Genomic DNA, 230,686 nt, shown 5'->3' on the forward strand with positions numbered 1-230,686 from the left:
GGCACCTTCCGGAACGTGAATGTGAATGTCTTGCGATTCATAAAAATGTGGATCAATCTTGAATTCCTCGGCGTTGGCACGAACGAAACTGTATGCCGTCTGCGCCGACTCCTGCATGACATCCCCAAGTTTACCCGTCAGCTGTAATTTTCCTTTACCTGGAGCAAGGCTGACTTCGATCGTCAGTGTATCTCCCCCAAATGCAGTATACGCTAAACCGGTCACCGCGCCAATCGTATCTTCAAGTTCACTTTGACCATAACGGTAAATCGGTTTCCCTAAGAAGTCGGACAGGTTCCGCTTCGTGACCGTGACGCGTTTCTTTTCACCCATCGCAATTTGTTTGGCGGCTTTCCGGCAAAGTGCCCCGATGACACGTTCCAAACTCCGGACACCGGCTTCCCGCGTATAGCGACGGACCACTTCTTCCAAAGCATCCGGTTTGACCGTCAACTGACTTTTCTTCAGTCCATGTTCTTTTAATTGTTTCGAGAACAAGTGACGAATGGCGATTTCCGTTTTTTCCTGTTCCGTGTAACCGCCGATTTGAATCAATTCCATCCGGTCGAGTAACGGACCGGGAATGTTCGAGACATCATTGGCTGTCGCAATGAACAAGACATTCGATAAATCAAATGGCTCTTCGATATAATGATCGGAAAAACTGTTGTTTTGTTCCGGGTCAAGAACTTCAAGCATCGCAGAAGACGGATCTCCCCGGAAATCGTTCGCCATCTTATCGATCTCATCGAGCAGGAAGACCGGATTATTCGTTCCGGCTTGTTTCAAGCCGCGAATGATGCGTCCGGGCATCGCACCGATATATGTCCGGCGATGTCCGCGGATTTCGGCCTCATCCCGTACTCCGCCAAGCGAAACACGAACGAATTTCCGTTCCAGTGCCGTTGCGATCGACCGAGCGAGTGATGTTTTCCCGACCCCGGGAGGACCGGCCAAACATAAAATCGGTCCTCGAAGCGAATCCGTCAGCTGACGCACCGCCAAGTATTCCAAAATCCGTTCTTTGACCTTCTCGAGACCATAATGATCTTCATCCAATTGCTCTGACGCCGCTTCGACATTCAAGAAATCGTCCGTCGCCTCGTTCCAAGGAAGAGAGAAGAACCACTCAAGATAGTTTCGGATGACACCATGCTCGGGACTTGTTGCCGGAACAACCGCCAGTCGATTGATTTCTTTTTCAATGTTGATGACCGCTGTTTCCGACAAATCAAGCAACGCCAGTTTTTCTTTATACTTCACGGCATCACTCTCGGCCGAAACTGCTTCTCCGCCGAGCTCTTGCTGAATCGTCTTCAGTTGTTCCCGAAGATAATATTCCCGCTGCGATTGTTCGATCGTTTTTTTCGTCCGTTCGCGCATTTCCCGTTCTAGTTCAACGACCTCGTACTCATGTTTCATCACATCAAGTAACATGACGCCACGTTCGACCGGATCATTTTCTTCCAAGAAGTCCTGTTTTTTCGCAATGTCGATTGGTAATTTAGAAGCGATATAATCCGTCAACGAATCCAGACGTTCATATGTTTCAAAACGACGTCGCTCATCCGTTCCGATTCCTTTGATCCGCGACACCAGCTGACCAAACTGCTCTTTAATCAGACGAACGAGCGCCTCTTGTTTCGCCCCTTTGATATCCGCTTTTTCAATCGGTTCGATTTTCGCCTGATACCCTTCGTCTGTTTCTGTCACGTGATCAATCCGGACACGTTCTTTCCCGATGACGCGCACCCGGACCGTATCATTCCCGAGTTCACTCATCTTCGCAATTTGAACGAGTGTTCCGATCGTATGCAATCCGTCCACCGATGGTTCTGCTTCCGGATCACGTTGCGTTACGACGACCAAATCAATTTCGTGTTCTTTCGACGCAAGTAACGCTTTTAGTGAGACAGGACGCCCGACATCAATCGTCAGTCCGATTAAGGGGTAAGCGACGACGCCACGAAGTGGCAATAATGGATATTGTTTTGTCTTCATCAAAAATCTCCTCCTAAACAAAAAGACTCGGAAAGGCGTACAAGTAGCCTCCGAGCCGATTTGTCACGGTGTTACGCCGTTTCTTTTTCTTTACCTTGTTCAATTGTACCATCTTTCAACTCAAGCGTTGGACCACGTTTCCCAGTCAACGTTTCAGCTGTGATGATGACTTTAGCGATATCTTCACGTGATGGTATTTCGAACATGATATCAAGCATCGTTTCTTCAATGATTGAACGAAGACCACGTGCTCCTGTTTTTCGTTCGATCGCAAGCTTCGCGATTTCAACGAGTGCATCTTCTGTGAAGTCGAGTTCGACCTCATCCAGTTGAAGCATTTTTTTGTATTGTTTGACGAGTGCATTTTTCGGCTTTGTCAAGATCTGAACGAGTGCTTCTTCGTCAAGCGGCTCAAGTGTCGCCATGACAGGTAAACGTCCGATGAATTCCGGAATCAATCCGAATTTCTGCAAATCTTCCGGCAATGCAGCCGCAAGGATTTCTTTTTGCGTCAAGTTGCGGTTCTCTGAATCGTTTCCGAATCCGATGACCTTTTTACCCAAACGACGTTTGATCGATTGATCGATTCCGTCAAACGCACCACCGACGATGAACAGGATGTTCGTCGTATCGATTTGGATGAATTCTTGATGCGGGTGCTTACGTCCGCCTTGTGGTGGGACGCTTGCCACAGTACCTTCTAAGATTTTCAGAAGGGCTTGTTGTACCCCTTCCCCAGACACATCACGTGTGATGGACGGGTTCTCAGATTTACGGGCGATTTTATCGATCTCATCGATATAGATAATACCTTTTTCTGCTTTTTCTACATCGTAGTCAGCAGCCTGAATCAGTTTCAAGAGAATATTTTCAACATCTTCCCCAACATAACCAGCTTCTGTCAAACTTGTTGCATCCGCGATTGCGAACGGAACATTCAGAATACGAGCCATCGTTTGTGCAAGAAGTGTTTTACCACTACCAGTTGGTCCGATCATGACGATGTTTGATTTAGACAACTCAACATCATCCGCACGCCCACCTGCATTGATCCGTTTATAATGATTGTACATCGCGACAGACAACGATTTTTTCGCTTTTTCCTGCCCGATGACGTAGTCATTTAATGTCGAGCGGATTTCATGCGGTTTCGGCACGTTTTTCAATTCGACTTCTTCTTCTGTACCAAGCTCTTCTTCAACGATTTCGTTGCAGAGTTCGATACATTCATCGCAAATGTAAACGCCAGGTCCAGCAACAAGTTTGCGCACTTGTTCTTGTGTCTTTCCGCAGAAAGAACATTTCAGCTGACCTTTTTCTTCGTTAAATTTAAACATAAAGGTCCACCCCTTTAACGTGGAAGTTGTATAGATCCGTTTCGCATCTATTCTCACGTTTTACTATTAATGATTGTAGCATGAACAAGGAAACTCTTTCAAATCTTGGATGAGCGATTTACAGTTTGATTTGAAAATTATAATTTAGTTTGTCCTTGTTTGACCTATCGTACAAAAAAATCGACTTCAAGACCAGAAATTGGTCTTGAAGTCGACTGTTCGGTTGTGTTGATTATTTCGCTTTTGCGTTGTCAACGAGAACATCGATTGCTTTACGGAACTGAAGATCACCTTTAAGTGTATCAAGTCCGCCTTGTGGAGCAAGCATCGTTTCGAGTTGATCAGCAGGAATGTTGTAGAGTTCAGACATCGATTGAAGTTCAGCTTGCGCTTCTTCTTCTGTTACTTCGATTTTTTCGTCTGCAACGATTTGTTTAAGAACGAGACGCGCTTTGACACGCTCTTCTGCTTGTTCTTTCATTTCAGCACGCATTGCCTCTTCAGTTGTTCCAGTTAACTGGAAGTACATGTTAAGGTCAATTCCTTGTGACTGAATACGTTGTGTGAATTCTTGGACCATACGCTCAACTTCGTTTTCAACCATAACTGCTGGAAGATCAACTGTTGCGTTTTTAGTCGCTGCTTCAACCAACTCATCACGCATCGAAGCATCCGCTTCTTGTTTACGTGTGTTTTCAAGACGTGTACGAATTTTTGTTTTCAACTCGTCAAGAGAAGAAACTTCTTCGTCCATTTCTTTAGCAAACTCATCCGTCAATTCAGGAAGTTCCTGAGCTTTGACTTCGTGGATTGTTACTTTAAACACGACTGGTTTTCCAGCGAGTGATGCTTCATGGTACTCTTCTGGGAATGTTACGTCGATGTCTTTTTGTTCGCCTGTTTTCAGACCAACCATTTGCTCTTCAAATCCTGGGATGAAGTTGCCAGAACCGATGACGAGTGAATAGTTTTCTGCAGTACCGCCGTCGAATTGGTTTTCCCCATCGAAACCTGCGAAGTCGAATACGACTGTATCGCCATTTTCGATGACGCCGTCTTCTTTAACGACGAGCTCTGCGCCACGCTCTTGCATTGTTTTGAGTTCAGCATCGACATCTTCGTCTGTAACGTCTGTTTCGACTGCTGTGTACTCAAGACCTTTGTACTCACCGAGTGTAGCATCTGGTTCGATCACGAATGTGATTTTGAACTCAACCGGTTTTCCTTTTTCGAGTGTTTCAACGTCGATGTTATCAAGCGCGATTGGCTCGATTCCTGATTCGACGACAGCACCTTCGATTGTGTCTTGATACAAGATATCAAGAGCATCTTGGTAAAGTGCTTCTTCACCGTACATTTTGTTAAACATTGTGCGTGGCATTTTTCCTTTACGGAAACCTGGTGTGTTCAATGTCTTAACGACTTTCTTGAACGCTTGGTCTACCGCTTTATCAAATGCTTCAGCAGGCGCTTCATACGTGAGGACGCCGAGGCTACCTGATTGTTTTTCCCATTTTGCAGTCATGCTGAGTCCCTCCAAAAATGTCAATTAGCGTACATGTGTGTACAACAAGTCACATTATAGCACAGTCTTTCTGAGGATTACCACTGTTGAACGAGGCAATCGCCTTCAATTACTGAAGGAGTGCTTGTTCGTACAGTTTTCCTTCCGGCAGCACCAAATGAACAGCCCGGTAAATCTTTTGTGCCTGTGGACTTAAGGATTCCGGCGGAGCTTCAGATAAAAAGTCGAGATCCGCCAATTCTTCGACGGCACCGAGCCATTCTTCCACCACTTCACCCTGTTCCATCGTCTCCTCTAAGTAAACGATTTGATACCAGTTCATGAGCAAAAGCGCCTTAAACGGATCCATCCGTTCCAAGTCGAACGCAGCATCGGCAAATCGTTGTAATTGGGTGGCCTGCTGTGTCAGACATGACTCAAGCTGTTCCGGACGATGAAACGACATATGAACATCAAGCGACTGAATCGACACCTCGATTGGATAGACATGCGCCGATTCCGTCAGCTGGGGAAGCAACCGTTGTATGACAAGAGCACTTGGATGTTTCACGTCCCGTCCTGTCAAATAGTCATGAACGATATAGTGCATCAATCCAGGATGCACCCGTAAGTCCGTTTGTGCCAAGAAACGAAATTGCTCTTCCAGCGTTCCGAAACGGTAGAGCGTGATCCAGTCCTGCTCTGTAAGCGTCACTGCAGGTTTTTCTTCCAATTGTAGATACGATGCATCATCGGTCTGCTGAACGTTCCGCGTTGTGCGTGGACGTGAAGCGGCCACTTCTTCTAACTTCAGTGCCAATCCGTATGGCAAATAAGGGGATGCGGTTCGTAAGGCAAGGTCGAATGCATATCGTTCTCCCTTTTCATACATGAAAATTGCAAGCACCTGCTCGACACCGTCCAACCCAAGAAAAGGGTCGACGATGGCCAGGTAGGCTTCGATTCCGTCTTCCCTTGCTAAAAAAGCCTCTTGGATCGTGTAGAGAAGATACAAGATATCATCTTCTGACGTCATGGTTTGAAGTTGATTTAAGCGAACATTTAATTCTGCCTCACTCAACGCAACAAGGCGTTTTTGCTCATCGATTAACGGTTGTTCCATCCAACGTGACTGTCCCACGGTCATTCCACCTTTTTTTCCTGACTGACGTTCTTATTTTGTGAACGGATCAAGCAAAGACGTCCAGTTTGTGATTGCTTCTTGCAACTGGCCAGCCTGCTCGATACCCATTTTATTCAGTGTATCCAGCGAGACATCGGCTTCTAGTAAACGCGTAATGTCTTCAGATTGATTGACATATTGTTCGAGTTTTTCACTGAGATTTTTTAATTCTGCCGGCGGACTCTCTAAACTCGCGAGACGTTCGTCGATTTGATTCAGTTCTTCGTTCAACTGTTGAACGGTTCCATCATTTTGAAGTTTTTCAATCTGCTGATCGAGCGCCTGCTCCGGATTTGCCGATTCACGGGCCTCGGTAGCTGCCTGATCCAACTTTGTCGAAAGCTCAGATGTCACCTTTGATGTGTCTTGAGCGATATCTTGCAGTTGTCCTGCATAATCAACACTATTTTTTACATCTGTCACTTGTTGTTTCGCATTGTCCACTGTATCCGTAACCTCGCTACATCCAGCTAAAGCAACTGTCAGCAACAGGATTCCACTCATTCGTTTCATCATCTTCATCATCCCTTTCAAGTTCATGATACCTTGATTATACCCGATGAAGCAGATAAAAAAAAGAGACCCCCCTCATAAGGGAAGTCTCTATTTTAATTATAGTGTCCCAAGAGGGATTCGAACCCCCGACCGACGCCTTAGAAGGGCGTTGCTCTATCCAGCTGAGCTATTGAGACGTGTCAACACGAATAAACTATACTAAAACAATTCTTTCGTGTCAATCACATTAGTAAAAACTATTTTTTAAAGTGTTCCGTCAAGATGTAAGGCATTGATCGTCTCACCGGTCAAATCATAAAAATCGACTGTGAACTGCCCATCCTCTAACGTTAAGACGGCATACGTCTTTTCCGGACGATGACGGGGCATCCGGATTGATCCCGGATTAATAAAGAGTTTCCCGTCACGCTGTTCTGCCTTCGCGACGTGAGAATGACCATATAAAACAACCGCGGCCTTTTTCTGATCCGCATGATGAACCAACTGATCAAGACTGTATTTAACGTCTTGTCGATGACCATGGACACAAAGGATCCGAAACGCCCCCAGTTCTTCCGTCACTTCGTCTGAAAAATCATTTCCATAGTCACAGTTCCCTTTGACGACACGATAGGGATATAACGATTCGGAATCCCCAGTCAGCTGTGAATCGCCGCAATGAAAAGCGATATCGACATCTTGATGGCGGTTAAAGATCGTCAGCAACTCCTGGTCAAGTCCGTGGCTATCACTTACGATTAATGCTTTCATCTCTGATCACTCTCCTAAAAAAGTAGTCAATGCCAATTCAAGTTTTCGTAATGCTTGTCCCCGATGACTGATGGACGCTTTTTCACTTTTCGTCAACTCGGCTGCCGTCTGATTCAAGGACGGGATGATAAACAACGGATCGTAACCGAAGCCGTTTGTTCCCTTCCGTTCAAAACCGATCGTCCCTTCCATCGTTCCGCGTACGGTTAACGTTTCACCGGACGGTTTTGCAAGAGACAAGGCGCAGACAAAACGGGCAGTCCGTTTTTCTGTTGGTACGTCAGTCAGTTTTTCCAGCAACAACGTGTTGTTCGCTTCGTCTGATTTGTCCTCACCCGCAAATCGGGCGGAATAGACACCTGGCGCTCCGTCCAAAGCATCTACTTCAAGACCGGAGTCATCCGACAGCACGGCATGACCAAAATAAGCTGCCGCTTCTCTTGATTTCAATTCGGCATTTTCTTCAAACGTCGAACCGGTCTCATCCGTCTCCGGAGCCGTTTCGTAGTCGAGCAAGGATTCGACATCATATCCGAGTCGTCCAAGCATCTCCTTGAATTCATTTACTTTACCAGCATTTCTGGTCGCGACGATAATTTTCATCGGTGCTCCACCTCTTCTCCGACATACCACCAGGAAGCACCTAATGCTTGTTCAGCCGCCTGAAGCAGTTCCTCAATACCCTTTTCCCCAAGTTCCAGCATATCGAGCATTTCGCGACGTGAAAATGTTGCTTCTTCGCCCGTTGCCTGAAGTTCCACAATTTTACCGGACGATGTCATGACAAGATTCAAATCGACGTCTGCTGCAGCGTCTTCTTCATAACAAAGATCAAGTAACAAATCCGTCCCGACTTTACCGACCGAAACTGCCGCGATGCCCTCCTTGATTGGTGTGTCCGTTAACTTCCCGCTTTGAATCAGTCCATCGACCGCTAAGACGAGTGCTAAAAAACCACCCGTGATTGCAGCCGTTCGTGTCCCGCCATCTGCCTGCAACACGTCACAGTCAATCCAAACTGTCCGTTCGCCTAATTTTTCAAGATTGACGACAGAACGTAACGCCCGGCTGATCAAACGCTGAATCTCCATCGTCCGTCCGGTTTGTTTCCCGCGGACCGACTCACGACCGGTCCGTTGCGCCGTTGCGCGTGGCAACATCGCATATTCGGCATTGATCCACCCTTGACGTTTCCCGCGTAAAAACGGCGGGACTTTTTCTTCGACCGTTGCTGTACATAAGACACGCGTATCCCCGACTGAAATCAGAACGGATCCTTCTGCGTGTTTATTGACACCCGTCTCGAAATGAATCGTTCGCATGTCTGCTTGTGCTCTTTGATCTAAACGCATTTTTCTTCCTCCGTTCCTAACACTAACCGTTTGGCTTGAATCGGTTGATTTAACCAGTCACTCGCAATCCGTTCAAAAGACCGTGTATCTCCGGTCGCATGGTAGACATGTTCCGGGACGGTGTCATGGGATGCTGTGATTCCGTTGTAATCCAGTAAGGCACCAACTTCAAGCGCCGTCTCATCCCCAGAAGAAATCAATTGAACATTCGGTCCGATGACTCGTCCAATCACTTCTGCCAGTAACGGATAATGGGTACAGCCTAAAATCAACGTATCCATGTCATAGGCGAGCAACGGTTTTAATGTATTGGCGACGACACGCTCGACATAAGCTCCCGTGGTCTGTGAAGACTCGACGAGTGGAACGAATGGCGGACAAGCCAGTGATTCTACGACGACCTGCCCTTCGACGTGACGCAAGGCTTTTTCATATGAGTTACTTTCAATCGTCATTTTTGTGCCGATGACACCGATTCGTTTTGTCCGTGTGACTTTGACCGCCGCACGTGCTCCCGGATCGATGACGCCGATGATTGGAATCGACAACTTTTGTCGTGCTTCTTTTAAGACGACCGCCGTTGCCGTATTGCAGGCGATGACGATCAGTTTGACATCTTGCGCAACGAGGAAATCAATCATTTCCCAAGTAAACTGGCGAATCTCTTCTTCTGGTCGAGGACCGTACGGACACCGCAATGTGTCTCCGACATATATGATTTGTTCATGGGGAAGCTGACGCATCAATTCACGCGCCACGGTCAATCCACCTACCCCAGAATCTAATACTCCAATTGATCTGTTCACGTTTTCCCCTCACCTTCCTCTCTCATATGGTAACAAAAAAGGACGACGGTGCAAGACCGGCGTCCAAGAATGTACGATAAAGGATTACTGAGCAAGACCTTCGCTTGTCAGCATATCTGAAAGAGTCGTGATTGCTTCAGAAGCATCGTCACCGTTTGCAACGATTTTGATGTCTGAATCTTTTGCGATTCCGAGTGAAAGAACACCCATGATCGACTTGAGGTTAACAGTCTTCCCGTTGTACTCCAAGTTGATGTCTGATTGGAATTTAGAAGCTGTGTTGACGAGTTGTGTTGCCGGACGAGCATGAATGCCTGAATCCGCGATGACTTTGAATGTTTTTTCCATGATTAAGAAATCTCCCTCCACTAATAACGTACTAGTGAGTCGTTTTCGAATATGTGAACTCATTATCAAATGATAACGGATTCGAATCGATTCTGCAAGGAATTTTTATACGCTTCATTCCAAGCAAACGCATTCCCGGAACGATCAATCTGCACCATCGAGGTCCGACCGGTGAACATCAATTCATCCTGTTCGCTGAACGCGGCATAATGGACGTCACAAGAGGCGGTTCCGACCTGAACCGGATAGGCATAGACGGCAAGACGTGCCCGCGGATAGACTTGCCGGATGTAATTGCACTGGGCGTCCGCAACGACGACGATCCCGTCATCGGCCAGTGAATACCCTGTCTCTTCGAGCATCAATGTCCGCACATCCTCGAAATAGACGAACGGAACCCGGTTGTTCATATGTCCATAGGCATCGGTTTCCGCAAATCGAACGGCGACATCAAGCCGCGTCCCATGTTTCATTTGCTCCAACCATTGATCGAGATCATTAATATAACTAGGTACACGCACGACACTTTCCTCCTCTAAAATATAAAAAGAAGGAGCAAGGCCCCTTCTTTAATTTTATCGTTTATTATTGACTGACTGCTTCTCCCGTACGTCCTTCGTCACTGCCGAAGAACTTTTTGAAGGAGTGGAGCGTCGTTTGACGGTTCATCGCTGCGATTGAAGTCGTCAACGGAATTCCTTTTGGACACACTTCCACACAGTTTTGTGCGTTACCGCACTGCATGATGCCGCCGTCTTCCATCAAGGCTTCCAACCGTTCTTCTTTATGATACGCTCCTGTCGGATGCGAGTTGAACAAACGGACTTGTGAAATCGAAGCCGGACCGATGAAGTTCGAACGGTCATTGACGTTCGGACATGCTTCCAGGCAAACACCGCATGTCATACATTTTGATAGTTCGTATGCCCATTGACGTTTGTTTTCCGGCATACGGGGTCCAGGACCCAAATCATACGTTCCGTCAATCGGCACCCATGCTTTAACTTTTTTCAAGGCATCAAACATCCGTTGCCGGTCGACCTGAAGGTCACGAACGATCGGGAACGTCTGCATCGGCTGAAGACGGATCGGTTGTTCGAGTTTATCGACGAGCGCCGTACAAGATTGACGAGGCGTTCCGTTGATGACCATCGAACACGCGCCGCATACTTCTTCGAGACATCCCATGTCCCAGTTAATCGGCGTCGTTTTTTCGCCTGCTGCGTTGACAGGATTCCGACGAATCTCCATCAGTGCCGAAATGACGTTCATATTCGGACGATAAGGCACTTCAAATGCTTCATCATAAGCTTTCCCATCCGGTCCATCCTGACGTTGTACGATGAACTGAACCGGTTTTTGATTCGTTTTCTGTTCGAGTGGTGTCGCCATTATGCCTTCACCTCTTTCTTCGACTTCTTACTGTAGTCGCGTTTACGTGGTGGAATCAGTGATGTATCGACTTCTTCGTAATAGATTTCCGGATGACCGTTTGTATAACGTGCCATCGTCGTTTTCAAGAACCGTTCGTCATCACGTTCCGGGAAGTCCGGTTTGTAATGGGCGCCACGACTCTCATCGCGTTGTAAGGCACCAAGCGTAATCGCTTCCGCGAGATCAAGCATGTGGTCAAGTTGACGAATGAATGACGCTCCTTGGTTGCTCCAACGTGCTGTATCCGTTGCTGAAATCCGCGTGAAGCGTTCACGCAGTTCATGAATTTTATCCAGTGTCTGTTCGAGTTTATCGTTGTAACGAACAACCGTTACATTGTCGGTCATGACCTCACCGAGTTCACGGTGAATTTGATACGCGTTTTCCGTCCCTTCCATTGCCAGAATATCGTTGAAACGATTGATCTCAGCAATCTTGTGGGCTTCCACGACTTCTTCCGGCATATCATGAACCGATTTATCAAGTTCGTTCATATAGGCGATTGCTGAAGGTCCCGCTACCATCCCACCGTAAACAGCGGACAATAAGGAGTTGGCTCCAAGACGGTTTCCACCGTGCATCGAGTAATCACATTCACCGGATGCGAACAATCCTGGGATGTTCGTCATCTGATCGTAGTCGACCCATAATCCGCCCATCGAATAATGGACCGCCGGGAAGATTTTCATTGGTACTTTACGCGGATCGTCCCCGACGAATTTTTCGTAAATCTCAAGAATTCCGCCGAGTTTAACGTCGAGTTCTTTTGCATCTTTATGAGAAAGATCAAGATAGACCATGTTTTCCCCGTTGACGCCGAGCTTCTGATTGACACAAACATCAAAGATTTCACGTGTCGCGATATCACGCGGTACGAGATTTCCGTATGCCGGGTACTTTTCTTCAAGGAAATACCATGGTTTTCCGTCTTTATACGTCCAGACACGACCACCTTCACCACGCGCTGATTCGCTCATGAGACGAAGTTTGTCGTCCCCCGGAATCGCTGTCGGGTGGATTTGGATGAACTCCCCGTTCGCATAGATGGCACCTTGGCGGTAAACCGCTGCTGCCGCCTGTCCTGTATTGATGACCGAGTTCGTCGATTTACCGAAGATGACACCCGGACCACCTGTTGCCAAAATGACGGAATCGGCTGCAAACGCCTCGATTTCCATCGATCGTAAATCCTGACATACCGCACCACGACAAATTCCTTCTTCGTCAATGATTGCGCGAAGGAATTCCCATCCTTCATACTTCTCTACCAAACCTTGCGCTTCAAACTTACGCACCTGTTCATCCAGTGCGTACAATAACTGTTGCCCCGTCGTCGCACCGGCATATGCTGTCCGGTGGTGTAACGTTCCGCCGAAACGACGGAAATCGAGTAACCCTTCCGGTGTCCGGTTGAACATGACGCCCATCCGGTCGAACATATGGATGATTTTTGGTGCTGCTTCCGTCATCTTTTGGACCGGTGGTTGGTTCGCTAAGAAATCGCCGCCATAAACCGTATCGTCGAGATGTTGGTAAGGCGAATCGCCTTCCCCCTTCGTATTGACGGCACCATTGATTCCACCCTGTGCGCAAACGGAGTGTGACCGTTTTACGGGCACGAGTGAAAACAATTTGACCGGTACGCCTTGTTCAGCTGCTTTTATCGTAGCCATCAAGCCGGCGAGACCTCCACCGATGATGACAAGATTTTTATTCGCCATGTTGTTAGTTCCCCTTTCCTTACAACACGCCTGCAAACGTCAAGATCGAGCGTACGCCTACAAACGATAATCCGATGAATACGAGGGCGGCCACATACGACATCGCCTTTTGAGAAGCAGGTGACTGTGTGATTCCCCATGTGATGCAGAACGTCCAAAGTCCGTTCGCGAGGTGGAACGTCGTCGCCAAGATTCCGACGATGTAGAAAGCAAGCATGAAGCCGTTATCCACGATATTTTGCATCATACTCGCATCAACAGCGGTTCCCATGGCTGCTGCAACCCGTGTTTCCCAAACGTGCCACGTGATGAACACGACAAGAAAGACGCCGGAGAAACGTTGCAGCACATACATCCAGTTCCGGAAGTATGTATAACGACCTGTATTCGCCGAACCTGTAAACGCGATGTACACACCGTAGACACCGTGCAGGATGATTGGAATGAAGATGACAAACACTTCCAAGAACAACCGATACGGAACGCTCCCCACGATATCCGCAGCCTTATTAAAGTCTTCCTCGCCACGAACGATGAAATAGTTCGTCGTAAAATGAGAAAGTAAAAATAACCCGATTGGAATGACGCCGAGCAGTGAGTGTATTTTACGCCCCACGAAATCACGATGATTCGCCATCCAAATCCCCCCTTTTGTTTGCCAATCAAACGTTGGCGCATTTTGGTAGAAAAGCGCTTTCATAAGGAAATTCGTCTTTTCATCACTTATTCTACTCCTGTCCTTTTTATAAGACAACCCGAGCCGTTGCATTTAACTGCAAATAACTGCAAATTTTTTTAGGAAAACAATGACCCATCAGAATTACCTCGCTATAATAGTTTCAGAGATAGGAGTGATTGCTGATGGATTCGGTACCAAATCCCTCTTCCACATTCGGAATCGAATTGATTCGTGACTATGTGTTGACGGACTTATTAGGAACAGATTATCGCCAGGTCATCTATTGGGCGGGAAAACGATTGGCACGTGAATTTCCCGTCTTGAGCATCGAAGAAGTGACACCATTTTTCTACGAAGCCGGTTGGGGACAGTTAGAGTTAAAGAAGCAAAAAGGAACATCTGCAACATTTCTTTTGACACCGCCAGAATCGACACGGACAGAACGTCCGGCAGGTTATTTCCAGCTTGAAGCCGGCTTTTTGGCAGAACAGTTCGCCAAAATGAATGGCTGTGTGGCGGAAGGATATGCGGAATGGCAGAAGGATCATGTCCAGATCATGATTGAGATTGATCCTAAAGATCCGATCGAGCGCTCTGTTTAAAACAGACACAGGAATCTAGTCATCAATGGCGAATTCTTGAAACATGAAACCTTTTTATTGAATTGCCGTATCAATAATCGACCCCATTCATCAAAGGAGGAATTTTTATGTTCAAGAAACTAGCAGCCGATTTAACAGGATTCAGTGATATTGGGCAAGTGATTCACCCTGACGACTTTGATAAAGCCGCCGCCGATGATTACGTGTTACATGAAGACGGTGAAAAAATTTATTTTCTGATCAAATCAAAAACAGATGAATACTGCTTTACGAATTTGGCCCTTGTGCATCTGGATGGCGAGAGTGCCGTCAGTTCAAAACGTGTTCTCTATCGTTATCCATACGCCCATTATCCGATTCGTCACGTCATGTTCGAAACGGCCGGAACGGTTGATCTTGATGTCGAAATCAAGTTTGAAATTGGCGGAAAACATTATTCGATCGACGTCGATAAAAAACAGTTGGAACATGTAAAGGACTTGTATAAAGCCCTTCTTGCCATTGCCGAAAAACAATATGAAGGACAAAAGATGCTTGAGTTTGCGAACAACTCACTCAATCATTCCGTCACGATTCTTGGTGGTCTCCGTCAAGGTGACATGAACGTGCCGCAAACGTTCAAAGATTTGTCGCAAGAGTCCTTCGACTGGTTACAAGGACATTACTACAAATGGAACCAAAAAGACTTCGGATCATTTTACGAAAAATACATTAATAACTAAGTAATAAATCAGGCACATCGAGCTATCGGTGTGCCTGATTGCATATTTGTACTGATTTTCAGACGGAAAGGAGAACCGACATGAGCTTTTGGACTTGGTTCGCCATCGCGCTTGTATTGACTGTCAGTGTCATCGCATCCACTTCTCAAAAAAAGAGCGAAAGAAAACATGTTCTTTTTCTAGCAGGATTTTTAATCCTTGCCTGCCTGTTTTTAATCTGGTGGTTCACAAGGTGACTACATAATGCTTTTGCTGAACCGTTTGTTTGCTGACACTGATATCAAAAAAGATATCCGTATACAACAGAGGATCCGACTTCTAGCTGAAGCCGGATCCTCTGTTTGTCGTCAACGATTCAACTAAGTTCTACTCATTCCTCATTCGTCTGACTGAGATACTCCGCAACCGTCTCCGCTAATTTGGTTGGTAAACCAGCTTCCGTCAATTGTTCGATGTTGGCTTTTTTCAAACTGCGCATCGATCCGAAATGACGAATCAATTGTTGGCGCCGTTTGGGACCAACACCCGGAATGTCGTCAAGAAGTGAACGCGTCATGCCTTTTGAACGTAACGAACGGTGGAACGTAATCGCAAAGCGGTGCACCTCGTCCTGCATCCGTTGCAACAAATAAAACGCACTGGATCGGGGGTGCAGTTCAATTAATCGTCCGCCTTCCCCAAACAACAGTTGACTCGTCCGGTGCTTGTCGTCTTTTTTTAGTGAACCGACAGGCAGGGATAAGCCGAGTTCATCTTGAATCACTTCAAGTGCCGCATTGAGTTGACCCAGTCCACCATCGATCAATACAAGATCCGGTAGACGGGCACCTTCCAGTAACAGACGGCGGTATCGGCGTCGGACGATTTCCCGCATCGATTCATAATCATCCGGTCCTTTGACGGTCTTGATCTTGAATTTCCGGTACTCTTTTTTGAGCGGTTTTCCGTCTTCAAAGACGACAAGTGCCGACACGGCATCCGCCCCTTGGATATTGGCATTATCGATGATTTCGATGCGTGATAGAGGATGGACATCAATTGCGTCTGCCAGTTCTTGAACCGCCTGAACGGTTTTCTTTTCATCACGGGCAATCAATTCAAAACGTTCGCCAATCGCGTTCTCGGCATTTTTCGTGGCAAGATCCAATAATTTACGTTTTGAACCGCGGACCGGGACATGGACACGAAGACCAATCGCTTCCTTGAGCAACATCTGATTGACGAGCGGCGGGACGTAAATTTCACTTGGTTTGATGTTTTTTTCGTAAAATTGAACGATGAAACTTTCCAATTCTTCCGCTGCCGTTCCGTAAATCGGAAACAGTGATACATCCCGTTCAATCATTTTTCCACCACGTAAGAAGAAGACTTGGACACACATCCAGCCTTTATCGACATAAATCCCGAACACGTCGCGGGACGTCAGGTCTGCCGTGATCATATTTTGTTTATTCATGATCGACTCGATGGCCCGAACTTGGTCACGCAGTTCACCGGCCCGTTCGAATTCCATGGCTTCTGCTGCACTGCCCATCTTCTCTTGAAGGGACTGGACAAGGTCTTTTGTTTCACCGGACAGAAAACGACGGATTTCCGCGACGATCTCCTTTTGCTCATTTTCCAGATTCGGAATCTCACAAGGACCGAGACACTGACCGATATGGTAATACAAACACAGTTTTTTCGGCATCGGCTGACACTTTCGAAGTGGATACAGACGGTCGAGCAGACGTTTGGTTTCGTTTGCCGCGTAGGCATTCGGATAGGGACCAAAATAATGTCCCCCGTCTTTCTTTAATTTACGGGTCGTGATCAGACGCGGATATGTTTCGTTCGTGATTTTCAGATACGGATAAGATTTATCGTCTTTCAGCATGATGTTGTATTTCGGATCATGTTTTTTGATCAGTGTCATTTCAAGCAAAAGCGCTTCTAGTTCACTCGCTGTAATGATGTACTCAAAATCACGGATGTCCGCAACGAGACGTTCGGTTTTCAAATCATGTGCACCGGTAAAGTAAGACCGGACACGATTTTTTAGATTTTTGGCTTTTCCGACATAAATGACTTCTCCAAATTGGTTTTTGTGCAAATAACATCCTGGTTCATCAGGTAAAAGGGATAGTTTCGCCTTGATATGTTCTTGATGACTCACAAAAATGTCTCCTTCCACCGTTTCTAGTTTTACGTTATAGGGTAAATATCTTACATTGATTATGACATATGGGGGATAAAAAATGCGTACATATGATTGCATTGTATTAGGAACAGGCGCAGCCGGGAATCAGGCTGCTTATAAATTTGCTGAAAAAGGACTTCGCGTGGCGATTATCGAAAACTTCACACCGGGCGGAACATGCTCACAACGGGGATGCGATGCCAAAAAAATTCTTTTGACCGGCAGTGAAGCGAAAGATGCTGTTGAACGCTTACTCGGATATGGTTTGAAAGGATTGGTTTCCATCGATTGGCGCCAACTGATGGAACGAAAAAATGAGTATACACGCGCGATTCCGGAACAAACACGAAATCGTTACGATGATTTGGGCATTGATTACTACCACGGCGAACCCCGCTTCTTGTCCAATAAGAAGTTGCTCGTCGACGATATCGAGTTGGAGGCGGAACAGTTTTTGATTGCTACCGGTCTTCGCCCGCGTGAGCTTTCGGTTCCGGGCAGTGAGCGTTTCTTGAACAGCAATGAATTTTTGGAGTTGCGTGACGTACCGCGTCGGCTTGTCTGTATCGGCGGCGGTTACATTTCCTTTGAATTTGCGCATCTCGCGCGAATCGCCGGCGCGGAAGTAACGATGGTCTTACGTTCAACTGCACTGAAACAATTCGAACAGGAGTTGGTTGCGGTCTTACTGGAAGCGACGGAAGCTCTTGGCATTCACATCATCCATGAGACGGAAGTGGTCTCTTATGAGGAGACGACACTCGCTTTATCCAACGGAACAAACGTCCAGGCAGATGTTGTCTTGAATGCGACAGGTCGCGTCGCAAGCATCGATTCTCTGGACTTAAATAAAGCAGGAGTCATCTTTGAGGACAAAGGGATCCGTGTCAATGATTACCTGCAGTCGTCTGCTCCGAACATCTACGCAGCGGGTGACGTCGCGGTCAGCGGAAATCCGGCACTGACTCCTTTTGCGGGGACCGAAGGACGTCTCGCTGCCTGTAACATGCTCGAAGGTAACACAAGAACACTCGAGTTGCTGCCTGTTCCAAGTATCGTCTTTACTGCCCCGAATCTTGCACAGGTTGGCCAGACGGAAGCACGTCTAAAAAAGAGCAACGTCCGCTACCGCGGAAAATTGATTGACACATCCAGTTGGCAAACAAATGTCCGGATCAAAGATCCGTTTGCTCGGGCAAAAGTGTTAATCGGAGAAGATGATCAAATTCTTGGTGCTCACTTCATCGGTGTTCATGCTGCCGAACTGGCTAACTATTTTTCATTCGCCATGCAACACCGGATTCCAAGTTCTGCCCTTCAAAAAACGAGTTTTGCTTACCCGACGCCGGCGTCCGACATCGCTTCACTGCTCGAAGACTAATCGATGAAGGAGAGGATTCATATGGTACGGTACGGCTACACCATTCTGTACATCACAGATCCGGCCAAGACACGTTCGTTTTACCATGGACTGCTGGGTCTCCCGATCAAAGCGGAGCACGGGAGTTATACGGAATTTGAAACAGGGACGACCGTCCTTGCCTTTAACACAAAAGAAGACGTCCGTTCCATGATTCCCTACGAGCTCCCGGATAAAACCGGTCAACAATCGATCGAACTTGGCTTCGTGACGGATGATGTCCAGCAATTGTACGAAACAATCCGCGCTGCCGGTCATGAGACGATTTTGCCGCCGACGGAGAAACCATGGGGACAGATCGTTGCCTATGTGTTGGATCCAGATGGTCATTTGATTGAACTTTGTTCACCTGTCTCTTCCTCCAACTAAACAAAAAGATGGCATTCCGCCCATTGACGGAATGCCATCTTTTATATATCGTGCGTAGAATTAGTTAGATGTTTCAACGAATTCTTTTAATGCGTCTTTTGGCATGAAGCCCATTGTTTTGTTGACCGGTTGACCGTCTTTGAATAAGACGAGTGTTGGGATACTTTGAACTTGGAAAGCTCCTGCCACTTCCGGGTTAGCGTCAACATCGACTTTGACGATTTTTACGTCTTGCATATCCGCGTCAAGTTCTTCAAGAACTGGAGCGAGCATGCGACATGGTCCGCACCATGTTGCCCAGAAATCAACGAGAACGAGACCTTCTTGTGTATCTTCTTTAAATGATTGGCTAGTTGCGTGTACGATTGCCATTGAGAATAACCTCCTATTTTTAGATTGTCTTGACTTGTCGGTCAAAGCAATCTTTTTACTGACTTGAGTATAGCACAGCCCTACCTTACAACAAACGAAACTGCTCAGACAAGTCATCCCACAAAAAAAGAAGCAAAGAAGTTACTCTTTGCTCCTATTTCACACCTTAATGCACAAGCATTTTTTTGAATTCTGCCGTCAATAACGGCACGACATCAAACAGGTCCCCGACGATTCCGTAATCTGCAACCGAGAAGATGTTCGCTTCCGGATCTTTGTTGATGGCGACGATGACTTTCGCATTCGACATGCCGGCTAAATGTTGAATCGCTCCAGAAATACCACAGGCGATATATAAGTCTGGTGTAACGACTTTACCGGTCTGACCGATTTGTAAGGCGTAATCGCAATAGTCCGCGTCACACGCACCACGCGATGCACCGACCGCTCCACCGAGCAAGTCCGCCAATTCTTGGAGCGGCGCAAATCCATCAGCACTTTTGACGCCTCGTCCACCCGCGACGATGACTTTTGCTTCCGAAAGATCCACACCGCCTGTCGCTTTACGGACGACTTCCGAGACGATGGTCCGTAAATCCTTTAGTTCAACCGTCACGGATTCAACGGTTCCTTCCGAAGCACCTTCAGCCAGCGGTTCGATATTGTTCGGACGAACGGTAAAGAGAATCTTTCCTTCCGACACTTTTACTTTTTCAAAGGCTTTTCCTGAATAGATTGGACGGATGAAGGAAGCCTCCGTACCTGTTCCTTCGATCGACGTCACATCACTGATCAAGCCGGCTTGTAACTTCGCCGCGATTTTAGGTGACAGATCTTTCCCGAGCGACGTATGACCAAAGACGATGACGTCCGGTGCCACACGTTCAATCAGTTGCATGAAGACTTGTCCGTAACCGTCCGGTGTATAATGCTGCAACCGCTCGTCTTCGACGACGAGAACTTGATGGGCCCCTCGTGCAGCAAGTTGTGAGGCATCCGCTGCGACGTTTTGTCCGATCAGGGCCACCACGACTTCATCTGCCACTAGGTTCGCCGCAGCAATCGCTTCAAATGAAACATTCCGTAAATTACCGTCACGTGATTCTGCAAGTACAAGTGCTTTTGACATATCGTTTCTTCCCCCTTAAACAACTTTTGCTTCGTTGCGTAATAATGAAGCGAGTTCCTGTACTTGAACCGAAAGATCACCTTCGAGGATTTTACCGGCTGCTTTGTTTGGCGGTAAAAAACGTTCGATCGTCTCGAGTCGTGGTGCCAACTCGTCTTCATCCAATTCCAGGTCGGATAATTCAAGTTCTTCGAGCGGTTTCTTTTTCGCTTTCATGATGCCCGGAAGACTCGGATAACGTGGTTCATTTAATCCTTGTTGTGCGGTGACGAGTAACGGTAGCGACGTCTTGATGACTTCTGTATCCCCTTCTGCGTCACGTGTGACGACAGCATCCGTTCCTGTTAACTCAAGCTTCGTAATCGTCGTCACGTACGGAATATCCAGCAACTCCGCAACACGTGGCGCCACTTGTCCGCTTCCCCCGTCAACGGCGACATTCCCGGCGATGATCAAGTCCACCGTCTGCTCTTTCAAGTAACCGGCCAGGACTTCTGACACCGAATAGTGATCTGCTTCTTCGATATCATCTTCAATCGAGATACGGACCGCTTGATCAGCACCCATCGCAAGGGCAGTCCGGAGTTCTTTGTCCGCGTCCTCCGGTCCGACGGTGACGACCGTCACTGTTCCAGAATGGGCATCGCGAACACGAATCGCTTCTTCCACCGCATACTCATCATAAGGATTGATGATAAACTCGGCACCATCCTCTTCGATTTGACCATTTTCAAGTTGGATTGCCTCTTCCGTATCAAACGTTCGTTTTAACAAGACATAGATTTCCATTCTTCGTTCCCCCTCTGTCAACTTCTATTGACCACCATCATTTTTGTATCCGCTTACAAAAAGTTTGTTAGGAAAAGGGCTTAACTCAGCCCTTTGATTAACATCCGATGAATCCCGTGACGCGTCTCGAGCAAATCGTATTTAAATCCGCTCGCCATCCAACTTGTCACGACTTCGTCAATCGTTCCAAATACCATCTGTCTCGCCAATCGATAATCAAGCGTCTCTGAAAATTCGCCGGACTCCATCCCGTTTCGGATGACACGATCAATCAAGTGAAGATATGGTTTAAGCACCGTTGCGATATTGTGGCGCATCTCTTGATTGGATTGTCGTAACTCGATTTGGGTGACGACCGCTAAATCATAGTCCACCGACAGTTGCTCAAGGTGGGCTTCGATCAGCGCCGCCAGCTGTTGTGTCGCCGATTGATGAAGCGCAATTTGCGCTTCCGAATACTCGATGAAACTGCCCATCTTCGCTTGGAACAATGAAATCAACAGATGTTCCTTGTTCTTGAAGTAAAGATAAATCGTTCCGTCCGCTACGCCAGCTTCTTTGGCAATCGCTGTGACTTTGGCACCGTGGTACCCATTTTTTGCAATCACCTTGACTGCAGCATCAATGATGCGATCACTTTTAGACATCGTTCTTTTCATAAGGCTATCTCCTAACACATAAAATGAATGATGGTTCATTCATATTTATTCTATCATGTCTTTTTGAGCTGTCAACTGCTTTCTTCCAGCTGTTTTGCGCGTTCTTCCTCAATCAGTACCCGACGGAGAATTTTACCGACAAAGGTTTTCGGTAACTCCTGTCTGAACTCGTATTGTTTCGGTACTTTAAACGATGCCAGGCTTTTGCGGCAGAATTGATCGAGTTCTTCTTCCGTCGTTACACTGTCATCTTTCAAGACAATAAACGCCTTGACCGTTTCCCCCCGATAAGCGTCCGGAACCCCGATCACAACGGCTTCTTTCACCGCCGGATGTTCGTACAGGATTTCCTCGACTTCCCGCGGATAGATGTTAAAGCCTGATGCAATGATCAAATCTTTTTTCCGATCAACAATCCGGAAATAATGATCTTCTCCGACATATCCAAGATCCCCCGTATGCAACCAACCATCGCGTAAAACGGCTTGCGTGTCTTCCGGACGTTTCCAGTACCCCTTCATGACTTGCGGACCACGGACGAGAATTTCCCCGATTTCTCCAGGTGCGGCGGGTGTTTCTCCGTCCGGTTGGACAATCTTCGCAATCGTATCCGGAACAGGGATCCCCACCGATCCCGGGACACGTTTGTCCCAGATACAATTCGTATGCGTCACAGGGCTCGTTTCCGATAACCCGTATCCTTCAACGATCCGTCCGCCTGTCACCTGTTCAAATTTTTCCTGTACTTCAACCGGCAATGGTGCCGATCCCGAGATACACGCTTCGATTGATGACAAGTCATATTTTTTCAACTTCGGATGGTTCAACAAGCCGACATACATCGTCGGTGCCCCCGGGAACAGATTCGGTTTTTCCTTATCAATCGTCTTTAAGACTTGTTCCAAATCAAATTTTGGTAAAATGATTTGTTCATAGGCATTAAACATACCGAAGTTTAAATTACAGGTCATGCCGTAGACGTGGAAATAAGGCACGACGGCTAATAACTTCCGTCCATCCCCCCGCGAATACTTGTAGAACCACTGGCTGATCTGCTCTACGTTGGCACTCAAGTTAAAGTGGGTCAACATGACTCCTTTTGGTGCCCCGGTCGTTCCTCCTGTATATTGTAACACTGCGATGTCTTCTTTCGGATTGATTGCAATCGGTTCGATCATTTCAGCACCGCGGTGTGATAAAAACGGAATCGAACCGGTCGTATCAATGATGATGTTATTGTCTTTGCGGGATTTGATCGGATACAGCTTGTTTTTCGGAAAAGTCAGATAGTCAGCAATACTCGTTGTGACAACCGTTTTTAAAACCGTCGTTGCTTTGACGCGTGAGGCTTTCGGATACAGTAAATCCAACGTAACGAGAATCTTCGCACCGGAGTCGACCAAAATCTGTTCCAGCTCACGATCAGTATACAGCGGATTAACTTGGACGACTGTTCCACCTGCGTACAATACTGCATAATAACTGATCATATACTGGGGACAGTTCGGTAACATCAAACCGACCCGGTCACCCTTCTCGAGTCCGGCGTCTTGCAGGACTTGGGCAAAGCTTCGGGCCTCTTGGCGCACTTCCTGGAACGTCATGCGTTTCCCCAGAAAACTGAGTGCACGTCGTCCCGGAAATTCGTCTGCCGCCTCTTCAAGTGCTTGATAGAGCGGTATCTCGCGATAGGCGATTGATGCAGGTACTTGTTCCGGATAATCCTTTAACCATGCTGAATCCATTCCAATCCCTCCCTGTGACTGAATTACTATTCATTTTTATTATACGTGTAATTTGTCCACAGCGGCTAGTCCTGATCTAAAATAAATTTCACATTTTTCCCAATCAGAGGTATTTTGAGCACACCACAAAAAAACCACCTGCCCTTTCGCAAGTGGTTGCTTTAATCGATCGTTAACGTGACGGATAGGTGAACCCCTCACCGATGACTTCACGTACTTTATGAATGACAACAAAGGCACGGGGATCCGCCGCCTCGACAATTTGTTTCAGCGGTGCAAGTTGGCGTTTATCAACAATCATATACAGCATATCGTTTTTTTGTTTCGTGAAATGACCATGGCTGTGAATGACCGTCGCACTGCGGCCGAGTGTTTCCGTCAAAATCGTTGCGATTTCTTCCTGACGGTGACTGATGATTGTGACCGCTTCACGGACATTCAGTCCTTCGCTGACCAGATCAATTAAATACGAGCCGATGATGATGGCAATCAACGTATACAGCATCGTCTCTTCTCCAAACAGGAATCCGGAAGCACCGACGACCGTCACATCAATGATGAACATCGAAACGGCAATCCCTAAATTCAAATACTTGTTCATCAGCCGGGCAATGATGACACCGCCACCGGTCGTCCCGCCTGCGCGAATGACAAGCCCGATTCCAAGACCAATCAGAATTCCTGCGTAAATCGTCCCGATCAACCGGTTATCGGAAGCCGTCGCGAGCGACGCCGTTGCCGACAGGACAAATGAGGTCGTCGCAACTGAAATCACGGAATAAATCATCGTCTTCCGGCTCAAGAACCGGTATCCAATGATGAACAAGAGCGCATTCGCAATCAAGGACACCAACCCGGTATTCCAGCCGTACAGATAGTAGAAAATGACGGTAATCCCGATCAGTCCGCCTTCCGATAAGTCATTCGGGATCGTGAAGTAGTTAATCCCAAACGCAAGTATCGCTGAACCGACGATGATCCAAAAGATATCTTTCCAGGAAATCAGTTGCATCGCTTCAAAAGCGCGCCGCCGTATTTCATTTGTATTGGTTTTTCTTACATTCATGTAGTTTCCTCCTTCGTTTTTCTTTCGTGTGACCCAATAAAAATTCCGTACTGAATCGAGCTCAGTACGGAATAATCACTTGGCACAGCCAGTTCTTTTAATTCATGAAAATCCAAAGTATGCCGACGACCAAAAAGGCAATCGATACGCCGAACATGATTTTTGCTAACCGTTCTAACACGTGCTCACCCCACTAACGCCGAACCAATGACATAAGACATGCCGATTGATAATGAACAGGAAATGATCCCGACCGCGATATTTCCTTTTTCGATCTCTCGGTCAACCGGGAGATTCGGTGTCAAGAATTCAAAAATCCAATAAGTCGAAATCAGTAATAAAAATCCGAACGCACTTTCTAAAAAGATGGCACCCACACGTTGTTCACTTTGAACGGCGAAATGAACGATGTTCGCCAGACCAATGATCTTGCCACCCGTTGCGAGGGCTACCGCAATGTTTCCACTCTTGATATGTTCCCAGTTTCGGTACCGGGTTGTCAACTCAAAAAGTGCCAAGCCCATAATGATCAATAATCCGGCCACCGAATATAAAGCCGTCGTATAGACATAGACGTTTTCAAAAATATTCACCTGACGCGCCTCATTTCAATTCAATGATCGTCACACCATGACCACCTTCACCTTGACCTCCAAGGCGATGGGTTTTGACATGACGGTTTCCACGCAGATACTCTTGCACCCCTTGACGCATCGCACCTGTCCCGAGTCCATGGATGACACGAATCTGTTCGTAGTTTGACAGTAAGGCTTGATCCATGAAGCGGTCGAGTTTCGAGAGACCTTCTTCGACACGAACTCCCCGCAGATCGAGTTCTGCCGATGCTGCGGACTGTTTCGTCACACTTGTCCCGCCGGACCGTTTTTTGGTTTTGGAAGCCGATTTCGCTTCGCCGACCTTAGCGAGATCACCGGGTTTGACGTTTACTTTCATGATCCCGACTTGAACGGTATACTCTCCGTTTGAGTTTTGATTGATGATGTACCCTTTTTGGTTGAACGTCGTGACTTTGACTTCTTCCCCTTTTGCAAACACAGGTGTTTGATTCGATTTGGCCTTCACCTTGGCGATACGCTGATCTTGCAAGGTCGGTTTCGCCTGTTCGAGTTGTTTGCGGGCTTCAATCAGTTCATGTTCTTTGACAGCGCCTGCATCCCGTAACTCTTTTAGACGTTTGATGACGGCTTCGGCTTCTTTTTGTGCACGTTCGACGGCACGTGTTGCTTTTTCTTCTGCTTTTGCTAAAATCTCATTTTTCTCTTGATGGATTTCCGCCTGTTCCCGCTCGAATTCTTCCCGCTCTTCGATCAATCGTTGTTGCTCTTGCAGCAATTCCCGTTCCAGCGATTCCGCACGTTGTTTCGCTTCTTCCAATCGCCCGATCATCGTTTCGACGGACTGGGCATCACTTCCGACTTGATCGCGTGCCGCATCGATGACCCGGTCCTCAAGACCCAGTCGCTTTGAAATCTCAAAGGCATTTGAACGTCCCGGTACACCAATCAACAACCGATAGGTCGGACTGAGTGATTCGACATCAAACTCCATCGAGGCGTTGACGACACCTTCCCGGTTGTATCCATAGGCTTTGAGTTCGGAGTAGTGCGTCGTCGCGGCAACACGTGCGCCACGGCGTTTGACTTCGTCCAAAATCGCGATGGCGAGGGCCGCTCCTTCTGTCGGATCCGTCCCTGCTCCCAATTCATCAAACAAGACGAGACTCATGAAATCAATTTTCTCCATCATGGAGACGATATTCGTCATGTGCGAACTGAACGTCGACAGGTTTTGCTCAATCGACTGCTCGTCACCGATATCGGCATAAATCGCATCAAAGACACTGAGTTCCGTCTCGTCGGCTGCCGGCACATATAAACCGGATTGGACCATTAACTGTAGTAAACCGATTGTTTTCAATGTGACGGTTTTCCCCCCCGTGTTGGGTCCGGTAATGACGAGCGACGTAAACTCGCCGCCTAACGATACGGTGATCGGCACCACTTCGTCATCCGGAATGAACGGATGACGGGCTTCTTTGAGAATGACATGACGGTTTTCATTTAAGCGTGGTTCGACGGCACGAATCGTATGACCATACAAGGCTTTCGCCATGATGAAATCCAGTTCTGCCAAGACATCGACGTTAATCCGTAACGAATCGCCAACCGATCCGACGAGTGCCGAAAGTTGGGCTAAAATCCGTTCGATTTCCGCCCGCTCTTTCAGACGCGCTTCTTGAATTTCATTGTTGGCTGCAACGACAGCTTGCGGTTCGATGAACAGTGTCGCACCGGACGCCGATTGATCATGAACAATTCCGCCAAACGCCTGCCGATACTCCTGTTTGACCGGCACACAGTAACGGTCGTTTCGCATCGTGACGATGGCGTCGGATAACATCTTCGATTTACTGCGTAATACACCGTCGATTTTTGAGCGGACCTGACCTTCAAGTGAACGCAATTGACTGCGTAAAGACCGGAGTTTATCGCTCGCCGAATCCTGAACCGTCCCTTGATCATCAATCGCGTGACGAATCCCCTGTTCGATTTCCACCAGTTTCGTAATCTGATCGATCCGACTGTCGAGCGCCGGTAAACGGAGATCCGGGTGGTCTTCATGCAAGCGTTCTTGAAACGCTTTGACTTGTCGTCCGGAATAGACGACATCGGCAACGGCAAGCAGTTCGCTCGTCGAAAGAACAGAACCGATTTCAGCTCGTTTCACCTCACTGCGGACATCGGTCAAGCCACCGAACGGATAACGATCGCGTAAGCGGTAAACCGTCGTTGCTTCCGTCGTCAAAGCGAGTAATGCTTTCACCTGTTCAAAATCTTCTGCCGGCTCCATCTTCCGCACGAACTGTGCACCGAGCGAACTCGCCGTCTGCTTGATGAGTAATTCCTTTAACTTATCGTATTCTAATACACGTAGTGCATTGGCATTCATTTATTTCACTCCTAAACGTTTTCGATCAAAAAAAGCCCGCGCTTCTTCTGCTGTCCACGTATTGATGACATCGGATGGTTCCAAATATGCTTTACGTGCATGCAGGACACCAAGTTTCATATCTTCTAACATTTCCGGCCGATGCGTGTCGGTATTGATCATGATTTTAACGCCTGCTGCCTTCGCTTTCGCAAGAGACGCCGCCGTTAAGTCAAACCGAGCGGGATTCGCATTCAATTCCAGTGCCGTGCCCGTCTCTGCCGCCAGTTCAACCAAGCGGTCGATGTTGACCGCGTATCCTTCCCGGCGTCCGATGATTCGTCCGGTCGGATGGGCAATCAAAGAGACATACGGATTACGGCAGGCATTTTCCAACCGTTGCATGATTTCCTCTTCCGTCTGATCGAATTTGGAATGAATCGAGGCGATGACATAGTCCATTTCTTGTAAAAACGTATCATCGTAGTCCAATGAACCGTCCGGTAAAATATCCATCTCGACCCCGCATAAAATCGTCATCTCCGGATGTTTTTGCCGGGCTGCTTCAATTTCCACCCGCTGTTTCCGTAAGCGTTCTTCCGTCAATCCATTGACGAACTTCATATATTTACTGTGATCGGTAATCGCCATCCACGAATACCCCCGCGCGGCACAAGCATCAACGAGTTCTTCGACGGACAACGTGCCGTCCGACCATGTCGTATGCATGTGGACATCCGCCTGAATATCCGTTTCGCGGATTAACCGGCTTAAATCCGCCTCGAATTCCAACCGTCCGGCCCGCAGTTCAGGCGGAATGAACGGTAAACCGTAACGGGCGAACAATTCGTCCTCCGTTTTCGGTTGAACGAGACCATCTGCTGTTTCAATCCCGTATTCCGATATGCTTTCCCCCTGCTCTTTCGCAAGTTGCCGCATCCGGACATTATGATCTTTTGATCCCGTGAAATGGTGTAACGTCGAGGCAAATGCCAAATCATCGACCAATCGGAAATCGACCGCAATATAGGCATCGTCCCGTTTCAGGACGATCGATACTTTTGTCTCCCCGGCAGCAATGATTTCATCGATCTGTTCGATCTCCAGTAATTGTGCTTTTACCTCTTTTGGGTGCTCGGTCGAGATGATGAAATCAAGATCCTTACATGTTTCTTCCGCCCGACGGAAGCTGCCCCCGACCTCAAAACGGATGATCTGATCGATTCCTGCTAATGTCCGCTCCAATTCGCTGACACTTTTGCGCATGACGCCGTATGGCAATCGTTCTGGTCGTGTTTCAAAAGTCTCGAGTGCCTTACTGTATTTTTCAACCGTCTTTTTCCCGAATCCTGGCATTGCTTCTACTGTACCATCCGCCAGTTTTTCCGCGAAGGAATCTGCATCAATGACACCAACTTCATGCAATTTCGCCAACTTTTTCCCACCGAGTCCCGGTATTTTCAGCAGGGCAATCAATCCTTCCGGCACTTGCTGTTCCAGCTCCGTCAAAGCCGTACTTGTTCCGGTATCACGGAATTCTTCCAGGACCGTTGCCGTTCCTTTTCCGATCCCTTTCATCGCCGTAAAATCCTCAATCGCCATGAAGTCGAGTTCTGCTGCTTCAAGCAGGCTGGCTGCCTTACGAAACGCATTAATTTTAAACGGATTTTCACCCTTTACTTCCAGATAAACTGAAATTCGTTCCAAATGTCGAATGGCGTCTTGTGTTGTCCGCATGTTCAATTCTCCCCTCAAAAAAAGCTCCCTTTCAACGGGAGCACGTTATTTTATCAAACCGACTTTTTCCATCAACCATTCTGCAAGCAACGGTGTATGTTGAATCATGAAGGAGGCTAAGCTTGAATTGGCGATGGCATCTTGAATCGACTGCACCGGTGCAAAAGCCGCCAAGAACAGAATCAAGAAAATGAAGATGTACATCTCAATGAAACCGAACATACCACCCAAGAGTCCTTTTACCTGCTTCAAGATTGGAATGTTCGTTAAGGAATCAAACATCGCAATGATGATCGATAAGATGATTTTCGTTCCAAAAAATAAGACGATGAACCAAAAGGCCTTGTAAAAGACTTCATCTAGTCCAACTGAGCTTGGAATCGAAAACATCGTCAAGTCAATTCCCGCATCGTCCAGTGTCGATGGGTACGGAATCCATAATTTAAATTGTTTGGCCAGCTCATCGTAAAACGATAACGCGACGATAAACGAGATGATTAAACTCAACAAATGTCCCGCCTGCAAGACTACTCCGCGACGCACACCCGTCATCGTTCCTAAAGCCAGAAACAATAAGATTACAAAAGAAATCATTTTTAAAGCTCACCCAAATTCTTTTTAATTTTTACATAATCACTACCGATATTGAGAGCTGCTAAAACAGCAATTTGACGAACATCTAGTTGTGGGGCTTGGTCTCTAATTTCACGAATTTTCGTATCCACGAGGAGACCCACTTCGCGTACATGTTCAGGTGACTCCGTTCCGACAATCGTATAGTCATTCCCTGCGATATGAATCGTCGTCCGGTTCAACCCTTCTGAATCAGCCATTTTCCTGTCCTCCTCATACTTTGCTTCTTTCATATAGTACCATCATTTTTCAAATAGGAAAAGAAGTCCACCATCCGTCTTAAGGATGGTATGCTTATTTTCGAAAGGGTGATCATGTTATGGGAACGGTCGTATTAAAGTTAACAAATGAAAAACAAGAGTCCGTCATTTCTGATTTTGAAGGAGCGCGTATTTCGCCTCCTGCTTACGCACGTTTTGCCGCGCGTACATCAGGATGTATCGTGACGGTCTATAATTCCGGAAAGGTGATGTTTCAAGGACAAGACGCTGAAATCATTTCCGCCCGTTACGGATCGGCGATTGCCAAAAAGACTGCTTCCACGGCAAGTGCTACCCTTCCGGAGGGATTTGCCGAGTGGTCTGTCGTCGGAAGTGACGAAGTCGGAAAAGGTGATTTTTTTGGTCCGTTGGTCGTCGTCGCCGCTTATGTCGATCATTCACATATTGAACTGGTCCGTGAGCTTGGTGTCCGTGATTCAAAAAACGTCTCTGATCCGGAAATCCGCAAAATTGCACGGGACCTTCATGCTGTCATTCCGTATGACTACCGTATTTTACATAATCCGGAGTACAACCGGATGCAACGGACGATGACACAAGGGAAAATGACTGCCCTGCTTCACAATACGGCGCTGAACGGTTTACTCGAAAAAATGGACCACCCGCCGCAAGCGATCTTAATTGATCAGTTTGCTGAAAAAGCAACGTATTATAAACATTTGTCGGGAGAAGCGAAACAAGTCAAAGACAATGTCTACTTTTCAACAAAGGCAGAAGGTCTTCACGTTGCTGTCGCTGCCGCTTCGATCCTGGCACGTGCCATCTTCCTCAAGGAGATGGATCAGTTGAGCCGACAGGCGGGAACCGAGATTCCGAAAGGAGCAGGTGCCAAGGTCGATCAGGTCGCCGCTTCCCTTTTGTTGCGTTACGGACCGGATCGTCTGAAGGATTGGACGAAGTTTCATTTTGCCAACACGAAAAAAGCACAAGCATTAGCCGAAAAACGAAGCCGACCATGATTTCAGCATGGTCGGTTTTTACATGGCGGATTCTTGACCGGACAATCGGCTTAATTCTTCCGTCAAAATCTTCATCTCATCAAACGGCACGTCAGTCATACCGATCCGTTCAAACCGTTCATGACCTTTTCCGACAATGACGATTCGTTTTCCCGTCAAAGCGATTTTCGCTGCGATCTGCAAGGCTTCTTTTCGTGTTTCGTGACAGGTGATGATTTTCCGGGGGGCAATCTCTGCAATCAGTTCCTTGATGATTTGTTGCGGATTTTCCCGCCTTGGATCATGAACGGTGACGATGATTCCTTCACAGTACTGACTGGCAATCCGTCCCATCGCCCGTCGTTTTGAACGATCACGTTCTCCGGCGGCACTTAAGACCATGTATAGCGGTTCGTTCGGAACAGACAATGCCTTTAGACATTTTTCCAATCCGTCCGGAGTATGAGCGTAGTCAATATAGATTTCACATCCGTCAAACGGAACACGCTCCAGCCGCCCTTTTGGTAAACGAAGCTCCGGTATATGTCGGATCAATTGATACATGTTGACCTCACCCGCACGCATCAAGCCGATGGCTGCTGCCAGATTCGCGGCATTGAAGTCACCTAAAAGAAAGACCGGGACCTCCGTGACGGTTCCGTCCAAGCGGACCCGGACGGTCTCCTCCTGCCATTCGACAGCAATCGGAGCATCTGACGCTCCCTCTGTCGCATACCATAGGACCGGCACTCCGTTTGCAGCTTTAGCCATGAGTGTACTCGTTGGATCTGCCTCGTTCAGGACAACAGCTTTTCCTCCGCTTGTCGCCACCTGTTCAAACAGCAACGCCTTTGCTTCAGCATATTCCTCCATCGACGCATGATAATCCAGATGATCGTGTGTCAGATTCGTAAAGGCAGCCGCATGGAACTGAACCCCTTCGACCCGTCCTTCCATGAGAGCGTGTGAAGAGACTTCCAACACACAATCCGTCACACCTTGTTCAACCATTTGATGTAACAATCGATGCAGAATGACGGCTTCCGGTGTCGTATTCGGGGTGTCAATCATCTCGCCGTCAATCATCGCTCCAACGGTACTGATCATCCCTGCTTTATGTCCGGCGGATCGGAATAAATCATACGTTAATTTCGTCGTCGTCGTTTTGCCGTTCGTTCCCGTTATGCCGTAAACCCGGAGCTGTCGGCTTGGATGGTCATAAAATAAGTCGGCAATTTGCCCAGCCGCCTGCTTTGTATTCGGTAATACGATGACCGGGACAGTCATCCCATCAAGTGGTTCTTCCGCTAAAATCGCGACTGCACCGTTCTCTGTTGCTTCTCGTGCATACTGATGCCCGTCTACCGTGTAACCACGTACACAAATAAACAAACTTCCTGTTGTCACTTGGCGTGAGTCTGTTTCAATACTCGTAACGATTGGGTCTTCCTCACACGTAAGCTGAAATAAGCCAATTAATTCTGACAAGTGTTTGTATGGACGATTCATGGTGTATGTTCTCTCCTTTTATGTGTAAACGAACGGTAGCTACATTCTGACTGGTTTTGTCTAAAAAAAGAACACAAGTCGTTTCATCTTCAGCTAAACTTCAGATAGTCATGATACAACTGAGGAAGAGGTGAAAATGAATGACACATATTTTGATCGCGGAAGATGAATTTGACATCCGTGAACTTTTGACCGAACTGTTGGAATCCAGCGGTTATCAAGTCACGAGCGCCGCTAATGGCATGGAAGCTCTTAAGCTTCATCAGACGGCTGCCTTTGATTTAATCATGTTAGATATCATGATGCCTTTTTTGGATGGATTCGAAGTCGCGCAACAAATTCGAAAAAGCTCTCAAACACCTATCATTTTCTTGACCGCTCTACAAGATGAGGAGAATCAGGTGAAGGGGTTTGATCTTGGGATTGATGACTACATCGCCAAACCTTTTTCGTTACGTGTCTTGTTACGCAGAATCGAAGCCATCATTCGACGTATTCAAACGAATGTCGAAGAAGAACTCTCTTTTCGTGAAATTACCCTATTTCCGGCAAGCTATAACGTTTTAATTTCTGGTAACGCTATCATTTTGACGTTAAAGGAATTTCAAATCCTTCATTTACTGCTTGAACATCCTGGTCGTGTTTTGGAACGGGAACAACTGATTCAACAACTATGGGGATTTGAAGCATTCGGAGACACCCGTTTCCTGGATACTCACATTAAAAATCTCCGAAAAAAAATCAATGTCCCGTACATTCAGACCGTAAAAGGAGTCGGATATAAACTTGAAGCGCATCATTAAACGCCATCGGATCACATGGAAATTATTTTTGTTAACCGTTAGTTTACTGATAATTGCCGTCCTGTCAACCGTGGGCTTTTTATACGCCACTTTACCGTCTTATTATCAAAGTTACCGGGAAGAGCAATTTCATACGACGATGCTGGACATTAAAAACATCAGTCAACAGACGTCCAGTTCGGAGTTGATTGCGACACTCGACCAACTTTCGGATCAGGGAATCCGATTTTCACTTTGGACGGAATCCAATCAGTTGTTTTACGCACCGGGCTTCGAACGTGCCCCTCTTCGTCAAGCGCGATCCTTTAATGCGAATGCACCGGAGGGAATGATTCAAGAATCGTTGACCCTTGACTTGACGGATCAGACCTTGATTTTAGATGCCAATCAAATGATTCAACCCATCGACGAAGTGAAAAGTGTGATTCTGAATCTTGCGCCTTACATCATTTTACCGTTGTTGTTGTTAGCTGTTTTAGCTGCTTTCCTCTATTCACGAACGATTTCGCGTCCGTTGCTGACACTCAATCAAGCTACACGAGAACTGGCCCATTTAAATTTTTCCGTGCGGACACACCATACTTCATCCGATGAGTTGGGTGATTTGTCGAGAAATATCAACCGTCTGGCAACAAAACTCGAATCGACGATGCACTCTCTGCAGGCATCAAACGAACAATTGCGTTTGGAGTCAGAAAAGGACCGGCAGCGCGATACGGAACGACGCCACTTATTTCTCGCCATCTCCCATGAGTTGAAGACACCGTTGACGATCATCAAGGGACAGATTGAAGGGATGTCACTAAATCTCGGGGCTTACAAAGACCGGGACTATTACTTGGAACGCGCGGGTCAAGTCATCGAGAACATGGAAGCATTACTCGCCGAACTTCTTGAAGTCGCCCGTGTCGAACAAGTAGCACTTGAGGAACACGATATTGATTTACATCAGATGTTGCAGCAACAATTGCATCCGCTGGAGAACTTCATCACGGAACGCCGGTTACACGTTTCCATGACCGGTGATGCTGTATCGGTTCGAAGTGATCCCTCTTTACTCGGTCGCGCTTTGCACAATCTCCTGATGAACGCGGTCTCCTATACGGCAAACGCGGGAACCATCCAGATTACGACACATCTGACCGATACGGAGACCCTCTTAACGATTACAAATCAACCGACTCTTCACGATACAAGTGAAACAGCGGACTGGTTTGATCCACTCGTCCGTTCGGAACAATCCCGAAATCGGATTCACGGAGGGAGCGGACTGGGATTATATTTGGTTCATCAAATCATGGAACGTTTAGGTGTCGCGGCGCATCTGCACGGTACGAGGGATCAAGTGACGGTTCAAATCGTTTTTCCAAAAACATCTTGAATCGCCTTGCCAACATCCTGTTGGATTCGGTATACTCCTTTAAGTTAACTAGTTAACTTAAAGGAGGTTTTTTTATGTCCGTCCACCAAGAAGATTTACTGGGGCAATTGTCGAAAGTGGCACGCCTCGTCAAACGCGACATCGATGTCGCGCTTGCTCCGTTTTCGTTACATACCGGTCAATGGGCTTTAATAAAGGCTGTTGCGATACTTGAACCCGTATCCCAAGTCGCTTTATCCAAATATTTGGTCATCGAAAAACCAGCCGTCACGAAAACCGTCACGCGTCTCGAGACACTCGGCTTTATCTCTCGGACAGGATCTGGCCGAAAGCGTACCGTCACCTTGACACGACAAGCACATGATATTTTTGAAGCCATTGATCAAGCAGTCCAGGCTGCCCATCAGCGTTTTTTAGAAACGCTTTCGAACGACGAACGGCAGATGATGGGCTCCATCCTGACACACCTGCTGGCGACACACCGCCCCGATGAACAGGAGGAACTTCATTGAAAAACCGTTTATTCCATCGCCACTATGTCTTGACACTTGTGATCAACCTGTTTCTGTTCATCACATTTTATTTATTAAATGCTTCCTTGCCGTTACTCGCCGCTAAACGGTTCGATGTCTCACAAGCGGCACTCGGTTGGGTCGTGACAAGCTTCATTTTAGCAACCGTCTGTTCACGCCCCTTGATCGGTCATTGGCTCGATCGATTTGACTTAAAGCGGATGTTACTTCTGTCGGCAGGATTGTTTACGTTCATGAGTCTGTTATATGTCTTTGTCCTGCCGCTCGACTCGTTCCTCTATCTGATTGCCGTCCGAGTGTTGCACGGATTTAGTTTTGGTATGTTATCTTCCTCGATCAGCTTGGCTGTGACGACACTCATCCCGAAATCACGCCAAGGAGAAGGTATGGGCTATTTTGTTCTTTCGATGAATCTGGCTTCCGTTTTAGGTCCGGTCATCGGATTGGCATTGATTCAACAACAAGCGTTCGTCGTGTATTTCATCATGGTCGCTTTACTCGCACTGGTTTCGTTTACGCTCATGATTCGCCTTCCTTTGACGAGTCAGCATGTGCCGAGCACACGGGTGTTCCGTCTGCACCAGTCCTTATTTTTATCGCGTCCCCTGTTACTCGCTGCTACGATTTTGGCTGGCGTCGCGATTTCCAGTACATCTGCCTTCATTTCACTTTATGCGGACACAATCGGACACATTACGTATGCCTCTTATTTTTATGCTGTCGTCGCGCTTGGAATGGTCGCCATCCGTCCTTTAGCCGGGAAATGGTTTGATCAAAAAGGTCCCGGCTTCGTCTTGTTTCCGTCTTTTTGTTTATATGCCGTTGGTTTTCTGATTTTAGGGACATTCCCGTCACTTTTCGGACTATTGTTGGCCGCGCTGATCATCGGTGTCGGTTCTGCTTCGATTTTCCCTGGTCTTCAAACGGTCATGCTGACGTATGCCGCTCCGCATCAGAAGGGAAAAGCCATCTCCACCTTTTTCTTGGCATATGACATCGGATTTGGTCTCGGGGCTTTACTGCTCTCAAGCCTGGCAGCAGGCATCGGTTACTCGAAGATGTTCTTGTTTTGCAGCATCATCGTCCTTACCAGTGGTTTCATCTACTTCGTATTTAACCGTCAAAATCAACCTCCCCACGACCAAAAGCTCGCTTCTTAACTGCTTCACGTACAAAAAAAACACCGGATGCTTCCACATTCCGTTAAGAACGGTGGAGGTCATCCGGTGTTTTTGGTATAGGTGAATCAATGTGATACCGTTTGCGGGTGTAGATTCGTTCTCATTTGAAAACGTTGTTGCTTCAGTTCGATGATATGATCTGCTGCACGTGCGACTTCGGCTGAATGGGTGACGGTAATGACACAGCGATTCGACTCATGAGCCAACCGTTGAAACAACTGAATGATGTCAGCCGCTGTTTTCTCATCAAGTGCTCCTGTCGGCTCATCCGCAAGAATAATCGGGGCTTCCGTCGCTAACGCCCGAGCGATTGCCACCCGCTGTTGCTGTCCTCCACTCAGCTGGAGGACTTTTTTCTCGGCATGCGCTTCGTCTAGTCCGACCTCGGCCAGCAACGCCAAAGCGTGACTCCGCTTCGACTTGACGCGTCTGCCGCTGATTTCCAGAGCAACGATGACATTATCAATCGCATTCATGTACGTCAACAAATTGAAGGCTTGGAATACTGTCGCTGCATGCCGAGAGCGGTACGTCGTCAATCCGATTTTCCGTAAATCTCGTCCCTCATATTCAATCCGTCCTGCCATTGGTGAATCGAGACCACTCAACAAACTGAGCGCCGTTGTTTTCCCTGAACCGGATTCTCCGAGAATGGCATAAAAATGACCGGCTTGGAATTCAATCGAGACTTCCTTTAAGATATGCTGAATCTGGCTGCCGGATGTATAGGCATAGGACACTTCATTCATTTGTAAGATCGTCATTGGATTAGTCCTCCCGTAGTAAAATTTCTTTTGGATTCATGCGGAGCAAAGCAATTGCTGGTAACAGAACAGACAGGAGGACGATGAGACTTCCGATTTCAGCCACTTGAATCAGCGTGATCCAGTCAATTTTCGTTGTCATCTCCGTGATTTCCGGGATACCGTTCAACAGTTGTTGTCCCGGACCACCCGGACCTCCAAAGCCGGTTTGTGTCGCAACCGAACTCGCTGCTTCAGTCACTTCACGATTCAATAATTGATCCGTCATGAATTGTGATGTCATGCCGCCTGTTGCATACGTGATCAAAAATGCTACTGCTGCGATGGCAAACGTCTCGACCAATAATTGTCCTATCAATTTTGAACGTTTTTCACCCATCGCCAGTAAAATCCCCATCTCTTTTCGACGTTCCCGCACCGATAACAAAATCAAGAGTGCAAGGATCAATCCGCCCGCGATACTGACGAGATAGACGACTGATTTTGAGAAGGAAGCGACTTGTTCAATCGGACCGACCATTTTTTGATACGCTGCATCATTAGCATCCAATACGTACGTATCCCAATCCAGGTCGCTTGCCGCAAGTTCGGCTTCCTTTTTAAACGCCGCGATGCTCGCCGGATCGTTTAACGAATACACGGCACTCGATAGACTGACTTGACCGTCCTCCGTTGCGAACTGGGCTAATGTATCGTTGGCCACGTACATTTGATTCATCGCATCCATGAAGCCGGCAGCCCGGAATCCTGCATCTGACGTTGCTTCCGTCGATGTCGACAACCCGATGATGGTTAATTTCTGCGATTGTGCCGTTGTCGTTGCTGTTATTTTAATCGTATCCCCGACGTTCAACTCATTTTCCGCCGCCAAATTTTCATCGATGACAACACTGTTCTCCGGAGACTCTGCCGTCAGCGCTTCTCCATCCACCATTTTCAAAGTGCCCGCAGTATACGTAGCCAGAAGTTCCATACTCGTCACACCGTTCAGCGAAAAATCAGGTGTCGTCATTCCTTCCGGCAGCTCCATCGCCCCCGGTCCTTGTGAGTCGGACGTATCTGTCGCCTCACTCGTCACGGGATCGACAGTGCTCGAAGTCGCTGTTGTTTGCGATACGTAATTGACCGATTTCACTTTACTGAGTTTCGCAATGGATTCAATTTCTTCTAAACTGATCGCTTGTTGCTCGGGTCGCCCCCGTTCACCGGACCCTTGACGTTCTTGCATCTGTTTTTGCCGATCGACTTGAAGCGTAACTGTCGCTCCTAATTCCTTTCGTGCTTCTTCTCCCGCTGACTTCGCGGCATGTTGAATGGCAAATCCGGATAGAACCAGTGACCCGATGACCGATAAGATAATCAACAGAATCAACGTTTTCCCCTTTCGTGCCATGATGCTTTTTCCTGCCCGTTTTAAAAAATTCATCTGTCTGCCTCCTTTTATCTTCTGACTTCATCTTATCGAGCGGACCTGTAGACCACCTGTAGTCCGGCTGTATCTCAAACGAAGAAGACAAAAAGATAAAAAAAACGGGATGACATGACTGTCATCCCGAAGGCTCGTTCTGGCTATTAAGCACGCAATTCGGCATCAAACGTCGATTGGAGTGCTTCGACCACCTGTTGATGGGCTGTCGTGACTTCCTCATCCACCAGTGTCCGTTCTTTATTTTGATACCGTAATGAAAATGCAAATGATTTTTGATCTTCCCGAACGTTCTCGCCGGTGTAGACATCAAACAGTTCAACTCGTTGCAGAAGTGGTCCTGCTGCTTGAGTGATGACGGTTTCGACTTCACTCGCCGTTACCGAGCGGTCAAGGACAACTGCGACATCACGCGTCATCGACGGGAAGCGGGAAATTTCTTGATATACGAGTGCCTCTTTGGAATGGAGGGCCATCGCATCCACTTCGAATACATACACTTCTTTTAACCCGTACTCCTCTTTAGACAATCCAGGGTGGACTTGTCCGACAAACCCAATCGACTCGCCGTTCAGGAAGACGCGCGCCGTCCGACCCGGGTGCATCGACGGCATCTTGACCGATTCATACGTCAAGGACACGTCAAGTGCCTCAGCCAACGTCTCCACAATCCCTTTCATGACGAAGAAATCCGTTTTGACATGTGTTCCGTGGACACGATGTTGTTCGGCGAGACCAACCATGAGACCGGCTACCATTTCCTGTTCAAGCGGTAAGGTTTCCAGTGAGGCATCGCGCTGGAGATAAACACTGCCGAGTTCGTAGTACGCAAGATCGGCGTGCTGACGCGCGACATTGTGTTGTGCGACTTCCAACAATCCTGGAATCAGAGATGTCCGTAGTGTCGAACGGGCTTCGCTGATCGGCATTGCCAGTTTGACGGGATGCAAATCGTGTTGCTCGTTAAATTGCATCGCCCGTTGTTCACTCGTCAACGAATACGTAATCGCTTGTGACAATCCGGCACCTTGAAGGAGACGGCGAATGTGTCGACGGTGTTGATTCCGTTTCGGTAAGAATCCCCGGCTCGCTTCGCGCGGCAGGCTCGATGTTAAGGCATCGTATCCGTACAGGCGTGCAACTTCTTCCGCTAAATCCGCCGGAATCATTAAATCTTGGCGGCGTGTCGGTACACTGACCGTCAAGGCATCTGCCGATAGTTCAACACCAAGACCAAGGCGTTCGAGTAAGTCCTGCATGACCGTACCTTCGATTTCCATTCCCAGACGATGGTTGATGTATGAAACACTTGCTTCGATCAAATGATCCTCCAGTTGCAGAGCACCGGCTTGCGCTGTGCCGGCAAGGATCGTCCCGCCCGCTACTTCCGCAATCAATGTCGCAGCCCGATCAAGCGCCAGAAGGACGCGGCGTGGGTCGACACCTTTTTCAAAGCGTGAACTTGAATCCGAACGAAGACCTAAGACACGGCTTGTTTTCCGAACGGAGATAGGAGCGAAATATGCCGATTCAAGGACGATCGATGTCGTCGTTGCATCAACTTCTGTATTCGCCCCGCCCATGACGCCGGCCAGTGCGACCGGACGCTCACCATCTGTGATGACGAGCATCGATGGGTCGAGTGTCCGTTCCACTTCATCCAGTGTCTGGAACGTTTCGCCGGCAGTTGCTTGACGAACAACAATCTGGTTGCCGAGTTTTTGGGCATCAAAAGCATGGAGTGGTTGTCCTGTCTCCAGTAAAACAAAGTTCGTGATGTCAACGACATTGTTGATTGGACGAATGCCATTGGCAATCAAACGATTTTTTAACCAGAGTGGCGATTCGGCGATGACGATGTCCCGAATTTCACGTGCTGCGTAAAACGAGCAGGCTTCTGAATCCAGTCGTACTTCGACACCTGTAGTTTCTGATGCTTCCGTCACGTCGACTGTCGGGAAGACCGGTTTCGTATTCAAGATTCCCGCGACTTCGTGGGCGACGCCGTACATGCTGAGACAGTCCGAACGGTTTGGTGTCAGCCCGAGTTCCAGGATTTCGTCATGCATCCCGAGCACTTCCAATACATCTTGACCCGGTTCGACGTTTTCCCGGAATGTATGGATTCCGTCCTGCTCGTCTTCGCGGATGTATTTTTTTTCAAAGCCAAGTTCTTCGAGGGAACAAATCATGCCTTCCGAAACAACTCCACGCAGTTTCGCCCGCTTGATTTTGATTCCCGGAAGACGTGCGCCGACACGCGCTACGATGACATCTTGTCCGACATCGACATTCGGTGCCCCACAGACGATTTGAACCGGTTCTGCTTGTCCGATATCGACGGTCGTAACATTGAGTTTATCCGCTTCCGGATGTTTTTCTTTCGTCAGAACGCGACCGACGACGATATTGTTCAGTTCGGCGTCACGTACTTCGACCCCTTCGACTTCAATTCCACTTTTCGTAATCAAATCAGCTAGTTCCTGACCTGATGTTTGACGAACATCGACAAATTCCTGTAACCATTGTTTTGAGACTAACATCTGTTTTCCCCCTTAAAACTGTTCGCTGAAGCGAACGTCATTCGTATAGAAGTGGCGAATATCGTCGACGCCGTATTTCAACATGGCGATTCGTTCAATCCCCATCCCGAAGGCAAATCCAGACATTTTCGTACTATCGTATTCTGCCATTTCCAACACATGTGGATGAACCATTCCGGCTCCTAAAATTTCAATCCAACCTGTCTGTTTGCAGATGTTACATCCTTTACCACCGCATTTGAAGCAAGAGACATCGACTTCGACCGACGGTTCTGTGAACGGGAAGAAGCTTGGACGTAACCGAATCTCACGTGCTTCACCAAACATTTGTTTAACGAACGCTTCGAGCGTTCCTTTTAAATCAGCCATCGAGATGTCTTCACCGACGACAAGTCCTTCGACTTGCATGAACTGGTGTGAATGCGTCGCATCATCTTCATCCCGGCGGTAGACTTTACCCGGGCAGAGAATTCGAATCGGTTCTCCTTTTGAAGCGAGCATCGTCCGTGCTTGAACCGGCGACGTATGCGTCCGCATCAAGATTTCGTCCGTGATGTAAAACGAATCCTGCATATCACGTGCCGGATGATCCTTCGGCAGATTCAACATTTCGAAGTTAAATAAATCCTGTTCGACCTCAGGTCCTTCCGCAATCGTGTAACCGAGACCCACGAAGATATCTTCGATTTCATCCGTCACTTGTTGCAACAAATGCGCTTGTCCGACTTGTTTCGGTCGGCCCGGAAGCGTCACGTCAATTGCTTCAAGTGCTAATTTTGCATCCATCTCTTGTTGCTTGACGTCTACAAGACGTTGCTCGAGCTCCGTTTGGATCACTCCGCGCACGGCATTGGCAATCTCACCCACGACCGGACGTTCTTCAGCCGATAATTTCCCCATCCCACGAAGGACTTCCGTAATCGGACCTTTTTTCCCAAGGTATTTGATCCGTACATCGTTTAATTCTTTTTGTGTACTTGCCTGATTTACGAGTTGCAGCGCTTCGTCACGAAGTGCCTCTAATTGTTCCCGCATGTTCATCACTCCTTTTCTCAAATAAAAAAAATCGTCCCTTCGACACTATGCCGAAGGGACGATTCAATGTAATCGTGGTACCACCCTTGTTTGACCTGAATTCATCAAGTCCTCAAGTAGCGCGATAACGGGCGCTTCCCGTCACGATCTCTCGTGCGACTCCGGAGTGAATTCAGTCAGCGGATTCGTAAAGAAGCTTTCAGTCCAGGGCTTCTTCTCCCTAATCGAATCGTTTTCCAACCTACTCTGTTCCATCAACGTCTCATTAAAATTGTTCTGCTGTCATTTACTTTAGCATGAACGTGTCGGTGATTCAATCCACGCTCGCAAAATGATACAGTAAAATTCCGGCTGCGACTGCTGCATTCAACGATTCCGCTTTTCCGCGAATCGGAATGTATGCCCGTCCATCACATTGATTGAGCAACTCAGGTGCAACCCCTTGCGCCTCGTTTCCAATGACCAGACCAATCGCACCGATGTTGCCGACTTCCGTATACGGTTGCGCATCGCGCAGTGCCGTTCCTAAAATGAAGACACCCAGTTCATGTAAATCTTGAATGGCGTCTTCCAGTGACATCATGATGACCGGAAGATGGAAAATGGAGCCTTGTGTTGCCCGGAGGACTTTACTGTTATAGACATCAACCGTCCCGTGTCCAACGATGACGCCATCAAATCCAGCAGCATCCGCTGTCCGGATCATCGTCCCGACGTTACCCGGATCCTGAAGGCGATCAAGCAAGAGATAACGACCACGCTCTAAGCGCTCCGTCTGCTCTTTCATTTCGCAAACCGCGAAAATCCCTTGTGTCGTTTCGGTTTCGGATAATACTTTCGCAACGGACTCGTCGATTGTGATCAAATCAGCCGCATTCTTTTTCCAAGAACCCGGTACTTGAACGTCTTCGCGGACGATTAATTCCTTGATGATGCCGGCGCGGACCGCTTCTTCGACTAAATGTTCTCCTTCAATCAGAAAACGTTTGGTTTGCAAGCGTCCTTTTTTTGTTAAAAGTTTTTTCCATTGTTTGACGATCTCGTTTTTTGCGGAAGAAATATGTTTCATTGTTTACCCCTCATAAATCGCTTGAACCGTCTCTGCGTCTAAACGTTTTGTGACAGCGACAATCAAGTCGACAGCTGCCTCGAAATCTGCTTTATGCATAATTGAAACGTTGGTGTGCAGGTACCGGATTGGAACAGTCAAGGCAAGTGAAGGTACCCCTGTATGCGACAGGTGGAATTTCGCTGCATCCGTTCCACCACCCGGTGTCAGATCCAATTGATATTTAATGTTTTCTTCTTTTGCGACAGTTGTTACGAAGTCAACCAATCCACGGTGTGCAATCATCGTTGCGTCAAAGATGATGACTTGAACACCTTCTCCGAGTTTCGACAACGCTTCCCGATCCGTCATACCCGGTGTATCACCCGGGATGCCCGTATCGACTGCAAAGGCAATCGTCGGTCGAATCAAGTTGGCAATCGTTTGAGCCCCACGTAATCCAACTTCTTCTTGAACGGTGGCACCAGCGAAAATCGTGTTCGGGTGTCCCTCTTCTTTTAAACGTTTGATGGCTTCGATGGCAATCGCGCAACCTACCCGGTTATCCCACGCTTTTGCCATTAAAAAATTCTCATTTTTCATCACAGTAAATTCGCAATGCGGAACAACCGTATCTCCCGGTCGAATCCCCCAACCTTCTACCTCTTCTTTTGAAGTGGCACCGATATCGATGAACATGTCTTTGATATCAACTGGTTTATTGCGCGCTTCCGGTGGTAAAACATGAGGCGGCTTCGCACCGATGACACCTGGAATGACTTCGCCAGATGACGTAACAATATTCATACGCTGTGCGAGAAGAACTTGTCCCCACCAACCACCAAGCGGTTGAAAACGAAGAAACCCTTTCTCATCAATCTTTGTGACCATGAATCCAACTTCGTCCATATGACCGGCAATCAGAATCCGTGGTGCATCTTCTCCTGCCCCTTGATGTTCAGCAAACAAACTTCCTAATCCATCTTGGTGAAAGGCTTCTGCATGCGGCTCCAGATATTCCCGCATCAATTGACGGACTTCTTTCTCATTCCCTGGAACACCCGTTGCGTCTGTAAGACGTTTCAGCATATGTAATTGTTCGTTCATCTGATTTCCTCCTCAGTAACCGTTGTCTTGGCGAACGTGATTCGCCTCGTTTTTTGCGACATAAGCCTTGAAAATCATTTCTTGTGTAAATCCAAGTGTAGCACCTAATGCTAAGTAGGCACCAATTAAAACCTCATAGCTTTGCTCTGTTCGCGAAATCGCAAACACATTTGTTTTATTGTAGACATCCAAGAAGGCATCTGTCGCCGTCAAGTAATAATCTCCTTCGACAAAGGCGTTTTTACGATAATCCAACGAAAGCCCTAGCGAAAGCAGAAAATGGACACCGTCCACATATTCTTCGAGAATCGTGACTTGAGCGGATGGTCCTTTTGTCGACCAGAATTTAAAACAACGCGTTTCATTCGCAAGCTCACCAAGCTCCACTAACAGCGCCAGCAAACGTTCATCAAATTGATTTCCCGTCAAATTGTGTTCTGACTGAATCCGTTTATCCAATTGTTCCTGCATTTCAAAAAGTGTCAACCAGTCCATCTTAATTCTCCTTTTACTCTAAAAAAATTACCATAGCGTGCAAAAATGTGCTTTTTTATTTTACCATGAATCCAAAAAAATCGTCGGAGAATTAAATTCCCCGACGAATTGTTGAACTTAAGCGTTCAATTTTGCTTTTGCTGTGTCAGCAAGTGAAGCAAATGCAGTTGCATCTGTAACTGCGAGGTCAGCAAGCATCTTACGGTTAACGTCGATACCTGCAAGTTTGAGACCATGCATCATGCGGCTGTAAGAAAGACCGTTGATACGTGCAGCCGCATTAATCCGAGTGATCCAGAGGCGACGGAAGTCACGTTTCTTTTGACGACGGTCACGGTAAGCATACATGAGAGATTTCATGACCTGCTGTTTTGCAACCTTGAAGAGTGTATGTTTCGAGCCGTAGTAGCCCTTAGCTAATTTGAGTTGTTTTTTACGACGTTGACGAGTCGTATATCCGCCTTTTACGCGTGGCATATAAATTCCCTCCTAAATCTGTGTACGATTGGGTAAATTACTTAGCGATCATGTGACGGATACGTTTAAAGTCACCCGATGATACCATGCTAGCTTTACGTAATTTACGTTTCGCTTTAGTTGATTTGTTACCGAATAAGTGGCTTGTGTAAGCACGACCACGTTTCAATTTACCTGAAGCAGTACGTTTGAAACGCTTAGAAGCACCGCGGTGCGATTTCATTTTAGGCATGAGAGATTCCCTCCTACTTCGATTCGATTAGTCTTCTTTCTTTGGAGCAAGCACTAAGAACATGCTGCGTCCTTCCATCTTCGGTCTCTGTTCAATGACACCGAACTCGCTCAATTCTGTAGCGAGACGTTCGAGGACACGTCTACCGATTTCTGAGTGAGTGATGGCACGTCCACGGAAACGAATACTCGCTTTCACTTTGTTGCCATTCTCTAAGAACTTCTTCGCATTACGGAATTTCGTTTGGAAGTCATTCTCCTCGATCGTCGGGCTGAGACGAACTTCTTTCATCTGAATCACTTTCTGATTCTTCCGAGTTTCTTTGTCCTTTTTTTGTAACTCAAAACGGTATTTACCGTAGTCCATGATTTTGCATACAGGCGGCGTCGCTTGTGGTGCGACCATGACGAGGTCAAGGTCAGCTTCCTCAGCTAAACGTAACGCTTCCGTACGCGACTGGACTCCAAGTTGAGCACCATCCGCTCCGATAAGACGAACTTCTCGAGCGCGAATGCCTTCATTGATTAACAGATCTTTGCTAATGGTTAGCACCTCCATCGTGCAGAGCACGAAAAATGAATGATATAAAACGCTATAAAAAAAGCGTCGGCAGTTTTTCCCGCCCACACTCATAACCTATACAATAATCAGAGAACACTCTATCATCGCATATCATCATGATGGACCAGCACAGTTTACTATGCGTGGTGAGAAGCGGGATGCTTCTGCTTTGTTGTCATTTCACTTTGCTATCATAGCACTTGTTTTCCCTCGATGTCAAGCCGCTATATCTGTTCAACAGAACGTTGCTCAGTTACTTGATTATAATAGCAATCCTGTTCACGTTTAGCAAGAAGTTTCTAACTGACATACGCGGGGTATTTAAAAAAAGTATCGTTAACTTTTCAGAATTTGCAGAGCATTATTCTTTATTTAGAATAATTATTGTTTTATAATCAATGTAATCTTATACATAAGGGGGAATTATAAACATGAGTGAAAAACGATTAACAACGAATCAAGGTGTCCCGATTGGTGATAACCAGAACTCACGAACAGCTGGACGTCGTGGACCTACATTATTGGAAGATTATCAACTGATTGAAAAGATGGCGCACTTTGACCGGGAACGTGTTCCTGAGCGTGTCGTTCATGCCCGCGGTTTCGGAGCGCACGGTGTATTCACAGTGAAAAACTCCATGAAAAAATATACAAAAGCGGCATTCCTTCAAAATGAAGGAACAGAAGTACCGGTATTCGCTCGTTTCTCGACCGTCATCCATGGTACACATTCTCCGGAAACATTACGCGATCCACGCGGCTTCTCTGTCAAGTTCTATACAGAAGAAGGAAACTGGGATTTCGTCGGCAATAACTTACCGGTCTTCTTCATTCGCGATGCAATGAAGTTCCCGGATATGGTTCACTCTTTAAAACCAGATCCACGGACAAACATCCAAGATCCGGATCGTTACTGGGATTTCATGACGTTACGCCCGGAATCAACAAACATGTTGATGCACCTGTTTACAGATGAAGGAATCCCGGCAAGTTACCGTAAGATGCGCGGTTCTTCTGTCCATGCCTTCAAATGGGTGAATGCGCACGGAAACACGGTTTACGTTAAATTACGTTGGGTTCCGAAAATCGGTGTCCATAACCTCTCTGCTGACGAAGCAACAGAAGTACAAGGAAAAGACTTTAATCACGCTTCGAACGATACGTTCCAAGCCATTGAAGACGGCGAGTTCCCAGAGTGGGATCTTTTCGTACAGGTCCTTGACCCTGCCGATGTTGATAACTTCGACTTTGATCCGCTTGATGCAACAAAAGATTGGTTTGAAGATGTCATCCCATTCCAACATGTCGGAACGATGACGCTAAACAAAAACGTCGATAACTACTTTGCTGAAACAGAGTCAGTCGGCTTTAACCCGGGTGTTCTGATTCCAGGGATGTTGCCGTCAGAAGATAAGTTGCTCCAAGGACGTCTCTTCTCGTATTCAGACACGCAGCGTTACCGTATTGGAACGAACTACCAACAGTTGCCGATCAACTGTCCGTTCGCGCAAGTCAATAACTATCAACGTGACGGTGCGATGCCTGTCGGACAACAAACGAGTCCGGTTAACTATGAGCCGAACCGTTATCAGGACGAACCGAAACAAACACCTGAATACACGGAAGAAAACCAACCGTTGTATGATGATATCCATGGACGTCTTGAAATCGAAAAAACAAATAACTTCGGACAAGCCGGTGAAGTTTACCGTCGCTTGACAGAAGAAGAACAAACAGCGCTTCTCAACAATCTCGTGGATGACTTAAAACAAGTCCGCCATGAAAATACCGTCTTGCTTGCGATCTGCAACTTCTACCGGGCAGATGAATCACTCGGTAAAAAATTATCGGAAGCTTTGCAAGTCGACATTCAACCATTCTTGCAACAGATGCAAAAATAATCATTCAAAAAAAGTCTATTCCGCAAAGGAATAGACTTTTTTTATGGAACAAAATTAAACCGTTCCGATGTCTCTGCTGAAAACGTGCCTAACTTCGAAAACAAGACAACTTGATCCACTCCGACCTCATTCACCTCATTCTGGCGAAAACTCAACTTTTCTTTATCCGTAAATCGGTTGTAGATCGGCTTAAATCCATAATTGACGTGAGGTTGAAATTGAATCGCCCGGTCTGCATGTTCCAGTCGATTTTGTTTGATGCTGCCACCAACTATCCCGCGCCCTAAAATAGCAATTGCTTTTCCGTCTGCTCGACGGACGTTGCGAATCGTGTTGTTTTGAACAACAGGCTGGCTCCAATTCATCATCGAAATCGCATGATCCTTCGTCCCGTCAATCACATTGTTCAGGATGCGGACAGCAGTATGCGGACGATCTTGCGAATATTGATGCGTCCCGATAGCTACATTGATGTGAGTGAAGCGGTTGTTACGAATCGTAATGTCGTGATTGGGTGTCCGGTCTTGGGCCGACCATTTCCATTGAAAACCTTTTGTGATCGGATCCGGTGTATCCAAGTTGATTGATTCATTTGGACCTGTCCCAGCCAGCATCTTCGCATCGACGAAATGCATATTTTCGATGAGTGCCGTTTTCGTCGCATCCAGTTCAATGGCATGTGATCCATATTGATTTCGAATCGTGATTCCTCCGAGGTACAAGTTTTCGTTGTGCGCAATCGCAAACGCCGAGCCGCGTGGGAAATGATTCAAATCAATTTGAGCATTCCCTTGCCCGATGATCTTGATGTTTTTTGAACCGCCATATTTTCCGACGGTTGTATGTAACCGCAAAACAGAAGGTGGCACGAAATCGAAAATACTTGTCGTTGCCTGAATCTTTGATGTGCCGGTCTCATTCGTTTTCTTGAGGATGACCCCATTTTCCAAGACGATCGTCGTATTGGAAGGAATTCCAACACGTAACGGGGACAGATAGGTGCCTTTTGACAAGACTAATGTTCCGCCGCCCTCTTTTTCGATTCTTTCGAGGTAGGACCGTAACGTATAATGATTTTTTGTTTTGGCATTGTACGTTGAATAACTTCGTAATACGGGATCAATCGGCTCGGTTTGTGGTGTGATCCGGTAACTTTTCATACTCTTGGCATGTTCCGGATGCGGCACAAGCAAAAAAACGAGCAGCAGACAAATTCCAAAAACCAGTCCTTTTTTCATGTTTTCGACTCCCCTCCTTACATCTGTTATCGGTAGCAGAAGATCAACTCTGTAGCCGACAAAAAAGAGAATGGCTGATTCGCCATTCCCTTTTCCGTTAGTTCATCTGTTATTTTGAACGGTTTGCAATTTCCTGTTCTAAATCGAGGACAAACTGTTCAAGTGAAGCATTACTTGAATCTTTTGAACCGTAACGGCGGATATTGACTTCGCGCGCTTCGATCTCTTTATCACCGAGAACCAGCATGACCGGGACTTTATTAACTTGTGCTTCCCGAATCCGGTAGCCGAGTTTTTCGTCACGGAAGTCCGTTTCGACACGGATTCCTTTTTTCAAGAGCATTGCTTTGATTTCACGTGCGTAGTCTTCATGCACGCTTGAAACGGGAATCAGCTTGACTTGAACCGGTGCGAGCCACGTCGGGAAAGCCCCTTTGTACTCTTCGATCAAGTAAGCCACAAACCGTTCCATCGTCGAAACGACACCACGGTGCAAGACGACAGGACGATGATCTTGTCCGTCGTTTCCTTTGTATGTCAGCTCAAAACGTTCCGGCAAGAGGAAGTCGAGTTGGACAGTCGACAATGTTTCATCTTTACCGAGTGCTGTACGGACCTGCACGTCAAGCTTTGGTCCGTAGAATGCGGCTTCGCCTTCCGCTTCGAAGTACGGCAGCTCCAGCTCATCCATTGTTTCTTTTAACTCACGTTGCGCCATTTCCCAAATCGCATCGTTGTCGAAGTATTTTTCTTTATCGGCCGGATCACGGTACGACAGGCGGAACTTGTAGTCGGTAATCCCAAAGTCCGCGTACACTTCTTGAATCAAGTGGACGATGGCTTTGAATTCTTCCTTCATTTGGTCCGGACGCACAAACGTATGCCCATCGTTCAGGACCATGTAACGAACGCGTTGGAGACCTGTCAAGGCACCCGACATTTCATAACGGTGCATCCCGCCGAGTTCTGCGACACGGAGCGGCAAATCACGGTATGACCGCGGTTCGTTTTTGTAGATCATCATGTGGTGGGGACAGTTCATCGGACGCAGGACCAACTCTTCATTGTCCATCTCCATTTTCGGGAACATATCATCTTGATAGTGGTCCCAGTGTCCGGACGTTTTATACAGTTCAACGGAACCGAGAACCGGTGTGTAGACATGCTCGTAACCGAGTTCGAGTTCTTTGTCGACGATATAACGCTCGACCGTCCGGCGGATGGCCGCCCCTTTAGGTAACCACATCGGCAACCCTTGGCCGACATCTTGGGATGTGAAGAACAAATCCAGTTCTTTCCCGAGTTTCCGGTGATCGCGTTCTTTTGCTTCTGCCAGGAAATGCAGGTGTTGCTTCAACTGGTCTTTATTGGCCCATGCTGTTCCGTAAATCCGTTGCAACATCTTGTTTTTGGAATCACCGCGCCAGTATGCGCCGGCAATGCTCATCAATTTAAAGACCTGCAGCTTGGCTGTCGCCGGTACGTGTGGTCCACGGCATAAGTCGAAGAACTCTCCTTGACGGTAGAATGTCAAATCTTGATCCGCCGGAATCGATTCAATCAGTTCGATTTTAAGAGGATCGTTTAATTCCTGATAGACGGCCAACGCTTCGTCACGTGAGACGACTTCCCGCTCGATTGGTAAGTTCTCACCGGCAATCTTATTCATCATCTTTTCGATTTCCGGAAGGTCTTCTTCTGTCAGACGACGCTCCATATCGATGTCATAATAAAAACCGTTTTCAATTGTCGGTCCGATGCCAAGATGAATCGTTTCATCCGGGTAAAGACGTTTGATTGCCTGAGCCATCAAATGCGCCGATGAATGGCGAATCAAATCGAGTCCTTCTTCCGAATCCGGCATGACGAGTTCAATTGAACCATCTTCTTCGATCGGACGACGGTAATCGATCACTTGTCCGTTTAATTTAGCAGCAAATGCTTTTTTTCGTAATCCTGGACTAATGGACGCGGCAACTTCTTCAGCTGTTGTTCCGGCGGCAAACTCTTTTACCGCACCATCTGGAAATGTAAGAGCAATATTTGACATGACTGCTTCCCCCTTGAAATAAAATAAAAAAAGACCCATCCCTCAAAAAGGGACGAGTCTCAATCTCGTGGTACCACCCTCGTTCCCGAACATGTTTCCATGCACCGGCTCGAACACGCGGTAACGGGCGTGACACGCAAACGGATTAGCCCCGCTTGAGCTATGAGGGAGTAAAGAAATGAACGGATTCCATGAGAAGCTTTCACCATCCTTCTCTCGCTTGTTTGGACCATTTCATTTTTCGTGTCCTCAATCGTAGCTGACATCTATACAGATTGTGTCCTTAGTATAGCCAAAAACAAACTTCTTTGACAAGAGAAATTAATACCGGCGACGGTTTTCTCCTAAAAACTCAATCGGATTCGTCGTCGTCCGGATGCGCTCCATCAAGCGCATCGCTTTTAATTTATCCCCTTGATCGTTCGTAATCCCAAAATGCAACTCCAGTTCATCGTACGATAAATTCGAACTGAACAAGGTCGGCAACCGGTGCATCATCCGGTATTGCAGGATGATCCCGAATAATTCATCGCGTACCCACGGGCTGATCGACTCCGCTCCGATGTCATCAATCAGCAGGACCGGAACGGTTTGAAAACTCTCCAAAAAGGAATCAAAGCTGTCCGTCCGGATCCGGCGTTTTGCTTCCGAGACGAAACCGGGCGCATGGACCAAGATGGTCGCAACGCGTTCCTTCTTCAAGGCATTCCCGATGGCGGCGAGCAAATAGGTTTTTCCGACACCAAAACTACCGTGCAGATACAACCCTTTTGTCTGTTGCTTTGAACGGGTTGCGTTCAAAAACTGAGAAGCGGCACGCAAGGCGAGTTTCCGGTCCGTCGTCGTCAAGTCAAAATCACTGAAATTTGCATCCCGGACTTCATCCGGTAAAAAGAGACTCTTGAACTTCTTTTCAAGCGCCCGTTCGTTTTCAAGATCCCGCAAGGCCTGTGTTTTTTCGTAGGCGACCATGATTTGTCCTTTTTCCAGATGCAGGACAGGCTGATAGCCTTCAATGACCGCTTTTTTTTCAATGATTTGATTGCCATGCATCTGCTCGGCGTATTCGTTTAACTTCAACATGCCCCGTTCAATCGTCCGTTGATCGATTTCCGGATGAGTCCTTAGAAACATGATGACACCGGGATGCGACAACACACGCTCATGAATCGCGCGGACGGATGCCGCCACATCAGGCCGGTTCAAGATCTTTTCAATCGAGGATTGGATATGTTCCATCTCACTGCTCCTTTATTTGCCCTTCAGCTCCCGCAGAATCCGTTCCATCTCTTCATCATCTGGTACTTCGGCTTCAAAGCTGGCTTTTTTGGTTGCTTCGTATTGTTGTTGTTTTTCTTTCTCTTCTTGTAACCATTTTGGATTCGGACCGGCGGCATTCGGACGACCGCGTCGTCCGCCTACGGTCTGACGGGAACGCTCTTGTTTCTGGTCTTGTTTTTTCGAAATCAGTTCATCCTGCTCTTTTGTTTTCGCCAAGGCTTCGGCTGCCGTCACGTACCCTTTTTGTTTCCAATCATCGACGATGGAGAGAAGGAAGTTTTTGCTGAAGCGGTTGTCCTTTTTGATGACCAATGCGTAATAGTAGGCGGCATTGACGATGCCGGAAGACATTTCGTAATCAATGATCAACTGTTGAATCAACTCTTCGTCGCGTTCCGATAACGCTTTGACTTTCCGAAGTTTGGCGACGTAATGTTTCGGATGTGTTCCTTCCATCGTCTCCGTTTCGCTCAGCTCCCCGACTTCCACTTCTTCGAGCACCGCGACCTTGGCTTTCTTTTCCCGACTTAATTTTTGTTTGGCAGATAACATCATCTGTTTACAACGCTCTTGTTTTTCACTGTCAGTCATCGGCAGGTATGCTTCATGCCGGAAACGCGCGTTCAAAAGTTCCGCCATTAACGCTTCATTCGATTGTGTGACATACGCCAGTTTCAACAACAGATGATCAATCGATTTTGTATAAAAACTGCGCGGCAGAAAACGATCGGTTTGACGCTTCATTTCTTCGAGATCAAACGAATAATCGAATTCATACGCCGCCCGTTCTTGTTTGGCATAGGATTTTGGTTGATGCGCGGAGGCTAATCCTGCTTTGACATCAAAGACTTGATCAAAACGAACGGTCCGATCGACGACGTTTTTCGGCAAGGGATCGGTCCGGAATCGGTTTTGCAAAGCTCGGAACCGGATTTCGCCCACTCGGTAAAACAGTAAGCTCGATAACACCCCATCGTTTAAAAACGTATTCGGTGCTAGCGGAACACGGATTTGATAGACATACCGATACGCTGCTTGTTTCGCTTCGAATGTCCGGATCAGACCGATGCCCTCGAGCTTAAACAATTCATCTTTAAACTCATCGACGGAAAATCCGAGGAGCGTACCCAGTTCAGCGTGCGAGATGTATTGGGATTTGGTTTTCCCCGGAATCATCTCACTCCAAAATGTCTGATAGAGACCAAGTGCCTTCACACCGATGATTGGTTGATATAAATAATACAGGGACTGATAGGCTTCCCGGTCGACGACACCATTACTCATGATCAAGCAAAGGTCCGTTCCTGATACTTCACGTTCCATCATTTGATTCGTCCCTTCTTTCCTGAGAAAAAGAGAGGTGCGTTCTGAACAGACAGACGACCTCTCCTTCATTAGGTTTGATTTTCGCGTTCGTTGTCTTGGTGACGTTCCATCAATTCCGATAACTCTTGGAAAAAGACATTGATGTCTTTAAATTGTTTATAGACGCTCGCAAATCGGACATACGCCACTTCATCGACTGAAGCGAGTTCATTCAACACCAGTCGTCCGACCTGTTCGCTTGGAATTTCATGTTGTGCGGTCGCACGCAACGTTTTTTCGACGCGGCTGACCACCGTTTCCAACTGTTCGATTGAAATCGGTCGTTTCTCACAAGCCCGGACCAGTCCGCGCAAAATCTTATCTCGATTGAATTCGTCACGTGTCCCGTCTTTTTTTACGATGATGAGCGGTGTCTGTTCCACCATCTCAAATGTCGTAAAACGATAACCGCAGGATTCACATTCACGTCGTCTTCGAATCGATCCGAAATCTTGAACCGGTCTCGAATCTAACACTTTTGTGCCGTTATAGTTGCAGGCTGGACAACGCATGTCGTACCTCCATTCACGTAATTTCTCTTGTACCGATCATCTTCAAGCGATAGGTCGCATCGAGCTCTTGATAAATCACATCGATCCATTTCTCAAGATCCGGACCTAATAACCCGTCACGGTGTAAAAAAAGATCAACCGCCGTTCGACCTGATCCGACCATGATGACTGTCGCCAGTCCGTCCAGTCCGGACGCACTGAAAGCCAATTCCCCTCGTCCTTGATCGATCCGTTTGACCGTTCCTTCTTGGCGTGTAATCACCGCTTCAAGACCCGTAAACAACATCTCTGCTGTCGCTGCATAATAATGGGTCCGTAATTTTTCGTTTTTATGTGTGTCCGACGTTTCCAGCTGTTTTTGTAATCGTTCCTTCAGTCCCATTCGTCATCACCTTTTTCTGTTTTCTTCTACTATTAAGAATAACAGACGTCAGACATATTAAAAAGCCCTCGCCATGAAGACGAGGGCTTGTTCATTCGTGTTTTTGTCAGTTAACGTGCTGAACCGTAGCAGCTGGAACTTCAACAGGTCCCATACCACGTGGAATTTCGACATTTTCACGGATTTTCGCATCGAGTCCGTCAGCGATATAATGCGCTGCGATAGCTGGATCGATCCGATCGCCACATGTAAATACATCAACCGATGCATATCCATGTTCTGGGAAACTGTGAATCGTCAAATGCGATTCAGAGATAATGACGACGCCGCTGACGCCGTGTGGAGCAAACTTATGGAACGCGACTTCGCGAACTTCCGCACCTGCTTGAAGTGCTGCATCAACAAAAAGTCGTTCTACAAATTCCATGTCGTTCAATTTTTCAGGATTACAATCCCAAAGTTCTGCAATAATGTGTCTTCCCATAGTATCCATTTGTGGATCCCCCCTACATTCAATGGTCTTCAAAGTATAGTCATGATCACTTACTTTGCGCCTGAGTCGTTCGCACCCACGGGGGAAAGTTAGTCCAGAGAGGTCCTAACCCTTTAAGCTGCGATTGCCAGACCGATTGAAGTTCACGATTTGAATTATAGCGAGTATCAAAAAGATACACAAGGATAAATTTCAAATTTTAATATATTTCCATCAAAAAAACGCTCTACCGACTGGTGTAGAGCGTTTTTATCGATATTTTTTTATTTTAACTCGAGTTGTTTTTCTGTCACATTTGTCGCTTCGATATGGGCACCAACCAGGTGGACAAGATCGACGACGCGACATGAATAGCCCCATTCGTTATCGTACCAGGCCAGCACTTTCACATGCCGTCCGCCCATCACCATCGTCGACAGCCCGTCCACGACGGTCGAACGTTCTTCCCCGTTAAAGTCGATTGACACAAGCGGCTCCATCGTCAGACCGAGGATGCCGTCAAGCGCCCCGTCCGCCGCCTTGACGAATGCTTCGTTGACTTCCGCGACCGTCGTATCACGACTCACTTCGACGACAAGATCGACGAGCGACACGTTTGGTGTCGGGACACGCAACGCAAGACCGTTTAACTTCCCTTCCAAATGCGGCAAGACAAGCGAAATTGCTTTGGCTGCTCCTGTCGATGTCGGAATGATGGATGAACCGCAGGCACGTGCGCGACGCAAGTCCTTATGTGGATTATCGATGTTATTTTGATCATTCGTAAAGGCATGTACTGTTGTCACGAGACCGGTCTCAATCCCGAATGCCCGGTCAATGACCTGAACGACTGGTGCAAGGCAGTTCGTCGTACAAGAAGCGTTCGAGATGATGTCATCCGTCTCATGATCGTACATGTCGTCATTGACTCCCATGACGATTGTTCGTAATTCTCCTTTTGCCGGTGCTGTAATGACGACTTTTTTGGCGCCGGCAATCAAGTGTTTCCCCGCACCCGATTTCGAATTAAATTTCCCGGTCGCTTCGACGACGATATCAATCCCAAGTTCCCCCCACGGTAACCGTTCCGGATCGCGCTCACTGACGATTTGGATTTGGCGACCGTTGACCATCAACGCCCCATCCAGAATCTCGACCGGATAAGCAAATTTTCCATGGACCGTATCATACTTGATTAGATGTGCCAGTGTCTCCACTGGATAACTCGCATTGATGGCGACGACCTCGCTTTTCCCCTCAGCGATGAGGCGCCGGAATACCATTCGACCAATTCGACCAAAACCATTAACTGCCACCTTGACTCCCATTTGCGGATCCCCCTTCAATGTGACGGATGTTGCTCCGTTTACAGATAGAACTATATCATGAAATGTAAGCGATTTCATTATGTAACGTAAAAAAAGTGAGAGAAGTTGGTAACTTTCTCCCACTTGAATGCTGAAACCCGTTTTCGGATTAAAAAATCAATGGCGTGTCAGAGATTTCTTTGCTTGTCTTGGACGGATTTTAACCACGTATCAATTTGTTGATATAACGCTTCACGTTTTCCTTCGTTCGACAAGACATGGTCAGCAAGACGTTTTTTCTGTTCGATGTCGAGTTGTGAATCGATTCTTGCCTGGGCCTCTTCCGCCGACAGTTGATTCCGTTCCATCAACCGTTCTTTTTGTAAAGACGCGTTGCAATAGACGACAACGACTTGATCCACGAGCTGTTTCCAGTCCCCTTCGAGCAACAACGGAATATCAAATACAATCAAGGAATGCCCTGATTGTTCATACTGATCGGCCAGTTCAAGCATCTGTTCTCTGATCTTCGGATGCATCAACTTGTTTAACAGTAATCGTTTTTCATTATCGTGAAAAATGATATCCCCCAACTTGGACCGGACCAGCTGTCCGTCGATAAAAGCCGTCGGAAACGCTGCTTTGACTTCCGGATAAGCCAGTCCCGTTGGTTCGATAACCTGCCGTGCCACGAGGTCGGCATCGATGACAGGGATGTCCTGTTGTTTCAGGTAAGCAGAGACGGTGCTTTTCCCCGTTGCGATGCCTCCCGTCAATCCGACTCTCATAACGCAACCTGTTGGCACGTCGGACAGAAGTGCGTCCCTCGTCCGCCGACCTTGATTTTTTCAATCGCTGTTCCGCACCGCGGACACGGGGCACCGGTTTGCCCGTATACCGCCAGTTGCAACTGAAATTCTCCTTTTCCGGTCGGTGACACATAACTCCGAATCGTGCTTCCCCCACTGTCGACGGCTTTTTGCAAGACCTCGACACCGGCGACATGAATCCGCGAGATATCGTCGAGTGTCAGTGCGCCCGCTTTCGTCAGCGGATGGACCCGTGCCGCAAACAACGTTTCATCAACATAGATGTTTCCCAATCCTAAAAAGATCGATTGATCGAGCAATGCGGTTTTAATCGGACTGCGTTTTTTTCGAATCAGATTTTCAGCCAAGACTTCGGCTGTGAACGTCGGATCAAACGGTTCCCGCTCGAGTTGGGCAAGCGGCGGAACCTGCATCGCCGTCTCTTTATCCCGTAGCTCCATCGTCCCGAATTTCCGGACATCGTTATAATGTAATTCCGAACCGTCCGTAAAGCGGAAGATGACATGGGTGTGTTTGTCCTTTTCGATTGCTTGCGGATAAGGAAAATACTTTCCTTCCATCCGCAAATGACTGACGAGATAAAAACGTTCGAACGAAAACAGCAAAAATTTCCCGCGGCGGTCGACCCGCTCAATCCGTTCTTGATGTAACGCATCAACGAACGGGGCAACGTCCATCCCGCGAATCATCTTCGGATGAAACACTTTTACAGAAGAAATCGTTTTTCCGGAGACCGTCCGTTCCAAACTTCGTCTGACGGTCTCGACTTCAGGTAATTCAGGCAACTTATTTCCTCCTCTGGCAACTTCTTATTTTGTTTCGTACCACGAATGTCCTGCATCGCCATCCACGCGTAACGGAACCGACAAGTCGACCGTCTGCTCCATCGCTTGTTTGACCAACGTTTTTAAAGCATCCAATTCTTCGTCCGGAGCCTCAAAAATCAATTCATCGTGTACTTGCAGTAACAGGCGAGCCTGCAACGGCGATGCTTCCAGCGCCGCATGAACATCAAGCATCGCTTTTTTGATGATATCGGCCGCTGATCCCTGGATCGGTGTATTGATTGCTGTCCGTTCCGCAAACCCTCGTAAATTAAAGTTTTTCGAATTGATGTCCGGAATGTTGCGACGGCGGTTCATCAGTGTTTCGACAAACCCATTCATTCTCGCCTTCTCGATCGCCTCATCCATGAACAACTTGATTTGCGGGAAGAGTTCGAAATAACGATCGATGAAGTCTTGCGCTTCCTTCCGGGAGATGTTCAAGTTTTGCGACAACCCGTAATCACTGATGCCGTAAATGATGCCGAAGTTGACCGCTTTCGCTTGACGACGCATATTCCCCGTCACATCATTTGGCGCGACGCCAAATACACTGCTGGCAGTTTGTGTGTGAATGTCCGCATCGTCTAAGAAGGCTTGGACCAGTGTTTTATCTTCCGACATATGTGCCATGACCCGCAACTCGATTTGTGAATAATCGGCGGCATAGAGCGACCAACCGGCTTCACTCGGAACAAAGGCTTTCCGGATTTTCCGACCCTCTTCGATCCGGACCGGAATGTTTTGCAAGTTCGGATTGACGGAACTGAGTCGTCCGGTCTGGGCGATCGTTTGAGCAAAACGGGTATGGATTTTCCCGTCTTCTTTGATGACTTTCTGCAATCCTTCGACGTATGTCGATTGCAGTTTTTGCAACTCACGGTACAACATGATGTGGTCGATGACCGGGTGCAGCGGTCGCAGTTTTTCCAGTACGTCAGCTGCCGTCGAGTAACCGGTCTTCGTTTTCTTGAAGGCGGGCAACTCCAGTTTCTCAAACAGGATGACGCCGAGTTGTTTAGGGGAGTTGATATTAAATTCTTCCCCGACTTCACCGTAAATCAGTTGTTCTAAATCCGTTAATCGTCCCCGGAGATCTTCCTGCATGTCCTGTAATGTCGCGACGTCTACGCGAATGCCTGTCCACTCCATCTCAGCGAGGACACCGGACAACGGCCGCTCTAACGTCTCGTACAATTCAAATTGTTGATTGGCTTTCAGTTCTTCTTTCACTTTCGGGAACAACAGCTCAATCATCCGTGCTTTTTCCGCCAGGTACGGGTGCAACAACTCGTCTGTCGGAGCGAGACGTTTGGCGCCTTTCCCTAAGACAGCTTCTTCGTTTGGTGCCATCAGCATATAATGTCCAGCGATTGATGCGAGTGTCGTACCGCCGCTTAAGTTCAGCAAATAGCCGGCGAGCAATAGATCGTCAAAAGCCGTTAACTTCAGATCATGTTTCCGTAAGGCAAAGGCAACTTGTTTCGCATCAAGGCAGATCTTTTGGTGATCCGACTCAATCCAGGCACGAAATGCCGGATCATTCACAAGTTCGGGTGAAGCCACATAAATCTGATCCGGTGTTGCAATCCCGAACCCGATGATGTCTTCTTCCATATAATCTTCCCGTAATTGTTCGACGACGAGCACAGCATCCGTCACGCCTTCCGGAAGCGAAGTAATGGTTTGGACGTTCAACTGTTCTTTATCCGCTTCCTCGACGACCGGCGCAAACCGGTTCGTCAAGGATTTAAAGCCGAGTGACTGGAACAACGAGTACGGCACTTGTGTATCGACATCACTGATTTGTAAGTCATCGAGTGTGACATCAAGCGGGACGTCGAGCTTAATCGTCGCAAGTTCCTTCGACAGCCGTGCCAATTCTTCGTTTGCAATGACTTTCTCTTTTTGTTTTCCTTTTAAGTCCTCGACATGTTCGTACAGTCCTTCGACCGAACCGTAGGCAGAAATCAATTTGATGGCCGTTTTTTCACCGATTCCCGGAACACCCGGAATGTTATCGGATTTATCGCCCATCAATCCTTTCAGGTCAATCATCTGCATCGGCTTCAACCCGCCGTAAGTTTCGGCAAACAGTTCCTCCGTCATGCAGAGGACGTCTGTGATGCCGCGTTTTGTGATCAGAACTTCGACTTGATCCGTCACGAGTTGAAGTAAATCCTTATCTCCCGTCACGATCCGGATGCGGTCAGCCGGCATCGTCTGCGCCAATGTTCCGATCAAATCGTCGGCTTCATAGCGGTGAAGTTCCATCATTTGAATCCCAAGCGCCTCACAGATGTCGCGGACGATCGGAAACTGTTCCCGCAGTTCAGACGGTGTTTTTTCCCGGCTGCCTTTGTATTCCTGATAGACATCATGGCGGAATGTTTCACTCGAAGCATCGAATGCGACAAGCATATGTGTCGGTTGTTCTTCCTCCAACAGTTTCAGCAACATCATCGTAAAGCCGTAGGCGGCATTCGTGTTGCGTCCTTGCGCGTCCGTCATCGGCGGCAAAGCAAAAAAAGCTCGATACGTGAGTGAGTTCCCATCAATTAATAAAAGTTTGTTTTCCATCATCTACGCCCCTTTGGAAGATTTTCTGTTCTTATTGTATCACTCTGCACACATTTGTTCGCTAAAAAGACGACAAAAAATGACGACCGGCTAAAAAGCCGATCGTCTTGGCGTATCCTGACATGGGAGCTGAACCAGTCGGGACACAGATGATGAAGAAGGTATCTTTAGCATACGATTCCTCTGTAAAGGGAGTGTGAACCCTTATCCCTTTTTCGGTAAACGAATCGTAAAGGTCGTTCCTTTGTTTTCTTCTGATTCAACTTCAATCGTTCCGTGATGAAGATCGATGATATGCTTGACGATCGCGAGTCCAAGACCGGTACCGCCCGAATTTCGACTCCGCGCCTTATCCACGCGGTAAAACCGTTCAAAAATCCGTTGCGTTTCCTTTGGATGAATCCCGATTCCATCGTCTTTGATCCGAAGCATGACTTCTTCCTCGCCGTCTTCCAGACTAATCCAAACATTGCCGTCGTTCGGTGTATAGTTGAGTGCATTGGCGACAAGATTGACAACCACCTGCTTCAAACGGTTCAAGTCGGCCCGGATGAAGACTTCTTCTTCCATTTCAAGGTGAATCGTCATCTGCTTCTCGGCTGCCTTGCGGCGTAATAACGTTTCCGTTTCGCGGATCAAACTCGTCACATCGACAATCGTCGTCTCCAACTGATAATTATCCTGTTCGAGACGGGACAACTCGAGCAAGTCCTCGACGAGCGTCTGCATCCGTTCCGATTCGTCGTGGATGATATTCAGGAACTGTTCCCGGATTTCCGGAACATCCTGCGCCCCATCGAGTAAGGTTTCAGCAAATCCTTTGATGGACGTCAACGGCGTCTTCAACTCATGACTGACGTTCGCAACAAAATCTTTGCGCATCTGTTCCAGTTTCTTGATTTCCGTAATGTCATTGAACACAACCGTCGTTCCTTGGACACGACCGTTCTTTCCGAAAATTGGTGCAGCGCTGACCATGAAGGTCCGGCTGTTTAGCCCAAACCGGACACTCGATTGTTTCCGATTCGGTTTCTCCGTCAGGTAGACATCTTCAATGACTTGACTCATTTTTTCATTCGGTAAGACACGGTAATACAGTTTCCCATTTGATTTTTCATGAATGTTAAACATCTCCCGGTACGTCCGATTGACAAGCAACACGTATCCCTTCTCATCAATCAACATCAGACCGGCACCCATGTATTCAATCAATGACTCGAGTCTTGCCCGTTGCATCGCTTCACCGGAAGAGGCATTCTCTAAATTCCGGGCCAGAAGATTAATTGATTTCCCGAGGTCACGCGATTCATCCGGTGCGGTGAGCTCATAGACACGCGATTTGTAATTCCCGTGAGACAGCTCGTATAAGACTTCGGTCGCTTCTGCAATCGGACGAAGAAAACGTTTCGTCGAACTGTAAACAGCAAAGAAGATGATACAGAACGAGGTAATCAGTGACAGGACGATGACTGTCCAAATGCGGGAATAGATGATGTCCAAATCTTTTGTATAGCGGATCAAACTGATATAGACTTCACGGTCATCTGCGGTTACGACCGGTTTCGTATATTGAAGACTCGTCTCGTCGACCTTTGATTCAAACGTCCCCTCATCGGGGATGGCAGAAAAGTTGATGGCACGGACGTTCAATTTGGTCACATCAATCGGTGTACCGGCAATGATTTCTCCCCGTGAATTAAAGAGGATCATGTCAAAATTCGACTCGGCATACAGCTTGTCTACATACTGGGCCATCTCCGACACCGAACGATCCCGCAAAATTGTTTCCACAAGCGCTGTCTCATCCGTCAATTTTTCCTTCTCGTTATTGACATAAAATTCTTTAAAGGACTGACCGAGTAACACCCCTAAGGCAATCAGGACCAAACTGATGAAGGACAGCATTTTTAAAATAAATCGTTTGCGGTATTTACTCATTCCGCCTTCGGCTCCTCCATCTTATACCCGAGTCCGCGGATCGTTTTAATATAAATCGGCTTTTTCGTATTCGGTTCAATTTTTTCACGGACATGACTGATGTGGACGTCGACGATACGTGTATCCCCAACAAAGTCATAATTCCAGATTGCAGACAATAATTGATCCCGTGTCAGCACACGCCCTTTATTTTTCGCGAGATACACCAACAGTTCAAATTCCTTTGGTGTCAATTCCAGTCGTTCGTCCGCTTTAAACGCTTCGTAATTGTCTGGAACGATTTTAACATCTCCGATGAGAATCGTCCCATCCGTCACCTCTTCCGTGACCGTCTGCTGATTCATCCGGCGTAAAATCGCTTTGACACGTGCCACGACCTCACGGGGACTGAACGGCTTGGTCAAATAATCATCGGCGCCCAGTTCGAGTCCGAGTACTTTATCAAATTCGTCATCTTTTGCGGTCAGCATCAAGATTGGTGTATTGATTTTTTGTTGACGTAATCGTTTACAGACTTCTAGTCCATCGAGTTCCGGCAACATAAGATCGAGCACGATCAATGCCGCGTCTTGTTTTTCGGCTAATTTCAGACCTGTCATTCCATCATGAGCCGTTTCGACTACAAATCCGGCTTGTTCTAAGTTAAATTTCAAAAGTGTGGCGATTGAGAGTTCATCATCAACAACAATTATTTTATCTTTCAAAACAGTTGGCCTCCTCAGCGCGTTTCATCTTTGAATGAGGAATTCCGTGGAATCCACTTCTTCTGTCTTCATCTTAACGACTTTCGCTACTAAACCACAAATCTTTCTGTCGTTTCTTTACATAATCTTTAAGGTCGTACACGTTCTTCCAGTAGTTTCCCGTGTTGAAACAACAAAATTGGGGAAACAGTTACATATCGTCATCATGTGGAGGAATGAATATGGAATGGAACAACCCGTTATTTGCAGCAATCACCGCTTGGTTTATTGCCCAAGCCGCAAAACTCGTCACCGGTCTAATTAAGACTAAGAAATTTGATCTTGAAATTATGTTTGCCTCAGGCGGCATGCCTAGTTCACATAGTTCGACTGTCGTCGCACTGGCTGTCGTGATTGGTTTTCAAGAAGGCTTCGGCTCATCGTTATTTGCGCTCGCTACGATTTTTGCCGTCATCATCATGTATGATGCGACCGGAGTCCGCCAGGCCGTTGGTCTACAAGCCAAACTGCTGAATGATTACTTCAAAGGAATCCGTCATGAAACACCGTTGCTCAACGAATTGGTGGGACATACCGAGTTCCAGGTCTTCGTTGGTCTGTTGCTTGGTCTAGCCGTTGGTTTCCTCTGGCCCGTCCTGTTCTTTTAATCTGTGACGCGTACCGGATAAATGAAAAGAAATGTCTTCATACAAAAGACCGCTTCCGATACTCGAAGCGGTCTTTTTGCTGATTCCTGTTATGGTTTTAAGATGACTTTGATACACCCGTCCGCATGATCGTTAAACGTTTGATAGGCATGAGCAGCCTGTTCCAAATCAATTTTGTGGGTGATGATATCAGTTGGATCAAATTCTTGATTGATGATTTTTTGGAACAATTCCGGCATCAGATGAACGACCGGTGCTTGCCCCATCTTCAACGTGATATTTCGGGTGAAGAAATCCCCGAGCGGGAATTGATTGTATTTTTTCGCATAGACCCCTGTCAGTTGGACCGTTCCGAATTTCCGGACAGCATCTTTGGCGATATTGATGGCACTCAATGTCCCGCCCTGTAATCCGATCTTCTGTTCCACTTTTTCAAGCGCGGACATCTTCCCGTCAAATCCGACACAATCAATGACGACGTCCGCCCCGCCCTGTGTCAGTTCTTTTAAATATTGACCGGTTTCCTGATGATCCTGTAAGTTGACGGTCTCAACCCGATTCGTCATCTTCGCATGATTCAGACGATACACTTGTTCATCGACCGCAATGACCCGTTTTGCCCCTTGCATCCAGGCGAATTTCTGTGTCATCAACCCGACCGGTCCCGATCCCAAGACGACGACGGTATCCCCTTTTTTGACCCCTGAATTGATGACGCTCCAGTACGCCGTCGGAATAACATCCGACAAGAACAACAACGCTTCGTCTTCCAGTTCACATGATTCAGGAACGACGAGCGGCATGAAGTTTCCAAACGGGACTTTTAAGTACTCTGCTTGTCCTCCGGGATGTCCGCCGAACTCTTCCGTAAATCCAAAATAGCCGCCTGTATCGACGTGCGGGTTCCCATTGGAATTATCACACTGACTCTCCATATCGTGATCACAGTAGAAACAATGACCACACGCGACGTTGAACGGTAAGACAACCCGATCGCCCCGCTTGACCTTCGTCACGTCAGGACCCACTTCTTCGACGATCCCCATCGGTTCATGTCCAATGACATAATCCTTTTTCGCCGGCATGTTTCCTTGATAGATGTGCAAATCTGACCCACAGATGGCAGTAGACGTAATCTTGACGATGATATCATCATTTTTCTCAATCGACGGATCCTGTACATCTTTCACTTCGACATTTTTGGTACCTTGATAAGTGACAGCGCGCATGGTGGTTCCCCCTTTGATTTTTAAAAAATAGCGTACTTTATTCGTTTACCCCAAATAAGCAGCATTTATGTTACATGTTTTTTACAAAAAGAGGAATGTTTGTTTAAAACTTTCGCTGAATAATCAACGTAAAAGTGAAAGCATAGAATGGGTTGCTTGGAAGACATATCATTTAGTAAACTATAAAAAATCAATGTGGTGGATACCGGATTTCTCCGATAAGGAATTTTCTTCATCACATGCACCGATATGATTTAGATTAGAAGGGAGATAAACATATGGCCCGCTGTACATACTGTAAGCAATCATGGACGGCTCGTAATATTTATAAGTTGTTGCGTTCTCGTCAAGGATTAGGGATCCCGTGTGCATCTTGTCATCAGATGCAATACATGCATCTCGAACATCAAGGATATCTACTCAGCATCGGTTATCTCAATCGTTTTTTAACCGGTATTCTTCTCTTTATGCTTCCGTGGTATACGAAATTATCACATTATGAGACATTTAAAAAATTGTAAAATAAAAAACTCTATAAGAACACCTATTAATAAGCTCTTTTCGTACAAACATAGCAGACCCCAGAATAACTTTTCCGATTTCCTTCACGAAACTTGAATGACTGAGCTAATTAAATGAGAACAGGGGTCGGATTTAAAATCCGACCCCTGTTCCATATAAAAGATCACTGTTAAGTCCATCTTTTTTTATTATAATTTGTTCACGTTACGTTGTTCAAAGAAGCGAAAGAACGGAACGGACCGTCGAAACGGATTGATCGAGTGCCTGCTTCTCTTCCGGACTGAGTTCCAGTTCCAATACCTGCTCTATCCCATTCCCACCCAAAACAGTTGGAACACCCAAGTATAAGTCCTCGTACCCATATTCGCCTTCGAGATAGGCAATCGCCGGTAAAATCCGCCGTTGATCCTTCAGGATGGCTTCCACCATCTCGACGATGGCTGCCGCTGGTGCGTAATACGCCGAACCATTCCCGAGCAACTGAACGATTTCACCGCCGCCTTTTCGTGTCCGTTCGACGATGGCAGACAACCGTTCCGGTGTCATCAGTTTCTCTAGCGGAATCCCACCCGCGTAGGAATAACGTAACAACGGAACCATATCGTCGCCATGCCCGCCGAGCACGAATCCGGAAATATCCTTGACCGATACATTCAGCTCCATCGCAACAAACGCTCTGAAGCGGGCCGTATCGAGCACACCGGATTGTCCGATGACCCGTTCTTTCGGAAAACCGGACGCTTGAAAGACGGTATACGTCATCGCGTCGACAGGGTTCGTCAAGACGATGATGATCGATTCCGGGGCATGGGTCACGATTTCTTTCGTGACCGCTTTCATGACGTTTGCATTCGTACTGACAAGATCTTCGCGACTCATCCCGGGTTTTCTGGCAATGCCGGCCGTAATGACGACGATGTCAGAACCTTCGATGTCTTGATAATCTGATGTCCCGTTAATCCACGCATCAAAGCCTTGGATTGGGGCCGTTTCCTGCATGTCGAGCGCTTTGCCTTTCGTAGCGTTTTCCTGTTGCGGCATATCGACGAGCACGATATCCCCCAGCTCTTTTTGAGCCAGATAAAGTGCTGTCGTCGCTCCAGTAAATCCGCTGCCGATGACCGAAATCTTTTTCCGTCGATTCATTGCCCAGTCCCCCTAGTCAAGATTGGATTACATATTCTTGATGAGTTCATCTGCGAATTCAGAACATTTCACTTCTGTCGCACCATCCATGAGACGTGCGAAGTCATACGTGACCACTTTCTCTTCGATTGATTTTTCCATCGATTGGATGATCAAGTCTGCTGCTTCATTCCAGCCAAGGTGACGGAACATCATTTCTCCTGAAAGAATAACAGAAGATGGGTTTACTTTATCGAGTCCAGCATACTTCGGTGCCGTACCGTGAGTCGCTTCGAAGATGGCATGACCTGTCATGTAGTTGATGTTCGCACCTGGTGCGATTCCGATACCACCGACTTGCGCTGCAAGGGCATCCGAGATGTAATCCCCGTTCAAGTTCATCGTTGCGACGACATCGAATTCTTTTGGACGTGTCAAGATTTGTTGTAAGAAGATATCTGCGATTGAATCCTTAACAATCAACTTGCCGGCAGCTTCTGCTTCTGATTGTGCTTTGTTCGCTGCGTCAGTACCTTCTTCTTCTTTGATACGGTCGTACTGGTTCCATGTGAAGACGTGTTCTGCGTACTCACGTTCTGCGAGTTCATAACCCCAGTTCTTGAAAGCACCTTCTGTGAACTTCATGATGTTTCCTTTGTGGACGAGCGTCAATGAAGCGCGTTTGTTTTCAAGAGCATACTCAATCGCTGCACGAACAAGGCGTTCTGTTCCTTCTTTTGAAATCGGTTTGATTCCGAGACCTGATGTTTCAGGGAAACGGATTTTGTTGACACCCATCTCTGTCTGAAGGAAGTTAAGTAATTTTTGCGCTTCTTCGCTGCCTGACGCATATTCGATTCCTGCGTAGATATCTTCTGTATTTTCGCGGAAGATGACCATGTCTGTATCTTCTGGACGTTTGACTGGTGAAGGAACACCTGTGAAGTAACGGACCGGGCGAAGACATGTATACAAATCAAGTTCTTGACGAAGTGCAACATTAAGTGAACGGATTCCGCCGCCGACTGGTGTCGTGAGTGGTCCTTTGATGGCGATGATGTGTTCGCGGATCAGATCAAGTGTTTCTTCCGGAAGCCAGTTGCCTGTTTTGTTGAAGGCTTTTTCTCCAGCGTAGACTTCTTTCCACTCAATTTTCTTCTCGCCGTTGTATGCTTTTTCGACAGCAGCGTCGAAGACACGAACTGCAGCATTCCAGATATCAGGTCCAGTGCCATCACCGATGATGAACGGAATGATTGGAGCGTTTGGTACGTTGAGTGTGCCGTTTGTTACCGTGATGTTTTCGCCTTGAATTGTAGCCATTTGTAAAATCCCCCTTGAATATGATTGATGTCATCAAAAAGCAGGAGAGGATTTCTCCTCTCCGTGTTTTTTAACGTTCGTTCATGGACACGTATGTCCGGTGTGTTTCACCAATATAATCGGCGCGTGGACGAATGAGGCGGTTGTCACTATACTGCTCTAAAATGTGCGCTAACCAACCTGACATACGACTGACGGCAAAGATTGGCGTAAACAATTCCGTATCAAGTCCAAGTGCATGGTATGTGGAAGCGGAATAGAAATCGACGTTCGGTTTCAATCCTTTTTCCGATTGGACGATCTGATCAATCTTCACTGACATCTCGTACCATTTCGGTTCTCCGATTTGTGCCGTCAACTGGCGGCTCATCTCTTGGAGATGCTTCGCACGCGGGTCGCCGTCTTTATAGACACGGTGACCGAAGCCCATGATTTTTTCCTTGTTCTTAAGTTTATTATGAACATACTCGTCAACCTTTTCAACTGAATCAATTTCAAGCAACATGTTCATGACCGCTTCGTTCGCTCCACCGTGAAGTGGACCTTTGAGTGCGCCCATCGCTGCCGTGACACCAGAGTAGACATCTGATAACGTCGCGACGCAGACACGTGCCGTAAACGTCGATGCATTCAGTTCGTGATCCGCATGAAGGACAAGCGCTTGGTTAAAGGCTTTTTCTGCTACTTCTGTCGGCTCTTCGCCTGTCAGCATATAAAGGAAGTTTGCAGCATACGAGAGTCCTGGTTTCGGAGCAATCGGTTCCTGTCCTTTTTTGATGCGCGCATACGCCGTGACGAGTGTTGCAATCTGCGCTTGGAGTTTGATGGCTTTAGCGTAATTCGCCTCCGTCGACATATCCTCAGCAGACTCATCATATAATGCGAGTTGCGACAAGGCAGTCCGAATGGCAGACATCGCATTAGCGGTTTTTGGCGCCACTTTTAATGTCTCAAGTACTGCAGGTGCAACAGTCGCTTCAGAAATCAACGCTTCTGACAGTTGCTTCAGTTCCTCTTCTTTTGGTAAGCGGTCATTCCAAAGCAAAAAGACCACTTCTTCGAATGAGGCGTGCTCCGCCAAATCATCAATTGTATAGCCACCATACGTCAACTGACCATCAATGATCGAACTGATCTTCGATGCTGTCGCGACGATTCCTTCTAAACCTTTTGTTTGTGTCATACAAAAATCCCCCTTTTTTTCCCCCAGAAATTTAAAACGCTTTCATTTCCGTATTGAAAAAAAGACGTCTACGCAAGAGTCGTTCCCCACGTTGAACCGTTTGCTCTTGAATAGACCATCTTGTTTCTGTCCTTAGTATAAACAAAATTAACCAAAAAGTGAACGAACTTGCATACTATTATCAAAAAATTAATTCCAAAGTGTGTAGTTCTTCAACTTAACCACTGATTAACTTGACGATGATGTCCCACATTCCGATGATAAGCGCCGCAATCCCTGCTCCGATCAATGGTCCAACCGGAACCCCTTGGAACACGCCAACCGCAAGAATCGTCCCGGCAAGCAAGGCTGTCGTGACGAGTGGATCTTCTTTCATCAATCCGACACCGTGTGCGGCGATGATGGCGACGAAAATTCCCGACAGGAAGGAGATGATGCCGATATGTCCCCGAATGCTGTTCAGCAACTCTTTAAATCCGATATCACCGGTTGCAATCGGAACGAGAATAGCCGCTGTAATCAAGGTGACGCCCCAAGTGATCCCTTTCGCCTGCAAAGACGGAAACAAGCGACCATCCAAGCCAATTGCTTTTATGATCAGTAAGAAAGCGGCCGCAATGATCAAGGATTTATTTTGGGCGATGACACCAATTAAGACAAGACCAATCAAAAACAGATACGCTTCCATATGAATCCCCCGATTTGAAAAAACGGACATGGCTTTCGCCACATCCGTTTCATTGATTATGCGTTGTACAATTTACCAGTTAACGGATCAATTGAAATCTGTTGACCATCCGTGAAGATTGTCAAGGCGTTTTCAACACCGACGATGACCGGTTTACCGAGTGAAGGACCAACGATTCCAGCATGGCTTGTCAATCCGCCGTCTACTGTGATCATCGCTGCAGCAAGCTCGATTGCAGGCATCATGTCACGGTCTGTTGAGTTCGTAACAAGAATCATGCCTGGTTTCGCTTTTGCGTTTGCTTCTTCTGCGTTGTGGGCGATGACGACTTCACCGACGACACCACGTTCGCCGATTCCACGACCGTTAGCGATTTCTTTACCTACGATGTGAATTTTCAACATGTTTGTTGTACCTGCTGTAAGAGCCGGAATTCCTGCAGAGATGACGACGAGGTCACCATCTGTGACGAATCCTGCTTCTTTTGCTGTATCAGCAGCAAGTGTCAACATGTCATCCGTGTTGTCTGACAGATGATCGACGACGATCGGATAGACACCCCATACGATGTTAAGCTGACGTGCGACACGTGCGCTTGGTGTGACAGCAACGATGTTTGGTTCTGGACGGTATTTTGAAATCCGTGCCGCTGTATAACCAGACTGTGTTGGTGTCAAGATGGCTTTTGCATCCAAGTTGATTGCCGTATGCGTAACCGCTTGAGCGATTGCATCCGTCACTGTATGTTCGCTGCGTGTTTGACGATCTTTCAAGAGCATCTTGTAGTCGAGCATTTTTTCTGTCCGTTTTGCAATCGTGTGCATCATTTGAACAGACTCGATCGGGTAATCCCCGGCTGCTGTTTCGCCTGAAAGCATGATCGCATCTGTTCCATCAAGAATCGCATTGGCAACGTCTGATGCTTCTGCACGAGTTGGACGTGGGAAACGTTGCATCGAGTCGAGCATCTGCGTTGCTGTGATGACAGGTTTACCGTAGTCATTACAAATTTTGATGAGGTCTTTTTGTGTTGGTGTAACTTCTTCTGTTGGAATCTCGATTCCAAGATCACCACGTGCGACCATTAAACCATCAGAAATCGCGATGATTTCTTCGATGTTGTCGACACCTTCTTGGTTTTCGATTTTCGGGAAGATTTTAATGTGGCTTGCATTGTGTTTTTCGAGCAATTGACGGATCGCAACGACGTCAGACGCACGACGTACGAATGAAGCCGCAATCAAATCGATGTCGCTTTTGATTCCGAATTCGATATCCGCGATATCTTTATCTGTCAAAGCAGGCAAGTTAACTTTTACGTTCGGTAAGTTAACGCCTTTTTTCGTTTTGATGATTCCTTCGTTTTCAATGTCACAAAGAAGTTCACGGTTCGCAAGTTTTTCTGCAACACGGAGTCCGATCAATCCATCATCCAACATGATCATTGAACCTACTTCGACATCGTCATATAAACCGTCATATGTTACAGAGAATTTATCCGCTGTTCCGACGATTTCATTTGCGTCGCCGCTGACGACGATGACTTGTTTACCGCGTACGAGAAGTGCTTTTCCTTCTTCAAACGTATGCGTCCGGATTTCAGGACCTTTTGTGTCTAAAAGAATCGTGACTAATTTGTTCGCTTCTTCTGCTGCACGACGGATATCTGTGATCCGAGCACCATGCTCTTCGTAGTCACCGTGTGAGAAGTTGAGACGAGCGACGTTCATACCTGCTTCAATCATTTCTGGAAGACGTTTTTCTGACGCCGGTCCAATCGTACATACAATTTTAGTTCTGCGCATATTCCATAAACCTCCTACAATGTTTGGCTGTTTAATAACCTGCCAACAAGCCTATCCCAATCAACTGAGTACACGAAAATCTTAAATTGAAAGTTGTTTTGACAATTCTAAGATATCAAGATCCAGTTCATGTTTGTTTTCATCCAATGCTTCATCGATATCGAGATCGATCATTTTTCCACCGCGGACACCAACGACACGACCTTGCTTACCTTCCAGTAAGATGTCGATCGCATGTGCGCCCATCCGGCTGGCGAGCACACGGTCAGCAGCTGTCGGTGCACCACCGCGTTGAACGTGACCGAGTACGGTAACCCGTGTATCAAGGCCCGTTTCTTTGGCGATTTCATCGCCGACGTCTTGAGCACGACCCGCACCCTCCGCTACGATGACGATCGAGTGTTTCTTACCACGATTGACACCACTTTGGATACGTTCCAATACTTCTTTTAAATCTTCAGGGCGTTCTGGAACAAGAATGGATTCCGCGCCACCTGCTAAACCGGCATACAGCGCGATATCGCCTGCATCACGACCCATGACTTCGATGACATACGTCCGCTCGTGTGAAGAAGCCGTGTCCCGAATTTTATCAATCGCTTCAAGCGCCGTGTTTAAAGCCGTGTCAAATCCAATCGTGTAATCCGTTCCCGGAATATCATTATCGATCGTTCCAGGCAGTCCGATCGTCGGGAAGCCGAGTCCCGTCAATTTTTGGGCACCACGATACGACCCGTCACCACCTACGACGACAAGCGCATCGATTTCGAATTTCTTCAGATTGACGACTGCTTTCGCACGTCCTTCTTCCGTCCGGAACTCTGGGCACCGGGCAGAACGTAAGAATGTCCCACCGCGTTGAATGATGTCACCAACCGAACCTAGATTCAATTGGACAAGATCTCCATTGATCAAACCTTGATATCCGTTATAGACACCAAATACTTCTAGTCCATGAAAAATCGCCTTACGTGTTACAGCTCGCACTGCGGCGTTCATGCCGGGTGCGTCGCCACCACTTGTTAAAACAGCAATCCGTTTCAAACTCACGTTAATCACCTCTCCATTAATCTTAGTCTAAAATAGCACGTAGTTTTGTTGTTTTACAACAGGGCAGACTGCATAAACTTTCGTCAGCAGTTTGTTCATCCTATCACGAAATAAGGACTGCCAATCATGATAGCGATTACATGCAGGTTATGTGCCAATTTGGTGATATTTTTCTGTGCGCTTCTCGATTAACTGTTCTGGCGTCAAACGGGTCAGTTGGGCTAGTTTTTGTTCTAGAACAGATTTCACTTTGTCCGCCTGTAATGAAACATCTAAATGCGCGCCGCCGACGACTTCCGGAATGATTCCGTCTGCAATTCCGAGACGAAGTAAATCCGGTGCCGTAATCTGCATCGATTCAGCCGCTTGTTCCGCGAGACTGGCATCTTTCCAGAGCAAGGCTGCCGCGCCTTCCGGTGAGATGACCGAGTAGGTTGAGTTCTCAAGCATCAAGAGTTGATCGCAGACACCGATGCCGAGTGCACCACCTGATCCCCCTTCACCGATGACGATTGAAATGATCGGCACGGGCATGCCTGCCATTTCAAACAGATTTTTAGCGATTGCCTCACTTTGACCACGCTCTTCTGCCGCGCGTCCTGGGTAAGCCCCTTTCGTGTCGATGAACGTAATGATGGGTCGCTTGAACTTGACCGCTTGTTGCATCAACCGTAACGCCTTCCGATATCCTTCCGGGTGTGGCATCCCGAAGTTCCGACGGATGTTTTCTTTTGTATCTTTTCCGCGTTGATGACCGATGATCGTCACGGCTTGTCCGTTCAGCATTGCAATTCCGCCGACGATTGCGGCGTCATCGTATCCATGCCGGTCACCGTGTAATTCAATGAAGTCCTCGCAAATCAACCGCACATAATCAAGCGTCGTCGGACGTTCTGGATGCCGTGCCAACTGCACACGGTTCCACGCTTTCATATTCCCGTAAACATCGAGTTCTAACCGACGCAACCGCTCCTCAAGTAAATTGAGCTCTTCTTTAAAATCGAGACCTTGTGTCTCGGCCATGTCGTGCAATTCTAATATCTTTTCGCGTAACGCGATTACTGGTTGATCAAATGGTTGCATGATTGTTCCCCTCCGAGTGCATCATCAGAATACGTGAGTAATAGGCTTTCAAATCGTGTCGCGATACGACATCATCGAGTTGTCCTGCCTGCAGTAAAAACTCTGACGTTTGGAAGTCTTCCGGCAACTTTTCACGAATCGTCTGTTCAATGATTCTTCGACCGGCAAAACCGATCAGTGCACCTGGCTCGGCGATATTAAAATCACCCAACATCGCAAAACTTGCAGACACTCCCCCTGTCGTCGGATGTGTCATGCAGGAAATGTACAATAATCCGGCATCCGAATGCTGCTTTAAAAATAAACTCGATTTCGCCATCTGCATCAGGCTGACCATGCCTTCTTGCATCCGTGCTCCACCAGAAGCAGAAAAAATCGTCACCGGCAACCGTTCTTTTGTTGCGTATCGAATCGCCTCGGCAATGGCAGCACCGACTGCCGCTCCCATTGAACCCATCCGAAAACGCGCGTCCATGACGCAGGCGACGAGTGGATGCCCGTTTACACGTCCGACTCCACAGACGATCGCTTCTTCGAGCCCCGTCCGCACTTGATCCCCTTTCAGTTTTTCCGGGTAATCTTGGAATTGAAGTGGATCTGCTTTGACAGTAGGCAAATCGAAATATGTGATCGTTCCTTCGTCAAACAGTTGTGCAAAGCGTTCATGCGCCGTCAACGGATGGTGGTAGCCACACGTACAGACACGCAGGTTCGCTTCAAGTTGTTTCGTATATTGGATGAGTTTGCACTTTGGACATTTCGTCATCAAGCCGACAGGTACATCGACCCGCTGTTCTTTTGACGTCAAAGTGACAAATTTTTTAGGTTTTCGAAAAAATGCTTGCACGTTAGTTCCCCCTTGTGGTTCTTACGAGCGTTTCAGAAAAGCTTCCCGTTCCGCTCGCGTATAGAGCTCCCCTTGACCAAAACTGAGATAGAAGGCATTCACCTGTCGCCAAATCCGTTCAAACAAGTCATTGTCAACCGTGCTGATCAATGCTTCGCGATAGGCTAAATCGGAATCCATATGCGCTTCCAAAAAAGACCTGTCCGTTAACTTAACGAAGGCGGATTGTTCGAGTAAACGAAGGGTTCCCGCCAAATCCTCAAATTTTGAATCTCCGGTCACTAAAAATTGTGCGATGATTTGAATGTAGGTATGGTCGTCACGATTTAAGAGAAAACTTCCCCCGCCGTGTCGCGTCTCTATGATTCCGAGATAGGCCAATGTCCGAAGTGCTTCCCGGACAGACGGGCGACTGATTGCCAGCCGTTCCGCTAATTCGCGTTCGGATGGAATCCGGTCTCCCGGAACAAATCCATCCTGTTCGATCATCGTTTTGATTGCCGAGATGTTCGTTTCAAAAGCGTTTCGCTTCTTTTCCATTTTGTACGGCACCACCTTCCTGACGTAGTCGTCACTTTCTAAATCCGGCGGCATTGGTCAGACCAATTACCCCTTATTATAACAAATCTTATTACCTACTACTAGGTCGAACGCGGGACATTTTTCAAGACGATATTCGTTTCCCCGAACCGAATTCGTAGCTGCGCCAACAATTCTTCGTTGTGTTGAATCGCATAGATTCCTGGTAACGGTTTCGTTTCATTGGTATCGGCATAGCGGACGACTACCGGAATATCTCCCGGAGCTGTTTCTAAAATCCGTTCCAACACGGCCAACTCATTTTTGGACGGCAGTTTGATAAACAAAACATCTTGCCCAAGCGGGCGTAACCGTTCCAGGACAAACTGCCGGTTTCCTTCCCGTTCCTGTGCCTTGACTTCGATCAAGAGCACGTTGCCGACGTATAAGGATCTGCTGAACAGCTCGTACTGCTTCGGAAAAACGACGACTTCCTCTGTCGTATAACCGTCGACCGCGTGGATGACGGCCATCGTCTGGGCCCGTTTCGTTTTGAATTCGCGCAGCTGATCGATGTAACAGACGAGATAATGGGTCTGTTCGGCTTCTGCAGAGATGGCTTGAAAATGGGTCGTCTCAACCTGTGGTTTCATCGCCGTCATCAATGGCGAATACGTTAACCAGAATCCAAGTGATTCCCGCTCGAGCCGTGCCCAATCCGTAGCTGTCCGGCTTGTTTTTGCAACGGTCTTTCTTCGCCCGAGACTTGCGAGTTCATCCGGCAACAACGTATTGGACGCCATCGTAAAGTAATCCAAGACTTCTTGTTCAGCCAACGCTCGATCGCCGTGCGTCGCGCGATCCAGTGCTCCGCTGTATAACAGCAGTTCAATCTTCGTCCGTTCTTTTTTCCCCCACCCAACGGCCGATAACAATTGGGTAATCGTTTGCGACGTTTTAGCCGCTTCTCGTAAGCTGTGAAAATCTTTTTCCGTGATTCCACGCAGTGTTTGCAGACCAAGACGGATGCCTTTTCCTTCTAAGGTTGAACGATAATCCGACATCCAGACATCCGGTGGCAACGCTGGCAATCGTTTTTCCCGCATGACACGGACCAGACGTTCCGGCTGATCGATTGAGATGAGAGAAAAGATTTGCGGATGATGTGCCTTCATATATCCTAATGCGTAACTGATTTTCGTATAAGCAACGGCATGACTCCGGTTAAATCCATAACCGGCAAACCGTTCGATTTGATCATATAACGTCTCGGCGACGCTCGCTTCGAACCCATTTCCGAGTGCACCGTCGATAAAACGTTTTTTCTCGGATTCGACTGATTGACTGCTTTTCTTCGAAATCGCCCGACGTAACAGGTCCGCCTGTGCCAATGTAAACCCGGCGACACGGCGTGTGATTTCCATGATCTGCTCCTGGTAGACGATGACGCCGTACGTCGACTGTAAAATTTCCGCTAAAATCGGATGGACCGTCTGATACGGTTGACCCGCTTTCCGTTTCGCATACAAATCAATGAATTTCATCGGTCCCGGACGAAACAGCGACATCGTCGCGACCAAATCTTCAAACCGTGTCGGCTTGACTTCCCGCAAGGTTTGCTTCATCCCGGCTGATTCAAATTGAAAGATTTGATCCGTCTCGCCTTTAGAAAACAGCCGAAGTGTCACGGCATCATCTTCCGGAATCTGTTCAACAGAAAATCCGGGATGCGTGTGTTGAATCAAATGTTCCATCTGACGTAACCGGGTCAGGTTCCGCAGACCCAACAGATCGATTTTTAATAATCCTTGTTGTTCCAGTGCCTTCATCAAATATTGAGTGACGAACCGGTCACTCGCATTCCGATCGACGGGCGTCGTCTCGATGAGATCGTCCGATCCGATGACGACACCCGCTGCATGAATCGAACGTTGCCGCGGCAGCCCTTCAATCGCTTGAGCGAGCTGCAACAGTTGCCGCCGTTTTTCACTGCCTGAGAACCATCGGTAGATTGCCGCCTTTTGTTCCAACCCTTGTAGGGTCGTCGCCTTCCCAAGTTGTTTAGCTGCTGCATCTGTCTCATCTTTCGAAAACTCCAGCACACGTGCGACGTCACGAAGTGCCGCCTTTGCTCCGAGCGTCGACAGCGTTCCGATTTGTCCGACGTGTGTTCTTCCGTAACGTTCGACCAAATAATCAAGCACTTCCTCCCGCCGTTCATCCTCGATGTCAATGTCGATATCAGGCATCGAAATCCGTTCAGGATTCAAGAAGCGTTCAAATAACAGACCGTATTTGATTGGGTCAACTGTCGTGATGCCTAGGGCGTAACTAACGAGTGAACCGGCGGCAGAACCACGTCCTGGTCCCACTTGAATACCTTTTGCTTTCGCCTGCCGGACCAGATCCTCGACGATCAGAAAGTAATCGGCAAAACCGGTTTTTTCAATCACGTTCAGTTCATACTGCAACCGGTCTGTTGCGACGGCATCGACAAGACCGTGTGCCAACAATCCATCGTGGGCCAGTTTTTTTAAAGCCTGATCCGAATTTTCCGTCACCCGTGGTAAGGGACGGGACTGGAACGGTAACACCAACGTCTCTTGCGTGGTTGCCCATCGTTCGACAAGCATCCGTTCCCGCTCCGTAAAGTGTTCCTGTAATTCTTCATTTGACTTCAAATACGCCGTCCGGTTGATTTTTTGTTCTTGAAACGTTGTTCCCTCATCAATCGCCCGGACCGCCTGATAGGCTTCCGCCTCGTCTCGCCGTAAATAACGGACGGGATCAATCGGAATCGTCTCGATTCCAAGTGCATACGCCGCCTGGCGGTAGTGTTCCCGGCTCTCCCGCTCCACGGTGGAGCGCGCCGCCTTTACACCCAAATAAACAGTTGCATTTTGCGCAAGGCTGATCCACTGGGAAACGAGGCGTCGCAACCGTGCTTCATCATCCGGCGCTTGCCGTTTTGGTGCTAAGATGGCAATCAAGTCCGAATGATCCTCGACCGGCATCTGACTCGACAGCCGATACAGTGCCTTCAGACCTTCGCTTGTTTTGGCATACCACAAGATGGTCAGTTCGTCCTCTTCCTGATCTTGTTCCAAACCGATAATCGGAAGCAGGTCCCGTTGCTCGCAACCGGCGATGAATGCCGGCACGCCGGTCAGCGCGGTCTCACAAATCGCGGCTGCATCCGCGCCTCGTTGTTTTAATTCGTCAAGATACCGATCCATTCGAATGGTACTCTGCAGGGGACTATAAGCCGTCCGGACATTTAGCTGAATCATACTGCCTCCTCCATTCTTTTTCATCGTCTATGTTCCACCATTTTAAAACGTTTTCAGAAGTGTCATATCTGCTTGTTCCTGAGTCTCGCCATTCCGTGAATTATTCGCTACAATAAAAAGAGAACATCATGACTTGCATGGAAGGAGAGTTTGCCATGATTTTAAACCGTAGCCAAATCGCTCGCGAAAAAGTTGAACAGTTAAAGTTAGGTGTGACTGCCTTTACTGAGACTGAAGAAATTGCTGAAAAAATCCGGAAGTCTGTCAAGGAACTGGAACTGAACGTCATCGAAGACCACACAGAACGTGGAATTTGGTTCATCCCCCAAGAAGAGGCTTCAACGAATTGAAGACAAAAAGGCTGTTCGCCATGGATCCGACACAGGATTGTAGCGAGCAGCCTCTTTTTGTCTAGAAGCGGAAGGCTCCCGCTACTTCATTCAAACGGGAAATGACACCATCGACTTCGGTTAGATTTTGAATCGTCGCACCGGATGCCATCGGATGTCCCCCTCCATTAAATTCTTTTGCGACCTCGTTGATGACCGGTCCTTTTGAGCGTAGACGGACGCGGACTTCCTGATCCGTCTCAAGGAAGAGTGCCCACGCTTTTAACCCTTTCAGACCGGCAAAGCTGTTCACGAGTAACGACGCCTGTTCGACAGTCGCGTTGAAGGCTTTAAGCGTTTCTTGTGTCAAGACGACATAGCCGACACCCGCTTCCGTCAACTCGATGTGTTGGAGGACATATCCTTGCAGTTGTAAAGCTGCCAGTTCCGTCTGATACATATTCCGGTAAAGCCAGTCCGTGTCGATCCCTGTATCCAATAATTGTGCCGCGACCGAAAACGTCCGGCTCGTTGTCCCTCTGAATTGAAAACGACCGGTATCTCCGACGATGCCTGCATAAAACTGAATCGCCGCCGGTTCCGGGATCACGTATCCCCACTCGTTTAACAGATGGACCAACAACTCTGACGTCGAACTGACCGTCGGATCGACAAGTTGGATATCCGCGTAAGGATCTTCGTCCGGATGGTGATCGATTTTAATCGTCTGTCGACCGCGCAACGCATCCTTACCGTCGATTCGCGCTTCGTTTGCTGTATCTAAAATGATGACCAATGCGTCCGGATACTCATCTGTTTCGACCGCATCAAGCGTCCCCATGAAAGCAAGCGACGTCGCCATCTCGCCGGCTGCTTTTATTTTTTTATCCGGAAATTGGTGTTGCAGAACCGTCCGTAAGCCGAACTGGCTGCCGAGTGCATCCGGGTCCGGCCGTTCGTGCCGATGGATGATGATCGTCGATGCTTGTTCAATCAATTGTCTGATTTGTTCTTTCACAGTGCACAGCTCCTCTAAATATTGATATGATACAAACAGATATAGAAAGAAAAGGAGGTCATCCATATGCAGTTTGTTCTCATTCTGTTAATCGTCTTGTCGCTTGGTGGATATTTACTCGCAAAACGACGTGCATTCCATACGAAAAGTACGAATCGGAAGTTTTTATTTAATACGCAAGCGAGCATCTGGCTCAGCTTGTTCGTCATTTTGTTTGCCGTCAATCAGTTTGTGTCCGGTGACGGTTTGACGACACTGACAGGAAAAATCGTTTGTTCGATCCTGATCGTAATCGGTGTTGCTTCATTTATTGCGGGCTTCATCCGTTACAAAAAAATCTATCCTTATGTCGTCCGGGAAATGGAACAAACGGAACAGTCGTAAAAAAGACGGTCATGACCGTCTTTTTTTATGCTCTGAAAACGACTTATCGATCGATTAGTTGTGAAGTCACGAGCGCCTTCGCGACGATTTGTGTGCCTTGGTACATCTCGACATCGACTTTCCCGAATTTCCGTCCGACATCAAACACGTTCGCCCGAATCGTAATCGTACTTTCAATTTGGACCGGTTTGATGAAGTAGATGCTGACATTTTCAATCACGAGGTCCCCTTTTTTCATGTGACGCAACATCCGCGTTGCGCCTTCAACAAGCAAGGTCGTCAAGACACCACTTGAAGCCGTCCCCATGAAATTAGTCATCTGCGGAGAAACTTCGAGCGAGAGATAAGGACCTCTTGCATCTTCTGCTGCTTTGATTTGTCCCGTAATCAAGTCGTCAAACGTCTCTCCGACCTGCGGTTGCCGGTTCGCCAGTTGTAACGCTTTCAAAACATCTTGCCGACTGATGATACCAAGCAGACGTCCGTACTGATCGATGACCGGTAACATTTCGATTCCTTCCCAAACCATCTGATGGGCGGAATTCGTCACACTGGTCCGGATTCCGACAGTGATCGGGTGACGGGTCATGACTTTTTCGACCGGCCAATCATGCGGACGGTCAATGATATCCTTCGCTGTCACGACACCGACTACCTTCATTTGTTCATCGATGACCGGATAACGATTATGCTTCGTTTGTTCGTTGAGTTCATGCCATCTGGCAATCGGATCGTTCGTCTGTAAATAAAACGTGTCATGCAACGGAATCAGAATATCCGATACCAGTAAAATCTCTTTTTTAATCAGCCGGTCATAGATGGCCCGGTTAATCATCGTCGCGACGGTAAACGTATCATATGACGTCGAAATGATAGGCAATTCCATTTCATCAGCCAGCTTCTTCGCCTCTTCCGTCGTATCAAAACCACCGGTAATCAAAACCGCAGCCCCTGCTTCTAACACGAGTTCATGGGCTTTTTCCCGGTTTCCGATGATGACAAGACTGTCGACATCGATATAACGCATCATCGCTTCGAGTTTCATTGCTCCGATAACAAACTTCGTCAAAGTTTTATGAAGTCCGTCTCGTCCCCCAAGCACTTGTCCATCGACGATATTAACGACTTCTGCGAATGTCAGTTTTTCAATGTTCTCTTTTTGCTTTTTCTTGATCCGGATCGTTCCGACACGTTCAATCGTCGAGACGAACCCTAAATTCTCTGCTTCTTTAATGGCACGATACGCCGTACCTTCGGATACCGTTAGGTCCTTCGCGATTTGCCGGACGGATATTTTGGCGCCCACATCGAGATCCTCAATGTGCCGGATGATCTGTTCATGTTTCGTAGGCATGCTGTATCCCTTCTTTTTCCTATATTCTACTCTCCTGTCATTATACTGTACTACTCGGAAGAATGAAAAGTGTACTAGTCTGATTTCTGAGAAATGTTTTCCAAATCCAACTTTGGTATACTGAAACGTGACAAGAAACGAGAGGTGGGAACGACATGTTAGAACGGACAAATCAAATCAGTCGTGTATTGCAAGAATCAGGAATCGATGTGGCGTTGATTACATCAAAAGCCGGCGTTTTCTATTTTTCAGGTGTCTACGCCGAACCACACGAACGCGTCATGGCGGTCATCGTCGATGCGAATGGAAAACGTGCCCTTTTCTGCCCGGCACTCGAAGCGAATATCGTTTCAGCCAGCCCTTGGGATGGAGACGTCGTCACGTATGCCGACCACGAAAATCCATTTGATAAAATCAGTCAGCTTCTCGAAACCTTTGCTGTCTCAAATAATCGGATCGGAATCGAAGGGGAGCATATGACATTCAGCCGTTTCAAGGAACTGGAGTCCCGTCAGGAAAATGCGGCGATCCTCGATATCGGTGAGCAACTGCAGGCATTACGCGTCAAAAAAGATGCCCAAGAAATCGAAATCCTTCGTGAAGCAGCTGAATTGGCCGATCAAGCCGTCGAAATCGGGAAAAAGGCGATTCGCCCCGGCGTCACGGAAATGGAAGTCATCGCGGAAATCGAGTTTGAAATGAAGAAAAAAGGCGTTCGCGAGATGTCATTTGATACGTTGGTCTTATTTGGCGCAAACAGCGCTGACCCGCACGGTGTCCCTGGTGACCGTGTCATTCAAGAAGGAGACTTCGTCCTGTTTGATCTCGGTGTCGTGTGGAAAGGATATTGTTCCGATATCACACGGACCTTCGTTTACGGAGAAGCGAGCGAAGAACAGAAAACGATCTACAACACGGTCCTTGGCGCACTCGAAGCAGCAACCGCAGCGAGTCGTGTTGGTGTAACGCTTGGTACACTCGACAAAGCTGCTCGGGATGTCATTGAAACGGCAGGATACGGTGAGTACTTTACACACCGGGTTGGACATGGTCTTGGAATTGATGTCCACGAATTCCCGTCACTCGCTTCAAACAATCTATTGACGGCTGAAGCGGGTATCGTCTATACGCTCGAGCCGGGCATTTACGTTCCTAATGTCGGCGGCGTCCGGATTGAAGATGATATTCATCTTACGGAAAACGGACCGGAAGCGTTAAATCAATCTCCAAAACATCTGCAGTCCCTTCCATCTGTACAGTAAATAACAGGGTCCATTCCGTTTTTCGGAATGGACCCTGTTGTCCTATCTTCGAACTTTTCTCCTAAACTCATTGACGCGATTGATGGACGACGTTGACGCCGCCTGTAACATCAAGGATTGCCCCAGTAATCAAACTGGATTCTTCCGCCAGTAAAAACGAGATGGCCCGGGCGATATCTTCCCCGACACCTGTCCGTCCGACCGGCGTCTGATCGTCTGCCGTTGCCTGCTCAATCCGTTTCGATTTGTTCTCACCCACGATATTACCCGGATTGACCATGTTCACGGTGATTCCATGGCCCGCCTCCTCAAGCGCTACACTTTTCGTCAAACTGACCATCCCACTTTTAGCGGCTGCGAATGCTGCCCGTTCAATCCATCCAGGTGCTGACGCACTCTCCGGAAAACCGTATGTAACAATCCGTCCGTAGTGTTGCTCGCGCATAATCGGAAGAATTTTTCGTAACAACCAAAAGCTAGCTGTCAAATTTCCGGTTACGACTTCATTCCACTCTTGATCCGAATAATCGACAAGCGACTTCCGTTCAAAGATATACGGTCCTGCATTTAAGATCAAGGCATCGATGCGTCCGTGTTTCTCTACTGTTTGCTCTACGGCACTCAGTAATTCGTCTTGTTTCGTCACATCGGCTTCAATCAAATGTAAACGTTCGTGCCCGAAGGTTGGTTTCGAGCGATGAAGTGCCGTCACGTGCCACCCTTCTTCGAGCAGGCGGCGGGTCACCATCTCCCCGAGCCCTTTTGTTCCTGCTGTAATTAATGCGTGCCTCATCGTGGCATCGCCTCCTTTCATCTCCTTCCATCTTACGGGTTCCCTTGAGGAAGAACAATTTTTAAATCTCCTTAAATGTTCGTCATCTTCTAATTGAGGGAATGGTATAATAAGGGTGTAAGAATCAGCTGAATACGAAGGGATGGATACAGAATGGCAATTGTATATCATAACATTTTAGTAGCAGTCGACGGTTCAAAAGAGGCAGAACGTGCTTTTGAAACGGCGATTGACGTCTCACTTCGAAACGATGCCAAACTTGTCATTGCACATGTCATCGATACACGGACTTTCGCGACCGTCGAAGCCTATGACCGGACGATCACAGAACGTGCTGAATCGTATGCCAAGGAATTACTGGATGACTATGTCAAAACCGCACAAGAACGCGGTGTCAAAGATGTTGAAGTCGCAATTGAATACGGTTCTCCTAAAGTAACCATCGCCAAGAAACTCGCACCCAACCACAATGTGGATTTGATCATCTGTGGTGCCACCGGATTAAACGCTGTAGAACGCTTCTTTATCGGTAGTGTATCCGAAAGCATTACCCGTTACGCTAAATGTGACGTCTTGATTGTCCGTCTTTAACCGCACTCATTACTATTTTTCAACACTTCACCTGCGGGTGGAGTGTTTTTTTGATCAAAAAAAGATCTATTACACCGATGTGCAATAGATCTGACGGATTATTTGAATTTAACGGTCACGTTACGACGACCCCAGTCAAATGCTTCTGAGCGTGAGTAGTAAAGGATATCAAGCTTTTTCCCTTTAATGGCACCACCCGTATCGGCTGCTGTGTACGTCCCTTTTAATTTCCCTTTGTAATACACTTTTACTGTTGAACGAAGCGGGATGACACGTGGGTCAACTGCAACGACTTTCTTTTTAGAGCTCTTGATGTTCCAACCGATTGCCGTTAAGTTACCACTGCCCGGATCGTACGGTGTGTATGCTGTAGCACTTACATTCGTGAGTGTTTTCCAGCCACCAGTTGATTGTTTTTTAGAAGAGCTGGTTACGACTTTTGAGTAACGGGCACTTAAGTACGCTGTTTTACCTTTGTAGCTGACTTTGTACCAGTTTCCTGTTTTTGCTTTGTACGGTAATGTTTGATTCTTATATAAAAGACCAAGTTTCTTAGACGACGTTGTTGCTTTCTGACGAACAACTAGGCTATCGACCGACGACTTAACATTTTTTTTGGCTGCAGCTTCCGCTTGAAGACCTGCAAACGAACTGAGTGCTAACAAGACTGCTAAAACACTAGCGAGTATCCGTTTCATCATGTAATCTCTCCTCCATAATTGTCCCTGTTTTGTAACTTACATTAATATACATGACAAAATGGAGTAGTGCCGTTACATATAGACCACAAAAAGATGACGCCTTTATTACTATCGTGTTACAAAAGACTCATTTTTTTCAGTTTTAAGTGTTTATTACGTCAAATTGACGTTTAACTTTCTTTTTTTGTATTTTTATATGACAACGTCTGTAACAGAAAATAATTGCGAGCCGATTCATCGTGTTTTGATCGATGCTGAAATCGGGTTTAACGGACATAAAAATGTCCCGCTCCAACAGAAGCTGGAGCGGGACGAAAAGTCATATGCTGTTCGTTTTAAGCGTTTTGCTCGACCAAACCACCGATGCGAACCGTATCACGTGCAATCATCAATTCTTCGTTTGTTGGAATGATGATGACTTTGACCGGCGAATGCGGATAGTTAATGAACAATTCTTCACCACGTGCGCCGTTGTTGAGGGATGGATCCCAGTAAACGCCCATGAATTCAAGTCCACGTAAAACACGCTCGCGAATCGAATCGGAGTTCTCACCAACACCTGCTGTAAAGATGATCGCATCAACGCCATTCATCTCTGCCGCATATTGTCCGATGTATCCATGAATTCGGTTTGCGAAGATTCGGAGTGCCATCTCTGAACGGTGGTTTCCTTCTGTCGCTGCCGACTCAACATCACGTAAATCACTTGAGAGACCAGAAAGACCGTAAATACCTGACTCTTTGTTCATGACGTTCAAGACATCTTCTGCCGTTTTTCCTGTTTTCTCCATCAAGAATGGAATCAAGGCTGGATCAAGCGAACCAGAACGTGTCCCCATCGTGATTCCTTCAAGCGGCGTAAAGCCCATTGTCGTATCGAGTGATTCTCCGCCTGCGACTGCAGCGATCGAAGCACCACTACCGAGGTGACATGAGATCAAACGAAGGTCTTGTAACGGACGACCTAATAATTCAGACGCACGTTCCGTGACATACTTATGGCTTGTACCGTGGAAACCGTATTTCCGAATGCCGTACTCCGTATAATAGTCGTACGGAAGGCTGTACAGGAAGTTTTCTTCCGGCATCGTTTGGTGGAAAGCCGTATCGAAGACTGCCACTTGTGGTACATCTGGTAAAATCGCTTGGAACGCACGGATTCCGATCAAGTTTGGTGGAATGTGCAATGGACCGAGCTCTGTATATGATTCGATGTCTTGCATGACTTCTTCTGTGATGACGACAGAATCAGCATACTTTTCTTTTCCGTGTAACACACGATGTCCGACACCTTTGATTTCGTCATACGATGAGATGATGCCAAATTCCATCAATTTCTCAAGTGACAATTCAACGGCCTCTTTATGTGTAGCAAGTGGAAGAACATCCGTAAACTTCTGTCCTTCACCATATTTAATCGTAAAGATTGCGTCGTCTTTTCCGACACGTTCTACTAAACCAACTGCAATCATCGTCTCATTCGGCATCTCAAGTAATTGGAACTTAAGCGACGAACTACCGGCGTTTACTGCCATAATCTTTGCCATGATTTATTTCCCCTTTTCCATTCAAAATCAGTAGACATTCACATCTGTATGAGTCTTGCTCTATTTCTGTTCTACACTAGAATAGTCAAATTAACAACAGATTTCAATCACTTTGCGCATTTCATTTTAATTCTGTGTTAATCCATTCATCAATCTGTTTCACCATTCCGCCAAAGGCACGGGCATCGGTAAAGGACGGCAACTCTGCCAATAATGCTTGTTTCGGCATCGTCACACCCGCGAGATGATTTCGGACGATCAAGTAACTTTTCGCAGCTTGTTCTTGTTTGAACATCGTCAAAGGCAGCTGGAGTATACCGATGACATGAGCTTTTGTTTCAAAATACTGTTTCAGTTTTCCTTCTGTATCGTGTTGGAACAATCCGTTCGGAATGACGAACACACCGAACCCGCCCGGCTTCACGTAATTCATGGCTTGTTCAATCAGTAGAAAATGACTGTAACTCATTCCTTCTTCCCGCTTTAAGACATACGTCTTCGCTGCTTCTTCATCCGGGTAATAACCGATCGGTAAATCTGCCATCGCCAGATCGACGGGATCCAGCAAGAGTGGGCGCAGTCCATCCTGATGCGTATAGTTGACCGGATAATCAAGCAGTTCCGTGACCGACGCCGATAAACGGATTAACGTCTCATCTACCTCGACCGCTTCTGCGACGGTATCTTTCGGAAGCTGACTGAGGACGGCATGCAACATCCCGCCGGTCCCGCTTCCAAGATCAAGCAGACGGACATCGTCCTTCTTGATTAGTTTCCCGATTAAATAACCCGCAAACAAGGCAACGCTGTCCGGTGTCGGCAAGTGATTCGGTTGCGCTTGTTTCATCCCTTCCAGAATCGCGAGTGAGACCGCTTTACGTACCGTCTCGGATTCTACATTTTCCGTATGCCGCTCATTCAATCGATCGATGACTTCCGTCAAGGCTTCTAAATACGGCATGTCCAGATCACGTTCTAATTTACGTGTTTGTTGTGTCAGTTCTTTATATAACTTTTCTAAAGCTTCCATCTGTATTCCATCCTTTCAAAACGAAACGGCCCCCGCACTTCTTGGGAGCCGTTTTTTCTCATTATCTTCATTGTAGCGGTTTTACGCCGTTTGTAAACTATTCTTACTTCGTCGTTTTTGCACGTTTCGCTGCGGCAAGAGCAGATTCGAAATCGACTTCGTTCGTCGACTCTTCGAGGTACTCCGCGTATACGACTTCATTTGCTGCATCGATGACGAACACCGAACGGGCCAATAAACGAAGTTCTTCAATCGCGACACCGTACTGCGTCCCGAATGACAGATCACGGTGATCCGACAACGTCACGACGTTATCCAGTCCGCTTGATGCACACCAACGACGTTGGGCGAATGGCAAGTCATTCGAAATCGTCAGTACCGTTACGCCTTCGATTCCTGCAGCTTCTTCATTGAATTTACGAGTTTGTGCATCACAGACACCTGTGTCGATAGATGGAACGACGCTGATAATCCGGACGCCTGCATATGTATCGCGCGTCACAGGTGAAAGGTCATTTGCCAATACCTCGAAATCTGGTGCTTGTTGTCCGATTTCAACCGGTTTTCCGATCAATGTGATGTCATTCCCTTTAAATGTTGCCATGTCAATTCCCCATTTCCCGATAGATTCTAAGTCCTGTCCTATTCTACTATAAAAACACACGGACGGTAAAACAAGATTTCTTCAGGTGCCCTCAGCTATCAGTACCGATTTATCCTAAATACAGGTATAATGAAGGAGTTCATGAAACGCTTTCAAGGGGGAATTGACCATGGCTCGAAACAATGTTTACCTGTATTACCGTAATAAACAAAGACACGAGACACAGGTACGTAAACTGATTGAAGTAGGAAATCGGTATGGATTGAATGTCGTCCAGGATCATAAACAAGCCAACATCATCGTTTCAATTGGCGGAGATGGTGCTTTCCTACAAGCCGCCCGCTTTACAGGATTCCGCGAAGATGCCATTTACGTTGGTTTTGCCGAAGGGCCAAATTCGTTTTATTGTGACTTTGACATCAACGATTTGTCGTCCGTTGAGGCGATTTTCAAAGAAACCGGGAATCGTGCTTCGAATGGAGAGATTGAAGTCCGTCGTTATCCGCTTCTGGAAGCTTCGATCAATGGTGGTCCGGGAATGCTTTGTCTCAATGAATGTTCCGTCAAATCAAGCATCATTAAATCACTTGCCATTGAAGTGTATATCGACGGTTTCCTGTTTGAGACATTCCGTGGGGACGGCATGGTCATCTCAACACCAACCGGTTCCACAGCTTACAACAAATCCTTGTCAGGTGCGATTGTCGACCCATTGATTCACTGTCTCCAAGTCAGTGAAATCGCCTCCGTCAACAATAACCGCTACCGGACACTCGGATCGGCGTTCCTCTTGAACCGGGGTCGTAAACTGTCTCTGCGCATCATCGAAGACGGCAATGACTATCCGATCATCGGAATGGACAACGAAGCACTCAGTTTAAAACGGACCGATTCGGTCGATATCCAGTTATCTGAAAAAGAATTGAAGACCGTCAAATTAACAAACAATACATTTTGGCATAAAATCCAACGTTCGTTCTTATAGAATAAAAAAATCTGCCGTTTGGCAGATTTTTTTATTGCCTGTTCCGTTACGTCACCCTTTATCATCATAACCAGGAGGTGTCAGACATGTATTCAACGCAACAATTGGCTCGGCTGGCCGGGGTCTCAAAACGAACTCTGTACCATTACGAAAGCATTGGTTTGCTTACTCCCAGTCACCGGACTCCGGCAGGTCACCGCCGTTATTCAAGGACCGAGCTTCACCGTTTGCAACAGATTTTGTTGTACCGCGAACTGCACGTCCCGCTTTCTCAAATCCCTCCCCTCCTAAAAGGCAACCGGATGGAAGCAAGCGCCGTCCTGCGGGATCAAATTCAACGTCTGCGGGAAACCACCCTGCACTATCAGACTTTAATTGATTTAGCCACTCAGACACTTCAATCCATTGAAGGAGGAATCAACATGAACGATGAGCAACTTTTCCGTGGTCTTCGTCACGAAGAACTCACCACGCTTGAAGCGCAGCATGCCGAAGAAGTAAAAACACACTACGCCGAAACCGAGGCCTACCGGATCAGTCAAATCCGCCACCAACGGCGAAGTCCACAAGAAGCAGAACAATTGAGCCTGCAACACAAACAGTTGGATCAACGGTTGACCCGGTTGTACCGGACTCACCGACCCGTTCACGACGCAGAAGTCCAGCAAGTCGTCCGGGATCAACATGCTTTCATCGACCAGCATTATTATCCGTGTGACCTCACTCATTTTCAGTCGCTCGGACAGCTTTATGTCACCGATCAACGCTTCCGAAACTATTACGAAACGTACGAACCGGGATTAGCCGATTTCTACGCAGCGGCTATCACGGTTTACACCCAAACACGCTGACTTACCGTAAGACGGGATCCGCTTGGAAAACGGTTTTTCCCGCTTGGACCGTCTCAACGAGCTGGTTTCGTAAAATGTCTTCTCCCCGTAATAAATAGAAGTCTTGTTCAAAGATGACGAAGTCCGCATCGTATCCCGGAAGCAACATTCCTTTTCGTCCATGTGTATCGGTTGCGATATGCGGATTTTTCGTGAACAGAAGTAAAGCTTCGTACATCGACAGGACTTCGTTCGTCTTATTGATGTTGCCCGCTGTTCCAGTCGTCGCTGCATATAGGGCACGTCGAACATCAGGATCAGAAATCGGTGCATCCGATCCGCCGCACAGAAGCGCCCCCGTTTCCGCCAGTGACTTCAGACGATACGCCCAGTCCAGCCGGTTCAACCCGAGACGGTCTTGCGCAAAGTCGGCATCGTCGAGCAGGAAGACCGGTTGAACATCAATCAAAACAGGGAGCTTCCGAATCCGTGCCAAGAGTTCCGGACGGACGACCGTTGCATGGATGATTCGGTCGCGTGTCCCTTTTGGTGCCGGATACTTCTCAAGAACCGTCACAAAACGTTCGATCGCCAAGTCACCGATGACATGTGCCGCGACCGTAAAGCCATAGCTCCGGGCTCGTTTTACGAGTTGTTCCAGTTGTTCCGGTGAATGGACTTCGATGCCGCGTGTCGTCGCATCATCTGAATACCCTCTTCCAAGTAACGCCGTCCGTCCACCCAATGCCCCGTCGACAAACAGTTTCATCGCACCAACCGACAAGGTCGGCGGTAACTCAGGATTCGTTTGGATGAACTGATCGACGACCAAATGATGAACGAGCAGGTGCGCATGGAATCCTGTTTCTTCCGTCACTTCCCGGTACGCTTGTAATACTTCCGACAACTCACCATGGTATGCCAAATCTTCTGTATGGGCAGCAATGATGCCGTGACGATACAAGTTCTTGATGGCCGATCGGAGTGAGGCCTTATTCCGTTCGACCGATCCCGATTGTAAAGCATACAATGGTTCGATTGCCGCATCGTACAAGAAACCGTCCGCTTCACCGGACTCGAGCAAACCGATCTTACCGCCTTCGATGACAGTCGATGCCTTGTATCCGAGTTGTTTGAACAGTACATCGTTGACGAGTACCGTGTGGCGATCCGTCCGTTTTAGCAACGCCGGTTCAGTTGGGAACAATTGATTTAACCACGCCTTGGTCGGTGCACGGTCCAGTTTCGTCTCATCATAGCCTTCCGCTACGTGTAAACCATTAACAGCTTCCGCCTGAACAAAGGCTTTCCCCAGTTCATCTAATGTTGCATAACTAGAGGCATCCACCCGTCCGATTGCTTCTCCGTAACCAATCAAATGAATATGCGCATCTGTAAATGCCGGGTAGACAGCTTTCCCATTTAGATCGACAATCGTCGTCACACGTCTTCCGAACCGTCGGCGTAGCGTACCCTCTTCTCCCATTGCAATGATTCTCGTCTCTTCGACAAACATCGCCGGTTGAATCTCATTTTCATGTGTCATCGTCCGGATGACGCCGTTCACATACAGTGTTCCCATCTGAATCGCTCCTTTTGTTTTACAAAAACAGGGTGACCTGAAAGGCCACCCTGAGTTGTCAGTGATGATTATGCATGCATCGTCTCTTGTTGCCCGCATGCTTTTCGAATTCGGTCAATCGAACTTGGATCAAATTGTTCCAATACACGTTCTGCCAAAATGATCGTCCGCTCATAATCTCCTGCGAGGAACTTCGTCTCGGCAATCGTCAGCGACATATGTATCTCATTGTCGTGTCGCCGGAACCGATTGGCATACTGGACGAGTCGTTCTGCGTAAGTGACTTCGAATACTAATTTATCTATCCGTTCTTGCAGAAGTTTAAACGTTCCGTTGACATCTTCGCTCTGCGCCACGACGTAACTGACGTTGAACGGCAGCTCCTCGAAGCGTGATTCGAGCGTCTGCAGGGAACGGTTCGAAGCTTGTAATGCTTCTTCTACCTCTGCCGGGATTTTCGGTAGCCCGAGTCGTTTTAAACGCAGACGTGTCGAGGAAACGATTTGTCGCCATTCCGTGACACGCTGTCGGACTTCTGTTTCTTCCTTGCGCAGTGCCTGCAGTTCCACGGTAAACCGTTCATATTGAATCATCAGCTGTTCTTCGAGACGTACGGCATCCCGCATCTGATCTTCAAGCATGCTGAACGGAATGATCCGACTTGCAATCGACTCATCCAAATCTTTTGCGGCACCAAACAACATTTCTTCATCGCGTTGAATCGACTCGTAATGTTCGCCTAAGTCCGCCGAAATTTCGTAGTTTTCACGTAACATGCTGAACTCTTGCGCCAACTGATGAACTTTCTCACGCATCCGCAAAGCTTTTTGTTTCAGCGATTGATTCTCTTTTTTCACATGGTGACGGGCATCGACTTCACGTCGGAACGTGTCGTACATTTGATCGATGTCTGCCGCAAGTTGTTGGACTTGTTCTTCAAGACCGTTGATTTCAAGAAATTCTAACTTTTTGACGAGACTCAAACGTTGTTCTTCAAACCGTTTAATGTCGGACTGCATTCCTAGAGGCTCAAGCGGATAACCGTCTAACGTCATCTCTTTATAACCGGCACTCAATTGATCGATCCGTTGTCTCAACTCGTGGGCAAGCGTCTTCCAATGTTTCGGAATCACTTCAACGAATTGGCGCGTTTTTTCCACTTGCTCTTCCAATTGAAGACTTGTTTCGTAAGCTTTCGTAACTTCTCCCGCTTCCTCGAACGCAACCATTTCAATTCGCAGCTGGTCAATCGTTTCCGCCTGTTCTTCGAGTTTAGGCAAAGCCGGTCCGAACGAGGTTGCTTGCAATAACAACGATTTCCGGACTTGACTGGAATCGGTTTCCCCTTGCGCTTTTAGTTCTGCGAGAACCGATTGATTTTCCTTGAAGGTCGACATTTCCGTCAACATTCCTTCAATCAACCCTTCCAGCTCACCGATCAATTGCTCTGTTACTTCCAAATCATTTTTGACTGCGACGAATCGGTACCCGTCCAGTCCTTCTTCCGCCCGATACAATGTCTCATCGATTTGTGCGACGTGGACTGTCACTAATTCCTCCCATGCTTGGTGCCAGGAAGTGAATTTCGTCTCCGTCTCACCCGCCATCGGGAGTTCTTTCAGTTCTTGCAACTCCTTCGGAATCGACGCGCTGATGATTCCTTGTTTCCGCAGATCAAGTTCATCGATTTTCGTATAATATTTTTTCCGACTGATCATGCTGAACAGCATGACGAGTAATACGATGACGATGACGCCAATCACCCATGCCCACATTTGTTACGACCTCCACCCTATCAAGCGACTTCATATTCTCATATATTCGCTTTAATCTTATCCTTATAATAGTATAGCGCAACCGATTTGCATAGATTTACTCGGGCTTTTCCTAATTTCTTCCGAACTTTTCAAACCCGTTTCTTGAAATCAATTGTTTGTCAGTCACGTAAAAACCCGATAAGATGAATAAAATATGATTTTTCAGGAGGATGCTACATGTTTGAGACAACGACTTATGATGGTGACCGCACGAAACAATACGAAATGCTGAACAAACAACTGGATGCCTTACTTACCGGAGAAACCAATCAAATCGCCAATCTTGCCAATGCCAGCGCATTGCTTGGTCAATTCCTCGATCGAACGAACTGGGTTGGTTTTTACTTGACTGATTCCGAGCAAAATGAATTGGTCCTCGGTCCATTCCAAGGTCTTCCGGCTTGTGTCCGCATCCCGTTCGGACGTGGTGTTTGCGGGACAGCTGCTCAAGATCAGGTGACACAACTCGTCATGGACGTGCATGCTTTCCCGGGGCACATCGCATGCGACGCAGCAACCAATTCAGAAATCGTCGTTCCATTAATTAAAGATGGAAAAACAATTGGTGTCCTCGATATCGATAGTCCGGAACTCCGTCGTTTTGATGAAACGGATCAAGCCGGTCTCGAAGCGTTCAGCGAAATTCTTCTTCGTCATATTTGATTGACAGCAGGAATCAGCAGACGTATACTTGTAAAAGTGCAGAAATGATAACGATAGCGGTCAAATCGCTTACGTATCACATTTCATGACTCGGCTTTTGCCGGAGGGGCATCGTGTAACTTTGCTATCAAGCGAGGGTGCCACATCATGAAATGGGCGTAACGTGGGTTTGATGGCGTTATTATTTTTATGCAAATAATAACGAACACTAAGGAGGAGTCTTATTATGGCTCGCTATACAGGTCCAGCTTGGAAACTTTCACGTCGTCTCGGTATCTCTCTTACTGAAACAGGAAAAGAAATCGCAAAACGTCCGTACGCTCCAGGACAACACGGTAACAGCCGTCGCAAAATGTCTGAGTACGGTCTTCAACTTCAAGCGAAGCAAACGCTTCGTCACATGTACGGAGTAAACGAACGCCAATTCAACCGTATCTTCAACGATGCTGGCAAAATGCCTGGTATCCACGGTGAGAACTTCATGTTCTTACTTGAAGCACGTCTTGACAATGTCGTTTACCGTATGGGTATGGCTCGTACACGTCGTGCTGCTCGTCAGCTCGTCAACCACGGTCACATCCAAGTTGATGGCGCTCGCGTCGACATCCCGTCGTTCCGCGTGAAACCAGGTCAAACGATCTCAGTTCGCGAAAAATCGAAGAACTTTGTCGTTATCAAAGAAGCACTCGAAGTTGCTCCAGCAACTAAAGACTTCGTTACTTTCGATGCTGAGAAGCTCGAAGGAACGTTCGTCCGTCTTCCAGAGCGTTCTGAATTGAACGATCAAATCCAAGAACAACTCGTCGTTGAGTACTACTCACGTTAATCAGTTGTTTCAAGCATCCACTTCGGTGGGTGCTTTTTTTTATGTTTCTCTTTCTGATGTTTTGTGTTAACCTTTTATTTATATTGGTTAACACATAATGAAGAGGACGTGTCATGTTATGAAAACGAAAGATCTTACATTTATCGCTTTAGGTGCTGCCATCATTTCCGCGGTCAGTCTACTGCCGCAACTCCAACTTGTCGGACCCGTTCCGATCACCCTTCAAATGCTTGCCATCATGACGGTCAGTGCCATCCTCGGCGCAAAACGTGGTGGACTTGCTGTCCTGGTCTTTTTACTGCTCGCTGCTGCCGGTCTCCCCTTACTTGGTGGAAAAGGAGGACTTGCCCCATTCGTCGGTCCGACGGTCGGCTATTTGATTGCTTTCCCGATTGCCGGTTTCTTTATCGGTCTGGTCGCTGAAAAGACACGTCGTTTCCTGCCGCTGTTTATCGGAATGATCGTATTCGGACTTGGACTTGTCTATCTGCTCGGTACATTTGGTTTGATGGCCGTTTTACAACTGTCTTTCCTTGATGCCCTGACCATCAACATTCCATTTATCCTCGGCGACGTATTAAAAGCCTTGCTTGCGACGACGATTGCCGTTCGTTTGCTCCCGCTCCGCTTATTCCGGGTTGCGTAATAAAAAAACAACGCTGACGAATCCCGTCAGCGTTGTTTTTTTTAGGTTTAAGCGTGCTCGAGCACAAAGTATTTCTTTTTCCCACGGCGAATGATTGTGAAATCACCAATCGCATCTTGTTTCGTAATCTCTTTCGTCAATTCCTGTTCCCGATCTCCATTGATGTAGATCGCTCCGTTCGTCACATCTTCGCGTGCTTGACGTTTTGACGGACTGATGTTTGCTTCAACGAGAACATCGACCAGGTTCGTTGCTTCACCAAGTGTAAAACGTGGCATCCCTTTGAAAGCATCGGCAATGTCTTCTGCTTTCAATGATTTGATTTCACCGCTGAAGAGCGCTTGTGTGATGCGTTTCGCTTGTTCCAACGCATCCGTTCCGTGAACGAGAACTGTCATTTCTTCCGCCAGTCGACGTTGGGCAATCCGTTTTTCCGGTGCTGTCTCGACTTCTGTTTGGAGATTTCCGATTTCTTCATGCGTCAGGAACGTAAAGTATTTTAAGAACTTAATGACATCGAGATCGTCGACGTTAAACCAAAATTGGTAAAACTCGTATGGTGTCGTTTTATCGGCATCGAGCCAGACTGCGCCGCCGGCTGTTTTTCCGAATTTCTGTCCGTCTGATTTCGTGACGAGTGGAACCGTCATGCCGAATGCTTTTTGATCATGACCGACGCGGCGGATCAATTCCATTCCTGCTGTGATATTCCCCCACTGATCGCTTCCTCCAACTTGAAGGCGGCATCCTTCATTTTCGTACAACTTCAGGAAATCAAATGATTGCAGCAACATGTATGAGAATTCCGTGAACGAAATCCCATTTTGGAGACGTGAATCGACGGAATCCTTCGCCAGCATGTAGCTGATCGGGAAATGTTTTCCGATGTCGCGTAAGAAATCAATGATCGTCAAATCCTTTGTCCAGTCCAGGTTATTGGCAATCGTCACCGGATTTTCTCCTGCAAGCGGTAAAAAGCGGGACAGTTGTCCTTTGATCCGGTTCGCGAATTCTTCGACGATATCCGATGTATTTAATGAACGTTCCGTCGAACGACCACTTGGGTCCCCGATCATTCCGGTAGCGCCACCCACTAAGCCGATGACATGGTGTCCGGCTTCTTGGAAGCGTTTAAGAACAAGGATCGGCAATAAATGTCCGATGTGCAGGGAATCTGCCGTCGGATCAAATCCTGTGTACAGTGTCGTCGGACTGGCCAACAATTCCTTAATTCCTTCTTCATCTGTCAGTTGGCTGATTAAGCCGCGAAACTCTAAATCTTCAAGTAACGTCATCTGTCTTCCCCCTAAAAATAGTCTAAAAAAAAACCGTCCCCTCGTATAAACGAAGGGACGGAATATTCCGTGGTACCACCCTAATTGCATGATCCTCATGCCACTTAGATTGCCGATAACGGGGCACAGTCCGCTTGATTTCTCAAGAAGCTCCTGAAAGCGTAATTCATGAAAGCGCTATGTCCTAGTTCGCAGCACCACTAGGTCTCTGATACAGGGAGCGATTCATTACTTAATTCCATTCACAGCTTATTTTTTATATAATCATCCTAAGATGTTTCCATGATACGTCGAAGCAGAATCCACTGTCAAGCCACTTTCTAATACTTCAGATATGGTATAATACGTCTATCTGTGATTTAATGTTAATTTACACCCAAGTTTAAGATGTAAAGGAGATCATTTATGCGCGAGAACTGGTTCAAGTTTTGGAATCACCCCCGAACGAAAGCCGTTCGGCACTGGTCGAATATCACATACGACGTCTCTTGGAATATCATTTTATTCCTCATCATAGGTGTCTTACTCGTCGGAAGTTTTTCTGTCGGTGCAGCTGGCGGCTATTTCGCATCACTCGTCAAGGATACGAAAGCACCACAACTGGCAGACATGAAACAACAAGTGAACAGCTATGCGATCACCAGCGAAATTTACTGGGGCAGCGGCGAAAAGTTGACGAACATCTCGACTGATGAAGAACGTCAACCCGTTGATATCAAAGAAATCTCACCTTACCTGCTTGATGCAGTCCTCTCAACAGAAGATGTTGATTTTTACGAACATGATGGTGTTGTGCCAAAAGCAACATTACGTGCCGTTCTTCAAGAGCTGACGAATTCTGCTTCACGAACAGGCGGAAGTACGTTGACGCAACAGCTCATCAAAAACCAGATTTTAACGAACGAAGTCTCGTTCGAACGGAAAGCAAAAGAAATCATTCTGGCACTGCGTCTTGAAAACGCCATGACAAAAGATGAAATTCTTCAAGCGTATCTGAACGTCGTCTCATTCGGACGAAACTCTTTAGGGCGGAACATCGCCGGAATCGAAGCAGCGTCACGCGGCGTGTTTAATAAACCCGCCAAGAAACTGACGTTACCGCAAGCTGCCTTCTTGGCCGGTATTCCGAAGAACCCTTACTACTACACGCCATATCTTCAGGGCGGTGTTGTCAAAAAAGACTTAACACCGAGCACGAACCGCATGAAAACTGTTTTAAAGCGGATGTATGTTGCTAAAAACATCACAAAAGCGCAGTACGAAAAGGCTGTCAAATACGACATTACAAAAGATTTCGCTAAAACATCAACCCGTTCACGCGACACGTACCCGTATGTCTATGATTTAGCCGAAAAAGAAGCGTTAAAAATCATGACCAGTTACCTCATGAAACAAGATGGTGTTAAGGAAGATGAAGTGAAACCGTCTGAACTGGCCGAAGTCAAAGCCAACTATCGAGATCAGGCACTTGTTGCCATCCGTCAAGGTGGTTATAAAATTCATTTAACACTCGACAAAAAAATTCATGAAGCGATGCAGACGCCTGCCAAAAATGCGGCGAACTTCCCGGGAGCTCCGCAATACAAGCAAGTCGTCGATCCAAAAACGAAAAAGACGGTCACGAAAAAAGATCCGGAAGAAACAGCTGCCGTCTTGATGCAAAACGAAACCGGTCGTATTCTTGGTTTTGTCGGCGGTCGTTACACCGATGGGACAGCGGACGATTTCAACCGCGCCTTCCAGGCGAAACGCCAAATCGGATCTACAGCTAAACCGATTCTTGTTTATTCAAACGGAATCGAAAATGGATTAATTACGCCAGCTTCGACGATCAACGATGAAGAATACTATTACCAGACCGTTCCTCGTCAACCGGGTGACAACCCGATCAACAACGAAGGTGGACGTTATCGTGGCAATGTCACGGTTCGGGAAGCATTGGAACTCTCATTAAACGTTCCGGCTGTTAAGACGTACGAAAAAATGAACATGTCGAACTCGATTCAAAAGTTAGTCGACATGGGCATCGAAATTCCCGACAATATTCGTTATGCGCCGTCTGCTGCGCTCGGGACAATGGAAATCACTCCAGTTGAACTGGCAGGTGCTTATGCAACACTTGCGAACTACGGTGAATACGTGAAACCATATGTCATCTCGAAGATTACAAAAGACGGCAAAAATATTTACAAAGCAAAAGCGAAGAAAAAACAAATTTATCAAGACCGTACGGCATATCTCACGCTTGATATGATGCGTGGTGTCTTTGATAAAGGAACAGCCCAGTATGCTAATTCCTTACTCAATGCACCTGGAGATTGGGCCGGTAAAACAGGAACGACAAATGAAATCAAGGATTCGTACCTCGTCGCCTCTACACCAGGTGTCACACTTGCTGTCTGGACGGGACACGACCAAAACAATTCCTTGTTAGGTGCGACGACATATTACCAACGGACGCAAAATCTATGGGCTCAAATGGCGAATCTGACGTATAACGCAAACAGCAGTTACTTTAAGTCAGATGCCCGCTTTAATCAGCCAGCGTCAGTCAGCGCCAACGACTTTAAAAATACAGGTCGTTTCAAAGAAGAGGATAAAAAGAAAAAAGAAGCAGAGGCGAAGAAAAAAGCCGCTGAAGAAAAGAAAAAGCAAGCAGAAGAAAAGAAAAAAGAAGATGCAGCGAAGGCTGAAGACGCCAAACAAAAAGCCGAGGATGAAAAAGCGGATGCGGACGCGAAACGTAAAGCTGACGCCGATGCGAAAGCAGACGCTGACGCGAAACGTAAAGCCGACGCTGACGCGAAACGTAAAGCCGACGCCGACGCCAAAGCGAAAGCTGAGGCTGATGCGAAACGTAAAGCTGACGCCAAAGCGAAGGCAGAGGCTGATGCGAAACGTAAAGCTGACGCCGATGCCAAAGCGAAGGCAGAGGCTGAAGCCAAACGCAAAGCCGAGGCGGACGCTAAAAAGAAAGAAAATGACGCCAAGCAAGAAACTGAATAACTTCTTTACCAAAAACACTGATCTGAAAGGATCAGTGTTTTTTCATGTAAATAACCCGCTTCCGAACTTACGCCGGAAGCGGGTTATTTGTATGATTTATGCCTATTTTTCTATCTTCAATCTTCCATCGTCGAAAGATCGCCTGCTTCGAGATTAAGTTCCCATGCTTTTAAGACACGACGCATGATTTTACCGCTCCGCGTTTTCGGAAGCTTATCGCGGAAATCGATTTCCCGCGGCGCAGCATGTGCTGCAAGACCTTCTTTGACAAACGTTTGAATTTCTTGTTTCAGTTCTTCCGTCGGTTCATACCCATCGCGTAAAGAGATGAAGGCTTTGATGATTTCCCCACGAACCGGATCCGGTTTCCCGATGACCCCTGCTTCCGCTACAGCTGGATGCTCGACAAGGCGGCTTTCGACTTCAAAAGGACCCACACGTTCTCCAGCTGTCATGATGACGTCATCGACGCGTCCTTGGAACCAGAAGTATCCTTCATCGTCCATGTAAGCCGAATCTCCTGAAACGTACCATCCTTTAAAGAAGTAAGACTCGTATTTTTGCGGATTGTTCCAAATTTGACGCATCATCGACGGCCATGGTGTTTTAAGCGCTAAATTCCCCATCCGGAAAGGTGGCAGCTCATTGCCTTGATCATCAACGATGGCTGCTTTGGTGCCAGGAATCGGTTTCCCCATCGATCCCGGTTTGATGTCCATCGATTTATAGTTACAAATCATCATCGCCCCTGTCTCCGTCATCCACCATGTATCGTGAATCCGTTGATCAAAAGCTTCTTTTCCCCACCGGATGACTTCCGGGTTCAACGGTTCCCCAACAGACAGGACATGACGCAAACTCGACAAATCATGCGTGTTTGCCACTTCCGCCCCGGCCCCCATCAACATCCGGAATGCGGTCGGCGCACTGTACCAGACCGTCACTTTATACTTTTCGATGACGCTGTACCAGAAGTCGGGATTAAAGCGACCGCCAACGACGACATTCGTTGCACCGTTTAAGAATGGAGCAAAGATACCGTAACTCGTTCCCGTCACCCAACCCGGATCGGCTGTACACCAGTAGACATCCTCTTCCTGCAAATCGAGGACCCAACGTCCCGTCATCATGTGTTGAATCATCGCATTTTGAACGTGAAGGACCCCTTTAGGTTTTCCGGTCGAACCAGACGTATAGTGTAGAATCAGCCCGTCTTCCCGGTCCAGCCAGACCGGCTCAAACGACTCTGAGGCTTGTTCAAAAGCAATCCGGAAATCAGAAATTTTCCCGTCTGCTTCGACCTCTTCATCTACCAGGAAGATCTGTTCGAGTGAAGACAACTCCTCTACCGGCACACGAGGCAACAAGGCTTTTGTCGTAATCAGCATCTTCGCTTCGGAATCAAGCAACCGGTCCCGGACAGCCTGCTCCATGAAGGCTTCAAACAACGGACCAACGATTGCCCCGACTTTGAGTGCACCAAGTAACGCAAAATACAGTTCTGGTGAACGTGGCATGAAGATGAAAATTCGATCTCCTGCTTGGATTCCCGCATCTGTCAGGACGTTTGCCGCCTTGTTCGTCAACCGTTTCATATCCGCATAAGTGAAGCTTTGTTCAGTCGTCCCGTCAAAGTAGATTAATGCTTTTTTATCAGCTCGTTCACCTTCAGCATGACGATCAATTGCTTCGTGGGCCATATTGATTTTCCCCGTCGTTGCCCATGAAAAATATTGTTCCGCTTCTTGCCAATCGTATGAATCTGACCCGTCATATTCAGATAACCAATGCTTCCCCGGAAGCGCTTTCAAAACTTTCATGTCTCGTTCCTCCCCTTCTCTGTTCTCTCTTACATTATAAGCTAGTTATCGTGTAGTTCAATCCATTTGCCGCCAATTTGTTAAAAAATCCCTCTCTTTCACCACCTGCTTTCGACTATAATAAACAAGAAGGTGGTGACGCTTACATGTTTGAAAAACAATTCAATCATCGTACTCATGAAACATCGCTTGGTCCGGTCGAAATCGAGGGACCGGTTACCAGTCAGATTCTGTCTACGTACACGTTAGATCCAGGATTAACGGCTTTCAGACAACCACTCGAACAACATCAGGCCCTTGTCGAAATCGCCGCCTTGGAAGAGGGACGCATCATTATCGCACGACAAGGAACGGACATCATCGGTTATGTCACGTTCCTTTACCCAGATCCCTATGAAACATGGAGTGAAGGCAACAACCCGTATATTCTAGAGCTCGGTGCCATCGAAGTAGCCGCTCGTTTTCGCGGCCAGCAAATCGGCAAGAAACTGCTTGAAGTTTCGATGCTCGATCCGGCAATGGAGCACTACTTGATTTTAACGACTGAATATTATTGGCATTGGGACTTAAAGGGGAGTGGTCTCTCCGTTTGGGATTACCGCAAAATCATGGAAAAAATGATGAATCATGGCGGACTTGTTTTTTTCCCGACAGACGATCCGGAAATTGCTTCCCACCCCGCCAATTGTTTGATGGCACGAATCGGTACACACGTGGCGCCGGAAGTCGTGGCGCATTTTGATGCGTTACGCCTCCGCCGACGCTTCATGTATGATTAAGGAGGGATCGCATGTTAATCGAACAAATCATGAAAACACATTGCATCACGATTCAACCTACCAATTCGATCGCCCATGCGGCTGAGCTGATGCGCCGTCACCAGATTCGTCATCTGCCGGTCACAAATGCCCGCCATGAACTGCTTGGTCTGATCGGACTGACTGAACTTCAAAGCGCCAGCAGCATCTTTCATCCGGATACCTTTTTAACGGATCAGCAAAATCCGGTTTCCAGCATCATGCAACGCAACCCGATGACTGCACATCCGCTTGATTTCATCGAAGATGCCGCCGTTTTATTTTACGAATACCGGTTATCTTGCCTGCCGATTGTACGTGGTCGCCGGCTGGTCGGACTGATTACGGAAACGGATTTGCTGCGGACGTTCGTCCAATTAACCGGGGCTTTGGAGCCGAGTTCGCAAATCGAAATCCGGGTCGAGAACACTGCCGGTACACTCGCAAAGATTGCTGGTCTGCTCGCTAAGACCAACGTCAACATCCTAAATGTTCTCGTCTATCCTACAAAAGATCCTTACGTCCGCATCGTTGCCTTTCGTGTCCAGACAATGAATCCGATTCGTGTCATTGAAAAATTACGAAAGGAAGGATTTGATGTACTCGGTCCTGATGTCAGTCGATGAAAGACTTTGCCTATGTGTACAGTCAAGAAGAAGCACACTATCGTTTTTCAGACACCCACCCTTTCAACCCCATCCGGTTGGAGTTGACGGTCTCTCTGCTTGAAGCAATGGGCGTGCTCGATACGGTAGACTGTCGTGCTCCTCGACCGGCGACGGACGAGGAACTGTTACTGATTCATGACCCGGACTACATACAGGCGGTAAAACTCGCAGGACACGGCGAGCTTTCCCCAATGAAAGCCCAGATGTATGGTCTCGGGACGGAGGATACACCTTTATTTACGAATATGCATGAAAGTGCGGCGCTACTCGTCGGCGGAACCATCGAAGCATGTGACCTTGTCTTATCGGGTCAATATCGCCGGACATTTCATATCGGAGGCGGGTTGCACCACGGCTTCCGGGGACGGGCTTCCGGATTCTGCATTTATAATGATACAGCGGTCGCTATGGCGGCGATGATTCAAAAATATAACTGTCGGATTTTATATGTCGATACAGATGCGCATCATGGCGATGGCGTGCAATGGGCGTTTTATAACCGGGCGGATGCCATGACCCTATCCCTTCACGAGACCGGCCGTTATCTGTTTCCGGGGACAGGGATGGTCACGGAGCGTGGTGCCGAAGAAGGTTATGGATTCAGTTGGAATATTCCGTTTGATGCGTTTACGGAAGACGGTTCATTCCTGGATGCCTACCGGACGGTTTTATTTGAAGCCTGTGAATTGTTTAAACCGGATTTAATCATTACACAAAACGGTGCAGACGCCCATGCCCTCGATCCGTTGACCCACCTGTCTTTGACGATGGAGAGTTATGAACAGATTCCTCAAATCGCCGTCGAGGCGGCGAACCATTACACAGATGGCCGAATCGTCGCTTTAGGTGGCGGTGGGTATGACTGGTATCGTGTCGTGCCTCGTGCCTGGAGCCAAGTCTTTGCTGCTTTGACGAATCGTCCACCTTTTAAAGGCGATCTTCCCGCTTCGTGGGTCACACGCTGGCAGACCGAAAGTCCGGACGTACCGAAAACCTGGCGGGATCGCTTTCCGCTCTATCCGACGATTCCACGGCGTCCTGAAATCGAGGAGAAGAACTGGGAGACGGTCAAACGGCTGCTTTGGCCGTTTGTGGACGACACCAAAAAAGAACACTTGTCGGCGCACTCCCCCTACTCCAAATAAGGAAAAACGTCTTGTTCTTTTCACAATTAGTTCGTTGGGACTTCACAAGTTCTTGGTATACTGAATAAGGTCTTATTACTTTACTTAGTAAACGAACAATTGGGGGAACAAAAGATGAAGAAAACAACGATTGGTTTAACGGGGGTATTTTTAGCAAGTGGTTTGTTACTCGTCGGCTGCGGCAATGAGAAACAAGCGATGGATCACGACACGATGCAAGGGTCTGGAAAACCAGCTGTTGACGTCAAGGTCGAGGTTCCGGCAAAAACAATGGAGAATCAAAAAGTCGTCTTCCAAGCGACCGCACTTGAGAACAAAAAAGCAGTGAACGTCGAAGACGTGACGTTTGAAGTCTGGAAAGCAGATGAAAAAGAAGCTGCACATAAAAAAATCAAAGCAACTTTAAAGAAAACCGGTACCTATCAAGCGGAAGCGAAGCTTGCGGAAGGTGAATATGAAGGACTTTATCATATCAATGATAAAAAAGGACTTCATCACATGGACAAGATTTCTTTTGTCGTCATGAATCACTCACATGAAAAAAAAACAGCAAAGCCGGCACATGAGCATGAGCACGCGGCTGCAGATGGCTTAACCGTCCACTACATGGGTGCAAAAAAGACAATGGTCGGAGCAAAACTTCCGATTGCCTTTCATGTCTTTCTCGATGGCAAACCTCTACAGGCCGATGTTCAAATCGAAGTCATTGAACCAGGCGTCGAGAAACATACGTACATTCCTTTGACGAAACAAGCGGATCAATACGTGGGTGAGGTATCCCTTACTCATCCCGGTACTGCAACAGTTCGTCTTCATGTCGAAAATGACCAATTGCATCATCATCAGGATCAACTCGTTACCGTTAAGAAATAATCATACAAAATCCCCTTCGCTTTTTCCGTTAACACTTTGGAAAAGCAAAGGGGATTTGTTGTTTTCACGAAGAACGAGTCGAGTCGCGTTCCTCAATCCGGTGCGGTAACGTGACATCATTTGTTTCGATTTCTTCTTTATTCAAAATTTTTGTCAACAAACGCATCGAAACCGCTCCGATATCATACATCGGCTGGACGACAGTCGTCAGTTTCGGACGAATCATCGTTGCGAGACGCGTGTTGTCATGCCCGATGACTTCGAAATCTTGCGGCACCTGATGACCTGCATCCTGTAACGCATGAATGACACCTAGTGCCATCTCGTCGGTTCCGGCAAAGATTGCACGGGGGCAATCCGCTCCTAATTCAAGCAATTGATTCATCGCTTTCATTCCTGAATCATACGTATAGTTTCCGAGAACGACGTTTTGCTCATCAAACGGCAAGTTCGCCTCTTCTAACGCACTGCGGTATCCTGCAAATTTCTTTTCTCCGTTAATCTGCTGTTCGAGTGGTCCCGTGATGAAACCAATTCGTTTGTGACCGTGGTCAATCAATGACTTGACGGCATCGTGCGCAGCACTTTCATAGTCGATGTTGACCGCTGGAAGGTCATAGTCTTGATTTAACGTTGCAGCGAGTACAATCGGAACCGGAGACGTTTTGAATTCACGTACAAGATCCTCGTGCAGACGTCCGCCCATGAAGATGATACCGTCCACTTGTTTTCCGAGTAAGGTATTCAATAAATGAATTTCTTTTTCAGGATTTTGATCCGAGTTACATAAGATGATGTTGTATTTATACATCGTCGCGACATCTTCAATCCCGCGTGCTAAATCCGCAAAGAAGATGTTTGAGATATCCGGTACGATGACACCCACCGTCGTTGTTTTTTTACTGGCAAGTCCTCGTGCAACGGCATTCGGACGGTATCCGAGCTGATCGATCGCATCCTGGACTTTTTTGCGAGTCGACGGTTTGACATTGGGATTACCATTCACCACACGTGAGACGGTTGCCATCGACACGGCGGCTTCCCGTGCGACATCATAAATCGTTATATTACTGTTCAAAACAAATTCCTCCTTATTTTAGGCGATTATTTCGATTTCGTTTTCATTTTTATTTTCATTTTTAGGCAACACGAAAGGAAGACAGGAAAAGATATGTTTCTTTTCCCGTTCTTCCCTCATTGTAAAACGTTTTCATTCGCTATAGGTTACCCTTTTTAGAAAATCATTGAACGTTTAGTGCCGGAAAAGTGGAAGTCAGATTCTCGATGAACGAATCAAACTCATTAAAATCTAGTTGTTGGTTCGCATCTGAGAGCGCAAGCGCAGGGAACGGATGGACTTCTACCATGACGGCATCTGCACCGATTGCGTATGCCGCTTTCGCTGTCGGCAGGAGCAAGTCTTTACGACCCGTCGAATGCGTTACATCGACCATGACAGGCAAATGTGTTTCTTGCTTCAAAATCGGAACGGCTGAGATATCCAATGTGTTTCGTGTCGCACGCTCGTACGTCCGAATCCCGCGTTCACACAAGATGACCTGCTCATTCCCGCTTGCCATGATGTACTCTGCTGCGTACATGAATTCTTCAAGCGTCGCTGACAAACCACGTTTCAACAGAACCGGTTTGTCCGTTCGACCGACTTCTTTCAAAAGATCGAAGTTTTGCATATTGCGGGCACCGACTTGAATGATGTCCACGTATGGTAAAGCCGACTCAACTGCACTCGGCGTCATGATTTCTGTGATGACATGAAGACCATGGGCATCAGCTGCCTTTTTCAGCATCTTCAATCCTTCTAGACCAAGACCCTGGAAATCGTATGGTGATGTCCGTGGTTTGTAAGCTCCACCACGCATGAAGCGTACACCATGCTTCGCGAGTTGCTCGGCCACTTCAAAGACCTGCTCCTCACTTTCGACGGCACAAGGACCAGCAATTAACTGTTGCGAGCCGTCACCGATGACGTCATCTCCGATCCGGATGATGGTATTCGTCGGCTTTTGTTTACGCGACACAAGCAATTTGCGTGTCCGGTCTTCTCCTTGCAGTTCCAAAGAGGCTTTGAAAATTTCTTTAAATACGTGCTGTAGGCGTCCTGTTTCAAATGGACCGTGATTACTTGCTGCAATCGATTCAAGCATCTGGCGTTCACGAACCGGATCATACCGATCGATTCCTTGCGCCCGTTTTACTTTACCGATTTCAACCGCTATCTCGCCCCGTTTGTTGATTAATCCAAGTAATTCTGCATTTACCAGGTCGAGTTCATCACGTAAGCGTTTTAATTCTGCATGTTGATCCATTCTTCTACCACTCCCTAATCAGCATATAGCTCGTAATAGCAACTAATTATAGCGAACTCTTGTGAAATTGTACATAAATAAAACGTACTCACTATTTAAAGTCAGTGAGTACGCTCGGATTACTTATTTTTAGGTTGTTTTTCATGACTTAATTTTGACTGGGGATCATTGTCCTCGTTTTCTGTATCTTCTTCGTTCTCTTCGCCTTCGAGATCTTCCCGTAATTCAGATAACTCGGCAACGGTTTCCGTATCGAGTTGTTCAGCCACTGAAGCACCGTCTACCTCATCTCCGATTTCACGTTCGATATCGCGGACAAGTTGTTCTGCTTCAGCGAGTGCTGCATCGATGCTCGATTGATCTTTTTCGAATCCAGCATATTCCGCTGCTTCTTGGACCGTTGGATTTTTCTTTGCTTTTTCAATGACAGGAGCTGCTTTGTCTTTTGCTAATTGAATCCACTCACCTACGAGCGGTTCTGCTTTTTCACGAACGACTTGTGTTTGTTCATTCAGACGTTGACGTGCCGGCGCTGTGCGCTCGTCGAGCATACCGCGCATTTCACGACCTGATTTTGGACTCGACAGCAATGCTGCCGCCGCCCCAAGCAATCCTCCTACGATAATCCCGGCGAGGAATCCGCCACCTTTTGAAGTATCTTGTGTCTGGTATGGGTGTTGTTTTGTCATTGCGTACGATCTCCCTTCAACTCATCTGGAATACTTTCGACATCTGGTACAGAAACGACTTCTGGCGTCACTGGTGTTTCTGATTTTTTACGGAAACGGCGGCGTGGTTTCTTTTCAACTGTTGTGGTAGCAGTCGTCGAAGAAGAGACATCTTGACCCGGTTCTGGTTTGTTTTTCTTGAAGAGTTCGACCGCAACTGAACCCCAGCGGACTGCTTGCGCAATCTGCTCTTTATTCGTATCGGCAGCACCTGCGACTGTATCCGAAACCGTTCGGACAGAATCCGTCACTTTATTGAGTGATGTGCCTAACTCTTCGATCGAGTTGGCGACTGGTGCAAGCAATTCTGTTTTTTCTTCAATCGTATCGACAAGACGATTCGTTTTATGTAACAACGCTGTCGTCTCCATCATGATGCCGTCTAATTGACGTTCTAATCCTGCCGTCGTATCGGCTACGTTATTGAGTGTCTTGCTTGCTGCGCTCAAGACGCGGGCAAGAAAGATGACAAGTACTACGAAAGCAATCGCAGCTACTAATCCGGCGATGCCGCCTAATGTGATTTCCATGATTCGTGCCTCCATTTTCTTTTGCTAGTGTCTTGTTGATAGTTCGACGTTGACACAGTCGTTCCTGCTACTCCAAATGGTTTATTTCCGTTACAATGATAAATGAAACCTACATACATCATTTGAGGAGGAACTTTTTTATGCGTGATCCACGTCTTACCCAACTTGCAACGAATTTAATAAATTATTCGGTTGCACTTGCTCCTGGTGAAAAAGTATTAATCGAAAATTTTGGAATCGAACGTGAACTCGTCGAAGCATTGGTCGATGCGGCCTATGAAGCAGGGGGTCTTCCGTTCGTTTTGTTGAAAGACAACCGCATTTTACGAAAGTTGTATCGTAATGCTTCGGAAGATCAACTTCAATTGATGGCGGATGTGGAACAAAAACAAATGCAGGCAATGGATGCCTATATCGGTTTACGTGCCGGAAACAACATCAACGAATTGTCTGATGTGCCGTCTGACAAGATGAAACTGTACGGCCAGACGTTAGGCAAAATGCATACGGAAGATCGTGTCAAAGGTACGAAATGGGTCGTTCTGCGTTTCCCGACCGCTTCGATGGCGCAACTGGCCAATCAATCGACGGAAGCCTTCGAAGATTTCTATTTCGACGTTTGTACATTGGATTATGCCAAAATGGGCGAAGCGATGACACCGCTTGTTGATTTGATGAATCGGACAGACCGCGTCCGCCTCGTTGGTCCTGGAACAGATTTATCGTTCTCCATCAAGGACATTCCGGCAATCAAATGTGCCGGTAATGCCAACATCCCAGACGGTGAAGTCTTTACTGCTCCGGTCAAGGATTCCATCAATGGAACGATTGCATACAACACACCATCACCGTATCAAGGATTCACGTTCGAAAATGTCACGTTGACATTCAAAGACGGAAAGATCGTCGAAGCGACGGCAAATGATACGGAACGCATCAATCAAGTGTTTGACACAGATGCCGGTGCCCGCTATGTGGGTGAGTTTGCGATTGGTGTCAACCCGTTCATCCAACATCCGATGAAGGATATCTTGTTCGATGAGAAGATTGACGGCAGCTTCCATTTCACACCGGGTCAAGCCTATGCAGAAGCCTATAACGGGAATGATTCTTCTGTCCATTGGGACCTGGTTAACATCCAACGCCCCGATTATGGCGGCGGCGAAATCTGGTTCGATGATGTCTTGATTCGTAAAGATGGCCGGTTCGTTCTTCCTGAACTCGACGTGTTGAATCCAGAAAATCTTAAATAAGGACAAACGGACGGCTCATTCCTGTTTCAGGATGTAGCCATCCGTTTTTTTTCGGGCTTATTTTTTTAGCGTTGCCCGCAACATCCAAATTTGTTTTTCGATTTCTTTGGCTTGTGCCAATAAATCGTCCTCTACCGTCACATCTTGTGTTTCTAGATGCTCGATGGCATCCAGCATTTCCTTACGGATTTGTTGGAAGTCACTGATGACCGATTCGACCATCTCATCCGCCGACAAACCTGATTTTGCTTCTTCAAGCGTCGTTTGTTCCAGGTATTCCTTTAATGTGGCAGAAGGTGCTCCGTTGTTCATGAGCAGACGTTCAGCGACGACGTCATACTGTTCGGACACCCATGTGTACAGTTCTTCCAGTTTGACGTGCAACGTTAAGAAATCTGGTCCTTTGATATACCAGTGATAATTATGAAGTTTGACGAATAGGACACCATAGTTTGCTACCTGTTGATTTAAAGCAGTTTTAGCATGATTACTAATCATTTTCGATTTCTCCTCTCACAAAACTGTGTATTGTTCTATATCATCTTTATCCTTAAATAACAAAGGTTAAACATGATTTCAGAGGAGATTCGTTGAACGGCTTTTGACTTTTTTTACTTCAACCACGTCGAATCAAGGACGCTTTAATCCTTTTAACATGTAACCGCCTTTAAAATCAACGGAATCAAACGCCACTAAAAAGGCTTTTGGTTCGTATTCTTCCACCAGATTCCGCAAGACCTTCATCCGTGTCCGTGCAGCGAGCACATCCAGTCGGTAACGGATTCCATCACGTCCTTGCCCCTGATAATGCGTCACACCAAATCCATTATCGCGGATGACTTGAATCAGTTCAGCCGGAAATTCCTGTGTGTGGACTTGAATCATGTTGTAACCAATGGCAAGTTTCCGCTCAATAAATCCTCCGATCAAGATTCCGAAGCCGAAGCCGAGTGCATAAACGATCATCCCAAGCGTCGTCAAATCCCGGAAGACGACCCCCAGTGCAAAGATATAAATCAACGTCTCAACTGTTCCTAGCGCCCCTGCAATGACGGTTCTTCCTTTGACGAGCATGATCGTCCGCAACGTCAAGACAGGCACGTAAATCAGTTGTAATAATAAAATGAGTAAAATCTGTCCCATGACCTCTTTCCTTTCTAAATAACATACACCCACTATTCCAAAAATCAATTCAAGATGCAATGAAAAATTAACCACTTTTTAATCAATAATCGCTCCGGTTTTTTGTGGTTCACGAAACCGACAAAAAAAGACGCTGACAGAAATTCGTCAGCGTCTATCTCTTCTTGTTTTTATTCACTTCGTACCTTCGTACTGCTTCTGATACGTTTGAATATCTCCTGCTCCCATGAAGAGCAATACGGCATTCTCATGTTTACTTAAAATCGATACGTTGTCCCGTGTCAGAATATCCGACCCCGGCACTTTTTCTTGTAAATCTTCTACACGAACTTGCCCTTCTTGTTCGCGAGCTGATCCAAAGATTTCGCACAAATAACTGGCATCTGCTTCACGCAGTGATGTCGCAAAATCATCCATGAATGATTTTAAGCGTGTATACGTATGCGGTTGAAAAATCGCGATGACTTCCCGATCCGGATACTTCTTACGTGCGGATTCGATGGTTGCGCTGATTTCTTTCGGGTGATGGGCATAATCATCCACCAAGATCTGTGATCCGAAATTCGATTCACTGAAACGACGTTTGACTCCACCAAACGAAGCAAGACGCTCTGCAACATCTTCTTTGCTTAATCCTTCGTACTGACAGATTGCAATGACAGACAACGCATTTAACACATGGTGTTGTCCAAATCCAGGAATCAAGAACGTGCCGTAGAAATCATCCCGTAGATAAACATCAAACGATGTACCATCCGGAGTTGATGTTGCATTTTCTGCCCGGAAATCGTTGTTTTCTCCAAAACCATAATACAAGACAGGCACATTGGCCTGAATGTTTTGAAGGTGCTCATCATCACCGCAAGCGACGATTGCTTGTTTGACTTGCAACGCCATCTCTTGGAAGGCCGATACGACATCGTCAATGCCCGTGAAGTAATCCGAATGATCAAAATCGATGTTCGTCATGATCGCATAATCTGGTTTGTAGTATAAGAAATGTCGTTTGTATTCACACGCTTCAAAGACAAACGCCTTTGCGTCCTCAACACCAGCACCGGTTCCGTCACCAATCAAGAATGCCGTCGGTGTGATGCCACTTAAGACGTGTGACAACAAGCCTGTCGTCGATGTCTTGCCGTGTGAGCCCGTGATGGCAACCGAACGATATTCATTTGCCAAATACCCTAAGAAATCATAGTAGTGATAAATTGTTAAATCCAGTTCCTTTGCCCGAGCAATTTCTGGATGATCATCCCCAAAAGCATTCCCTTGGATGATGACTTGATCGTCTTTAATGTTGTCCGCATTAAACGGGAAAAATGGAATCCCTTTTGCCCGTAAAGCGTCTTCTGTAAAAATATGCTTTTCAATATCAGAACCTTGTACTTGATGATTCATTTCATGCAGTACTTGGGCAAGTGCACTCATGCCAGTCCCTTTAATCCCAACAAAATGATAATTTGTCATATATGAGCCCTCCAATTCACGTTCCGGTCCGTACCATCGGGCTTGGGTACAAAACCTGTACCATTATAGCAAACCGACTTATTTTTTACCATGTAAATTATTTTGTTCCCGTCGTGCACGATACATCGCCATTAAATCTTTTGTTGTCATCACAACGTTTACAGGTGGTCCGACCGGCTTTTTGATCGACACCTGTTCCGCTTGCGAGATCACCGTTTCTTCAGCCGGTTTTTCTGGCGTTTCTTCGATGGTGGTCAAGGAAACGTTCGCCGCATTTTCATCTGTTGTTTGGAATACCGGTTCTGATTCACGGTCTTCTTCCAACCGGAGTTCGTTTTCTTCTGCCGCTGCGACATGTACGATTTCCGGTTGCATTTCTTCTACACGATTTTCCGGCACTTGTTCAATGACCGGTTCAGGAACAAGTAGACCAGAATCAGTCGTCGGGACCAGACCGGCATCTGCTTCAGTCGAATCCGTCTGCTCCATCGTCTCGATTTCTGATGTTTCATTCGTCTCATCCGTTGCTTCTTCCACACGGACTTCGTTTTCTTCTGTCGCGACGACATGTACGATTTCCGGTTGCATTTCTTCTACGCGTTCTTCCGGCACTTGTTCGATGATTGGTTCAGGAACAAGTAGATCAGAATCAGTCGTCGGGACTAGACCCGCATCCGCTTCAGTCGAATCCGTCTGTTCCATCGTCTCGATCTCTGATGTTTCATTCGTCTCATCCGTAGCATCTACAAGCGACTCTTCCGTTTTTTCCTCTTTAAGCTCACTTGAAACCTCAACTTCTGATTCGTCTGAAATTCCCTCTTCTTGGATCGACCGTTGCTTTTTAGGTCGCTGGAATCCGTAAATAGGCGATGGAACATCCGTCAACACGAAGCGATCTTCCCGTTCTTCTTTTTTCGGACGCTCAACAGGCTTCGTTTCTTTTTCGCCTGCTAATTCCCGTCGAATTCGTGCTGCCTGTTCCTTTAACGACTGCTCATAACGATTGCTCATTCCTTCACCCCTCCATCTTGTTAAAAAATCGGTCGAATTATCGACCGATTAAAAATGCCTCTCCTGTTTGCGCTGTTTCATCCAACACAAGAATCCCTTTGACTTGCGGTGCATCTGCGAGACCGAGTTCACGTGCCGAACAGAGCATACCGCTTGAGGCGACTCCGCGCAGTGCGGACGGACGAATGATCAAACCTGAAGGCATAACTGCGCCCGGCTTCGCCACGACCACTTTTTGTCCTGCTTCGACATTCGGTGCCCCACAGACGATTTGCAACGTGTTTCCGTCGACATCGACTTGACAGACCGATAATTTATCAGCGTCCGGATGTTTTTCAGCAGAAGCAACGAATCCAACGACGAATTTCGGTGAATAATCGACGTCATCCGCAACGAATGTAATCCCTTCTTCTGCCAAGACTTCCTGGATCGTTTGAACGAGTTCCGGTGTCAGATCAACCGGTCCAACAGTGCTCAGGTCAAACTTTTCCGAAGCTTCAAAAATATTGTAACCAATGACGTCTGTGCCATGGAAAATCGTCGCGACACGTCCTTTTCGTTCAGCTGTGATTTCAGCGCGCGGAGCGTCTGCTAAGATGACCATTAAAACGTCACCGACACCTTCTTTATTATAAAAAACATTCATTCAATCCATGACTCCCTTCAAACTTTCTCACAATGCCTATTGTAGCAGATTATTTAACTTTTCGGATGCTTGTTTTTTGCAAGGACAAAGACCGGTTCGAGATTTCCGTCGTCGTAGACGAACGGGAGGGCCGTGACCGGTACACGTCCATTGGTAAAGAAATCAAACATCAACTGTTGCAATACATCATAGCCGGCATCATTTCGAATATCAGCGAAAATCAAGACATCTTGGTGGGGAATTCCGACTGCAAATTCACCCGTCACACGCTCAGCATAATCGCTTAACAACTGTTTGTTCAAGACCCGGCTCGCCTCGTAACCATCACCCGTGCTCAAGAAATAAAATACGTTCCCCGCCACTTCGTCTGTCTTAAAAGGGGCTTCGAGTGTCTTCAAGTTAAAGCGGGCTGCTTCAGACAAATGTTCCGCCGTCCATCCGGCCTGCGCTAACAATTCTTCATCAATCAGACGATACGTGGCACCCAGATCAAGGGCATACATGATTTTTGTTTCCCCCGTGTGCGGTGTACTGATGATTTTCTTTCCATCTTTTGTCTCATCGGCAAAGGATTTCGCACGGATGACCGGGAAAACCTGCTGTTCGTGTCCGGTTAATGAGACCGATTCCGTTTGTTCCAAGACCGCTTTGATGTATTCAATCGTTTCTTCGACTGCAATCACACCACGTCGCTTCGCTTTTGCGACCAATGGATTCAGACCTAAATCGACACCTGTCCGGTCCTGTTTCCGTTCGATGCGCAATACCGATTTTTCACGATCAAAATACGTGCTGTAGCGTGATGTTTCGAATGCTTCCGTCACCATCCGACGAATTTGTTGTAGTTCCATGGCTCTTTTTCATCCTTTCCTATTAAAAAAAGCGAGACAGCGCTCGCTTTGATGTCAGACTGTTTCTAAAAATGCCGTGACTTGCTCCGGTGTTTTTCGTTCTTTCCCGACATAACGACCTGTTTCCGCATTATCGCGGTAAGCCACGAAACTCGGAATCCCGAAGATGTCCATTTCCTGGGCAATTTCAATGTGCTCGTCACGATCGACGTAATAAAAATCGAATTCGTTGAACGTGCTTTCCATCTCCGGCATGAACGGATCTAAAAACCGGCAATCAGGACACCAGTTGGCGGAGAATAAAAAGACTGCCTTTCCTTGTTTTGCTTCATCAAACTGTTGTTTGGATTCTAACTTCTTCATCCCTATCGACTCCTTTAGTACAAGCTGTTTTCATTGGCTTCATCATAGCATATTCGAATGTTTCTGTGCGTTTTCGTGCTCCGTTTGCTATACTGCAACTAGAAAATGTCTCGAAAGGAAATCATTATGACTGATCAACCCATCAAACATCCCTTTGAACGATTCGTCGGTTTTGTTGGTATGACGAGTTGCCTCCGGTACGGGTATTCATTTATTGATTCTGAGCGGAGCTTACTGCAGATTCTGATGTTGCTGGTCGTCGGTTTTGCGCTCATCATGTTGCTTGAAGCCGTCGGTAAACGTCTTGCCCGAAAATTGCCAATCGTTCGGATGCGCTACTTGCTTCCTCTTTATGTACTCTACTTGTATGTCTTCTTTACGAGCTTTTACTCCAGTTCGTTTGGTTTTTCTCTTTAGAACACCAGAATCATATTTTGTACAAAATGAAGGTTGACACAACGAAATCTTTTTCTCCACAAAAAAGAAGCAGCGGACTTGTCCACTGCTTCTTTTTTGTTTTCAACACCGATGGGCATTTCGTTTTTAGTACTCGATCTTTAAGTCTCCATCTTTAATCCGCCCCATGCGGTGAAGTGCTCGGTAAATCAAATAACTGATCAAAGCCGGTGCCAAGAAACATAAGACGAAAACGGCTAAATAATATTCTGCCTCGAACCCCATCGTTTTCAGCATCATCAACGGACCGACGAGTCCACTCGTTCCCATGCCGGATCCTTCCGGGTTACTTTCAAGCGTCAACAAGACCGTTGCAAAAGGAGCGAGCAGTGCCCCCGCAAGTGTCGGCGGAACTATCGTCCAGGGATTCCGGATGATATTCCCGACCTGTAACATCGATGTTCCAATCCCTTGTGCAATGAATCCGCCAATCCCATTATCCCGGTAACTGATGACACCAAAACCAATCATCTGGGCGGCACATCCAATCGTCGCCGCTCCTGCCGCCAGCCCGTCAAGTCCTAGCATGATGCCAAGTGCAGCACTTGAGATCGGGGCCGTCAATGCCAGACCCATCACGGTCGCCACAAAAATCCCCATGATCAGCGGTTCCCGTTCTGTCCCCCAACGGATGACCTCTCCTAAATCCGTCATCAACGTTCCGATCCAGGCCCCGACGTACTTTCCACTTACAAAACCAATCACCAAGGTCACGAACGGTGTCAAAATGATATCGAGCCGCGTCGTTTTTGAAATCAATTTACCGATTTCAGTCGCGATGACTGCTGCTACATAACTGCCGGCCGGACCTCCGGCTTCATATCCAAAGGCGCCGACGGCAACCGCTGAAAACAGGACGAGTGGCGGCGCTTCTAATGCAAATGCCACTGCTACGCCGATCGCCGGTCCGGTCAACGCAATGGCTTGCTCTCCGACGGTAACTAAAAACGATGCATTGACTCCGTTTGTGATCAACCCTTCACCTATCGTTTTTAAAATTAGTCCCATGATCAATGAACTGAAGAGTCCTAACGCCATATAGCTCAAAACCGTGATGAAGTATATTTTCGGGCTGAGTAAGATATTTTTCTGTTTTAACAAAATGCCACTTCCTTCTGAATTAAAATCAAATTCATTATAACAAACCATCCAGAAAAAAGATCATACAATTGTTCATCATCTGACAAGACAACTAAAAGTCCAATAAAAAACCGAAGAGGAACTTCGAAATCCCTCTTCAGTCTCTCCTTACTTCACTTGTAAAGTAGCCAGTGTCGTTGCATCAAGCTGTGTCACGAGTTTTTTGAGTAACTCTTTGGCCGCATCATAATCATCCGTATGCATGATCGATGCATGCGTGTGGATGTAACGTGCCGGCAGACCTACGACAGTTGTCGGGATGCCGTTGTTCGAACGATGAATGACTCCGCCGTCCGTTCCGCCTGCCCCAACATAGTATTGGTACGGAATGTTGTTTGATTCCGCTGTATCCAAGACATACTCCGTCATTTCTTTGGATAAGATCATGACACTGTCCTTAATCCGCAACAGCGGACCTTGTCCAAGCTGTCCGAATTCCGTTTTATCCCCTGAAGCATCATTTGCCGGTGACGCGTCGACGACAAAGGCGACGTCAGGATCAATCAAGTTCGTTGCTGTTTGGGCGCCGCGTAATCCCACTTCTTCTTGGACCGTTGCACCTGAGAATAAGACGTTCGGATGATTCGATGCTGTCGTTTCCTCCAATAACTCGATTGCCATTCCGACACCATACCGGTTGTCCCATGCTTTAGCCATGATTTTCTTCGGGTTCGCCATCGGAGTGAACGGGAAGAACGGAACCGCTGGAATACCCGGACGAATACCAAACGACTCGGCTTCTTCTTTTGAATCTGCACCGACATCGATGAACATGTCTTTGATCGCCATCGGCTTATTCCGAACCTCATCCGTCAACAGATGGGGCGGAGTTGACGCGATAACGCCAGGAATGATGCCGTTGTCTCCACAAATCGAGAAGCGTTGTGCGAGCAAGACCTGACTCCACCAACCACCAAGCGGTTGAATGCGGAGCATCCCGTTTTTCGTGATTTGCGTCACCATGAATGCCACCTCGTCCATGTGACCGGCAACCATGACCTTCGGACCATCCGCCTGCCCTGTCCGTTTTCCAAAAATCGATCCCAGACCATCCATCACGATTTCATCCGTCACCGGTGTGATCCGTTCTTTGACGAACCGTCTGACATCATGTTCAAAGCCCGGTGCACCGTTCAGTTCCGTTAATGTTCGAAACAACTCTCTTGTGTTTTCATTCATATGTATCGCCTCCTGTTCATTCATTATACAAAATTTTGCTTCAATCACTTAACCTTTTGTTTCTCACTGGACGATTTATTTGGTACAGTAGGAATAGAACCTGTAAGGAGGGGAATTTTAATGAAAAAACGCTATTGGATTATCGGTCTTGCAGCAGCTGTCGTTGCCGCTTTCGCAGTCAAGAAGGCTGTCGACAACAAACAATTATCTGCCGAGGAAGCGCTCGAAATCACGAAACGCACATTTTCAGCAAAAGGACGTGTCCAAGGTGCATGGATCTCTGCAACACCAGAGGCGTACGCATATGAGTCACGTGACTACCAGAGCTACAAAGGTGGCATCTCGGTCCTTGAAGGTGACGACGAAAAGACGTATCAATTCACAGTTGATGCGGAAACAGGTGCTTTACTCGAATACGCATAATAAGTGGACCATGCTTCGATTGACGAAGTGTGGTCTTTTTTTGAGGAGGAGAAGTTCCCAATGGAGACGCTCGCCACGATTTTTGTACTCATCGTCGCATTAGAACACTTTTATATTCTGGCGCTCGAGATGTTTTTCTTATCGTCTCGTCCCGCGTTACGCACATTTAATTTAACGAAAGAAGCCGCCTCGGATCCACGCATCAAGACGCTGTTCGCCAATCAAGGATTGTACAACGGTTTTCTTGCCGCCGGTTTGATTTTCGGATTAATTCTCGGTTCTTCCGCCGTTCAACTGTTTTTCCTCGCCTGCGTCATCATTGCCGCGCTTTACGGAGCTGCGACAGCCAACCTTTCGATTCTCTGGAAACAAGGTTTACCTGCAATCATCGCTTTTTTACTCGTTTTGTTTGGTTAAATGAAAAAACACCCGATGCGAGCACTTGGCTCACAGCGGGTGTTTTGCTGTGTTTTGATCAACGCGGATTGTCATTGCGCTCATAGATCGGGTTCATGTATTCCGTAGTCGAATACAAGCGTGGTACGACGACATACAAGATGACAGCTGGTACAGCAATCAATAAGATCATCAGTAACATCGGTAACCAGTAGACTACTTTTTGTTGCAGGTTATCGGAATTGCTGTCGATGTATCCTTTGACGCCATCGATTTTAGCCGCATCTGCACTCGTAAGTAATTTGCCGCTGTCTGCGTTAAAGAAATGGATCTCACGTTTAATTGTAATAAAGATGCCATCACGGACCGTTTCAATTACAGCGATTCCGCCGATTACCTGTTCACCTTTTTCACCAGTGAATGTTTTTGGATCTTCAACTTCTACAGAACCTTTTTTATAATCGTAATGCGTACTCTTCAAATCCTCGTCAAGTGCTTTTTCCATAGCTGACGTATCAATCGCAGCGAATACCGATTGTCCGATACTCAATGCGAAAAAGAGTGCCGTTACGAAGGCTAAGCTTTTTTTCCACATCCCCAAATTCCCCCTTTACCTGTAAATACAGTTCTTCAGTCAACAACATTGTACCAATTAATAAGAAAAAAGTGTGAAAGAAATGCTAGGAAAATAAGAAAACTTTTTGTCTAAATTAATTATCGTATGTCGCTTCCATCCGATAAATCGGTTGACCAAGTGCTGAGAATCGTGCTTCGTATTCCGTTCTGACGTTATTTTCCGGCTCGTTGGCATGTAAATCAAGCGACATCCAATCAAACGTCATCCCGTAGGCAGACATCGTCATCAGACTTGATTCAAATAATTTCCGGTTATCCGTCTTAAAATGAATCTGTCCTTTATCCGGTAAAATGTCTTCGTATGTCGAAAGGAACGTTTTGTACGTCAAGCGGCGTTTCGCGTGACGCGATTTCGGCCAAGGATCCGAAAAGTTCAGATAGACGCGGGCGACTTCACCTTTTTCAAAGAAATCACGTAAATCTTTGGCATCAACTGTCAGAACCCGAACGTTTGCAAGCGGTTCTTCAACCAATTTTTGAACGATTGCGACCGCGACGCTTTCAAATAATTCAATGGCAACGAAGTTGACGTCCGGATACTGGATGGCCATCCCGGTGATGAAAGCCCCTTTTCCCGAACCGACCTCAATGTAGATCGGATTGTCATTCTTGAATTCGTTCGACCAATTGCCTTTTAATGTCGACGGGTCTGCTATATAGATGGAGGATTGTTCTTTCATATAATCCAGTGCCCACGGTTTGTGGCGTAAACGCATACTGCTCATCCTTTCAATTCTTAAATTATCCGCAGATAAGTTTATCATGATTTGGGTAAATATATAAGATGTTCTTGTTTCACACCAAAAAGAAAGTTCAGCAGATCGTCACTTGAGAATGACTGAGCAATCTACTACACTTACAGTACAAAGGTTCCTAAAAGGAGGTTTTAATGTTGGATGACTTCTTAATTACTTGGGCTTCTCCGATCGTTCTCGTCATGGGGGTAACCGCCCTCTTCGTCTGGGCGACGTTTGGTAAAGTCAACGCAGAATAACCGATACCGGATCAGACATCTTGTGTTCATCACAAGGTGTCTTTTTTACTTTCTGAACGATTCACCTTGGATTATCACTAAAACAGTTGTATAATTCCTGTGAAACAGTTTTTTTATTACAGCTATCGAACAACCAAAACTATTGGTAAAGAAGGAGAATTGTAATGACAGAAAAACAAAACAGCGAAAAAGAAATTCTAGTACAGAAGAAAACAGGTGCCGATTTAGTCGTTGACACACTGATTGAACAAGGGGTCGACTATGTTTTTGGTATCCCGGGAGCAAAGATTGACTCCGTCTTCAACGTCCTGCAAGATCGCGGACCAGAATTGATTGTCGCACGCCACGAACAAAACGCCGCCTTCATGGCACAAGCCATCGGCCGCTTGACTGATAAACCGGGTGTGGTCCTCGTAACTTCCGGTCCAGGGGCTTCGAACCTCGCAACCGGTCTAGTGACGGCCAATTCGGAAGGTGACCCCGTTGTCGCGATTGCCGGTGCCGTGACGCGTGCCGATCGTTTGAAACGGACCCATCAATCGATGGACAATCAAGCTCTCTTCACACCAATCACGAATTTCAGTGCCGAAGTTCAAGATGCAGACAACATCCCGGAAGTCCTTTCGAATGCATTCCGAACTGCCGAAACAACATCCGGCGCTGCTTTCGTCAGCATTCCGCAAGACGTTGGTCTCAGTGAATCAAACGTCACTTCCTTTAAAGCAGTCCCAACACCAAAACTCGGCATCGCACCCGAAGAATGGATCAACGAGACAGCAAATCTGATTGAAAAAGCACAATTACCCGTCTTGTTACTCGGCATGCGTTCCAGTCAACCTCATGTCGTTCAAGCTATCCGTGCGCTGTTGAAACGCGTTTCGATTCCGGTCGTCCAGACGTTCCAGGCAGCCGGAACATTGTCACGGGAGCTCGAATCGAATTTTTATGGACGTGTCGGTTTGTTCCGCAATCAACCGGGAGATGCCTTGCTCGCCGAAGCCGATCTCGTGTTAGCCGTTGGATATGACCCGATCGGTTACGATCCGAAGTTCTGGAATCAACCGTCCCACGAACGGACTTTGATTCACTTGGATCAAATGCGGGCTGAAATCGATCATTTCTATCGTCCGGACCGTGAACTCGTCGGGGATGTCGCTGCAACCATCGACGCATTGGCTGATCGACTCAATCCGCTGAGCCTGCCAACCGGTTCGACGGAATTTTTACGCGGTTTACAACAACGTCTCGAAGAGCGGGACATCCCACCGATCGTCAAGGATTCACCGTTAACGCATCCGCTCTACTTCATGAAAACCTTACGGGAACAAATCGCTGACGATGTGACGGTTACGGTCGACGTCGGTTCGCACTACATCTGGATGGCACGTCATTTCCGGTCTTACGAACCACGTCACTTACTGTTCAGTAACGGGATGCAGACGTTAGGTGTCGCATTGCCTTGGGCGATTGCCGCAACACTGGTTCGTCCAGGTAAAAAAGCCGTCTCGATCTCAGGTGATGGTGGTTTCCTCTTCTCAGCGATGGAGCTTGAGACAGCCGTCCGGTTGAATGCCCCGCTCGTCCATTTCGTTTGGCGCGACAGCGGCTTTGACATGGTGGCTTTCCAACAAGAGATGAAATACAAACGAAAATCCGGCACGTCGTTCGGTGAAGTGGATCTTGTGAAATATGCTGAAAGCTTTGGTGCAAAAGGCTTGCGTGTCAATCATCCGTCTGAACTCATCGCCGTCATGGAAGAAGCGTGGCAAACAGAAGGTCCGGTCATCGTTGATGTTCCAATCGATTACAGCGATAACATTACACTCGGTAAAGAAGTACACTTGGATCAACTCAACTGATAGGAGATGGATACGATGCAGCGTGAGGACACCTTACTTCAAATCTCGACGATGATGGCCTTGCTCGATGGTGTTTTTGAGAGCGAAACGAGTTATGCCTCCATTCTCGAAGGACACGACTTTGGAATCGGAACGTTTGATCACCTCGATGGTGAAATGATTGGTTTTGACGGTTCCTTCTATCAACTCCGGTCGGACGGCAGCGCACGTCCTCTTGATCCGGAGACGACCACTCCCTTTTGTTCACTGACACGGTTCACGCCGGAACAGACACTGTCCGTCAATCAGGAAATGACAAAACAGGATTTTGAACAGTGGTTGAGTGAACAACTCGGTACAATCAACAGTTTTTATGCTGTCCGGATCGAAGGACAGTTCAGTGAAGTCAAGACACGGACTGTCGCCCGCCAAGAAAAACCATTCCGTCCGATTACGGAAGCCGTGGCCACGCAAAGCGCCCGGACGTTCGAGCAGACGGAAGGCACACTGGCCGGCTATTACACACCCCGGTTTGGTCACGGTATCGCCGTCGCCGGTTATCACCTTCACTTCATCGACAAGGAACGAAGTGGCGGCGGCCACGTGTTTGACTATACGGTCAATCGCGTGACGGTCACGTTCGAGGAGAAACCACGGCTCGACCTTCGGCTGCCGACGACAACTGCTTACCGCGAGGCGGATCTCGAAAGTCACGATATCGAACAAGAAATCAAAATTGCAGAAGGCTAAAAAAAACGTGTGGACACAGTGATGTTGTGTCCACACGTTTTTTCGTGATCCGGTCCAAAAAGAGTCAATCAATACTCATCCTTGATCCGGTTCAAGTAACTGTTCTAAAAAAAGATAACTGTCTTCAGCATCAGGATGAGCCGTATCTTCATACCAATAAATCGACAACACGGCTTGGGCAACAACGTACCAGTGCATCCGTTGTTTTAATTCAGCCGTTAGGGGATGACCGTAACTTGCGAACCATTCCGGCCAAAATTCCTCATCCACATAACTGTACAACATCATTCCGAGATCATACGCCCGGTCGGCGATGATGGCATCATCCCAATCATTTAGATACAAATGACCATCTGTCCCGATTAACCAATTGTTATGGTTCAAATCCGAGTGGCAGACGACTTGTTCATCCGTTCTGACGTATGGCAACTGATCGGATAAATAATCGATCGCCTGCTCAATGAGTTGCGGTTGTGCGAGATCGTTTGGTTGGAAGTATAAACGACACTGCCGCAACAGTTCATCCGGCTCGATTGGTCGTTGATCCAGTTGTTGCAACATAAACAGCAACTCTTTGGAATCATGAATCTTACCGAGCAATCGGGCGACTTCCGGTCGTTCCATCATCTCCGGCTCAAGTTCCTGTCCTTCGATGAATTGTTGCGCGCTGATGACATCGCCGCTGTAAATTCGTTTTGTCCAAAGCAGCTTCGGTACGATGCCGTCCGCTGATAAAATCGCCAGAAAAGGCGAGGAGTTTCGTTTTAAAAAGAGTTTCGATTGGCCGGTCGAAGCGATGTAGGCTTCTCCCGTGATTCCACCTGCTGGCGTAAGGGTCCAGCCTTCGCCAAGCGCATCTAAAATATCTAATTCCATTATAATCCGCTCAACTTTTTAGTAGATTTGCCTGAGGGCACAAAGTTTATCTTAACATGTTGCGATCGTTGTTGACAACGGAAGGACCGTGATCTGCGCTACACCTTTCTCAATCGGTGTGACGGAGGCATAGTCACCCTGAACATGTACGTTCCACCTGCTGTGATCGAGTGCCACCTCAACCGGCTCCATCGTCACATTGTGTACGACCAACGTCCGTTGCCAGGCATCATAGGAATGGACCGCTTCCACTTCGTAGGCGATGACACCCGGACGCATCGGCAAGAAATGAAACAGTTCTTGAATTTGATTGGCGCGATGAAGGCGGAACCCACCATGCATCCGGCGGATTTGTAGGATGTTTTTGAGGTACTCGACCATTTCAAAATGCTTGTCGCGTAACGTCCAGTCCAGTCGATTGATGGCATCCGGGGCATTGTAGCTGTTCTCGACCCCTTGTTTGGTCCGTCCGAACTCCTGTCCGGCATGAATAAACGGAATCCCCGCTGATAGAAAAATGATCGTTTGGGCAAGTCGACTCATCCGCAAACGGGTCGTTTCCTCGAGATCCGGTCTTGAAAGGAGCAATTTGTCATACAACGTATGGTTATCGTGCGCCTCAACGTAATTGATCGAATAGGTTGGTTCCGGAAAACGCCCGTCTGTCTGGTGGTCAATCGTGACACTGCCCGCCATCCCGTTTCGAACCTCCCCTTCCCGCCAACCGTCACCGGAGATGAATCCCCGATCGGTTTCGCTAAATGTCGATCCCTTTAAAGCATCACGGAAGACATCGTTAAAATGGGCAATACCCGGCATCTGTGACGCCAAGGAACTGATTGCTTTTTGACGATACGGCAACGGCGTCGCCAAATCCCATCCTTCTCCGTATACGAGAATGGTCGGATCAATGACATCCAGTGCAGAACGAACGGCATTCATCGTTTCGATGTCGTGAATCCCCATCAAATCAAATCGGAAGGCATCAATCCGGAAGACTTCAGCGAAGTACGTCAAACAGTCTACGATCAGTCGCCTCATCATAAAGCGCTCCGATGCTGTATCGTTTCCGACGCCCGTCCCGTTCGCGAGCGTACCGTCCAGTTCATACCGGAAATAATAACCCGGCACCAGGTGTTCCAGTGCCGATCGTTCACGGATGTACACGTGATTCATGACGACATCAAACGTCACCCGAATTCCTGCCGCATGCAATCGCTCGATCATCTCGACGTACTCTAAAATCCGGACCGCAGGATCAGACGGATCGCTCGCATAACTTCCCGCCAGTGCGAACCACTGCTCAGGATCATATCCCCAGTTATACGGAAGGCGGCTTTTTTCTTCTGTCGTTGAAAAGAAATGAACCGGAAGCAATTGCATGTGCGTCACGCCGAACTCAAGTAAATAATCCAGTCCTGTCATCCGCCCTTCCGGCGAAACAGTTCCCGACTCCGAGACCCCTACATATTGTCCCGGGTGCGTTGAACCTGACGACGGATCAATCGTAAAATCGCGAATATGAGCTTCATAAACAATCGCATCCGTCGGTTTGATCAGGATCGGTCGCTTTTGTCGTTTAGGAAAACGTTGTCGAATTTCATGTTCTACATCAAGCAACACGCCAAAACGTCCGTTGACACTGATTGCTTTGGCATAAGGATCGACGATTTCCGTCGTTCCGAGGTACGTCGTGACGCGGTAACGGTACAAGCAATGTTCGCGTTGACGCGGCAACACTAAACGGTGTACGCCCCGCTCTGCTCGAACCAGCTCAATTGTTTCCAGTTCTTCTTCTTCCGGCGTGTACAGAACACACTCAATCTGTTCTGCCAGCGGCGACCAGACATGCAATGTCATGGTTTCTTTCTGCATGACCAACCCTAAAGGACCTTCGTAACTGTATCTGCTGTCAAATAACAACGTTCGGACGATTCGACTCGGAAGGACACGGTACCGCTCCTGATTCATAAATACAACTTCATAACAACGCTCTATGTCAACGGAACGATCAAGCATCAGTGTCAATGTGACGCGCCCGTCCCGTTCTTCCTGATTGCTGATTTGGTAGTCGATCGGCTGTCCGTCGGATATCAAAACAAAGTCTTCTTGCGAAAACCATGTCGTCGTCTCCATCGAGATGGTTTGAAATGTCATGAACTCGGCTGAGATGAGTTTGATTTGTTGTGTTCCCGATTCACTGTTTATCATCTGTTCGCGCGACAATCGGCGATCTTGTCGCTTCCCTCCTCATTCCCGAATCCGTTCGTTTTCCTGACTGTTAAGTGCCATCTGAAAAGTAATGGACGCCGTTTCCTTTAATATTTGTTCACAGACCCGCATTTGAAACGCTTTTGTGTGCGGCGCGGACGCGTTCATTTTCCGCAACCACTCCGTGAAATCCACTTTACTGACATAGGTCGTTGTCGTTTCCTTCGGGATTTGATCAAAGTACCCTTGCGAAGCGATGACGACGCGTTCGATCGGTAACATAAAGTCCACCCCAAGAATCGTTCGCAGGACATCTTCCGTCCGTTTCAAGCTGATCAACGGGTTGACGATATTTTTCGGAGAGGCTTTAAAAGGCTGTTCCCGCCAAAGTTTGCTTCGTTTGATATGATAGATACTTTCTTCCCCGTCCAGCCAATCGAGCACATAGATTGCCGACGGACCGACGATAAAGGGACTGAGTTCGACTTCACCTTGCTGATAATAAATGACGGCACGATAAAACATTCCGTACTGATCATTCAGCAGATGCAGCATTTGATAAAAATCCAGATGCCGTCTTAACGGTAACCGCCAAATGTCTTCTTCCGTCGCACCACCGGCGACATAAATCAGCTTTTGGACTTCCACTCGTTTTTTATACCATTTCTCAAAAGCCGACTTTGAAATTTGTTTTCCGGGGACTTGAAACACTTCCGCTTTTTTAAAGGGTTGCCACCATTTCTTAGGACGGACGATGGTTTCACCCGGAAACAGTTCACCGGTCTCCCATTTTTTTAAGACGTTTGCATGATCCACAATCTGTTGTTCCTTAAAACGTTTTGAAACTTCCAATGGATTTCGTTCATAGCGGCTTTCCAAATCATACAGTTTCATCAATAATGCCATCGTGTCACCTCATTGTTTCTTCCCGATTCGAAACCGTGTATCAGCCTGATAACGCGGTCGATCGGCGGGGCAAATTTTATAGAGAACGATTTCTTTCACGGATATGCTGAAAGAAGGAGTTTGTTCCGGTGGAAGCAGGGACACTTCTTGATTCCACTTTTTCGCCAGGGTGATGTGCGGAACAAACGGTTTAGAAGGCTCGGGATCCAGTTGAGCCGCGAGTTGAACTAACGTTTCTTCACGCCGCGGACCAACGGCAAACACACGAGGTCGTTCCGCCAGACCAAACCGTTCGAGATGATCCACTTCTAATGTAAAAGGAGAAATCGTTTGAGCGATTTCTGCCAGACGTTGTCGCCAATTCAGTAGCTCTGACTCTGTCAGTGCACCCAAAAATCGAAGGGTCAGATGATATTCATCCGGTTCGTACACCGTCTTGTAGTAATCATGCAATTTTAATGCGGACGCATACTGTGTCAGCGTTTCGTCCGCTGTCGAAAGAGCAATGAAATAATGTTGTTCCACGCGGATCACTCCTTGATTTTTGCGCTGATCAAATACAAACAAGCACCTAACAAGCTACTACCTGTATATACCCAAAATACCGCATAGATGGTGCTTTGATCAAAAACAATCCCGCTCATTAAGTTAAACAAAGCAGTCGCAAGACCTGTCGTTGTCGCCATATAGGTACTGACTGCCGTCGCGACCGTCGAAGGCGGGACAAGCGAGCGCACGTAGTCGAGCGCAACAGGAATCAGTAATCCGATGATCAGTCCTTGCAGGGCAGCGAGTAGCCATAACGTATAAATGGGTGGTTCCAGTGCCAAGATACCGGTTCGTAAGGCCGATAATAAAGAGACGAACACCAGGACAGGGATCGGACCAACCCGCATCATCACCCGTGTCGCAATACGCATGAACGGAATTTCACATAAGACTGCCACAAAAAATAACGTGCCGACGAGTGCCGTCGATTCGCCGCGAATCGTCACGTAGCTCCCAAAATAATAGTTATTCGCGAAAATCGGACCGAAAATCAGACTTCCCCCGGCTAAAAAAAGCAAAAACCGTTTATTCGAAAACAGTTTAGCTAACGGTACGTGCTCGCGCGTGACGGACTCGACCGTTTCTTCTTCGATTCCGATCAGGACCAGAAAGCCGAGGACCATGGCTGCTCCACTCGCGTAAAAGATGGCACCGAGTGTCCCCTGTTCCGTCACCTGCCCTAAAATGAACACGGCAAGCGCAAAACCGGCAGAACCAAACAAGCGTAAGGCTCCGTAATCCACAGACTTTCTTTTCGAGAACTCAATCGCCAACGTGTCGACGAGCGGAATGTGCGCGCATTGGAACAGTGCCCACAGGGAAGCAATCAACAGCAACAAGAGATATACGGATGTCAGCAAATAACTGAGCGTCAAGACACCGGCTGCAAGCAAAGCGACAAGCAACAATCGTTTCGGACGGCCGAACCGATCGGCTGCCATTCCCCATAACGGTTGCAGGACAATCGACAGGATTGGACCGATTGCGACAATCGTTCCAATTTCGGAAGCCGATAGCTGAAACGCATCATTTGAAAAATAAAGCGTTAAATATGGAATAAGTGCACCTTGCCCAAAAAAGATGAAAAAATAGAGTGCTTGGAAATGATATTTTTGACGATGAATCACAATCGACTCCCTTTTAAGAATCAATCCCCCTATCACGATGGATGCGGGGGATTCATTTCATATAAAATTCACGGACAGATAAACGTCCGGTTAGTGCTTGTTGACGTCATTTTGCCAATTCGTAAATTGCTTCTGCATAAATGGCGACTGCTAACAGCAACTCTTCGAAATCGACATACTCGTCGACTTGGTGCGCCACTTCTGGTCCACCCGGGAAGACCGGTCCAAAAGCAACTCCAGCCGTCAGCGAACGGGCGTATGTGCCGCCACCGATGGCGATCAAGTCTGCTTTTTGGTTGGTCTGCCGTTCATAGACGGCACTCAGCGTGCGAACCAATTCATGATCCGGATCGACATGGTGCGGTGTCATATGTGTGCGTGTTTGTAATTCAAAGCCGTATGCGATCGCAGCTTCTTTGATCAGTTGCAACCGTTCCGTAAAATCGGCACTGTATGGATAACGAATGTTGATCGAAGCTGTTCCTTGACCGTTCTCATAACGGAACACACCTCCGTTGATCGTCAAGTCTCCCGTTTCGTCCGATGCCGCAACACCAAGCGCAACACCACGGGAATCGCGGAACATATGCATCGCCATCTCGATGTAACGGCGACCATTGTAATCCAGATGAAGTGTACTTAAGAAACGCGCCAAATGGAGCGCTGCATTTTTACCGTTGTCCGGCTCCATCGCATGCGCCGCGACTCCGATTACCTCAAAGACGAGTCCTTCTGCCGTCTGCTTCACGGTTCCCGTCAATCCTTGTTCTTCCAGATGCTGATGGAATGAATCTTCAATCGTGCCGTACTCCGCAACATGAACAGTTGCTGTCGCATGTCCCGGAACCATATTTGGACGTTCTCCGCCTTCAAAACGGACGAGTTGGTAGCCGGTGTCCGCTGCTTGAACGGGTTTACCCTGTGTCAGCAAACCATCGTACAATCCTTTTTCCGCATTGATGATCGGGAAATCGGCGTCCGGTGCAAATCCAAGCGTCGGCATTTCTTCATGTTTGAAGTAATGGTTCACACAACGCCATTCGCTTTCTTCATCTCCGCCTGCAATCAAGCGAATTCGTTTGGAAAGAGGCAAACCTAATTCCTTAACGATTTTCAACGCGTAATACGCCGCCATCGTCGGTCCTTTATCATCGATTGCTCCCCGAGCGTACAACTTTCCATCTGAAAGCGTCGGATTAAACGGTCCATACGTCCAGTTATCGCCTCCGGCAGGGACGACGTCCAAGTGACATAAAATCCCGAGTAATTCCTCTCCTTGACCGTATTCAAGATGTCCGGCATAACCGTCGACATTTTTCGTGATGAATCCATCCCGTTCTCCGAGCGCAAGCATCCAATCGAGTGCACGTTTGACTTCTCCCCCAAACGGTGCCCCTTCTTGAATCGTCGTCTCATCGAGGATACTTGGAATCCGCAACAGGTCTTTTAAATCGGTTAAAAGATCTTCGCGTCGAGCCAATACTTCTTCTTTCCAATTAACCATTTGACTTCTCTCCCTTATCCGCTAATTCGTTCATCTCTAAGTATAGCGAAAATTTGACATTTACGAACATCCAAAATACTAAATCTTTTGTCATTAGCTTTTAAACGAACATTAACGTCATAAAAAAGACTATTCATTCGTTAATGAGTATTGATTGAATGTGTGTTTTTTGAAAACGTTCGGTTAAATTACTTGCATTCTATAGCAAAAGCGTTATACTAAAGGCGAAACAACTTAATGAATCATCGTCTTTTGTCACCCGAAGCTTTAGAACACTATTCTATCCATTGGGGGAGTGGTTATACCAATGAAAGATTCTACAGACCGTATGTTGACCCGGATTAAATCGATTTATCTCTATATTAATGAGAACGGAGCTACTACGACAGCAGACTTGGTTGAAGAGTTCGGCATTACGTCAAGAACCGTCCAGCGTGACTTGAATGTGCTCGAATATAACAACCTCATTGTAAGCCCAAGACGCGGTACTTGGACATCAAGTAAAAAACAACGACAAGCCGGCTGATTAAGATGTTTCATCACACTATTTTCTGTTACGACGCGAATCCTTCGCGTCTTTTTTTGTTATTTTTTTTTCAAGCAGGGTATATCTAGTTTGAGAAGGAGATGAGCTTATGAATATTTTAATTATTGGAGCAAACGGAACAACAGGTCGGAAAATGGTGGAATTGATCGGCAAACAGGGACAGCATCAAGCCATTGCCGTCGTACGGGAAGAAAATCAAATCAATGATTTGATCGCACTGGGTGCTTCTGAAGTCCGCCTCGGTGATTTGACGAAGGACGTTACAGGAGTCGTCAAGGATGCCGACGTCGTGATTTTCGCAGCCGGTGCCGGTGGTGCTTCTGAAGAATTAACACGTGCTGTCGATCAGGATGGTGCCATCAAAGTCATCGATGCGGCAAAAGCAAACGGCATTGAACGCTTCTTGATGCTCAGTTCAGTTGGTGCCGATCATCCGCAAGGTGATTTAAAAGTTTACCTTGAATCAAAAGGTGCAGCGGACCGCCATTTAAAAGATAGTGGTCTTGATTATACAATCGTTCGTCCGGGTCCACTCAGCTATGATGAGCCGACCGGTACGATTGAGACAAAAGAACATTTTGAGTCCTATGAGGGACGTGAAGTTCCGCGTGACGATGTCGCAGCACTTTTCGTGACGTTAATCGATCACCCGACACAAACCCGTCAGTTCGAAGTATTAAGTGGTCCATTCCCGATCGCCGAAGCACTTCGCAACCAATAATCGAATAATCGACAAAGGACGCTCTTCCATTAAGAAGAGCGTCCTTTTTTCATTCCGGTTTCCAGTCAAACAAGGCCAACTCGCCTCGTGTCAATTCACGGTATTCCCCTGCTTCAAGCGTCGAATCAAGCGGTAACTGCCCAATCGACAAACGCTTCAGATACGTCACTTCTTTTCCGAGCGCAAGCATCATCCGTTTAACCTGATGGAACTTGCCTTCCGTAATCGTCAACTCGAGTGTCGACGTGTCTTCCGTCGCTTCCAGGATAACCAGCTTACCCGGTTTTGTTTTGTATCCATCTTCAAGTGTCACACCTTCTGCCACTTCCTCGATGTCGTCTTCCGTCAACATACCGATGACTTCGGCATAGTAGACTTTTTCAACATGCTTTTTCGGCGACATCAATGCATGGTTGAATGAACCATCGTTCGTCAGCAACAATAACCCTTCCGTGTCCTTGTCGAGTCGACCAACCGGAAACGGTTTGAAGTAGGTGACATCTTCGAATAATAGATCGATGACGGTTTGATCCCGCTTGTCTTCTGTTGCACTGATCACACCCGGTGGTTTGTTCATCATCAAATAGATGAACTTTTGATACGTGACCGGTTCCCCGTATAAAAGTACGTGTTGCTGTTCCGTATCGACATGTTGCTTCGGATCGTACACGATTTCTCCGTCAACTTGAATCGCACCGGATTTGAGTAATTGTTTTACTTCTTTGCGCGATCCGGCTCCCATGTTTGAGAGTAATTTATCTAGACGCATTTCCTCGTCCTCGTTTCATTGAAAATTTTCGTCCAAGTACAGCTTCTGCCAGTCCACTCCAAATCGCCAGCCCGGCGAATACACCGATTCCGACACCTGCACCGACAATCAAAACTGTCAGCGAACCAAGCATCGTTTCAGGCAGCCAACTCGTTAAGCCCCATTTGACGAGCGCGACACTCGCTCCCATGATGGCACTGAGAATCATGATGAGCGACGTCCGCCGCAAGACCGTGCTGAACGGGAATTTGACCGTTTGCGTGATGCGGAAGAACATTAATCCTGTTGCGACGAGGTACCCGAGTATCGTTGCATACCCGGCACCCGTTCCGTCGCCCACCCAATGAATCAACGGTGCATTGAGCAGATATTTCGTCAGCAGACCGGCAAGCGTCGCGACAATCGTAAAATATTGTCGGTTGATCCCTTGCAGGACAGCCGCCGTGACCGAATAAAGTGCAAGGAACAATGCACTTGGTGCATAACTCAACAGATAGACCCACGCTGCTTGATCTTTCGGGAACAGGACGCGGAATGTTTCTTCACTTAATAAGATCATCCCGACGACAGCCGGAATCGTGACGAAAAAGGCCAGCTGGTAAATTTGCGAAATCTGTTTCCGGACTTTTCGCATATCGCCTTGTGTAAAAGATGCCGTCAACAGAGGTGTCGCCGATAACGACAACCCGGTTGCAACCGACACCGGAATCAAGACGATTTTATGACTATCTGCAATCAGATAGGCCGTCGCATTTCCTGCTGCTTCCAACGTATAACCGATGCTTTGTAAGGCCGCATTCATCGTATTTTGATCGATGACCTGATAGAGCGGTGTTGATAAGCCGACCATGACGATCGGAATCGCATAAGTTAACAACTCTTTATACAGACCGGACAGCGGGCGGTCGGGTGACACGACCGTTTGACCGTCACGCATGGCTTTCAGACCGGGTGCCCGTTTGCGGAAGTAGTAGACAAGCACGGCGACGCTTCCGATCGCACCGATGAAGGCACTGAACGTCGCAATCGTCGCGGCCCAGGCCGCATCTGAATCAAACAAATAAATCGCGATGCTGACACCGGCCAGTAAAAAGATGATGCGGACAATCTGTTCCAGAATTTGCGAAATCGCCGTCGGTCCCATCGATTGGTACCCTTGGAAATATCCACGCGTCATACTCATTGCCGGAATCAGTATCAAGGCGAAACTGACACCACGAATCGTCATCGTGACGGCATCAATATAGGCTGCCGAATTGACGTCTCCTCCGGGGATCGCACGGTGGGCCAAATACGGAGCCAGTAGAAATAGGGCTAAGAACGAAATCACACCGGTAATGGACATGATTTTCAGTCCTGAACGGTACAACCGTTCACTCGTATCATATTCCCCCATCGCATTGTACTTCGCGACAAACTTCGAGACCGCAACCGGGATACCGGCCGTCGCAAGACCAATCATGATGGCATAATAGTTATAGGCGTACGTATAAAACATGATACCTGTCGCTCCGACCATAAACTGGAACGGAAACAGATAGATCAAACCAAGGGCTCGTGAAATGAGTGATGCGCCCGACAGCAGCATCGTTCCACGAACAAAGCCGGTATTGCTTGATGAAGTCTCTTGTTTTTTGCTGACAGTGGACATGATAACCTTCCTCGCACTTTCTATTTTTCTTGAATCGACCGACGTCTCAATATACAAGTTCTCTCTTGCACAATTGCAAATCATTATACCGCTCAGCTTCCATAAAAGAAAGAGACGGTTTGTTTACAGAACAAACTTCTGCTAAAGTGGAACAAGCAGAATCTAACGAATGAGGTGACCACATGTATGATGTAATCGTAATCGGAGGCGGGCCCAGCGGCTTAATGGCAACACTCGCCTCGTTACAGGCAGGAGCAAAGACGCTCTTGCTCGATAAAGGAAGTAAACTCGGTCGGAAACTTGCCATTTCCGGCGGCGGTCGATGTAACGTCACGAACCGTAAACCACTGGAGGAACTCGTTCAATCGATTCCGGGAAACGGCCGTTTCCTCTACAGTGCCTTTTCCCAGTTCAATAATGAATCGATCATCGAACTGTTCGAAGGGTTCGGTGTGGCCTTAAAAGAAGAAGACAACGGACGGATGTTTCCCGTTTCCGATAAAGCGGCCGATGTCGTCCGCGTTTTGATTGATCAAATCCGGCAACACGGTGCAGAAATTCAGATAAATGCCGAAGTCGCGACCCTTGATTTCCATCCGGACGGTTCGTTCGCAGCCGTTTTATTGGCTGACGGGACCCGACTTGAAGCCAAAAGCTGTGTCGTCGCTGTCGGCGGACAATCGGTGCCGCATACGGGATCAACCGGCGACGGTTATCCGTGGGCACAAAAAGCCGGTCATACGATTACGGAGCTTTTCCCGACGGAAGTTCCGATCTTGCTAAACGATTCGTTTATCCAGGAAAAAACGTTACAAGGTCTGTCGTTACGTGACGTCGCCTTGACTGTTCACGGAAAAAAGGACAAGCCGATCAAAACGCATACCGGTGACTTACTGTTCACCCATTTTGGACTGAGTGGTCCGATTGCTTTACGTTGCAGTCAATATACGATCAAGGAACGAAAACGCTCCGGTGAACGGGTTGTTCATCTTTCGATTGACATGTTCCCCGAAGAATCAATTGGTGCTTTGACCGAACGTTTCCAAGCTGCCTTGTCGGCGAATCCGAAAAAAACGGTCCGCAATGCGTTTAAAGGTTTTGTGCCGGAACGGCTGCTCGATCTGTTATTCGCCCGAATCGGTTTTGGTGACGAAGTCTGCACTCAAATCAAAAAACAAGACTTCACCGAGTTTCTGGCGACACTTAAGCGGTTCCCGCTTCAAGCCATCGGGACACTCGATTTTGATAAAGCATTCGTTACGGGAGGCGGAGTGTCCATCAAGGAAATCCAGCCGAAAACGATGATGTCAAAGAAAGCCGACGGATTGTTTTTTGCCGGCGAAATCTTAGATATCCACGGCTACACCGGTGGTTACAACATTACGGCTGCTTTCGTGACCGGACACTGCGCCGGGACGAACGCTGCCCTCACAGCGACATAAAAAAAGGCTAGTTCCGTCAGGGAGCTAGCCTTTTTAATCGATTGGCGTAAAGGAACGACTCGAAAACTTGTCCGTCTCAATCAGAGCAAATAACTCATTGTCCTGAACAAATATTCCTTCCGCACCGTATACTTTCGGGCTGGCTGACTCTCCTGTGATTGTCACATCCTTCGTATCAATCGAATACAGGTATAACGCTTCCGAATCAAGCGTATAAATCCGACCTTGTCGTTCGGCAAGACCAATCGGTCGGAAGTTCTCCGTAAAGGCTTTTTTGACATCACTGCGCATTCCGCCTGCCGTATCGATGCGTTTTCGGGCGACGACCGTCAAATACGGTGGTTTTTGTTTTTTCTTTAGCAACCGCTTTTCTTTGGCCGTCGCATCCGGATCGATTTTAAGTTCATCTTGCTTCGTCGCAAAATACGTCAACTCGCTTCGATTTAAGGAACGAATATGGTTGATCGTATAAAACTGTTTTTCTTTCATATCGTAACCAAGTCCGTGAAAACTGTCCCGAATCGTCGTACCGGCTACTTTTTCCCGTTTGTCTTCCTTCCAGACGCCGTCTTCTCGCTTCACAGTCACCAGAATCTGATTGGAAGTCAGCAAGGCGACAGTTTCTCCGTCGACGAGTGTCATGCCGTCCAGTCCTGACAACATTAACTTTCCATCCTCTTCAATTTGGAAAGAGGCATTGATCCGTTCACCGGTTCCACTGATTTCAAAAAAGCGATAATCTTCCGTCACGACGAGATACGAGCCGATCGAATCATCGTATAACATCTGCTGGACATTTTTGATCAACGGTTCTTCCGGATTCGGAATCGAAGAAGGTGTTTTAGGCGGAACTTGTTTCACTGCTGCCTGATGTTTGGATTGTGTCTCAATTTTTGCAAAGGTCTCTTGGATTTGTGCCACCGTTTCCGGTTTCGAGAAAACGAGCAACACGCAAAGAATCAGACCGGAGACAACGGCAAAAATCGTTGTATAGACTATATAAGTTCGTTTCATTTACACAAATCGCCTTTCTGTCTCGGTTTCTGATTCAGTTTAGCAGAAGGCGCCCTAAAAAAAAAGCGGACTTGCGACGGATATCGACAAAAACCCCTCATCCTGAATGCTTCAGACGAGGGGTTTTTTGTTAGTTCGCTACGATGTTAATCAATTTCTTCGGAACGACAATCACTTTCCGAACCGTTTTATCGCCGATCCACTCTTGCGTTTTTTCATCCGCAAATGCAAGTGTTTCAATTTCTTCTTTTGTTGCGTCGATACCGATGACGAGTTTCGAACGGACTTTCCCGTTGACTTGAATGACGAATTCCATCGTATCACTCACGAGTTTCGTCTCGTCAAATGTCGGCCAAGCGGCATACGTCAACGTGTCATCAAAACCAAGTTGTTCCCATAACTCTTCACCGAGGTGCGGCGCAACCGGTGTCAACAATTGAACGAATCCACGCAGGAAGTGACGCGGTAATACAGGTTGTTTGTTCGCTTCGTTGACGAAGACCATCAACTGCGAGATTCCTGTGTTGAATTGAATATTCGTAAAGTCTTCCGTTACTTTTTTGACCGTCTGATGGTAAACGCGTTCAAAGTCCGCATCGACCGTCGTCACGTCTTGAATATCAGCTGTCCGTTCGAACAGACGCCAGACACGATCCAGGAAGCGACGTGCTCCATCGAGTCCATTTTCAGACCACGAAACGGACGCATCCAGTGGTCCCATGAACATTTCATATAAACGAAGCGTATCAGCTCCGTGTGATTTGACGATTTCATCCGGATTGATGACGTTTCCGCGTGATTTCGACATCTTTTCGTTGTTTTCGCCAAGGATCATCCCTTGGTTATATAGTTTCTGGAACGGTTCCTTCGTCGGTACGACACCGATGTCGTACAAGACTTTATGCCAGAAACGGGCGTACAGCAAGTGAAGAACGGCATGCTCTGCTCCACCGATATAAATGTCGACCGGTAGCCAGTACTTTAATTTCTCCGGATCCGCGATTGCGTCTTCGTTATGCGGATCGATGAAACGAAGATAGTACCAGCAGCTTCCGCCCCATTGCGGCATCGTGTTCGTTTCACGGCGCCCTTTGAGTCCAGTGACGGGATCCGTGTAGTCAAGCCAGTCTTCAGCAAGCGCAAGCGGCGATTCTCCCGTACCGGAAGGCTTGATTTCAGGAATGATTGGTAACTCAAGTGGTAATTCCGATTTATCCAATGTTTTCATCGTTCCGTCTTCCATATGGACGACCGGAATCGGTTCGCCCCAGTACCGTTGACGGCTAAACAACCAGTCCCGTAGACGGAAGGTAATCTTCTTACGGCCGACTTGGTTCGTCTCCAGTTCCGCGATGATCGTGTCGATCGCATCTTGTTTTGAAAGTCCGTCGAGCATCTGTGAGTTGACGTGTTCGCCTTCTCCTGTATATGCCGCTTCCTCAACGTTACCGCCTTGTACGACTTCAATGATCGGAAGGTCAAACTGTTTCGCAAACTCGTGATCCCGCTCATCGTGTGCCGGAACTGCCATGATGGCTCCCGTGCCGTAAGTTGACAAGACATAGTCCGCGATCCAAATCGGAAGACGTTCGCCAGAAATTGGATTGACGGCAAATGCGCCTGTGAAGACACCCGTTTTTTCTTTCGCGAGATCCGTCCGTTCCAAATCAGATTTTGTCTGAACTGACGCAATGTACGTGTTGACGGCTTCCGCGTGATCGGCTGTCGTGATATCCGAAACAAACGGATGCTCCGGCGCAAGGACAAGATAAGTCGCTCCAAATACGGTATCCGGACGCGTCGTGAAGACCGTCACTTGTTTTTTGTGCCCGTCAATCGTAAAGTCGATTTCCGCCCCTTCCGATTTACCGATCCAGTTCCGTTGCATTTCCTTGACGGATTCCGGCCAATCGAGCTCGTCCAAATCTTCCAATAACCGTTCAGCGTAATCCGTAATCTTCAAGACCCACTGACGCATCGGGACACGGACGACCGGATGGTTTCCGCGTTCAGATAAGCCGTCGATGACTTCTTCGTTCGCAAGCACGGTTCCGAGCGCCGGGCACCAGTTGACGGCGACTTCATCGACAAACGCGAGTCCTTTTTCATACAACTGCGTAAAGATCCACTGTGTCCATTTGTAGTATTTCGGATCCGTCGTATTGATTTCACGGTCCCAATCGTAAGAAAATCCTAAATCTTTTAACTGACGTTTAAACGTCTCGATGTTTTGAGCGGTGAACTCCCGCGGATCATTTCCCGTATCAAGGGCGTATTGTTCCGCCGGCAGACCAAATGCATCCCATCCCATTGGGTGAAGGACGTTATAACCTTGCATCCGTTTCATACGGGCGAGGATATCCGTTGCCGTGTATCCTTCCGGGTGTCCGACATGCAGTCCTGCTCCCGATGGATAAGGAAACATGTCTAGCGCATAAAACCCTTCTTTTTCTGGATCTTCTGTTGTTACGAACGCATTGTCTTGTTCCCAACGCGCTTGCCACTTTGGTTCGATCTCGCGATGATTGTACGGCATCTCTATTCCTCCTCTGAATATACAAAAAACCGGTCTCCGCCCCTAGGAATAGGGACGAAAGACCGGTTTGTCTCCCGCGGTACCACCCACGTTGTCTGCCGAGACAGACCACTTGATTCACGGATAACGGTGTGAAGGACCGGATTCGCTACTTCTGTTCACGAATCATGCTCCCTGACGAGTTCACGGACGATTCCGACTGGTTTGCACCGACCACCAGCTCTCTAAACGGAATGACTCCCTTACTACTTCAGTTCGTCGCAATTGACTATCTATATGTTAGTGTAAGCTGAATCTTCCCTTATCGTCAACGGTTCCGTAAAATTTCTCCGATTGCCGCATGCGACGAGACGACGTGGTCCGCGTGATGCAGGATTTGTGTCGGCATCCGATCATCCAGCAAGGCGATGACTTCCATTCCGGCTTCCTTCGCCCCGATCATCCCGTTCGCTGCATCTTCAATCACGATACAAGCCTCCGGTGCTTGGTCAATCCGTTGTGCCGCCAAGCGGAAAATCGCCGGATCCGGCTTCGACCGCGGGACTTCAAATCCGCTCGTGTACGCATCGACCGTCAATCCGTAATGTGTGATGACGCGTTTGATTTTTTCAAGTGAACTCGATGACGCAATGGCCACCTTGTACCCCTCCGTCCGCGCAAGCGCCATCAACTCGTGGACACCGTCTTTTAAGCCACACTCTTCCGGCTTGGCATGCTGTTGAAATAATTCATGTTCAAGCGCAAGCAACGATTCCGTCGAATGCGGCAAATCATGTTGGGTGATCAGTTCCTGCCACATTTCGTCCCCTGTTTTCCCCATGAACGTCGCGTATTGAACACGATCGAGCGGAATCGCTAATGTCCGGAACATCTGCTGATGCACTTTAAAATATTGAATTTCACTATCCAGGATGACACCATCCATATCAAAAATCAGACCGGTTTTTTTCATTGTTTTCCCTCCCTCCGATAGCGTACCAAAAAAAATGACAGTCCGCAGACTGTCAGGTCCATTCAAGTCGAGACGACGGTCTCATGATACCGGTACTCGGGAAAATAATTTGCCGCTTCATTCCGACCGTACTGCTTACATAATTGTTCGTAGATCTGCGGCAATAAAACCGTTTTTCCTTGATGGTATTCAAACATCCGGTATCCGGTATAACGGCATTTGCTTTCAAACAAGCTGTCGCGCTCCTTGTAGCCGCCACCCAAATGCTGTTCGACCATTCCCGCAGCTTTTGAGTATAAAATCGCTTCATATTCAAGGCGTTGGTTGGGAAACAGTTTATGCTCGTCCCGCTGACAACCAATCAGATGACCGTGCGCATAGTCATGACCTAATAAGATGAAGTACGCTCCTATTGTCTGTCCCTGCCACTCGGCCATCAATAAGACAGGCCGGCAAAGTTCCGTCGGCTGAAACAATTGTTCAAAGTAGTCTGTCGTAAAATAATAATGTAGCGAAGCGTCTTTTCGGTCCATCGTCTGATAATATAGTTGAATGAATGTCTGTAAATCCTCTTTTGCTCCACAGCGGACCGTCAGTTCAGACGCCAAGGACTTGCGAATCATACTCCGGTTTTTTTTATGGAAGGTCTGTATGATTTCGTCTACAGAGGGGCGGAGATCGATGCTGGTCGTATGTCGAATGAATTCTTTTTCCGTCCATTCCGGAACTTGTTGTTCGTTTTTAGTCAACGGATTAAACCGGATCAGTTCCGAGACGACATGATGTTGTCTTGCCCATTGCCGAAATGACCCTTTGGCCAGTGCCAATTCCTGCGGCGTCAACTTCCCGACAATTTCCGGTCCTCCGTAACCGTAAGGTGTGATGATGTCAAAGTAGGGTGTATCAAAGATTCGCCGTTTTAAAAAAGGATAAAACAATTCGCCCGACTGCCCCTCGAAATAAATCAAACCAGCCGATTCTTCAGAACGTGCGTTCAACTTGACATACTCATAACTGTAAAAAATATCGAGCGGCTTCCCTCTTATGAGTGCCGTCCAAGTGGATTGATCTTCGATGAATATACACTGCCTCATCTTCTTCACCTCCAACACGTGACACGCCGGACAAAACACCATTCCCTTTAATTTGGTTAATTAATTAATTTTTCCTTTTAAAAAATAATTACCCTATTTAATCCATTTTATGCTTTCTCGAGCAATAAAATGGGAGGAAAAGCAACGTACACTTTTCCTCCCTTTGTTCATGGTTGTACTTTTTTGGGAACGGCCCGCATGAATGTAAATCCGGCCACGATAATCAGTCCGATTAACGTCAAGAAGACGGCATTCATTCCTGAGACGTCATAAATCAATCCACCGACGGTCGGACTGATCATCCGTCCGGCCGATGCTGCGATATTGACGTATCCTTGGAACTCCCCTTCTTTTCCGATCGGTGCCAAGCGTGCAGCCATTGCCGGAACAGCCGGCCAGATGAACATTTCCCCGATCGTCAAGATAATCATGGCGACTAAAAACATCTTGAAGCCGCCGGCAAACGGGACAATCAAATAAGACAGCAGGAAGATACCGGTCCCGGTCAACAACTGACGCTTCAAATCATCTCCAAACCACCGCAAGACAGGTGTCAACAACGGTTGTGCAAACACAATCAACGCTCCGTTGATTGTCCAGAGGATCGAATACTCGGAAATCGTAACACCAAGGGATTTCGTATGGACGGCAAATGTTCCCTGCCACTGGACATAGACGAACCATAACAACGCGTAACCAATCGATACGTACAGCATCGTCCGGACAGAAGCTCGCGATAACGGTTCACGTTCTTCGGCTCCTGACGTCGTCGTCTGGCGTTTCAACGAATTCACTTGAATCCAGTTCAGACCAACGAGTAACACCAGCGCAAACAGCAGGTACAAGACAAGATTCGCGATGAAAATAAATTGAATGTCAATCGCCGCAATCTGTCCACTGATTGCCGTTCCAAGCGCAACGCCGACATTTTGGGCGACATAAATCGCGTTAAAGGCGCGTCTTCCGCCTTCCGGCCAGATGACACCTGTCAACGCATAAATCGTCGGGAAAACCATCCCGCCGACAAATCCAATCAATCCAAGCATCAGAACGTATCCGGTGAAAGTCTGGTGGAACATCCATAATCCGACCGAAGCCAGAACGAGACCAACGACACTGATGACAAGTGTCCGTTTACCACCGAGCCGGTCAAACGCTTTTCCTCCAATGTAGTTTCCGACGATGGCAAGCGCCGAGTTGACGAACAACGCCATTCCCGCTTTTGTCATCGATTCGCCTAAATATTCATGAATGTATAATGTATTAAACGGCCATAAAAAAGAGGATCCTGTTGTATTGATCGCCATCGCCAATACCAGAATCCAGACCGCACGAGGTAATTTCGGCATGATCAGTTTCCTCCAATATAGTTTCCAACCTTGCCACTTTACGAAATTGCATCGTACTCTGTCAAGGAACTTCGATTTAAACGAACAATCGGAAAAATGATACAATTGACTAAATGATCGGATTTGCGGGTACTTAGAAAAAACAGAACAGCTATCAGGAAGAGGAGTTTATGCCATGTCACTTGCACGAGTATTACCTTACGCCAAAGAATTACTGGAGTCCGTCATCCATGAAGGGGATTGTGTCGTCGATATGACCGCCGGGAACGGTCATGATACACACTTCCTTGCCGAACAAGTCGGACCAAGCGGTCGGGTCATCGCTTTTGATGTTCAGGAGCAGGCGATTGAAGAGACGAAACGCCGGTTGCAGGCAGCTCATGTTTCGGAATGGGTCGATTTGTATCACGAAAGTCACATCCATGTCGGAGCACGCCTGTTCGAAGAACAGCGTCCGATCCGCGCCGGCGTTTTTAATCTCGGTTACTTACCGGGAAGTGATAAATCAGTTACGACGACCGGGGAAGAGACGTTAGAGGCGCTCGGCGCCCTTCTGCCCGTCCTTGTGCCTGGAGGAATGATCGTCCTCGTGATTTATCACGGACATATCGAAGGACGTAAAGAACGCGACGCTGTCCTCGACTATGTTTCGCTCCTGTCCCAACAAGATTATGCCGTCTTACAATACCGCTTTTTAAATCAACAAAACAATCCGCCTTTCATCGTCGCCATCGAAAAAAAGCTTAAAAAACAAATCATCGACTAAAAAAAGGAGGATACCGTCGCGGGCGACGGCATCCTCCTTTTTGAATTGGCTTCTTACTCTTCGACGAGTTTGAGGAACAACAGTAATTTTTCGGCAAACCGTGTGTTCAAACGTTCGAAACTAAAGTGCGGGAAGCCGTGAAGACGCTGCAGATAAATCTGATCGCCTCCCATTTTCCGGCACACTTCGAGCGTCAGCTTGACATCGGCAAACTGATCGTCCGGCGCATAAAAACAGGCGAGATGGACACGCGGTAATTTTTTCCGCTCTTCATCATGCAACACGATCTCTTCTTCAATCTCGCGATACTGTGCATACGTCAACTCACCGAGACGAACCGCATCTTCATTGTTTTGCCCAAACGGTAACGTCCCGAGCGGTGCATCCGGGCGAAAACGATCAAATGCACTCGCAAATACTTGTTTGACGCCGCCGAGCTGTTTCGAATTGTGCCAATCAAACAATGGCGAGATGAATGACAGACTGGCGATCGGCAATTCGTATTCCTGCAACAGCCGGTTCACGACGAGTGCTCCCATGCTGCAGGCAATGATATGAATCGGAAGCTTTCGTTTACCGGCTTCCCGTAACGCTTCTTTTAATAATTGTTGGTGTTCTTCAAACGATACACGACGTGGTGCATCGACCAAAAGCACTTCATATTCCCGTTCCAAGACGCGAATCAATGCTTCGCTCGGCCGGGCACGTAATTGGAGTGGATATACAAGGACAATCACTCCGGTTGGTTGTTCTACCACACGCTCACCTCTTCATCAGATATCCATCTAGTATGCAACAAATCCGACTTCAGCAAAACCGCCTCAAGTCGGATTTCTTTTCCCTTATTCATATATACGTTGCAGCCGCGTCACAGGTTCCACCTGTCCAAACACTTCTTCCGTCGTTTCACTGACTTCTTTAAAGCCGAACGAGGTCAAAAAGTGACGGGCTTTATAATTACGTGATTCGACGTACACTTCGATGGGAGAAGCACCTTGGCGCTCGAGTTCTCGAATCAGCCGCCGCCCGATTCCGTTCTGTTGGTATTTCGGCAGGACATAGAGGCGGACAATTTCCCACGTCCCGTCGACATCAATTGCATGAATGAATCCCACAATCTCCCCATCGATCAGACCTACATTAAAATATTCTCCGCGCGCTTCTTCTGCTGTCCGGATTGCCCGAACGACTTCTTCTTGCGGGTAGGCTTCCTGAACGAAATGGGCTTTCGAGCGCTCAGAATAGATTTCCTCGTACGTATCCATCCAAGACGTGAGCGCAATATCATGAATGCGTGCTGCATCAGCAGGAACTGCTTCGCGTATCTCCATACCGAAATCCCCCTTTTCCTTTTACAGACTCATCTTCTTTTACCCTTTTCTAGAAATTTCAGTCGTTTCCCTGCAAAGTTCCGGAGAAACAAAAAAAGTTCAGAAACACCCTTCAAAAGGGAGTTTCTGAACTCAGGATTATGCGAAACGTTTTGCCTGCTCTTCAAGAGCAGCAGCTTTATCCGTTTGCTCCCATGGCAATTCGATGTCTGTACGACCGAAGTGACCATATGCTGCTGTCTGACGGTAAATCGGACGGCGGAGATCAAGCATCTTGATGATGCCTGCAGGACGAAGATCAAAGTTTTCTGCAATCAATTCGACCAGTTGAGCTTCTGGAAGCTTACCTGTTCCAAACGTATCGACAGCGATTGAAACCGGGTGCGCAACACCGATTGCGTAAGCAAGCTGAACTTCCGCTTTTTCCGCAAGACCAGATGCGACAAGGTTTTTCGCGACGTAACGTGCTGCGTAGGCAGCAGAACGGTCTACTTTGGTTGGATCTTTACCAGAGAATGCACCACCGCCGTGGCGTGCGTAACCGCCATACGTATCAACGATGATTTTACGACCTGTTAATCCAGCATCACCTTGTGGTCCACCGATGACGAAACGGCCAGTCGGGTTGATGAAGAATTTTGTTTCAGCGTCAATGTATTCCGTCGGGATGACCGGAGCGATGACGTGTTCTTTCAGATCAGCTTGAATTTGCTCAAGCGTTACTTCTTCTGCATGTTGTGTTGAGATGACGATTGTATCGACGCGAACAGGTTCATTGTTCTCGTTGTATTCAACCGTAACTTGCGTTTTACCATCCGGACGGAGGTAATCGAGTTGTCCTGTCTTGCGGACTTCTGCAAGACGACGGGCAAGTTTGTGTGAAAGTGAAATCGGAAGTGGCATCAGTTCAGGTGTTTCTTTCGTTGCGTAACCGAACATCAGACCTTGGTCTCCTGCTCCGATTGCATCGATTTCTTCATCTGACATGTTTCCTTCGCGTGCTTCAAGCGCCTGGTCGACACCAAGAGCGATGTCTGCTGACTGCTCATCGATCGAAGTCAATACAGCACATGTGTCTGCATCGAAACCGTATTTAGCGCGTGTATAGCCGATTTCGCGAATTGTCTCACGAACAACTTTCGGGATATCCACGTAAGTCGATGTCGTAATTTCTCCTGCAACTAAAACAAGTCCTGTCGTGACAGAAGTTTCTGCCGCAACACGTGCGTTTGGATCCGCTGCAAGAATCGCATCCAAAATTGAATCCGAAATCTGGTCACAGATTTTATCCGGGTGACCTTCAGTTACTGATTCCGACGTAAATAGTCGGCGATTAAGGTTTGTCATGTTTGACCCTCCCAAAAAAGAATTTGACGGTGTACTCATTTCCCCTAGTTGAGTGGGACGGTAAAATGAAAAAAACCTTTCCATGTCCAAAAATGGTCAGGGAAAGGTTGTGCGTTCTTCCTTTACCCTCTTATCGTTCGAAGTGTTTACTTCGCTTCAGGAGAGCACCTTTTCCTATATTAATGATGAAACTAATATAAGACGGTTGCCGGGTTTCTTCGGGCCTTGTTCCCTCCACCTGCTCAGAATAAGAGTATCCGTTACGAATTACATGATATAAACTTGTGCCCACTCTGTCAAGCAACGTTTTAATTTCTAGTCGAAAAATTTTGAAAGAGATGTTAAACTGTTTATGCTGAAAGCGTTTCCAGATAAATAGAAATCAGCGCATGAAAAATGATTGCTCTATCTTTAGTATGTCATATATAATGAATGTGTCATACTAATTGTAGAGCCAAAACCAACGTAGGGGAAAGGTGGGGTCAGGATGCCGATGACGGTCCTGAATATCGAAGAACTACTCAAGAAGGAGCATGTGTTCAAACAACTATCTGTTGCCGAACTAGTCGAACATGCGATTCGCAACAACGAAGGAGTTCTTGCAGAAAATGGTGCTTTGTCTGTAGAAACGGGGAAATTTACAGGTCGTTCACCGAAAGACAAGTTCATCGTCCGTGATCAATCATGTGAGACACATATCGATTGGGGCCATGTGAATCAGCCGATGGAGTCGGACAAATTCGAACAACTGTTACAAAAAGTTCTTCGTTATATGAACGAAGCAGATCAACTCTACTACACAGAGGCAGCTGCTGGTGCCGATACACATTTCACCCTCCCGGTACGCGTCGTGACAGAGTACGCTTGGCATAATCTGTTTGCGAAACAATTATTCTTACGTGAATATCCTACGGTTGCGGCCTTTGAACCATTTACGGTCGTCTACGCACCACATTTCAAAGCCGATCCGCTTGTTGACGGCACTAATTCGGAAACGTTCATCGCCATGTCATTCGAACATCGTATTGTTTTGATCGGCGGAACGGAATATGCGGGAGAAATCAAGAAATCGATTTTCTCGGTCATGAACTATCTGTTGCCGCAACAAGATGTGTTATCGATGCACTGTTCCGCCAACGTCGGACACGAAGGAGACGTCGCCTTATTCTTCGGACTCTCCGGTACTGGTAAGACCACCTTATCGGCAGACGACAGCCGTCAATTGATCGGGGACGATGAGCACGGCTGGTCTCATGACGGTGTCTTTAATATCGAAGGCGGCTGCTATGCGAAGACGGTGAACTTGTCGCGTGAAAAAGAACCACAAATCTTTGATGCGATTCGTTTTGGCACCGTCCTTGAAAATGTTGTCCTCGATGACACCCGGACTCCGGACTACGATGATACGTCGAAAACGGAAAACACTCGCGCGGCTTATCCGATCACAGCAATTGACAACATTGCCATCCCGTCACGTGCCGGTCATCCGAAAACGATCGTTTTCTTGACGGCTGATGCATACGGTGTGTTGCCTCCGATCAGTAAACTGACGAAAGAGCAAGCGATGTATCACTTCTTGTCCGGCTATACGTCGAAACTGGCTGGGACAGAACGCGGTGTCACGGAACCGGAAGCGACGTTCTCGACATGCTTCGGCTCACCGTTCCTGCCGTTGATTCCTGAAAAATATGCGACGATGCTCGGTGAACTGATCGATCGTCACGGCGTGACGGTTTACCTTGTCAACACCGGTTGGACCGGCGGTGCTTACGGAACAGGCAGCCGCATGAAACTGGCCTATACGCGCACGATGGTCAACGCTGCCGTCAACGGTCTGCTTGCCGACATCCCGACAGAAGAACATCCGGTGTTCGGATTGCATATGCCAATCGAAGTACCAGGTGTTCCGAGCGACTTGCTGAATCCTGTTAAAGTTTGGGCGGATCCGGCTGTTTATACAGAACAAGCAACAGCACTCGCCCATAAATTCAAACAAAACTTTACCCGCTTTGTCAGTGCGACCGATGCGATTAAATCAGCCGGTCCTCGTGTTTAAGCCGTCTCCAAAATAAAAAAGTTGAGCCTCTGCTTGAGGGGCTCAACTTTTTTGTCTTCAAACAATCGAATCCGTTTTGTCTTGCAGATGGAGTTCTTTTTGAGCCAACCATTCTTGGCTTTCTTTCAGCAACTCATAGGCACGTCGTTTGGAAATACCAAACCGGTTACTGAGCAGCTCAAACCGTTCGAATTCGCCGCGATCTGCACTGATTGCAAGCAACAGACAATCCCGAAACGGGTGGTCCTCTCCTTGCAAGACATGTTTTAATGCAGGCTCAATCGGCAGTTGGTCGATGATTTCATCGATATCAACCGACAACAGGGCATCAATATGCGAAAGTAATCCGATCATGTAGGCACTTTCTGCTTTTAACGTTTTTGTTTCCGTCGCAAACAGCTCACATAACTTGGCACAGTGTAAAGACGAACGCAATAATTCATCCGACCACTTATACGGACTGGCGAGTTTCATCTCGCGTAAAACAATTAGTGAAATCCAGCTCTTCAGTTGGGAGAAGCCTAACAAAGAGATCGCTTGCCGGACCGAGCTGACTGTATTCCGTAAACCGATTCCGGGAGAATTGATCAATTGGAGGACTTGGACACTGATGTATGGGTTTCTTTCAATCTCATCGATGATCTCATCATAATACTCATCTGTTTCGAGCCATTTCAACATCTTCAGCAAGACCGGTAATTGCGGTGGGACGGCCTTTCCTTTCATCAACATCGGTTTGGCATAAAAATACCCTTGAAACCAGTCGTATCCCATTTCAAGGCTTCGTGTATGATCTTCATGGGTTTCCACCCGCTCCGCCAGAAAACGCATGTGGGGATAATTTCGTTTCAGGATATGCAGAATGGCACTTTGTTCTCGTGGATTGATGGCTTCGATATCGATTTTGATCAAATCAATCAAATCAAATAATTCAGCACCATGATGTCGCAGAAGATCTGTGACAAAATCATCGAGTGCCAGCATGAATCCTGCTTCTTTCCATTTTTTCAGCGTGTGTAACATCGCGCTGTCAATGTGAACGGTCTCCAAGACCTCAATCACAAAACGGGTTGGATCCAAGTGATCGATTAACTCCGACTGCAACAAGTCTCCCGTAAAGTTAATGAACAACCGTTTTCCTTCTGCCACACGGTCTACGCCGAGATGGACAAGCGTGTTGGTCAACACGTCCATCGTCGCTAAGTCGCCGTCAAAAACAGCCGGTGCATCGACTGAACGATAGAGTAATTCAAAAGCATCAATCGAACCGAACCGGTCAACGATTGGTTGTCGTGCAAGTAAGATTTCCATCTCATGTTCCCCTTCTCGATCCGTTAGTCAGGCTAATTTTATATGTTCCAGTATATCAAATATCCATTTATCTTAAAAAATCAGTTTTTTAAAAGATATCAATGTTGCAAATATCTAAAGAAAAAAATCACCCCAATGATACGCATTGAGGTGATGACAACATTAAATTCCGTCACGTCATCATCCAGTTGATGACGTCATCCGTCACTTCGAATTTTTGGCGAATCGGGAATTGATGGGCATATTGATACACTTTTAAATGCGTCTGCTTTGGATAACGGGCGGCGTAATTCGTCGCATGACGCAATCGGACATTTTGATCGTACAAGCCGTGAATCAACAAGACATCGCCTTGCGGCGGAAAATAGAGCGGAGAACGAACTTGATAAGCTTCTTTTTGTTGATCCGGCAACCCACCCGTGAAGCGTCGCAACATCTTCCGCATCGTCTGCTGCTCTTCATACGTCCAGACAAGGTTTGTCACCCCGGCCCAGGAAACGGTCCGGGTGACGGGACGATGATGCGCAAGCAGTAACGCCATCTGTCCACCCCGGGAAAAACCAAAGACCGACGTCCGGTCCACTCGTTCATCCAACCAGTCAAATGCCGAAATCGCGTCGCGAATATCGTGGTGACCAAAATCTTCTTTGCCCGTCCCCCCCAGGTTTCCCCGGTAAAAGGGAGCCATGACCAAGTAGCCGGCTTGAGCAAACTGCATCAGACGCGTCGGTCGGACCATTCCGATGTTCCGTGTCCCACCACGCAAGTACAACAATCCCTGACCGTTGGCACGGACCGGCAGGATGACGTACGCACCGACCTGTTCGCCGTCAGATGTCTCATAAAAAATCCGAAACGTCCGGAACGGTCCCTGCCGCGGTAATTCAAACCAATCGGCGTTCGGCGAGTACACGCAATGTCTCCGGAAGGACGCGGTCCTTCATCATGAAGCTGTATTGACGGTTCGTATCAAGACGAGGTGGGATGTCGTCCAGCAAGTAAGCACCGTCTGTTTCATCCACTGCAAGATGCGGGACAAGGGACTTAATTTCGGCAAAATAAATGTTTTTGATGATGGTGTCTCCCCGTCCTTCAACACGGTATTGTCCAATGTATTGGAGACGTTCAATCCGTCCCCCGGTCTCCTCCATCACTTCTCGGTACGCCGCTTCCTCAGCTGTCTCTCCGGGCTCGACTTTCCCCCCCGGAAACTCATACCCGCGCTGTTTATGATGTGTCAGCAACCATTTCCCTTCGTACACGGCAATGACCCAGACATGAAGCGGATGAATCGAGAAGGGATGGTCCTCAAAACTCAGTTCAACCCGATTTTGGTAATAATCTAAAAACGTAATCACGTGCGTGCACCTCATTTCTTCTTCTCTCTTCACTTTACCTGTTTCGAAAGCATTCTAAAAGTGAAAGTGCGTAGGAATTTGTCAGAATGACAAAAAAAGACATCTCTCGAATCCGAGAGATGTCAAGATGCTTATTTCAAGCGAGCTTCGAGCTCTGCTTTTTCCGCTTCAAATCCTGGTTTACCCAGTAAAGCGAACATGTTTTTCTTGTAGGCTTCTACTCCCGGTTGGTCAAACGGGTTCACGCCGAGCAGGTAACCGCTCATCGCACACGCTTTTTCGAAGAAGTAGAACAAGAATCCAAGATGGTACGGCGTCATTTCTGGTAACTCAACCGTTAAGTTCGGCACTTGTCCATCTGTATGGGCAAGTAACGTTCCTTCAGCTGCCTTATCATTAACGAATTGAATCGATTTCCCTTCAAGGAAGTTCAAACCGTCCAAGTCCTGTGCATCTTTTTCAATCGTCAAGGCATGACGCGCTTGTCCGACTTTAATGACCGTCTCAAACAGGTCACGGCGTCCTTCTTGCACGTATTGACCCATCGAGTGAAGATCCGTTGAAAAATCAACCGCTGCCGGGAAAATGCCTTTGAAGTCTTTTCCTTCTGATTCACCGTACAACTGTTTCCACCATTCCGAAACATAATGCAGGGCCGGTTCGTAGTTGACGAGGAGTTCGATTGTTTTCCCTTTCGCGTATAACGCGTTACGGACGACTGCGTATTGGTACGCTTCGTTCTCCGCTAAGTTTTCGTTTGAGAACTGAACTTGGGCGTCACGTGCGCCAGCCATCAATTCTTCAATCGAGATGCCTGCCGCTGCGATCGGTAACAGTCCAACCGGCGTCAAGACAGAGAAACGTCCACCGACGTCATCCGGAATGACAAATGTTTGATAGCCTTCCGAATCCGCAAGTGTTTTCAAGGCACCACGCGCTTTATCCGTCGTAGCGTAAATCCGGTCTTTCGCGCCGGCTTTTCCGTACTTGTCTTCCATGAACGTTTTCAAAAGACGGAATGAAATCGCAGGTTCTGTCGTCGTTCCTGATTTCGAGATGATGTTGACCGACACATCTTTCCCTTCAAGTACTTGGAACAAATCGTGTAAGTACGTTGAAGAAATGTTATGTCCGGCATAAATGATTTGTGGTGCTTTTCGTTCTTCTTTGGATAACAGATTATGGAACGAATGACCAAGCATCTCGATTGCCGCACGGGCACCAAGATACGATCCGCCGATTCCGACGACTAACAAGACATCTGAATCCGACTTGATTTTTTCTGCGGCCGTCTGAATTTTCTCAAATTCCGCTTTGTCGTAGTTTGTCGGTAAGTCGACCCAGCCGAGGAAATCACTGCCGGCACCTGTACCGTTGTGAATCGCTCCGTGTAATGTTTTTACCGTATCCGCCATATAGTCCACTTCATGTTGTCCTACGAATTGTAGGGCCTTCGAATAATCAAAACGTACTGTTGTCATTCACTCGTCCTCCTTATTCATTCGCAAACAAATGCGACCTTCCTTTTCATTAAAACGCAAGAAGGAAGGTCGTTCAAGTCTTTTGTGAAAAGATTAGCAAATGTTACAGCGCTTATAAAGCAGCCGTTACGATTTGACGGACATCTTCGTTACCAAGTGATTTGAAGTTACCGAAGTCTCCGCGTGTCATGGCTGACTTCACGATCGAATCGATTGTATCTTCTTTGATATCGTAGTCCGCGAGACGGTTTGGTGCACCAAGTGATGTCCAGAACGCGCTGATGGCATCGATTGTTGCGTGAGCCGCTTCCATCTCTGATTTTCCTGCCGTATCGACGTCAAAGACGTTTTCACCGAGTGTCACGAAACGATGGGCGTTTGACTCGTCGAGGACGTGACGCATCCAGTTCGGGAAGAGAATCGCCAGACCGCCTGCGTGCGGGATGTCATGCACTGCTGAGACCGCATGCTCGATGTTGTGCGATGCCCAGTCACCACGTGCGCCCATTTGCAGGACACCGTTGAGTGCCATCGTACCTGCGAAGAGAATCGTACCGCGAAGTTCAACGTTTTCAAGATCGTTGACGAGTTTCGGTGCTGCTTCGATGACTGCTTTCATGACGCCTTCTGTCATCCGTTCTTGAACCGGTGCATGTGCCGTATGGAAATATTGCTCGAGGCAATGGCTCATCATGTCGACGATTCCATAAATCGTTTGGTCTTTCGGAACGCTGACCGTGTACTTCGGATCAAGAATTGAGAATGTCGGGAACGTTAACGGGCTGCCCCAACCGTATTTTTCTTGTGTCTTCCAGTTCGTAATGACAGAACCTGCGTTCATCTCTGAACCGGTTGCTGCAAGCGTCAAGACCGTTCCGAACGGGATGACGGTTTCTGGTGTTGCTTTCCCGATGACGAGATCCCATGCTTCACCTTCGTACGGGATACCGGCTGCAATCAATTTCGTGCAGTCGATGACGGAACCGCCACCAAGTGCGAGCAATGCATCAACACCCGCTTCGCGAGCAATTTTAATGCCACGCTCTGCTGTTTCGATCCGTGGGTTTGGTTCAACGCCATCACACTCGACGTATTCGATGCCGGCTTCGTTTAATTCACGCGTTACGTCATCATACACGCCGTTGCGCTTGATGCTGCCGCCGCCGAAGACGAGCATGACTTTTTTCGCATTTAATGTTTTTAGTTCGTCTTTAATCTTGCTGACTTGACCGTCACCAAAAATAAGTTTCGTTGGATTACGATATTCAAAGTTTTCCATTGTGTGTTGCCCCCTTGATAAGTAATGAACACCTTACATTATCCACACATTCCCCTTTTGCATCTATTTTAATGCTTATAACGCAAAAAAAAGAGAACCGACCGATGTCGATTCCCTTTTAAAAACTTATTTTTGGAAGTTTGATTTTTCAATCCATTCTTCCAATTTGCCTTTTAACACGTTGAAGCCAGGAGCTTCTTCTTGTTTGAAAGCAGGACCTGCATCGCGACGGCCAGCGTTTTTGCGTGGGCCTTTAGCGCGTGCTTCGCGTTTTGGAGCTTCTTGTGTTGCTTTGATCGAAAGCTTCATTTTTTTGTTAGCTTCGTCGATGTCGAGAACTTTAACAGTTACTTCATCGCCAACTTTTACGTAATCGTTGATGTCTTTTACGTAATCGTGTGAGATTTCTGAGATGTGGACGAGACCTTGTGTTTGCTCGTCAAGTGCTACGAAAGCACCAAAGTTTTGAATACCAGTTACTTTACCAGTAACAACTTGGTCTTTTTCAAAGTTTGCCATAGTTTATACACTCCCTAACTAAATTCATCAACTTATAATAACATACTTTTTACGGATGGTAAAAAATATTTTTCAAATTGTTTATTTTTTATTTTACAAGGGAACAAATTAGTAGCAAGACTTCAAGTATTCCCCCTGATTCTGCCGGACTTTTCGAGTCCGGCCCTTTTTTTGCCCATTTCTCGATTGACCTAAAAAATAAACAGATAAAAAGGACAGTCCGGCCTGCTCGCTTTCCGCGGACAAGCCATCATGCCGCTTCAGATGCGATGCATCTTCCAGGGTCACGATTAGCTTGTTTTTCCGCAGGAGTCGAGCAGGACCTCACCTGTCCTAGCGTAAAGGAAATTACATGTTGAAGCAATAAAAATTTAAAGAGTAGTTGACGACTTACAAATCGTCAAATCCGTTCGCATCCGTTACTTTCGCATACGACCGTGATTTTTGCTCGAAGAAATCGGATTTCGTCGCATTCATCGAGTCGTCGGAATACGCCCGGATCCATGGCATGACGTCTTCATCATGTCCTTCATACAGGTCGTCAAGTCCGATGACACGGAGACGTTTGTTGGCCAGGTATTTGACATAGTCACGCATTTCGCTGACATCAAGTCCGTCCAAGTCACGTAACACGTATTCACTCCACTCAATCTCAAGATCAACCGCGCGCTCAAACGTCGCGTAGACGAACTTCGTGAATGAACCGTCGGCGTCGATGGATGGATGTTCCGTCAGAACGGCACGCAACAATTGACTGATGAAGTACGAGTGTTGCAGTTCATCACGTTGGATGTAACTGATCATCGTCGAGGTACCGACCATTTTTTGGTGACGCGCTAAATTATAGAAGAAAGCAAATCCGGAATAGAAGTTAATCCCTTCAAGAACGATCGAAGCGACGAGTGATTTCGCAAAGTTTTCCGGCGTCCGGTCATTTTGGAAATCTTCGTACAGATCTAAAATAAAAGCATTCCGCTTCATGACCATCTCGTCATCTTTTGCGATGTCGAAGATCCGGTTTTGTTCCGAAAGCGGGACGAGACTCGACAGCACGTAGCTGTACGATTGGTTATGCACGACTTCCTGCTGGGCTACAATCGCGAGGATCGCATGAATCGAGGCGTCTGATGTAAACATCGCCGATTCCAAAATGTAACGGGTTTGGACGGAATCAAGGATCGATAACAGACCGATGATCCGCTTAAAGGCATCCTGTTCCCGTTCGCTCAGTTGATTCCACTGTTGCATGTCTTTTGACATCGAGATCTCGTCCGGAATCCAGAAGTTCGATAATAACTGTTTATAGATGGAATAAAACTGAGGATAGGCAAGATCGTTCCAGTTGACGATCGAACTCGTTTCGCCGCCAATGATCGCGGTCGCCCGATTTGGATGACGGGCATCAAGCAGTTTGATTTTTTGTAGTTGTTCCATGTTGTTCGGCTCCCTCTTGCTGTAATTGCAATAACGTTCGACGTGTCCACTCCTTGACCAGATGCGGTCGGTTTCGTGGGGATTGTTCGATTTTGAGTAGTTCACCTGCGAGTGGGACACCAAACTTCGAGAGATGATAGGCCATCTCATCGACGGCACGGCAATACTTGACGAACATCTTGTCGCCCGTCCCAAAAACGGCAGCCTGTGGAATCTTGTGCGGACTTTCTTTTAGAACCAACTTCAGACAGTCCCGCATCTCATCCGGCAATTGACCGTCCCCCCAGGTGTACGAACCAAAATAGACGATATCATAAGGGACCAGCTGATACGTCGTTACGTCATCGGCAAAGATCATCGTCGGTTCAACCTGCATGTCGGAACACGCTTTCGCGATCAGTTCCGCAACCTCCTCTGTATTTCCGCTCATTGACGCATATACGATTGCTGCCTTCATGATATCGTCCTCCTTCTCTTATGATGAACACGACTCACATTCATCGATTTCAACAGTCGTCGAACGTGTATAGTAAATCGTCTTCATCCCAAGCTGCCATGCTTCCATGTGCATCTCGAGTAACTCTTTTGCTTTGATACTGTTTTTGACGTAGAGGTTAAAACTGATCGCCTGGTCAATGTGGCGTTGACGTGACGCATTTTGACGGATGCTCCACAGTTGATCAATCTCAAACGCTGATTTATAGAACCAGTTCGTCTCCGGCGTAAGGTCGGGAACGGTCACTGGAATCTTATAGTTTTTCTTTTCTTCCGCATAAACTTTTTTGTAGATCGGATCAATCGAAGCCGTACTGCCGGCGATGATTGCCGTCGACGAGTTCGGTGCGACTGCCATCAAGTAGGCATTTCGCATTCCGTATGCCGTGATGTCGGCTTGCAGGCGATCCCAATCGAGTTCAGCAGTCGTTTTGTAGTGACGGCGGGCGATGTACTCCCCTGTTTGCCACTCCGATCCTTCAAAGAGACGGTAAGCCCCTTTTTCTTTCGCCAGTTGCATCGATGCATCAATCGTCAAGTAAGCGATTTTTTCGTAGAGACGATCGGCGTACTGAACAGCCTCGACCGATTCCCAGCGGATGCCTTCGAGTGCGAGCAGGTGATGCCAGCCGAATGTTCCGAGTCCAACTGCCCGGTATTTCTGGTTCGTGATCTGTGCTTGCGGCACATCAATCGTGTTGAGATCGATGACGTTATCGAGCATCCGCATTTGAATCGGAATCAACCGTTCCAAGACGTCCGAGCGGACGGCACGCGCCAGTGCGATCGAAGACAAGTTACAGACGACGAAATCGCCTGGCGTCTTGGTGATGATGATCTTGCCGTCTTCCGTGTACTCTTCCGTCACTGTCGTCGGACTCATGTTTTGCATGATTTCTGAACAGAGGTTCGACGAGTAGATCATGCCCGCATGTTTGTTTGGGTTGGCGCGGTTTACCGCATCGCGGAAGAACATGTACGGTGTGCCGGTTTCGAGCTGTGACCGCATGTAACGTTTGACGAGGTCGATGGCCGGTACTTTCGTCCGGCTCAGGCGGGGTTCATTGACACATGCTTCATATTTTTCCGTGAAGCTGCCGCCTTGCTCCGTTTCATCAAACGAATCTTCCAGACTGAAGCCCATCACCGTCCGGATTTCATGGGGATCAAACAAGTACCAGTCGCCTCGTGCTTCGACGGTCCGCATGAAATGATCCGGCAGGCTGACGCCTGTGAATAAATCATGTGTCCGCAACCGCTCGTCCCCGTTATTCAACTTCGCATCGAGGAACTCGAGGATATCCTTGTGCCAGATATCCAGATAAACGGCGATTGATCCTTGACGCATGCCGAGCTGATCAACGCTGACCGCTGTATTGTTCAGCTGCTTCATCCAAGGAATGACACCGCTTGATACACCCTTGAATCCTTTGATGTCTGATCCACGTGAACGGATTTTCCCCATGTAGACACCGATTCCGCCGCCACCTTTTGACAAGGTCGCGACATCCGTATTCGAGTCATAGATGCCCCGTAGTGAGTCATCGACCGTATCGATGAAACATGACGAGAGTTGACCGTACGATTTACCGGCATTCGACAATGTCGGTGTCGCAACCGTCATATACAGGTTCGAAAGCGCCCAGTACGATTCTTTGACGAGATCGATCCGGCGGTCTTTTGGTTCTGTCTGCATCAACGTCATCGCGATGATCATGAAACGCTCCTGCGGCAGTTCGTACAATTTCTTGACGTGATCGCGCGCTAAGTAACGGTCTGATAATGTCCGAAGTCCGATGTACGTGAACAGATGGTCACGTGACGGATCGATCGATGCCGCCAGTTCCTCGACTTCTTCTTTTGTATACGTGTCTAAGAGATGCGGTGTGAAGATGCCGATCTCCGTCAATTTTTCAATCAATGCGTAAAGTGAGCCGTAACGTTCATCCGCCGGATATCCGCGGTTTTCGCTCGCTTCAAGATATAACCGGTTGAGGTAAGTCGCTGTCGCAACAAACGTCCAGTTCGGTTCTTCTGCTTTTAACATATCAAGTGCATGCATGGTTAACAGTTCATAGACTTGATCCGCTTGTAACGTCTTCCCTTCGAGTGCCCGAATCGCCCGTTCTGTGTAACGCTCGACGTCCAGCTCTGAATATGATGCCGTAATCTGACGGATCACCGTATATACATCCTCTATTGTCATTGCACCTTGATAGATGCGTGCTGTATTCAGTGGAGATGCCACTATGAACCACTCCCATTCTCTAACTTTAAAATAGGTTCCGTTGTTTCAAAAAATGCGCTAAACTAAAAAAAGACGCCCTACATATAGGAAGAGTAATTTAATCATCACTCTATATATAGACGTTTTAGGCATTTCTAAACCTATTTATCTACAAGATATAGGTTATCACTGAATGACCAAAAAATAACCCCTTGCATTGAAAATCAGGTCAAACAAATTCAAAAAGGCTGACCACCGCCTTTTGAGATATATTGAGATAAGGAGTTTAATCGATTATGAGGTCAGAAGAACTCTTAAAAAAATATGATCCATTTCACCTAGGACAAGGAAATTATCCGACCGAAATGTCTGCTATACTAGTGCTATTGACGATTCATGATCAAGTAAGCCCACTTGCCACAGCGATCGGGTCTGTGTTTGAAGAATCGTTTGGTGAACAACCCGATCAGCAGGAATTAACTTTACTCGCAACGAACTTACTTTTATGTGAAGATTCGTGTGAACTTTGAAAGGAGACTTATTATGCAAGTTGATTACACACCGAACCCCAACTCAGTAAAAATCACCCTCGACGGAGATCGTTTTGGGGCGAAAAGTACAAGTGTCAAAAAAGGGGATACACCGGAAGACGCCTTACTCGCATCCCTCATTACAATCGACGGTATCGACAACCTCTTTGCATACGGTGATTTCGTCACCGTCACAAAAGAAGCAGATGCTGAATGGAATGACTTACTTCCGACAATCGAAGAACATATGTAAATATCTCACAAGGACACCTTGCACGTTACAGGTGTCTTTGTTCTAAGGAGACGACTCCCATGCCTACGGTCTCAGTCATCATTCCGACATACAACCGGCTACGTGAATTGCGTGAAGCCTTGACCGCACTGACAAAACAATTTTTTCAAGATTTCGAAGTCATCATCTTAAATAACAACGGCGACGGGCTCGAATCCGTCATTGCTGACTTTAACGGGCAGCTGGCGATCACCTATGTCGATCTTCCGGAAAATCATCATGTCCGGGCACGCAATCACGGTGTCTCGCTGGCAAAAGGACGTTACATCCTCCTGCATGACGACGATGATCTGTTATTGCCTTCGCATATCGAGGAAGTCGTCGGCGACTTGGAAGCCGGTGCCGACCTGTCCTATGCCGACGCTGAACTGTTCACTTATGACTGGCAACAGGATCACCGCGTCGTCCGGACGACGGAACCGTTCGCCTATCCGTATGACCGCGAAGGCATGAAGGAAGACTCGACATATATCCCGTCCGGTTCCATTTACCGGAAATCCTTGCACGAAGAGCTTGGACTTTTTGATGAAGAGGTCTTCAACTATTGGGATTGGGACTGGATCTTACGGGTCGGCCAGGATCATCTCGTCCTGCACCCTGCCCGTGCGACTGTCCTGTATGCCTTTAATCCGTCCGGCAATCATGAATCCGCAAAACAGGATGCCTCACGTCGCGTCTATTTTGACCGCCTTGTGGAAAAACATGAACTGCCGACGACGGAAATGAAAAATTTTCATATCGTCCAAGAAGAACGCCGCTCTCGTCTCCGTGAGACACGGCGGACGTTCAGCGGCCATTTGACAGAAAGTGAGTGATTATCGTGTATACAGATAAACAATTGGAATTACTTGAATTATTGACCCAGAATGGACCGATCGATCACGTCCTTGCTGCTCAGATGCTGGACCTGACGGAAGAGGAAGTCTTGTCGTCGCTTGCGGCATTCAAAGAAGACGGCGTCCTGCTCGGCTACACAGCCGTCATCGATTGGCAAAAGATTCACGCCCATCATGGTGTGACGGCCTTTATCGATGTTAAAGTGACACCAAAACGCGGACGCGGCTTTGATGAAGTCGCGGAGCGGATTCATCGTTTTCCTGAAGTGACATCGCTGTATCTGATGTCCGGCGCCTATGACCTGCAAGTCGTCCTCGACGGAAAATCCTTGCAGGAAGTATCGCAATTCGTCTCCGAGAAGCTGTCGACACTCGACTCCGTCATTTCGACGACGACTCACTTCCGTTTGAAAACGTACAAACATGATGGTGTCTTGTTCAGCCAGGACGATGAGGACAAACGATTGAAGGTGTCACCATGAAGTCGTTATCAGAGCGTGTCGAACGGTTAGCACCATCGGGCATCCGGCGTTTTTTTGATTTGGCCGGTTCGATGGAAGACGTCATCTCACTTGGTGTCGGCGAACCGGATTTCGTGACACCTTGGAATGTCCGGGAAGCCAGCTTCGCGGCACTTGAGCAAGGCTATACGGCCTACAGCGCCAACGCCGGGCTCGTCGAGTTACGTCAGGAAATCCGCTTATATATGCAGGAGAAGTTTTCCATCGACTATCAGGTCAGCGATGAGATCATCGTCACGACCGGTGCTTCGGAAGGACTCGATTTAGCCTTTCGGACGTTGATCAATCCGGGAGACGAAGTCATCGTCGTTGAACCCGCCTTCGTGTCGTATGCCCCCCTGATCGAACTTGCGGGCGGTATTCCTGTCGCGGCTGCCTGTCAAGCGGAGAACGGGTTTACCATCCAACCGGAGACGATTGAAGAGGCAATCACGGAACGGACAAAAGCCATTATCTTTTGTTTTCCGTCGAATCCAACCGGCTCCGTCATGTCACGGGATCAATTGGCCGATCTCGCGTTGATTGCTAAAAAACATGATCTCTATGTCATCAGCGACGAAATCTACGCCGAACTGTCGTATGAAGATGAACCGACCTGCTTCGCGACCTTACCGGATATGCGTGACCGGACGATTGTCATCAACGGTTTCTCCAAGGCATTTGCCATGACCGGCTGGCGGCTCGGCTTCACCTGCGCCCCTGCTGCCATCAGTCAAGCGATGCTCAAGGTCCATCAGTACGGAATGATGTGTGCACCGACACTCGTCCAATTTGCCGGCATCGAAGCCTTGCGCTCCCGGCACAAGACGGTACCGGATATGGTCCGCAGTTATCGCCAGCGACGGAACTATTTCGTCAAGGCACTGAATGACGCCGGTCTGCCGACGCATTCACCGGGTGGTGCTTTTTATGCCTTCCCGTATATCGGTGGAACCGGTTTGACGAGCGAGGAGTTCGCGGAGCAGCTGTTGCTTGCGGAACGTGTCGCAGTTGTCCCGGGTTCTGTCTTTGGCGCCAGCGGCGAAGGATATGTCCGCGCGAGCTACGCCAGTTCAATCGAGCAACTGCAGCAAGCCATCCACCGGATCAACCGGTTCATGCAACAATTGAAACACCAGCAAACCGAACTATCGAATCGATGAAGTGAATCATCGAAAAACGGTATCAACTGAATTGAACACAAAAAATAAGGACGGCAGATCTAAATCTGCTGTCCTTATTTTTTATTCACGTTTGGTTCATTCATCCACATGCAACACCAAAAACATCCGGTGATCATCCTCGGCGTGATACGGTGAGACCGGACCAAGCTGAGGAGCATAGACATCAATCCGGTACGGCGCCTCCTTAAATGCTAACGGTGTCTGTTCCTTGATGAGCCGTCCGATCTCGTCCGCCTGTTCTTTGACGCTGACCAGGCTGTCACTCCGCTCGATTGGCGCCTCGATGACAAATCCAGCGATTCCTTCAATACGGGCACAACGGACAAATCGGCGTAAGGACGGCAAGGCCGCCTCGATATGTGCCTCAAGCGGCAGATCTGCTTCATGGGCAGGTGCTCCCCACAGACGTTCCGTGTTTCCCGTAGCACTTCGGAAGTGATCAATCGTCAATTCCGTCACTGGATCCCGGGTCAACGCAAATCGCGTCCGGTCCCGCTGTCTGTTTTTCGCATTCGTTTGATCGATTTCTGTTAAAAGATCCAATTTAAGCGGTCGGGCCAACCGGAACAGCTCACGTTGCAGACGGGCCAGCGAAGTTCCGATCGGAATGATGTCTTCCGTCTTTTTCGGCGGTTTGTCTCCTTCATAACCGTTCATCACACGGGCGACTTGCCCCGCCTCATGGATGAGCCGGTAAAACGAGCCCTGTTCCTGATCGTATTCTGTTCCGAGCTCCCGGTGTTGACCTGCCAAGTCTGTCACGTATTGATTCGACAGACACGTTGAGATCATCAGCACATCGACAAGTTCCGCTTTTAATGCCTGATGGTCGGCCGTCTCAAGCGCCTCGCCGACTTCGCCCACTTCCTCGATCAGTCGGGCCAAACCGGACAATGGACGAAAGTATCCGCCGAGCGCCCGGATTGTCTCGTCAACCTTTTGTTGAAGACGTATCATCTCCTGCATCACGTTGCACCTCCGTCAATCCTTTCACCAGCTGCTCTTCTGTTTGTTGCTTGAATCGTCGGTTAAACTGTTGGTTCTTGCGCCATTCACGGACCGCCAGTCCGCTTGCAACAGCGAGTGAGACGAGTAATCCAACTTCTTTTCGTTTCATGTCAATTCCTCCTCGTTTGGGTGATACGTTCCTTTGATAAACGTGATATGATGATGACATTCCATACATAGTAAGAGGTGTTGCTTATGTCGACTGAACGTTTGTGGCAATTAGCTCGTTTCCTTGGCGTCATCCTTGCCATCTTTTTCATCGGTTGGCTGATTATTCGCTTGTCTTCTTTCATGTACCCGTTCGTTTTCGCCTTTTTACTGGCTCTGTTTAGTCGACCGCTCGTCGACTTTTTCCAAAAGCGGCTCCGCATCAATCGAGGATGGGGTGCTCTCCTGTCCATCATTCTGATCAGTAGTCTGTTGATCGGATCACTCGTCCTCATCATCATGCAATTGATCCGTGGACTGGTGTTTGTCGCGAACCAGCTGCCGGCACAGATTCAAGAGCTCAGTCTTTATTTCCAAAAGCTCTACAATGAAAAACTGGCACCGATTTGGAATGATGCCTCAGAAGCACTCCGATCGCTCGAACCGTCGCAACAAAATACGGTCCAAAACAGTATTCAATCGCTCGGCAGCTCGCTCGCCAGCGCGATCGGTGAAGGTTCCAAAAACATGGCCGGAATGCTGCAGACGATTTTAGCGACGCTTCCTTCGATTGCACTGATTTTGGTCATCGTGTTGCTCGCCTGGTTCTTTATCGCAAAAGATTGGCACCGGTATGAGATCCGTTTGAAACAATATGAGATGTTGCCGTGGTTCGCCCGTGCTGAATCCGTCGTCACGAGTCTCCGGTCCGCTTTGTTCGGTTATATCAAGGCACAGTTGACCTTGATTACGATTACGTTTTTCATCGTCCTCGTCGGTCTGCTGATCATCGGCGTCGAACATCCCTTTGCGATTGCCTTCATCGCGGCATTCTTCGATATCTTGCCTTACCTTGGAACCGGCTCCGTCTTCTTACCTTGGATTGCCTATTCCATCGTGACCGGCGATACCGGACTGGCGATCGGACTCGGGATTCTGTATGCGCTCGTGATTTTGCAGCGAAACATCATGGAACCAAAGATTGTCGGCGACAATATCGGGATTCAACCGATTACGGCGTTGATCGCCCTGTTTGTCGGAATTCAATTTTTCGGCGTGTTCGGCTTGATTTTAGGGCCATTGGTCGCAGTCATCATCAAGGCCCTACACAATGCCCAAATCTTCCACTACCTCTGGTCATTTATCAAAGGATCACCTACACCGTTTCGGTGAAGGTGATCTTTTTTGGTAAGGCGGCATATAACGGCAACCCGGTGACGTCGAGCGGACGATGTTCCGGCACATACGAAACCGGTAATGTCGCTGCGACGGCAAGCAGACAGGCATCGACCCAGTCATCGGTCGCGACGCCCGGTACACGCAACTCCCAGTAAGGCGGACAGTCGTACCGGATCAGAAGTTCCGTCCGTTCGGCCAGCCCTTCGGCTGTCCGTTTATTGTACCGTGCGGGATGACCCGTCAGGCGGGCAAAACAGACTTCCGGATGCGATTCCATCATGCCCGCTTGGTAATGGGTCCGCACCTGGCGGATTTTCGGTAACAAATACCACGCTTGCTTCGATAATCCAAGACCTGCCTGTTGTTTCGAATGGTCATTTGCCGTCTGATAATCGGACTGCTCGAGCGCAGCCAGAAACGGCGCATTAAACACGCTGCTCGTTCGCCCCGGCTTTAATTCTGCTCGCAGCAACTGATCGACCAGTCGGCGTTTGTCTTGTTCCAGTCCAATCGGCATATCAATGTAGATTGTGGTCCCGAGCTCGATTTCCGAAAGGGACGATGCCACCATCCAAGAAAACTGACCGTCTTTAATCGATACCGCCACCCAACCGGCTTTCGCCGCGTCAATCCCGGTGACGTCCATTGGACTTCTCCCGTATCATTTTCAGGAGCGACAAAATAGTGAAGACCCCTAAAAAGGTCGCTGCGGCTAAAGCCACTTGATTACGTGAATCGAGGTACCAGACGATGCTGATGATGGTCAAAAGGACGAGCACACTGTTAAGCCGCATCATTTTTCTTGTTCGACGAAACGATACAAACTCCGGACCATGACACCGGTCGCACCTTTTGGACCAAGTTCAGACGCCGCTTTTTGCTCGGACGTCCCGGCAATATCGAGGTGGAGCCACGGCGTGTCACCGACGAATTCTCCGACGAAGGCACCGCCAAAGATCATGTGCCCCATCCGTCCCGGTGAGTTGTTTAAGTCTGCGACATCGGAGCGACGGACTTGTTTGATGAACTGATCGACGTAGGGCATCTGCCAGATCATTTCGTTTGTTTCTTGCGTCACGGCTTCGAACCGTTCGTACAATGCGGCATCGTTCGTCAAGGCACCTGTGATTTCTGTTCCGAGAGCCACCAGCACGCCGCCCGTCAACGTCGCAAGATCGATGATCATCTTCGGTTTGTACTCTTTGGCGTAGGTCACAGCATCTGCTAAAACGAGGCGCCCTTCTGCATCCGTATTGAGGATCTCGATTGTTTTTCCCGCCATCGATGTGATGACATCATCCGGCTTAAATGCATCACCGGAAATCATGTTATCCGTCGCCGGAATGACACCTAACACATTTACATTCGGCTTCAGTTGCCCGAGCGCTTCAAACAATCCGAGAACAGCTGCCGCTCCCCCCATGTCACCTTTCATTCCGACAATCCCGTCTTTTGGTTTGATCGAGTAACCGCCCGTATCAAATGTCACACCCTTACCAACGACGGCAATCGGTGCCTCGTCGCCTGCACCTTTATATTCAAGGACAATCAATTTTGGCGGAATCGTCGACCCCTGATTGACGGCAAGCAATGCGCCCATCCCGAGTGCTTCCATCTCTTCTTTCTCAAGAACCTGCAATTCATGTCCGTACCGCTCCGCGATGAAACGCGCTTCATCCGCCAAGGCGGGAGCCGTCAATAAATTCCCGGGCATCGTCACGAGACGACGAGCAAGATTCGTCGCTTCAGCCAGTGCCGCTCCACGTACGACGTCCTGTTCTCCCGCATCCGACCAGATCGTCAAGTCCAGCTCATACGTCGCATGTGTGCTCGTCTTATAATGTTTGACATCGTATGTAGCTAATCCGAATGCCTCCGCAATCAATTCGACCGGCTGATTCGGAAACGTCGTTGCGTCCACTGTCACTTTGGCGAGTTTCCGTGTTTTTAAGAATTGAGCCGCTTTCCCGAGTAACCGGCGAAGTGGATCCGTCGTAAGACCTTCTGCTTTTCCCAGACCAACGAATAGGACACGTTCGACCGTTCCTGTCAGTGTCGGCAATAAACGCAATTCTCCTTGTTTCGTCGAGATGTCGCCTCGGCGCACCCACTCATCCAATCGGTCCGGATAAAGTGACCGGATCCGCTCCTCAACCGGTTGGTTTCCTGAAATGCCGACAACGAGTACTTCGACATGTGCTTGTTGATCTACTTGATTCCATCGCATATGTGTGTCCCCCTTTAGTAATATGTCTTAGTATGAAGCGTTTGATCTTATTTTCCAACTGATAGCCCCCGGAAACAATGAAACCGCTCTCATAAAAGACGTTCGTTAATTTGTCGATTTGGACCGTTCCAAACAATTGTTGCCCGTTTCACAATGTGATAGGATTAAACAGGTGAAAAGGACAGGCACTTCTAGCAAACGGTCATTTGGCAACGACAGAAATGTCTACGTTTTCATTCAAAGGGAGAGTCCGCAAGCGACCCGTTAAGAGAGATGCGTTTATGGGTATCTATAGATAGCAAAGAAATGACGTCGCTGCGGCGAAAAAACTTACTGAAAAGAGGGTAATGCACATGGCACAGCATATCAAAGGAATTGGCGCTTCTGCAGGGATTGCGATTGCGAAAGCATTCGTAATGGAAACACCTGTCTTTGACATTCCGACGAATAAAATCGAGGACTCGGCAGCAGAAAAGGAACGTTTCCAAGCTGCGATCGTCAAATCGAAGGGTGAACTCGAAATCATCCGTGAAAACACGTTACAAGAACTTGGCGCAGACAAAGCAGAGATCTTCTCCGCTCACCTCTTGATTTTGGAAGACCCGGAAATCGTGAGTCAGGTCAACGCGAAGATCGACGATGAGAAAACGAACGCCGCTCAAGCACTTGATGAAGTGTCACAGATGATGGTCATGATCTTTGAATCAATGGACAACGAATACATGCGTGAGCGTGCAGCCGATGTCCGTGACGTCACGAAACGGACGATGGCCCACTTGCTCGGCATCACGTTCGTCACGCCAGCTCAGATCAATGAAGAAGTCATCATCATTGCAGAAGATTTAACACCTTCAGATACAGCACAACTCAACCGGAAGTATGCAAAAGGATTTGCTACGAACATCGGTGGACGGACTTCGCACTCGGCGATCATGTCCCGTTCTCTTGAAATTCCGGCTGTCGTCGGAACAAAAGTCGTCTTGACGGAAGTCAAACACGGTGATTTCTTGATTCTTGATGGTACGGAAGGTGACGTCATCGTCAACCCTTCAAGCGAACAAATCGCAGAATATGAAGAAAAACGTTCAGCGTATATCGCTCAAAAAGAAGAGTGGAAAAAACTCAAAAACGAAAAAACAGTTACAGCGGACGGTCATCACGTCGAGCTCGCAGCGAACATCGGAACACCAAACGATGTAAAAGGTGTTCTCGAAAACGGTGCGGAAGCAGTCGGATTATACCGGACAGAGTTCCTCTACATGGACGCTGAAACGTTCCCGACGGAAGACGAGCAGTTCACAGCATACAAAACGGTTCTCGAATCGATGAGCGATAAAAAAGTTGTCATCCGGACACTTGATATCGGCGGCGACAAAGAGTTGTCTTACCTCGATCTCCCGCATGAGATGAACCCGTTCCTCGGATACCGTGCAATCCGTCTTTGCTTGGATCAAACAGATCTCTTCCGGACACAACTTCGTGCCCTTCTCCGCGCAAGTGCGTACGGAAAACTTGCTGTCATGTTCCCAATGATCGCGACACTCGAAGAATTCCGTGCAGCAAAAGCACTTCTCTTGGAAGAAAAAGCAAACCTTCAAGCAGAAGGTGTGACGGTTTCAGAAGAGATCGAAGTCGGAATGATGGTCGAGATTCCATCAACGGCTGTCATGGCGAAACAATTCGCGAAAGAAGTCGACTTCTTCTCAGTCGGAACAAACGACTTGATTCAATACACAATGGCCGCTGACCGGATGAATGAAAAAGTTTCTTATCTCTACCAACCATTCAACCCAGCGATCTTGAACTTGTTGAACAACGTCATTACAGAAGCACACAAAGCAGGCAAATGGGTCGGCATGTGTGGTGAGATGGCTGGAGAAGAACTCGCGCTCCCAATCCTTCTCGGACTCGGACTCGACGAATTCTCGATGTCAGCTTCTTCTGTCCTTCGCGCACGCAGCTTGATGACTCGCTTGAACAAAGCAGAGTGTGAAGCAATCGTTGAACAAGTACTCGATATGGATACAGCGGAAGATGTCGTCAACTTCCTCAGCACAACATTCGATATCAAAAAATAAGGTGTTTCGGACACGTCCCATCTCGGGGCGTGTTTTTTTGTCGCGTCAAAAGGAATTACTTCTTCTCTCTAGTATTGTGCAACACAAATAAGGGACGGATTTTAAAATCCGTCCCACTGTTTCGCTTTAAAGACATCATTTGATGCACGAGACTCCTACAGGAAAAAGCGCAGAAGTAAACTGCGCTGTCAGAGACAAACAAGACCCGCTTTCCTGCCCACACGGGGCAGGAAAATTGGCTTGTGTCTCGCCTGAGGAAAGCGAGTGCATATCCAAATGATTTCTTTTGAGTTAAATTTTGTTCGTTGATTTTCTTTTTATGCTTGCTTTATTTTCGGTCGTTCGCCTTGTCCTTCTTTTAAGGTTGGTCGTTCATTTCCCATCAAGAACACAAAGACGACACCGAGCACTGCCGGAATCAACGCCCACAAATAGACCGACGAAATCGATTCTGCAAGTGACGACTTGATGGCGTTCGCTACTTCCGGCGGCATCTTCGCAAGGGCTGAAGCCGTTGGGAATTGCCCGCCATCCGGTGCGTTCCCGTTTGGCAACTGCTCACTGATGGTCGATGAGAACGTCCGGGATTGAATGATCCCAAGGACCGTCACCCCAAGTGTCATCCCAATCGTCCGGAACGTTGACCCCATCGAAGTGGCGGCTCCCCGACGTTGCATCTCAATTCCGTTGATACTCGCCAAGTTGAGTAACGAGAAACTGAACCCGACACCAAAACCTAAAATGATCATGTAGATCGTGATGGCTGTTCTCGATGTTTCGAGGGACATCGTGCTTAACAGATAGACGCCTAACAAGAAGAAGACGGCCGAGACGAGCATGACGTTTCGGAATCCGTATTTATTCGGCAGACGTCCGCCGAGTTGTGCCGAGACGACTGATGCAATCAGCATCGGCATCAAGATCAAACCGGAGTTGGTCGCACTTCCACCAAATACCCCTTGCACAAAAATCGGGATGAAGACACTGGCAGAGATGAAGACAAATCCGTAAAAGAACGCCACCCCTTGTGTCGCCGCAAACAGTTGGCGTCTAAATAAACTGAATGTAATGACGGGATCCGCCGCCCGACGTTCGATGAAACCAAAAACGATGAAGGCGACAAGTGCTGCACCGAATAATCCTAAAATTTGCGGTGAACTCCAGGCATAATCTTTTCCGCCCATCTCAAGCGCCAATAAGAACAGAACTAATCCTGCGACTAACGTCACCGCTCCGGCATAATCGATTTTTTGCGTCCGGTGAACCGGTGATTCCTTGTAGAACAGCGAGACGAGCGTCAACGCCAATATACCGAGCGGGATATTGATGTAAAACACCCAACGCCAGTTGATGGCATCGGTCAAGACCGCACCAAGCAACGGTCCGAAAATACTTGAAATTCCGAAAACGGCACCAAATAATCCACTGACCTTCCCCCGCTTTTCCGGTGGGAAAATATCAAAGATGATTGTAAACGCGATCGGCATCAAAGCACCGCCGCCAAGACCTTGAACGGCACGATAAATGGATAATTCAATGATTGAGTCCGCCATTCCGCACAGTACACTGCCGGCGATAAAAAGTAACATCCCGAACAGGAAAAATCGTTTCCGACCATACATATCACTCAACTTACCGAAAATCGGCATGCCGGCGACGGTCGCAATCATATAGGCGGAAGTCACCCACGCATATTGATCAAATCCGTTTAATTCACTGACAATCGTCGGCATCGCCGTCGCAACGATGGTATTGTCCATCGCCGCCACTAAAATCCCGATCAATAAACCCAACACGACATAACGTGTTTTTGTCGAAGTTGTAGCCATCGACTCACCTCTCCCTTGAAAAAATAGCTAATCTTCATAATAGCTTATTCATTGTATCATCATATGTGCAAATTCTCATTACTGAATGTTTAACATCAAAAAAAGACACGGTCTCTCCAAAAGAAGAGATCGTGTCTTGCGGAAATCACTTGATGTCATACGACATTTTTTCGCCGGCTTCGACTGTTTTTCCAACATCGACCGAGACTTTCCGGTCGCCGCTGTTTGTGACGATGATCGGTGTCAAGAGTGACGGGACGAGTGGTCGGATTTGTTCCAGATCGACGCTTAACAACGGCGAACCTGGTTCGACCCGATCGCCCGCTTTCGCAAGGGCTTCAAATCCTTTTCCTTCAAGCGAAACGGTATCAATGCCGATATGAATCAAGATCTCGTCTCCATTATCCGCAAGGATGCCAATCGCGTGTTTGGTTGGGAAGAAGGTTGTGATTTCACCCGAAACCGGGGAAACGACATATCCTTCTGTCGGCTCAATCGCATAACCGTCTCCCATCATCCGTCCGGAGAAGACTTGATCCGGTACGTCATCGAGCGAACGAATCACACCGCTCAATGGAGAAACATAACCGTCACTCGGTACATAAGCACCGTCTGTTCCGGCTAAGCCCGACCGGTCATCGGTCCGTGCTTCCGCTCCCGTCGGCACTTGTGGAATCGGATCTGCTTCCGGTTTGACCGGTGGTTTATAGTTCGGATCGTTCATGATTTCTGCCATCTCGGTCTTGATGCCATCCGACTTCGGACCGAAGATCGCTTGTACGTTGTCTCCGACTTCAAGGACACCCGCGGCACCCAACTGTTTCAACCGCTCTTTGTTGACGCCTGACTTATCGTTGACGGTAATCCGGAGCCGTGTGATACAGGCATCCAAGTGTTTGATGTTCGAGGCACCGCCAAAGGCTTGCAGAATTTCATACGGCAATTCGCCTGCCGTTGCACTTGATGTTGCAGCTCCTTCTTGAATCGCTTCGCGTCCGGGAATCTTCAAATCGAACTTTTGGATGACGAAGCGGAAACCGAAGTAGTAGATGACCGCGAAAGCAAGTCCAACCGGTATGACAAGCCACCAGGAGGTCCGGTTCGGTAAAATACCAAATAACGTGTAATCAATTAATCCTCCGGAGAATGTCATCCCGATCTTGACGTTCAAAATGTCCATGATCATGAACGATAATCCGGCAAAAACAGCGTGGACTGCAAACAACAATGGTGCCACGAATACGAATGAGAACTCAACCGGCTCGGTGATCCCTGTCAAAAATGATGTCAGGGCAGCGGAGAAGTATAACCCTTCGACCGCTTTCCGGCGGTCTTTCGCGACGGTATGATACATCGCAAGACAGGCGGCCGGAAGACCGAACATCATGAACGGATATTTACCGGTCATGTATGTCCCGGCTGTGAACGGAACCCCGTCTTTCAATTGAGCGAAGAAAATCCGCTGATCCCCGTTGACGATCGTACCGGCTTTATCCGTATATTCGCCAAACTGGAACCAGAAACTTGAATACCAAATGTGGTGCAGACCAAACGGAATGAGAGAACGTTCGACTAATCCAAAGATGAAGGCAGATAACGTTTCATTTGATTCGATGATCGTTTTCGAGAACGTATTGATTCCCGTTCCGATCGGCGGCCAAATGTAAGACAGCGCAAAACCAGCGACTAAACTGAATAGCGCTGTGGCAATCGGGACAAACCGTTTACCGGCAAAGAATCCAAGGAAGTCCGGCAATTTAATTTTAAAGAATTTATTATAGCTGTACGCCGCTATCAATCCGGCGATGATCCCTCCGAATACCCCCATTTGCAGGGTCGGTATCCCTAACACGGTGGCATACGATAAGTCACTCGACTGCTGTGCTTCTGTAATCTTTTCCGGTGTAATCTGTAAAAACGAACTGATGACCTTGTTCATGATCAAGAATCCAACAATCGCGGCTAATCCTGCGACCCCTTCACCATTCGCAAGACCAATCGCAACCCCGACGGCAAACAATAATCCTAGATTGGCAAAGATGATATCCCCCGCATCCTGCATAACCCGCCAAATGACGACCAGTGCGTCATTTTCGAGAAATGGAAGATACTGCGTCAGATTCGGGTTTTGAAACGCCGTACCAAACGCCAGGAGAAGCCCCGCTGCCGGTAGGATCGCAACCGGTAACATCAACGCTTTACCGATCCGTTGCAACACACCGAACACATTTTTCCACATCAGTGATTTCCCTCCTTTTTTTGACCAGACTACTTAGTTCATACCCTTAATGTTTCTCGCACAAAACTATTTGTTTCATATTTATTTCCAGAAAAAAAGAACCTTTCCGAATCGGAAAGGTTCTTTAGCGCATTAGACTGATTTTTCTTGTTTACGTGAGTTGATGACCGCTTGAATTTCAGATTTAATGTTATCTGATTTTGGTCCGTAGATTGCTTGAACGTTGTTACCAACCTCAAGAACACCTGCCGCACCTAATTTTTTCAATTCGTTTTTATCAACTTTTGATTTATCAAGAACTTCAACACGAAGACGTGTGATACATGCGTCAAGGTGTTTGATGTTTGATTCAGAACCGAGTGCATCGAGGATACCTGCTGCAAGCTCAGATCCTTGAGCCATTGACGTTTCTTGTACTTCGTCTTCACGACCTGGTGTTTTCAAGTTGAACTTGCGGATTGCGAAACGGAATCCAACGTAGTAAACAACTGCGAGAACAAGACCGACGACGATGACGAGCCACCACTGCGTACGCCCTGGAAGGACACCGAAGAGAAGGAAGTCAATCAATCCACCTGAGAATGTCATCCCGATTTTAACGTTCAAGAGTTGCATTGTCATGAACGAAAGACCTGCGAAGACTGCGTGAACTGCGAACAAGATTGGAGCAACGAATAAGAATGCGAATTCGATTGGCTCTGTGATACCTGTTAAGAACGCTGTAAGTGCTGCTGATCCAAGAAGACCACCAACGACTGCGCGACGCTCTGGGCGTGCTTCGTGGTACATTGCAAGTGCTGCTGCTGGAAGACCGAACATCATGAACGGGAATTTACCAGTCATGAACGTACCAGCTGTTAATTCAACGTTATCTTTTAACTGAGCGAAGAAGATTGCTTGGTCACCACGAACGACGTCTCCTGCTGCATTCGTGTACGAACCGAATTCGAACCAGAATGGTGCATAGAAGATATGGTGAAGACCAAATGGAATCAATGAACGTTCAATGAGACCAAAGACGAATGCTGCAAGCGTCGGGTTTTTCTCCATCATGAAGTGGGAGAATGTGTTCAACCCGTCTTGAGCGAACGGCCAAACGAAAACAAGTACAAGACCTGCGAACAACGAAACAACTGCTGTAACGATTGGAACAAAACGTTTTCCTGCGAAGAATCCGAGGAACTGCGGCAATTCGAGATTATGATACTTACCGTAGGCCCAGGCGGCGATCAAACCGATGATGATACCACCGAAAACCCCTGTTTGAAGCGTTGGAATACCAAGTACGTTGGCATATCCTTGACCATTTGCCACCATTTCTGGTGTAACGCCGAGCCAAACGCTCATTGTTTTGTTCATGATCAGGAATCCGACGATGGCAGCAAGTCCGGCTGCGCCGTCTCCTGCTAATCCGATCGCGACACCGACGGCGAATAAGAGTGCTAAGTTACCGAAGATGATATCTCCGGCTGCTTCCATTAATTTTGCAACCTTGATGATTGCATCATTTTTCAAGAACTCGAGTTTTGACGTCAAGTTCGGATTTTGCATGGCGTTACCGAATCCGAGTAAGATACCGGCAGCAGGCAAAATCGCAACAGGAAGCATCAACGCTTTACCAACACGTTGAAGAACAGCAAAAATCTGTTTGAACATGTGTGTTTCCTCCTTTTGATGTAAAAACTAAAAATAATGAATAATACCAATGACGGGTTGAAAAAAGTCAGACATCCGACCGATTTTTACAGAAAAAAATCAGGCACGAGCGGATTGTAGACAAAATACACTTATCCCGCGAAAAAATCTAACGGAAATAAACCATTTTGCCCGACATCCCACTCATGCCTGATCGTATCAGTAACACGTAGTCCGTGCGGTCATTTACCTAAATCGTACTGCACTAAGCGTTGCAGATGCATCGTAAGATACGTCGCTTCACCGCGCGGTACCGCTTTCTTCAGCTGACGTTCCATGATGGACATCAGCTCCCAAGCAGTATCATAGCACAGCGGATATTCTTCACGCAATAGCTTTTCTACTTTTTCTGGCGCCTCTAGATACTCCCCATTGGAAACCCTTTCAATCGCCGAACGCAAGTGGCGGATTAAGCGCTTGTAATCCAATGATTTTCGGTCGATTTTGATCTGCAACCGTTGCTCGATGTGACTGGCAATCAATCCGACCAATTGATGATGCCGGTTCACTTCGAGAACATCTTTGAAGTTCGTCGCCGAATGGATATGAAGGGCGATGAACCCGGTTTCGGCCGGTGGTAAATAAAAATTCATCTCCGCACTGATGAATTCGACGATTTCTTCTGCCAGCGCGTATTCTTCCGGATACAACGCTTCCGTTTCCGCGAGAAATGGATTCGTCACTTCCATTCCTTGCTCCAAACGTTTGAAGGTAAACGTCAAGTGATCCGTCAATCCGATATGAATATGTTCATCAACACGTTTTCCGAACCGTGTCTCAATCATGGAAACGATCTCGTTCATCAAAGCGATGAAGTTTTCATCGAGATGCCCGACGAGTGCTTTGTACTGCGCCTGCTCGTCTTTATCTTTTAACGTATAGACTTTTTCCAGCTTCTCAAGATCCGTTAGTTGATCGCCTGGCTTCCGACCGAAGCCAATCCCTTTCGCGAGGATAATGACTTCCTGATTCGCACCAGTCGAACAAATGACGACATTATTATTCAAGACCTTGATAACGTGGTACATTTGTTTATCCATTCGCTCTCAACCCTATCTGCTCTTACACATTTTTTTAAAAAGACACTGTTTTCATTATAACGTGTTTTAACGCACTAAAAAAGTCTACTCACTCAAGTAGACTTTAAAACATTTGGTAACCGCTTTTACGCAGGAAGCGAATCGACATACCGGCGATGATGATTCCGGCAAGACCGGCTGCAAACATCGTGACATCTGCCGTCTGCAGACCCATGATCCGTTCACCCAGATTCGGAATCGCTTCGCGTGCATTCGTGAAATAATCAAGCGTCGATTGATTATCAATCATCATGATGATGATCAGCGGATACAACACAAGCATGATCCACGTACTGCGTAACAACATGTTTAAGATAAAACCGATACTAAAGAACATGACGAGATAAAGAACACTCCCGATCACGGCTTGAATGATATGCATACTGTTCCCCCTTTGAATCTCTTTTAGTATAACCGACAAAAAAGGCAAATGCACGAGTGTACATTTGCCTAAAACGTGAACTTAGAATTTACCTTTTTTGATGGCAAGACCAATTTTTTTGAGCTCAAGGAAATGCTTGTTGTCGATGACTTTTTTCATGAATGATGCATTGCGGCCGTAAATCTTCTTACCGAAGACCATGCCGATGCCGTCTTTATGACCAAGTGAAGCGACTGTTCCTTTGTTCTCATATGTGAATGTCGATGTTTGACGTCCACCGATCAGTGCCGAAATGTTCTCAGCCACTTTGTGTGCTTGTTGTGTCGCGATCTGAGCAGTCGGCGGGTACGGACGGTTTGAAGCCGGATCCATAACAGCTGAACAGTCACCGATCATGAAGACATTTTCATGTCCAGGAACACGGAGGTCTTCTGCGACGACGACACGGTTACGCATCGCTTCAAAGCCAGATGCTGCAACAACCGGGTTACCGCTGACGCCACCTGTCCAGATGATTGTGTTCGCTTCGATCGTTTCTGTTGTGTCACCTTGGAGCGGTCCGAATGTCACGCTGCCCGGTGCACATTCCTTGATGCCGTTACCGAGTTTGAACTCGATGCCTTGGCGCTCAAGCCATTTGTGTGCGTAGTTGACGAGATCCGCATCAAATCCAGGAAGGACCGTTGGAGCCGCTTCGATATTGACGACACGAACGAGTTCGCGTGGGATATCATATTGTTTGCAAAGTTCAGGAATCCGGTTGACGAGTTCACCCATGAACTCAATACCCGTAAATCCAGCACCACCGACGACAATCGTCAAGAGTGAACGGTTTGTTGAACCCGTCGTTTTGTACTCTGCGAATGAGTAGTCGATGTGTTCCTTGATTTTTCGGACACTGTTCAATGAACTGATCGTTAGAGCGTTCTCTTTCAACCCTTTAATGCCGAATGTTTCAGGAACGCCACCAAGCGCCACGACGACATAATCGTAAGGGACTGTTCCACCGTCGACGAGCTTCACTGTGTTGTTTGCCGTATCGACCTTCTCGACGATACCTTTGACGAGTTTGACACGTGAAGGATTGATGACATCATTGATGTAGATACGCGCTTGTTCAGCAGACATCGTTCCTGCTGCTGGTTCGTGTAACCACGTTGTTTGGTAATGATAATCGTGTTTGTTGATTAAAGTGATGTTCGCTTGGTCAACGCCAAGTTTTTTTTGAAGGTTGACTGCTGTGATCAATCCACCGTAGCCGGCTCCAAGAATAACAATGTTTGGTGTGTTCATGTTCTGATACCCCTTACGCTTAATAGTTTTGTTGTGATTTTCTTCACATTCAATTGCAGATAAATGCTCAAAAACTTTGTTCAAATAATGTTCACACGTCTATACGTTCATTGAACCATTTTCTATCATAGATTGCAAAGTAAAAATATGCAATCCCTGAAAAAAATGTGAGATGTCCCGCACTTGCCACATGGAACCCATCTTCCTATATAATAGGAGTATCCAACTTTAGGAGGGACTCAGATGCACCAACCATATGATGTAACGATTATCGGCGGTGGTCCAGTCGGACTGTTCACCGCTTTTTACTCAGGCATGCGTCAGATGAAGACGAAAGTCATCGAAAGTCTGCCACAACTCGGTGGACAACTGGCGACGCTTTATCCTGAAAAATATATATACGATATTGCCGGCTTCCCGAAAGTCAAAGCACAGGATTTAGTCGATCGTCTGCTCGAACAGGCAAACGAATTTGATCCGACCTATGTCCTCGGCGAGACAGTGCTTGCTTACGAACGTCTCGATGACGGACTGATCCGCCTCGTGACGAATAAGGGAGAACATTACACGAAAACCGTCATTCTGACCGCCGGAAACGGCTCGTTTGCCGCCCGCCCGCTCGGCGTTGCCGATGCAGAACGGTTTGAGACAAGTAACCTGCATTACTTCGTCAACGAGATGGACCGCTTCAAAGACCGTCAAGTCGTCTTGCTCGGCGGCGGCGATTCCGCCGTCGATTGGTCCTTGATGCTTGAGCCGATCGCGAAATCCGTCACGCTCGTCCACCGTCGTGATAAATTCCGGGCTCATGAACATACGGTCGAATTGTTGCATAACTCGTCCGTCAATGTCATGACACCGTATACGCTCGAATCGGTCACAGGGGATGACAGCATCGAAACGCTGACGTTTAAACATGCCGAAACGGATGAAGTCATCGTCGTCGGCGCAGATGATGTCGTCTGTAACTTTGGTTTCGTTTCCTCGCTCGGACCACTCAAGGAGTGGGAAGTCGAGTTCGAACGTAATTCGATCCGCGTTAACTCGAAGATGGAAACAGCAATTCCCGGCGTCTTTGCCTGTGGGGATATCGCGACCTATGACGGTCGTGTCAAACTGATTGCGACCGGTTTCGGAGAAGCTCCGATTGCCGTCAACCAAGCGAAGTTGCTTGTTGACCCATCAGCCCGTCATCCGCAACACTCCACAAGTCTTTTCGAAAAAGTCAAAAACCATTAAGTATGACCCAACAGCAGCGTCACCTCGATTTCCGGATCGAAGTGACGCTGCTTTTTTTGCCTATAAATTAGATGATCGTCAGAGCATAATTCGATACGTGTACTCCATCAGTTGTTCCCCGCCCCGCTCGATCCGTTGTTCAAAAACGAGACGTCCGCCGAAGCGTTCATAAAAGAAACGGGACGGATTATCTGCCAACACTTTGACGATACAAGACGAGAATCCTTGCTGCCGCAGGTCTGCTAGGACGTGGTCAAACAACCGCTTCCCTGTCCCTTGCCCTTGATGGGTTTTTAAAAGATAGAGCGCGTACAACTCTCCTTCCGTCCCTTTGCTCCCCCTGCTTGGTCCACCGTTCGCAAATCCGATGACTTCGTTTGTCTGGTCAAGCGCAACGAAGACCGGACCTTCCGTCAGACTTTTCCGCCAGCAGTGTTTCCGCTTGTCGTGCGACAACTGCTCCAGATACATCGTTGGAATGATACCGTGATACGTTTCCCGCCAAGAGGCGATATGCACTTGCGCAATGCGGTCGGCGTCTTCCGAAACGGCTAATCGAATGTTTATAGTGCTCATTCTCCCAGCGGAATGATGAAACGTCGGACACGTCCGCCGTCCTCTTTGACATACGATGCAATCTCTTGACCGCCGTTCGCCAGGATGACGCGGCCGGATGCGATATTGTCCGCACTGCAGGTGATCAAGACAGAGGCAAGCCCCCGCTCTCGTGCGACGGCGAGCGCTTGACGCAACCCTTCTGTCGCATAGCCGTTCTGCCGGGCACTCGGACGAATTCCGTAACCGATATGACCGCCGATTTGTTGCAGTTGGTCGTTTAAGTCATGCCGGAAATTGACCGCGCCGACAATTCGTTGTCCATCGTACAACCAATAGGTCGAATGGGTGACCCAGTTTTTCGGGGCCACCTGTTCTTCTTGTTGCTGCGCCTCTAAAAAATCAGCTAACGGAAAAAACGTTTTGCTGACGACACTTGGGACGATGGCTTCACCGGATTGTTGCCACTCGGTCAGAAAATCGAGGTATTCGACTTCAAGTTGCACGGACGGTTTGATTAACGTAATCATTTGTGATTGCGAACCTCCTCTTCAATGAGTCGATCGAGCCAGTCGTCGACATGTTGGAATAGATACCCCGCTTGTTTTGCGGCTGTCGTATCCATATAAAAATCGTGATCCGGTGCCAATGGGGACGGATCGTCTCCCTTCGTTTCAAACCGGGAGGTCGTCTTCGCCACGCGATCAATTTTATCCATTAAGTCCTGAATCGATAACACGCCGTCACTTGCTGCATTGATCGGTCCGGTCATCGTCGACCGACCGCACCATTCGAGGAAGGCTGCCGCTTCATAACTCGAGATATAACCCATCTTCGCATATAAATTTTCAGCAACGATTGGTTGATCGGCCAAGGCCCGTTTAATATGGAACACCAGTCGTTCCGTATAATCGTCCGGTCCTAGGACGACCGGGAATCGAACGGCGATGACCGGGAAAGTCGCCCGTTGGAAAAAGTAACTTTCTGCCTGACGTTTTCCTTCCCCGTAATCATGTTCTTTTTCCAAGTCATATTTCCCGGGAAACGGATTGTAAGTCCGCTCTGAGATGTTTGTTCCACCCTGCTCATAGACGGACATCGTCGACGTTAAGATATAGCGTCCGACTTTCCCTTCGAAAGCATCCACCGCAAGCTTCGCCTGATAGGGATTAAAGCAGATATTGTCATAGATGATGTCCCAGTTCTGACTTCCAAGATCCTTCATCGTACTGCTTGACGTCCGGTCTCCCTTAAAAAATGTCAAGCCCTTCGCGACCGGCGGTGTATGCTCGCCGCGCGTGACAATCGTCACATCATCCCCCGATTCCGCAAGCCGTAATGCCAAACGTCGACCAAAGTAACGTGTTCCACCAAAAATCAGTACTTTCCGCATCGATAGTCCTCCCTCGTCATGGCGTTCTAACGTTCTTGTTAGTCCTTCTCCATCTACACCGTGAAGTCCTGTTCCTCTCGCTTTGAAAACAAAAAAACCGCAGACGGCATCGTCTGCGGTGAAACGGATTAGATTAACATCCGCCGGGTGTACCGGCATTTGTTGCGGTCCGGAACGACGTCCCGCATCCACATGTCGCAATGGCGTTCGGATTCGTGATCGTGAATCCACCGCCGAGCATCGATTGTTTATAATCTACTTCCAGTCCTTTGACGACCGGATAATCTTTTTGATCGACAATCACTTTCACCCCATGTTGCTCAAAGGTTAAGTCAGTCTCCTTTTGGCTGTCAAAGCCCATACCGTAGGAGAGACCACTGCATCCGCCGCCTTGAACGAGCATCCGCAGATTCTGTTCATCGTTCGGCGCCTGCAACATCATCTCTTTGACTTGGAGTGCGGCCGCTTCTGTTAAATGAATCATGTCATCACCTTCCCTTTTTTATCAGTATACGCAATTTCAGAGGGAATCGAAACCTAGTTGCTTGAAACTATCTTGAATTCGTTGTATAAAGGAGTTGTATCAAAAAAAATTAAATCGTTCCATCTTCAGGGCAGGGTGAAATTCCCGACCGGCGGTAAACAGACGATTCGTCTGAAGCCCGCGAGCGAATAGGGCGCTATTTGCTGATTCTGTGTGACTCAGGAGCCGACAGTATAGTCTGGATGGGAGAAGATGGCGGCATGTTTCTATTTCTTGAACCGATTTTTGCAAAAATCGTTCAGGTTTAGTTTATTGCGGACTTCTCCCCTATCGAACACTTTTCGATGGGGGTTTATTTTGGACGCAGCCATGCCAATACTTCATCGAGAGGAACGAGCAAAAGGAGATTATACTCGTATGAAACGCACACAAAAGATGGTCACGTTATCCATGTTAGGTTCAATTTCGTTTGTTCTCATGTTACTCAACTTTCCACTGCCGTTTTTACCGAACTATCTGAAGATCGACTTCAGTGACGTTCCCGCTTTGATCGCTGCCATCATGTTCTCACCGATTGCAGGTGTCATCGTCGAAGCACTCAAAAACGTCTTGTACTACATCTTCCGCGGAAGCGGTGTTCCGGTCGGAGAGCTCGCAAACTTCGCTGCCGGTGTCGCCTTCATTCTTCCGGTCAGTTGGTTCTACCATAAAAAGAAATCTACAAAAGGTCTTGCAACCGGTCTTGTCGCAGGTACGATCACGATGGCACTTGGTCTCGCAATCCTCAACTATATCTTAATTCTTCCAGCGTATGCTTGGTTCTTCGGAATGGATTACATGTTGGATCCAGCCGTCAAATGGACGACGATCACGGCCGGTATCCTGCCGTTTAACATCATCAAGGCGATGTTCATCTCAGCACTCTTCATTCCGCTGTTCTTGAAACTCAAACCATGGATGATGCGTCGCCAACAATCCTTCTAAGTCCGAAGCCGCGCCCGCTGACAGACATAAATCCCCGGTCTCATCTGAGACACGGGGATTTTTTTAGAGCTCGTTTTCTTCGATTTTCTGATAAATCTTTTCAAGCAGTTCTTCCGGTGTCTCTCCGACAACGGTTTCGCCATCGACCAGACAAAAATGATCGAGTGAGCAGATCCCGCAATATCCGAGGCAACCATATTCGACGACATCGACATTCGGGTCCCGTTCGAGTTGTTGCATGACGACCTGGGTCCCCGTCGCTAAGTTACTGATACAAAATTCAATAATCGGATTCACTTTTTTTCCTCCTTCAAGCAGGAATTATCTTTCCTCATGTCGTATTATACAAGGTCAGACTGATTTAGGGGAACTAAGGGGGATTTTAAGTTATGAAGCAACTGGTTGTTTTAGGTGGCGGATACGGTGGGATGCGGATTTGTGAACGATTCAAGGATGAAGAGGTCGCTGTGACACTCGTCGATCGTTTACCGTATCATGCCTTAAAAACAGAATATTACGCACTGGCTGCCGGAACATTGTCGGATCGGGATGTCCGAATCGCATTTCCGGAAGGAGAACACCTCACATATAAATATGGTCACGTCGTCCAGATTTCACCCGAGACGAACTCCGTCCATCTGCAAGACGGTACGGAACTTTTTTATGATGATTTAGTCATCGCTTTAGGGTGTGAAGACAAATACCATAACATACCGGGCGCACAAGAGTTTACGTACAGCATCCAGACACTCGAGGAATCACGGAAAACACAACAAGCGATCTGCGGACTTTCTCCGGGGGCGATCGTTTCGATCGTCGGAGCCGGTCTCTCCGGTGTCGAACTGGCCAGTGAACTGCATGAAAGCCGGAAAGATTTAAAAATCCGGTTATTCGACCGCGGTCCGTCTGTCTTGTCCTTCCTCTCGGATAAAGTATCGACGTACGTTCAGGAATGGTTCGAAGAGCACGACGTCGAAGTCATCAACAATTCCAACGTCACGTTTGTCACGGCGGATGACGTCCAAAACGGGGATGACGCCTATCCGTCGAACTTGACGATTTGGACGGCCGGCACGCAACCGGTCAAAGTCGTGCGCGATCTTGGGTTTGAAGCAGACAGCGGTGGACGGATCAAGCTGACGGAACACCACCATGTGCCGGAACATGAAAATGTCTTCGTCATCGGGGACTGTGCCAGTTTGCCGTATGCTCCAAGCGGTCAGCTCGCAGAACACCAAGCCGATCAAGTCGTCGATGTCCTGCAGGCGAAATGGGCCGGCAAGAAGTTACCGAAACTGCCGGAAATCAAGTTACGCGGGATGCTCGGATCGCTCGGAAAATCAGACGGATTCGGAATCGTCATGGGGAAACAGGCGCTGACCGGAAAAGTCCCACGCCTGTTGAAGTCCGGCGTGCTCTGGAAACACAAAAAAATCAAATAAGAAAACGGCGCCGGTCATTCCGGGGCCGTTTTTTCAAGTCTCGTATCGATTGCCTGGGTGATTTTTTTCAATTGGACGTACCCTTCGTCAATCATCTCACCGTCAAGCAGGACGAGCGGATAAAAATAGACATCGTCTTTTATAGCCAAAATCCAGTCATCTTCGACCGTCGCGGCTTCAAAATCGACATATTCAAACGTCAACGCTGTCTCATATTTCCGTCCGAGAACGGCCTGCAGCCAACTGTAGGTCTCTTCCGAACTTGGTGCCCCGACGCAACTCGGACACGTCTGTGCGGCGCCATATACCTTGATTTCCATCACTTGTCCCCCTCTTCCTGTTGCACTTCTTTTTTAGTATACAAGTTTTCCAGATTGAGAACATTTTTCAACCCTGTTACAATGATGCTATAAGAAAGGATGTGTTTACGCATGGAAATGTTTGATCAAGTAAACGAAGTACTCGAAAAATTGCGTCCGTTCCTTCTTCGTGACGGAGGAGACGTTGAACTCGTAGATGTAGAAGACGGTATCGTCAAACTCCGTTTGATGGGAGCTTGCGGCAGCTGCCCAAGTTCAACAATCACACTGAAGGCTGGTATCGAACGTGCCCTGCTTGAAGAAGTAGCCGGCGTCGTTGAAGTCGAACAAGTCTTCTAAATCGGTAAAATCCCCACTGACATCCGTCAATGGGGATTTTTTTGTTCACAGGATCCATTCCGCCAATGTATCGACCATATACGTCGGTTGAGCATCCTGCCCTTGAATGAAGACCGGCGTATGGACACCGGAGTTGACGTGCATCGTCCGAATACCGCCATTGATGCCGAACAGAATGTCCGTATGGTAGTTATCGCCGATCATGATGAGGTCTTCTTTCGCGAGACCAATCATCTCAGCTGCGATATTAATCATCACCGGTTCCGGTTTCCCGATATAAAACGGTTCTTTTTCCGTCGTTACCCGTAAAACGGACGTCAACGCACCATTCCCCGGTAAAAAGCCACGCTCGGTCGGAATCGCGATATCTCCGTTCGTCGAGATGAAGCGGGCTCCTGCACGAATCGCCAGTGCTCCGATTGCCAACTTCTCATACGTGATTTGACGGTCGAGACCGATGACGACATAATCGGCATGCTCGTCTGCGACGACCTGTAAGCCTTGACGCTCGAGAGCATCAATCAATCCACCTTCTCCAATCGCATAGACCTTCGCACCCGGATCGAGTTCTGCGATGTAGCGACCTGTCGCCATCGCACTCGTCAAGACGTGCTCCGCGTTCGAATGGACACCCATGCCACGTAATTTTTCAGCGACCGCTTCCGCCGTCATCGAGGCATTGTTCGTGACGAACAGATACGGCACTCCTTGCTCTTGCAGACGGTTCACGAAATCAACCGCTTCTTTGACGGGTTCTGTCCCGTTATACATCGTTCCATCCAAATCAAACAAATATCCTTTTGCTTTCATCCTGGCTCACTCCTCATTTGGTAAAAATGCAGAGACCGGTCCGAGTTCTGTTTCTAAATAGTGTCGGACGGCTTCCGGAAAACGACGCAACTGCGTTTCTTCTTCCAAAAGAACACCCCGGATCTCTGCTGTGCTCGATGTCGTAAATTCACGGACAATCCGTGTCCGCAGGGCGACAATCCGTTTCAGACTCGTCGCAAGCGGCGTATCCACGACCCGTTCATCTTCTAAAATCATGACGATATCTTCATAACTTCCCGGATCACGCATGATGAAACCATCAATCATACTGTTCCCCACATCGATGATACTTTCGATCACCAAAAACCCGATCCGTTCCCACGCCAGTGAAATCGTCAACGCATCCCCTGTTAATTCCTTGCTTTGACGCAGCGCGGTTTCAAAACAAACCACCGTTTGTTCAATCTTTTCACGATTTACGAAATACATCCAGCATTCCCCCTCACATCCTTCATTTTAGCTCTATCCGCTGGACATGAAAAGCAGAAAGGCTGTTTGCATCACATTCCTCAATGTGTTATCCTCAATTTAGATTTTTACGAAAATAGTATGTCACATTAGGTGACTTGGAGGTTATTCATAGATGGAACGGGAATTAGCATTAGAAATCGTCCGAGCAACAGAAGCAGCAGCATTAGCATCCGCCAAGTGGATTGGTCGCGGGAAAAAGAACGAAGCCGATGATGCGGCAACGACAGCGATGCGCGAAGTCTTAAATACCGTTAACATGGCAGGAACCGTCGTCATCGGCGAAGGGGAACTCGACGAAGCACCGATGTTATTCATCGGCGAACAGGTCGGGACGTCAAACGGACCGGTCGTCGATATTGCCGTCGATCCGCTCGAAGGGACGAACATCGTCGCCAAAGGTCTCGGTAACGCCATGGTCGTCATTGCGGTCGCGGATGAAGGTGCCCTGCTCCATGCACCGGATATGTATATGGATAAACTGACCGTCGGACCGAACTTAAAAGGACATGTCTCACTCGACGATCCACTCGAAGTCATCATTCAAAAAGCAGCGGAACTGAATCAGAAACGGATTGAAGACGTCACCGTCATCATGCAGGATCGTCCGCGTCATGATCATTTCCGGGAAGCAGCGATGCGTGTCGGCGCTCGTGTCCGTCTCTTTGAGGACGGCGACGTTTCAGCAGGAATCGCCCCGCTTTCTCCTTCAACCGGAATCGACATCTTCATCGGAACAGGTGGCGCACCGGAAGGCGTCATCACAGCCGCTGCCGTCAAGGCAATGGGCGGCGACATGCAGGCCCGTCTGCATCCGATGAATGAGGAGGAAACGGCGCGTGTCATCCGGATGGGACTTGCCGATCCGCTGCAATTGTTGACACTCGACGATCTGATCAAAAGTGACGACTGCATCTTTGCGGCAACCGGCGTGACGACAGGAGAGATGCTCGATGGCGTCCGCTTCTTGACGGACGATATCGTCGAGACGACGTCACTCGTGATGCGCTCAAAAACACGGACGATCCGGAAGGTCATCGCAGAACACAGTCTTTCGCGTAAACCGTACTTGCAAAAAGTTCCCCAAACCCTTTAATCTAAGCAGAGATGAAGGAAATGAGGGAACTGACAGATGATGCAAGAACGTGATTTTTTATATGATGAAGTCGAACAAACGAAAACCCGGTTTGTCTGTTGGATCGGCGAGACGAGCCGCTTTGATTTAGCCATCACCCACTCCGAACACTTCTTCGGAAAGATCTTGGTGTTGAATCTCTTATCAAACCGGTTTGCAATCATCGGTCCGGACGACTTTGACGAGCCGGGCTATATCGCCCATGCCTTTGATTTAGAAGATGAGGCAGCCGACGAGCTCGAAGGCTACCTGCGCGACTATATCGGATTATAAAAAAACAGCCAACTCCCAAGGGAGTTGGCTGTTTTGCTGTTACAGTAACCGGTCATTCCGCTCATTGAGCGTGTTTGGACCACTGAAAACGTTGGTATTATCCGATTCATCGTGGGCTTTCCGTTCAGAATGTTGATCCGCTTCATCGCCGACGAGTAAGACGAATTGTCCCTCTTCCGCTGCTTTGTTGGCACGGTTGACATCATCTTTCGTCAATCCGCTCGCTTCGAGTACATCGTGGTTTGAAGAAGACCCGGCACTGTCCTTTTTAAAGATGCCTTTGATCTCTTGCCACAGATTCATGTGTTCTTCTTGCGTCAGACGCGTCGACGTCTGCTGGTTTTTTAAATCCGCCAATTCCTCAATCTGCTCTAAATCATAACGATCGTGAGCGATGACTTGTAAATCAGTAGAAATGACACCTGCGACACGTAAATCATGAACAGCACTGACGACTTCTGGTACCGAATGATAGATCCCGACGATTCTCATGGATAGTTCCCCCTATAGGTGCGTGATACTATACTATTAGCCGAAAACACCCAATCAGAAACATCCTTTCAGATGTCATTTTGATTACTGCTCGTCCTGTGTCTCTTCTTTCGTCGCTGAAAACTTCCGTTTCAGTTTTAACGTATTCGCTGAAGATCCGTCGAAGCGAGGTGGTGCTTCTTCTCCTTCTACGAATTCCATCCGTTTGACGATAAAATACGCACAGCCGAAATTGCAGTATTCGTACAAATAATCCGCCACGTGGGAGATTTTTGTATCAAACGTTGCTTTTTCATGGTTGTCGTCATAGAATCCACGGAGGCGCAATTGCCCGTGTCCCCAATCTCCGACGATGTAGTCGTATTTTTCGAGCACATCACTAAACCGACCGATGAAGGCTTCTTCGTTAAATCCTTCTCGTTTTTCTTCGACGATTTCATATCTTTCACGATTGACTTGTATCATTTTTCCACCCCCTGCTTCCTTTATCTTACCATAATCATACTTGAAAACGAATCGTCAGACAGCAGAAAACCGTCCTCGCACGTAGCGTGGACGGTCCTTGATCATCAATCAATCGGCAGAGCCGCTTTATTTTTTTTCGCCGCGTTGACTTGTTCGTCAGCATGGTACGACGAACGGACAAGCGGACCGGCCTCACAATGCGAGAAGCCTTTTCCGAGCGCAATCTGTTTTAATTCAGCAAATTCTTGTGGCGTATAGTACTTGATGACGTCCAAGTGCTTTTTCGTCGGCTGGAGATACTGACCAATCGTCATGATGTCGACGTCGTTCGCACGCAGGTCGTCCATCGTCTGTAAGATTTCGTCCCACGTCTCCCCGAGTCCGAGCATCAGACTCGATTTCGTCGGAATTTCCGGTGCGAGTTCTTTGGAACGACGCAGGAATTCAAGTGTCCGGTCGTACGTTGCTTTCGCCCGGACCGTTGGTGTCAGACGGCGCACCGTCTCGATATTGTGGTTCATGATGTCCGGCTTGGCTTCGATCAGCGTCTGTAACGCGTCGAAGTTCCCACCCATGTCGGACGGTAAGACTTCAATCGATGTCTCCGGATTCATACGACGCACTTCACGCACCGTCTCCGCATAGACACCGGCCCCGAAGTCATTTAAATCATCACGGGCAACCGCTGTAATGACCGCATGTTTCAGATTCATCAGACGAACGGATTCCGCCACTCGTTTTGGTTCTTCCAAGTCGAGTTCGTTTGGTCGCCCCGTCGTGACGGCACAAAAACGACAAGCCCGTGTACAGATGCTTCCAAGAATCATGAACGTCGCTGTCCGGCGCACGGCCCAACATTCATGAATGTTCGGACATTTGGCTTCCTCACATACCGTGTGGAGCTTTTTCTCGCGCATCATACTTTTGAGTTCTGTGTATGTCTCATTCGTGTTCAACTTGATTTTCAACCACTCTGGTTTACGTTGTATCTCTCCGCGTCCCATGAATCGGTTTCCCCCTTTATCCGTAAAAAAACTGACCTGATTTCTGTTACAGTATAACAAATATTCAGTGTTTGCGGACGGGTAATTCACCAAATTCTGACTTCTCCGATAAGCGATTGAACAACAAATCCCGTAATAATTCCGGCATGAAATATTCTTTCGGCATTTCTTTAATTTCCGGAAATAAAGGACCAAATGTAAACATATCGGGCAGGACGACAGTATAGGTTTTCGTATTGTCGATTTGTTGATGATTTCCAGCATAATGCATCTTGCCCATTAATTTACCACGGAAACCGAGACCACGCACTTTCAACTGTTCAAAACGTTCACTGTCGACTTCCGCGATGAACGCTTTTAATTCCACACCGGTCATCGTCACCTTACACGGATTGATCGGGTGTGGACAAAGCCGGTGCAAATCAAACGCGGAGACCGGCCCCGGGGATAATGAGCCCAGCAACATGCCGGCCGGCACACAAGCGAGGTCCGCCTGACACCAATCGCGCATCGTATCCGCGAGCAGTTGGGTAAACGGGGACGGATTGAACCAGTCATTCGCCAGACCTGATGTCCGGCCAATCGGTTGTTTCATCTGACGTTCGGCTAAATACTGTTCTTTATCGAGTAAGACCGATGTCGCCTCGTCTGCCGGATAAGCTTCAAGCGGATGCAGGACAGCCTCTTTTTCGCCTGTATCCGTGTTTAAGTAGATTTCCCCTGCATACTGACCGTACTTTCCAGCCTGGGCAATCAACACCCCGTTTTTGACGACCCCGTCATCGAGGACGTGGTGCGTATGCGCTCCGATGATCAAATCAAGCTCCGGGAACCGTTCCGCCAGTTCTTCATCCTGATAAAATCCGAGATGACTTAAACAGATCAAGACGTCGACTTGATCCCGTAAAGCTTCGATTTCACGTGCTGCCGCCTCTAACGGATCTTCAATCGTCCATCCGAGCAAGGCGTACAGCTCGTAATAGGGAGCCGTCAGCCCAAAAATCCCGACTTTTCCCGTCGGTAAGTTTTGAATCATCCCGGCTTTCGCGAACGGTGCCGTCAAGTTTGAGACGAGGACCGGGAACGTCGCGTCCGTATATAAGTCCGCCAACCAATCATGCGGAAACGTAATGCCTTCATTGTTTCCGATCGTGACGGCCGTCGGGGACAGTTCATTTAATAGATGCGTATTGATTTTACCTTGCGTCGCTTCCGTCGCCGGTGCGACCCGGTCCGCATGATCTCCTAAATCGAAGACGAGGGAATCGTACGTCCGGTGTTCTTTCATGAACGACATATAGCGAGGCCACATATCAAAGTGTGAATGCAGATCGTTATAATGAATGACGTGTAACTTCACGCTCAAGCCTCCTCTAGGTGTTAAAACAGGGAAATTTGCCGGGGCGCAAGCGATTCATAATCAAGACCTAAAATCTCGATCAACCGTTTGGCGTTTGGTACGGCGTCTCCTGCTGAGTTGTTGTTAAAGAAAACATACACGTCTTTTGCCTGTTCGGCAAGTGAACGGATATGTGTCGCCAAACCTTGCAGTTCTTCTTCCGAGTAACGGTACAGGCAACGGACCTTCCGCCAGTCCTCACTGCTTTGACCGGGCTTCTTGAGCCATCCGTTGACGTTACGGCCGTGCAGCCGGACAAATGCCGTCTCCTGTGTCACGACGGGGACAAACGGCACCGATCCGTCTTCCGTCTGCGGTTCGTCACAGATTGTATGGATGAACTGATGCTCCGCCAAAAAACGCAGCGTCCGCTCTTGGTACGCTTCCGAATACCAGGACGGATTCCGAAACTCGATTGCGACAGGAAGACCGGCCAGCGACTTCCGGATCGTCCGAAGATACTCGAGATGGACTTTACTGACATCAAACCAGGGCGGGAGTTGGACGAGGATCGCTGCAATCTTTCCACTCTGCCGCATCGGTTCAATCGACGCCAGGTATTGTTCAAAGATTGGACCAAGCGGATCCTTGTTTTCCCGGTCATGACCACTCATCGCCCGGTGGACCTTGACGATGAACCGGAAGGCATCCGGAGTTTCCGCGACCCATTTTTGGTAGTTCCGTTCCGGTTGAATCGCATAGTACGTTGAATCGACCTCGACTGCCGGAAAATGGCCCGCGTAGGCAGCGAGCTTCTCTTTCCGGTCTTGTGGTGTCGGATAGAGGCTGTCGTGATCGCCCCAACCGGTCACGCCGACATAAATCATCCTTCCCCCTCCTCATCTGTGTGCGTTGCATATTTTTTATCATAGCATAGCGGAATCGGGAATTTCTTCTTCAAAGCTCGTCTTCGAAAAGACGCAGGTGCTTCATATAAAAAACAAGCAGATCCTTCCCACTCCTGCAAAAATCAGGGGGATGGACTGCCTGTTTGACTCATTTCAGATCATGAAGCGACTTGCTGGACGTCAACCGGTTGTCGGGGACTTGTTCTCCGTTTCGGAACAGGAATGATGTAATTTCCGAACGGCAACAGACTGATCGCATACGAGATGCCCATCGAAATCGACAGAATCATAATCATCGTCAAGACGAACATGCTTCCGGATTGGAAATACTCAAACCATTCGGACCGTCGAATCAGACGGATGACTAACGGATGGACAAGATAAATGCCCATCGAATGTGTTCCAATCGCTTGAAACAGCTTCATCGCCGTTGCATCCGAACGAACACGCCGGAAGATGTAGTTCAACACGACAATGACGAACGGAATATAGATCAAGTTCGAGATATTCGTCGAGGTATAGAGACGTGCCAAATCAATACTGATCCACAAGTCGAGCAGGATGACACCACTCACAAGCAACAAGCTCGTCCGGTAGCGTTTTAAGAGATCTTGAAACTCTTGATAATATACGGCATATGTAATGCCCATCATGAAGTATGCAATCCAGTTCAACAGGAAGGACCGTCCATTAACGAAACGGTTGATCCATTCCACATCCGTCGTGACATTGCCAAACGTCAACCAAAGGTAATTGATGATCATCGATGCGCCGAGCGCAACGAACAAACCGCTGTTTTTCTTGAAGCGGGCCAGCAGCGGAAAGACCAGATAAAACTGGAGAACCGTCAAAATGAAGTACAGGTGATAATGTGCATTGCCGTATAAGAAATACGACGAAATCGAAAGATCAGGATTCAGGCTGTTTTCGACATGATACTTATACAACAGATAAACCGAACTCCAAATTAAGTAAGGAACGAAAATTTTTGAGAAACGGGACTGAATAAACTGCCGTAGGTCAAATCCTTTTCGTAACACCATCGACATCAGCAAAAAGGCACTAATGATGGCAAAAATCGGCGTTCCGATTCGTGCCAGCTGATTGATGTACCCAATCGATGTATTCGTAAATTCGCCACCGACGTAATATAATCCGGCGATGACATGAACCGATACGACAAGAATCGCCGCAATCGAACGGATGACCGGTATTTCTTGATAATATTTCATTTTTCCACACCTTACGTTCTCTCTATATTTTTTCCAAATCCAATTATAATATAACTTCTATGAAAATATATGCTAATCGCGAAATTAGAAAAATAAAAGAATCTTCCGACGATCGAAAGATTCTTGAAGAGATCCGTCAAGTAGACCGGATTCGCTCATACGTCAAGGCGATACATCCGGAAGCAAAGGTTTGCTGCTCCACGAGCTGTAAGGACAAGGAATGCTCAAACAATGGAAACATCCGCTTGCCACCGCCGAGTAAGACCGGATAGATAACGACATGGTAGCGGTCGATCAAGTCCAAGCGGACGGCTTCTGCCGCAAGAGTCGCTCCGCCGAGCGCGATCTGCTTTCCGGATGCCTGCTTCAATGCGGCCAGTTCCTCCGCCAGTGGTCTTGTCGCCAGTCGGGCATTGCCCTCGACTGCTGTCATCGTTTCCGAGAATACGATTTTCTCAAGCGCTTGCCATGTCTTCGCATAGGCTACGATGATGGGATCCGTTTCCGTTTGATCCGCGGTCTCCCAGTACTGCATCATCTCGTACAGACGACGTCCATAGACATGGGTATCAAATTCTGTTTCGTAGTCGTTAAAATACTGATGCAACTCAGCGTCCGGTGACGCAAACGCGATGCTGCCCGACGCATCCTCGATGTACCCGTCGAGCGAGACTTGAAAAGAATAGACGATATCACGCATGATGACTCCCTCCTTTTTACTCCTTTACCCGTTTTTAGCTGTTCCCGAAAAAAAACTCCCTCATCTGTTGATGAGAGAGTTGAAAAATTATCCGATTGAACCTTCCATCTCGAACTTGATGAGACGGTTCATTTCGACCGCATATTCCATCGGCAATTCTTTTGTGAACGGCTCGATGAAGCCCATGACGATCATTTCCGTTGCTTCTTCTTGTGAAATCCCGCGGCTCATCAGGTAGAACAATTGCTCTTCTGAGACCTTCGACACCTTCGCTTCGTGTTCAAGCGAAATGTTGTCGTTGAGAATTTCGTTGTACGGAATCGTATCTGATGTCGATTGGTTGTCCATGATCAGCGTGTCACATTCGATGTTCGAACGTGCGCCTGTCGCTTTACGACCAAAGTGGACGATCCCACGGTACGTGACTTTCCCACCGTGTTTTGAAATCGACTTCGAGACGATCGTTGAAGACGTGTTCGGTGCAAGGTGAATCATCTTCGCGCCCGCATCTTGGTGTTGACCTTTACCCGCGATGGCGATTGATAATGTCATACCACGTGAACCTTCACCTTTAAGGATGACGGCCGGGTATTTCATCGTCAATTTCGAACCGATGTTACCATCGACCCATTCCATCGTCGCGCCGGCTTCACAGATCGCACGTTTCGTAACGAGGTTGTAGACGTTGTTCGCCCAGTTTTGGATCGTCGTGTAACGGCAGTACGCGTTTTTGTTGATGAAGATCTCAACGACTGCTGAGTGAAGCGAGTTCGTCGTGTAGACCGGTGCCGTACATCCTTCGACGTAATGAACCGATGCTTCTTCGTCAACGATGATCAACGTCCGCTCGAATTGACCCATGTTTTCCGAGTTGATCCGGAAATAGGCTTGAAGCGGCGTATCCATCTTGATGCCTTTTGGTACGTAGATGAACGATCCACCCGACCAGACCGCTGTGTTGAGGGCAGCGAACTTGTTATCTGTCGGCGGAATCAATTTACCGAAGTACTCACGGAATAAATCTTCGTTTTCTTTGAGCGCTGTATCTGTATCTTTGAAGACGATTCCTTGATCTTCCAGTTCACTCTTCATGTTGTGATACACGACTTCTGATTCATACTGTGCCGAAACACCCGCGAGGTATTTTTGCTCAGCTTCCGGGATTCCGAGTTTGTCAAACGTACGTTTGATTTCTTCCGGTACTTCATCCCATGATTTTTCAGCACGTTCTGATGGCTTAACGTAATACGTGATGTCATCAAAACGAAGATCTGATAAATCGCCGCCCCATGCTGGCATTGCTTGTTCGTTGAAAATCTTGAGTGATTTCAGACGGAAATCAAGCATCCATTGCGGTTCTTCCTTCATTTTCGAGATTGTCTCGACGACTTCTGTCGTCAAGCCACGTCCAGAACGGAAGATCGAGATATCGCGATCGTGGAAACCATATTTATAATCGCCAATTTCAGGCATGTTCTTAGCCATGTTCGTTTCCTCCTCTTACTTACTGACCGAAGTTTACTTCCCTTCTTCGACGCCGCGTTCGAGCGCCTTCCAGGCAAGTGTCGCACATTTGATTCGTGCCGGGAATTTCGTCACACCAGACAGTGCTTCCGCGTCTCCCAGATCAAATTTCTCATCGTCGTAATCTTTTCCTTGAACCATCTCAGAAAAGACATGGGCGAGTTGTAATGCTTCTTCGACTGTTTTTCCTTTGACGGCCTGTGTCATCATCGACGCAGACGCCATGCTGATCGAACATCCTTCGCCGTCGAACTTCGCATCTTTGACGATGTCGTCTTCGATCGCGAGTTGCAGACGGATTGTGTCGCCACAAGTCGGGTTGTTCATATCAATCGTCACACCACCGTCAATCGCACCACGATTGCGGGGCGTTTTATAGTGGTCCATGATCACTTGACGGTACAAGTGATCGAGATTGTTAAAATCCATGACTGAAATACTCCTTCGTTTGGTGAAGTCCTGTCACCAGAGCGTCTACTTCTTCCTTCGTATTATACAGGTAAAAGCTCGCTCGTGCTGTTGAACTGGCTCCGAGCCAACGCATCAGTGGTTGGGCACAATGATGACCGGCGCGTACGGCGATGCCTTGCATATCGAGTACGGTCGCGACATCGTGTGCGTGGACATCCCCGAGATTAAAGGTGACGAGACCCACCCGTTCTTCCGGACCGTAAATCGTCAGTCCTTCGATGTCACGCATTTGTGCCATCGCGTACTGAGCAAGCTCACGTTCGTGGGCTTCGATGTTACTGAGTCCGATTTGTTCCAGGAAATCGATTGCTGCCGACAAGCCGACAGCTCCTGCGATGATCGGTGTTCCCGCTTCGAACCGGTACGGTGATGGTTTAAACGTCGACTCTTCAAGCCCGACGTAGTCAATCATCTCGCCTCCGAATTCGACCGGCTCCATCGCATTGAGTAATGCTTTTTTGCCGTATAGGACGCCGATCCCGGTTGGTCCGCACATCTTATGTGCCGAAAACGCCAGGAAATCACAATCAAGATCCGTGACATCGATTTGTTGGTGCGGTGCACTTTGCGCTGCGTCGACGACCATGACGGCCCCGACTGCGTGCGCCAGTTGTGTCACTTCTTTGATCGGGTTGATCGTCCCGAGGACGTTCGAGACATGCGCCATCGCGACGACCTTCGTCCGATCGGAAATTTGTGCTTTGACCGCTTCGATCGTCACACGACCGTCCGCTGTCAAATCGACATATTTCAGTTTCGCTTTTTTCTTTTTCGCGACTTGTTGCCACGGAATCAAGTTCGCATGGTGCTCCAGGTACGTGACGACAATCTCGTCCCCTTCTTCGACATGCTCCATTCCGTAACTCGACGCGACGATATTGATCGCCGTTGTCGTCCCGCGGGTAAAGATAATCTCTTCATGGTGTTGCGCCTTGATGAAACGACGTACGTTCTCACGCGCACCTTCGTACGCATCCGTCGCTCGTGTTCCGAGCGTATGGACGCCACGGTGCACATTCGAATGAACCGTCTTGTAGTAGTTGTCAATCGCCTCAATGACGACGAGCGGCTTTTGTGAAGAAGCCGCACTATCTAAATAGACGAGTTTCCGGTCATTAACCTGTTGGTCAAGAATCGGAAACTGATTGCGGATGGATGCATCGATTCCCATATTAGTTTACTTTCCCTTCGATCACTTGAACGAGACGTTCTTTGACAGAGTCAATCGCGAGTTCTGAAACGACCGGTTGTAAGAAACCATGAACGACAAGACGTTCTGCTTCTTTACGTGATAAACCGCGGCTCATCAAGTAGTAGAGTTGAAGTTCGTCGACACGGCCGACAGATGCCGCGTGTCCTGCCATGACATCATCTTCATCAATCAAGAGGATCGGGTTCGCGTCACCACGTGCCTTTTCAGACAACATGAGCACACGTTCCGTCTGCACACCGTTTGATTTTGAAGCGCCATGGTGAATCATGGATGTTCCGTTGAAGATTGATGTTGCCGAATCTTTTTGAACACCGTGAATCAAGATGAAACCTTCCGAACCTTTACCAAAATGGTCTGTCCGGACGTTGAAGTTTTGTTTTTGATCGCCACGACCAACCGTTACGGCTTTCGTGTCAGAGAACGAATCGTTACCGACGAGGTGTGTTTTCGTTTCTGTGATCGTGTTTCCGTCATTCATGTGACCGAGTGCCCATTCGAGCTTCGCGCCTTGTTTGACGACACCGCGACGGTTCATATATGTGACAGCACCTTTGCTGAGCGTGTCGACGCCACCGAAGAGGACTTTGGCGTTGTCTTCGACGAACACTTCCGTGACGACGTTGACGTTGTGTGCTTCTTCACCGTAAGAGACGAAGTTTTCGATATACGTCAGTTCGCTGTCCGCATCCGCAACGATGATTGCGTGATGGTAAAGTGCACCGCCTGCTTGCTCCAGTGTATAGATCGCTTGCATCGGAACCGTCAACTTCAAGCCTTTTGGTACATAAAGGAACGTACCGCCGTTCATGAGTGCCGCGTTGAGTGCTGCGAGACGGTCTTCATTGACGTTGACGCCTTCTGTCATGAAGTATTTCTCGATCAGTTCCGGGTGATGTTTCATTGCGTCTTCGAGTGTCGTGAAGATGACACCGTTCGCCGCTTCGCTGTTTTGCGCGTGAACGAGTTGTCCGTTCCGCGTGATCAGCATATGGTCACGGTTTTCACCGATCAATGTTTCGATATCCGGTGTCAGACCTGTTACTGTCTCAAGATCTGCTGTTCCCTCTGTGAAGTTCCAGCCACCGATTTTGATTTTTTCTACTTTTGGCAATGCGAGCGTTGGGGCAAGATCCAGTGCGTCTTGACGCTTAGAGATCATCCAAGCGGGTTCCCCTAAGCGAGTCGCACGTTCTGCCACTGCCTCGCGATTTACTGCAAGATTCAGTTCTACAGTCATCATGCTTCCTCCCTCGTCTTACGCTTTTGTTTCGATTTCGACTTCTTCGATGCCGAGTTCTTTTTTAACCCAGTCATAACCTTCTGCTTCTAAACGGTGTGCCAGTTCTTTTCCACCTGACATGACGATTTTTCCGCCCATCATGATGTGGATGAAATCTGGCTCGATATAGTTCAAGAGGCGTTGATAGTGCGTGATGATCAAGCAGCCGAATTCAGGTGAACGCATTTCGTTGACACCTTTTGCGACGACTTTAAGCGCATCGATATCAAGACCTGAATCGATTTCGTCAAGGATGGCGATGGCTGGTTTCAACATCGTCATTTGGAGGATTTCATTCCGTTTCTTCTCTCCGCCTGAGAAACCTTCGTTAAGGTAACGGTGTGCCATTTCGCCCGGCATTTCGAGAAGACCCATTTGTGCGTCGAGTTGACGGATGAATTTCATGAGTGAGATTTCATCGCCTTCTTCGCGGCGTGAGTTGATTGCTGAACGCAAGAAGTCCGAGTTCGTGACACCACTGATTTCGCTTGGGTATTGCATCGCGAGGAACATACCTGCTTGTGCGCGTTCGTTGACTTCCATCTCGAGGACGTCTTCGCCGTCGAGTGTGACTGAACCAGACGTTACTTCGTAAGTCGGGTGACCCATCAATGCTGATGCGAGTGTTGATTTACCAGTCCCGTTTGGTCCCATGACCGCGTGGATTTCGCCGCCTTTGATTTCTAAGTTGACGCCTTTCAAGATTTCTTTGCCGTCGATTGCGACGTGTAGATCTTCAATCTTCAAGTGTGAAGCCTTCATGTAGAATCCCTCCATCTATTCATTTCGTGTCTGACGATTCAGTTCACGAGAGTTACTAATTTAGTATCATTCTAATCTTAATGAATCATACCACATTATTCAAGCGTCATCGCTCATGGTTTTTTCTCAAAACGAGCGTCTTTGTTGAGAATGACTTTAAAGTGAGACGACTTCCTTCTCTTCTTCCGGTTTCGACTGGCGATGAACCCGCTGTGACAGTAGGAGCAGTGGGATGCCGAGTAAAGTCAAGAGCGCTAAGGCACCAAATATCGGCAGTGGTCGATCTGCGCCAAAATAAAGTAACAATTGACCGCCGACGACCGGTCCGACCGATTGTCCGATTGACGTCAAGCCCATCGCACCGAAATAACTCCCCCGTAATTCCGGTTTCGCAAAACTGTCCGTCAAGATGTCCGTCATCGTGAACATCATCACTTCCCCGCACGTGAAGATGAACATCGCGCCGATCATTAACCAGACGGTTCCGGCATTCGCCATGACGAACAAACCGACGGCGACGGTCGCAATGCCGACCGTGATCGACACGAGCGGTGACGTCTTGACGCCGAACTTCATGATTGGATACTGGACGACGAGCACGGTGATCGCGTTAATCGTAATCAATAAGGCAAACAAACTCGTCCCGCCCGACAATAAGGTCGTCGTCGTCAAAAACTGCGGCAACGTCGAGTTGAACTGACTGTATCCGAAGACGCCGAAGATGATGCCGGCGAGCGCGAACGTAAAGGCGACGTCGGTCTTCAGCAGACGGACCGTTGCGCCGAACGACACCTTTTTCCCGCCGTGACTTTCCGTGATCGGATGCCGCTTGAACAGGATGAAGATGGCGACGCCGTAGCCGAGATAAACGAACGCTGTAATATAGAAGGTAATCGCCGTATTTCCGGCACTGAGCAACAACGCAATCCCCGGTCCGATCGCGGCTGCGATGTTGATGCACGTATAACGGATATTAAAGACGAACAACCGGTTTTCTTCCTCCGTCGTATCACTGATCAATGCCCTCGCTGACGGTTCGAAGACGGACCGGAACACCCCGTTCAGGGCACTTAAGGCAAAAAATGCCCAAAACGTCTCGACTTGTGCCAGTCCGATGAAGACGAGGACAAATCCAAAGGTTCCGCTCAGCATCATCGTCCGCCGGCCATACCGGTCGGATAACGTTCCGCCAATGAAGCTCATGACGAGACTCGCGATGGCCGAGATACTGAGAATCCAACCGACATCAACCGGGCTGAACTTTAAGACGACGGATAAGTAAATCGCAAAAAACGGCATCGTGATGAATGTCCCGAGCCGCGCGAAAAACGTCCCGAGCAAAACCCCGATCGTCAATGGATGAAGCTGTTTTAAACGTTGCATGCAGATCCCCCCTTTAAACAAAAAAATAATGCATCCTTCCATTATATAGGAAGAATGCATTAATCGAGCAGATTATTTGCTGACCGGAACGACAGCACCTTTGTATTCTTTCGTGATCCAATCTTGTGTTTCTTTTTTGTGGAGAATGTCTAAGAGAGTCGTGACGCGTTTGTCTTTCTCGTCGCCTTCACGTGTAACGATGATGTTGACGTATGGTGAAGACTCGTCTTCAAGCGCGATTGAATCTTCAAGCGGGTTCAACCCGTTGTCGATCGCGTAGTTCGTGTTGATCAAGACAGCATCGCCTTCATTGTTTTTGTAGGCTTGCGGTAAGAGTGACGCTTCGATGTTCGTTTTGAACTTGATGTTTTTTGGGTTCTCGGCGATGTCTTCGAGTTGCGCATCCGTTGTTTTACCGTCTTTTAGTTTGATCAGTCCTTCGTTTTGAAGGAACGTCAATACACGTCCACGTTCTGCGACGTTTGAGCTCGTCAAGATCGTTGCGCCTTTTGGCAATTCATCAAGTGACTTGTATTTTTTAGAATAGACACCGAGTGGTTCAACGTGAACACCGCCGGCACTTTCAAATTTATAGTCTTTGTTTTCTTTTTCTTGTTGCTCAAGGTACGGCACGTGTTGGAAATAGTTTGCGTCCAGTTCTTCTTCAGCGAGTGCTTTGTTCGGAAGAACGTAATCCTGGAACTTTTTGATTTCGAGTTTGTAGCCTTTTGCTTCATATTCTTTTTGAACGTGCTCGAGGATTTCAGCATGGGGAACGTTTGATGCTCCGATGACCAATGTTTTTGAATCGCCGCTGCCGCTGCCTGATGAAGATTCTTCTCCACATGCTGCAAGGCTGACTGCTAAGACCGATACTGCTGCTGTGCCGACAAATTTTTTCCAAAGTTTCATGAATGATTCCTCCAATGAATTAAAGTTAGTATTATCGTTTATCGATTGCCTTGACGAGCAAATCACCAATAATCTGAATAATAAAGACGATGACGAGAATCAATAGTGTCGCAATGACGATGACGTCATTTTGGGAACGTTGGAATCCTTCGATGAAGGCCATGTCTCCCAGTCCACCACCACCGACTACTCCGGCCATTGCCGTGTAACCGACGAGTGCGACGAGTGTTACGGTAATACCTGAAACGATTGCCGGAAGAGCTTCCGGAATCAAGACTTTATAGATGATTTGGAATTTCGTTGCGCCCATCGATTCGGCTGCTTCAATGACCCCTTTATCGACTTCACGAAGAGCGAGTTCGACCATCCGGCCGTAAAACGGTGCCGCACCCAGAATTAACGCCGGTAACGCAGCGGTCGGTCCTAAAAATGATCCGACGATGATTAACGTGACTGGAATCAATAAAATCAACAGGATAATGAACGGAATCGAGCGGAAGACATTGACTAAAAAGCTGAGTACGGAATACAGCGCTCGGTTTTTAAACAACAGTTCTTCGTTTGTCGCGTATAACAAGAGACCGATGACCAGTCCGAGGATAAACGTCGCGAGCCCTGAAACAGCCGTCATATAAACCGTACTGCCGGTCGCTTCCCAGACCATTTCCCAATCCAATTCACTGAAAAATGTACTCATCGATGATCCACCTCCACTTCAACGTCACTCGCTTGAAGTTTGGCGATGACCGCTTGTGTTTCATGTTCGGCACCGATCAACTGAATGAACAGTGTCCCAAGGGCACCGTCTTGCGTCTGTCCGACGTTCCCGCCAATGATATTAAATAATAAGGTCGAATCTTTCATGACTTCGGCAAGAATCGGGCTTTCGGCAGTTGAACCGACAAACGTCAACTGAACGATTTTCCCGGTCGGATACCGTTCCCTTAATTTCGCAAACGTCAATTCGTTTTCTGATGAAGACGTTAACTGTTTCACGAACTCTTTTGTCATCGCTTGTTTCGGATGACGGAAGACTTCGGCGACCGGTCCTTGTTCGACGATTTTCCCGGCTTCCATGACGGCGACCCGGTTACAGATTTTTTGAATGACGTGCATCTCATGTGTGATCAAGACGATGGTCAGTTTCAGTTTTTTGTTGATGTCGACGAGCAACTCTAAAATCGAGTCCGTCGTTTTCGGATCCAGCGCGCTTGTCGCTTCGTCACATAATAAGACGTCCGGGTTAGACGCCAGTGCCCGGGCAATCCCGACCCGTTGTTTTTGCCCACCCGACAGTTGGGACGGGTAAGCCCCTTCACGTCCGTCGAGTCCAACGAGTTGAATCAGCTCGGCGACCCGTTCTTTACGGCGTGCTTTCGGATAACCACCGAGTTCGAGCGGGAACATGATGTTTTCTTCGACCGTCCGTGACCACAGCAGGTTAAAGTGCTGGAAGACCATCGAGACGTTTTTGCGAACACCGCGTAATTCTTTTGGACGTAACGTCGTCATTTCGACTCCGTCGATTTGAATCGAACCACTCGTCGGAGCTTCTAACATATTCAATAATCGGATCAAGGTGGACTTCCCTGCTCCCGAATAACCGATTATTCCAAAAATTTCACCGCGCTCGATTGTTAAGTCGACATTGACGACGGCTTCAACCGATCCGCGCTTCGAGCGATAAATCTTTCCTACATCCTGTAAGCGAATCAATACTGTCCCTCCTAAACGTAAAAAAAGTGCGCACGTTTTAGAGCAAACGCGCGCACTTTTTCAGTACACAAAACCATTTGCTCTCATCTTGCAGACATTCGTCTGCTGGAATTAGCACCACTTCGGAATAAATTCCGCGGTTGCCGGGTTTCATCGGGCCAGTCCCTCCACCACTCTCGATAAGAGTATTCGGTATTTAGTTATTTTTAATATAATCTGAATATTAGCAGGGGTTATTTTGCTTGTCAAACAGTTTTTTCTGAAACCGGTTGAAGCAGGCTGAAAGCACGTGCTAAATCTTCTTTCAAGTCTTCTGCGTCCTCAAGTCCAACCGAAATCCGGACAAGACCATCCGTGATGCCGAGCTCAGCGCGACGTTCTGCCGGAATCGAGGCATGTGTCATGCGTGCCGGAACAGAAATCAAGCTTTCAACAGCTCCAAGACTCTCAGCCAGCGTGAAGAAGTGTGTCGCTTCGACGAGTTTCTCCGCGTTTTCCGCTGATCCGACATCAAAGCTGATCATGCCGCCAAAACCAGTCGCCTGTTTTTGTTGTGTCGCATGACCCGGATGTGTTGGAAGTCCCGGATAGAAGATGTTCGAGACGACATCTTGTTCCTGTAAGAACTGAACGAGATCGTGTGACGTTTCTTCGATTGCATCCATCCGGATACCAAGTGTCCGTAAACCACGGACGAGCAGGAAGCTGTCCTGCGGTCCAAGAATACCGCCTGTCGAGTTTTGAATGAAGTGAAGGTCTTCACCAAGTGCATCGCTGTTGACGACGACGAGTCCGGCAACGACGTCTGAATGTCCGCCGATGTATTTTGTGGCACTGTGCAAGACGATGTCTGCGCCGAGTGCAAGTGGTTGTTGCAAGTATGGTGTCGCAAACGTGTTGTCGACGACGAGTTTTAAGTTATTACGTTTCGCGATGTCAGCGACAGCCGCGATATCCGTGACTTTCAATAATGGGTTTGTCGGTGTTTCGACGTACAGCATCTTCGTATTGTCTTGAACCGCAGCTTCCGTCGCGGCAAGATCCGTCGTATCGACGAACGTCACTTGGATGTTGAACTTCGGCAAGACACGTTGCATCAAACGGAACGTTCCGCCGTAGACATCATCGGTCATGACGATATGATCACCTGACTCAAGCAGGTTAAAGACAGCATGAATCGCAGCCATTCCTGATCCGAAGGCAAAACCGCGTGCGCCGCCTTCGAGGTCCGCGATCAATCGTTCGATGCTTGTCCGTGTCGGATTGGCTGTCCGCGAGTATTCGTAGCCTTCTTTTAATTGACCGATTTTCTCTTGTTTGTACGTACTCGTTTGATAAATCGGAAGTGTAACGGCACCAGTTGCTCGATCGACGCCTGTTCCTCCATGAATCAATGCTGTCTTTTTACGCATGTGTCTCGTCCACCTTTTCAAAGATTTGTTGGCTCAAATACCGTTCGGCACTGTCGGCGAAGACGGTGACGATGGTACTGCCGGGAAAACGTTCTGCAATATCAAGTGCTGCCGCGAGTGCCGCGCCGGCTGAACTGCCGACGAGCAGACCTTCACGTGCCGCTAATTCATGAACTTTCGTAAACGCGTCGTGGTCCGAAATCGTATGAATCTCATCGACCAGATCGCGGGAAACAAGGCTCGGCCATTTAGCCGTACCGATGCCTTCCGTCTTATGCGGTCCGGCTGGTCCCCCGTTGAGGACGGATCCTTCCGGTTCGACGATCGCGCCTTTTGTTCCAAGCCGCTCTTTCAAGTAAGCAGCGGTTCCTGCAAACGTTCCGCCTGACCCGCATCCGGCGACGAACCAATCGATGTGATCGAGTTCCGCCATCAGCTCAGGACCAAGTGTCCGCTGATACGTGACCGGATTTTCTTCGTTTTCGAATTGAAGCGGGACATAGCTGTTCGGAATCGTTTGTCCCAGTTCTTTTGCTTTATCAATCGCGCCTTGCATATCGAGTTCAGTCGGTGTGTTGACGACAGTCGCGCCGAGTGCCCGCATCAACGTCTGTTTCTCCTGACTGAATTTTTCAGGAACGACACAGATGACTTGTAAGTCATATTTTTTAGCGGCGAGCGCCAAACCGATGCCGGTGTTGCCGGCAGTCGGTTCGATGATCGTTCCGCCTCGTGTCACATATCCTTGTTCGATAGCTGCATCAACGAGTTGAATGCCCAGGCGGTCTTTGACGCTGCCCCCAGGGTTCATCCATTCGAGCTTCGCCAAAATCCGCGTACCAGCAGGCAAATCGAATGAAGTAATCTCGTAAAGCGGCGTATTTCCGACGAGGTCCCGGACTGACTTCGCGATCATCCGAAGACGATGTCCCATTCATCACGACCGGCAAGCATTTTCTCGGCATAGTGCTTCGCTCCTTTAAGGTCGTGTGCGCTCGCAAATCCACATTGGACTTCGTTTTGCGCTGGAATTTCTTCTGCTGCTAAGACGTCTTTTAATGTCTTCTCAACGAGTTCACTCATTTTTTCGACAGAATCGAAGTTCATCATCGCCATGTAGAAACCTGTTTGGCAACCCATTGGCGAGACATCGATGACATCATCCGAATAGTTGCGGATGTTTTCTGCCAGTAAATGTTCCAGTGTGTGCATCGCACGCATCGGCATTTGCTCGACGTTTGGTTGTGTGAAACGAATGTCATATTTAACGACTTGGTCGACTTTTCCGTCTTTGTAACCGGCAACGCGAATATATGGTGCTTTGACTTTCGTATGGTCCAAGTTAAAGCTTTCTACGTTCATTTTTTTGATTGTCATGATTTATTCCCCCATTTTCTCGGCTTCTACGAGCCAGACGAAGTGATTGTATTGTGTGAATGTCACGTCAAATCCACGTGACGCAAAAATTTGTTCCATGACCGGGATCAGTGGATAAAACTCACGTTCCAAGTCTTCTGCCAAACCGTTGAACCCTTGTGCTTTCGCTTCAGCGATCGTCTGCAGACGCGCTTCTTCCGATACGAACATCGTGTCGGCGTAGACGATTTTTCCGTCTTGCGGCAAAATCTGCGCCATCAAATCAACTGCTTCTCCCTTTTCCTCATCCGTCAGATGATGAAACGCATAGGTCGAAACAAAACTTTTCGCGTGGTCTGCCGTAAAGGACAGGAAGTGTCCGTCCTGTACAGGTAACGTTGGAATCTTATCGATGAGAATTTCCCGCATCTCCGGGCTCGGTTCCACCGCCAAAACGTCTTGATGCCGATCGAGCAACCGTTGGGTCAGGTTCCCTGTTCCAGCCCCGAACTCGACGACCGGTGAGATCGCTTTTGTTGCCACTGTATCTAATATTTCTTCATAACGACGAAAGACTTCTTTGTACTCCGGATCGTGCCCCGTAACCGTGTCGTCGTATGTTGACGCCCACTCTGTAAATACATCCATAAAACGTACTGTCATGCCTGTTCGTCCTCCGTATCTCTTTTTAATTCCGACTAATCGGATATGAATTAAAGTAATTTACCTTAATCGCATTGTAGCAGGGAGAATTCAGCTTGGCAAGGTGACTGCTCGAAAATCTTTCGAAAACAAAAAAAAGGCGCTGCCGGTGAACCGGCAACACGAATAATGTGGTTAGAAACACTACGAAGGAAAACCCAGCTCTGACACGAACTTCTTCGTTCGTCGTACCAGAGGACGGCGCCCTTTCGACATATAAACCAAACTGTCCTCGCATTCAGATTACCTGCTCCAATCCAGGATTGTCTTTTTGGGCCGCTTCGTCTTTGGGGGACGACTTAAGGGGAGACAAACAAACAACCTAGGATTTTGTTGAACGGTTCTGTCATGAAAAGAAACAGCCGATTTACATCTCTGCCAGACTTCCTATAAAGTATTTCTAGAAGTTGATATGAATATACCATTCATAATTTGTCATTGTCAACGGATTATTGTAAATATTCCGACAATTTAGCGTAAAGAGAAATCTTTTTTTGATTCCTCTCCTTATTCCGCACAAAATGCAAAGACGTTCTGAACCGACTGAAACGCATAAAGCCTTGATACGACTTGGTTATCCTCGATTTTTAACAAGGCGGGAACACTCATGACTTGGGCTTGTTCCAAAAACTCCGGAATGAAGTTTCCGTTCGCTTGTTGAATCCATTCCCCGTCTTTTGTCGCTTCGACGATCTCAAGCATCCGACTTGCGATGGCACACGTCCCACACATCGGTGCATAGACATACAAAAAACCGTTTTCTGGTGCTGCTGTGACTTCCTTCATTAATCCCGTTCTCCCTTCCTCTTTCTTATCTTGTGCCAGTATACAGAAAAAAAGACGACAAGGAAACGAAATCGTTTCCTTGTCATCTTTTCGTTAAGTATTACTCGTTGATCATCGATTTGTAAGCAGCAGCGTCCATCAATGCTTCGACTTGTGCTTCGTCTGCGATCTCGATATCGACCATCCAAGCACCTTCGAATGGTGATTCGTTGACGAGTTCCGGGGAATCGGACAGTGATTCATTGATGGCAACGACTTTCCCTGAAATCGGTGCGTACAATTCGGATACCGTTTTAACGGATTCGACTGAACCAAACGGCTCGTTTGCCGAAATCGTATCTCCGACTTCCGGCAGTTCGACGAAGACGATATCGCCAAGTTCATGTTGCGCGAAATCCGTGATTCCGATTCGTGCTTTGTTTCCTGTTACTTCGACCCATTCATGCTCTTCCGAATAACGTAGATTGTCTTTGACTTGACTCATTTGCGATTCCCCCTGTGTTCGATAGTGGACTAACGCATTCAGTATACCAAATGAACTAGCCTTCTTAATACCATTTTCCTTGATAGAGTTCTTCTTTGAACCCGATTGTCACGTCTTGCCCGTCTGTGACGATCGGTCGTTTGAGCAACATGCCGTCACTTGCGAGCAGTTCATATTGCTCCTGTTCCGACAGATTCGGCAGGCGGTCCTTGATGCCTTGCGAACGGTACGATTGACCACTCGTGTTGAAAAACTTCTTCAACGGCTCGCCGCTCTTTTGATGAAGTTCCTGAATCGTCTCGGCACTTGGTGTCTCCTCGACGATGTGTTTGTAATCGACCTCGACGCCATTTGCCTCAAGTGCCTTTTTTGCTTTGACACACGTACTGCATTTCGGATAGCCATACATAGTTACCATCTTTTCCTCACCTCTGTCTTCAGACTAGCAGATTGGTCAGCCCCGTTTCAAGCGGGCAAGCGCTGCATCGATTTGATCTTGATGATGGTGATCGTGTGCAATGAAGGAGGCAACAAACGATTTCGGCTGGAATGTGCCTTCATACGTCCGCTCATATTGCTCGTCCGTCAACCGATCGAGCTGCGCGATCAATTCCTGCCGCACGGCAATCGCTTTTCTCAACAAGGCGAGTGCATCGATGTGATGGGCATATTCGACCGCCAGACGATTGAACTCATCGTAGTCGGTTTCAACAAGCGTCAACGGTTCATCCGGTAATTTCGACACCGCATGATCGAGGTAATATCGATCCCATAAAAACAGATGACTGACACATTCCTGGACCGTCCATTTATCGATTGCGAGCGGCAACCGCCATTCTTCATCCGAAAGCCGCTCCAACGATTTATAGTAATCGACGGCAAATTGAAGTTCTGTTACGTCTTGTCGCATGCCTGCTCCCTCCTTCAATATCAAAAAATTCGCCCTTACAGAGATTTTCCCTGCAAAGGCGAATCGGTAAACCTGACTTAGACAGTATATTTATTCGCTTCGATCAAACGTTTCGCAATCTGACGTTTTGTGCCGATCGAGTTGATCGGCTGATACCGGCTGAACTTTTTCAGTGCCGATAGCAGCATCCGTAACTCATCGCCGCTCGCTGCCGCGTATAACGTTTCCTTCGCGTCCCGCTCCACGCCTTCAAAGGCTTGTTGTGCAAAGACTTCCGTATAACGGATTTTCAGTTCGTTCTTTTCGACACCCTTGGCAGCAATCGCTTTTTCCGTCCGGACAATCGCCGACTCCAGCGCATAGATTGCACTCATGATGTCCGCCGTGTTCGCGAGGATTTCCTGCTCGCCTTGGAGCTTGTCCTGATACTTCTGAACGGCCGTTCCGGCAGTCAGCAGGAAGATCTTTTTCATCATCGCGAGCAGATGACGTTCACGGTCGAGAGGTTCCGATCCGACTTCCGTCGGCATGAAGCTCATGACTTCCTGTTGCAGACGTTGCGCTTCTGCGAGAAGCGGTAGGTCGCCTTTCATTGCTTTTTTCAGCAACGTGCCCGGTACGAGCAGACGGTTGATTTCGTTTGTTCCTTCGAAGATTCGGTTGATCCGTGAATCACGGTACATGTTCTCGACTTCGTATTCGGCCATGAAGCCGTAACCACCGTGAATCTGGACCGCTTCATCGATGACATAATCAAATGTTTCCGAAGCAAAAACTTTGTTCATTGAGCATTCAATCGCGTATTCGGCAATCGCATCGGCGATTTTCTTGCCGTCTTTGCTTTCTTCTTCCGACAACTGATCGAGACTGTCCTGGAACAATCCGCCTGTCCGGTAGACCGAACTTTCCATCGCATAAGTCTGCGCCGACATCGTCGCCAGCTTTTCCTGAATCAACGGGAATGAGCTGATTGGTGTTTTGAATTGTTTGCGTTCGTTCGCATACTGGACCGCAAGATCGATCGCACGTTTTGATGAACCGACCGCACCGACCGCTAATTTATAACGACCGACGTTCAAGATGTTAAAAGCGATGACGTGTCCGCGCCCGATTTCACCAAGGACGTTTTCGACCGGTACTTCCGCATCTTGTAAAATCAGCGTCCGTGTTGACGATCCTTTGATCCCCATCTTTTGTTCTTCGAGTCCGGTTGAGACACCCGGGTACTCGCCTTCGACGAGGAACGCCGTGAATTTATCACCGTCGATTTTTGCATAGACGACGAACAGACTGGCGAAGCCGGCATTCGTGATCCATTGTTTTTCCCCGTTCAAGATATAGTGCGTTCCGGCTTCATTCAAGACTGCCGTTGTCTTCGCACCGAGGGCATCCGAGCCTGAGCCCGGTTCTGTCAACGCGTAAGACGCAATCCATTCACCAGACGACAGTTTCGGGAGATATTTTTGTTTTTGCTCTTCGTTCCCGAAGAAGACGATTGGCAACGAACCGATCCCGACGTGAGCACCATAACTGAGGGCAAACGAGCGACCGCGGGCAAACTTCTCCGTGATGATCGAAGACGAAATTTTATCCATCTGATAGCCGCCGTATGCTTCCGGGACATCAGCACCGAGCAAGCCGAGCTCGCCTGCTTCGCGCAGGAGACCGACCGACAATTCGAACTCATGTTTTTCGATCCGGTCGAGGACTGGAACGACACGGTCTTCGACGAACTTCGCCGTCATGTCACCAACCATTTTGTGTTCTTCCGAAAAATCTTCCGGTGTAAAGAGACGATCCGCTTGCAACTCATCCAGTACAAAACTTCCACCTTTAATCAATTCGTTTGTTGTTTGGCTCATTGTCCTGTTCCTCCTTCAACTAGTTCGAATACACCGGCAGCACCCATGCCGCCGCCAATACACATCGAGACGACGCCGTATTGGACGTTCCGTCGTTTCATTTCATGCAACAGTGTCAACGTCAGTTTCGTTCCCGTACAACCAAGCGGATGACCGAGTGCAATCGCGCCGCCGTTGACGTTGACGATATCTTCGTTCAGACTGAGTTCCCGGATGACACCGAGCGATTGGGACGCGAAGGCTTCGTTTAATTCAATCAATCCGACGTCTTCGAGCGTGATGCCGGCGAGTTCAAGTGCCTTTGGAATCGCGACGACCGGTCCGATTCCCATGACTTCCGGACGGACACCGCCGACGGCAAACGATTTGAACTTCCCGAGAATCGGCAGTCCTTGGCGTTCTGCTTCTTCCCGTTCCATGATCAAGACGGCAGCTGCACCGTCTGATGTCTGTGACGAGTTCCCCGCTGTAACACTGCCGCCGAGGCGGAATGCCGGACGAAGCTTGGCGAGACCTTCCGGTGATGAATCGGCGCGGACACCTTCGTCGTGTTCGACGACCCACGTCTTTTCTTCAATCTTCAACTCATCGTTGACGTACTGTTCCGTCACCGTCACCGGGACGATTTCGTCGACGAATTTGCCGGACGCAATCGCAGCGGCTGCTTTTTGATGGCTTTTCAGGGCAAAGGCATCTTGATCTTCGCGTGAGACCTGATAGGTCGCAGCGACTTGTTCTGCCGTATGTCCCATGCTCATATAATATTCCGGTGCCGTTTCGACGATTGATGGATTCGGGCGGACGACGTGTCCCGGCATCGGGATTTGGCTCATCGATTCGAGTCCGCCGGCGATGACAGCTGTCGCTTGTCCGGTCATGATTTTCATCGCGGCATCGGCAATCGATTGGAGACCGGACGAGCAATACCGGTTGATCGTGATGGCCGGCACTTCATGCGACAGTCCTCCGAGGACCGATGCATACCGGGCGATGTTCATCCCTTGTTCGGCTTCCGGCAAGGCACAACCGAGAATGACGTCATCGATTGCTCCGGTGTAGTTCGCGCGTTTCAATGTTTCCTTGATGGCGATTCCTGCGAGTTCATCAGAACGCATCGACTTAAACGATCCTTTTTTGGCTTTGCCGACTGGTGTCCGTGCACCAGCGACGATTACTGCTTCCTTCATTTGAATCCCCCCAGTCATCAGTTACGGAGCGGCTTGCCTTTGACAAGCATATGCTGCATCCGTTGTTGTGTTTTCATCTCACCGATCAAGCTCAAGAAGGCTTCCCGTTCGATATCGAGCATGTACTGCTCATCGACCTGTGTGCCGAACGAGACATTCCCACCGGCAATGACATGTGCGAGTTTACTTGCGATTTTTAAATCATGTTCCGAGATATAGCCGCCGTAGAACATCTCGCGGGTTGCGAGTTCAAGCGTCGCTTTCCCGGCACGACCGACGACTGGAATCCGGGAACGGGCTGGAGCCGTGTAACCGGTCCGGTCGAGCTCAAGCACCAGTTGTTTCGCATCATGCGTCAGGTGATCCCGGTTCATCGAAATGTGATCGACGGTCCGGACATACCCGAGTTCCCGTGCTTCAAAGGCTGATTTCGAGACCTTCGCCATCGCGACGTTCTCAAACGTCTTCTGCGCGGCTTTTTCGATGTTGACGAGTCCGTCCGGTGTATTCTCAAGCAGACGACGATACGTGTTGACGTTCCCGCCGCCTCCCGGAATCAGACCGACACCGACTTCGACGAGTCCCATATACGTTTCAAGACCGGCCTGCAATCGGGCTGCCGGAAGTGAAATTTCCGTTCCGCCGCCGAGTGTCATCCCTTGCGGTGCAACGACGATCGGACGCGATGCGTAACGGATTTTTTGAATCGACTGCTGGAACTTGTTGATGATCCAGTCGAGTTCGAACCAGTTTTCATCCTCTGCTTCCATCAACATCATCGCCAGGTTCGCCCCGACACAGAAGTTTTTGCCGTCGTTGGCGATGACAAGACCCCGGTGATTTTTTTCAACGAGATCAATCGACTGTTCGATCATCTGCATGATGTCGACGCCGATTGCGTTACTCTTCGACGTGAATTCAAGGACTGCCACGTCGTCTCCGAGATCAAGCAGACGGGCACCGTTGTTTTCAAGCAGGACGCCGTTTGATTTGCGGACGTCGCGTAAGCGGATTTCTTTCGGATTGACGGCACTGCCGACATACGTTTGTGTCTGCGCATCATAAAACTGACCGTCTTCGTTGTAGAAGCTGGTTACGCCTGACGCGAGCATCTCGTCGACCCAAGCCGGTACGTCGTAGCCGTCCTGCTTCATCTTCGCAACCGTCTTCTCGACGCCGAGCGCATCCCATGTCTCGAACGGTCCCATTTTCCAACCGAAGCCCCATTTCATCGCTTCGTCAATCGCTTTGATGTCATCCGCGATTTCGTGTGTCAGTTGAGCCGAGTACAGTAACGTCTTCGCATGGATCGGCCACAATAAGGCACCGACACGGTCCTTCGCAAAAACTACGGCTTTCAGTTTATTTTTGGCGCCCGGAAGAGCTTTTGCTTGACCGATCGACGGTTCAGTAAGCGCTTTCTTTTCGACGTATTCAAAAGTGGCAAGATCAAGTTCCAGGATCTGTTTGCCGACTTTTTTATAGAAACCTTGTCCCGACTTTGCTCCGAGTGATCCTTCGTCGACCAACCGTTTCATTTCTGCCGGCACAGCGAACGTGTCTTTTTCTGCTCCGTCCGGTAACAAATCGTAGACGTTGTTCGCAACGTGAACGAATGTGTCGATCCCGACGACATCAAGCGTCCGGAACGTCGCTGAGCTTGGACGACCGAGTACTGGTCCGGTGACGGAATCGACCTCCCCGATCGAATAGCCGCCCTTCTTCATCTCATCCAGTGTGACGAGCAGACCGTATGTCCCGATCCGGTTGCCGATGAAGTTTGGTGTATCTTTTGCGATGACGACCCCTTTACCGAGACGTTCTTCCGCAAACTGTTTCATGAACCGGACGACTTCCGGATCCGTGTCACTTGTCGGAATCAGTTCGAGTAACTTCAAGTAACGCGGCGGATTAAAGAAATGGGTCCCGAGGAACCGGGCGTTAAACGAATCCGAACGTCCTTGACGCATCGCTTCGATGGAAATCCCTGACGTGTTGGAACTGACGATTGCATCTTCGCGTAAGAACGGTTCGATTGTCGCAAACAACTGTTGTTTGACGTCAAGCCGTTCAACGATGACTTCAATCACCCAGTCCGCTTCTTTGAGGCGTCCCAAGTCGTCTTCGAGGTTTCCGACTTCAATTAAATCGAGTAATTGTTTCGAAGCCAGTGGTGCCGGATTTTGTTTGAGCAACTTCTGCCGGTTGTCGCGGGCAATCCGTGATCGAACTGCTGCATCATCCAGCGTCAATCCTTGTTTCGTCTCCTGCGCGGTTAATTCTTTTGGTACGATATCAAGCATCAATGTCCGGATTCCCGCGTTCGCGAGGTGTGCGGCAATCCCTGCACCCATGACCCCTGAACCGATAATGACGGCGAATTGAATATGTTTCGTCGTGTGTACTGTGGTCGGCTGACCGATTTGACTCGCCATGATAGACCCCCTGATTCGTAATTGAATGAACAACCATTCATTATTCTGACAAAAAAAGAAGCCGTCCGTTTTTCCACTGCTTCCTTCTACCTCTTCATCATAAATGAATTATCATTCAGTAGCAATAAAAAATCAGCTATTGGTCAAATTTTCCTGTTAGACTGAAGGCAAAGGGGGAATTCTGATGAAACCGACGGAACAATTATGGGATCAAAAAGCGACGGATTGGGCGGAACGATCGGAGATGATGTGGACGACAGGCAGCCGGAAAACGATCATTCCGTTCCTGAAGTCCGTCATCACATCCGGCAACTTACTCGACTTGGGATGCGGCGACGGTGCGGCTTGCCGGTTGCTCGCGGACGCGTTTCAGGTCACAGGACTGGATTTGTCGGAAGAGATGATCCGGATCGCCCGTGCTAAATCACCAGCACTCGACTTCGTCGTCGGAACCGGTGAAGCGTTACCGTTTTCGGATGATACGTTTGACGTCGTCCTTGCCGTCAACTCACTCGAATGGTCGACGCGTCCCGTTACGGTACTTAAAGAGATCAGCCGCGTTTCCCCATTCGTCGTCATCAGTCTGCTTGGACCAACGGCGGCACCACGAGCGTTATCATACCGTCGCCTGCACGGAGAAGACGCACCGATGGGCAATACGATGATGCCGTGGGAACTCGTCCAACTGGCAGATGAACTCGGCTGGACGTTGCTCAACGAAGCCGTCATTCAAAAAGAAGGGGCCGTCATGACCGGACACCGGTTGCTTGATCAAGCCCATGCGTTTTCTTGTTTGTTTGCTTTTCGGACGCGGTAAATGGATTGAGTGCTGAAGAACCACAAAATCATAAGTTTTAAAACAGACGTATGTCCACCCGCTTTTCTCGGGCGGGACGCAAGCCGCGATCATCTAGCGATGACCGAGTCTTGCCTGTCCCTGACGGAAGCAAGCTTCCTTTTCCCGTAGAAGTCGAGTGGACACGTCTGTTTTTTGTTTACTGATACCGTTGATGGATTTGAAACAGCAAGTGTTCAAGCCGTTCCGGGAGGATGGATGTCTTGTCTTGCCATTTCACCCGAAAGTACAGTGTCCGTAGTAATTGTTTTGTATTGCGGAGCACAGTAAATCGTTCGTCGCTCCAATTCACCGGTAGATCAAGCAAGGTTTGGACTGATGTCTCAATCGTCGTAAACAAGATTTCGTCTGTCATTCCTCGTTCTCTTGCCGCTAACCAAGCTGTGATGACACGTTCCTGTTCTTCCTCGATAAAAACATAGTCCGGTGTCATCAAAATCTCGATGAACCGACCAATCGCCGCTTGCTCATTCCTGATCTGACACCGGGGATGCTTGAACCAAGCATCATAGACGTCGGCAATATGGGCAATACTATGCGCCCAACCATAGTCAGGAACAAACCCTCTAAAGTCGGTTTCGTTACTCAGATATTCCAATAATTGATTAGAAATCTGTTCGTATGTCTGCTCCTCTAATTGTTGATGCGCAGCGTCTGTTTCGAGTACTACTGCAAGAAGCAACGCTGAAAATGAACGAGTAAAAACTGCTGTATCATCGGAAGTCTTCATTTTATAAAACAAACCATCCGGACTGAGTACAAACGAGACAATTCGTTTAGCAGACGTCAACGCGAACTCTCCTGACATGATCCATTCCGCTAGTCTTGAAAAAATCAGGTCATCGCGAAGGACCGGATCTAAACTGCCGATGTGATGCAGCATCTGATCAAGCAGTTCCTCCGAAATAATAGTATCCTCTTGTTGCAGCTGCACTTTCAACTGCTGTTCCGTTACATCCATGACCATGCCTCCTATGTAGTAAGTGAAGAAAGATTTGCTTCCCGTGACTCCTACGGGAAAAAGCGCGGTTTTGGCGCTGCCAGAGACAGGCGAGACCCGGCTCGTTGATCCCATGGGTCAAGGAGCCGGGTCTCGCCTGAGGAAAGTGCATGAATAACGAGTGATTTCTTTTGAGTCTCCCAGCCATACTGGCTACGAAAAGCACGGGACGTAAAAATCTTTCAAACGATAAAACAAAAAGATGAAGCCATGACAGCTCCATCTCGCATTCCCTTATTAACCTTTAACCATGCCTTTAAGGACAAATGCCACGTTCGCCGGACGTTCTGCCAAACGGCGCATGAAGTAACCGTACCAGTCACGACCGTACGGGACGTAGACGCGGACTTTATAGCCGAGCTTCACGAGTTCAAGCTGACGCTCGACACGGATGCCGTACAGCATTTGGAATTCGAACTTGTCGTTGCCGATGCCGTTGTCTTTCGCATAGCGGATGATTTGTTCGATCATCGCATCGTCATGCGTCGCGACTGCGGCATAGTTACCGAGTGAAAGTTGCAGTTTGACGAGTTTGATGTAGTTATGGTCAACATCTTCTTTTTCCGGGAAGGCGACCGTTGCCGGCTCTTTGTAGGCCCCTTTAACGATCCGTAAGTTCGTCTCGAATCGTCCGACACGTTTGATGTCGTCTTCCGACCGGTACAAGTACGACTGAATGACCGTCCCGATGTTATCAAACGATTGACGTAATTCTTCGAACAGTTGAATCGTTTTTTCACAACGCGGCTCGTCTTCCATGTCGATTGTGACGAAAACGCCAACTTCTTTCGCCCGTGTCAAAATCCGTTCCATGTTCGAGCGAATCAATTCATCCGAGATATCGAGACCGAGCGACGTCAATTTCAGGGAAAGTTGCGAGTCTAATTTCTCTTCTGCAATCATTTCCACCGCACGAATACATTCCTGCGTCATCATTTCCGCTTCAGCGACCGTCGAGATGAACTCACCGAGGTGATCCATCGTGACGCACAATCCTTTTGAGTTCAAATCCTGGATCGCACGTTTTGAGGCTTCCAGTGAATCCCCCGCGACGAAGCGACCCGCACCGAATTTCAGACCATACCGTTTCGCCAGACCATTCAATGTCTTGTTTTGCGATAAAAAGATAAAACCATCCCGTAATACTCGTTCCATCACTCATTACTCCCCCTAAATAAATGCTAGGCTGTTTTACCATGTCGGTTCACATCTCTGCATTCATATTATGACATAAAGCGCTTACATGTGCTCATTGTTTTGTTTTTTCCGTAACATCCGTTGTGCAAAAAAACCGACGGTAAAAAATAAGAGATATAAGAAGATGGCAAAGAAAAACTGCCAGGAAAACGGATCCCGCAGACTCGCACCGATATTGTTGTAAACAAAGGCACCGGGAATGATGCCGAGATAACTCGCGAGTGCAAACTGCCGGAATTTAATCTTCGACAACCCCGACGCGTAACTGATCGCGTCAAACGGAAACAGCGGAATCAGCCGGACGATCAAAACGACGACAAATCCATTCGTCGCAATTCGTTCGTCGAGCGCTGTCAACTTGCCGGTGCCGATGATTTTTTCGACACCGCGCCGACCAAGCCAGCGGGCAATCCAAAAGCTGAGCAGGCTGCCGGTTCCGGCGCCGATGACATCGAGAATCGTCCCGACCCACGGACCATAGGTATAACCGCCAAAGACCGTCAGTAAGCTCGCCGGGAAAAAGACGAGCGGTCGGATCGTATAAGCCAATATGTACAGCAACATGCCGAAAGCACCCTGCTGGCGAATCCAGTCCGATAGTGCTTGGATATCAAACTGCTCCATCATTCCCGAAAAACGGAAATAGAGGAGCAGTCCAAGTCCAATCAGCATGTAGAGTGTAAACGGGAGCCAGTCCCGCAACTTGAGATTCTTCAAGAGATCGGTGCCGACGCCGGTGCGACGTAATAGAAAATCGATAAGAAAATCAAGACACTGCCGGCGAGCACGAACAGATGCCAAATCGCATGATTGTAAGGCAAGCGTGCCCAGACATAAAAGATGACACCAAGTGAATAGGCGAGTCCGCCGCCCAGCAGGAGAAGGAATCCTTGTAAACCAAGCGCTTCATACATAGGTTTGATGGCGAATATACAACACCAGCCGAGAATCAAATACGAGGCGTTCGAAATCCAAACGTGTTTTCCGGTCGAATACAGTTTCCAGATGATCCCGAGTATCCCGACTCCCCAGACGATCCCAAGCAACGTCCACCCGAGCGGTCCGCGCAACGTGATCAAGGCGAACGGCGTGTAGCTCCCGGCAATCAATAAGTAGATTCCCGCATGATCAAGGATTTGTAAGACTTTATTGGCACGCGTATGCATGAGTGAATGCATCAACGTCGAGAACAGGTAGAGTAAAATCATTGTCGCACCAAAGATGCTGACGGCGGTGATGTTCCAGGCACTGCCCGACTTCGTCGCCTGCAGGATCAGTAAGACCAGGGCGACGATACTGAAGATGACACCCAGTCCGTGCGTGATGGCACTAGCCACTTCTTCTTTCAACGAGTCACCTTTCGCAAGCAACTCTTCAATCGTTTCTTTTGATTGTTCTTTGATCGTTTTCGTAATTTCTTTTTTAGAAATCAAGACGACACCTACTTTCTGGACAAACAGACTATGCTCTTGATTATACGCCCGCTTTCTACTAAATGCCTATCAAAATGTTCTGACGATTTGATGACACTTCTTTTGTTGTTTTCCCATTTTTTTCAGCAAAAAAACTCTGCATCCCGTTTAAGGAATGCAGAGCTGTCGATTACCACTGTTCGATATCCGGTCGATCCTTGAACGTCGACTTCGTCCCGTGACGTTCGTTCAAGACGGCTTCGACGTCCGTAAACGAAACACCCCGATCAGCAAGCAACACCGTCAGATGATACAGCAAATCCGCTGTCTCTTCCGCGAGGGTGTCGTCGCCCGCGAGGACGACTTCAAAGGCTTCTTCGCCAAACTTCTTGGCGATTTTTTCACGCCCGGCTTTGACCAGGTAGTTTGTATAAGACGCCTCATCTTGCGACGCGATTTTTTCTTTTACCGTGCGTTCAAGTTCATGTAGCATGCGGCACCTCCACTTCTGTATAGAAACATGTCCGATTGCCGGTATGGCACGTCGGTCCGTTCGCTTTGACAGTGATCAACAGACTGTCCTGATCGCAGTCAATCCACATACGGCGCAGTTCGAGCGTATGCCCGCTCGTCTCGCCCTTCGTCCAAAGCCGGTTTTTCGTCCGTGAGAAAAACGTGACGAGTCCGGTCGCAAGCGTCTTGTCGTAAGCCGCCTGATCCATGAAGCCGACCATTAGGACATCGTTTGTCGTCTCATCTAAAATTACGGCTGCGACGAGTCCTTTCGAAAAATTCAATTCGATCATCGGACGTCGACTCCTCTCGCCTTCAAGTAGTCTTTTGTCTCCGGCATCGTATAGGTCGCTTCGTGGAAAATCGATGCCGCAAGTGCCGCATCGGCTCCCGCTTCAAGGCCTTCCGCCAAGTGTTCGAGTGTCCCGACCCCACCGGAGGCAATCAACGGCACATTGACGACTTCCCGTAAACGTTGAATCAATTCCAGATCGTAGCCGTCCTTTGTTCCGTCCGCATCCATCGATGTAACGAGCAATTCACCGGCTCCAAGCGATACCGCTTCCTTCGCCCATTCGATTGCATCCCGTCCGACGGCTTGTGTGCCGCCGTGCGAGAAGACGCCCCACGAATCACCAGTCCGCTTGGCGTCGATCGCGACGACCGTCGCCTGAACACCAAACAAACGGCTGATGTCTTGAATCAGTTGCGGGTTCTGTAACGCCGATGAGTTGAGGGAGACTTTATCGGCACCGGCACGGATCAATCGTTTCGCGTCTTCCAGCGTCTTGATGCCGCCGCCGACCGTAAACGGCATGTAGATGACTTCCGCCACCCGCTCGACGATATCGAGCATCGTGTCGCGTCCTTCTTGCGTCGCCGAGATATCAAGTAATACCAGCTCATCGGCACCTTGTTCGTAATAGTATTTCGCGACGGCGACGGGATCTCCGAGGTCGCGCAGATTTTGAAACTTCACGCCTTTGACGACGCGCCCCTCCTTGACATCGAGGCAAGGAATGATCCGTTTCATCAACATACGCGAAGCACCTCTTTCAATGACAACGAACCGTCGAGCAAGGCACGGCCGATGACGGCACCGTCCATCCCGATCTCTTTTAAGCGGGCGACGTCTTCGACCGTCGTCACACCACCGGACGCAATCAGTTCAACGCCGTCCCGTTTTAAGCGGTCGAGTCCGTCGACATCCGGTCCCTGCATCATCCCGTCGCGGGAGATGTCCGTGTATAAAAAGGTCTTAATGCCCTTTTGAATCAAGTGTTCAATCGCCCGTTCGAGCGTCCAGTCACTCGCTTCGAGCCAGCCGCGTGTCTGGACGATTCCGTCTTTGGCATCAAGTGCCACAGCCAACTTATCACCGGCCCGATCAATCATCTGTTCGAGCAACGCTTCGTCTTCGAGCGCGACCGTGCCGATCAAGATCCGATCAATCCCGGCGCCAACGTACGCTTCGACCGTTTCGATGTTCCGGACGCCGCCGCCGGCTTCGACGAACAAACCAGTTTCTTTTTTGATGTCCGCAATCAGGCTCAAGTGAAGGGGTTCACCGGCTTTTGCGCCATCGAGATCAATCAGGTGAATCGCTGTCGCACCGTCTTCTTTAAACCGTCTTGCAATCGTCAACGCATCCCCGAAAAAGGTCTGCTGCTGAAAATCACCTTGTTTGAGCCGGACGGCCTGTCCGCTCATTAAATCGATTGCTGGGTAGAGTTGCATGTCGTCTCTCTCCATTCCTTAAGTAATTTCAATCCGACTTCGCCACTCTTCTCCGGGTGGAACTGCATCCCTGTCACCAAGTCCTTTTGGACGATGGCCGGAACAAGTCGTCCGTATTCGACTGAGTCGACGATCCAGTCCGGATCACAGACGGCGCCGTACGAGTGGACGAAATAAACGGCTTCGCCGTGATTCTTCAATTGATGCCAGCCCATATGCGGCAGGCGGACGTCACTCGGTAACTTTTCGACTGTTCCCGGTAAAATACCGAGCCCTTGTGTCTGTCCGTCTTCATCACTTGATTCAAACAACAGTTGCATCCCGAGACAAATCCCGAGGAATGGTTTTTTCGTCGCTTGTTCCTGTAAGAACTCAATCAATCCCGTCTCTTCTAATCGGGCCATTGCCGGGGCATAGGCGCCGACACCTGGTAAGACGAGCGCTTCCGCCTGTCCGAGCAATTCCAGATCACTCGTAACGATGACGGCTTCTCCGAGCTCTTTTAACGCCCGTTCGATGTTGGCTATGTTGCCGACACCATAATCTACGATCGCGATCATTGGTCAATCAGTCCTTTCGTCGACGGGACGCCGTCACCGGTTACGGCAACCGCTTGACGGACAGCCCGACCCAGTGCCTTAAATAATCCTTCGATCATGTGGTGCGTATTCGAACCGTAGAGGACTTGGGCATGAATCGTCATCCGGGCACTGCGGGACAAGCCTTGGAAAAACTCTTCCGCCAGTTCCGTATCAAAATCACCGAGCTTCGGATTTTTGAATTCGGCGAGGAAGACCGTATACGGACGACCGCTGAAGTCGAGGACGACCGAGGCAAGCGTCTCGTCCATCGGCACACGTGATTCGCCGTACCGTTCGATGCCGGCTTTGTCGCCTAACGCTTCCGTCAAGGCCGCTCCGAGAACGATTGCCGTATCTTCCACCGTATGGTGGGCATCGATCCAGAGATCCCCCTTCGCTTCGATCACCAGACCAATCCGGGCCTGAAAGGCAAACAACGTCAACATGTGGTCAAAGAAACCGACTCCTGTCTTGATTTCAACCGGTCCACCACTGAGGTCGACCGCCACCTTGATTTCTGATTCTGAACTTACTCGTTCACTTGTCCCACGACGCATTGCAGTTCCTCCTCTACACATTTCTCTAAGATTTCCATCGCTTCCGTTGAACCGCAACTGACACGGAAGGCTCCGTCAAACAAACGGATCCGCAGTCCGGCGTTGGCACAACGTTCGGTGAAGCGTTCAGCTTCCTCGTATTCAACGTACACAAAATTCGCAGCACTCGGATATGTTCTGCCAAGCGGTTCGACCAGACGGGCAATCGTGTCCCGGCTCGCAAACGTCTCTGCTAAGACAAGATCCAGTTCCGGCTCGGCCATGATGGCGATCCCGACGGCAGCCGAGAGTCCGGAGACGTTATACGGCGACTTGATTGATTCGACTTCCGCAACGACCTGTTCACTGGCAATCAGGAAGCCGAGTCGCAGGGAGGCGAGACCAAACGCTTTCGACAACGTCCGGAGAATGATCGCGTTCGGATATTCGTCGAGCAGACCGACCATCGATTGTTCAAGGGCAAAGTCGATGTAAGCTTCATCAATCACGACATATTTTCCGCTGTCGAGCAATCGGCGGACATCCTGTTCTTTCCGCAAGATCCCTGACGGATTATGCGGGTGACTGAGGAAGATGATGTTGCCCGGCGCAGCGAGCAGTCCATCGACATCGAGTGCCATCCCGTCGAGCAACGGGACTTTACTGAAGTCGGCCCGTGCGCGGTCGGCATAAAACTGATACATGACGAAATCCGGTTGTGAGGCGATGACCGGTGACTCAGGACCGGCGTAGCGGGCACAGAGATAACCAATCAGTTCGTCGGAGCCGTTCCCGGCCACGAGTTGCGTCGGACGGACACCGGCATAGGTGCTGTACGACGCTTTCGCTTGGTCGATGACTTCGACCGGATATTCATTGATGGGAAACGTCTCGACGAGTTGTTTGATCGTCTCAATACCAACCGGGCTGTGTGCCGTAAATCGTTCGTTTTGGTGTAATCGCATCAGTTTTCCCTCACTTCTATCGCTTGTGCGTGTGCTTCGAGTCCTTCGACCCGGGCAACGGTTTTCGCGGCATTTGCTAGTCGGGCGACACCTTCCCGTGTCGCTTCGAGCATCGTCTGGTGACGTAAGAACGTTCGTGCTGATAAGCCGGACGCAAAACGTGCTGTCCCCGATGTCGGTAAGACGTGGTTCGTCCCGGCGACATAATCGCCCAGTGTTTCCGGTGTTTCGTGTCCGAGGAAAATCATCCCAGCGTGACGGATCAACTTGACGACCTCTTGCGGGTTCGCGACAGCGAGCTCCAAGTGTTCGGCGGCCAAACGGTTTGCTTCTTCAATCGCATCATCAAGTGAGGCAACGAAGACGCCGCCGTTTTCCATCGCCCGGCGTGCAATCTCCTGGCGCGGTAACTGTTGCAGGCGGCGTTCGATGTTCGCATCGACGTCCGCTTTCATCGCTTCCGTCGGGACGAAGGCAATCGCGACGGCGTCACGGTCGTGTTCGGCTTGTGCGAGGAGATCGGCGGCAATCCGGTCCGGATGCGCCGTCTCATCGGCAATGACGACGACTTCTGACGGTCCGGCGACCGAGTCGATACCGACGATGCCGTAGACTTGACGTTTCGCTTCCGCAACAAACCGGTTACCCGGTCCGACGATCAAATCAACTGCTTGAATCGATTCCGTACCGAACGTCAAGGCAGCGACGGCTTGGGCGCCACCGATCGTATAGATTTCTGTCACACCGGCGATTTTCGCCGCGACCAACACTTCTGTGCTGAGTCCGGTGACCGGTGTCACCATGACCACCCGCTCGACGCCGGCGACTTTAGCCGGAATCGCATTCATCAGGACGGTTGACGGATAACTTGCTGCTCCGCCCGGGACATAAATCCCGACCGAGTCAACCGGAACAAACCGTTGGCGACGGGTGACGTCCGCTTCGACGAGCTCGATGTCGGACGGCAATTCTTGTTCGTGCCACTCGACGAGTCGAGTCGCCATCAGTTTTAACGAGTCGACCAGATTCGGATCGGCTTGATCAAACGCTTCTTGAATTTTCGTTTCATCCAAACGGAAGTCGGTCAGATCAACACGGTCAAATTCACTTGTATAGCGACGGACGGCTGCATCGCCGTCGTTTGCCACTTGTTCCAGAATCGACCGGACGGCTTGCTCCGTCTCACGGTCGACACTGAAGTTTTTTGTCGTTGCCATTACCGAGTCACTCCTTCTGTCAGCTGTTCGAGTAATTGAATCACTTCGACGCGTTTGCGTTTCAACGTCCACTCGCTTGTAAAGAATCGGGCGTTGATATCGATGATTTTTTCATATTCATTAAGACCGTTCGCCCGGAGTGTTTCACCCGTTTCGACGATATCGACGATCGCATCGGCAAGACCGAGCAATGGTGCCAGTTCAACCGAACCGTTCAGCGGCACGATATCGACATCGACACCCAGTTCACTGAAGTAACGTTTCGCGATGACCGGATATTTGGTCGCAATCCGGACCCGGCGTCCGCCTTCGAACTGCAACGGTTCTTTTGCACAAACCGACATCCGGCAAATCCCGAATGGCAATTCTGCCAGTTCCGACAATTCCTGATCCGATTCGAGCAGGATGTCGCTGCCGGTGATCGCGACGTCGAGGACACCTTGGGCGACGTACGGAATCAAATCCGACCCTTTCATGAAGACAAATTCGTGTTCGCCGCGTTTGACGATCAATTCACGTTCGATCGCCCCCCACGTTTCGACGCCTGCTTCTTTTAAATACCGTTCCGTCGTTTTCGACAGCCGGCCTTTCGTAATCCCAATCCGCATTTAGAGCACCTCCGCGAGTCGTTCGACGGAAAATCCGATTCCGAACGCTTGTTGTTCCTGACCAAATTGTTCGTACAGCCGGTCGTATCGTCCTCCGACCAACACCGGTTCGGTCACACCTTCAATGAAACCGTGAATCGTCACGCCATCGTAGTATGTCTGCAGCCCCATCTGTCCGAAGTCAAGATCGGCATTGACGGCGTCCGCTAAATCGATGACGGCATTCAAGCGGGTTTCGTCGACATACGGCAAGATCTGTTCCGCCCCTTCGCGACCAAACAAAAGCGGGAGTTTGGCGAGCAAGGCATCATCGAGTTCCCGGGCAATCCGTTTCAGTTCGATGACGTTCCGTAACCGCAGCATCTGTGTCACTTGATCCCGCAGGTGGTGATCACCGACCCGGGTTTCAATCAAGTGTTCAATCAGTCCGGCGTCGCCGATCGACAACGTCACTTCTTTACCGGTCAATTCTTCGATCAACCGGACACCGAGTTGAATCGCTTCGACCTCGGCAATGACGCCCCGTTCTTCAAAACCGACTTGGAACTTTTCTTCCGGCTGGAAGACCGAACCACTGTAAAAGACGCGTTTATATTGTTCGCGGCCCCGCTCACTGAGCGCCCGCGCGACACTTGTCGTAAAATCCATCCGAATTTGTTCCCGGCCACCGACTTCTTCAATTAAAGGGGTGATTAATCGGGTATAGTTAGATTGTTCGAGCCCATCCTCGAGCTGGCGGATGACACGTTGCAGGCGTTCAGCTGATTGCCCGACGTAGTCCGTCGCCCCGTCTTTGAGTCGAATCGTAGAAAATGATTGCATGTCGCCACTCCTTTATCTTGTTATCACTGTACCACGCTAAATTATTTAACGATAAGATACCTTTTTTGTGGTTCGATTGTCAATCCTTTTGCCTGTTTTCGTACTGAAAAAAACATATTGGAGGTTTTGTCATGCAATTGATCAAATGGGACGGTCACGTCCACAGCCCGTATTGTCCGCACGGAACAAAGGATCCACTCGAAGCGTATATCGAACGCGCCCTGTTACAAGGTCTCGAACGGATCAGCTTCACCGAGCACGCCCCGCTGCCGGAAGGACTCGTCGATCCGGCACCCGATAACGATTCCGGGATGTCGTTTGCGACAGCCGAACGCTACATCGAAGAACTGAAGACGTTACGCGACACATACAAAAACGACATCGATATCCGGATCGGAATGGAGTTTGATTACTGGGAGCATGACGTCGACGGCACGCGGGACATCATCGCCCGTTATGGTCCCGAGCTGACGGACGGCATCCTGTCGCTGCATTACCTCTGGATCGAGGACCGGTATTATATGGTCGACTTCAGCAAGGAAAGTTTTGGTGAGATCGTCACGGCGACAGGCAGTGTCACAGCCGCCCACGAGCGCTATTACGAAGGCATCCAGGCACTTGTCATGACGAACCTCGGCACACATCAACCAAAACGTCTCGGTCACTTGACGTTGCCGACAAAATTCATTCAAGCCTATCCGCTTGAGCAGACGCCGGCGAACTTGGATGAGACGGTCCGGAAAATCCGTCAGGCGGACTTTACGCTTGATCTCAATACGGCAGGCCTACGCAAACCGTTGTGCGGTCTTTCCTATCCTTACCCGGAACTCCTGCAACTCACGCAGTCTTTAGGCATTCCGCTCGTTTACGGATCGGATGCGCACCTCGCAAAAGACGTCGGGGCTGATTTTGATTTGAATTGGTAACAAAAAAATCCGGATGCCCCATGGCGTCCGGGTTTTATTTTTACGTCGGATACGGAAAACCATCTGAGCTGACAGGAGCGATCGTTACAGCCAACTGTTGCAGTTGAGAAAGCGATAGATTTCCGGTCACAAGGACAAGTTGATCGTCATCCACATAATACAGGTTTGTACCTTGCTTTTTCTGTTGTACGTAAGCCGTTCGACCGTTTGCAAGTGTGCTTGCCTTCCAATCAGATGAAGGAACGTCTTGTTTCGGAAGGACGGTAATTACTACAGCATCAGTTTTCGTATGAAATAGCCACATCCGACTGGAATCTTCACTGGAAATTGAACTACTTCCAATTGCTTGAAATGTCGAGAACGGTAGCTTCAGACCGTTCGCCGCACTGGTAATTTTTATCGGTTTGATATCTTCATAGAGACCGCTCTTTAAGATCCAGCTCTTTGCCTGACGTTGGTACGTCAAGATGGCAAGACGCTTAGCACTTTTCGGATACTGGAGAGTGACATAGGCACGGTCTCCGACGACGGCACTACTCCAAAGATTGTTCGCTGTCGGATGAGCTGACGTCCCGTCCCTAAATTGAAACTTCAGATGACGACGGACACCTTCTTCAAATGAATCTGCCTCTTGCGGAAATGCATCAACCTTGATTCTCTTCACGATGGCGTCTGATGTGGTTCCACCATCAGCAATGGTATCGTCTATCCATTTCGTTTCTTGCTGACTGGATGCTGGAATTTGTTCCGGTTCCGCGCAACCGGTCAAGATACCCGTAATCACTAGGGCACCGACCAAACATGTTCGTTGAAATCGCATAGGTCTCTCCCTTTCCTTGTTTTTCCTTTCTTCCAGTATCAAAAGTTGGACACAAAATAGTTTTGTTAGGCGACCTTGAGAACTTGATTCGGTATTCAACCGGACTCAGGTTTTTTAGTCGTTTTTGAAGCGACGATGGTTGTAGTAATCTAGGAGCACGTGGATTTGATTATAACCACAACCTCATTCGTGTTCATGCGAGAAAGATCAGATTGCAACTTTCGCGTTAGCATATTTGTCATCGACCATCAGATTCGTTCACCAATAGTAGTCACACGCTTTGAGCCATATTAAGCACCTGCAAAAGTTGTTGGATAGAATAAATCGCCCGAAGCTCGTCTATCACTTGTTCCTTGATCCTGTTTGTCGCGCTTTTTTCTTCCTCATCATTGAGGTACGTTCTTTCAGCCTGGCGACCAAACCCACGAATCCCTCCCGTTTATATAAAGGTCTCCAGTTAAAGATAACCTCAGGAGAGGAAAGTCGGTACTTTAGAGCCTCATCCATCCAGAACAGTCCGTTATTCGACAGATCGTCTAGTACCTCCAGTTTAAATACTAGCGAGTAGACTTTATATGACGGGTCAAAGATCGTCTCTCTCTAGTTCTCGTAGAGAAGTATGCCTTCACATATTGTCTTATGGTCCACCTCGAACGCTGTGTACCTGTCTTTACCTATCACAAGTAGCGTTCGGCAATCTGTATTTTGAGTTCTTTCGTAATTTTAGTCATAACCCCCACATAGAAGTTGGATTTTCATTAACCATTACTTATTATCGTGGTCTTTTTTTATTACTTGTTAAAAACTCTTAAAGAAAGACGTGCAATTAGGGATAGATTCCATAGGCTATCTAGTCTTTCCTTTTTTTCAAGAACATCAATCTTAAAATCATTAATTTTGGATACTATATCACTAGCTTCTTTAGAGTCTTCTTCTCTAATTTTTTCATATTCTTTTAAATACTTAAAAAATTTAGTGTAATCTTCGTTCTCTAAAATGCTAATATCATCATGTTTAGTGACTCGTTCGGAATAAGAAGCCTTTCTTTCCATTCTTTGAATTTCTAAATGTATGCTTTTATTTTTCTCTAGATAAGGTTGAATAAAATCGATTTGATGAAGCAATGATAAGAAAATTTCTTTTTTTAATGAATCATATAGGTTCAACACAATAAAAATAAAGATTTGATATACAGTAAAGAAATCAATAAAGCGTTTCAGTACACTGCTTTCTTTGTATCCAAATAAAATTTTGAATTGACTTGTCGTTACTATCCATTGAAAAACAAGGAATATGAATAATACTTCTACTAAATAAGATAGCAATTTGAATAAAAAGTTGAGTCTGAAACGAGTATTGAATGAATAACTTTTCGTATCTTTTAATAAAAAAATAATAAGATTAATTAATAAAAGAAAGATTAAGAGTTGAAGTATGAGATTTGCAGCTATTACATCTAACAAATATAGTAACCCCCTAATATTTTTAAAGAATGTTTTAACATAGCCTTTTTTATTAAATTATCTAAATAAGCGTAATAGTATAGACACATTCCAATGGAATTCTCTTTTTTCTTTTTCGCGAATGGCATCAATCTTCAAATCATGAATAGCGAATTTGATTCTTTTCATTTCTTCATTACTAGTATCTAATTCGAACTTTAATTGATTTAAGGATACTTGAAGAGGTACTCTTTTTTCCGAAGTTGCATTTTTATTTAATAACTTGTTTTTTAGGTTTTTTACTTGTACTAAATCATTTTCTATTTTTACTAACAAGCAATTGTATTGATCTAGAAAATCATAAAGCTTATTAAACATAAATCTCACATTACTAGGGAGATAGTTACTGTTTTTACGGTATTTGACCGATTCTATCAAAGAGTCTTCAATCATCTCATTTTCGTCTATTCTAGGTTGAACTAGTTCTGTTTTATAAATCAAAGAAACGTAGTCATTTTGTGCTAAAGAATCATAAAGCTTTATGAGTACGAAGATAAGTATTTGATAGGCAGTGAAAAAATCAACAAATTGCTTTGGAAGACTGTCATTGGTACCACTCAGAGTTGTTCCGTAAAACATTAAAATTTGTCTTATTATCACAAACATCATCAATATTTCCACTATATAGAGAAGTAAATTTAGTAGAAAATTGAAAAAGAAAGTAGGCTTTTTTGTTACTTTTTTATAAATGAGGACTTTAAGAGATATTAGGATGAAAAATATAGGTATTGCTATTTTAAAAATTAAATCGAAACCATCAAAATCATTCATTAATATCCCCCTGAATTCCTTTAGATTGTTTAACAATATGAACGAACGTTATTTCTTAGTAGAATATCGAGATGAACACCGTCTAAAATAAGGTATCAAGCGTCCATAAAACACCTTATGCGTGTATCAGGTCAGGCACTCTCTTTGTGTTACTTTCCTTAATAAACATACGTACATCAGTTCTTTTAGTTCCGAAACACCTTTGTTATCAGACATAGTATTTTGACACTTTACTGCCCTGTTTAACTTAATTGTTCAATGAAGAATTCTACAAAACAAAAGTTAATTACTTAAATTAGCTAACCCACATACTAGAAACGTTGGTGTTAAAACATCGTGCTTAAAAAAAAAAATATAAAAAAAGAATCGCTCGTTTTCACCTACTCTGTCAGGAGTTGCGGGAAACGGGCGATTTTTTCATTCTGTTTCAGAATACGGAAACGACAGTGATGTGAAAGATGGCAGTGATTCCGCAAGTGTTTTAAGACTAGCCACCGAGACGTTTCCGATAAGATATCATCTTGCGTCGGGACAGCCGTTTGTCCATTTTTAAATGTCAGCTGAATTTGTTCAACAGCCGCTTTTCCCGGTGTATCCGCATCTTTCGACGGCTCTGTGATTAAAAATTCCTCCACCTCGTTCTGTTCTTTGACTGGTTTTACTGATTTAACGTCAGCAGGCGGTTTCCCGATATGTTCTTCCGTCTCAGTCGTGCATCCCGACAGCAGGCAACTACTGATCAATACGATGGTTGTAATCGGCTTAACAAAACGCATTCCCCGTCCTCCTTTCTACCCCTTCGTTTCTCTCATTATCACAGTTCTATTCTTTCTGTTATCCGAATAAACTCAAACAAATGGGAAACACTTTTTTGAAAATTATACCAAAAAACCAGCAAACGTGTCGCACACGTTTACCGGTCTTATGATTTCTTCTATTCCAAATTAGCATGTTTGCCGTACATCGTTTTTGAATCAAGTTGTTTCGCCGCCATGATGTGGAGAATCAAAGCATCATAGAACAGCAACATCGTTTGTTCAAACAATGATCCCATCGGCTGAACCGTTTCATCCGCAGTAGCCGTCCGTTCTTTCGGTACTCCCGGCAGCTTGACGGTTAAGTCCGCTAACTTCGCCAGTGTCGAAGTCGGCTCAATTGTAACGACCGCGACGGTTCCACCGATCTGTTTCGCTTTCTCGACGATCGGGACGAGTGTTTTCGTCTCACCGGATCCTGATCCGATGATCAACAAATCTCCTTCACGCAAGTTCGCTGTGACCGTCTCACCGACGACATACGCATCGAAGTTCATGTGCATCAGGCGCATGACAAACGCTTTGCCCATCAAGCCGGAGCGACCGGCTCCAGCGAGAAAGATCCGGTCTGCCTTCAGAACGGCTTCGGCGAGTTGCGTCGTCTCGGCTTGATCAATCGCTTCGACCGTCGACGTCAGCTCTTGTAAAATCGTTTGAATATGTGTCATTTACGCCTCTTGCAGCATCCGACGCATCGTTGACGCTGTTCCTTGTTTGTCGTCTTGTCCGGTAATTCCGCCACCAACGATGATCAGGTCTGGGCGTGCTGCGATGACTTCCGGTAATGTCTCCATCTTGATGCCACCCGCAACTGCTGTTTTGGCGTTTTTAACAACTGACTTGATTGTTGCGAGATCCTCAAACGAGTTTTGACCGACGGCTTGGAGATCGTAACCTGTGTGGACACAGATGTAGTCAACACCGAGTTCATCAAGTTCTTTCGCACGTGTCGCGATATCTTTGACAGCGATCATATCCACCAAAATCTTCTTGCCTGATTTTTTCGCTTCTTCAACGGCACCTTGGATCGACATATCTTCGGCAGCTCCAAGAATCGTCACGATGTCGGCACCGTGTGCGACAGCTTGGCTGACTTCATAGCCGGCAGCATCCATAATTTTTAAGTCGGCGAGAACTGTTAAGTTCGGGAATGCCGCTTTCATTTCTTTAACGGCACGAAGCCCTTCGTTGATGACGACCGGTGTCCCGATCTCAACGATATCCAAGTTTTCTTCCCCAATTTCTTTAACTAAAGCGATGGCACCTGCTGTATCGACTAAATCGATTGCGAGTTGTAATTTCATAATTGATCTCTCCCATTCTTCTCTCTATTTATGGATCCTGGCACTT

Annotated in this window: 227 protein-coding genes, 1 tRNA gene, 1 pseudogene, 3 riboswitches and 2 other annotated features (1 of these 234 running past the window's edge); of the genes and pseudogenes, 52 read left to right on the forward strand and 177 right to left on the reverse strand. The window is 47.8% G+C overall.

Features of this window, described 5'->3' with window-relative positions; translation table 11 throughout:
- The 15 genes from lon to D3D03_RS07895 form a co-directional block, all read right to left on the reverse strand.
- A protein-coding gene (gene lon, locus D3D03_RS07825) for an endopeptidase La (protein WP_026832396.1) crosses the window boundary here: on the reverse strand, positions 1-2,001 show its 5' portion. It extends 309 nt beyond the left edge of the window; the window shows 2,001 of its 2,310 coding nt (coding positions 1-2,001); its start codon is at positions 1,999-2,001; its stop codon lies beyond the left edge, outside the window.
- Positions 2,002-2,072: 71 nt separating this feature from the next.
- Positions 2,073-3,338, reverse strand: coding sequence for an ATP-dependent protease ATP-binding subunit ClpX (gene clpX, locus D3D03_RS07830; RefSeq protein WP_026832395.1), 1,266 nt, complete (start codon positions 3,336-3,338; stop codon positions 2,073-2,075).
- 232 nt (positions 3,339-3,570) lie between these two features.
- Positions 3,571-4,863, reverse strand: coding sequence for a trigger factor (gene tig, locus D3D03_RS07835; RefSeq protein WP_026832394.1), 1,293 nt, complete (start codon positions 4,861-4,863; stop codon positions 3,571-3,573).
- Positions 4,864-4,972: 109 nt separating this feature from the next.
- On the reverse strand, positions 4,973-5,989 hold the full coding sequence (locus D3D03_RS07840; RefSeq protein WP_119923281.1) for a hypothetical protein: 1,017 nt from the start codon (positions 5,987-5,989) through the stop codon (positions 4,973-4,975).
- A 27-nt stretch (positions 5,990-6,016) separates the two neighbouring features.
- Entirely contained in the window at positions 6,017-6,541 is a 525-nt protein-coding gene (locus D3D03_RS07845; protein ID WP_233550672.1) for a hypothetical protein, read from the reverse strand.
- A 102-nt stretch (positions 6,542-6,643) separates the two neighbouring features.
- Positions 6,644-6,717: transfer RNA gene (locus tag D3D03_RS07850), tRNA-Arg, on the reverse strand.
- A 67-nt stretch (positions 6,718-6,784) separates the two neighbouring features.
- Positions 6,785-7,291, reverse strand: coding sequence for a metallophosphoesterase family protein (locus D3D03_RS07855; protein ID WP_028105895.1), 507 nt, complete (start codon positions 7,289-7,291; stop codon positions 6,785-6,787).
- A gap of 6 nt (positions 7,292-7,297) precedes the next feature.
- Entirely contained in the window at positions 7,298-7,894 is a 597-nt protein-coding gene (locus tag D3D03_RS07860) for an XTP/dITP diphosphatase (RefSeq protein WP_119923282.1), read from the reverse strand.
- Positions 7,891-8,643 carry a ribonuclease PH gene (rph, locus tag D3D03_RS07865; RefSeq protein ID WP_028105894.1) on the reverse strand — a complete coding sequence of 251 codons (753 nt, stop codon included), beginning with the start codon at positions 8,641-8,643 and terminating at the stop codon, positions 7,891-7,893. The genes D3D03_RS07860 and rph overlap by 4 nt, the downstream gene beginning before the upstream one ends.
- On the reverse strand, positions 8,634-9,449 hold the full coding sequence (gene racE, locus D3D03_RS07870; RefSeq protein ID WP_119923283.1) for a glutamate racemase: 816 nt from the start codon (positions 9,447-9,449) through the stop codon (positions 8,634-8,636). Before racE ends, rph begins: the two co-directional genes overlap by 10 nt.
- Positions 9,450-9,533: 84 nt before the next feature.
- A complete protein-coding gene (locus tag D3D03_RS07875) occupies positions 9,534-9,797 on the reverse strand; it encodes a phosphocarrier protein HPr (protein WP_012371023.1) in 264 nt (87 codons plus the stop codon).
- A 65-nt stretch (positions 9,798-9,862) separates the two neighbouring features.
- On the reverse strand, positions 9,863-10,318 hold the full coding sequence (locus D3D03_RS07880; protein WP_026832387.1) for an acyl-CoA thioesterase: 456 nt from the start codon (positions 10,316-10,318) through the stop codon (positions 9,863-9,865).
- A 64-nt stretch (positions 10,319-10,382) separates the two neighbouring features.
- A complete protein-coding gene (gene sdhB / locus D3D03_RS07885; protein WP_026832386.1) occupies positions 10,383-11,189 on the reverse strand; it encodes a succinate dehydrogenase iron-sulfur subunit in 807 nt (268 codons plus the stop codon).
- On the reverse strand, positions 11,189-12,952 hold the full coding sequence (gene sdhA / locus D3D03_RS07890) for a succinate dehydrogenase flavoprotein subunit (protein WP_026832385.1): 1,764 nt from the start codon (positions 12,950-12,952) through the stop codon (positions 11,189-11,191). The genes sdhB and sdhA overlap by 1 nt, the downstream gene beginning before the upstream one ends.
- A 19-nt stretch (positions 12,953-12,971) precedes the next feature.
- The gene (locus D3D03_RS07895; protein ID WP_026832384.1) at positions 12,972-13,589 is read right to left on the reverse strand and encodes a succinate dehydrogenase cytochrome b558 subunit; all 618 of its coding nucleotides are present in this window, start codon (positions 13,587-13,589) and stop codon (positions 12,972-12,974) included.
- 224 nt (positions 13,590-13,813) lie between these two features.
- Here D3D03_RS07895 and D3D03_RS07900 point away from each other — a divergent pair, with 224 nt between their 5' ends.
- Positions 13,814-14,233, forward strand: a complete 420-nt coding sequence (locus D3D03_RS07900) for a YslB family protein (RefSeq protein ID WP_026832383.1) — start codon at positions 13,814-13,816, stop codon at positions 14,231-14,233.
- A 107-nt stretch (positions 14,234-14,340) separates the two neighbouring features.
- Positions 14,341-14,955 (forward strand): PH domain-containing protein, encoded by a 615-nt coding sequence (locus tag D3D03_RS07905; protein WP_026832382.1) that lies wholly within the window; start codon positions 14,341-14,343, stop codon positions 14,953-14,955.
- Positions 14,956-15,325: 370 nt separating this feature from the next.
- Here D3D03_RS07905 and uvrC read toward each other — a convergent pair whose 3' ends face one another.
- Positions 15,326-17,110, reverse strand: coding sequence for an excinuclease ABC subunit UvrC (gene uvrC / locus D3D03_RS07910; RefSeq protein ID WP_119923284.1), 1,785 nt, complete (start codon positions 17,108-17,110; stop codon positions 15,326-15,328).
- A gap of 82 nt (positions 17,111-17,192) precedes the next feature.
- Between uvrC and D3D03_RS07915 the strand changes: the two genes are divergently transcribed.
- The gene (locus D3D03_RS07915; RefSeq protein ID WP_026832380.1) at positions 17,193-18,515 is read left to right on the forward strand and encodes a dihydrolipoyl dehydrogenase family protein; all 1,323 of its coding nucleotides are present in this window, start codon (positions 17,193-17,195) and stop codon (positions 18,513-18,515) included.
- A 21-nt stretch (positions 18,516-18,536) separates the two neighbouring features.
- On the forward strand, positions 18,537-18,923 hold the full coding sequence (locus D3D03_RS07920; RefSeq protein WP_026832379.1) for a VOC family protein: 387 nt from the start codon (positions 18,537-18,539) through the stop codon (positions 18,921-18,923).
- 60 nt (positions 18,924-18,983) lie between these two features.
- On the opposite strand, the gene trxA is transcribed toward D3D03_RS07920, so the two are convergent.
- From trxA to zapA, 11 genes are all read right to left on the reverse strand, one after another.
- Positions 18,984-19,412: a thioredoxin gene (gene trxA, locus D3D03_RS07925; protein ID WP_255415517.1), complete on the reverse strand. Its 429-nt coding sequence runs from the start codon at positions 19,410-19,412 to the stop codon at positions 18,984-18,986.
- Positions 19,413-19,461: 49 nt separating this feature from the next.
- A complete protein-coding gene (locus tag D3D03_RS07930) occupies positions 19,462-20,424 on the reverse strand; it encodes an electron transfer flavoprotein subunit alpha/FixB family protein (RefSeq protein ID WP_028105889.1) in 963 nt (320 codons plus the stop codon).
- Positions 20,425-20,439: 15 nt separating this feature from the next.
- Entirely contained in the window at positions 20,440-21,213 is a 774-nt protein-coding gene (locus D3D03_RS07935; protein WP_026832376.1) for an electron transfer flavoprotein subunit beta/FixA family protein, read from the reverse strand.
- Positions 21,214-21,293: 80 nt separating this feature from the next.
- On the reverse strand, positions 21,294-21,872 hold the full coding sequence (locus tag D3D03_RS07940) for a fatty acid metabolism transcriptional regulator FadR (RefSeq protein WP_026832375.1): 579 nt from the start codon (positions 21,870-21,872) through the stop codon (positions 21,294-21,296).
- A 71-nt stretch (positions 21,873-21,943) separates the two neighbouring features.
- Complete coding sequence (locus D3D03_RS07945) at positions 21,944-23,617, reverse strand: AMP-binding protein (protein ID WP_035387583.1); 1,674 nt, start codon at positions 23,615-23,617, stop codon at positions 21,944-21,946.
- 172 nt (positions 23,618-23,789) lie between these two features.
- Positions 23,790-24,683, reverse strand: coding sequence for a YitT family protein (locus tag D3D03_RS07950; RefSeq protein ID WP_035414072.1), 894 nt, complete (start codon positions 24,681-24,683; stop codon positions 23,790-23,792).
- 185 nt (positions 24,684-24,868) lie between these two features.
- Entirely contained in the window at positions 24,869-25,276 is a 408-nt protein-coding gene (locus D3D03_RS07955) for a DUF350 domain-containing protein (RefSeq protein WP_012371039.1), read from the reverse strand.
- A 10-nt stretch (positions 25,277-25,286) separates the two neighbouring features.
- Positions 25,287-27,653: an endonuclease MutS2 gene (locus D3D03_RS07960; RefSeq protein WP_119923285.1), complete on the reverse strand. Its 2,367-nt coding sequence runs from the start codon at positions 27,651-27,653 to the stop codon at positions 25,287-25,289.
- The gene (gene polX / locus D3D03_RS07965) at positions 27,654-29,369 is read right to left on the reverse strand and encodes a DNA polymerase/3'-5' exonuclease PolX (protein WP_119923286.1); all 1,716 of its coding nucleotides are present in this window, start codon (positions 29,367-29,369) and stop codon (positions 27,654-27,656) included. It abuts the gene before it with no gap.
- 45 nt (positions 29,370-29,414) lie between these two features.
- Entirely contained in the window at positions 29,415-29,963 is a 549-nt protein-coding gene (locus D3D03_RS07970; RefSeq protein WP_119923287.1) for a CvpA family protein, read from the reverse strand.
- A 2-nt stretch (positions 29,964-29,965) separates the two neighbouring features.
- Complete coding sequence (zapA, locus tag D3D03_RS07975) at positions 29,966-30,202, reverse strand: cell division protein ZapA (protein WP_012371043.1); 237 nt, start codon at positions 30,200-30,202, stop codon at positions 29,966-29,968.
- Between the two features lie 119 nt (positions 30,203-30,321).
- Here zapA and rnhC point away from each other — a divergent pair, with 119 nt between their 5' ends.
- Complete coding sequence (gene rnhC, locus D3D03_RS07980) at positions 30,322-31,242, forward strand: ribonuclease HIII (RefSeq protein ID WP_119923288.1); 921 nt, start codon at positions 30,322-30,324, stop codon at positions 31,240-31,242.
- A gap of 18 nt (positions 31,243-31,260) precedes the next feature.
- Here the strand turns inward: rnhC and D3D03_RS07985 are convergent, their stop codons facing one another.
- Entirely contained in the window at positions 31,261-32,730 is a 1,470-nt protein-coding gene (locus D3D03_RS07985; protein ID WP_119923289.1) for a UDP-N-acetylmuramoyl-L-alanyl-D-glutamate--2,6-diaminopimelate ligase, read from the reverse strand.
- Positions 32,731-32,870: 140 nt separating this feature from the next.
- On the opposite strand from D3D03_RS07985, the gene D3D03_RS07990 reads away from it, so the two are divergent.
- The 4 genes from D3D03_RS07990 to D3D03_RS08005 all read left to right on the forward strand — a co-directional run bounded on the left by D3D03_RS07990 (position 32,871) and on the right by D3D03_RS08005 (position 36,607).
- A complete protein-coding gene (locus D3D03_RS07990; protein ID WP_026832367.1) occupies positions 32,871-33,533 on the forward strand; it encodes a response regulator transcription factor in 663 nt (220 codons plus the stop codon).
- Entirely contained in the window at positions 33,517-34,914 is a 1,398-nt protein-coding gene (locus tag D3D03_RS07995; protein WP_119923290.1) for a sensor histidine kinase, read from the forward strand. The genes D3D03_RS07990 and D3D03_RS07995 overlap by 17 nt, the downstream gene beginning before the upstream one ends.
- 74 nt (positions 34,915-34,988) lie before the next feature.
- The gene (locus D3D03_RS08000; RefSeq protein WP_119923291.1) at positions 34,989-35,426 is read left to right on the forward strand and encodes a MarR family winged helix-turn-helix transcriptional regulator; all 438 of its coding nucleotides are present in this window, start codon (positions 34,989-34,991) and stop codon (positions 35,424-35,426) included.
- Positions 35,423-36,607 carry an MFS transporter gene (locus D3D03_RS08005; protein ID WP_119923292.1) on the forward strand — a complete coding sequence of 395 codons (1,185 nt, stop codon included), beginning with the start codon at positions 35,423-35,425 and terminating at the stop codon, positions 36,605-36,607. Before D3D03_RS08000 ends, D3D03_RS08005 begins: the two co-directional genes overlap by 4 nt.
- A gap of 86 nt (positions 36,608-36,693) precedes the next feature.
- Here D3D03_RS08005 and D3D03_RS08010 read toward each other — a convergent pair whose 3' ends face one another.
- From D3D03_RS08010 to infC, 10 genes are all read right to left on the reverse strand, one after another.
- The gene (locus D3D03_RS08010; protein WP_119923293.1) at positions 36,694-37,392 is read right to left on the reverse strand and encodes an ABC transporter ATP-binding protein; all 699 of its coding nucleotides are present in this window, start codon (positions 37,390-37,392) and stop codon (positions 36,694-36,696) included.
- Between the two features lie 4 nt (positions 37,393-37,396).
- The gene (locus tag D3D03_RS08015; RefSeq protein ID WP_119923294.1) at positions 37,397-38,818 is read right to left on the reverse strand and encodes an FtsX-like permease family protein; all 1,422 of its coding nucleotides are present in this window, start codon (positions 38,816-38,818) and stop codon (positions 37,397-37,399) included.
- A gap of 146 nt (positions 38,819-38,964) precedes the next feature.
- On the reverse strand, positions 38,965-41,361 hold the full coding sequence (gene pheT, locus D3D03_RS08020) for a phenylalanine--tRNA ligase subunit beta (RefSeq protein ID WP_119923295.1): 2,397 nt from the start codon (positions 41,359-41,361) through the stop codon (positions 38,965-38,967).
- A 12-nt stretch (positions 41,362-41,373) separates the two neighbouring features.
- Positions 41,374-42,396, reverse strand: coding sequence for a phenylalanine--tRNA ligase subunit alpha (pheS, locus tag D3D03_RS08025; protein WP_026832360.1), 1,023 nt, complete (start codon positions 42,394-42,396; stop codon positions 41,374-41,376).
- A 313-nt stretch (positions 42,397-42,709) separates the two neighbouring features.
- Entirely contained in the window at positions 42,710-43,465 is a 756-nt protein-coding gene (locus D3D03_RS08030) for a TrmH family RNA methyltransferase (RefSeq protein WP_026832359.1), read from the reverse strand.
- 3 nt (positions 43,466-43,468) lie between these two features.
- Positions 43,469-44,551 (reverse strand): M42 family metallopeptidase, encoded by a 1,083-nt coding sequence (locus tag D3D03_RS08035; RefSeq protein ID WP_026832358.1) that lies wholly within the window; start codon positions 44,549-44,551, stop codon positions 43,469-43,471.
- A 12-nt stretch (positions 44,552-44,563) separates the two neighbouring features.
- A complete protein-coding gene (locus D3D03_RS08040; RefSeq protein WP_026832357.1) occupies positions 44,564-45,046 on the reverse strand; it encodes a dUTP diphosphatase in 483 nt (160 codons plus the stop codon).
- Positions 45,047-45,163: 117 nt separating this feature from the next.
- The gene (gene rplT, locus D3D03_RS08045) at positions 45,164-45,523 is read right to left on the reverse strand and encodes a 50S ribosomal protein L20 (RefSeq protein WP_012371057.1); all 360 of its coding nucleotides are present in this window, start codon (positions 45,521-45,523) and stop codon (positions 45,164-45,166) included.
- A 37-nt stretch (positions 45,524-45,560) separates the two neighbouring features.
- Positions 45,561-45,755 carry a 50S ribosomal protein L35 gene (rpmI, locus tag D3D03_RS08050; RefSeq protein ID WP_012371058.1) on the reverse strand — a complete coding sequence of 65 codons (195 nt, stop codon included), beginning with the start codon at positions 45,753-45,755 and terminating at the stop codon, positions 45,561-45,563.
- A 27-nt stretch (positions 45,756-45,782) separates the two neighbouring features.
- Positions 45,783-46,313 (reverse strand): translation initiation factor IF-3, encoded by a 531-nt coding sequence (gene infC, locus D3D03_RS08055; RefSeq protein ID WP_012371059.1) that lies wholly within the window; start codon positions 46,311-46,313, stop codon positions 45,783-45,785.
- Positions 46,314-46,747: 434 nt separating this feature from the next.
- Between infC and D3D03_RS08060 the strand changes: the two genes are divergently transcribed.
- On the forward strand, positions 46,748-48,217 hold the full coding sequence (locus D3D03_RS08060) for a catalase (RefSeq protein WP_026832356.1): 1,470 nt from the start codon (positions 46,748-46,750) through the stop codon (positions 48,215-48,217).
- 41 nt (positions 48,218-48,258) lie between these two features.
- Here D3D03_RS08060 and D3D03_RS08065 read toward each other — a convergent pair whose 3' ends face one another.
- From D3D03_RS08065 to D3D03_RS08125, 13 genes are all read right to left on the reverse strand, one after another.
- Positions 48,259-49,455, reverse strand: coding sequence for a glycoside hydrolase family protein (locus tag D3D03_RS08065; protein WP_119923296.1), 1,197 nt, complete (start codon positions 49,453-49,455; stop codon positions 48,259-48,261).
- Positions 49,456-49,564: 109 nt separating this feature from the next.
- On the reverse strand, positions 49,565-51,505 hold the full coding sequence (gene thrS, locus D3D03_RS08070; protein ID WP_026832354.1) for a threonine--tRNA ligase: 1,941 nt from the start codon (positions 51,503-51,505) through the stop codon (positions 49,565-49,567).
- 321 nt (positions 51,506-51,826) lie between these two features.
- Positions 51,827-52,744 (reverse strand): primosomal protein DnaI, encoded by a 918-nt coding sequence (dnaI, locus tag D3D03_RS08075; protein ID WP_026832353.1) that lies wholly within the window; start codon positions 52,742-52,744, stop codon positions 51,827-51,829.
- Between the two features lie 12 nt (positions 52,745-52,756).
- Complete coding sequence (locus tag D3D03_RS08080) at positions 52,757-54,112, reverse strand: replication initiation and membrane attachment family protein (RefSeq protein WP_026832352.1); 1,356 nt, start codon at positions 54,110-54,112, stop codon at positions 52,757-52,759.
- A 68-nt stretch (positions 54,113-54,180) separates the two neighbouring features.
- The gene (nrdR, locus tag D3D03_RS08085) at positions 54,181-54,663 is read right to left on the reverse strand and encodes a transcriptional regulator NrdR (RefSeq protein WP_026827755.1); all 483 of its coding nucleotides are present in this window, start codon (positions 54,661-54,663) and stop codon (positions 54,181-54,183) included.
- A gap of 13 nt (positions 54,664-54,676) precedes the next feature.
- Entirely contained in the window at positions 54,677-55,045 is a 369-nt protein-coding gene (locus D3D03_RS08090) for a hypothetical protein (RefSeq protein WP_119923297.1), read from the reverse strand.
- 106 nt (positions 55,046-55,151) lie between these two features.
- Positions 55,152-55,538, reverse strand: a complete 387-nt coding sequence (speD, locus tag D3D03_RS08095; protein WP_026827753.1) for an adenosylmethionine decarboxylase — start codon at positions 55,536-55,538, stop codon at positions 55,152-55,154.
- Positions 55,539-55,801: 263 nt separating this feature from the next.
- On the reverse strand, positions 55,802-56,845 hold the full coding sequence (locus D3D03_RS08100) for a glyceraldehyde-3-phosphate dehydrogenase (protein WP_026832350.1): 1,044 nt from the start codon (positions 56,843-56,845) through the stop codon (positions 55,802-55,804).
- Between the two features lie 167 nt (positions 56,846-57,012).
- A complete protein-coding gene (gene coaE / locus D3D03_RS08105) occupies positions 57,013-57,612 on the reverse strand; it encodes a dephospho-CoA kinase (protein ID WP_119923298.1) in 600 nt (199 codons plus the stop codon).
- Positions 57,609-58,439 (reverse strand): DNA-formamidopyrimidine glycosylase, encoded by an 831-nt coding sequence (gene mutM, locus D3D03_RS08110; RefSeq protein WP_026832348.1) that lies wholly within the window; start codon positions 58,437-58,439, stop codon positions 57,609-57,611. Before mutM ends, coaE begins: the two co-directional genes overlap by 4 nt.
- A gap of 24 nt (positions 58,440-58,463) precedes the next feature.
- Positions 58,464-61,061, reverse strand: a complete 2,598-nt coding sequence (gene polA / locus D3D03_RS08115) for a DNA polymerase I (RefSeq protein WP_119923299.1) — start codon at positions 61,059-61,061, stop codon at positions 58,464-58,466.
- A 201-nt stretch (positions 61,062-61,262) separates the two neighbouring features.
- The gene (pnpS, locus tag D3D03_RS08120) at positions 61,263-62,996 is read right to left on the reverse strand and encodes a two-component system histidine kinase PnpS (protein ID WP_119923300.1); all 1,734 of its coding nucleotides are present in this window, start codon (positions 62,994-62,996) and stop codon (positions 61,263-61,265) included.
- Entirely contained in the window at positions 62,993-63,700 is a 708-nt protein-coding gene (locus D3D03_RS08125) for a response regulator transcription factor (protein WP_026832345.1), read from the reverse strand. Before D3D03_RS08125 ends, pnpS begins: the two co-directional genes overlap by 4 nt.
- Before the next feature lie 215 nt (positions 63,701-63,915).
- Here D3D03_RS08125 and D3D03_RS08130 point away from each other — a divergent pair, with 215 nt between their 5' ends.
- A complete protein-coding gene (locus D3D03_RS08130) occupies positions 63,916-64,347 on the forward strand; it encodes a divergent PAP2 family protein (RefSeq protein ID WP_369877521.1) in 432 nt (143 codons plus the stop codon).
- An 89-nt stretch (positions 64,348-64,436) separates the two neighbouring features.
- On the opposite strand, the gene D3D03_RS08135 is transcribed toward D3D03_RS08130, so the two are convergent.
- The 11 genes from D3D03_RS08135 to dnaE form a co-directional block, all read right to left on the reverse strand.
- Positions 64,437-65,576, reverse strand: a complete 1,140-nt coding sequence (locus D3D03_RS08135) for a zinc-dependent alcohol dehydrogenase (RefSeq protein WP_026827745.1) — start codon at positions 65,574-65,576, stop codon at positions 64,437-64,439.
- A gap of 735 nt (positions 65,577-66,311) precedes the next feature.
- Positions 66,312-67,244 carry a malate dehydrogenase gene (gene mdh / locus D3D03_RS08145; protein ID WP_026832343.1) on the reverse strand — a complete coding sequence of 311 codons (933 nt, stop codon included), beginning with the start codon at positions 67,242-67,244 and terminating at the stop codon, positions 66,312-66,314.
- Between the two features lie 27 nt (positions 67,245-67,271).
- Positions 67,272-68,546 carry an NADP-dependent isocitrate dehydrogenase gene (gene icd / locus D3D03_RS08150; protein ID WP_026832342.1) on the reverse strand — a complete coding sequence of 425 codons (1,275 nt, stop codon included), beginning with the start codon at positions 68,544-68,546 and terminating at the stop codon, positions 67,272-67,274.
- 70 nt (positions 68,547-68,616) lie between these two features.
- Positions 68,617-69,729 carry a citrate synthase gene (citZ, locus tag D3D03_RS08155; protein WP_026832341.1) on the reverse strand — a complete coding sequence of 371 codons (1,113 nt, stop codon included), beginning with the start codon at positions 69,727-69,729 and terminating at the stop codon, positions 68,617-68,619.
- 217 nt (positions 69,730-69,946) lie between these two features.
- Entirely contained in the window at positions 69,947-70,423 is a 477-nt protein-coding gene (locus D3D03_RS08160) for a DUF441 domain-containing protein (RefSeq protein ID WP_199700010.1), read from the reverse strand.
- A gap of 50 nt (positions 70,424-70,473) precedes the next feature.
- Positions 70,474-72,222: a pyruvate kinase gene (gene pyk, locus D3D03_RS08165; RefSeq protein WP_026832339.1), complete on the reverse strand. Its 1,749-nt coding sequence runs from the start codon at positions 72,220-72,222 to the stop codon at positions 70,474-70,476.
- A gap of 81 nt (positions 72,223-72,303) precedes the next feature.
- Positions 72,304-73,266 carry a 6-phosphofructokinase gene (gene pfkA, locus D3D03_RS08170; RefSeq protein WP_026832338.1) on the reverse strand — a complete coding sequence of 321 codons (963 nt, stop codon included), beginning with the start codon at positions 73,264-73,266 and terminating at the stop codon, positions 72,304-72,306.
- A 153-nt stretch (positions 73,267-73,419) separates the two neighbouring features.
- The gene (locus D3D03_RS08175) at positions 73,420-74,355 is read right to left on the reverse strand and encodes an acetyl-CoA carboxylase carboxyltransferase subunit alpha (protein WP_026832337.1); all 936 of its coding nucleotides are present in this window, start codon (positions 74,353-74,355) and stop codon (positions 73,420-73,422) included.
- Positions 74,342-75,202, reverse strand: coding sequence for an acetyl-CoA carboxylase, carboxyltransferase subunit beta (gene accD, locus D3D03_RS08180; RefSeq protein ID WP_119923302.1), 861 nt, complete (start codon positions 75,200-75,202; stop codon positions 74,342-74,344). The genes D3D03_RS08175 and accD overlap by 14 nt, the downstream gene beginning before the upstream one ends.
- 21 nt (positions 75,203-75,223) lie before the next feature.
- Positions 75,224-75,742, reverse strand: coding sequence for a FadR/GntR family transcriptional regulator (locus tag D3D03_RS08185; RefSeq protein ID WP_026832335.1), 519 nt, complete (start codon positions 75,740-75,742; stop codon positions 75,224-75,226).
- A gap of 101 nt (positions 75,743-75,843) precedes the next feature.
- On the reverse strand, positions 75,844-79,011 hold the full coding sequence (gene dnaE / locus D3D03_RS08190) for a DNA polymerase III subunit alpha (protein ID WP_119923303.1): 3,168 nt from the start codon (positions 79,009-79,011) through the stop codon (positions 75,844-75,846).
- Between the two features lie 155 nt (positions 79,012-79,166).
- Between dnaE and D3D03_RS08195 the strand changes: the two genes are divergently transcribed.
- Complete coding sequence (locus D3D03_RS08195; RefSeq protein WP_026832333.1) at positions 79,167-79,361, forward strand: YtzJ family protein; 195 nt, start codon at positions 79,167-79,169, stop codon at positions 79,359-79,361.
- A gap of 61 nt (positions 79,362-79,422) precedes the next feature.
- Here D3D03_RS08195 and D3D03_RS08200 read toward each other — a convergent pair whose 3' ends face one another.
- Positions 79,423-80,358, reverse strand: a complete 936-nt coding sequence (locus D3D03_RS08200; protein WP_119923304.1) for a DHH family phosphoesterase — start codon at positions 80,356-80,358, stop codon at positions 79,423-79,425.
- A gap of 66 nt (positions 80,359-80,424) precedes the next feature.
- Between D3D03_RS08200 and D3D03_RS08205 the strand changes: the two genes are divergently transcribed.
- On the forward strand, positions 80,425-80,742 hold the full coding sequence (locus D3D03_RS08205) for a YtpI family protein (protein ID WP_026832331.1): 318 nt from the start codon (positions 80,425-80,427) through the stop codon (positions 80,740-80,742).
- A 43-nt stretch (positions 80,743-80,785) separates the two neighbouring features.
- Here D3D03_RS08205 and D3D03_RS08210 read toward each other — a convergent pair whose 3' ends face one another.
- A complete protein-coding gene (locus tag D3D03_RS08210) occupies positions 80,786-82,096 on the reverse strand; it encodes a DRTGG domain-containing protein (protein WP_026832330.1) in 1,311 nt (436 codons plus the stop codon).
- Positions 82,097-82,251: 155 nt separating this feature from the next.
- On the opposite strand from D3D03_RS08210, the gene D3D03_RS08215 reads away from it, so the two are divergent.
- Positions 82,252-83,358 (forward strand): aminopeptidase P family protein, encoded by a 1,107-nt coding sequence (locus tag D3D03_RS08215; protein ID WP_119923305.1) that lies wholly within the window; start codon positions 82,252-82,254, stop codon positions 83,356-83,358.
- A 67-nt stretch (positions 83,359-83,425) separates the two neighbouring features.
- On the opposite strand, the gene D3D03_RS08220 is transcribed toward D3D03_RS08215, so the two are convergent.
- Positions 83,426-84,151: an SDR family oxidoreductase gene (locus D3D03_RS08220; RefSeq protein WP_119923306.1), complete on the reverse strand. Its 726-nt coding sequence runs from the start codon at positions 84,149-84,151 to the stop codon at positions 83,426-83,428.
- 153 nt (positions 84,152-84,304) lie between these two features.
- Between D3D03_RS08220 and D3D03_RS08225 the strand changes: the two genes are divergently transcribed.
- Entirely contained in the window at positions 84,305-84,742 is a 438-nt protein-coding gene (locus D3D03_RS08225) for a universal stress protein (RefSeq protein WP_026832327.1), read from the forward strand.
- Positions 84,743-84,840: 98 nt separating this feature from the next.
- On the opposite strand, the gene D3D03_RS08230 is transcribed toward D3D03_RS08225, so the two are convergent.
- From D3D03_RS08230 to tpx, 4 genes are all read right to left on the reverse strand, one after another.
- A complete protein-coding gene (locus tag D3D03_RS08230; RefSeq protein WP_026832326.1) occupies positions 84,841-85,443 on the reverse strand; it encodes a 3D domain-containing protein in 603 nt (200 codons plus the stop codon).
- Positions 85,444-85,778: 335 nt separating this feature from the next.
- Positions 85,779-86,990: an acetate kinase gene (locus D3D03_RS08235; protein WP_028105868.1), complete on the reverse strand. Its 1,212-nt coding sequence runs from the start codon at positions 86,988-86,990 to the stop codon at positions 85,779-85,781.
- A gap of 121 nt (positions 86,991-87,111) precedes the next feature.
- The gene (locus D3D03_RS08240; RefSeq protein ID WP_026832324.1) at positions 87,112-88,020 is read right to left on the reverse strand and encodes a class I SAM-dependent methyltransferase; all 909 of its coding nucleotides are present in this window, start codon (positions 88,018-88,020) and stop codon (positions 87,112-87,114) included.
- 103 nt (positions 88,021-88,123) lie between these two features.
- Positions 88,124-88,630, reverse strand: a complete 507-nt coding sequence (tpx, locus tag D3D03_RS08245; protein ID WP_119923386.1) for a thiol peroxidase — start codon at positions 88,628-88,630, stop codon at positions 88,124-88,126.
- A 163-nt stretch (positions 88,631-88,793) separates the two neighbouring features.
- Here tpx and D3D03_RS08250 point away from each other — a divergent pair, with 163 nt between their 5' ends.
- Positions 88,794-89,609, forward strand: coding sequence for an NAD kinase (locus D3D03_RS08250; RefSeq protein WP_026832322.1), 816 nt, complete (start codon positions 88,794-88,796; stop codon positions 89,607-89,609).
- Positions 89,610-89,695: 86 nt separating this feature from the next.
- On the forward strand, positions 89,696-90,460 hold the full coding sequence (locus D3D03_RS08255) for a MerR family transcriptional regulator (protein WP_119923307.1): 765 nt from the start codon (positions 89,696-89,698) through the stop codon (positions 90,458-90,460).
- Position 90,461: 1 nt separating this feature from the next.
- On the opposite strand, the gene D3D03_RS08260 is transcribed toward D3D03_RS08255, so the two are convergent.
- On the reverse strand, positions 90,462-92,021 hold the full coding sequence (locus D3D03_RS08260) for an amidohydrolase (RefSeq protein WP_119923308.1): 1,560 nt from the start codon (positions 92,019-92,021) through the stop codon (positions 90,462-90,464).
- Positions 92,022-92,089: 68 nt separating this feature from the next.
- Entirely contained in the window at positions 92,090-93,796 is a 1,707-nt protein-coding gene (ezrA, locus tag D3D03_RS08265; RefSeq protein ID WP_119923309.1) for a septation ring formation regulator EzrA, read from the reverse strand.
- Positions 93,797-94,015: 219 nt separating this feature from the next.
- Between ezrA and D3D03_RS08270 the strand changes: the two genes are divergently transcribed.
- The 3 genes from D3D03_RS08270 to D3D03_RS08280 all read left to right on the forward strand — a co-directional run bounded on the left by D3D03_RS08270 (position 94,016) and on the right by D3D03_RS08280 (position 95,973).
- Entirely contained in the window at positions 94,016-94,501 is a 486-nt protein-coding gene (locus D3D03_RS08270) for a GAF domain-containing protein (protein ID WP_026832318.1), read from the forward strand.
- Between the two features lie 226 nt (positions 94,502-94,727).
- Positions 94,728-95,327, forward strand: coding sequence for a 30S ribosomal protein S4 (gene rpsD / locus D3D03_RS08275; protein WP_012371102.1), 600 nt, complete (start codon positions 94,728-94,730; stop codon positions 95,325-95,327).
- 118 nt (positions 95,328-95,445) lie between these two features.
- Positions 95,446-95,973 carry a biotin transporter BioY gene (locus tag D3D03_RS08280; RefSeq protein ID WP_119923310.1) on the forward strand — a complete coding sequence of 176 codons (528 nt, stop codon included), beginning with the start codon at positions 95,446-95,448 and terminating at the stop codon, positions 95,971-95,973.
- A 47-nt stretch (positions 95,974-96,020) separates the two neighbouring features.
- Here the strand turns inward: D3D03_RS08280 and tyrS are convergent, their stop codons facing one another.
- Positions 96,021-97,268: a tyrosine--tRNA ligase gene (gene tyrS / locus D3D03_RS08285; protein ID WP_026832316.1), complete on the reverse strand. Its 1,248-nt coding sequence runs from the start codon at positions 97,266-97,268 to the stop codon at positions 96,021-96,023.
- A gap of 50 nt (positions 97,269-97,318) precedes the next feature.
- Positions 97,319-97,523 (reverse strand) — a binding site (T-box leader).
- A gap of 150 nt (positions 97,524-97,673) precedes the next feature.
- On the opposite strand from tyrS, the gene D3D03_RS08290 reads away from it, so the two are divergent.
- Positions 97,674-100,274: a transglycosylase domain-containing protein gene (locus D3D03_RS08290; protein ID WP_119923311.1), complete on the forward strand. Its 2,601-nt coding sequence runs from the start codon at positions 97,674-97,676 to the stop codon at positions 100,272-100,274.
- A 116-nt stretch (positions 100,275-100,390) separates the two neighbouring features.
- Here D3D03_RS08290 and acsA read toward each other — a convergent pair whose 3' ends face one another.
- On the reverse strand, positions 100,391-102,094 hold the full coding sequence (acsA, locus tag D3D03_RS08295; RefSeq protein ID WP_119923312.1) for an acetate--CoA ligase: 1,704 nt from the start codon (positions 102,092-102,094) through the stop codon (positions 100,391-100,393).
- Positions 102,095-102,240: 146 nt separating this feature from the next.
- Between acsA and D3D03_RS08300 the strand changes: the two genes are divergently transcribed.
- The 4 genes from D3D03_RS08300 to D3D03_RS08315 all read left to right on the forward strand — a co-directional run bounded on the left by D3D03_RS08300 (position 102,241) and on the right by D3D03_RS08315 (position 105,577).
- On the forward strand, positions 102,241-102,873 hold the full coding sequence (locus D3D03_RS08300; protein WP_026832313.1) for a GNAT family N-acetyltransferase: 633 nt from the start codon (positions 102,241-102,243) through the stop codon (positions 102,871-102,873).
- An 11-nt stretch (positions 102,874-102,884) separates the two neighbouring features.
- On the forward strand, positions 102,885-103,517 hold the full coding sequence (locus D3D03_RS08305) for an acetoin utilization AcuB family protein (protein ID WP_026832312.1): 633 nt from the start codon (positions 102,885-102,887) through the stop codon (positions 103,515-103,517).
- A complete protein-coding gene (locus D3D03_RS08310) occupies positions 103,514-104,704 on the forward strand; it encodes an acetoin utilization protein AcuC (RefSeq protein WP_119923313.1) in 1,191 nt (396 codons plus the stop codon). Before D3D03_RS08305 ends, D3D03_RS08310 begins: the two co-directional genes overlap by 4 nt.
- 114 nt (positions 104,705-104,818) lie before the next feature.
- On the forward strand, positions 104,819-105,577 hold the full coding sequence (locus D3D03_RS08315; RefSeq protein ID WP_026832310.1) for a FixH family protein: 759 nt from the start codon (positions 104,819-104,821) through the stop codon (positions 105,575-105,577).
- Between the two features lie 64 nt (positions 105,578-105,641).
- Here D3D03_RS08315 and ccpA read toward each other — a convergent pair whose 3' ends face one another.
- The 4 genes from ccpA to D3D03_RS08335 form a co-directional block, all read right to left on the reverse strand.
- Entirely contained in the window at positions 105,642-106,655 is a 1,014-nt protein-coding gene (gene ccpA, locus D3D03_RS08320; RefSeq protein WP_026832309.1) for a catabolite control protein A, read from the reverse strand.
- A gap of 163 nt (positions 106,656-106,818) precedes the next feature.
- Positions 106,819-107,904, reverse strand: a complete 1,086-nt coding sequence (locus D3D03_RS08325; RefSeq protein WP_026832308.1) for a bifunctional 3-deoxy-7-phosphoheptulonate synthase/chorismate mutase — start codon at positions 107,902-107,904, stop codon at positions 106,819-106,821.
- A gap of 119 nt (positions 107,905-108,023) precedes the next feature.
- On the reverse strand, positions 108,024-108,593 hold the full coding sequence (locus D3D03_RS08330; RefSeq protein ID WP_119923314.1) for a YtxH domain-containing protein: 570 nt from the start codon (positions 108,591-108,593) through the stop codon (positions 108,024-108,026).
- Positions 108,590-109,162 (reverse strand): DUF948 domain-containing protein, encoded by a 573-nt coding sequence (locus D3D03_RS08335; protein ID WP_026832306.1) that lies wholly within the window; start codon positions 109,160-109,162, stop codon positions 108,590-108,592. The genes D3D03_RS08330 and D3D03_RS08335 overlap by 4 nt, the downstream gene beginning before the upstream one ends.
- Positions 109,163-109,302: 140 nt before the next feature.
- Here D3D03_RS08335 and D3D03_RS08340 point away from each other — a divergent pair, with 140 nt between their 5' ends.
- The gene (locus D3D03_RS08340) at positions 109,303-110,415 is read left to right on the forward strand and encodes an aminopeptidase (RefSeq protein WP_026832305.1); all 1,113 of its coding nucleotides are present in this window, start codon (positions 109,303-109,305) and stop codon (positions 110,413-110,415) included.
- 57 nt (positions 110,416-110,472) lie between these two features.
- Here the strand turns inward: D3D03_RS08340 and D3D03_RS08345 are convergent, their stop codons facing one another.
- The 7 genes from D3D03_RS08345 to D3D03_RS08375 form a co-directional block, all read right to left on the reverse strand.
- Entirely contained in the window at positions 110,473-110,913 is a 441-nt protein-coding gene (locus tag D3D03_RS08345) for a Dps family protein (protein ID WP_026832304.1), read from the reverse strand.
- A gap of 132 nt (positions 110,914-111,045) precedes the next feature.
- On the reverse strand, positions 111,046-111,558 hold the full coding sequence (locus D3D03_RS08350) for a DUF5698 domain-containing protein (RefSeq protein WP_119923315.1): 513 nt from the start codon (positions 111,556-111,558) through the stop codon (positions 111,046-111,048).
- Positions 111,559-111,732: 174 nt separating this feature from the next.
- Positions 111,733-113,028 (reverse strand): UDP-N-acetylmuramate--L-alanine ligase, encoded by a 1,296-nt coding sequence (murC, locus tag D3D03_RS08355; RefSeq protein WP_026832302.1) that lies wholly within the window; start codon positions 113,026-113,028, stop codon positions 111,733-111,735.
- 78 nt (positions 113,029-113,106) lie between these two features.
- Entirely contained in the window at positions 113,107-114,039 is a 933-nt protein-coding gene (locus tag D3D03_RS08360; RefSeq protein WP_119923316.1) for a hypothetical protein, read from the reverse strand.
- 37 nt (positions 114,040-114,076) lie between these two features.
- Entirely contained in the window at positions 114,077-114,685 is a 609-nt protein-coding gene (gene ytpR, locus D3D03_RS08365) for a YtpR family tRNA-binding protein (RefSeq protein WP_026832300.1), read from the reverse strand.
- A gap of 53 nt (positions 114,686-114,738) precedes the next feature.
- Positions 114,739-115,536, reverse strand: coding sequence for a DUF1444 domain-containing protein (locus D3D03_RS08370; protein WP_026832299.1), 798 nt, complete (start codon positions 115,534-115,536; stop codon positions 114,739-114,741).
- A gap of 54 nt (positions 115,537-115,590) precedes the next feature.
- The gene (locus tag D3D03_RS08375; RefSeq protein ID WP_026832298.1) at positions 115,591-115,899 is read right to left on the reverse strand and encodes a thioredoxin family protein; all 309 of its coding nucleotides are present in this window, start codon (positions 115,897-115,899) and stop codon (positions 115,591-115,593) included.
- Positions 115,900-116,025: 126 nt separating this feature from the next.
- On the opposite strand from D3D03_RS08375, the gene D3D03_RS08380 reads away from it, so the two are divergent.
- Positions 116,026-116,316, forward strand: coding sequence for a hypothetical protein (locus D3D03_RS08380; protein WP_119923317.1), 291 nt, complete (start codon positions 116,026-116,028; stop codon positions 116,314-116,316).
- Positions 116,317-116,442: 126 nt separating this feature from the next.
- On the opposite strand, the gene D3D03_RS08385 is transcribed toward D3D03_RS08380, so the two are convergent.
- Both D3D03_RS08385 and D3D03_RS08390 read right to left on the reverse strand, forming a co-directional pair.
- Complete coding sequence (locus D3D03_RS08385) at positions 116,443-117,456, reverse strand: PTS sugar transporter subunit IIC (protein ID WP_119923318.1); 1,014 nt, start codon at positions 117,454-117,456, stop codon at positions 116,443-116,445.
- Positions 117,457-117,603: 147 nt separating this feature from the next.
- Complete coding sequence (locus D3D03_RS08390; RefSeq protein ID WP_119923319.1) at positions 117,604-118,674, reverse strand: M42 family metallopeptidase; 1,071 nt, start codon at positions 118,672-118,674, stop codon at positions 117,604-117,606.
- A gap of 120 nt (positions 118,675-118,794) precedes the next feature.
- On the opposite strand from D3D03_RS08390, the gene D3D03_RS08395 reads away from it, so the two are divergent.
- A complete protein-coding gene (locus tag D3D03_RS08395; protein WP_012371126.1) occupies positions 118,795-119,097 on the forward strand; it encodes a PepSY domain-containing protein in 303 nt (100 codons plus the stop codon).
- Positions 119,098-119,157: 60 nt separating this feature from the next.
- Complete coding sequence (locus D3D03_RS08400) at positions 119,158-119,514, forward strand: DUF1304 domain-containing protein (protein ID WP_026832294.1); 357 nt, start codon at positions 119,158-119,160, stop codon at positions 119,512-119,514.
- A gap of 58 nt (positions 119,515-119,572) precedes the next feature.
- On the opposite strand, the gene D3D03_RS08405 is transcribed toward D3D03_RS08400, so the two are convergent.
- Both D3D03_RS08405 and trmB read right to left on the reverse strand, forming a co-directional pair.
- Entirely contained in the window at positions 119,573-120,088 is a 516-nt protein-coding gene (locus D3D03_RS08405; RefSeq protein WP_026832293.1) for a hypothetical protein, read from the reverse strand.
- Between the two features lie 115 nt (positions 120,089-120,203).
- Positions 120,204-120,845, reverse strand: coding sequence for a tRNA (guanosine(46)-N7)-methyltransferase TrmB (trmB, locus tag D3D03_RS08410; protein WP_026832292.1), 642 nt, complete (start codon positions 120,843-120,845; stop codon positions 120,204-120,206).
- A 176-nt stretch (positions 120,846-121,021) separates the two neighbouring features.
- On the opposite strand from trmB, the gene cydS reads away from it, so the two are divergent.
- The 3 genes from cydS to budA all read left to right on the forward strand — a co-directional run bounded on the left by cydS (position 121,022) and on the right by budA (position 123,711).
- Positions 121,022-121,123: a cytochrome bd oxidase small subunit CydS family protein gene (cydS, locus tag D3D03_RS17030; protein WP_404274631.1), complete on the forward strand. Its 102-nt coding sequence runs from the start codon at positions 121,022-121,024 to the stop codon at positions 121,121-121,123.
- 164 nt (positions 121,124-121,287) lie between these two features.
- Complete coding sequence (gene alsS, locus D3D03_RS08415; RefSeq protein WP_119923320.1) at positions 121,288-122,982, forward strand: acetolactate synthase AlsS; 1,695 nt, start codon at positions 121,288-121,290, stop codon at positions 122,980-122,982.
- 15 nt (positions 122,983-122,997) lie between these two features.
- On the forward strand, positions 122,998-123,711 hold the full coding sequence (gene budA / locus D3D03_RS08420) for an acetolactate decarboxylase (RefSeq protein ID WP_119923321.1): 714 nt from the start codon (positions 122,998-123,000) through the stop codon (positions 123,709-123,711).
- 75 nt (positions 123,712-123,786) lie between these two features.
- Here the strand turns inward: budA and D3D03_RS08425 are convergent, their stop codons facing one another.
- The 6 genes from D3D03_RS08425 to pepV form a co-directional block, all read right to left on the reverse strand.
- Positions 123,787-124,587, reverse strand: coding sequence for a phosphotransferase family protein (locus tag D3D03_RS08425; RefSeq protein WP_026832289.1), 801 nt, complete (start codon positions 124,585-124,587; stop codon positions 123,787-123,789).
- 51 nt (positions 124,588-124,638) lie between these two features.
- A complete protein-coding gene (pulA, locus tag D3D03_RS08430) occupies positions 124,639-126,798 on the reverse strand; it encodes a type I pullulanase (RefSeq protein WP_119923322.1) in 2,160 nt (719 codons plus the stop codon).
- Positions 126,799-126,837: 39 nt separating this feature from the next.
- Positions 126,838-127,704, reverse strand: a complete 867-nt coding sequence (locus D3D03_RS08435) for a hypothetical protein (RefSeq protein ID WP_119923323.1) — start codon at positions 127,702-127,704, stop codon at positions 126,838-126,840.
- Between the two features lie 9 nt (positions 127,705-127,713).
- On the reverse strand, positions 127,714-128,229 hold the full coding sequence (gene thpR / locus D3D03_RS08440) for an RNA 2',3'-cyclic phosphodiesterase (RefSeq protein WP_119923324.1): 516 nt from the start codon (positions 128,227-128,229) through the stop codon (positions 127,714-127,716).
- 5 nt (positions 128,230-128,234) lie between these two features.
- Positions 128,235-129,380 carry an MFS transporter gene (locus tag D3D03_RS08445; protein WP_119923325.1) on the reverse strand — a complete coding sequence of 382 codons (1,146 nt, stop codon included), beginning with the start codon at positions 129,378-129,380 and terminating at the stop codon, positions 128,235-128,237.
- A 106-nt stretch (positions 129,381-129,486) separates the two neighbouring features.
- Positions 129,487-130,884, reverse strand: coding sequence for a dipeptidase PepV (gene pepV, locus D3D03_RS08450; protein ID WP_119923326.1), 1,398 nt, complete (start codon positions 130,882-130,884; stop codon positions 129,487-129,489).
- A gap of 307 nt (positions 130,885-131,191) precedes the next feature.
- Between pepV and D3D03_RS08455 the strand changes: the two genes are divergently transcribed.
- Together D3D03_RS08455 and D3D03_RS08460 are read left to right on the forward strand one after the other, a co-directional pair.
- Entirely contained in the window at positions 131,192-131,410 is a 219-nt protein-coding gene (locus tag D3D03_RS08455; RefSeq protein ID WP_012371138.1) for a DeoR family transcriptional regulator, read from the forward strand.
- A gap of 109 nt (positions 131,411-131,519) precedes the next feature.
- Positions 131,520-132,152, forward strand: a complete 633-nt coding sequence (locus D3D03_RS08460; RefSeq protein ID WP_119923327.1) for an SDR family oxidoreductase — start codon at positions 131,520-131,522, stop codon at positions 132,150-132,152.
- A gap of 49 nt (positions 132,153-132,201) precedes the next feature.
- On the opposite strand, the gene D3D03_RS08465 is transcribed toward D3D03_RS08460, so the two are convergent.
- Entirely contained in the window at positions 132,202-132,921 is a 720-nt protein-coding gene (locus tag D3D03_RS08465) for a pseudouridine synthase (protein ID WP_119923328.1), read from the reverse strand.
- Positions 132,908-134,572 carry a putative polysaccharide biosynthesis protein gene (locus D3D03_RS08470; protein ID WP_035387580.1) on the reverse strand — a complete coding sequence of 555 codons (1,665 nt, stop codon included), beginning with the start codon at positions 134,570-134,572 and terminating at the stop codon, positions 132,908-132,910. Before D3D03_RS08470 ends, D3D03_RS08465 begins: the two co-directional genes overlap by 14 nt.
- Before the next feature lie 182 nt (positions 134,573-134,754).
- Between D3D03_RS08470 and D3D03_RS08475 the strand changes: the two genes are divergently transcribed.
- Positions 134,755-136,014 carry a BaiN/RdsA family NAD(P)/FAD-dependent oxidoreductase gene (locus D3D03_RS08475; RefSeq protein ID WP_119923329.1) on the forward strand — a complete coding sequence of 420 codons (1,260 nt, stop codon included), beginning with the start codon at positions 134,755-134,757 and terminating at the stop codon, positions 136,012-136,014.
- Between the two features lie 33 nt (positions 136,015-136,047).
- On the opposite strand, the gene D3D03_RS08480 is transcribed toward D3D03_RS08475, so the two are convergent.
- From D3D03_RS08480 to D3D03_RS08500, 5 genes are all read right to left on the reverse strand, one after another.
- On the reverse strand, positions 136,048-137,028 hold the full coding sequence (locus D3D03_RS08480; RefSeq protein ID WP_026832280.1) for a hypothetical protein: 981 nt from the start codon (positions 137,026-137,028) through the stop codon (positions 136,048-136,050).
- A 130-nt stretch (positions 137,029-137,158) separates the two neighbouring features.
- The gene (gene leuS / locus D3D03_RS08485) at positions 137,159-139,564 is read right to left on the reverse strand and encodes a leucine--tRNA ligase (protein WP_026832279.1); all 2,406 of its coding nucleotides are present in this window, start codon (positions 139,562-139,564) and stop codon (positions 137,159-137,161) included.
- Positions 139,565-139,611: 47 nt separating this feature from the next.
- Positions 139,612-139,832 (reverse strand) — a binding site (T-box leader).
- A gap of 39 nt (positions 139,833-139,871) precedes the next feature.
- Positions 139,872-140,516 (reverse strand): HAD family hydrolase, encoded by a 645-nt coding sequence (locus D3D03_RS08490; protein ID WP_026832278.1) that lies wholly within the window; start codon positions 140,514-140,516, stop codon positions 139,872-139,874.
- Between the two features lie 62 nt (positions 140,517-140,578).
- Complete coding sequence (locus tag D3D03_RS08495; RefSeq protein ID WP_158583693.1) at positions 140,579-141,610, reverse strand: peptidoglycan bridge formation glycyltransferase FemA/FemB family protein; 1,032 nt, start codon at positions 141,608-141,610, stop codon at positions 140,579-140,581.
- Positions 141,611-141,777: 167 nt separating this feature from the next.
- Positions 141,778-142,959 (reverse strand): MDR family MFS transporter, encoded by a 1,182-nt coding sequence (locus D3D03_RS08500; RefSeq protein WP_119923331.1) that lies wholly within the window; start codon positions 142,957-142,959, stop codon positions 141,778-141,780.
- Between the two features lie 175 nt (positions 142,960-143,134).
- Between D3D03_RS08500 and mnmM the strand changes: the two genes are divergently transcribed.
- Positions 143,135-143,725 (forward strand): tRNA 5-(aminomethyl)-2-thiouridylate-methyltransferase MnmM, encoded by a 591-nt coding sequence (mnmM, locus tag D3D03_RS08505; RefSeq protein WP_119923332.1) that lies wholly within the window; start codon positions 143,135-143,137, stop codon positions 143,723-143,725.
- Between the two features lie 53 nt (positions 143,726-143,778).
- Here the strand turns inward: mnmM and D3D03_RS08510 are convergent, their stop codons facing one another.
- The 3 genes from D3D03_RS08510 to metK all read right to left on the reverse strand — a co-directional run bounded on the left by D3D03_RS08510 (position 143,779) and on the right by metK (position 146,403).
- Positions 143,779-144,483, reverse strand: a complete 705-nt coding sequence (locus D3D03_RS08510; RefSeq protein WP_028105834.1) for an alpha/beta fold hydrolase — start codon at positions 144,481-144,483, stop codon at positions 143,779-143,781.
- A gap of 84 nt (positions 144,484-144,567) precedes the next feature.
- Complete coding sequence (locus D3D03_RS08515) at positions 144,568-145,056, reverse strand: GNAT family N-acetyltransferase (RefSeq protein ID WP_026832273.1); 489 nt, start codon at positions 145,054-145,056, stop codon at positions 144,568-144,570.
- A gap of 138 nt (positions 145,057-145,194) precedes the next feature.
- Positions 145,195-146,403, reverse strand: a complete 1,209-nt coding sequence (metK, locus tag D3D03_RS08520; protein WP_119923333.1) for a methionine adenosyltransferase — start codon at positions 146,401-146,403, stop codon at positions 145,195-145,197.
- Positions 146,404-146,530: 127 nt separating this feature from the next.
- Positions 146,531-146,657: riboswitch (SAM riboswitch) on the reverse strand.
- A gap of 233 nt (positions 146,658-146,890) precedes the next feature.
- On the opposite strand from metK, the gene pckA reads away from it, so the two are divergent.
- Positions 146,891-148,459, forward strand: a complete 1,569-nt coding sequence (pckA, locus tag D3D03_RS08525) for a phosphoenolpyruvate carboxykinase (ATP) (RefSeq protein WP_119923334.1) — start codon at positions 146,891-146,893, stop codon at positions 148,457-148,459.
- Between the two features lie 57 nt (positions 148,460-148,516).
- Here the strand turns inward: pckA and D3D03_RS08530 are convergent, their stop codons facing one another.
- The 9 genes from D3D03_RS08530 to D3D03_RS08570 form a co-directional block, all read right to left on the reverse strand.
- Complete coding sequence (locus D3D03_RS08530; protein ID WP_026832270.1) at positions 148,517-149,770, reverse strand: EAL and HDOD domain-containing protein; 1,254 nt, start codon at positions 149,768-149,770, stop codon at positions 148,517-148,519.
- A 172-nt stretch (positions 149,771-149,942) separates the two neighbouring features.
- Positions 149,943-150,683: an alpha/beta hydrolase family protein gene (locus D3D03_RS08535; RefSeq protein WP_051524794.1), complete on the reverse strand. Its 741-nt coding sequence runs from the start codon at positions 150,681-150,683 to the stop codon at positions 149,943-149,945.
- Positions 150,655-151,128 (reverse strand): RNA deprotection pyrophosphohydrolase, encoded by a 474-nt coding sequence (gene ytkD / locus D3D03_RS08540; protein ID WP_026832268.1) that lies wholly within the window; start codon positions 151,126-151,128, stop codon positions 150,655-150,657. The genes D3D03_RS08535 and ytkD overlap by 29 nt, the downstream gene beginning before the upstream one ends.
- Before the next feature lie 131 nt (positions 151,129-151,259).
- Positions 151,260-152,609, reverse strand: coding sequence for a glucose-6-phosphate isomerase (locus D3D03_RS08545; RefSeq protein WP_119923335.1), 1,350 nt, complete (start codon positions 152,607-152,609; stop codon positions 151,260-151,262).
- A gap of 112 nt (positions 152,610-152,721) precedes the next feature.
- A complete protein-coding gene (locus D3D03_RS08550; protein ID WP_119923336.1) occupies positions 152,722-153,888 on the reverse strand; it encodes an iron-containing alcohol dehydrogenase in 1,167 nt (388 codons plus the stop codon).
- 126 nt (positions 153,889-154,014) lie between these two features.
- Positions 154,015-154,407 (reverse strand): S1 domain-containing post-transcriptional regulator GSP13, encoded by a 393-nt coding sequence (gene yugI, locus D3D03_RS08555; protein WP_012371159.1) that lies wholly within the window; start codon positions 154,405-154,407, stop codon positions 154,015-154,017.
- Positions 154,408-154,797: 390 nt separating this feature from the next.
- Positions 154,798-155,841, reverse strand: coding sequence for a ribonucleotide-diphosphate reductase subunit beta (locus D3D03_RS08560; protein WP_026832265.1), 1,044 nt, complete (start codon positions 155,839-155,841; stop codon positions 154,798-154,800).
- Positions 155,810-156,298, reverse strand: a complete 489-nt coding sequence (locus D3D03_RS08565) for a flavodoxin domain-containing protein (protein ID WP_026830039.1) — start codon at positions 156,296-156,298, stop codon at positions 155,810-155,812. The genes D3D03_RS08560 and D3D03_RS08565 overlap by 32 nt, the downstream gene beginning before the upstream one ends.
- Positions 156,299-156,316: 18 nt before the next feature.
- Complete coding sequence (locus D3D03_RS08570; RefSeq protein ID WP_119923337.1) at positions 156,317-158,584, reverse strand: ribonucleoside-diphosphate reductase subunit alpha; 2,268 nt, start codon at positions 158,582-158,584, stop codon at positions 156,317-156,319.
- A gap of 275 nt (positions 158,585-158,859) precedes the next feature.
- On the opposite strand from D3D03_RS08570, the gene D3D03_RS08575 reads away from it, so the two are divergent.
- The 5 genes from D3D03_RS08575 to D3D03_RS08595 are packed head-to-tail and all read left to right on the forward strand — an operon-like array spanning position 158,860 to position 161,884.
- Positions 158,860-159,093: a DUF1871 family protein gene (locus tag D3D03_RS08575; RefSeq protein WP_026832262.1), complete on the forward strand. Its 234-nt coding sequence runs from the start codon at positions 158,860-158,862 to the stop codon at positions 159,091-159,093.
- A 13-nt stretch (positions 159,094-159,106) separates the two neighbouring features.
- On the forward strand, positions 159,107-159,346 hold the full coding sequence (locus D3D03_RS08580; RefSeq protein WP_026832261.1) for a NifU N-terminal domain-containing protein: 240 nt from the start codon (positions 159,107-159,109) through the stop codon (positions 159,344-159,346).
- Between the two features lie 59 nt (positions 159,347-159,405).
- Positions 159,406-160,200 carry a glycosyltransferase family 2 protein gene (locus D3D03_RS08585; RefSeq protein WP_119923338.1) on the forward strand — a complete coding sequence of 265 codons (795 nt, stop codon included), beginning with the start codon at positions 159,406-159,408 and terminating at the stop codon, positions 160,198-160,200.
- A gap of 2 nt (positions 160,201-160,202) precedes the next feature.
- Positions 160,203-160,703 carry an Lrp/AsnC family transcriptional regulator gene (locus D3D03_RS08590; RefSeq protein ID WP_119923387.1) on the forward strand — a complete coding sequence of 167 codons (501 nt, stop codon included), beginning with the start codon at positions 160,203-160,205 and terminating at the stop codon, positions 160,701-160,703.
- Positions 160,700-161,884: an aminotransferase gene (locus tag D3D03_RS08595; RefSeq protein ID WP_028105825.1), complete on the forward strand. Its 1,185-nt coding sequence runs from the start codon at positions 160,700-160,702 to the stop codon at positions 161,882-161,884. Before D3D03_RS08590 ends, D3D03_RS08595 begins: the two co-directional genes overlap by 4 nt.
- A 96-nt stretch (positions 161,885-161,980) precedes the next feature.
- Here D3D03_RS08595 and D3D03_RS08600 read toward each other — a convergent pair whose 3' ends face one another.
- Positions 161,981-162,871, reverse strand: a complete 891-nt coding sequence (locus tag D3D03_RS08600) for a MazG nucleotide pyrophosphohydrolase domain-containing protein (RefSeq protein ID WP_233550673.1) — start codon at positions 162,869-162,871, stop codon at positions 161,981-161,983.
- Positions 162,837-163,022, reverse strand: a complete 186-nt coding sequence (locus tag D3D03_RS08605) for a hypothetical protein (RefSeq protein WP_026832256.1) — start codon at positions 163,020-163,022, stop codon at positions 162,837-162,839. The genes D3D03_RS08600 and D3D03_RS08605 overlap by 35 nt, the downstream gene beginning before the upstream one ends.
- 86 nt (positions 163,023-163,108) lie before the next feature.
- Here D3D03_RS08605 and ytvI point away from each other — a divergent pair, with 86 nt between their 5' ends.
- Positions 163,109-164,233 (forward strand): sporulation integral membrane protein YtvI, encoded by a 1,125-nt coding sequence (gene ytvI, locus D3D03_RS08610; RefSeq protein WP_026832255.1) that lies wholly within the window; start codon positions 163,109-163,111, stop codon positions 164,231-164,233.
- Here ytvI and D3D03_RS08615 read toward each other — a convergent pair.
- Entirely contained in the window at positions 164,217-164,885 is a 669-nt protein-coding gene (locus D3D03_RS08615) for a DUF429 domain-containing protein (RefSeq protein ID WP_119923339.1), read from the reverse strand. The genes ytvI and D3D03_RS08615 overlap by 17 nt on opposite strands.
- A gap of 147 nt (positions 164,886-165,032) precedes the next feature.
- On the reverse strand, positions 165,033-166,466 hold the full coding sequence (locus D3D03_RS08620) for a leucyl aminopeptidase (protein WP_119923340.1): 1,434 nt from the start codon (positions 166,464-166,466) through the stop codon (positions 165,033-165,035).
- 353 nt (positions 166,467-166,819) lie between these two features.
- Between D3D03_RS08620 and ptsP the strand changes: the two genes are divergently transcribed.
- Positions 166,820-168,544, forward strand: a complete 1,725-nt coding sequence (gene ptsP / locus D3D03_RS08625) for a phosphoenolpyruvate--protein phosphotransferase (RefSeq protein WP_119923341.1) — start codon at positions 166,820-166,822, stop codon at positions 168,542-168,544.
- A gap of 317 nt (positions 168,545-168,861) precedes the next feature.
- Here ptsP and D3D03_RS08630 read toward each other — a convergent pair whose 3' ends face one another.
- The 6 genes from D3D03_RS08630 to D3D03_RS08655 all read right to left on the reverse strand — a co-directional run bounded on the left by D3D03_RS08630 (position 168,862) and on the right by D3D03_RS08655 (position 177,061).
- Entirely contained in the window at positions 168,862-170,373 is a 1,512-nt protein-coding gene (locus D3D03_RS08630) for an MDR family MFS transporter (protein WP_119923342.1), read from the reverse strand.
- Between the two features lie 145 nt (positions 170,374-170,518).
- Entirely contained in the window at positions 170,519-172,612 is a 2,094-nt protein-coding gene (ptsG, locus tag D3D03_RS08635; RefSeq protein WP_119923343.1) for a glucose-specific PTS transporter subunit IIBC, read from the reverse strand.
- Positions 172,613-172,744: 132 nt separating this feature from the next.
- Entirely contained in the window at positions 172,745-174,268 is a 1,524-nt protein-coding gene (gene ptsG, locus D3D03_RS08640; protein ID WP_026832249.1) for a glucose-specific PTS transporter subunit IIBC, read from the reverse strand.
- 221 nt (positions 174,269-174,489) lie between these two features.
- Complete coding sequence (gene glcT, locus D3D03_RS08645) at positions 174,490-175,347, reverse strand: glucose PTS transporter transcription antiterminator GlcT (RefSeq protein WP_026827654.1); 858 nt, start codon at positions 175,345-175,347, stop codon at positions 174,490-174,492.
- A 103-nt stretch (positions 175,348-175,450) separates the two neighbouring features.
- On the reverse strand, positions 175,451-175,768 hold the full coding sequence (locus D3D03_RS08650; protein WP_026832248.1) for a YuiB family protein: 318 nt from the start codon (positions 175,766-175,768) through the stop codon (positions 175,451-175,453).
- 81 nt (positions 175,769-175,849) lie between these two features.
- Positions 175,850-177,061 (reverse strand): NAD(P)/FAD-dependent oxidoreductase, encoded by a 1,212-nt coding sequence (locus D3D03_RS08655; protein ID WP_026832247.1) that lies wholly within the window; start codon positions 177,059-177,061, stop codon positions 175,850-175,852.
- Positions 177,062-177,304: 243 nt separating this feature from the next.
- Between D3D03_RS08655 and D3D03_RS08660 the strand changes: the two genes are divergently transcribed.
- Positions 177,305-178,300, forward strand: a complete 996-nt coding sequence (locus D3D03_RS08660; RefSeq protein WP_026832246.1) for an NAD(P)/FAD-dependent oxidoreductase — start codon at positions 177,305-177,307, stop codon at positions 178,298-178,300.
- 78 nt (positions 178,301-178,378) lie between these two features.
- Here D3D03_RS08660 and D3D03_RS08665 read toward each other — a convergent pair whose 3' ends face one another.
- The 4 genes from D3D03_RS08665 to D3D03_RS08680 form a co-directional block, all read right to left on the reverse strand.
- Positions 178,379-178,876: a GNAT family N-acetyltransferase gene (locus D3D03_RS08665; RefSeq protein ID WP_119923344.1), complete on the reverse strand. Its 498-nt coding sequence runs from the start codon at positions 178,874-178,876 to the stop codon at positions 178,379-178,381.
- Positions 178,873-179,385, reverse strand: coding sequence for a GNAT family N-acetyltransferase (locus D3D03_RS08670; protein ID WP_119923345.1), 513 nt, complete (start codon positions 179,383-179,385; stop codon positions 178,873-178,875). Before D3D03_RS08670 ends, D3D03_RS08665 begins: the two co-directional genes overlap by 4 nt.
- A complete protein-coding gene (locus tag D3D03_RS08675; RefSeq protein WP_026832243.1) occupies positions 179,382-180,248 on the reverse strand; it encodes an NAD-dependent epimerase/dehydratase family protein in 867 nt (288 codons plus the stop codon). The genes D3D03_RS08670 and D3D03_RS08675 overlap by 4 nt, the downstream gene beginning before the upstream one ends.
- 133 nt (positions 180,249-180,381) lie before the next feature.
- Entirely contained in the window at positions 180,382-180,732 is a 351-nt protein-coding gene (locus D3D03_RS08680) for a HesB/IscA family protein (RefSeq protein ID WP_026832242.1), read from the reverse strand.
- Positions 180,733-180,849: 117 nt separating this feature from the next.
- Positions 180,850-180,990, forward strand: a riboswitch (FMN riboswitch).
- Positions 180,991-181,149: 159 nt separating this feature from the next.
- Between D3D03_RS08680 and D3D03_RS08685 the strand changes: the two genes are divergently transcribed.
- Positions 181,150-181,716, forward strand: a complete 567-nt coding sequence (locus D3D03_RS08685; protein WP_026832241.1) for an ECF transporter S component — start codon at positions 181,150-181,152, stop codon at positions 181,714-181,716.
- A gap of 63 nt (positions 181,717-181,779) precedes the next feature.
- On the opposite strand, the gene D3D03_RS08690 is transcribed toward D3D03_RS08685, so the two are convergent.
- A complete protein-coding gene (locus D3D03_RS08690) occupies positions 181,780-182,013 on the reverse strand; it encodes a YuzB family protein (protein ID WP_012371187.1) in 234 nt (77 codons plus the stop codon).
- 92 nt (positions 182,014-182,105) lie between these two features.
- On the opposite strand from D3D03_RS08690, the gene D3D03_RS08695 reads away from it, so the two are divergent.
- Positions 182,106-183,158, forward strand: coding sequence for an NAD(P)/FAD-dependent oxidoreductase (locus D3D03_RS08695; protein WP_026832240.1), 1,053 nt, complete (start codon positions 182,106-182,108; stop codon positions 183,156-183,158).
- 14 nt (positions 183,159-183,172) lie between these two features.
- On the opposite strand, the gene D3D03_RS08700 is transcribed toward D3D03_RS08695, so the two are convergent.
- Positions 183,173-183,478: a DUF1462 family protein gene (locus D3D03_RS08700; protein ID WP_119923346.1), complete on the reverse strand. Its 306-nt coding sequence runs from the start codon at positions 183,476-183,478 to the stop codon at positions 183,173-183,175.
- Positions 183,479-183,589: 111 nt separating this feature from the next.
- Between D3D03_RS08700 and D3D03_RS08705 the strand changes: the two genes are divergently transcribed.
- Positions 183,590-183,817, forward strand: a complete 228-nt coding sequence (locus D3D03_RS08705) for a NifU family protein (RefSeq protein WP_012371190.1) — start codon at positions 183,590-183,592, stop codon at positions 183,815-183,817.
- 45 nt (positions 183,818-183,862) lie between these two features.
- On the opposite strand, the gene D3D03_RS08710 is transcribed toward D3D03_RS08705, so the two are convergent.
- A complete protein-coding gene (locus D3D03_RS08710) occupies positions 183,863-184,627 on the reverse strand; it encodes a TIGR01457 family HAD-type hydrolase (protein ID WP_026832238.1) in 765 nt (254 codons plus the stop codon).
- 6 nt (positions 184,628-184,633) lie between these two features.
- On the reverse strand, positions 184,634-185,077 hold the full coding sequence (locus D3D03_RS08715; protein WP_119923347.1) for a DUF86 domain-containing protein: 444 nt from the start codon (positions 185,075-185,077) through the stop codon (positions 184,634-184,636).
- Positions 185,078-185,231: 154 nt separating this feature from the next.
- Between D3D03_RS08715 and glpX the strand changes: the two genes are divergently transcribed.
- Both glpX and D3D03_RS08725 read left to right on the forward strand, forming a co-directional pair.
- Entirely contained in the window at positions 185,232-186,212 is a 981-nt protein-coding gene (glpX, locus tag D3D03_RS08720) for a class II fructose-bisphosphatase (RefSeq protein WP_026832236.1), read from the forward strand.
- 36 nt (positions 186,213-186,248) lie between these two features.
- Positions 186,249-186,524 carry a DUF3055 domain-containing protein gene (locus tag D3D03_RS08725; RefSeq protein WP_035387577.1) on the forward strand — a complete coding sequence of 92 codons (276 nt, stop codon included), beginning with the start codon at positions 186,249-186,251 and terminating at the stop codon, positions 186,522-186,524.
- 39 nt (positions 186,525-186,563) lie between these two features.
- Here D3D03_RS08725 and D3D03_RS08730 read toward each other — a convergent pair whose 3' ends face one another.
- From D3D03_RS08730 to D3D03_RS08860, 27 genes are all read right to left on the reverse strand, one after another.
- On the reverse strand, positions 186,564-187,016 hold the full coding sequence (locus D3D03_RS08730) for a general stress protein (protein WP_119923348.1): 453 nt from the start codon (positions 187,014-187,016) through the stop codon (positions 186,564-186,566).
- Between the two features lie 84 nt (positions 187,017-187,100).
- Complete coding sequence (locus tag D3D03_RS08735) at positions 187,101-187,481, reverse strand: YutD family protein (RefSeq protein WP_012371196.1); 381 nt, start codon at positions 187,479-187,481, stop codon at positions 187,101-187,103.
- A gap of 104 nt (positions 187,482-187,585) precedes the next feature.
- Positions 187,586-188,575, reverse strand: a complete 990-nt coding sequence (gene lipA / locus D3D03_RS08740) for a lipoyl synthase (protein ID WP_255415520.1) — start codon at positions 188,573-188,575, stop codon at positions 187,586-187,588.
- Complete coding sequence (locus tag D3D03_RS08745; protein ID WP_051523888.1) at positions 188,550-189,845, reverse strand: bifunctional metallophosphatase/5'-nucleotidase; 1,296 nt, start codon at positions 189,843-189,845, stop codon at positions 188,550-188,552. Before D3D03_RS08745 ends, lipA begins: the two co-directional genes overlap by 26 nt.
- Before the next feature lie 20 nt (positions 189,846-189,865).
- Entirely contained in the window at positions 189,866-190,711 is an 846-nt protein-coding gene (locus tag D3D03_RS08750) for a DUF72 domain-containing protein (RefSeq protein WP_026832230.1), read from the reverse strand.
- Between the two features lie 179 nt (positions 190,712-190,890).
- A complete protein-coding gene (locus tag D3D03_RS08755; RefSeq protein ID WP_119923349.1) occupies positions 190,891-191,964 on the reverse strand; it encodes an acyltransferase in 1,074 nt (357 codons plus the stop codon).
- Between the two features lie 136 nt (positions 191,965-192,100).
- A complete protein-coding gene (locus D3D03_RS08760) occupies positions 192,101-192,664 on the reverse strand; it encodes a dihydrofolate reductase family protein (protein ID WP_119923350.1) in 564 nt (187 codons plus the stop codon).
- 87 nt (positions 192,665-192,751) lie between these two features.
- A complete protein-coding gene (gene sufB / locus D3D03_RS08765) occupies positions 192,752-194,149 on the reverse strand; it encodes a Fe-S cluster assembly protein SufB (RefSeq protein WP_026832227.1) in 1,398 nt (465 codons plus the stop codon).
- A 33-nt stretch (positions 194,150-194,182) separates the two neighbouring features.
- The gene (gene sufU, locus D3D03_RS08770; protein WP_028105808.1) at positions 194,183-194,617 is read right to left on the reverse strand and encodes a Fe-S cluster assembly sulfur transfer protein SufU; all 435 of its coding nucleotides are present in this window, start codon (positions 194,615-194,617) and stop codon (positions 194,183-194,185) included.
- Positions 194,607-195,830: a cysteine desulfurase gene (locus tag D3D03_RS08775; protein ID WP_119923351.1), complete on the reverse strand. Its 1,224-nt coding sequence runs from the start codon at positions 195,828-195,830 to the stop codon at positions 194,607-194,609. The genes sufU and D3D03_RS08775 overlap by 11 nt, the downstream gene beginning before the upstream one ends.
- 1 nt (position 195,831) lies before the next feature.
- Positions 195,832-197,109 (reverse strand): Fe-S cluster assembly protein SufD, encoded by a 1,278-nt coding sequence (gene sufD, locus D3D03_RS08780; RefSeq protein ID WP_026832224.1) that lies wholly within the window; start codon positions 197,107-197,109, stop codon positions 195,832-195,834.
- A gap of 18 nt (positions 197,110-197,127) precedes the next feature.
- Positions 197,128-197,913 (reverse strand): Fe-S cluster assembly ATPase SufC, encoded by a 786-nt coding sequence (gene sufC, locus D3D03_RS08785; RefSeq protein WP_012371204.1) that lies wholly within the window; start codon positions 197,911-197,913, stop codon positions 197,128-197,130.
- A 156-nt stretch (positions 197,914-198,069) separates the two neighbouring features.
- A complete protein-coding gene (locus D3D03_RS08790) occupies positions 198,070-199,296 on the reverse strand; it encodes an MDR family MFS transporter (RefSeq protein WP_119923352.1) in 1,227 nt (408 codons plus the stop codon).
- Positions 199,297-199,368: 72 nt separating this feature from the next.
- The gene (locus D3D03_RS08795) at positions 199,369-200,208 is read right to left on the reverse strand and encodes a MetQ/NlpA family ABC transporter substrate-binding protein (protein WP_119923353.1); all 840 of its coding nucleotides are present in this window, start codon (positions 200,206-200,208) and stop codon (positions 199,369-199,371) included.
- A gap of 31 nt (positions 200,209-200,239) precedes the next feature.
- Entirely contained in the window at positions 200,240-200,905 is a 666-nt protein-coding gene (locus D3D03_RS08800) for a methionine ABC transporter permease (protein ID WP_028105806.1), read from the reverse strand.
- Positions 200,902-201,924 carry a methionine ABC transporter ATP-binding protein gene (locus D3D03_RS08805; RefSeq protein WP_026832220.1) on the reverse strand — a complete coding sequence of 341 codons (1,023 nt, stop codon included), beginning with the start codon at positions 201,922-201,924 and terminating at the stop codon, positions 200,902-200,904. Before D3D03_RS08805 ends, D3D03_RS08800 begins: the two co-directional genes overlap by 4 nt.
- An 80-nt stretch (positions 201,925-202,004) precedes the next feature.
- Positions 202,005-202,110, reverse strand: a riboswitch (SAM riboswitch).
- Positions 202,111-202,169: 59 nt separating this feature from the next.
- Complete coding sequence (locus tag D3D03_RS08810; RefSeq protein ID WP_119923354.1) at positions 202,170-203,336, reverse strand: bifunctional cystathionine gamma-lyase/homocysteine desulfhydrase; 1,167 nt, start codon at positions 203,334-203,336, stop codon at positions 202,170-202,172.
- Entirely contained in the window at positions 203,329-204,252 is a 924-nt protein-coding gene (locus tag D3D03_RS08815) for a PLP-dependent cysteine synthase family protein (RefSeq protein WP_026832218.1), read from the reverse strand. The genes D3D03_RS08810 and D3D03_RS08815 overlap by 8 nt, the downstream gene beginning before the upstream one ends.
- Entirely contained in the window at positions 204,249-204,713 is a 465-nt protein-coding gene (locus D3D03_RS08820; protein WP_012371211.1) for an S-ribosylhomocysteine lyase, read from the reverse strand. Before D3D03_RS08820 ends, D3D03_RS08815 begins: the two co-directional genes overlap by 4 nt.
- A 3-nt stretch (positions 204,714-204,716) precedes the next feature.
- The gene (locus D3D03_RS08825) at positions 204,717-205,355 is read right to left on the reverse strand and encodes a class I SAM-dependent methyltransferase (protein ID WP_012371212.1); all 639 of its coding nucleotides are present in this window, start codon (positions 205,353-205,355) and stop codon (positions 204,717-204,719) included.
- 546 nt (positions 205,356-205,901) lie between these two features.
- Positions 205,902-206,180 (reverse strand): thioredoxin family protein, encoded by a 279-nt coding sequence (locus tag D3D03_RS08830; RefSeq protein WP_119923355.1) that lies wholly within the window; start codon positions 206,178-206,180, stop codon positions 205,902-205,904.
- 100 nt (positions 206,181-206,280) lie between these two features.
- On the reverse strand, positions 206,281-206,664 hold the full coding sequence (gene gcvH, locus D3D03_RS08835; protein ID WP_012371215.1) for a glycine cleavage system protein GcvH: 384 nt from the start codon (positions 206,662-206,664) through the stop codon (positions 206,281-206,283).
- 64 nt (positions 206,665-206,728) lie between these two features.
- A complete protein-coding gene (locus D3D03_RS08840; protein ID WP_119923356.1) occupies positions 206,729-207,082 on the reverse strand; it encodes an arsenate reductase family protein in 354 nt (117 codons plus the stop codon).
- A 36-nt stretch (positions 207,083-207,118) separates the two neighbouring features.
- Positions 207,119-207,574 carry a DinB family protein gene (locus D3D03_RS08845; protein ID WP_028105800.1) on the reverse strand — a complete coding sequence of 152 codons (456 nt, stop codon included), beginning with the start codon at positions 207,572-207,574 and terminating at the stop codon, positions 207,119-207,121.
- Between the two features lie 77 nt (positions 207,575-207,651).
- Positions 207,652-209,436, reverse strand: a complete 1,785-nt coding sequence (locus D3D03_RS08850; RefSeq protein ID WP_119923357.1) for an acyl-CoA dehydrogenase family protein — start codon at positions 209,434-209,436, stop codon at positions 207,652-207,654.
- On the reverse strand, positions 209,433-210,623 hold the full coding sequence (locus D3D03_RS08855; RefSeq protein WP_119923358.1) for an acetyl-CoA C-acetyltransferase: 1,191 nt from the start codon (positions 210,621-210,623) through the stop codon (positions 209,433-209,435). Before D3D03_RS08855 ends, D3D03_RS08850 begins: the two co-directional genes overlap by 4 nt.
- 17 nt (positions 210,624-210,640) lie before the next feature.
- Positions 210,641-213,058 (reverse strand): 3-hydroxyacyl-CoA dehydrogenase/enoyl-CoA hydratase family protein, encoded by a 2,418-nt coding sequence (locus D3D03_RS08860; protein ID WP_119923359.1) that lies wholly within the window; start codon positions 213,056-213,058, stop codon positions 210,641-210,643.
- A 184-nt stretch (positions 213,059-213,242) separates the two neighbouring features.
- Between D3D03_RS08860 and D3D03_RS08865 the strand changes: the two genes are divergently transcribed.
- Entirely contained in the window at positions 213,243-213,875 is a 633-nt protein-coding gene (locus tag D3D03_RS08865) for a class I SAM-dependent methyltransferase (protein ID WP_119923360.1), read from the forward strand.
- Between the two features lie 178 nt (positions 213,876-214,053).
- Here the strand turns inward: D3D03_RS08865 and D3D03_RS08870 are convergent, their stop codons facing one another.
- The 13 genes and pseudogenes from D3D03_RS08870 to D3D03_RS08935 all read right to left on the reverse strand — a co-directional run bounded on the left by D3D03_RS08870 (position 214,054) and on the right by D3D03_RS08935 (position 224,502).
- A complete protein-coding gene (locus tag D3D03_RS08870; RefSeq protein WP_158583694.1) occupies positions 214,054-214,875 on the reverse strand; it encodes a DUF2785 domain-containing protein in 822 nt (273 codons plus the stop codon).
- Between the two features lie 276 nt (positions 214,876-215,151).
- Positions 215,152-216,069, reverse strand: a complete 918-nt coding sequence (locus tag D3D03_RS08875; RefSeq protein WP_026832202.1) for a proline dehydrogenase family protein — start codon at positions 216,067-216,069, stop codon at positions 215,152-215,154.
- 84 nt (positions 216,070-216,153) lie between these two features.
- Positions 216,154-216,813: a TVP38/TMEM64 family protein gene (locus D3D03_RS08880; RefSeq protein WP_233550674.1), complete on the reverse strand. Its 660-nt coding sequence runs from the start codon at positions 216,811-216,813 to the stop codon at positions 216,154-216,156.
- Positions 216,814-216,824: 11 nt separating this feature from the next.
- Complete coding sequence (gene trhA, locus D3D03_RS08885; protein WP_147367723.1) at positions 216,825-217,490, reverse strand: PAQR family membrane homeostasis protein TrhA; 666 nt, start codon at positions 217,488-217,490, stop codon at positions 216,825-216,827.
- 223 nt (positions 217,491-217,713) lie between these two features.
- Positions 217,714-218,329: pseudogene (gene hisIE / locus D3D03_RS17000) on the reverse strand (bifunctional phosphoribosyl-AMP cyclohydrolase/phosphoribosyl-ATP diphosphatase HisIE).
- On the reverse strand, positions 218,326-219,075 hold the full coding sequence (gene hisF, locus D3D03_RS08900; RefSeq protein ID WP_026827613.1) for an imidazole glycerol phosphate synthase subunit HisF: 750 nt from the start codon (positions 219,073-219,075) through the stop codon (positions 218,326-218,328). The pseudogene hisIE and the gene hisF overlap by 4 nt, the downstream one beginning before the upstream one ends.
- A complete protein-coding gene (gene hisA, locus D3D03_RS08905; RefSeq protein ID WP_119923364.1) occupies positions 219,069-219,773 on the reverse strand; it encodes a 1-(5-phosphoribosyl)-5-[(5-phosphoribosylamino)methylideneamino]imidazole-4-carboxamide isomerase in 705 nt (234 codons plus the stop codon). Before hisA ends, hisF begins: the two co-directional genes overlap by 7 nt.
- Positions 219,746-220,333 carry an imidazole glycerol phosphate synthase subunit HisH gene (gene hisH / locus D3D03_RS08910; protein WP_119923365.1) on the reverse strand — a complete coding sequence of 196 codons (588 nt, stop codon included), beginning with the start codon at positions 220,331-220,333 and terminating at the stop codon, positions 219,746-219,748. The genes hisA and hisH overlap by 28 nt, the downstream gene beginning before the upstream one ends.
- Positions 220,330-220,911, reverse strand: a complete 582-nt coding sequence (gene hisB / locus D3D03_RS08915; RefSeq protein ID WP_012371230.1) for an imidazoleglycerol-phosphate dehydratase HisB — start codon at positions 220,909-220,911, stop codon at positions 220,330-220,332. Before hisB ends, hisH begins: the two co-directional genes overlap by 4 nt.
- Positions 220,884-221,855: a pyridoxal phosphate-dependent aminotransferase gene (locus tag D3D03_RS08920; protein ID WP_119923366.1), complete on the reverse strand. Its 972-nt coding sequence runs from the start codon at positions 221,853-221,855 to the stop codon at positions 220,884-220,886. Before D3D03_RS08920 ends, hisB begins: the two co-directional genes overlap by 28 nt.
- Complete coding sequence (gene hisD, locus D3D03_RS08925) at positions 221,855-223,072, reverse strand: histidinol dehydrogenase (protein WP_026827609.1); 1,218 nt, start codon at positions 223,070-223,072, stop codon at positions 221,855-221,857. Before hisD ends, D3D03_RS08920 begins: the two co-directional genes overlap by 1 nt.
- Positions 223,072-223,680 (reverse strand): ATP phosphoribosyltransferase, encoded by a 609-nt coding sequence (hisG, locus tag D3D03_RS08930; RefSeq protein WP_012371233.1) that lies wholly within the window; start codon positions 223,678-223,680, stop codon positions 223,072-223,074. The genes hisD and hisG overlap by 1 nt, the downstream gene beginning before the upstream one ends.
- Positions 223,681-224,502, reverse strand: coding sequence for an ATP phosphoribosyltransferase regulatory subunit (locus tag D3D03_RS08935; RefSeq protein WP_026827608.1), 822 nt, complete (start codon positions 224,500-224,502; stop codon positions 223,681-223,683).
- Between the two features lie 131 nt (positions 224,503-224,633).
- On the opposite strand from D3D03_RS08935, the gene hisJ reads away from it, so the two are divergent.
- The gene (hisJ, locus tag D3D03_RS08940; RefSeq protein WP_119923367.1) at positions 224,634-225,428 is read left to right on the forward strand and encodes a histidinol-phosphatase HisJ; all 795 of its coding nucleotides are present in this window, start codon (positions 224,634-224,636) and stop codon (positions 225,426-225,428) included.
- 40 nt (positions 225,429-225,468) lie between these two features.
- Here hisJ and D3D03_RS08945 read toward each other — a convergent pair whose 3' ends face one another.
- The 6 genes from D3D03_RS08945 to hxlA form a co-directional block, all read right to left on the reverse strand.
- Positions 225,469-226,248, reverse strand: coding sequence for a hypothetical protein (locus tag D3D03_RS08945; RefSeq protein WP_119923368.1), 780 nt, complete (start codon positions 226,246-226,248; stop codon positions 225,469-225,471).
- A gap of 791 nt (positions 226,249-227,039) precedes the next feature.
- A complete protein-coding gene (locus D3D03_RS08950; RefSeq protein WP_119923369.1) occupies positions 227,040-227,711 on the reverse strand; it encodes a hypothetical protein in 672 nt (223 codons plus the stop codon).
- A 57-nt stretch (positions 227,712-227,768) separates the two neighbouring features.
- Positions 227,769-228,521: a hypothetical protein gene (locus D3D03_RS08955; RefSeq protein ID WP_119923370.1), complete on the reverse strand. Its 753-nt coding sequence runs from the start codon at positions 228,519-228,521 to the stop codon at positions 227,769-227,771.
- 380 nt (positions 228,522-228,901) lie between these two features.
- A complete protein-coding gene (locus D3D03_RS08960; RefSeq protein ID WP_119923371.1) occupies positions 228,902-229,297 on the reverse strand; it encodes a hypothetical protein in 396 nt (131 codons plus the stop codon).
- Between the two features lie 158 nt (positions 229,298-229,455).
- Entirely contained in the window at positions 229,456-230,004 is a 549-nt protein-coding gene (hxlB, locus tag D3D03_RS08965) for a 6-phospho-3-hexuloisomerase (protein WP_028105789.1), read from the reverse strand.
- Complete coding sequence (hxlA, locus tag D3D03_RS08970) at positions 230,005-230,640, reverse strand: 3-hexulose-6-phosphate synthase (RefSeq protein WP_026827605.1); 636 nt, start codon at positions 230,638-230,640, stop codon at positions 230,005-230,007.
- Positions 230,641-230,686: the final 46 nt, after the last annotated feature.

The sequence above is a fragment of the Exiguobacterium sp. RIT452 genome (assembly GCF_003598705.1).
GTDB lineage: Bacteria > Bacillota > Bacilli > Exiguobacteriales > Exiguobacteriaceae > Exiguobacterium_A > Exiguobacterium_A undae.

Coding starts and splice junctions, on each gene's coding strand:
- D3D03_RS08565 (WP_026830039.1), bottom strand. CDS start 156,298: ATGAAGGCAGCAATCGTATATGCGTCAATGAGCGGAAATACAGAGGAG.
- D3D03_RS07840 (WP_119923281.1), bottom strand. CDS start 5,989: ATGACCGTGGGACAGTCACGTTGGATGGAACAACCGTTAATCGATGAG.
- thrS (WP_026832354.1), bottom strand. CDS start 51,505: ATGTCAAATATTGCTCTTACATTTCCAGATGGTGCGGTAAAAGAGTTT.
- D3D03_RS08760 (WP_119923350.1), bottom strand. CDS start 192,664: ATGCGTGATATCGTCTATTCTTTTCAAGTCTCGCTCGACGGGTACATC.
- D3D03_RS08305 (WP_026832312.1), top strand. CDS start 102,885: ATGTTAATCGAACAAATCATGAAAACACATTGCATCACGATTCAACCT.
- mdh (WP_026832343.1), bottom strand. CDS start 67,244: ATGAATCGACGGAAAAAGATTTCGGTCATCGGCAGCGGATTTACTGGA.
- D3D03_RS08695 (WP_026832240.1), top strand. CDS start 182,106: ATGAAGCAACTGGTTGTTTTAGGTGGCGGATACGGTGGGATGCGGATT.
- D3D03_RS08675 (WP_026832243.1), bottom strand. CDS start 180,248: ATGCGGAAAGTACTGATTTTTGGTGGAACACGTTACTTTGGTCGACGT.
- murC (WP_026832302.1), bottom strand. CDS start 113,028: ATGACAAATTATCATTTTGTTGGGATTAAAGGGACTGGCATGAGTGCA.
- D3D03_RS08425 (WP_026832289.1), bottom strand. CDS start 124,587: ATGGAATTAGATATTTTAGATGCGCTTGGCGAAGGCTGGACCCTTACG.
- speD (WP_026827753.1), bottom strand. CDS start 55,538: ATGGATACTATGGGAAGACACATTATTGCAGAACTTTGGGATTGTAAT.
- D3D03_RS08375 (WP_026832298.1), bottom strand. CDS start 115,899: ATGAAGAAGTTAGAATCCAAACAACAGTTTGATGAAGCAAAACAAGGA.
- rplT (WP_012371057.1), bottom strand. CDS start 45,523: ATGCCACGCGTAAAAGGCGGATATACGACTCGTCAACGTCGTAAAAAA.
- dnaI (WP_026832353.1), bottom strand. CDS start 52,744: ATGGAACATATCCAATCCTCGATTGAAAAGATCTTGAACCGGCCTGAT.
- D3D03_RS08845 (WP_028105800.1), bottom strand. CDS start 207,574: ATGCGACAAGACGTAACAGAACTTCAATTTGCCGTCGATTACTATAAA.
- D3D03_RS08495 (WP_158583693.1), bottom strand. CDS start 141,610: ATGAGGCAGTGTATATTCATCGAAGATCAATCCACTTGGACGGCACTC.
- hisF (WP_026827613.1), bottom strand. CDS start 219,075: ATGTTGATGAAACGGATCATTCCTTGCCTCGATGTCAAGGAGGGGCGC.
- D3D03_RS07945 (WP_035387583.1), bottom strand. CDS start 23,617: ATGGATTCAGCATGGTTAAAGGATTATCCGGAACAAGTACCTGCATCA.
- tig (WP_026832394.1), bottom strand. CDS start 4,863: ATGACTGCAAAATGGGAAAAACAATCAGGTAGCCTCGGCGTCCTCACG.
- leuS (WP_026832279.1), bottom strand. CDS start 139,564: ATGCCGTACAATCATCGCGAGATCGAACCAAAGTGGCAAGCGCGTTGG.
- D3D03_RS08080 (WP_026832352.1), bottom strand. CDS start 54,112: ATGATGGAACGTGAAGTATCAGGAACGGACCTTTGCTTGATCATGAGT.
- mnmM (WP_119923332.1), top strand. CDS start 143,135: ATGTCACTTGCACGAGTATTACCTTACGCCAAAGAATTACTGGAGTCC.
- D3D03_RS08545 (WP_119923335.1), bottom strand. CDS start 152,609: ATGACAACAGTACGTTTTGATTATTCGAAGGCCCTACAATTCGTAGGA.
- clpX (WP_026832395.1), bottom strand. CDS start 3,338: ATGTTTAAATTTAACGAAGAAAAAGGTCAGCTGAAATGTTCTTTCTGC.
- polX (WP_119923286.1), bottom strand. CDS start 29,369: ATGCGGACAACACAAGACGCCATTCGACATTTGGAACGAATTTCAGTT.
- hisA (WP_119923364.1), bottom strand. CDS start 219,773: ATGCAACTCTACCCAGCAATCGATTTAATGAGCGGACAGGCCGTCCGG.
- D3D03_RS08705 (WP_012371190.1), top strand. CDS start 183,590: ATGGAAATGTTTGATCAAGTAAACGAAGTACTCGAAAAATTGCGTCCG.
- trxA (WP_255415517.1), bottom strand. CDS start 19,412: ATGACTTGTCTGAGCAGTTTCGTTTGTTGTAAGGTAGGGCTGTGCTAT.
- ptsG (WP_026832249.1), bottom strand. CDS start 174,268: ATGTTCAAACAGATTTTTGCTGTTCTTCAACGTGTTGGTAAAGCGTTG.
- pnpS (WP_119923300.1), bottom strand. CDS start 62,996: ATGAGTAAATACCGCAAACGATTTATTTTAAAAATGCTGTCCTTCATC.
- pepV (WP_119923326.1), bottom strand. CDS start 130,884: ATGGTTAATTGGAAAGAAGAAGTATTGGCTCGACGCGAAGATCTTTTA.
- D3D03_RS08600 (WP_233550673.1), bottom strand. CDS start 162,871: ATGCAGGAGATGATACGTCTTCAACAAAAGGTTGACGAGACAATCCGG.
- D3D03_RS08875 (WP_026832202.1), bottom strand. CDS start 216,069: ATGGAACGAGTATTACGGGATGGTTTTATCTTTTTATCGCAAAACAAG.
- D3D03_RS07915 (WP_026832380.1), top strand. CDS start 17,193: ATGCGTACATATGATTGCATTGTATTAGGAACAGGCGCAGCCGGGAAT.
- D3D03_RS08530 (WP_026832270.1), bottom strand. CDS start 149,770: ATGGAAATCTTACTTGCACGACAACCAATCGTTGACCGGTTCGGTTCG.
- D3D03_RS08350 (WP_119923315.1), bottom strand. CDS start 111,558: ATGGGACAGATTTTACTCATTTTATTATTACAACTGATTTACGTGCCT.
- D3D03_RS08195 (WP_026832333.1), top strand. CDS start 79,167: ATGATTTTAAACCGTAGCCAAATCGCTCGCGAAAAAGTTGAACAGTTA.
- D3D03_RS08090 (WP_119923297.1), bottom strand. CDS start 55,045: ATGGGACTGAAGGAACGATTACAAAAACAGCTGGAAACGTCGGACACA.
- D3D03_RS08775 (WP_119923351.1), bottom strand. CDS start 195,830: ATGGGAATCGATGCATCCATCCGCAATCAGTTTCCGATTCTTGACCAA.
- D3D03_RS08815 (WP_026832218.1), bottom strand. CDS start 204,252: ATGATCGCGAAGTCAGTCCGGGACCTCGTCGGAAATACGCCGCTTTAC.
- D3D03_RS08400 (WP_026832294.1), top strand. CDS start 119,158: ATGGAGACGCTCGCCACGATTTTTGTACTCATCGTCGCATTAGAACAC.
- glcT (WP_026827654.1), bottom strand. CDS start 175,347: ATGGATAAACAAATGTACCACGTTATCAAGGTCTTGAATAATAATGTC.
- D3D03_RS08500 (WP_119923331.1), bottom strand. CDS start 142,959: ATGCCGAAATTACCTCGTGCGGTCTGGATTCTGGTATTGGCGATGGCG.
- D3D03_RS08685 (WP_026832241.1), top strand. CDS start 181,150: ATGAAACGCACACAAAAGATGGTCACGTTATCCATGTTAGGTTCAATT.
- D3D03_RS08700 (WP_119923346.1), bottom strand. CDS start 183,478: ATGGAAATCAAGGTATATGGCGCCGCACAGACGTGTCCGAGTTGCGTC.
- D3D03_RS08665 (WP_119923344.1), bottom strand. CDS start 178,876: ATGAGCACTATAAACATTCGATTAGCCGTTTCGGAAGACGCCGACCGC.
- D3D03_RS08175 (WP_026832337.1), bottom strand. CDS start 74,355: ATGCAACCATTTGATCAACCAGTAATCGCGTTACGCGAAAAGATATTA.
- D3D03_RS08340 (WP_026832305.1), top strand. CDS start 109,303: ATGCGTGATCCACGTCTTACCCAACTTGCAACGAATTTAATAAATTAT.
- D3D03_RS08735 (WP_012371196.1), bottom strand. CDS start 187,481: ATGATACAAGTCAATCGTGAAAGATATGAAATCGTCGAAGAAAAACGA.
- D3D03_RS07895 (WP_026832384.1), bottom strand. CDS start 13,589: ATGGCGAATCATCGTGATTTCGTGGGGCGTAAAATACACTCACTGCTC.
- D3D03_RS08015 (WP_119923294.1), bottom strand. CDS start 38,818: ATGAATTTTTTAAAACGGGCAGGAAAAAGCATCATGGCACGAAAGGGG.
- D3D03_RS08360 (WP_119923316.1), bottom strand. CDS start 114,039: ATGAGCAATCGTTATGAGCAGTCGTTAAAGGAACAGGCAGCACGAATT.
- rpmI (WP_012371058.1), bottom strand. CDS start 45,755: ATGCCTAAAATGAAATCGCACCGCGGTGCTTCTAAGCGTTTCAAACGT.
- D3D03_RS08725 (WP_035387577.1), top strand. CDS start 186,249: ATGATGCAAGAACGTGATTTTTTATATGATGAAGTCGAACAAACGAAA.
- D3D03_RS08460 (WP_119923327.1), top strand. CDS start 131,520: ATGAATATTTTAATTATTGGAGCAAACGGAACAACAGGTCGGAAAATG.
- D3D03_RS08470 (WP_035387580.1), bottom strand. CDS start 134,572: ATGTCCACTGTCAGCAAAAAACAAGAGACTTCATCAAGCAATACCGGC.
- D3D03_RS08465 (WP_119923328.1), bottom strand. CDS start 132,921: ATGCGTCTAGATAAATTACTCTCAAACATGGGAGCCGGATCGCGCAAA.
- D3D03_RS08660 (WP_026832246.1), top strand. CDS start 177,305: ATGCACCAACCATATGATGTAACGATTATCGGCGGTGGTCCAGTCGGA.
- D3D03_RS08185 (WP_026832335.1), bottom strand. CDS start 75,742: ATGGAAAAGAAGCGAAACGCTTTTGAAACGAACATCTCGGCAATCAAA.
- D3D03_RS08310 (WP_119923313.1), top strand. CDS start 103,514: ATGAAAGACTTTGCCTATGTGTACAGTCAAGAAGAAGCACACTATCGT.
- D3D03_RS08455 (WP_012371138.1), top strand. CDS start 131,192: ATGAAAGATTCTACAGACCGTATGTTGACCCGGATTAAATCGATTTAT.
- D3D03_RS08515 (WP_026832273.1), bottom strand. CDS start 145,056: ATGGAGATACGCGAAGCAGTTCCTGCTGATGCAGCACGCATTCATGAT.
- D3D03_RS08395 (WP_012371126.1), top strand. CDS start 118,795: ATGAAAAAACGCTATTGGATTATCGGTCTTGCAGCAGCTGTCGTTGCC.
- citZ (WP_026832341.1), bottom strand. CDS start 69,729: ATGACACAAACAAAAGGTTTAGAAGGAATCGTCGCGACAGCATCGAAG.
- D3D03_RS07940 (WP_026832375.1), bottom strand. CDS start 21,872: ATGAAAAGAACGATGTCTAAAAGTGATCGCATCATTGATGCTGCAGTC.
- D3D03_RS08840 (WP_119923356.1), bottom strand. CDS start 207,082: ATGGTAACTATGTATGGCTATCCGAAATGCAGTACGTGTGTCAAAGCA.
- D3D03_RS08290 (WP_119923311.1), top strand. CDS start 97,674: ATGCGCGAGAACTGGTTCAAGTTTTGGAATCACCCCCGAACGAAAGCC.
- sdhB (WP_026832386.1), bottom strand. CDS start 11,189: ATGGCGACACCACTCGAACAGAAAACGAATCAAAAACCGGTTCAGTTC.
- D3D03_RS08230 (WP_026832326.1), bottom strand. CDS start 85,443: ATGATGAAACGGATACTCGCTAGTGTTTTAGCAGTCTTGTTAGCACTC.
- ezrA (WP_119923309.1), bottom strand. CDS start 93,796: ATGTGGGCATGGGTGATTGGCGTCATCGTCATCGTATTACTCGTCATG.
- coaE (WP_119923298.1), bottom strand. CDS start 57,612: ATGAGAGTCGGATTGACGGGAGGCATCGCAACGGGGAAAAGCACCGTC.
- D3D03_RS07900 (WP_026832383.1), top strand. CDS start 13,814: ATGGATTCGGTACCAAATCCCTCTTCCACATTCGGAATCGAATTGATT.
- D3D03_RS08220 (WP_119923306.1), bottom strand. CDS start 84,151: ATGAGGCACGCATTAATTACAGCAGGAACAAAAGGGCTCGGGGAGATG.
- D3D03_RS08235 (WP_028105868.1), bottom strand. CDS start 86,990: ATGGCAAAGATTATGGCAGTAAACGCCGGTAGTTCGTCGCTTAAGTTC.
- D3D03_RS08790 (WP_119923352.1), bottom strand. CDS start 199,296: ATGCAACGTTTAAAACAGCTTCATCCATTGACGATCGGGGTTTTGCTC.
- D3D03_RS08060 (WP_026832356.1), top strand. CDS start 46,748: ATGAGTGAAAAACGATTAACAACGAATCAAGGTGTCCCGATTGGTGAT.
- budA (WP_119923321.1), top strand. CDS start 122,998: ATGCAGCGTGAGGACACCTTACTTCAAATCTCGACGATGATGGCCTTG.
- D3D03_RS08810 (WP_119923354.1), bottom strand. CDS start 203,336: ATGCGTAAAAAGACAGCATTGATTCATGGAGGAACAGGCGTCGATCGA.
- sufB (WP_026832227.1), bottom strand. CDS start 194,149: ATGGCTAAGAACATGCCTGAAATTGGCGATTATAAATATGGTTTCCAC.
- D3D03_RS08820 (WP_012371211.1), bottom strand. CDS start 204,713: ATGACAATCAAAAAAATGAACGTAGAAAGCTTTAACTTGGACCATACG.
- D3D03_RS08380 (WP_119923317.1), top strand. CDS start 116,026: ATGACTGATCAACCCATCAAACATCCCTTTGAACGATTCGTCGGTTTT.
- D3D03_RS08315 (WP_026832310.1), top strand. CDS start 104,819: ATGAAGAAAACAACGATTGGTTTAACGGGGGTATTTTTAGCAAGTGGT.
- D3D03_RS08010 (WP_119923293.1), bottom strand. CDS start 37,392: ATGACGATCTTACAAATGAATGAAGTGTCCTATGCCTATACATCCGGC.
- D3D03_RS08065 (WP_119923296.1), bottom strand. CDS start 49,455: ATGAAAAAAGGACTGGTTTTTGGAATTTGTCTGCTGCTCGTTTTTTTG.
- D3D03_RS07855 (WP_028105895.1), bottom strand. CDS start 7,291: ATGAAAGCATTAATCGTAAGTGATAGCCACGGACTTGACCAGGAGTTG.
- pckA (WP_119923334.1), top strand. CDS start 146,891: ATGCCGATGACGGTCCTGAATATCGAAGAACTACTCAAGAAGGAGCAT.
- hisD (WP_026827609.1), bottom strand. CDS start 223,072: ATGGCAACGACAAAAAACTTCAGTGTCGACCGTGAGACGGAGCAAGCC.
- D3D03_RS07905 (WP_026832382.1), top strand. CDS start 14,341: ATGTTCAAGAAACTAGCAGCCGATTTAACAGGATTCAGTGATATTGGG.
- gcvH (WP_012371215.1), bottom strand. CDS start 206,664: ATGAGTCAAGTCAAAGACAATCTACGTTATTCGGAAGAGCATGAATGG.
- D3D03_RS07860 (WP_119923282.1), bottom strand. CDS start 7,894: ATGAAAATTATCGTCGCGACCAGAAATGCTGGTAAAGTAAATGAATTC.
- sufD (WP_026832224.1), bottom strand. CDS start 197,109: ATGACTGTAGAACTGAATCTTGCAGTAAATCGCGAGGCAGTGGCAGAA.
- rph (WP_028105894.1), bottom strand. CDS start 8,643: ATGCGTTTAGATCAAAGAGCACAAGCAGACATGCGAACGATTCATTTC.
- pheT (WP_119923295.1), bottom strand. CDS start 41,361: ATGTTAGTCTCAAAACAATGGTTACAGGAATTTGTCGATGTTCGTCAA.
- D3D03_RS08270 (WP_026832318.1), top strand. CDS start 94,016: ATGTTTGAGACAACGACTTATGATGGTGACCGCACGAAACAATACGAA.
- D3D03_RS08655 (WP_026832247.1), bottom strand. CDS start 177,061: ATGAACACACCAAACATTGTTATTCTTGGAGCCGGCTACGGTGGATTG.
- sufC (WP_012371204.1), bottom strand. CDS start 197,913: ATGAAGGCTTCACACTTGAAGATTGAAGATCTACACGTCGCAATCGAC.
- D3D03_RS08955 (WP_119923370.1), bottom strand. CDS start 228,521: ATGAATGATTTTGATGGTTTCGATTTAATTTTTAAAATAGCAATACCT.
- D3D03_RS08040 (WP_026832357.1), bottom strand. CDS start 45,046: ATGGACTGGTTGACACTTTTTGAAATGCAGGAACAATTGGATAAACGG.
- D3D03_RS08870 (WP_158583694.1), bottom strand. CDS start 214,875: ATGGATGTAACGGAACAGCAGTTGAAAGTGCAGCTGCAACAAGAGGAT.
- D3D03_RS08345 (WP_026832304.1), bottom strand. CDS start 110,913: ATGATTAGTAATCATGCTAAAACTGCTTTAAATCAACAGGTAGCAAAC.
- D3D03_RS07950 (WP_035414072.1), bottom strand. CDS start 24,683: ATGAATGTAAGAAAAACCAATACAAATGAAATACGGCGGCGCGCTTTT.
- D3D03_RS08130 (WP_369877521.1), top strand. CDS start 63,916: ATGAATATGGAATGGAACAACCCGTTATTTGCAGCAATCACCGCTTGG.
- D3D03_RS08260 (WP_119923308.1), bottom strand. CDS start 92,021: ATGGGAACACTGTATGTGAACGGCGTCATCCGGACGATGACACATGAA.
- D3D03_RS08630 (WP_119923342.1), bottom strand. CDS start 170,373: ATGGCTACAACTTCGACAAAAACACGTTATGTCGTGTTGGGTTTATTG.
- D3D03_RS08390 (WP_119923319.1), bottom strand. CDS start 118,674: ATGAATGAAAACACAAGAGAGTTGTTTCGAACATTAACGGAACTGAAC.
- D3D03_RS08670 (WP_119923345.1), bottom strand. CDS start 179,385: ATGATTACGTTAATCAAACCGTCCGTGCAACTTGAAGTCGAATACCTC.
- pulA (WP_119923322.1), bottom strand. CDS start 126,798: ATGATAAACAGTGAATCGGGAACACAACAAATCAAACTCATCTCAGCC.
- D3D03_RS08825 (WP_012371212.1), bottom strand. CDS start 205,355: ATGACAGTACGTTTTATGGATGTATTTACAGAGTGGGCGTCAACATAC.
- D3D03_RS08860 (WP_119923359.1), bottom strand. CDS start 213,058: ATGGCGAGTCAAATCGGTCAGCCGACCACAGTACACACGACGAAACAT.
- D3D03_RS08475 (WP_119923329.1), top strand. CDS start 134,755: ATGTATGATGTAATCGTAATCGGAGGCGGGCCCAGCGGCTTAATGGCA.
- pheS (WP_026832360.1), bottom strand. CDS start 42,396: ATGCGGGAACAATTAGAGGCACTTCGTGACGAAGCGCTGCAACTCGTA.
- D3D03_RS08330 (WP_119923314.1), bottom strand. CDS start 108,593: ATGACAAAACAACACCCATACCAGACACAAGATACTTCAAAAGGTGGC.
- D3D03_RS08035 (WP_026832358.1), bottom strand. CDS start 44,551: ATGAACGAACAATTACATATGCTGAAACGTCTTACAGACGCAACGGGT.
- D3D03_RS08755 (WP_119923349.1), bottom strand. CDS start 191,964: ATGAAATATTATCAAGAAATACCGGTCATCCGTTCGATTGCGGCGATT.
- D3D03_RS08405 (WP_026832293.1), bottom strand. CDS start 120,088: ATGTGGAAAAAAAGCTTAGCCTTCGTAACGGCACTCTTTTTCGCATTG.
- D3D03_RS08030 (WP_026832359.1), bottom strand. CDS start 43,465: ATGAAACATATTTCTTCCGCAAAAAACGAGATCGTCAAACAATGGAAA.
- ptsG (WP_119923343.1), bottom strand. CDS start 172,612: ATGTGGAAAAATGTGTTCGGTGTGTTGCAACGGATCGGTAAAGCGTTG.
- D3D03_RS08945 (WP_119923368.1), bottom strand. CDS start 226,248: ATGCGATTTCAACGAACATGTTTGGTCGGTGCCCTAGTGATTACGGGT.
- D3D03_RS08855 (WP_119923358.1), bottom strand. CDS start 210,623: ATGAAGGAAGCAGTAATCGTCGCTGGTGCACGGACACCAGTCGGCAAA.
- D3D03_RS08560 (WP_026832265.1), bottom strand. CDS start 155,841: ATGGAACAACTACAAAAAATCAAACTGCTTGATGCCCGTCATCCAAAT.
- D3D03_RS07920 (WP_026832379.1), top strand. CDS start 18,537: ATGGTACGGTACGGCTACACCATTCTGTACATCACAGATCCGGCCAAG.
- D3D03_RS08280 (WP_119923310.1), top strand. CDS start 95,446: ATGAAAACGAAAGATCTTACATTTATCGCTTTAGGTGCTGCCATCATT.
- D3D03_RS08750 (WP_026832230.1), bottom strand. CDS start 190,711: ATGATTTATGTCGGCGTGACCGGTTGGGGCGATCACGACAGCCTCTAT.
- D3D03_RS08830 (WP_119923355.1), bottom strand. CDS start 206,180: ATGAAGGAAGTCACAGCAGCACCAGAAAACGGTTTTTTGTATGTCTAT.
- D3D03_RS07990 (WP_026832367.1), top strand. CDS start 32,871: ATGACACATATTTTGATCGCGGAAGATGAATTTGACATCCGTGAACTT.
- D3D03_RS07960 (WP_119923285.1), bottom strand. CDS start 27,653: ATGAATGCCAATGCACTACGTGTATTAGAATACGATAAGTTAAAGGAA.
- D3D03_RS08580 (WP_026832261.1), top strand. CDS start 159,107: ATGCAAGTTGATTACACACCGAACCCCAACTCAGTAAAAATCACCCTC.
- D3D03_RS07875 (WP_012371023.1), bottom strand. CDS start 9,797: ATGGAAAAAACATTCAAAGTCATCGCGGATTCAGGCATTCATGCTCGT.
- sdhA (WP_026832385.1), bottom strand. CDS start 12,952: ATGGCGAATAAAAATCTTGTCATCATCGGTGGAGGTCTCGCCGGCTTG.
- alsS (WP_119923320.1), top strand. CDS start 121,288: ATGACAGAAAAACAAAACAGCGAAAAAGAAATTCTAGTACAGAAGAAA.
- D3D03_RS08325 (WP_026832308.1), bottom strand. CDS start 107,904: ATGGATCAACATGCAGAATTAAAACGCTTACGTGATGAACTCGACCTG.
- rnhC (WP_119923288.1), top strand. CDS start 30,322: ATGGGAACGGTCGTATTAAAGTTAACAAATGAAAAACAAGAGTCCGTC.
- D3D03_RS08585 (WP_119923338.1), top strand. CDS start 159,406: ATGCCTACGGTCTCAGTCATCATTCCGACATACAACCGGCTACGTGAA.
- D3D03_RS08615 (WP_119923339.1), bottom strand. CDS start 164,885: ATGGACGTCACCGGGATTGACGCGGCGAAAGCCGGTTGGGTGGCGGTA.
- D3D03_RS08370 (WP_026832299.1), bottom strand. CDS start 115,536: ATGGAACTACAACAAATTCGTCGGATGGTGACGGAAGCATTCGAAACA.
- D3D03_RS08920 (WP_119923366.1), bottom strand. CDS start 221,855: ATGCGATTACACCAAAACGAACGATTTACGGCACACAGCCCGGTTGGT.
- D3D03_RS08620 (WP_119923340.1), bottom strand. CDS start 166,466: ATGCGATGGAATCAAGTAGATCAACAAGCACATGTCGAAGTACTCGTT.
- hxlA (WP_026827605.1), bottom strand. CDS start 230,640: ATGAAATTACAACTCGCAATCGATTTAGTCGATACAGCAGGTGCCATC.
- rpsD (WP_012371102.1), top strand. CDS start 94,728: ATGGCTCGCTATACAGGTCCAGCTTGGAAACTTTCACGTCGTCTCGGT.
- D3D03_RS08800 (WP_028105806.1), bottom strand. CDS start 200,905: ATGAGTACATTTTTCAGTGAATTGGATTGGGAAATGGTCTGGGAAGCG.
- ptsP (WP_119923341.1), top strand. CDS start 166,820: ATGGCACAGCATATCAAAGGAATTGGCGCTTCTGCAGGGATTGCGATT.
- D3D03_RS08240 (WP_026832324.1), bottom strand. CDS start 88,020: ATGGAAGCTTTAGAAAAGTTATATAAAGAACTGACACAACAAACACGT.
- D3D03_RS08135 (WP_026827745.1), bottom strand. CDS start 65,576: ATGCGCGCTGTCACTTATCAAGGTACCAAAAATGTCGAAGTGAAAGAT.
- D3D03_RS08480 (WP_026832280.1), bottom strand. CDS start 137,028: ATGAAACGAACTTATATAGTCTATACAACGATTTTTGCCGTTGTCTCC.
- D3D03_RS08575 (WP_026832262.1), top strand. CDS start 158,860: ATGAGGTCAGAAGAACTCTTAAAAAAATATGATCCATTTCACCTAGGA.
- D3D03_RS08935 (WP_026827608.1), bottom strand. CDS start 224,502: ATGCAATCATTTTCTACGATTCGACTCAAAGACGGGGCGACGGACTAC.
- hisJ (WP_119923367.1), top strand. CDS start 224,634: ATGCAATTGATCAAATGGGACGGTCACGTCCACAGCCCGTATTGTCCG.
- D3D03_RS08595 (WP_028105825.1), top strand. CDS start 160,700: ATGAAGTCGTTATCAGAGCGTGTCGAACGGTTAGCACCATCGGGCATC.
- trmB (WP_026832292.1), bottom strand. CDS start 120,845: ATGCGTTTACGCCACAAACCGTGGGCACTGGATTATATGAAAGAACAA.
- D3D03_RS08730 (WP_119923348.1), bottom strand. CDS start 187,016: ATGAGAATCGTCGGGATCTATCATTCGGTACCAGAAGTCGTCAGTGCT.
- infC (WP_012371059.1), bottom strand. CDS start 46,313: ATGGAGGTGCTAACCATTAGCAAAGATCTGTTAATCAATGAAGGCATT.
- D3D03_RS07985 (WP_119923289.1), bottom strand. CDS start 32,730: ATGAATCGTCCATACAAACACTTGTCAGAATTAATTGGCTTATTTCAG.
- D3D03_RS08795 (WP_119923353.1), bottom strand. CDS start 200,208: ATGAAACTTTGGAAAAAATTTGTCGGCACAGCAGCAGTATCGGTCTTA.
- D3D03_RS08605 (WP_026832256.1), bottom strand. CDS start 163,022: ATGAAACGAAAAGAAGTTGGATTACTCGTCTCACTCGCTGTTGCAAGC.
- D3D03_RS08435 (WP_119923323.1), bottom strand. CDS start 127,704: ATGGCATTATTGATGAAACTGTATGATTTGGAAAGCCGCTATGAACGA.
- dnaE (WP_119923303.1), bottom strand. CDS start 79,011: ATGATTCAGCTAAATGTCCGGACGGCTTATAGTCCCCTGCAGAGTACC.
- glpX (WP_026832236.1), top strand. CDS start 185,232: ATGGAACGGGAATTAGCATTAGAAATCGTCCGAGCAACAGAAGCAGCA.
- hisB (WP_012371230.1), bottom strand. CDS start 220,911: ATGCGTCGTGGGACAAGTGAACGAGTAAGTTCAGAATCAGAAATCAAG.
- icd (WP_026832342.1), bottom strand. CDS start 68,546: ATGGCTACAATTCAAGGCGAAAACATCACGGTAACAAACGGCACACTC.
- D3D03_RS08210 (WP_026832330.1), bottom strand. CDS start 82,096: ATGCCTACGAAACATGAACAGATCATCCGGCACATTGAGGATCTCGAT.
- D3D03_RS08250 (WP_026832322.1), top strand. CDS start 88,794: ATGGCTCGAAACAATGTTTACCTGTATTACCGTAATAAACAAAGACAC.
- ytpR (WP_026832300.1), bottom strand. CDS start 114,685: ATGAATGTTTTTTATAATAAAGAAGGTGTCGGTGACGTTTTAATGGTC.
- D3D03_RS08255 (WP_119923307.1), top strand. CDS start 89,696: ATGTATTCAACGCAACAATTGGCTCGGCTGGCCGGGGTCTCAAAACGA.
- D3D03_RS08960 (WP_119923371.1), bottom strand. CDS start 229,297: ATGCGTTTTGTTAAGCCGATTACAACCATCGTATTGATCAGTAGTTGC.
- D3D03_RS08100 (WP_026832350.1), bottom strand. CDS start 56,845: ATGGGAGTCAAGGTGGCAGTTAATGGTTTTGGTCGAATTGGTCGAATG.
- D3D03_RS08215 (WP_119923305.1), top strand. CDS start 82,252: ATGTTAGAACGGACAAATCAAATCAGTCGTGTATTGCAAGAATCAGGA.
- D3D03_RS08225 (WP_026832327.1), top strand. CDS start 84,305: ATGGCAATTGTATATCATAACATTTTAGTAGCAGTCGACGGTTCAAAA.
- D3D03_RS07970 (WP_119923287.1), bottom strand. CDS start 29,963: ATGATTTCTTTTGTAATCTTATTGTTTCTGGCTTTAGGAACGATGACG.
- D3D03_RS08490 (WP_026832278.1), bottom strand. CDS start 140,516: ATGAAAAAAACCGGTCTGATTTTTGATATGGATGGTGTCATCCTGGAT.
- hisG (WP_012371233.1), bottom strand. CDS start 223,680: ATGCGGATTGGGATTACGAAAGGCCGGCTGTCGAAAACGACGGAACGG.
- D3D03_RS07930 (WP_028105889.1), bottom strand. CDS start 20,424: ATGTCAAAAGCACTTGTACTTGCAGAATCACGTGACGGTAATTTACGG.
- polA (WP_119923299.1), bottom strand. CDS start 61,061: ATGATGGAAAACAAACTTTTATTAATTGATGGGAACTCACTCACGTAT.
- yugI (WP_012371159.1), bottom strand. CDS start 154,407: ATGGCAAACTTTGAAAAAGACCAAGTTGTTACTGGTAAAGTAACTGGT.
- tyrS (WP_026832316.1), bottom strand. CDS start 97,268: ATGACGTTACTTGAAGATTTAGAGTTTCGCGGCTTAATCAGCCAACTG.
- D3D03_RS08000 (WP_119923291.1), top strand. CDS start 34,989: ATGTCCGTCCACCAAGAAGATTTACTGGGGCAATTGTCGAAAGTGGCA.
- ytvI (WP_026832255.1), top strand. CDS start 163,109: ATGTCGACTGAACGTTTGTGGCAATTAGCTCGTTTCCTTGGCGTCATC.
- hxlB (WP_028105789.1), bottom strand. CDS start 230,004: ATGACACATATTCAAACGATTTTACAAGAGCTGACGTCGACGGTCGAA.
- D3D03_RS08300 (WP_026832313.1), top strand. CDS start 102,241: ATGTTTGAAAAACAATTCAATCATCGTACTCATGAAACATCGCTTGGT.
- hisH (WP_119923365.1), bottom strand. CDS start 220,333: ATGATCGCGATCGTAGATTATGGTGTCGGCAACATAGCCAACATCGAA.
- D3D03_RS07845 (WP_233550672.1), bottom strand. CDS start 6,541: ATGATGAAACGAATGAGTGGAATCCTGTTGCTGACAGTTGCTTTAGCT.
- metK (WP_119923333.1), bottom strand. CDS start 146,403: ATGACAAACCTTAATCGCCGACTATTTACGTCGGAATCAGTAACTGAA.
- D3D03_RS08865 (WP_119923360.1), top strand. CDS start 213,243: ATGAAACCGACGGAACAATTATGGGATCAAAAAGCGACGGATTGGGCG.
- acsA (WP_119923312.1), bottom strand. CDS start 102,094: ATGAAAGTTTTGAAAGCGCTTCCGGGGAAGCATTGGTTATCTGAATAT.
- zapA (WP_012371043.1), bottom strand. CDS start 30,202: ATGGCTGATTCAGAAGGGTTGAACCGGACGACGATTCATATCGCAGGG.
- D3D03_RS08205 (WP_026832331.1), top strand. CDS start 80,425: ATGCAGTTTGTTCTCATTCTGTTAATCGTCTTGTCGCTTGGTGGATAT.
- D3D03_RS08680 (WP_026832242.1), bottom strand. CDS start 180,732: ATGATTCATTTAACAGAAGCGGCCGCACTCCAAGTCAAAGAGATGATG.
- sufU (WP_028105808.1), bottom strand. CDS start 194,617: ATGGATTTTAACAATCTCGATCACTTGTACCGTCAAGTGATCATGGAC.
- D3D03_RS08710 (WP_026832238.1), bottom strand. CDS start 184,627: ATGAAAGCAAAAGGATATTTGTTTGATTTGGATGGAACGATGTATAAC.
- D3D03_RS08335 (WP_026832306.1), bottom strand. CDS start 109,162: ATGGAAATCACATTAGGCGGCATCGCCGGATTAGTAGCTGCGATTGCT.
- D3D03_RS08550 (WP_119923336.1), bottom strand. CDS start 153,888: ATGGAAAACTTTGAATATCGTAATCCAACGAAACTTATTTTTGGTGAC.
- D3D03_RS08850 (WP_119923357.1), bottom strand. CDS start 209,436: ATGAGCCAAACAACAAACGAATTGATTAAAGGTGGAAGTTTTGTACTG.
- D3D03_RS08650 (WP_026832248.1), bottom strand. CDS start 175,768: ATGCATATCATTCAAGCCGTGATCGGGAGTGTTCTTTATCTCGTCATG.
- D3D03_RS07935 (WP_026832376.1), bottom strand. CDS start 21,213: ATGGAAATCTATGTCTTGTTAAAACGAACGTTTGATACGGAAGAGGCA.
- nrdR (WP_026827755.1), bottom strand. CDS start 54,663: ATGCGTTGTCCAGCCTGCAACTATAACGGCACAAAAGTGTTAGATTCG.
- pyk (WP_026832339.1), bottom strand. CDS start 72,222: ATGCGCAGAACTAAAATTGTATGTACGATTGGACCGGCGTCAGAAAAA.
- D3D03_RS08715 (WP_119923347.1), bottom strand. CDS start 185,077: ATGTATTTCGTAAATCGTGAAAAGATTGAACAAACGGTGGTTTGTTTT.